Origin of the sequence: Flavobacterium sp. IMCC34852 (assembly GCF_030643905.1) — a bacterium.
GTDB lineage: Bacteria > Bacteroidota > Bacteroidia > Flavobacteriales > Flavobacteriaceae > Flavobacterium > Flavobacterium rivulicola.
The window spans coordinates 634,385-865,070 of record NZ_CP121446.1 but is presented as its reverse complement, the minus strand read 5'-3'; the positions used below and the strand labels follow the sequence as shown (position 1 = coordinate 865,070).

Sequence of the window (230,686 nt, the reverse complement as noted above, 5' to 3'; positions counted from 1 at the left end):
AGCTGTTTTGGCTATTTTAGCTTTGATTGGTTTGCTGGTTTACATACAGTTCAACTTCCCTAATTTAGGCATTATGGAAGACCAATTGGCTATTAGCGTAGTGTTATTGGGTGTTTTAGTGATGGGTATTGTGATTACTTGGATCAGTACTTATTTTGCGACGCAGCGATTTTTGAATTTGAGAACGGACGATTTGTACTAGTGTTCAGTGCTCAGAAGGCAGTGTTCAGTTAAAAAAATAAAAATATTCAGCTAAATGAAAAACAACGAGCAAAAACCTGATTTTCTTTTTGATAAGGTTAATTATAAAATATTATTAATTGGTATCGCCGTGATTGCTCTTGGTTTTATACTGATGAGTGGCGGCGGAAGCGACGACCCGAAGGTATGGAACGATGCGGTTTTTAATTTCCAAAGAATTCGTCTGGCACCGACTGTTGTTTTGATAGGTTTCGGGATTACGATTTATTCCATTTTTAAAAAATCTAAATAGATTTTCAGACTACTTAGACTGCTTAGATTGTTAGACAATTTAGAAGTAGCTATCTAAGAAGTCTAACAATCTAATAATCTAACAATCTAACCATGGATTACATTCAAGCCATTCTAATTGCCATCGTAGAAGGTTTAACCGAATACTTACCGGTTTCTTCGACGGCTCACATGATTTTTACCAGTTCGTTTTTTGGAATACAGGAAGATGATTTTGTGAAATTGTTTCAGGTTTCAATTCAGTTTGGGGCGATTTTGGCCGTAGTGGTTTTGTATTGGAAGAAGTTTTTTGATTTCCGAAAGCTTAACTTTTATGTCAAATTGGCTTGTGCTGTCATTCCGGCTTTGGTTTTAGGAAAAATATTTGACGATAAGATTGATGCCGTGCTAGGAAATCCTATTCCTATAGCGATTGTATTGATTATTGGCGGTATCGTTTTACTGTTTATTGACGGTCGCTTCAATCATCCTACCATTGCTCACGAAGAAGATATTACCATCAAAAAAGCAGTCACTATCGGCTTCTGGCAATGTTTGGCTATGATGCCGGGTACGAGTCGTTCTGCGGCTTCTATAATTGGCGGTATGCAACAAGGCTTGACTCGAGAAACGGCGGCGGAGTTCTCTTTCTTTTTAGCAGTTCCGACGATGTTGGCGGTTACTACTTATTCGTTGTTTTTGAAGACTTATGAAGTTTCTCAGCTCAAAGGGTATGAGTTGCTGACGCAGTCTTCTGATAACTTGAAAATGTTTTTAGTGGGTAATATTGTGGCTTTTGTTGTGTCTGTAATTGCGATTAAATTCTTTATCGGCATTATCAAAAAATACGGTTTCAAGCCTTGGGGTTATTACCGAATTGTAGCCGGCGTGATTTTGCTGGTGTATTTCTCTTTAAACAAATAGATTTTGAAAACGGCTGAAGATTTTTTAGAAGGTCAAATACTATTGATAGACAAACCACTGACATGGTCTTCGTTTCAAGCGGTGAATAAATTGAAGTATATTCTAAAAAGAAAATACAATCTTCCGAAGAAATTTAAAATTGGTCACGCAGGAACATTAGACCCTTTGGCAACCGGCTTACTGATTGTTTGCACCGGAAAGTTTACCAAAAAAATCACCGAAATTCAAGGGCAAGCCAAAGAATACACCGGAACGATTACTGTTGGTGCCACAACGCCATCTTATGATATGGAAACCGAAGTGAATGCTACTTTTCCAACGGAACATATAACGGCTGAATTAATTCAGCAAACTATTCCACAATTCCTTGGCGAAATCGACCAAAAGCCACCGGTTTTTTCGGCTATCAAAAAAGATGGTATTCGTTTGTATGAACATGCGCGTGCCGGAGAAGAGGTTGAAATTCAAGCCCGAAAAACAACCATTCATGAATTTGAAATCACTAAATTTGTGTTACCCGAAATAGAGTTCCGGGTGGTTTGCAGCAAAGGCACTTATATTCGTTCCTTGGCTTATGACTTTGGAAAGGCACTGAATTCAGGCGCTTATTTATCCGTTTTACGTCGAACTAAAATTGGTGATTATGAGATTGTTAACGCAATTACCCCGCAAACTTTCGAACAAAGTCTTCACCAAACCGAAAGCTAAACTTTTACTAATCCTACTGCTTATCAGCTCAATCGGTTTTTCTCAAGAAAATCGCGACACGCTTACTGTTGCCAAAAAGAAACGATACACTTATACCAAATTTGAATTTGCTGTTCCCATCAGAGTCAATCAATACGCCGGAGAAATTGACGAATACGGCGAAGATGAACCTTGGTTTCTACCTGATGGCGTTATCGGAAGGTTTGGAATGGGCATCCAAATCAATAAATTCATTTGGGTTGGCGGCAATATTGGCGTTGATTGGAAAGCCAAGGAATGTTTGGTGGTTGCGCCATTATTCGGCACGATTAAGATAAACTCCAAAGTGAGTAAAGATTTCAGAATGTATGTTGAGCCCGGTTTTGGACGAGCCATGGCTATTGGTCGCAATGATTTGTCCGGCTACTTCAAAAAAATAAGCCTTGGATTTGAAGATGCCAATGGTGGTCTCGGTATATATCTGGAAGTTTGCCAATATGGTTTTAGTAAAAATTCGGAGAAAAGAATTGGTAGTTTTTGCATCGGCTTGGCCTACACTATGAATTGATTACTCCAACGCAGCCATAATTTCCATGATTTCTTGTTGTGTTGACAACCCTTTATCGTGTAAATACCACAATTGTAAATTGGTTTTAGCGGTTTCATCAATCACACCATGTTCGGCCTTGTAATCTAGAATTAATTGTTTTGCTCCTTGTGGTCTTGGTCCGAAATCGCCTAAAACTTCCAAAGTATTTTTGTCTAAAATAATCAGCTTAGGAATGCTTCTTGCACCATTGGTGAGAAACAAATTCATCAAATCGTCATGGTCATCACGAAGGGCAATTTTCAAATCAATCTTGGATGAAAGCTCTGCCATTTTGTGAAAGATGGGAACCAACTGCGCAGCATCGCCACACCAGCCTTCAGAAATCACTAACCAAATGTATTCCCGTTTTAATTGCTTTAATTGTTCGGTAAAGTCTTCAGTGATTTTAATGGTTTTCTCCAAACGATTCATGCGGGTTTCGTTCAATTCGGAATAATGTGTCAATGCTTCGGATTGTTCGTTTCCGGTTGATTTACCTTCTTTTAAAAGCGAAGTAACTTTGTTTCTGTATTCGGTATAAGAAAGACTATCGGCTAAACTATTTTGGATAATGGATTTCATGTAAATTTGATTTTGGTGCTGCAAAACTACAAAACCACCAACGATAAAAAAGTGATAAATGTTACTTAACATTATTTTTAACGAATACGATACAAAAAGAGAATATGTTTATATTTGCAACCATTAAACAACATAACTAATGACTCGAGCTCGAAGAGCGACAGCATGACTCCAAACTAAACAAATATAAACTGGAATGAAATACAAAAGAATTCTTCTAAAACTAAGTGGTGAAGCGCTGATGGGCGATAAACAATATGGAATCGACCCAAAACGTCTTGGCGAATATGCTGATGAAATTAAAGAGATTCACGACAAAGGAGTTGAAATCGCAATCGTAATTGGTGGTGGAAACATTTTTAGAGGAGTTGCCGGAGCCAGCAATGGTATGGACAGAGTGCAAGGCGATTATATGGGCATGTTGGCCACTGTAATTAACGGAATGGCTTTGCAAGGTGCTTTGGAAGACAAAGGCATGTTGACTCGTTTGCAAACCGCTTTAAAAATTGAAGCGATTGCCGAGCCATACATCAAAAGAAGAGCGGTTCGTCATTTAGAAAAAGGCAGAATTGTAATCTTCGGTGCCGGAACCGGAAATCCGTATTTCACTACTGATACTGCAGCCGTTTTACGTGGTGTGGAAGTACATGCCGATGTGATTTTAAAAGGCACTCGAGTAGATGGTGTATACGATGCCGATCCGGAGAAAAACCCAAATGCTGTAAAATTTGATTCTATTTCTTTTGAAGACGTATTGAAAAAAGGATTGAATGTAATGGATACCACTGCTTTCACTTTAAGTCAGGAAAATGAATTGCCGATAGTAGTATTCGACATGAACAAAAAAGGGAATCTCTTAAAAATTTGCGAAGGCGAAAATATAGGAACTGTAGTTAAAATATAGACTACTTAGACTGACTTAGATTATTAGACTACTTAGAAAAAGTCTAAAAATCTAATCGTCTAACAATCTAACAATCTAATTAGAAAATGGAAGAAATTGAATTTATTTTAGACAGCACAAAAGAATCAATGAACGGTTCAATTGCGCATTTAGAAAAAGAATTTTTAAACATTCGTGCCGGAAAGGCTTCACCTCAAATGTTGGGTGGTGTTTTTGTGGATTATTACGGTTCACAAACCCCTTTATCTCAAGTTGCCAATATCAATGTACCCGATGCGAGAACCATTACCATAACGCCTTGGGAAAAAAGTATGTTGCATCCGATTGAAAAAGCCATTATGATTGCCAATCTTGGGTTTAACCCCATGAACAATGGTGACAACATCATTATCAACGTGCCGGCTTTGACCGAAGAAAGAAGACGCGATTTGGTAAAACAAGCCAAAGCGGAAGCTGAAGACGCTAAAATTGGCATTAGAAATGCTCGTAAAGACGCCAATACCGATATCAAAAAATTAGAAAAAGAAGGCACTTCGGAAGACATTTGTAAAACGGCCGAAGACGATGTTCAAAAATTAACCGACGCTTATATCAAAAAAGTCGAAGAACATTTGGCCATCAAAGAAGCCGAAATTATGAAAGTGTAACTTTTGTTAATTCCATACTAAAATCCGTCTCGTACGGATTTTTTTATTCCTATTTTTGTAGCTCATTTGAGCCAATCTCTTTCTAATGAAGCTACTACTGTTTTTATTGCTTTTCTTCTCCTTGTCGCTTCAGGCCCAATTTCAAATCAATGGTGTCATCAAAGATGCCGAAACCAAAAAAGCCCTGCCGTTTGCCACAATAACAACCGAGACCGGAGTGGCTACCATTACTGATGTAGACGGAAAATTCCACTTAATTTTAGCAACACAACCCGAGGCTTTGACCGTTTCCTATGTTGGCTATACCACGCAAACCCTTTCGCTTTTTGAGCAAAAAAACTTTTTTACCATTTGGCTTTCGCCCAAAACTGATCTGCTGAAAGAAGTGGTTATCTCTAATGAAAATCCGGCCAATGCTATAATCACAAAAGTCATCCGACAAAAAGAGGCCAATAATCCGCTCAAAAAACTCAAAACCTTTCAATATAAAACCTATAACAAGCTTTTGGTAACTGCCAATCCCGATTCTATTTCGGGGAAAATTGACACCCTTTTTGTAGATGCAGTAACCAAAGACAAGATTGCCAAAATCGATTCCTCTGATTACAAATTCAAAAAGCTTATTGCCAAGCAACATTTATTTCTAACCGAAAAAGTGTCCCAGTTTCAATACGAAAAACCCATTCTTAAAGAAACCATTTTGGGCACCAAAATGGCGGGATTTAAAGAACCTATCTATGAATTACTGGGTTTTAGTTTGCAATCTTCCTCTGTATACGACGACAAATATGAACTGTTTGAAACCAAGTACAAAAGCCCGATTTCGGACAATGCACTCAAAGAATATCGGTACAAAATTTTAGACACCGCAACTATCGACAAACGCGAGGTTATTGTCATTTATTTCAAAAATAAAATCAGCCGCAAAGGCTTGGAAGGATTGCTTTATGTGGATAAAGAAAACTTTGCCATCGCCAAAGCCATAATGCGTATTCGCGGTGTTCTCAATATCACAGGCATTCATGAATTCAATTATTTAGCTGAAGAACAACTTTGGTTTCCCAATAAGAAAAACTTTAAAATCATCAAAGGGAAAAGCAAAGAACCGACCGCTGTTTTGGGTGGCCGAATAGAATTTGCCGCAGAAAATGATGAAAGCACTGCTAAGAAAGATGCTTCTGACTTCACCTATCTTTCTTCGGAAATGCAAGTCTATGATTTGAAAGTCAACACCGATTTAAAAATCAAAAAATCAGCCATCGCCATTGACGTTAAACCCAACGCCAACAACAAAGACGACTCTTTTTGGAATGAAAACCGAAAAGACAGTTTGGACCTCCGCAGCGAAAGAACTTACGTGGTTTTAGACAGTGTGGTGACCAAAGAAAACATTGAAAAGAAAATCAAATTCGGGCGTAAAATCATCAACGGGTATTTGCCTTTCGGTCCGTTTGATTTTGATTTACGCTATTTGCTGAGTTATAACAATTACGAAGGTTTCCGTTTTGGACTTGGTGGTGTAACCAACGAGCGTTTCTCAAAAAAATTCCGTTTGGAAGGTTATACTGCTTATGGTTTGAAGGACGAAAAAAGCAAATACCATTTGGGCGGAGCCATTAGAATAGGGAATTTTTCCAACTCCTGGATTGGCGGTTCGTTTACCGATGATGTTCGGGAGATTGCGAGTACCAATTTTGCCATTGACAAACGCGTTTTCAAGCTTTATGATCCGCGACCGATTAACATTAGTACCTTTTACAATCACCAAACTTGGCGGGCTTTTATGGAAACCAAAATCATCCCGAAAACCGAAAGCATTTGGCAAATTACCCACAGCGACGTAACGCCTTTGTTTGATTACACCTTTGTTTACGAAGACAAATTATACCGAAAGTTTGCCATGACTTCCGCTATGGTTTCGATTCATTGGAATCCGTTTAGCGATTATATGCAAACGCCGAACGGAAAAATCGAATTTGAAAAACGTTATCCTAAATTTACGTTGCAATTTACCAAATCACTATCTAACCTTTTTAACAACGACTTTGAATTCGGCAAAATTGACGCCCGAATCGAGTATGAAAAAAAATACCTCAACGGACAAAAATCGGCAGTATTGGTCCAAGCCGGCTATGTTTTTGGCGACTTGCCTTTGACCCATTTGTACAATACTTCGCCGAATAATTTAACCAAAGACAATCTCTTGCAAAGAATCACCATTGCCGGTAAAAACAGTTTTGAGACGATGTATTTCAATGAATTTTTCTCGAGCGAATTTGTGATGCTGCAATTCAAGCACGGTTTCAAACGCGTGGAATTATTCAAAAAAGTAAAGCCTTCTTTAGTATTGGTTACCCGAATGGCTTGGGGAAATCTAAAAAATACTGACGATCATATCGGAATAGAATTCAAAACCCTTGACCAAGGTTTCTTCGAGTCGGGTATCGAATTGAACCAAATTTACAAAGGTTTCGGCTTAACCGGATTTTACCGTTACGGTCCAAACCAACTGTCCCGATTGGAAGACAATATAGCAATTAAGTTGAGTTTTGTTTTGGATTTAGGATTTTAATCTAAGGCTTCACAATCAACACCGAAGGAATATCTTGCAACCAAGAAACCTCATCGTCTACTAATTTCTTCCATGTTTCCAAACTGAAAATCACCAAATCCTGTTCGGCTAAAAACGGCTTGTTGATTTGTTTAGGTTGGAAAACATCAAATTTATCACCATGTTTTTGTTCCAAAGCTTCCAAAGAATTCTGGATTAGGAAATTATTTTTGGTATGGTCATTATTGTCCAAAATAGTGACTTGAGCATTATTGTTTTGCATTAATCGTTGGGCATAATCAATCAGGAAAACATCGCCAACGCTATAAATTCCGAGGAATACTTTGCTGACTTGCTGTAAATCTTTATCGATTAAAATCCCCAGCGGTGTTTTAGTTTTAGAGATGATTAAACGCGTTCTGTCATCAAAAGGGGAATTTTCAAACAAACCTTCTTTCCCTTTGAACTTGTCTAACAATCGGTCGGGATTGATGATGCGAGAAGTAAATCCGAGTACTTTACCCAAAATTGTACCTTCAAAAATAGATTTTCCTAAACCTACCAAAACCAAATCGTATTTTCCTTCCAAAGCTACATCAGCTATATCGGTTTCAATATCTCCGGTGGCTTTGAAAATGGTCGTGATTTCTTGGTTGAGTTTTTTCGATTCTTTGACTATCGGTTCAAAGGTTTCTTTTTCGTATTCTTCGATATTAAAAGCATGCATGTCATCACTCATCGTTAAGTGCATGGCGGTGATATTTGACGCTTCCGGTTGGCCTTTGACCAAACTATTGGCGAGGCGCAAGAGTGATTTCCCTTTTTCGTTGTTACCAAAAGAAATCAGGATTTTGAACTTTGAATTCTTCTTTACTTCAGACGGAATGATAATATCTTTGGTTTTGAAAACAAAGTTGATAATATCCAAAGCCGGACCGGTCATAAACGTTGTCACCAAAGCCATAATCACCATCATAGTAAAAACTTGCGGCGAAAGTACGCCCAATTCGTAACCAATATTCAATACCACCAATTCCATTAACCCTCGGGTATTCATCAATGCGCCTATGGTTAAACTGTCGCGCCAATTTTGTCCGACAAATCGAGCCGCCAAAGCACTGCCGAAAAATTTTCCGACTACGGCAACAGCAATGATACAGCCGGTAACCTTCCATAAATAAGGTTCATTAATCAACCCTATTTCAGTACGCAAACCGGTGAAGACAAAGAACAACGGCAATAATAAAATCACGGAAACGTCTTCTACTTTTTCGATAAAAACATTTCGAAACTTACTGATGTCCGGCATAATCGCGCCCATCATAAAAGCACCAAATAAGGCGTGAATCCCAATGATTTCGGTAATATAGGCCGAAACAATCAACATCAAAAGAAAAATAGCGACTACCGATTTTTTGATATTGTCTTTTTTGCCATATAAATCACCTATTCGTTTTAGAAATGGCTTTACCACGAAAAGCATCGCCAAAACATACAAAAACGCTAATCCTATAATGTACAACGAGCTGACAAAACTACCGGCTTTTACAATGGCAATAACCGCAGCCAAGATACACCAAGCCGTGATATCATCGGCTGCCGCACAAGTAATGACAATGGTTCCCAATCGGGTTTTGTGAATGCCGCGTTCCTGAACAATACGTGCCAAAACCGGGAAAGCCGTAATACTCATGGCAATTCCCATAAACAATCCGAAAGACAAAAACTCAACACCGGCTGGGGCAAATTGGTGGTAAATAAAATAAGACAATCCAATTCCCAAGGCAAACGGAATAACGATACTTGCATGGCTAATTACAACCGCATCATTGGCTTTGTTTTTAAGGACTTTTAAATCGAGTTCCATTCCAATGACAAACATGAAAAGTATTAAACCGACTTGACTCAACATTTGAAGATTTCCTAAGGAAGCAACCGGGAATAAAGCTTCTTTCATTTCCGGAAAATACAATCCGAACAACGATGGGCCGAGGACAATTCCGGCTATGATTTCACCAATTACGGATGGTTGGCCGATCTTTCTGAAAATCCAGCCAAAAATTCGGGCGACTAAAACAATGGTGATAATTTGGAAAAGCAACAACGCTAACGGATGCTGAAGATTGTGGAATAACGAACTTAAGAACTGAATCCACTGGCTGTCTGCTGAAGAAGGGGAAACAATTTTTCGGCCGACTTCCAGCAATTTTCCTTGCTCAATAATCCAATACATCAAGTAGCCAAAACCACCGGTTACAAATAAATAAAATAAAGTGTTTTTTAAATTCCTCATTCCGTTGTACTGTACATGTGCCTACAAAGATGCTAAAAAGCCGCCTATTTTTTTTGATTTTTTTCAGCTAATAACAATAATTTAAAATGCATCTGCAAATCGACGTTAAATTAAATAAATCTTTGCTGAAATCAACCTGAAAATTTTAAGGTTTTGATTACCTTTGCAACCCATTTTAGGTTTTATGAAAAAGTTGTTAGGCATTGGTTTTTGGGAATTTATCGCCCGAATTATTTTGAGAAGCAGAATTGTCATTTTGGGCTGCATCATTTTAATTACCGTCCTATTGGCTTTTCAATGGAAAAACATCCGATTTACCCAAACCGAAGCCAACTTAATCCCGGCCGATGACAAAGTAAATGTTGACTACAATAAATTCCTGAATCATTTTGGCGAAGAAGGCAATCTGATTGTCATTGCTACCAAAGACAAAAAGCTGTTTACCCCAAAAGTCTACCAAGCTTGGAGCGAACTGATGACCGAAATCAAATCGCACAAACAAGTTACTTTGGTAGTTTCGGTAGACAATTTGCAAAAACTTATCAAAAATGATTCGCTGGAAACTTTCGAACTAAAGCCTTTGGTGGATGAAAGTAAAGTTCAAAATGAACAATATCTCAAAGAAATTCAAACCGAATTATTCACCAAATTGCCTTTTTACGAAGGATTGTTATACAACAAAAAAACCGGCGCTATTCGTTCTGCCATTTATTTAGATAAAAAAATTGTTAATACCAAAGCCCGAAAAGATTACGTTTTAAACGATTTGATTCCGGCCATAGAAAAGTTTAAAAAAGCAACCAATATAGACCTTCACACTTCGGGCATGCCTTATATCCGAACGTTGAATGCCAAGACGATTATTGACGAAATCGGTTTGTTTATTGGCGCCGCTTTGTTGATTACGTCACTTATTTTTTTCTATTTTTTCCGTTCGTTCCGCGCGACAATGATTTCACTGATTGTGGTGATTATCGGTGTTATGTGGTCTTTCGGGATTATGGGTGCTTTGGGTTATGAAATCACGGTTTTAACGGCATTGGTGCCAACCTTAGTCATCGTAATCGGGATTCCGAATTGTATTTTCTTCATCAACAAATACCATCAGGAATACCACAAACATGCTAACAAAGCCAAAGCTTTACAACGCGTAATCACCAAAACCGGAACAGCGACTTTGATGACTAATATCACAACAGCCGTTGGTTTTGCGACTTTTATTGCCACGAATAATGTTTTGCTGAGAGAATTTGGCGTAGTGACTACGATTAATATTTTGGCGATTTACACTTTGAGTTTGTTGCTGATTCCAATATTTTTCAGTTATATTCCGCCACCCATTTCTAGACATTTAGGGCATTTGGAAAGAGAATCGCTGACTTCGTTCTTACAATGGATAATCCGCACGGTAAAATACAATCGTTTGGGCGTTTACATCACTTCCATTTGTTTGTTGGTCTTCGGAATTATTGGCATTGGTAAAATTAAAGTTTCGGGCAGCATCATTGAAGACATGCCTAAAAATACCGCTTTCTATGATGATATTCGTTTCTTTGAAAAAGAGTTTGACGGTGTGATGCCTTTGGAAATCATGATTGATACCAAAAAGAAAAACGGCGCTATGAAACTCACCAACCTGAGAAGAATGGAAGATTTGGAGCAAACCATTATTGATATTCCGGAGCTTTCTAAACCTTTATCAATTGTCAATATTGCCAAAAGTTTTAACCAAGCTTACTATAACGGCAATCCCGATTTTTATACTCTGCCTTCGCCCAATGAGGAAATGTTTTTATTACCGTATATCAAAAACTCGATTAAGAAATCAAAAGACAATCAACTCAAAAGTTATATTTCATCGGATGGAAGCGTAGCCAGAATTACCACTTTTATCAAAGACGAAAACGGGGAAAGAATGGAAGCCATCGAAGCCCACATTAGGAATAAAGTCAATAAGATTTTCCCCGAACCCAGATACGAAGTCATCATCACCGGAAAGCCATCGGTGTTCCAAAAAGGGACGAAATATTTATTAGACAACTTGCTTTCGTCATTGCTATTCGCTTTCTTCCTAACCGGCGGATTGGTTGCCATAATGTTCCGTTCATTCAAAATGGTGTTGGTTTCGATTATCCCAAATTTGTTACCATTGTTAATGACCGCAGGATTGATGGGCTTTTTAGGTATTCCTTTAAAACCATCGACTTTATTGGTCTTCGGAATTGCTTTCGGAATGTCGGTTGATGATACCTTGCGATTTTTAGCGCAATACCGATTGGAATTATCGCGAAACGACTGGAAAATAAAGAAATCCGTATTTGCCACTTTTGACGATGCCGGCATCAGCATGTTCTACACTTCGATAGTGTTGTTCTTCGGATTTTCGGTTTTCATGTTGTCTAGTTTTGGCGGAACCGTAGCATTGGGCGGATTGGTTGCCTTAACACTATCGTTCGGAATGTTGTCGAATTTGGTTTTGCTACCTTCGTTGGTATTAACGCTAAATAAAACTTTGGCCAACCAACAAGAGTTACCGGAACCAACCATCGACATCTTAGAACATACCGATGAAGAAATCGACGAGTTAGAAAAAAACAATAAATAATTTATATTTGCGTTTAGATTCAATAGAGTCTAACGATTTAAAATTTAATATCTGATATTTAAATGAAACATTCAAAAGTTAAAGACTTACTAAGCAGCGAGAAAACGAACTATGAAGTAACCGTAAAAGGTTGGGTAAGAACTTTTAGAAACAACCAATTTATCGCGTTGAACGATGGTTCAACTATCCATAATTTGCAATGTGTAGTCGATTTCGAAAACACACCGGAAGAAATTTTGAAAAGAATTAATACCGGAACCGCTGTAGCTTTGACCGGGAAATTGGTAGAAAGTCAAGGTGCCGGACAGAAATATGAAATTCAAGTAGCGCAATTGGAAATCTTAGGTGATTGTGACGCGGAGAAATTCCCAATGCAACCTAAGAAACACTCTTTGGAATTCCTCAGAGAAAATGCGCATTTAAGAGTTCGCACCAATGCTTTCGGAGCAATTATGCGAGTGCGTTCGGTTTTGGCGCATGCGGTACATACTTATTTTCAGGAAAGAGGATTTGTTTATGTGAACACACCCGTAATTACCGGAGCTGATGCCGAAGGCGCTGGCGAAATGTTCCAAGTAACTTCATTGCCTTTGGATAGTTTGCCAAGAACCGAAGACGGTCAAATTGATTACAAAAAAGATTTCTTCGGAAAACACACCAACCTTACCGTTTCCGGACAATTAGAAGGTGAAACTTTTGCGATGGCTTTGGGTCAGATTTATACTTTCGGACCAACCTTCCGCGCAGAAAACTCCAACACTTCGCGTCACTTAGCTGAATTTTGGATGATTGAGCCGGAAGTGGCTTTCAACGATTTAATTGACAACATGGATTTGGCAGAAGATTTCATCAAATTTGTCATCAACTATGCTGTAGAAAAATGTGCCGATGATTTGAAATTCTTAGAAGGTCGCTTGTTAGACGAAGAAAAACAAAAACCACAAGCAGAACGCAGCGAAATGGCTTTGTTAGAGAAATTAAAGTTTGTGTTGAACAATGACTTTAAACGCGTATCTTACACCGAAGCGATTGATATTTTAAGAGATTCTACTCCGAATAAAAAGAAGAAATTCCAATACCTAATCGAAGAATGGGGCGCCGATTTACAATCTGAGCACGAACGTTTCTTAGTAGAAAAACACTTTAAATGTCCGGTTATTTTATTCGATTATCCGGCCAAAATCAAAGCGTTTTACATGCGCTTGAATGACAATACCGAACCGGGTAAAGAAACCGTTCGCGCTATGGATATTTTATTCCCGGGCATCGGAGAAATTGTTGGCGGTTCGCAAAGAGAAGAACGTTACGATGTTTTGGTAGAAAAAATGAAAGCCATTGGCATCGATGAAGAAGAACTATGGTGGTATTTAGACACGCGTAGATTTGGTTCGGCCGTTCACTCCGGATTCGGATTAGGATTTGAAAGATTGGTGCTTTTCGTAACGGGAATGACCAACATTAGAGATGTAATTCCGTTTCCGAGAACGCCACAGAATGCAGAATTTTAAAAAAGTTAATTTGTGGATTTGGTTATTTGTGGATTCGAATAACCAAATAACCGAATAACCAAATAACCATAAAAATGTTAAAGCAGTTCCTAAATCTAAAACTCTCTCAAAAATTATCTCCACAGCAGATTCAGCTGATGAAGTTAATTCAATTGCCTACGCAAGCTTTTGAACAAAGGCTCAAAGAGGAATTGGTCGAAAATCCGGCTTTGGAAAGTGGGAAAGACGAAGAAGAATTGTATGAGAAAGATGAGTTTGACAACAATGAAGATTATGATGAATATGAAGATAATGACAGTATTGGTGCAGACGAGATCAACATTGACGAATACTTAAGTGACGACGAAACACCCGATTACAAATTACAATCCAACAATTATAGTGACGACGATGATGACCGCGAAATGCCCTTTGCAGCTCCGGTCAGTTTTCATCAGGATTTAATCAACCAGTTGAATACTTTTATTTTAACCGATGAGCAACGTGAGATTGCTGAATTTTTGGTGGGAAGCATAGACGATGACGGTTATTTACGCAGAAGTATTCCCGATATGGTGGATGATATGGCTTTTACCCAAGGTATTTATACCGATGAAAAAGTGGTGGAAAAAATCCTTCATATTATACACGAATTGGAACCGGCCGGAGTTGGTGCGCGTGACTTACAGGAATGTTTATTGTTGCAATTAAAACACAAAACACCCACAGAGTATGTCGATTTAGCGATTGACATTATCGAAAACCAATTTGACGCTTTTACCAAAAAACACTACGAAAAGTTACTACAGAAATACGAGATTACACAAGACCGCTTAAAAAAAGCCATTGAAGAAATCGAAAAACTAAACCCAAAACCGGGCGGTTCTTTTGACAGTAGCAGTCGGGTTGTTGAGCAAATTGTGCCTGATTTTGCCATCCGAATTGTAGACGGTGAATTGGAACTGACTTTAAACGGCAGAAATGCGCCAACGTTACACGTTTCCAAAGATTATCAGGAAATGTTACAAACCTATAAAGACTCGCGTGACAAATCACATCAGCAAAAAGATGCAGTACAGTTTATCAAGCAGAAATTGGATTCGGCGAAATGGTTTATTGATGCGATTCGCCAACGTCAGGAAACCCTTTTTGTGACGATGAATGCGATTATGCATTTCCAACAGGAATACTTTTTAGACGGTGAAGAAACCAAACTGAAACCGATGATTCTAAAAGACATCGCGGATATGGTTGGGTTGGATATTTCTACCGTTTCTCGTGTGGCCAATAGTAAATATGTTGATACGCCTTATGGTACAAAACTAATCAAAGAATTCTTCTCGGAAGCGATGAAAAACGACCAAGGTGAAGATGTTTCTACACTCGAAATCAAAAAAATTCTGAAAACCGTTATCGAAGAAGAAGACAAATCAAAACCACTTCCGGACGATCAATTGGCTGAAATTCTAAAAGAAAAAGGCTATCCGATTGCGCGAAGAACGATTGCCAAATACCGAGAGTTATTAGATATTCCTGTGGCTAGGATGAGGAAGAAGATTTAAAACTTAATCCTTTGAAAAAATTCCTTCCCTTTTTTTCGTATGCCTTCCATCCTATTTTCGTTCCGTTATTGGGAACTATTTTTTATGTTTTATTGGATGCCAAATATTTTACGGTAGCACAATACCTGATTTTATTTCTGCAAATCATTATCATTACTTTTTTGTTGCCGATTGCTTTCTTCTATTTGCTGAGAACTTTCGGAAAAATAGACAGTATTATGCTTTCAGACATTTCACATCGCAAGATTCCTTTGATCCTTCATATTGCTTTACTTTCTATTTTGATTCAAAAAAGCATTACTATTGATCGATTTCCGTCATTGTACTTTTTCTTTTTAGGGGGTATCATGAGTGCTGTTTTTGCATTTTTATTATTGTATGCCAAAATAAAAGCCAGTATTCACATGATTGGCATCAGTGCATTGACCGCTTTCATCTTTGGCTTGAGCCTAAAAAATGAAATCAATACTATCAATCTAATGGCGCTTTTTGTGGTGCTCAACGGTTTGGTAGCTTCCTCAAGATTGGTTATGAAAGCCCATACCCATAGAGAATTGTTAATCGGCTTTTTATGTGGCCTACTGCCACAAATAGGATTGCTTTACGTTTGGTTATAGAATATAGAACATGATGCCAAAGTTGGCCGTATTCATATCTATCGATTGCCCGTCAATTTTAGCGGAAGATTTAAACAGCGAATTTAAACCGTAGTAAGCATACAAATTCCAAGTATTCCATCCTGTAGTGAGGTAAACCCCGTAATGCAAATCATTTAAATCGGCCAAATTAGTATGGCTACTGTTCCCTTGTGAAGATTCTAATTTGTATTGGTCATAAAAAAGGTAACCCAACTTAACTCCCAAATGAACCCGCCAAAACTTGTGACTATCAGGCGTTGAATTGCGCCATCTGAATTCGATTGGCACTTCAACATAATGCAAAGCCAATTTATTTTTTGAAAAAGCAATGTTTTCGGTATCCAAAATACTGTAGGTAGTTTCGTTTCCGGCAGCAATAATCCCTAAGTTTTGGTTGTAAATCGCCAAAGAGTATCCTAATCCGGCGGCTAAAGCAACTGTGCGCTTTTTATTCAAAGGCATATCTCGCAAAAAACCCAGAGCCAAACCCGGTGAAAGCTTATTTTGTTTTAAGCCATCTGGGCGTTTTTGCAGCGTGTTATAAGTAATGTTTAGATAAAATTGGTCTTCCCTGTAAAGTGAATCCGGTGCATCAAAATCTTTAGCAACATCCTGAGCAAAGCCACCCAAGGTGATAAAAAAAACCGAAAAGAGAAGTTTGATTCGCATAATTAATTTATCCTTCAAGCGAAAGTACGCCTTTTCAGCTGAAAAAACAAAAGGGATTCACGCTGTTGATTTTATTTTAAGACAAAGGGGAAAAATAGATTATTGTATTTTTTTAACTGAAAAAAAATGCTGTTATTTGCATCCGCAAAACTCTAGAGAGGTGTCCGAGTGGTTGAAGGAGCAAGCCTGGAAAGTTTGTATGTGGGCAACTGCATCGAGGGTTCGAATCCCTTCCTCTCTGCTAAAAAAGCCGAAGTAATACTTCGGCTTTTTTATTTAAATTTAGGAACCCTAAGTTTTGTCTCAAGTCATTGGATTAAATCTGTAATCCTATCAGATCATTTCACCACGCAATGACGTTTCAAAAATAGTCTTGAAAACTGTTGGCGCCACATTTTGCCCAATCAGGTACATTAACTTGGTAATAGCAGCTTCTGTGGTGATGTCTTTTCCGGAAATGACTCCAATTTTCTTGAGTTGTGTGCTGGTTTCATACTGACCCATATTGACACTGCCACCCGAACACTGAGTAACATTTACCACATGCAACCCATTTTTGATGGCCTTTTTCAAAATTTGGATAAACCAATCTTCGGTTGGTGCATTCCCCGAACCATAAGTTTCTAAAACAATTCCTTTTAAGTTCGGAATAGCCACTATAGCCGATAAAACTGATTCGCTGATTCCTGGAAACATTTTTACAATGACTACATTGTCATCGAGTTCTTTGTGAACCGCTAATTTTTTAGTCGATTGCTTTTGCAAAACCGCATTCGGATTGATAGTCAAATGCACACCCGATTCTGCCAAAGGCGCATAATTAGGCGAAGTAAAAGCATTAAAATGTTCGGCATTGATTTTTGTAGTGCGATTGCCGCGGTATAATTTATATTCAAAATAAAGACCAACTTCTTGAATAATCGGTTTGCCTTTTTGTTGTAAAGACGCTATTTGAATGGCCGTAATCAAATTTTCTTTGGCATCTGTTCTCAAATCTCCAATAGGCAATTGTGAACCGGTAAAAACAACAGGCTTGCTAAGATTCTCCAGCATGAAACTCAAAGCTGAAGCTGAATACGACATGGTATCCGAACCGTGAAGCACCACAAAACCGTCAAAAGCATGGTAATTTTCCTCAATGATTGAGGCAATTTTAACCCATTTTTGCGGATTCATATTCGAAGAATCTATGGGTTTTTCGAAAGAAACTGTTTCGATATTACAATCTAATTGCTTTAACTCCGGAATTTTTTGCAACAACTTTTTAAAGTTGAAAGCCTTCAACGCACCGGTTTCAAAGTCTTTCATCATACCAATGGTGCCACCGGTATAAATGAGCAATATATTAGGTTTAGATTGCATTCTGATACTTGGATTTATTCACCACCGGATTGGCATACATCGCTAAGAAACTTTCCACCATTTGCGAATTGTTTTCGTCAATTCTCATTTCCAATCTTCTTTCGAAAAGCGATTTTTCGTTTTCAGTGTAAAAAGCTTTGTATTGGTCGGTTTTGTATAACAAATCGTAAGCAATATAATTCGTTGGCCACAACATATAACTCTGTAAAATAGAATCGTCTATGGCTTGTGCCAAAGCTTGAATTTGCTTGTTATTGTTGTCAAATTCGGCCGCAATAGCCTCTATTTCTTTGTCTAAAATATCGCCGATATGAATGTGAATTCTTTTCTTTTGACCAATGATACCGCTTAAAAGCGTTATAAAGTCTTCGTTTTTTTCTTTGATGTATTTTTCGGCATTGGCTTCCGCGATTAACTGTGGCATTTTCAAAGCATCGGTTGGATCATATTCATAAGAAATGGAAACCGGAACAATTTTGATTTTTTTGAAATAATCCAACATTTTAGGCTCATCCGAACCCATAGCCAACATTTTCAACACTCCGGAATGCGTGGCATCATTACCATCTTTGGTTCTGCCTTCTCGTTGGGCAATCCATACCGACCGGTTTTCGCGCAGCAATAATTGGGCAATGTATTCCGACATCAATTTAGAACTTTCTAACAATTCTCTTGGCGGTAAACCGCGTTGTACCAAAAAGTTTCTATTGAGTTTAGACAACGTTTTCAAAAAAGATTTTTGGACCAAATTATCACCTATAGCCGAAGCTGTCATTACTAAACCATGGTCAAATAAAGCCACGTTCAACAATGAAGTATCGAGGATAATATCTCTGTGATTGGAAATAAAAAGATAAGAAGTATTCGGTTCTAATTTTTCAAAACCGGAAGTGGTTAATCCTTCAGAGCTTTTTTTGAGTACTTTTTGTACAGCCTGATAGATAAAATTGCATTGAAAATCGCGGATAGAATGGGTTTTTCTGAGTTGGTTTTTCCAAACTTCTTCGTCTACCTCCGGAAAGGTGAAACCCATTAAAGCCTTCATCATTGGGTGATTGACTGCAGATTGAATGGCTTCATTCACTTCAGTATCATAAAACGGACGAATAGAATCGAATTTCTGCATTGAATCTTTCAATTTTGAGGAACAAAAGAACAAAAAAAAAGTCAACTTTTAACGTTTTCTTCCTTAAATCCCAAAAACAGCTTTAGAATTTTCTGTCGTTATTCGAGCGATTTCTTCTAACGGAAGTTGGTAAATCAGGGCTAATTTTTCGGCCACCAATTTAGTATAACTGCTTTCGTTTCGCTTGCCGCGGAAAGGCACCGGCGCCAAATAAGGCGAATCGGTTTCAAGAACTATATGTTGCAAATCAATTTCATGGAGAAATTGATCAATCTTCCCGTTTTTGAAAGTAGCCACACCGCCGATTCCGAGTCTCATGTTCAAGCCGATGGCTCTTTGGGCTTGACCCAAATCACCTGTAAAACAATGAAAAATGCCAAACAAATCCTCTGAACGTTCAGTTTCCAACACTTCAAAAACCTCATCAAAAGCGTCGCGACAGTGAATATTAATGGCTAACTTATATTTTTTAGCCAATTGAATTTGGCGCTGAAACGCTTCTTGTTGAATCGCCAAAGTGGTTTTGTCCCAATACAAATCGATACCGATTTCGCCAACGGTATAGAATTTTCTTTTGGCCAATTCAGTTTCCACATGCTCCAATTCTTGCTGATAAGTTTCGGGTTTAACATAACACGGATGCAAGCCCATCATTAAAAAAATGTTGTCGGGAAATTGGGTTTCCAAATCGTACATTTTTTGGGTGTAAGTCGAATCAATGGACGGCACAAAAAATCTTGAAACTCCAACATCTATAGCACGTTGAATCATTTCGGTGCGGTCGTTTTGAAATTCTTCGGAATAAAGATGCGTGTGGGTATCGGTTAAAATCATTGGGTTTTAAGGCACTAAGGTTCTGAGGCGCTAAGGTACTAAGTTTATATAGATTTTTGAATTACATTTGAACATCAATAAAGCGTTATGAAAAACCTGCAAGACGTACTGAAAAAAGAAAAGTATAAGAAAATCAATTTCAAAGTTTCTAAAACCCAGCATTTACTGATTAAAGCCACTATCAATGGGGTTTCGGGAAACTTTATTTTAGATACAGGCGCTTCAAACAGTTGTGTGGGTTTTGACAGTATTGAAAAATTCAACCTAAAAGCCGGAAGATCAAAAACCAAAGCTTCGGGCGCAGGCGGAACCGGGATGATGACCAAGATTGCCAAGAACAATGCTTTAAAAATTGGTCGCTGGAAAACGGAAGAACTCCATTTAATTATTTTTGACATGAGCCACGTAAATGAAGCGTTGACACAATATAAAGCCAAGCCGGTTGACGGTATAATTGGCGCTGATGTTTTGTTGGAAGGCAAAGCAATTATTGATTACTACAATCATTGTTTGTATTTAAAATAAGATAATTCAGATTTAACATTTCTTACAATTTTATTTTATACATTTGATACTTAAACTTTTACTCATGGGGAAAAAATACACTTATTTACTGCTGCTTTTTGTTTTCGGATTGTTTTTTAGTCAATCTTCTTATGGTCAAATGTTGGCCAACAATGATCAAGGAAGCGTTACTTATTCAAATACTGTACAAATTGCCATTCAAAATGTTTTGGGAAACGACACTTTAAATGGAATTCCTGTTACGTTATCAGATGTAACTTTCTCCCAAATTTCTTCAACAACTCATGTTACATTACAGCCTAATGGTTCTGTAGTTGTAAATGCAGGAGCACCGACTGGCTATTATGAAATCTTCTATGATGTATGTCAAATTGGCAATCCGGGAAACTGCGATTATGCTTTCGCCTATGTGACAGTAAATCCGGTGCCGATTGTCGCTAACAGTGATGCGGTGACGATTTCAACTGGATTAGTTGTTCCTCAAATTATTTTAGAAAATGTATTGTCTAACGATACGTTAGGAGGCATTCCGATAAGCATTAGTGATGCTTATATTCAACAAATATCTTCTACGGCATCTACTTATTTTTCAATTGATTACAGTACTGCCAATGTGTTAGTGATTAGTAATCCGCCACCTGGGATTTATACTTTAGAGTATTACTATTGTATCAACAGTTGTACTAATGCTTTTGCAACCATCACAGTAGTGAATTCCTTATTGACAACTATTAATAGCACTTATCAAGATTTTAACGGTGATGGCATAACCAATGTTGGAGATGTAGTCAATTACACCTATTCGATTACCAATATCGGCAATACGGCTGTCTCCAATATATCCATTACCAGCTCGGAAGTCAATATCAATGGCGGTCCGCCGATTCCGCTTTTGAATCCGAGTGCGAATAACAATACTACTTATACCGGCGTTCATGTCATTACCCAAGAAGACATCAATAATGGTTCGGTAGTCGTTGGGGTTCAAACCAACGGAACTTTATCCGGAAATCCGATTAGTGTAACCACTACGGATACCCAAAGCTTAAACATCGCCAATGGTGTCCAATTGAACGCCTTCATAGATTACAACGGCAATGGTACTCAGGAAAATGGAGAACCCAATTTTCTGTATGGTTCCTTCCAATACCAATTGAATGATAATGGTACTGTTCACAATATTATTTCCTCCAACGGCATACATTATTTATATGAAACCAATCCGACTAACAGTTATGATTTTGGATTTACTATCAATCCGGCTTATACGTCACAATATTCGGTAGCTCCGGCTTCTTATGCTAATGTAACGGTGGCTAACGGTTCGGGGATAGTGACTTATAATTTTGCCGTAACTCAAATTCCTTACAGTGATTTAGGTATTAACGTTTACGGTTGGATTCCACCAAGACCCGGATTCGATTATGAAAATTACGTCACTTATTTCAACTACGGCAATCAAACCATTGCTAGCGGAACGGTTACTTTTACTAAAGGCAGTAACGTAAGTATTCTTTCTGTTTCACCGTCAGGCTCAACCCCAACAGCGGGTGGATTTACGTATAATTTCACCAATTTATTACCGGGAGAATCGCGAACTTTTGCTGTTATGATGCAAGTACCAACTATCCCAACAGTAAATTTAGGTGATTTGGTTACCAATACGGCTTCTATTTCTATTCCTTCTAATGATATTAATGTCAATAACAACAGCAGCAGTTTAACACAAACCATAGTAGGTTCTTATGACCCGAATGATAAAGCCGAAAGTCATGGCCCGCAAATACAACATTCTACTTTCAGTACCAATGATTATTTAACCTACACCATTCGATTTGAAAATACAGGAACAGCCGAAGCTATCAACATTAGAGTTAACGATGTTTTAGATGCCGACCTTGATGAAACCACAGTTAGAATGGTTACCGCCAGTCATCCTTATGTCTTAGACCGTGTGGGAAGCAATTTGACTTGGCGTTTTGACGGTGTGAATTTAGAGCCGTCTATTCCAGGGAATTCAGTGATTGGTCATGGTTATATCGTGTTCCAAGTCAAGCCAAAACCGGGTTATATCATTGGAGATGTGATACCGAATACCGCCAATATTTATTTCGATTTCAATCCGGCGATTGTGACCAACACTTGGACCACCGAGTTTGTCTTACAGTTGAGCAACCCTGATTTTACGGCAATGGACTTTGAGTATTATCCTAATCCTGTTAAAAACAGTTTGACCCTTTCAAGTGAGACCATTATAAACAACATTGAAATCTATTCTGTTCTGGGACAAAAAGTGAAATCATTCAAAGTAGACGGCATCCAAACCGAAATCAACTTATCAGAATTGAACCAAGGCTTGTACTTTATTAAAGTAACCAGTGCAGGTCAGGAAAAAACAGTAAAAATTATTAAAGAATAAATTTTAAAATCTGAAAATGAAAGTCCCAAATGCCTTACGGTGTTTGGGATTTTTTCTTTAAAGAATAATAAGCAATCAAGGTACTAATCAGCATGAGGAAACTACCCAAAATAAACGGCGCTCCGGGCAACTGAAATGGCGCTTCATCATGGGTAAAAAAGTAAAAAGTATTGGTCATCATTGGCGGACCAATAATAGCCGAGGCACTCATCAAACTCGCCAAAGTGCCTTGAATTTCTCCCTGCTCATTTGCCGGAACTTTCCCCGAAACTTCTGACTGCAATGCCGGACCGGCAATTCCTCCGAGACAATACGGAACCAAAAAAGCAAACATCATCCAACTCTCGGTAGCGAAAGCAAACAATAACATACCGACCGTATATAATGATAATCCAAGGTAAATACTTTTGGTATTGCCCAATCTCGGACTCGTCCAACGAATCAATCCGCCTTGAACTAAGCCAACTAAAAGCCCAACAACGCCCAGTGAAATTCCCACCATTTTTTCATCCCAATCAAATCGGTACATGGTAAAGAAACTCCAATTACTATGAACGGCATGCGAACCCACATACAAAAGAAAAATAGCCAAGATGAGTCCAATTAAAGAAGGATGTTTTTTCAGATTCAGTAAAGCACCTATAGGATTGGCGCGTTTCCATTCAAATTCGCGACGGTTCTTTTTAGGTAAAGATTCGGGCAAAATAAAATAACCGTATAAAAAGTTAAGCATACACAAAACAGCTGCAGCATAAAAGGGCACTCTCGAACCAAATTGCCCTAGCAATCCGCCAATCACCGGACCAATAATAAAGCCTAATCCAAAAGCAGCACCAATCATCCCAAAGTTTTTCGCACGGTTTTCAGGAGTACTCACATCGGCGATATAAGCGGAAGCTGTCGTAATACTCGCACCCGTCAAACCTGCAATAATTCTTCCCACAAAAAGCCAAGTGATTGTTGGGGCAAAAGCCAACAACAAATAGTCTAAGGAAAAGGCAAAAAGCGAAATTAAAATAATCGGTCTTCGGCCAAATTTATCACTCAGATTCCCAATCAAAGGCGCACAAACAAACTGCGTTATCGCGTAAGCAAAAGTCAGCCAACCGCCATATTTTGCTGCTTCACTGATATCGGCTTGAATGAGTTCGGAAATTAATTTAGGGATTACCGGAATGATAATGCCCCAGCCCGTAATATCAATCAGCATCGTAATAAAAATAAATCCTATCGCCGCTTCTTTTTGGTTTTTCTTCATAGCGTATTTTTTGGGCGTGTCCCTTTGGGCCGTGCTTTCCGCAGTACATGGTACTTGCTCCAATCACTCACGCAGTATGCAAATAAACGAAAAATCCCGTTCAGAAAACCAAACGGGATTTAATATATAGGCGCCTCATCCGAGGCAGGTAGAAACCCTAAAGCTCTAAAGCTTTCTTAGGGTTGTTATTCATCAAAATTTCCACCGGATTTTCTAACGCTTCTTTTACCGCTACTAAGAATCCAACCGACTCACGTCCGTCAATGATTCTGTGGTCATACGATAAAGCCACATACATTACCGGAGCGATAACGATTTGTCCGTTTCTAACGATAGGTCTTTCCACTACATTGTGCATTCCTAAGATCCCCGATTGTGGCGGATTGATAATTGGCGTGCTCAACATACTTCCGAAAACGCCACCATTAGAAATAGTGAATGTTCCTCCGGTCATTTCGTCAACCGTGATTTGTCCGTCACGAGCGCGAATCGCTAATCTTTTGATTTCGGCTTCCACACCTCTGAAAGATAGTGTTTCAGCGTTTCTCATTACGGGAACCATCAAACCTTTAGGCCCTGATACCGCTACGGAGATATCACAGAAATCGTAAGCAATTTTCTCTTGACCGTCAATCATCGAATTTACATCCGGGTATAATTGTAAAGCGCGGGTTACGGCTTTAGTAAAGAATGACATAAAGCCCAATCCTAAGCCGTGTTTCGCTTTAAACTCTTCTTTGTATTGCTCACGCAACGCGTAGATGTTGGTCATATCCACCTCGTTGAACGTAGTCAACATGGCGGTTTCGTTTTTCGCAGAAACCAATCTTTCCGCTACTTTACGACGCAACATGGATAATTTAGTTCTTTCTGAACCACGATTGCCTCCTGTTGGAGTTCCCATTGAAGGCACAGCGTTTACCGCATCTTCTTTGGTGATTCTGCCGTCTTTTCCTGTTCCAACGATGTCTGAAGGTTGGATATTTTTTTCGTCTAATATTTTACGAGCTGCCGGAGATGGTGTTTGGGCTGCATAAGTAGCTGCTGCCACTGGTGCTGCTTTTGGCGCTTCTGCTTTTTTCTCTTCTACTTTTGGTGCTTCAGCTTTAACTTCTGCCGCTGGAGCCGGAGCAGAACCGCTTGGTTTAGCTGCGCTAGTATCGATTAAACAAACCACTGCACCAACCGCTACTGCGTCACCTTCTTCGGCTTTTAGCGTGATGATTCCGCTGGCTTCTGCCGGTAACTCTAAAGTGGCTTTATCAGAATCCACCTCAGCAATGGCTTGGTCTTTTTCTACATAATCGCCGTCTTTTACCAGCCAAGTGGCAATTTCTACTTCTTTAATCGATTCGCCCGGTGAAGGCACTTTCATTTCTAAAATCATGTCTGTAATTTTATAGTGTTGTTTTGTTCTTTATTTTTTAGCCCCGACCTGCCTGCCGGCAGGCAGGTTGCAGCGGGATTAAGCTCCTAAATTATCTAAATAAATTCTTGTCAAATACCATTCTGATGGCATCGGCATGTCTTCTTCTGTCTCGTGTGTGACTTCCGGCGGCCGGAGCTGCATAAGCTTTTAAAGAAGCCAATCGCCATGGCACCAAGTCGAAATTCATTAGCATATAGCTGTAAGCACCCATGTTTTTTGGTTCTTCCTGTGCCCAAACGAAATCGTCGGTATTCGGATAACTCGCAATCACCGCTTTCAATTGCTCTGTTGGTAACGGGAACAACTGCTCGATACGTACCAAAGCTACGTCATTTCTGCCTAAGTTTTCTCTTTCGGCTAAAATATCGTAGTAGAATTTTCCGGTACAGAACACTACGGTTTTTACTTTTTTCTTGTCGATAGAAGCATCATCGATTACTTCTTGGAATTGACCGTTGTACAATGCTTCACGAGTAGACACACACAATGGGTGACGCAACAAACTCTTAGGTGAGAATACTACCAATGGTTTGCGGAATTTGGTTTTCATTTGGCGACGCAGCAAGTGGAAGAAATTCGCCGGCGTAGTACAATCGGCTACATACATATTGTGTTTGGCACACAACTGTAAATATCGTTCCATACGCGCAGACGAGTGTTCAGCACCTTGACCTTCGTATCCGTGAGGCAACAATAAAACAATTCCGTTTTGGTTGTTCCATTTGTCTTCCCCACACGAAATGTATTGGTCGATCATGATTTGGGCACCGTTGGAAAAATCTCCGAATTGGGCTTCCCAAATGGTTAAGGCGTTTGGATTGGCTAAAGCATAACCGTAGTCAAACCCTAAAACCCCATATTCGGAAAGGAACGAATTGAACACGTTGAACTTTCCTTTTTTATCTTTTAAAGCGTTTAATAAAATTACTTCTTCTTCGCTGTCTTCTACCTTCACTACGGCGTGACGGTGGGAGAAAGTTCCTCGCTCTACGTCTTGTCCCGACAAGCGAATATCGTAACCTTCGGTAAGTAACGAACCATAAGCTAAAGCCTCGGCAGTGCCCCAATCGATAGTGTTGTTATCGTACATGGCTTTTCTATCGGTAACGATTTTAGTAATCTTACTGATGAATTTTTTGTCGGCCGGTAACGTCGAAATGGTTTCTAAGATGGCATCTAATTTCTTTTTATCAAAAGTAGTGTCGACTTTTTGCAACATTTCATCATCGGAAACCTGTACAAAACCTTTCCATTCATCTTGCATAAAAGGTTTGATGATGGTCAAATCTTTTTTACGGGAAGCTTGCAGATTTTCATCCAGCTTGGCTTTGTATTCGTTTTCTATTTTGGTCACATACGCGGCATCAACGATTCCGGCGGTGATTAATTTTTCGGAGTAAATGTCTCTTGGGTTTTTGTGACGGGCAATTAATTTGTACAATAACGGTTGGGTAAAACGAGGTTCATCGCCTTCGTTGTGGCCATATTTTCTGTAGCCTAACAAATCGATGAAAACGTCTCTTCCGAATTGCATTCTGAAGTCTAACGCGAATAACATGGCGTGAACTACCGCTTCCGCATCGTCTGAATTTACGTGAAGTATTGGCGACAAAGTCACTTTGGCCACATCGGTACAATACGTTGACGAACGGGCATCTAAATAATTGGTCGTAAATCCTACTTGGTTATTGATGACAATATGAATGGTTCCTCCGGTTTTGTAACCGTCTAATTGGGCCATTTGAACGATCTCGTACACGATTCCTTGTCCGGCCACAGCCGCATCACCGTGAACGGCGATTGGCAATACTTTAGAGAAATCTTCCGGGAAATATTTGTCTTGTTTGGCACGGGTAATTCCCTCAATCACGGCACCAACCGTTTCCAAGTGAGATGGATTGGGAGCCAAATTGATATTGATTTTTTTACCCGATTGGGTTTTTCTTTCTGACGTTAACCCTAAGTGGTACTTTACGTCACCGTCAAAATATTCTTTATCATAATCTTTTCCGTCAAATTCGGAGAAGATGTCTTGTGTGGCTTTGCCGAAAATGTTAGCTAAGGTATTTAATCTCCCTCTATGGGCCATTCCCATAACGAAATGCTCAACGCCTTTTTCAGCTGCCGATTCAATTAATGCGTCTAATGCCGGAATGATACTTTCACCACCTTCCAACGAGAATCGTTTTTGCCCAACATACTTTGTATGCAAAAAATTCTCGAAAGAAACCGCTTCATTTAGTTTGCCTAAGATGTGTTTCTTTTGTTCGGCGTTGAAATCAGGTTGGTTGTCGTTTTTATTTAATCTTTCTTGAACCCAATTCACAAAAATCGGATTTTCCATGTGCATGTATTCGATCCCAATGTGTTGGCAATACATACTCTTCAAATGAGCAAGAATTTGTTTTAAAGTAGAGGGTTGTTTTCCTAAAATTTTGGCGGCATCAAATACGGTATCCAAATCGGCTGAAGTCAGACCGAAATTTTCGATATCTAAATTCGGCTCATATACTCTACGGTCACGAACCGGATTGGTTTGGGTAAATAAGTGACCGCGTGTTCTGTAGCCGTCAATCAACTTTAGTACATTGAATTCTTTTTGCAATTTATCAGAAACCTGTCCGTTCTGAGGAACACTGGCAGCATAGTGCGCCAATTCCTGTACGGCATTCTCTTCGTTATAGGTTGCCATTCCAAAGTCGAAACCTTGAAAAAAAGCGCGCCAACTTGGCTCTACGCTATCGGGATTTTGAAGGTATTGTTCGTATAAATGGGCAAAAAATTCGGTGTGTGCTGCGTTTAAAAAGGAAAACCTATCCATGATTTTAGCTGTAAATAATCTTAGTGTTAGAAAATCAGCTGCAAAAGTATGACATTTGTAATAATCTTTCAATCATTTTAGTATATTTATAACGCTAAATAAATATATACAATGCTATGAAAAAGAATACCTTCTGCACCTTGGCAAAGTCGGCTCTATTAACCCTGATTTTACTCTTTTCCTTCAGTGGATTTTCACAAGAGTCATCGGGTGGCAAATCTGATACAGGGGATTTTTGGGACAAAGTACAATTTGGGGGCGGATTTGGCTTGGCCATAGGCAATGGTTTTACTGATATTACCATTGCTCCGAGTGCGATTTACAATTTCAATGAGCACTTTGCGTTGGGTACAGGATTGCAATACAGCCGCTTGAAGCAGAAAAATTTTTACGATTCGAATGTGGTTGGTGCGACGCTTATTGGACTATTCAATCCGATAGAGGAAATTCAGCTTTCTTTAGAATTGGAGCAAGTTCATGTGAACACTAGTTACACCGATTTGTACAACAATGTAAAAAGAAGTTTTTGGAACACCGGCCTATACGTTGGCGGCGGTTATCGTGCTGACAATGTTACGATTGGCGCGCGATTCAATTTATTATTTGACAAGGACAAAGATTTGTATGGTGATGCGTTTATGCCGTTTGTAAGGGTTTATTTTTAATATTTGAGTTAAAAAAAAAACACTCTCAAGTGTGTGTTTTTGTGAATATTTTTTTAATTCTCGAAGGTGTTAACTTAGTTGAACCTATGATTCCTAAATACTGTAGCTAATTAATTTTAATTATTCATTATCATTCTTCAAAATAAGTGTAATTTTCAATTATTATTTCTTTTAAAGTTATCTTATTTTTTTTAATCTCTTTTTTATCTATTAAAAATAGTTTCTTTTTCCAGATTAAAAAAAAGGTTTCTTTAAATCCATATTCAATAAAAAAATTAATATCTAAAATTAATTTCTTTTTTTCTTTTAAAAAACATTTATCAACAATCTTTTTAGAAGCCTCTATTTTTTTATCATAATTATTATAATCATGATATAGTCCGGACTTAAAAAAAATACTATTGTAATTATCAGAACTAAATCTGTAAATCTTTAGCTTTAGAACATCATTAATATTTTCTTTCAAATATATATCTTGGCACTTACCATAATCAAAGTATATATACAAAGTATCTGAAGACCTGATAGAGTCTAATGTTTGTGACCAAGAGGAATTAAAAAAAAAGTATATTGATATTATTAAACTTATTTTCATAATTAATGACATTCTTTTGTTACCATGTTAAACAAGGACGAATAAAATAAATATTTAGAATATTTTATGCTATCAGATTGAATATTAGTTTGAAAAGAACTTGTGTTATTGAGACCACTTAAGCTAAGGTTATAAAAAAAATCATTCCAATTAAAAGGCTCACTTAAATTAGAATTTGGATAATAATAAATTTGATTGTTTAATTGTTGAATATGATTTTGACTAATCAATAACCCCTTCACTTCATTTAATATATTCATAAAAGTTGGAGTTAAATAATCAAACATAAAAACATGTTGACTTTGCGGTGCTCCATTTACATCAATATGACAATTAAAATTTTGATAGAATAATGAAATAAGTTCCTGTAAATCTAAATTATTTAACTCAGGTATGGTTGACCCTAAATTACAATTCATTCTTTTGATATTTAAATAGGCATGAATACATTCATGTAAAATTGTTTTTGCTACAATTATATTAGATATAGTTCCATCTAATAAATTTGAATTTATTTTAATTAAATTATTGTAACTCCCGTCAGGTGCTACTGTCATTTCACAACTACCATTTCGTCCTGGTGGAAGTTCGGAACTAATCTCAAATTTAACATTAATTCTATTATTTTCATCGAAAGTATCTTTAAATAGTTTTTTAAAAGTTTCGGTTTGCATCAATTTTTCATAAACACATCTAAATTTTCTGGCAGTAGCAGTTGTGTCTTGAACTTGAGTCAAATCAATGTTAGCGGGGGATTTGATTGAAGTTTCAAAATCAAAATTCAAATCAGGATTTAAAATAGTTTGAGTAATAAATTGATTGGTAAACTCCTCGTTTTCCTCTGAAAACTCATTAAAACTAAAAAAATATCTGATTTGGTGTTTTATATTATTTGAAGCAGGTTGATTATTCCACCATTCTAATTGAGTTGGCTCTAAAATACTGATAATATTAGCTTCTATTTCTTCTAAGTTAAGAACTGGTGTTGTTATAACTGGGTTATCATTCGTTCCAGTTGATGGTGAACCAACGCCAATTCCTCCTTCTGAATTACCTCCTGTAGAACCTGAACCGGTATCACCGGCATCACCGGTAAATGAAGAACCAAAAGTTCCTCCATATTGATTCAAACAGCCTGAACTTATTGAAACTACAACATAGGTTTCTATATGTGAAGGTATTGGACAATCACCTAAATTCCCTTGAGAAACAAATAAATTCCCTTCATTATCTTTACAATAAGTGGTGGTTATTGATACAATTGAGACACATTCACTGTTTACAACAACGCGTTCACTACTTTCTAGTTTTGTAATTGCATCAGGATTTTTTTCAATTTCATTATATTGACCTTGAGAAATTAGATATAATTCTGTTTGAGAAAGAACATACTCTGTAACAAATGCTTCATAATCTCCATTCTCCTTAGATTGAAGCACTAAATTTTCAATTTTATTATTTACTTCTTGATTTGTAATTCTGAATGTAATTGAATGTTTATCAAAGTCTTCAATTACTCTGATATCCGTGGTATCTACATATACACCAAACTCCTCAAAATAAACACCTCTATTATGAATGTTTGGGTATTTTTTAATTATACTTTCTCCAAGCTTATTTAATGCTTTTCTATTTTGCTTGAAATCCTTAAAACTTATTTTCTTAACTTTATAATGATCCGATTCATTTTTAATTGCATCATCATATAAATCTTTTTCACAACTTAAATAAAAAGAACATATAATTATTGTGAAAAACAATGATAAAATTTTAGGCTTCTTCATAATAGATTAATTTTTAAGTAATTAAAATCTATCAAATAGATAAAACGGAATTAAAAACAGTAGTATATTCCTATTTTTATTTTAAATTATTATAAAGCTAAGTTCCTTTTAAATAGGTCTGAATATTATTTAAAAACCATGAAATGAGTTTTTTATATGATTTGCATTTTTTAAAATCACATTTTTTATAAATGTCAATTAATGCTAAAAATTAAAGAATCATTGAAATGTTTGATCTAAATAAAAGACTAATAGCGATTCCTAAACCAAACCTTCATCCATTCTCTTTTCAAAACCAAAAAGGCGATTTGTTCGGCGAGTTCAACTGTGTCGCTGCCATCTAATTGTTTGATATTTTCTTCGGGCACATCGATGATGTAAAGCAAATTGAGTAATTCGGCGTATTTGTATTGGATTAAGCGGTAAATCTTTTCGTGGAGTTGCACTTTCAATTCATAAGGCGAAGTACTTTGCGGAAAATCAACTGCTTCATTGGCAAAGTTGAAATCCTTGTTGAGTTGTTCAATAAGTTTGGCGTACAGGCTTTCTTTCTCGGCTTCCGAAAGTAATTGGTCTGTTGATATAGGCGAAACGAAATTAGACATTTCTGCTCATCAATTTATCCCCGAAAGCTCTTAAAACTGTTTTCTTGTCCTCGCTGATATTCATTTTATCTAAAGTCTCAAACGCTTTTAATGTGTAATCCTGAATAGCACTTTGCGTGGCATCACTGGCTCCGGTTTGGTTAAAAATTTGCTTTACCGAATTGATTTTATCCGTGTTGTCACTTGGCTGGATAGAGAACAAATGCAACAATTGCTCTTTTTCTTCCGGTTTTGAATATTCTAAAGCTTTGAGATAAAGATACGTTTTTTTATTCTCAATAATATCGCCGCCCACTTGTTTCCCAAAGGTTTCCGGATTGCCAAACGCGTCTAAGTAATCATCTTGCAATTGGAACGCAATCCCTAAATTTAATCCGAAATCGTAAATCGCATTGGTGTTTTCAGTAGAAGTTTCGGCCACAATCGCACCCATTTTCATGGCGGCTCCAACCAAAACAGCCGTTTTGTATTCAATCATTTTGAGGTATTCCGGAATAGTCACATCATCACGGGTTTCGAAATCCACATCGTATTGTTGGCCTTCACAAACTTCCAAAGCGGTTTTGCTGAACAATTTTGCCAATTCTCTGAAGACATTTGGTTCGTAAGTTTCGAAAAATTGGTACGCTAAAATCAGCATCGCATCTCCCGAAAGAATTCCGGTATTGAGATTCCATTTTTCGTGTACGGTTTCGTTTCCTCTTCGCAATGGCGCATCATCCATAATGTCATCGTGAATCAACGAAAAATTATGAAAAACCTCCACGGCAGTTGCGGCTTGGATGGCTTTTTGGCAATCGGTATCAAAAACTTCAGCTGCCATTAAGGTCAAAATCGGACGCAGTCTTTTTCCGCCCAATGAAAGGATATATCGAATTGGCTCGTATAAATTATTAGGCTCTTTTTCCAGAGTCAACGTCTTAAAATGGGCAACAATAATGTCTTGGTATTCTGAAATGGCGCGCATGAAAAAATATTTTCGGCTAATTTAGGCTATTCTCATCGCTTTACAAAAAGCTACTTTTTCAACCAATGTTAAATTTACGTTAATACTTTGGAAACTATTTTAGTGTTAAAAGTTTCCATTATACATTTGCGGCATAATTTTAACATTGTCATGAAAGAAAAAATCATCAAAAAAGCAACGGATATGTTTTTGAAGCTGGGATTCAAGAGTGTTACCATGGATGATATTGCGTGTGAAATGTGCATTTCTAAAAAAACGATTTACAAATATTTCAGTAACAAAGAAAAGCTAATCGAAGAAGGCACTGAAGTAGTACATCAAAAAATTCATTCCATGATGGATGAAGTAATGGCTCAAAACCACAATGCAATTGCCGAAAATTTTCAAATCAGAGAAATGTTTAAAGAAATGTTTCAATCCTTTGATCAATCTCCGGCTTACCAACTCAAAAAACATTACCCGGAAATTTATGAGAAAATGATGGCCAACGAAATTGAAGATTGCAGTCACATGTTCCGTCAAAATATCGAAAAAGGAATTAAAGAAGGTTTATACCGCAAGGAAACGGACATTGAAGCAGCTGTAAAATTCTATTACACGCTTATTTTTTCCATCAATGAAAACACCATGTTGGAAAAAGAAGCTTACGAACTCGAGGCCAAAGCACTAGAATATCACACCCGAGCTATCGCTACAGCTGAAGGAATTATTGAACTCGAAAAACATTTAAAAACCAATATATAATCATCAATCTATGAAAAACAAGTTAATATTAATTTTATTCTTGATTGTAAGCAATTTACAAGCCCAAGAACAAAAACAAAGCTATTCTTTCAGCTTGCAACAAGCCGTTGAACATGCGTTGAAAAACAACTATTCGGCTATCAATGCCAATAGAGACATCGACGCTGCCAAGCAGAAGAAATGGGAAACCACGGCCGCCGGTTTGCCACAAATAAATGGAAGTGTAACTTATTTAAACAACTTCGATTTTACTTTACAAGGTATTTCCGGAAATGCTTTTAATCCCGCGGCAGATCCTAACGATATCAGCTTAGTGGCTTTCGGAACCAAACAATCAATGACTTCCGGCTTAACCTTGAGCCAATTGATTTTTGACGGTTCTTATATAGTAGCACTTCAAGCTTCAAAAACATACTTGAAATACTATGAAAATGCCAAACAAAAAAACAATACCGAAGTCAGAGAAATGGTAATCAATGCTTATGGCAATGTATTATTGGCACAAGAAAGCATTACTATTTTAGAGAAAAACAAAAGCACTTTGTCAAAAACACTTGCAGACACTCAGGAAACCTTTAAAAATGGTTTGATTGAAGAGGAAAATGTAGAGCAATTGCAAATCACGTTATCCTCTATCGAAAGTAATTTGAACAACACCAAAAGGCTTTTAGATGTTGCCCAAAAAATGTTGAAATTCACTTTGGGCATGAATATCGAAGACGAATTAATACTAACGGATAAATTGGACAGTCTTTCGACCTCTAATTTAGCTTTGGCTTTCAGTCAGGACGGATTTGTAGTAAACAACAACATTAATTATCAAATGGCTTCCAATTTTCAGGAGCAAAGAGCATTAGAATTAAAATTGCAAAGAAGCAAAGCTTTACCAACGCTGGCTGCTGCTGTTAACTTTGGTTACAACTCGTTTGCCAATGATTTTTCATTCGCAGACGGCGACCAAAAATGGAATAAGTTTTCCAATTTGGGTGTAAGTTTAAGTGTGCCGATTTTTAGCAGTTTTGGTAGAAGTGCCAAAACCCAACAAGCCAGAATTGCTTTAGACCAAGCTAAAACCCAACTAACACAAACTGAACAACAGTTAAAATTAGAATACGAAAAAGCCAAAAGCGAATACGAATTCAGTATTGAAGAATATGCTACCGCAAAAAACAATTTGAATTTGGCCGAACGCATCGAAAGAAAACAACAAATCAAGTTTACCGAAGGTTTGTCCTCGAGTTTTGACTTCAGCGAAGCCCAAAGACAATTATATACCGCACAACAAAACTACCTACAATCGATGGTAAACATCATCAACAAAAAAGCAACTTTAGAAAAAATCATCAATAAAAACTAATCTATACAAAATGAAGAAGACAATTATACTTTCCCTTTTAGCCGTTGTACTTTACGCTTGTGGAAACAAAGAGAACACACAATCATTAGACAAAATGATTGAAAAGAAAGACGTGGCCGGATTGCAAGCCAAAAAAACCGCTTTGCAAGCTGAAATTGCCAAAATTGAAGAAGCATTAGCCACTTTAGACGTTAAAAAAGAAGAAGCCTTGGTTTCGGTATTGACTGTAAAAGACACGGTTTTCAATCATTACATTGACATCCAAGGAAGTGTTGATACTAAAGAAAACATCTTAGTACAACCGGAATTCAGCGGAACATTGACTTCGCTAACCGTAAAAGCCGGACAGAAAGTTTCTAAAGGACAAATCTTAGGTCGTGTAGATGACGCCGGAATGAGCCAACAATTGGCCAGTGCCGAAAACCAATACAATTTGGCCAAAACCACTTACGACAGACAAAAAAATCTTTGGGACAAAAAAATCGGTTCTGAAATTCAGTACTTGCAAGCGCAAACCCAAATGGTTTCTGCTCAAAAAGCCGTAGCCCAAATCAAAGCCCAATTGGCTAAAACTATCATCCGCGCTCCATTTACCGGAACCATAGACGAAGTTTTTGTGGAAAAAGGAGAAGTTGTTGCGCCAAGTCCGCAAGGTTTAATGCGAATCGTAAATCTAAGCAATATGTACGTTTCCACCACGATTCCTGAAACCTATATAGGGAAATTGAAAATCGGTACTGAAGTGGATGTATTCTTGACTTCTTTGGGTAAAACTTATAAAGGTAAAGTACGTCAAATTGGGAACTTCATCAATCCAAGCAACAGAAGTTTCGGGATTGAAGTAAGCGTGCCTAATCCGGAAAACTTATTGCGCCCTAACCAAGTAGCCAAACTAAAAATTACCGACTATGTCAATAAAAATGCAATTGTTGTCCCAACCAATGTGGTTCAGGAAGATGGCACCGGAGATAAATTTATTTACATCGTCGAAGGAAGTAACGGCAAAACCGGTAAAGCCAAAAAAGTGATTGTTACTGTTGGAAAATCATCTAATAATGTTACAGAAATCCTAAGCGGTTTATCGGCTAATGATATTATTGTTACCGAAGGGGTAAACAATATTTCTGAAGGAATGAAACTTAATTTCTAAAAAACTGTTGTCTGTTATTGGTTGTCTGTTAAATCTTGACAACTGACAACAGAGAACCGACAACTAAAAACTATTATATGTCACATCAAAATAAAGAATTCGGTATATCGAGTTGGGCAGTCGACAACAGAGTCACTGTATATATCTTCACTTTTCTGATTGTTGTTACGGGTTTAATTGCCTACATAACCATGCCTCGTGAAGATTTCCCGGAAATCATCGAAAATAAAGTGTACGTTTCCTCTGTTTTCCCCGGGAATTCAGCTGAAGACGTTGAAAAACTAATCATCAAACCACTGGAAAAGGAATTCAAAAACATCAGTGGAATCGAAAAAATAACGGCCAGTTCCTTCCAAGATTATGGGATGATTATTGTTGAATTTGGCGATAAAATTGGTATCGAAGAAGCCAAAACCAAAATAAAAGATAAAGTTGATATCGTAAAAGCCGATACCGATTGGCCCAACTTAGACAACGGCAGTAAAGTAGAACCGAGTGTTTTCGAATTAAACATTTCGGAAGAAGTGCCAATTTTGAACATCAACTTAAAAGGAAATTACACCACGCAACAGCTCAAAAAGTATGGCGAATTGCTTCAGGATGATATTGAAGAAATTGCCGAAGTGAAAAAAGTAGACATTCTTGGAGTGGATGACAAAGAAGTTGAAATTGCTGTGGATATCTTCAAAATGACAGCCGCTCAAGTTTCTTTTGACGACATTCAAAATGCTGTGAAATATGAAAACATGACGCTTTCGGGTGGAAATCTAACTTCTCAAGGTTCTCGAAACAATATCAGAATTGTGGGTGAAATTAAAGACCCGAAAGAACTTGAGAATGTTATCGTCAAATCATTTGGCGGAAGCGTTTACCTAAAAGACATTGCTACGGTAAGTTTTAAAGAAAAAGAAAAAACGACTTATGCCCGTGAAAAAGGCAAAGAAGTAGTGATGTTGAACGTCAAAAAACGTTCGGGTCAAAACATGATTTCGGCTATTGAGCAAGTCAAGGAAAGAATCGAATTGGCCAAAGAAAACTATTTGCCCAAAGATTTAAAAATCGACTTAACCAACGACCAATCTTCGCGCGTTGAACACCAAGTAGACGAATTGTCTAACCACATCATTTTTGGGATTATACTGGTAATGATTGTATTGATGTTTACCATGGGATTAAGAAACTCTTTATTCGTTGGTGCCGCGATTCCTTTGTCGATGTTGATGGCCTTTAGTATTCTTTCTGCCTTCGGGATGACCTTGAATACCATGGTGTTATTCGGTTTGGTAATGGGATTGGGAATGTTGGTAGATGACGGAATTGTAGTGGTTGATAACGTATTTGCCAATATGAAAAAAGGCATGCCGCGTATCCAAGCTTCTAAAATCGGGATTGGCGAAATCGCTTGGCCGGTAATCTCCTCAACGGCAACCACTTTGATGGCGTTTTTACCGTTCGCATTGTGGCCGGGAACTATGGGTAAATTTATGATTTACTTTCCGCTGACACTTTCGGTTACTTTGGGCGCTTCCTTATTTGTGGCGATGATTGTAAATGCTGCCATGACCGGAGGTTCGATGGATATTGAAGACCGAAATGTAACCAACCGTTCGGCCAAAACTTACTCGATTATTTTCGGAATTATTGCTGTTATTTTTGTGGTCATCGGAAATGTATACGATTCTAAATTAGGTAGAGGAATTGGACACTTAGCTCTGATTTCATTAGGCTTAATGTGGTTGTACAAAATCAAATTGTACCAATGGACCCAAGATTTTCAACACAATTTCTTTCCGAGAATGGAAGAAAAGTACAAACGCTTTTTGGCCAAAATCCTAACCGGAAGAAATGCTTGGATTGCGTTAGGAAGCATCATCGGAATGTTGTTTTTGTCCTTTATCCTCTTAGGTATATTCCCGAGAAAAGTATTATTCTTCCCGGATAATATTCCGAACCAGGCAATTGTTTATATCGAATATCCTCAAGGAACTGATATTGAAAAAACCAACAAAGCTACTTTATATGTAGAAAAACAGGTAATCAATATCTTAAGTAAATACATTGACCCGAAAACCAACGAAAATTTCTTAGCGGAAAGTATTGTTTCGCAAGTAGGTGTTGGTGCCGGAAATCCGAATGTAGACGCCGGTTCGGCTTCGGAAACTCCTTTTAAAGGAAAAGTAACGGTGAACTTCTCGGAGTTTAAATTCCGTCAAGGCATCAATACTTCCGACGTTTTAGAAGAAATACGCGGCAAAGTTAAAGGTATCGCCGGAGCTATTGTTACTGTCGAAAAAGATGCTAATGGTCCACCGGCAGGTTATCCGATTTCTGTACAATTAACCGGTTCTGATTATGACGAAATGATTGCGCAAGCGGATAAAATGATTGCATTTATCAACAGTAAAAACATTCCGGGTATCGAAAAACTAAGTGTTGATGTTAATAAACAAAGCCCGGAGTTAGAAGTAACTGTGGATCGAGTAAATGCAGGAAGTGCCGGAGTGTCAACAGGTCAGTTGGGATTCAATTTACGTCGTTCGGTTTACGGACAAGAGATTTCGACTTATAAAGAAGGTGACGACGACTACAATATAGTAGTGCGCATGCAGGAAGACCAACGCAAGAATGAAAATATTTTGTTCAATCAATCGTTGACTTTCAGAAATCAAAACAATGGTCAAATTGTACAAGTACCGATCTCGGCTGTTTCTGAAACTGAGAAAGCATATACTTATAACCAAATCAAAAGAAAAGGGTACAAACGCATCATGACGATTTACTCTAACGTTTTGACCGGTTATAATGGAGATGAAATTACCAAACAAATTGCGACCGAATTGAAAGGATATGAATTACCGAAAGGCATCTCTTATTCTTTCTCGGGTGTACAAGAAGAACAAGGGAAAAACCAAAGTTTCTTGATGTATGCCTTGTTCTTAGCCATGGCGGGAATTACCATCATCATTGTGTTGCAATTCAACTCGGTTTCTAAAACCATTGTCATTTTGTTTACGGTATTATTGAGTTTTAGTGGTGTGTTCTATGGTTATGTGATTGCCAATATGGATTTTGTAATCCTGATGACCATGATGGGAATTATTTCCTTGGCGGGAATTGTGGTGAAGAACGGTATTGTATTGATGGACTTCTTCGTCTTATTATTAGATAAAAAAGTAGCCGATAAAGCAGTAGAAAGCCACGATGATTTGTCATTAGAAGAAATTAAAGAAGTAATTATCGAAAGTGGTAAATCGCGTTTGCGTCCGGTATTGTTAACCGCTTTAACAGCTGTATTAGGTTTGATTCCGTTAGCTATCGGTTTGAACTTTGACTTCTTCGGATTGATTACCGATTTGAATCCTCACTTGTATATGGGTGGAGACAACGTAATTTTCTGGGGACCATTGGCTTGGACGATTATCTTCGGATTAACTTATGCCACCATCTTAACCTTAGTCATGGTTCCGGTAATGTTCTTCTTGGTGAAACGAACTAAGTACTGGTTACGTGATCGAAGAGAGAGAAGAAATGCCGTCGAAGCTTAATGCTATAAAATGCCCAACAAAAAAAGGAACTCAAATTGAGTTCCTTTTTTTTTGTTATGATAATTAGCTATTATTTATTTACAATGGCTTGTTGTGTCCATGTTTTAACTGTAGCTATTCGGCTATTAGAGTAATCCACTTCACTTAACACTTTGTCATTCCAAAATAACCATTTTCCGGTTTTTTCTCCGTTAGCATATTCTCCGACAGATTTTTTATTACCGTTTTCATCATAAGCTACCCATTGACCGGTAATTTTCCCGTCTTTAAAATAACCTTGTTGTTGCACTTTACCATTTTCATAGTAATAGGTGGCTTTTACTAAATCTCCTTCTTGCTCTAAAAACGGTTTAGTGCTTTGAGCAAAACCAAATCCTGAGATTAAAAATGCTCCTAAAATCAATATCTTTTTCATAATCGTAGGTTTAAGTTGTTCGTATTCACATAACAAAGCTACTATTTAATTTACAATAAAAAAACTTTTACTTAACAATTTGGTAACATTGGATAAAAACTTAACATTGGAATTTATTTTTAAGCAAAAAAAAACCGCCTAAAAAGGCGGCTTAAGTATTGGTTTTACTGAGGTTTAGTTCAATAATTTATTCAATTGTTCTTGTAGTCTCGGATCGGACGGTCTTTTGGCATCAGCGTCAACTACAATCCCTTTAGGATCAATTAATATGAATCTTGGAATAGAATTTACTTCAAACGCTTTTACAAATTCCGTTTGATTGGCTTTAGCAGCATACAATTGTGTTCCGGTCAATGCTTTTTCAGTAACAAAGGTTTTCCATTTCTCATAATCTTTTTCTGCATCAATAGAAATGCTGACGAACTCTATATTCTTTCCGTGAAAAGTTTCTTCCATTTTCTTTAAAGAAGGAATCTCAGCACGACAAGGTCCGCACCATGTTGCCCATAAATCAACATATACATATTTTCCTTTCAAACTTTCCAAAGTGGTTTTTCCTCCTTTGTGATTTTCAAAATCAAAATTGGGTGCCGCTACATTATTCATTTTCTTCTTGGTTAATGACATGGTGTAATATTGTTGCAGCTGTCCAATATTAGCTTCCGTTCCTTTCTTCAACATATCAATCAAATTAGCATCAATTTTGGAAGCTTCCAAACTGGCAATTTGAGTGGCTTTCAATTCTTCTGTAGCTTTTTTGAAACCTTCAGCATCTAATTCCAGCATTCCTTGAAAATCTATTTTACTCTCTTCCAAAGTTCGATTTGCCAAAAAATTGTTCTCCGCAGAACCATTTCCCGAAAATGAAATGCTCTCGTCAAATTTAGTAGCATCCATAGTCATTTTTAGATTGTATCCGTTTTTCAAGAACAAATTGGCATATTCTACCCCATCAAACAACTGATACAAACCTTCTTTAATGGGAAAAGTGGCCTTAAAATTTCCCTTTTCATCTGCCTCGATTTTTTGAACCGTTTCTCTTCCGCTTTTAATGGAAAGTGTGTTTCCGTTTTTGTTGGCAATTTCTGCCTGAAAAGTCATGGTTTCCTGAGCAATGGTCAGAGAGGAAATCAATACCGTTAAAAAAAAGCTGACTATTTTTTTCATAAGTTATGTGTGTTTAATTTTTAAGAAATCAAATATACTTGTTTTGTTCATTCAAAAATTAAAGATTAACTTAAATTTGATTCGAGACTTCACCCGTTTAATTGGCATAAGTTTTTTACTTTTGCACAAAATTTTATTCTAATATTTGAAATTAAAAGGAAGAAGCCCGGCGGGATTCAGGTATTTTCGCTTTAGCGAAAAACATTAAAACATAAAAAACAGTATTTTACAATGTACAGAAGTCATAATTGTGGCCAATTAAACGCCACTCATATTAATAGAGAAGTTACGCTTGCCGGTTGGGTCCAAAAATCGCGTGATAAAGGTTTTATGATTTGGGTTGATTTGCGCGACCGTTACGGAATCACGCAATTAATCTTTGACGAACAAAGAACTGATAAAACTGTTTTTGAAAATGCCAAATCGCTGGGAAGAGAATTTGTCATTCAGGTAAAAGGAACCGTTATTGAACGAGAATCAAAAAATCCTAATATGGCTACCGGTGACATTGAAATCTTGGTTTCTGAACTGACTTTATTGAATGCCTCTAACCTTCCGCCATTCACTATTGAAGATGAAACTGATGGTGGTGAAGACATTCGAATGAAATACCGCTACTTGGATATCCGAAGAAATCCGGTAAAAAACTCCTTGCTTTTCCGTCACAAAGTGGCTATGGAAGTGCGCAAATATTTATCTGATTTGGATTTCTGTGAAGTGGAAACTCCTTATTTAATCAAATCGACTCCGGAAGGCGCGAGAGATTTTGTGGTTCCAAGTCGAATGAACGAAGGACAATTTTACGCCTTACCGCAATCGCCTCAAACCTTCAAACAATTGTTGATGGTAGGCGGCATGGATAAATATTTCCAAATCGTAAAATGTTTCCGCGACGAAGATTTGCGTGCCGACAGACAACCCGAATTCACCCAAATCGATTGTGAAATGGCCTTTGTTGAACAAGAAGATATCCTAAATGTTTTCGAAGGCTTGACCCGTCATTTATTAAAAGAAATCAAAGGCATCGACGTAGCAGAATTCCCAAGAATCACCTACGATTACGCTATGAAAACCTACGGAAACGACAAACCGGATATTCGTTTCGAAATGAAATTCGGAGAATTAAACGCCGTGGCCCAACATAAAGATTTTCCTGTATTTAATTCGGCCGAACTAGTTGTCGGAATTGCCGCTCCGGGTTGTGCATCTTACACTCGTAAAGAAATTGACGCCCTTATTGACTGGGTGAAACGCCCGCAAGTAGGCGCCTCAGGAATGGTTTACGTGAAATGCGAAGAAGACGGAACATTCAAATCTTCAGTAGATAAATTCTACGACCAAGAAGATTTGAAAAAATGGGCAGAAGTAACCAATGCCAAAGCAGGCGACTTAATTTTAGTACTTTCGGGTAACGCTGATAAAACCAGAACACAACTTTCTGCTTTACGCATGGAAGTGGCGACTCGTTTAGGATTGAGAAAACCGGACGAGTTTGCACCGCTATGGGTAGTTGATTTTCCTTTATTAGAATGGGACGAAGAAAGCAGTCGTTATCACGCGATGCACCATCCGTTCACTTCACCAAAACCGGAAGACATGAAACTTATTGAAACCGAACCGGGTAAAGTCCGCGCCAATGCCTATGATATGGTATTGAACGGAAATGAAATCGGCGGTGGTTCAATTCGTATTCACGATAAAGATTTACAAAGCCGAATGTTCAGTTTGTTAGGTTTCACTCCGGAACAAGCCCAAGACCAATTCGGATTCTTGATGAATGCCTTCCAATTCGGCGCTCCGCCACATGGTGGATTGGCTTTTGGATTAGACCGATTGGTGGCCATTTTGGGCGGACAAGAAACCATTCGCGATTTTATTGCTTTCCCTAAAAACAATTCGGGACGCGATGTCATGATTGATGCGCCTTCTGCTATTGATGAAGCGCAATTAAAAGAATTATACATTAAATTAGACTTACCGCAATAAATATCAAATTCGCATTTTCTGAGAAAGCAATTATTTAAAAATTTATAAATAATTGCTTTTTTTATTGCCGTTTTTAGAATAATTCAAATATGACACTGAAAATCATTCAATTATATTTTAAAAATATTGAAAAAAAATTAAGTTTTTATTTGATTTTTGTTGGCTATGTCGCAAATAAGTATATCTTTGGGCATTATTAATTATTTTATATTACAAAATGCGCACAGGTAAAGTTAAATTCTTCAATGAATCAAAAGGTTACGGTTTTATTACTGACGATGAGACAGGAAAAGACATTTTCGTACATGCTACCGGAATTAAATCAGAAGGTTTAAATGAAGGAGACAAAGTATCTTACGAAGAAGAAGAAGGAAGAAAAGGTAAAGTAGCGGCTCAAGTAGTGGCTATCGAAGACTAATATATATTATTTTTTGATTACCTAGAATGACTCAACGTCCCGAAAATTTCGGGACGTTTTTTTATGGATTAATTCTCTTATTTAAAATCAGTTTAAATAAACGTTTTTAGGGTAATAAATGCCAAAGGTTTAGCCCTGATTTTTGCGAATTAAATAATGCGATGTATATTTGTGGCTATTTTAATTTACTTCTAATTTTGAGCGTTATGCAGTCTAATCAATTAGATTATTTACCAATCCTGATGCAAGCAGGTTTAGCGGTAGGATTTGTGGTCTTAACCATTATCGGCTCTAGCTTTTTAGGCCCGAAAAGACATTCCAAAAGCAAAGACAAAAACTTTGAGTGTGGTATCGAATCAGTAGGAAATGCCAGAATTCCTTTTTCAGTAAAATATTTCTTGGTAGCAATCCTTTTTGTCCTTTTTGACGTAGAGGTAATTTTCCTATACCCTTGGGCCATTAATTTCAAAGCTTTAGGCATCGAAGGAATGATTAAAATGGTTATTTTCATGTCACTTTTATTGGTAGGCTTCTTCTACATTATCAAGAAGAAAGCTTTAGAATGGGAATAAAAAAACAATTGCTATGAGTACTACAAAACCAAATATGGTCGCTCCGCCGGAAGGAGTTGTTGGTGAAGGTTTCTTCGCTACCAAATTAAACGATGTTGTCGGATTGGCAAGAGCCAACTCGCTTTGGCCATTACCGTTCGCGACATCTTGTTGCGGAATTGAATTTATGGCCACCATGGCTTCTCATTACGATTTAGCGCGTTTTGGTTCGGAAAGAGTAAGTTTCTCTCCGCGTCAAGCCGACATGCTGATGGTCATGGGAACCATTTCCAAAAAAATGGCACCGATTTTACGTCAGGTTTACGAACAAATGTCAGAACCGCGTTGGGTTATCGCCGTTGGCGCTTGTGCCTCTTCAGGTGGTGTATTTGACACATACTCCGTTTTACAAGGTATTGACAAAGTGATTCCCGTTGACGTATATGTGCCGGGTTGTCCGCCAAGACCGGAACAAATTGTAGACGGCGTAATGCAATTGCAAGAATTGGTGAAAAACGAATCGGTTCGCCGCAGAAATTCACCGGAATACAAAGAATTATTAGCTTCTTACAACCTATAATATGGCTTTAGAAACAGCTTATATACAAGATAAATTGGCTCAGACATTCGGCAACAATGTGCTGAATTTTGAAATGAAAAGAGATATTTTCACTTTCGAAGCCACACCCAATACCATTCACGAAGTGATTCGCTTTTTGAAAGAACAAGAAGATTTAAACTTCCACTTCCTAACAGATTTAGCCGGTATTCATTTTCCGGACAATGATGAAACACACCAATTTGCTGTGACTTATCAATTGCACAATTGGATTGAAAACGTGAGAATTCGAGTAAAAACTTATTTGCCCGATCCGGCAGAGGTTGATACGGTAACCGACTTATTTCTATGCGCCAATTGGATGGAAAGAGAAGCTTGGGATTTCTTCGGAATCAATTTCAAAGGACATCCGCAGCTGAAACGCATTTTGAATATGGAAGAGATGGTTTCTCACCCGATGCGAAAAGAATTCCCGATGGAAGACAGCGGAAGAACCGATAAAGACGACCGCTTCTTCGGAAGAACACCAGTTAATAATTAAATAATTCAACATTCTCAATGTCAGATTTATTATTATCACCAGAGCATCGATATGCTAAAGTTATAGAAAAAACCCGCAACGAAGACGGAAGCGAACTCTCTATATTAAACTTAGGACCAACGCACCCGGCTACGCACGGGATTTTCCAAAACATCTTATTGATGGACGGAGAAAGAATCCTGGATGCCGAGCCAACCGTTGGTTATATTCACCGTGCCTTCGAAAAAATTGCAGAAAACCGTCCGTTTTACCAAATCAACGTGTTGACCGACCGTATGAACTATTGTTCGTCGCCTATCAACAACATGGCTTGGTGGATGACCGTAGAGAAATTATTGAATATTGAAGTACCGAAACGTGCCCAATATTTAAGAGTAATCGTAATGGAGTTGGCCAGAATTACAGACCACTTGATTTGTAATTCGATTTTGGGGGTTGATACCGGCGCTTATACCGGATTCCTTTATGTATTCCAATTCAGAGAAAAAGTATACGAGATTTACGAAGAAATTTGCGGCGCTCGTTTGACTACCAATATGGGAAGAATAGGCGGATTCGAAAGAGAATGGTCCGACGAAGCCTTCAAAAAATTAAATACTTTCTTAGAAGAATTTCCGGTAGCCTGGAAAGAATTCGAAAACCTATTTGAAAGAAACAGAATTTTCATTGACCGTACCGTTAATGTTGGTCCGATTTCAGCTGAAAAAGCAATGCAATACGGATTAACCGGCCCAAATTTACGTGCCGCCGGAATTGATTACGACGTTCGTAAAGCCGCCCCGTATTCCTCATACGAAGATTTTGAATTCGATATTCCTGTTGGAAAATCAGGCGATACTTATGACCGTTTTTGCGTGCGTAATGCCGAGGTTTGGGAAAGTTTAAGCATCATCAAACAAGCCTTGGCGAAATTACCCGAAGGACCAATCCACGCTGATGTTCCCGATTATTATTTACCTCCGAAAGAAGACGTTTACACCAATATGGAAAGCTTAATCTACCACTTCAAAATTGTGATGGGTGAAGTACCGGTTCCGGTGGATGAAATTTATCATGCGGTTGAAGGCGGAAACGGTGAATTAGGATTTTATTTAATTACCGACGGAAGCCGAACACCATACCGTTTAAAATTCAGAAGACCTTGTTATATCTATTACCAAGCCTATACTGAAATGATTAAAGGCGGAATGCTATCTGACGCTATCGTTATTTTATCAAGTTTAAATGTAATTGCCGGCGAATTAGACGCTTAAGAATTATGGAAAGATCACATATCAAACAAGAGATAAACATTACTGAACCGTTGATGGCTCGCATCAATGAGTTAATCAGTCATTATCCTGCCGATAAAAAGAAATCAGCTTTATTGCCGGTTTTGCACGAAGTTCAAGACGCTCACGACAATTGGTTGAGTATCGAGTTGCAAAACAAGGTAGCCGAGATTCTAGAAATATTGCCTATCGAAGTATACGAAGTAGTTACTTTTTACACGATGTTCAATCAAAGACCCATCGGAAAATACATGTTCGAATTCTGTCAAACGGCTGCTTGTTGTCAAAACGGCGTGGAAGATTTGATGGATTATACTTGTGCAAAATTGGGCGTAGGGATTGGCGAGCCCACCGCTGACGGCCTTTTCGAAGTACGCGGCGTAGAATGTTTGGGCGCTTGTGGTTACGCGCCAATGATGCAGTTGGGTGATTTCTACCAAGAACATTTGACCAAAGAAAAAGTAGACCAATTGATTCAAGATTGCAAAGACGGAAAAATCACTTTACACGATAAATAATATCATGGGAAGAAAAATATTATTAGACAAAATCAACGTTCCGGGCATCAAAACCTATGAAGTATATCGTCGTGAAGGCGGTTACGCTTCAGTAGAAAAAGCCTTGAAAAAAATGACTCCGGATGAAGTAGTCGAAGAAGTAAAAACTTCAGGATTACGCGGTCGTGGTGGCGCGGGTTTCCCGGCCGGAATGAAATGGAGTTTTATCGACAAAAAATCGGGCAATCCAAGACACTTGGTGTGCAACGCCGATGAGTCGGAACCGGGCACTTTCAAAGACCGTTACTTAATGGAATACATTCCGCATCTTTTGATTGAAGGAATGATTACGTCAAGTTATGCTTTGGGTGCCAACCTATCCTACATCTACATCCGAGGAGAATACATGTGGGTATACAAAATTTTAGAAAGAGCCATTGCCGAAGCGAAAGCGGCCGGTTGGTTAGGCAAAAATATATTAGGCTCAGGCTACGATTTGGAATTATTTGTCCAAATTGGTGGTGGTGCTTACATCTGCGGAGAAGAAACTGCGCTTATCGAAAGCTTGGAAGGGAATCGAGGAAATCCTCGTTTGAAACCACCATTCCCCGCGGTGAAAGGTTTGTGGCAAAATCCAACCGTAGTAAACAACGTAGAAACCATTTCGGCGGTGCCATGGATTATCAATAATTCAGGCGCTGATTATGCCGGAATCGGAATTGGTCGTTCTACGGGAACCAAATTAATTTCGGCTTCCGGAAACATCAAAAACCAAGGCGTTTACGAAATCGAATTAGGATTATCAGTATACGAATTCATGAATTCCGACGAATATTGTGGCGGAATGCAAACCGACAGACCATTAAAGGCTTTAGTTCCGGGAGGTTCTTCGGTGCCGATTTTACCCGCGAATTTAATTTACAAAACCGCTGCCGGCGAAGACCGTTTGATGACTTATGAAAGTTTATCTGATGGTGGGTTTGCTACCGGTTCGATGTTAGGTTCAGGTGGATTTATCGTGTATGATGATAGAGCTTGTATCGTTCGAAACACTTGGAATTTTTCTCGTTTCTATCACCACGAATCTTGCGGTCAATGTACACCATGTCGTGAAGGAACCGGTTGGTTAGAAAAAGTATTGTGGAGAATCGAAAACGGACAAGGACGCGAAGAAGACATCGAATTGTTATGGAGCATCCAATCTAAAATTGAAGGAAATACGATTTGTCCTTTAGGTGACGCGGCTTCATGGCCGGTAGCTGCGGCGATTCGTCACTTCAGAGACGAGTTTGAATACCATATTCGTTTCCCTGAAAAAGTAAAAAACAGAGATCACTTTGTGCATGAGCCTTTTGAAAAAGTAAAACATTTAATCGCAAAGCAAGAAGTTTAAAATAAATTAGGAGCGAATGGCTCGGGCATTTTTTGCCATCCATTTTCCCGCTTTACGTTGCAAGTCCCAATAAATTGGGAGCTTTCCACTACAATCGGGGCTAAATTATAAACATTAGTAATAAAAATACTCCGTAGGAGTTAAATATTGGTAAATGAAAGTAACCATAGACGGTCAAGAAATTGAAGTAGCACCGGGAACAACTATCCTGCAGGCTGCTCGTATGATTGGTGGAGAATCAGTTCCGCCGGCCATGTGCTATTATTCTAAATTAAAAGGAACCGGCGGAAAATGCCGTTGTTGTTTGGTAGACGTTACTAAAGGCAGCGAAGCCGACCCAAGACCAATGCCTAAACTCGTTGCGTCATGCGTAACCGGTTGTCAGGACGGAATGGAAGTAGCGAGCAAAAAATCGGACAGAGTAGCCGAAGCGCGCAAAGCCGTAACCGAATTCCTTTTGATCAATCACCCACTCGATTGTCCGGTTTGTGATCAGGCAGGCGAGTGTGATTTGCAAAATTTAAGTTTCGAACACGGAAAATTACAACAGCGTTTCATTGAAGAAAAAAGAACTTTCGAACCGGAAGACATCGGCGACAAAATTCAATTGCACATGAACCGTTGCATTGTTTGTCAACGTTGTGTGGAAGTAGCCGATCAATTAACCGACAAACGTGTTCATGGCGTTTTAAATCGTGGTGACCATTCCCAAATTTCCACTTGTGTTTCGGCTGCTATCGACAATGAATTCTCCGGAAACATGATTGATGTTTGTCCGGTGGGTGCTTTGACTGACAAGACTTTCCGATTCAAATCGAGAGTTTGGTTCAACAAACCTTTCAATGCCCACAGAGAATGTACTACGCCGGGTTGTTGCGGAAAAACCACTTTATGGATGTTCGGTAACGAAATTCAAAGAGTAACGGCTCGCAAAGATGAATACCATGAAGTAGAAGATTTCATCTGTAACACTTGTCGTTTCGACAAAAAAGACGTGGCGGATTGGGTTATCGAAGGACCGAGAAAATTCGAAAAAGATTCGGTAATCAACCAAAACAAACATTTCGGCAAAACCGAAAAAGTAGTCATCGAAACCGAAAAAGGCATCCTTCAAGGTAGAGACATCGACCGCAAAAAAATCAGTATGGCCGAAATTGATTACAACGAAAAAATAGACGGTAACCCAGTAAACGGAAAGCAAAATGGATAGTGCCTTTATCATAGAAAAAAGTGTGGTGATCGTAACCGTATTTGCTATCACCATGATTATGGCGATGTATTCCACTTGGGCAGAGCGTAAAGTGGCTGCCTTTTTACAAGACCGTGTTGGACCAAACCGCGCCGGTTGGGGTGGATTATTACAACCTTTGGCCGATGGTATGAAATTGTTCGCCAAAGAAGAATTCGAACCCAATACGCCTAACAAATTTTTATTTTTTGTCGGACCCGCGATTGCGATGAGTACGGCCTTAATGACCAGTGCGGTAATTCCGTGGGGTGACCAATTGGAAGTCTTCGGAAGAACCGTACAATTACAAGCTACCGATATTGATGTCGCTTTATTGTACATCTTCGGGGTAGTTTCTGTTGGGGTTTACGGTATCATGATTGGAGGTTGGGCTTCTAACAATAAGTTCTCGTTAATGGGTGCGGTTCGTGCCGCTTCGCAAATGGTTTCTTATGAAGTGGCCATGGGATTATCGATGATTGCTTTGTTGATGATGACCGGAACCTTGAGCTTAAAAGAAATCTCCGAACAACAAGCCGGAATGAACTGGAACGTATTCTACCAACCGGTAGGATTCTTAATCTTCTTGATTTGTGCTTTTGCGGAAACCAACCGTACGCCTTTCGACTTAGCCGAATGTGAATCGGAATTGATTGGTGGTTACCACACCGAATATTCTTCCATGAAAATGGGATTCTATTTGTTCGCCGAGTACGCTAATATGTTTATCTCATCGGCCATCTTAGCCATCTTGTATTTCGGAGGTTACAACTATCCGGGCATGCAATGGATGATAGATAATGTTGGTGCCAATACGGCTAATGTTATCGGAATCGGGGTTTTATTTGCTAAAATCTGTTTCTTCATCTTCTTCTATATGTGGGTTCGTTGGACGATACCGCGTTTCAGATACGATCAATTGATGAACTTAGGCTGGAAGATTTTAATTCCGCTTTCTATCATCAACATTATAATAACCGGAATTTGCATTTTAGCTTTTAAATAAGAAACTATGTCAACAGCAATTCAAAGTATATCGCTTTCAGGTAAAAAGAAACAAGTTTCCAATAAGGAAATGACGTTCCTAGAGCGCCTTTATTTAGTAGCCATCATTAAAGGGTTACTCATTACCATCAAACACTTTTTCAGAAAAAAAGCTACGATTCATTATCCCGAGCAAGTACGTGCTTTTAGTCCGGTGTACCGTGGTCGTCACATGTTGAAACGCGACGAGCAAGGTCGTGAAAACTGTACGGCTTGCGGATTGTGTGCTTTATCTTGTCCGGCCGAAGCCATTACTATGAAGGCTGCCGAACGCAAAAAAGGCGAAGAGCATTTGTACCGTGAAGAAAAGTATGCCGAAATCTACGAAATCAACATGTTGCGTTGTATTTTCTGCGGCTTGTGTGAAGAAGCTTGTCCGAAAGACGCTATTTACTTAACTATTTCTAAAGAATTGGTACCGGCTCAATATGACCGTGAAGATTTTATTTTCGGAAAAGACAAATTGGTGATGCCTTTAGAAATGGCTATAAAAAATACTCAACTTAAAAACGCTAACTAATGTCGCCTATCTTAATTACCTTCTACTTTTTAGCAGCCATTACGTTGGCCACGGCATTTTTGACGATTTACAGTAAAAACCCGATTCACAGTGCTATTTATTTAGTGCTTTGTTTCTTTTCTATTGCTGGTCACTACTTGTTATTCAACGCACAGTTTTTGGCCATAGTACATATTATAGTGTATTCGGGAGCGATTATGGTACTCTTCCTGTTTACCATCATGTTGATGAATTTGAATAAGGAAAATGAAGTCCACAAACCTCGTATTACCAGACTTGGTGCTATCGTTGTTTTTATTCTAATGAGTATCGTTTTGGTAACCATCTTTATCAATTCGAAAACCATTATGGGCGATTATGATACGTCGGGCGAAGATTTCCAATCGATTAAAACCCTTGGAAAAATATTACTGAACGAATATATGGTACCATTCGAATTTGCTTCCATCTTATTATTGGCAGCGATGATTGGTGTGGTTTTATTGTCTAAAAAAGAAAAAACGGAGAAAAAATAATGAACAATATTTTAAATGAAATAGGGATAGAAAACTACATTTTCCTTTCGGTACTCTTATTCTGTATCGGAGTTTTCGGAGTGTTGTACCGCAGAAATGCCATCATCGTTTTCATGTCGATTGAAATCATGTTGAATGCGGTGAACTTATTGTTTGTAGCTTTTTCAACGTACCACCAAGACGCCGAAGGGCAAGTGTTTGTATTCTTCTCCATGGCGGTTGCCGCAGCGGAAGTGGCCGTAGGATTGGCGATTCTGGTTTCTGTATTCAGAAACTTAGGCTCAATCGATATTGATAATTTAAAGAATTTAAAAGGATAATCTGAGATGGAAACAAATTTAGCTTTAGTATTACTCTTATCTCCATTTGTTGGATTTCTTTTCAATATTTTCTTTGGAAAAAAAGTAAGCCGAAATGTATCCGGCGCTATCGGAACGTTGACTGTAGTGGTTTCGTTCTTGTTGACCCTTTGCTTTTTTGCCCAATTGAACCAAAACGGAAAACCATTCGAAATTTCTTTGTTTGATTGGATTCAAGTGAGTAATTTCAAATTAGACTTCGGCATTTTATTAGACCAATTGTCTTTATTGTGGTTGTTATTCGTCACCGGAATTGGTTCGTTGATTCACCTCTACTCTATCAGCTACATGCACGACGACGAGAATATGCATAAGTTCTTTGCGTATTTGAATTTGTTTGTGTTCTTCATGATAACCTTGGTAGTTGGAAGCAACTTATTAGTAATGTTCATCGGTTGGGAAGGTGTTGGATTGTGTTCGTATTTGTTAATCGGTTTCTGGTATAAAAACCAACCTTATAACGACGCCGCTAAGAAAGCTTTCATCATGAACCGTATCGGGGATTTAGGTTTCTTAATCGGAATGTTTATTATTGGAGCGATGTTCTCCTCTTTAAATTATAACGAAATTAAAACAGCGCTTACTGCAGGAAATGCTGATTCAGCCCTATTAGGTTTAGCCGCTTTATGTTTATTCATCGGAGCTTGTGGTAAATCAGCACAATTACCTTTATACACTTGGTTACCCGATGCGATGGCCGGTCCGACGCCGGTTTCTGCCTTAATCCACGCCGCTACAATGGTTACTGCCGGTATCTTTATGGTAACACGCATGAATTTCTTATTCGATTTAACTCCGGATATTCAACAAATTATCGCTATTGTTGGAGCAGCGACTGCTTTGGTAGCCGCCTCGATTGGCTTGTTACAAAACGATATTAAAAAAGTTTTGGCCTACTCTACCGTTTCCCAATTGGGATTAATGTTCTTGGCTTTAGGGCTTGGCGCCTATACGGTAGCGGTTTTCCACGTAATCACACACGCGTTCTTCAAGGCTTGTTTGTTCTTGGGTTCGGGTTCAGTAATTCACGGATTACACGGTGAACAAGACATGAGAAAAATGGGTGGTTTACGCAAAGCAATGCCAATTACCTTCTGGACAATGATGATTTCTACCTTAGCGATTGCGGGTATTTTCCCGTTCGCCGGTTTCTGGTCGAAAGACGAAATCTTAATGGTCGCTTTTGAACACAATAAAGTATTATGGGTAGTGGCTTCGATTGCTTCGATTATGACCGCGTTCTATATGTTCCGTTTGATGTACTTGACTTTCTTCAAAGAATTCAGAGGCACTGAAGAACAAAAACACCACTTACACGAAAGTCCGAGTTTAATCACCATTCCATTGGTAATCTTAGCGGTTTTAGCGGTTATTGGTGGCGCGATTAACCTACCGGGTAGCATGTGGTTAAACCATTTCTTGGAACCGATTTTAGCGGGCAAACACGAAGCGCATCATTTAGGTACGCAAGAATTTATGTTGATGGGTATAGCTTTAGCCGGTGCTATCGTTGGGATTATTTGGGCGAATGCCAAATACATCAAAGGTGGCTTTGTACCGAAAGAAGATGCTGAAATCAGCGGCTTTAACAAAACAGTTTACAACAAATATTATGTGGACGAATTTTATACGTTCTTGATTGTAAAACCGATTAACGGTTTGGCTAATTTCTTCCGTACGACTTTAGAACCCGCTTTAGGCAAAGTGGTTTTCAGTTTCGGAACTTTGGCCAACGGCATCGGAACACAAGGAAAAAAATTGCACAACGGAAATATCGGTTTGTACCTTTTTGTTTTTGTAATTGGTATTTGTGCCATCATTACTTATTTATTTATCGCTCAATAATTTTACATAATGGATGTAACTACTATATTATTATTACTGCTGATTGGTTCGATTGCTACGTTTTTCGCCGGAGATAAATTAGCTTCTAAAGTTGCCTTGGTCTTCAGTTTGGCTGCTTTAGGTTTGTCATTGTATTTGCTAAACTTAATGAACCAAGGTGCCAACATCAGTTATATTGGCAAATGGATGACCAATCCGAAAATAACTTTGGCCTTTAAAGCCGATGGCTTATCCATGGCGATGGTTTTACTAACGACTGCACTAACACCATTGATTGTATTTTCCTCTTTTGGAAACCATTTCAACAACAGCAAAAACTTCTATGCTTTAGTATTGTTCATGTCTTTTGCCATGGTCGGTACTTTCTTAGCCGTAGACGGGTTGCTGTACTACATCTTCTGGGAATTGGCTTTGATTCCGATTTACTTCATCGCTTTGATTTGGGGTAACGGCGATGCCGAAGAACGCAAAAAAGCCGTGGTGAAATTTTTCATCTATACCCTTGGAGGTTCTTTGTTTATGTTGATTGCTTTTGCTTACTTATACTCTAAAGCCGGTAGTTTCTTGATTGGTGATTTATACCAATTGGAGTTAACCGCTACGGAAGAGTGTTGGATTTTCTTTGCTTTCTTCTTGGCTTATGCTATCAAAATTCCGATTATTCCTTTCCACACTTGGCAGGCTAAAGTATACCAAAAAGCACCAACCGTTGGAACGATGCTTTTATCGGGTATTATGTTAAAAATGGGATTGTACAGTGTAATTCGTTGGCAATTACCAATCGCGCCCAATGCTGCAAAAACTTACATGCCTATCCTAATCGGATTGAGTATTGCGGGTGTGATTTACGGTTCTATAGTAGCTTTGCGTCAGAAGGATTTGAAAAAATTATTGGCCTATTCATCTTTAGCACACGTTGGTTTGATTGCCGCCGGATGTTATACGTTAACTCTTGACGGATTAAGCGGTGCTGTTTTCCAAATGATTGCCCACGGTTTTGTAATTGTTGGATTATTCTTCGCTGCTGAAATTATTTTCAGAAGATATGAAACGAGAAATATAGCCGATTTAGGCGGTATCAGAAGCCAAACCCCTAAGTTCACTTCGATGTTTATGATATTGGTTTTGGCCTCTGTGGCTTTACCGGGAACCTTTAACTTCGTGGGAGAATTTACCGTATTGTACAGTTTGAGTCAAGTAAATATATGGTTTGCTGTTTTAGGCGGAACAACCATTATTTTAGGCGCTTATTATATGTTGAAGATGTTCCAAAACGTAATGTTGGGTGAAACCAACACCAAAGTATTTGCTGAAGTTACCACCAACGAAGCCATTACTTTTGTAGCGATGATAGCGTTCTTATTGTTCTTCGGTTTGTATCCGAAACCGATAGTAGATTTGGTAACGCCGAGTTTGAATGAAATTTTAGCCGTAATTAATAAATAATAAAATGCAAGTATTAATAACAATAGTATCATTAGGTGTTTTTTGTCTGTTGGCAGAAATCTTCAATTTAAGAAAACTACTGGTTCCGGTTACTGTCATAGGTTTACTTGCCATTTTAGGAATCTCTTTGAATCTTTGGGCCATCGATCCGAGTATTGATGCCAACTATGTGAGCATGATTGCGGTCGATAAATTCTCGAATGCTTTCTCTTCTTTATTTATAGTGCTGACTATTTTCTTAATCGCCATTAGTGGTGATTTCTACAAAGAACATCAAAGCAAAATATCCGACTTTATTGCTATCAAAATATTCCTTTTGGCCGGAGCCGTTGCGATGGTTTCGTTTACCAATTTATCGATGTTCTTTTTAGGCATCGAAGTTTTATCGATTTCATTATACATCTTGGCTGCCAGCAAAAGATTAGACATTAAAAGCAACGAAGCCGGAATGAAGTACTTCTTGTTAGGTTCTTTTGCTTCCGGAATTATCTTATTCGGTATCTGTTTGATTTACGGTGCTACCGGTTATTTTGACATTACAGAAATCAAAGACTTGTCTTCCGGCGCCGGAATTCCGGTTTGGTTTCCTATCGGGATTGTATTGATGATTATCGGTATGTTGTTTAAAATTGCCGCTGCGCCTTTCCATTTTTGGGCTCCGGATGTTTACGAAGGTTCACCATCAATAACAACGGCTACCATGAGTACGTTAGCCAAAGTCGTAGCCATGGCCACACTATACAAAATCCTAAGTGGTTTAACCTCATCGTTAATGCCGACTTTTGAAATGGTAATCGTAGTGGTTTCCATATTATCAATGACTATTGGAAATATCATGGCTTTGCGTCAGGACAATGTAAAACGTATGTTGGCTTTCTCCGGAATTTCACACGCCGGATTTATGTTGATGGCCATTTTAAGTTTGTCCACCGCAGCCGGAACATTGTTATATTATACGGCAGCCTATGCTTTAGCCGGTATCGCCTCATTTGCAGTAATCATTGCGGTAACGCGTGACAAAGGGAACGAATTAACTGCCAACTTCAACGGTTTAGGTAAAACCAATCCGTTACTGGCCGCTGTTTTAACCGCTTCTTTATTGTCTATGGCGGGCATTCCGATTTTCTCCGGATTCTTTGCCAAGTTCATGTTGTTCAGCGACACCATTAAATCAGGTTATTTATACTTGGTTATTGTGGGTGTAATCAACTCCATCATTAGTGTTGGCTATTATTTTAAATTGATTTTGGCCATGTACACCAAAGAAGCTACAGCCGAAAAACAAGCCGTACCGATTGTGTATTACCTTGTAGCCGTAAGTGCTATTGTATTAAACATTGCTATCGGATTGTATCCGTCTTTGGTTAGCCATCTATTGAACTAAAAAATCTTACTCACTATACGAGAAACCATCAAGAGCGATTTTGATGGTTTTTTTGTACATATTGGTCTTGATTAAAATACTATATTTGGTTACTAACGAAATCTGCATGGAAAATTCGAGTATATCCTCAGTCCTTAAAAAACTACCTTACGACATTATTGTCTTCTTTCTTTTTTGCATGGCCATCAGTCTATTTAGTTTTTATCTGAATTTGAACATCAATAAAGAACTGAAATCCTCCTTAATGCCTTATACCGGTTGGGGTTTTGGCAGAGGCTATATGACAGCGATGCTTTTCATTTTGATTGGGTTGATGTCTGCTAAAGGTTCCACAAGCAAAACCATTCAAGTTTTGAGAATCTTGGTCATTGTATTAATGTCTGTCAATGTATATGACGGCGTACAAAATTGGCTTCTAATTACTCCCGAAGATTACACCAATCCCAATCCGTATTTACGATACGATACTTTAACGCCAATTTACACCATCTTCACACCATTATTTTGGATTATTGTGATGCTAATAGCTTTAGTTTGGAATTACTTCAAAAATAAAAAGCAACAAGCCAAATCATGAGCTGAATCTTACACCATCAAAAACGATACTGATGGTTTTTTATTATCAACAATCGGCAAAATTAACTTTTGTTCCACTACAAAATCCTTAATTTTATACCATGTATGCTTTAGTCGATTGTAATAATTTCTATGCTTCTTGCGAGAGAGTTTTTCAGCCGCATTTGGTTGGAAAACCTATAGTGATTTTGTCTAACAACGACGGTTGTATCATATCCCGAAGCGATGAAGCCAAGGCGCTAGGCATTGCGATGGGCGCGCCCGAATTCAAAGTGCGACAAGAACTCAAAGACAAAAACATACAGGTCTTTTCCTCTAATTATCCTTTGTATGGCGATATGAGTCATCGCGTCATGAAAATATTGGAAGGCTTTACGCCACACGTAGAACCGTATAGCATAGACGAAGCGTTTATGAATTTTGACGGTGTTGCAGTGACCAATTTTCACGACTACGGGTTACAAATGAAAAGTCGCATTATGAAATGGCTGAGCATTCCCGTATCAGTGGGTTTTGCCGAAACCAAAGCACTTTCCAAAGTTGCCAATAAAATCGCCCGTAAGTTCCCCGAAAGAACCCAAGGCGTCTATATAATTGACTCGGAAGAAAAACGCTTAAAAGCGCTGAAATGGACCAAAATTGAAGACGTTTGGGGTATTGGGTTTCGCCTGACCAAAAAGATGAAAACAAGAAACATCAATACGGCTTACGATTTTACTTTACCACAACATGAAGGCTATATCAAAAGTACGATGGGCGTAGTGGGTTTGCGGTTGAAATATGAACTCGAAGGCCAATCGGTACTAGAACTGGAAGAACCCAAAGATAAAAAAAATATTGCCATCACCCGAAGCTTTGCCGGTAACATCAGTACGCTCGATGCCATGAAAGAACGCGTCTCGACCTTTGCCATGGTTTGTGCCGAAAAGCTCCGCAAACAAAATTCGTGTTGCCATGGTGTGATATTGTATTTAAGAAAAGACAAGTACAAGGTAGACCGACCGCGCTACAACTTCTACAAAATGGAAACGTTGCCGTTTGCCAGCAACTCTTCTATCACAATAAGTAATTTGGCAATAAAAATGCTGAAAGAAGTTTTTGAAGAAGGCGAAATTTATAAAAAAGCAGGCGTGATTGTAACCAATATCATTCCCGAAAACCAAAAGCAGTTCCATTTGTTTGAGGAAGAAAATCCGAAGCACATTAAAATTATGGAAATCATGGATGCTTATCATAAAAAAACCGGCGAGCGCAAAATCAAACTCGCCAGTCAAAACTTGGAACGTACTTGGACCATGAAGCAAGAGCATTTGTCCAAAAAATACACCACCGATTTTCGTGAAATCTTGACCATAAAATGCCAATGAAAAGTCCGTTAACCTTTTTCAAACCCGATTTCGAAAACCCGACAACGCTCCTCTATTTTGAAGGCGGTATCAAAGCGGGATTTCCATCACCGGCGGCCGATTTTGAAGGCACCCAAATTAGTTTAGACAAAGTATTGGTCCGAAACTTCGAAGCTACTTTTTACGCCAAAGCCGATGGCACTTCTATGATAGGCGCCGGTATAGACGATGGCGATATTATGGTCATCGACCGCAGCTTGGAACCTTCCGACGGAAAAATTGCCGTTTGCCACATAGACGGAGAATTCACGGTGAAGCGAATCAAAGTAAAGAAAGACTCCCTCTACCTAATGCCCGAAAACAAGACCTTTCAACCGATTAGAGTAACCGATGACAACAAACTAGTGGTTTGGGGTATTGTGACTTATGTGATTAAGGCTGTATAGAAAACCTTTAATAAAAAAAGAGAGGCCATAAAGGCCTCTCTTAGGAAGTAAAAATTCAATACAAATAATTAATCCTTAACTAATTTTTTAACTATAGTTTCTCCATTCGATGAACTATAAACTTGTACAAAATAGATACCACTGGCCAATGAAGATACATCTTCATTAATCAAGTTGTTTCCTTGTGTCAATTTTATGTTTTTAGTTCTTATCAAACTTCCGTTTAGGTTATAAATTGTCATTGACATTTCACCTGCTTGAGAAGAAGTTAATTCTAATGTAAAATAATCTTTAGCCGGATTTGGATAAATCGAAACTTCCGAAGTAACCCCTGAGGCATCCATTCTTGCCGGACAAGCGGTACTTGTTAAGTTAATTGTTTTAACCGCACTATTAACGCCACAAGCATTGCTGGCAAGAACTGTTAATTTCGTTAACGTTACTGATTCTAAAACCGCTGAGAAATCAACCTCAATAGTAGTAGTTCCTTGTCCACTCACGATAATCGCTCCATTGGCAGATGTCCAAGTATAACTTGTTGCACCTTCAACAGCTGGAACAGTAAACGTTTGATTAGCACATCTGGTAAATGTTGTTATACCGGCTGAACCTGTAGCAATTCCTACCGCTTTTAGTGCCGTTGAAATAGTAAGTGTTTTTACTTTAGTTCCAGTTCCAATACCATTTACAGAAGCAATCACAATTGATTTATTTGCAGTAGTAGTTAAAGTATTAACAACAAATCCAATTGGATAAGTTACTGAGAAAGTCAAATCAGTAGTTGATAAAACATTAGAAGCATTTGATGGATTACCAGCTGAAGTTACTGTTGATCCTGCCGGAGCAGTGATTAAATAAGAACTAGCAAAAGGCGAAGGCTTCGTAATGGTATACGAATAAGTACTTCCACCACAAACTCCTGTTAATTGACCCGTTACAGTAGAAACTGCAGCAGGAAGCGTAGCTTTTAACGTCAACAATTTAGCTGTTGAAGTAGTAGTAGGATTAATAAGTGCTGTATTATTAGTAGTAGAATCCCCAACACCATTTCTAGATTTCACTCCAATTCTTAAAATATGAGTCAAAACCGGAACCGTTGCAGTTGTGTAATAACTAAAAGTATTAGCACTTGTAACTCCAGAGAAGTTAACTGTAATTTCATTTGAAGTACCACCACTCAATTGAACAACTCCTGTAGGAAGTTCCCAAACATATGAAGTTGCTGTAGAAGCCGGTGGCGCTGTTAATCTTAAAACTCTGTTTGTTCCCATAAATTGACCAAAAGTTGTAATTGGTAATTGAAGTCCGGTTGTTGCAGAGTAAGTAGGGAATGCATCATCATACATTTTGATACCTGCAGGTGCTGTTGGTAATGCTTTGGTTAACGCTAATGTTTTAGCAACACTAGGACAACCGTTAGAATTTACCGCTCTTACAGAAAGATTTCCTATTGAACCGGCACCAGCTGATACATTTAAGAAATTAACCGTAATGCTTGTTCCGTCATTAGCTCCAACAATATTAACTCCAGCCGGAACTGTCCATTGATAAGACACGGCCCCAACAACAGGAGCAATAGAATACGTTGCTAATGTTGAAGTTCCAACTAATGGTCCTTGAGCGACTGTTCCTGAAATAATACCAGGCGTAGCAGGAATAGCAAGTACGTTAACGGTTATGTTTGCTTTTGGACTTTCACTTCCATCAGATAAAACCTGAGATACTGCATATTTTTTAGATGGAGATGCAACTGTAGTTGTTGCAGGAGTTGGTGCTCCGCCAGTTAAAAGTGTATAGGTTGGTGTGGTAGTACCTCCAACAAGATACCATTTCAATGCATTACCTGCAAAACCGGTAGCTGTTAGTGGAGTGGCTACTGCTCCTTTACAATAGTCAATTACAGCTGTTGTAGTTGGAGCTATTGCACGAGAGGTAGGTCTAGTAAAGTAAATATTATCTAAATAAACAACACTTCCTGATGGTAAACCAACAAACTTAAATTGTTGAACTTCAGTTAATGCTAATGTGTTATAAGATGACATTGGAATATCAATACTATTCCATCCACTTTGTGTAGGAGATACTGAAACCGCTTGCTCTGCAGGTGGAACACCAACCGGAGCTGAATCTATTAAATAGAAATCAAATGTTGTACAATTTGGTGTCCAAATGTCCAAATGTAAGGTAGTCATAGTTGAAACATCTATTGTACCTGCTAATTGAACTCCTTGATAAGTTAAATTATCTAATTTTAATGTATTGCTGCTTGGAGATCCTACCGGAACTACTGCAGGAGCAATATAACCTCCCGGTTGTCCCCAGTATGGATAAGAAGCACCACCTTCATTTGTATAAGCGTCACTAAAGATAGATAAAACTCTATCTGCAGGAACTGTTGGGGTTGGTGCAGCAGTAGCTGGTGGAGGGAATGAAACCACAAAAGAAGCTGTAATACTTCCTGGACCAAAACCACCTGCAGCTTCTTGAGTAGCAGTAATAATAGTACTACCACCGCCTAAAATGGTAACCGTGTTTCCGCTTATAGAAGCCACACCTGGCGCACCTGTTACTGTATAAGTAAATGCACCGGTACTATTACTAGTTGGAGCAGTTAATTGGAATGGTCCATCACCAATAACTTTACTTGGAACGGTAAAGTTAGTTATCGTAGGAGATGGTTGAGAGGTTGCTGGTCTATAGAAATAAAGGTTATCAACATACACTGTAGATCCACCTAATTGTGGGTCCAATAAAATCTGTGTAATTTTAGATTTATTTACTGATCCCCCAAATTGAGTCATTGGAATATCTACACTTCTCCAAGTACCAGTTACAACTGGATCTTCTACAATAGTAAGTCCTTCTGTTACACCATCAATGGTGTTCACAATTTTGGCTATCATAACTTTATTATCGGGAGTCCAATAATCGATATGCATAGTGGTCATTTGAGTTAAATTGATACCATTCTCATAATTGGTAACCATACCTAAAAATTCACCTCCAAATTTCCATGTAGCATTTCCGCCAATAGATTCAACCGAGAAAGGTTCAATTGCCAATTGTGACCATGAAGTAGGAAGTTCATTTAAAGTTACATTAGTATAAGCGCCACTAAAGATAGATACCACATCCCATGCATTTCTCGCTGGAGGTGTTGGTGCAGGTATAGTAGGAGGAAAACCTTCGTCAATTATTCCATCACAATCGTTATCAACTGTATCGGCAACCTCAGTTGCACCAGGATTAATGGCAGCATTAGTAGGGGCACAATCCGTATTGTTTACAGAATATCCAGCCGGTGCTTCTGGTTCAGTCAATAAAACTGCCGGACCTGCACCATAACCATCATTATCTGTATCTGCATAATAGGTGAAAGTTCCTGCCGGAGCTTTCCAAAAATAAAGATTGTCTAAATAAACAGTTCCGTTACCTACAAATTTAAACTGACCAATATTAGCCGGATTTACAGTATTGTATGATGATAAAGGAATATCATAAGTATTCCATCCTGAAAAAGTTGGCGTTAAAGTAATTCCTTGTTCTCCAATTCCTTGATTAATTAAGAATACTTGAAAAGAAGCACAATCTGCAGTCCATATATTCAAATGCAAGTTTTGCATAGTCGAAGCATCAATCGGAGTAGCCAATTGAATTCCTTGATAATTTAAATTCGAATATCTTAAGGTTGGGTTTCCAGCTGCACTATACTGAGCATATTGAGTGGTTTGTCCCCAGTTTGGATAGAATTCAGTTCCGGCAACATTAGTATAAGCACCGCTAAATACAGAAATTACATCAACTGCAGCTTGTGTTGGAGCAGGAGCAGCAACAGCAGGAGCAGGAGGAGGACAAGGTGAACAACTTCCACCACAATCTACACCGGTTTCAGTCCCATCTTGTATTCCGTTTGTACAGTTACTTGGTGGAGGTGATACTCCAGGACCACTTATATTATCAATAAAAAAGGATCTTGCACTAGGCGATCCTGAAAAAACAGTCTGACCTGCAGTCCAAAATGGGTGTAATACCATATTGTTATAAACACCATTTGCAGTGACAGCCTTACCATCCAATGAAGTATTGAATGTAAAAGAAATTGTCTGCCATGTTCCATCACCATTGTGTGAAGCTTGAGCCGCAGCCTCCGGGGCACCGGCTACTCCTGCATTTACCTTTAATAAAAAGGTAATTGGTGTAGATGAAAGAACATCAATAGTCATTGTTTTAGTTGCTATTAACTCAACAGGTGAAGTTAATACAAAATTACAGCCTTGCCAGATTTGACCTGTCGGATTAGCTGTAACGCTGAGAACTGAAGAGGTATTAGAACCTGTTCCAGTTACTACTGTAGGAAGATCCATGCCTCCGAATTGTCCGAAAGCATTTCCGGATTCTCCAGGTTCAAAACCCAGCCTAAGGGTTTGCGATTGTCCCAATGAAATAGTCATCAGGAATAATAGTAATAATAATTTTTTCATTGAATATGTTTTTAGTTGAGTTGTAAACTTATAATATTAGACAACACTACCGAAAACGATTGCGTATATAAAAACTATACACTTTTCAAAAAATAAAATCCCCACTAAAACGAGTGTTTATGCAGACTTCAGGCAAATATTGCCAAATCAGATTTTTCTGAAATCGTTGTTAATGATAAGTTAATGTAGAGGTAATTTAAGATTAGCATCGAACTTTGACAACCACTTGAACTAATGAAAAATGGATTTTTATAACTAATTTTTTATTAATACAATAAAATTTATGTAAAAAAAATTTAATATCATCAATTTAGATTAACCCTATCCTATTTTAACGCTCTCCCTTTTTTTAAAACAAAATAACCCAACATCACTGTTGGGTTATTTAATAAAAAGGTATTATATATGAAAACTATTGATACACTCTTACATAATCCACTTCCATGGCACTTTGAGTAAAAAGCGGGTCAATAGCAGGTTGCATAGCCACATTTAGTAAAATATACTGATCGGAATCAAACGGCCATGTATTAGCATCTTTAACGGTCGGATTATAAACATAATGTATTAAGCCATCTACACTAAATGTCATCCTTTCAGAAGTCCATTCAAGGGTATAAATATGAAATTGAGTGGAAGCGGTTGACACAATTTGTCCACCAATATTAACCGTTCCGCCAAAACTTGAAGGCGTATGCATGGCGCTTTGAACATAATTCTGATTATTACCCCAATGCTCCATAATATCTACTTCTCCACAAGCCGGCCAAAAAGTTGTTCCGTGAGTGCTTGACCAATAGGCTCCCGGTTCAATAATATTTTTCCCCAACATCCAAATAGCAGGCCATGTTCCCGCTCCTGTTGGCAACTTGGCACGTACCTCAACTCGCCCATATTTAAAGGCAAATTTCGAATTCAATCTGGCCGAAGTATATTGCTTAGTCTGTCCTTGATCAGTAAAAGTCTCCTTTTTGGCCACTATGCTTAAAACCCCGTTATTAACATTTGAATTAACTTGACGATTGGTATAATGCTGCACTTCACCATTGTACCAACTATTTCCATTGGGAAGCTGGGTCTGATGGTGCCAATTAGTTGCGCTTACCGCGCCATTAGTGTTAAACTCGTCTGACCACACCAAATTAGTAAAAACATTACACGAATTGAAAACATATTCTCCACCACAATAAGAAACTATTTGACCTATCTCACCACTCGTGCCAAAAGGAACATTAATCCACTCACAAGAAACCGGACCGGTATAAAATTCTACGGTAAGGTAGTGATTGCCTTGAGCCCAATTGATTTGAGAAAAATTACCCAATTCTGCAACACCTGTTCCAACAGCCACCACAACATTTCCTTGATTATCCGTTAGCGGATGTTGCATCTCTCTGTAAACGGTAGTCCCGGTGGCCGAACCCAACTTGATATTAAATCTCAAAGAAATTATTTTGTTAACAACCAATTGACCATCACTGTATTTTACGGTTGAGGTATAATTGAATTGAGCACCGGCCGCTATCGAAAAAAACAACAGGAAGGTTACTATAAGCTTTTTCATCTTAATTGATTTTTGATTTGTTAAATACAAATAAACCAAAGATTTGCGGTAACAGGGTATTGTATTTGTATATAAAAACTATACAGTTTTAAAAAAAAGAGTCATTTTCAAGGCTAAACATGCCCGAAAACTAAGATTTTCAATCCCTTAAAATTTACGATGATTATAAGCAGCTGGTTTGGATGATAGTAATGTATGGATTAAAGATTCTTTTGAAAACAAAAAAGCCCGATACTTTCGTATCAGGCTTTTGTTTTGCTCCCCCTCTTGGGCTCGAACCAAGGACCCTCTGATTAACAGTCAGATGCTCTAACCAACTGAGCTAAGGAGGAAGATGTTATATCTTTTAAGCGGTTGCAAAGATAGAACGAATTTTATTTTTTGCAAATAAAAACGAATAAAATTTCAAAAAATATTACTTCCCTACAATTGCCTTGTAAATATCATTTCCATTGGCAAACAACAACAGCGAAATAAGTAGTACAAAGCCAACCAATTGCGCCTTCTCCAGGAACTTGTCACTTGGTTTTTTTCCCGATATCATTTCGTATAATAAAAACATTACATGACCTCCATCAAGCGCAGGAATCGGCAATAAATTCATTACCCCTAACATAATTGACAATAAAGCGGTAATACTCCAAAAAGCTTCCCAACTCCAACTATCCGGAAATACATTATAAATTGCAGCAAATCCACCTACTCCTTTATAAGCTCCCGTACTTGGATTAAAGATAAGCTTCAATTGTCTCCAGTAATTACCCAATTGGGTAAAACCCTTATCAATCCCTACCGGAATGGATTCAAAGAACCCAAAAGTCTCTGTGCTAAATTTATAATATCCTAATTTTTCCAGGTTATCTTCTTTAATAGAGCCAAGTGCTACGCCTAATTTCCCTTGTTTATTTACCGTAACTGTAATTGCGGTTTCTTTTTGGTCTCTCAACACAACCGCCGGTAATTGCTTTCCTTTATTAGCAGTAAGTATTGGCTCCACCTGATCAAAATACCTAGTTGGTTGACCGTTTATAGAAACAAAAATATCTTTAGCTTTCAACTCTTTGTTGGGAGAATCATCCTGTAAACCCCCAACCACAAAAGGCATTCTAAGTGCAATCAATCCCTTTTTGTCTTGATCTATAAACTTTCCTATGAAGTTATTCGGAAGTGTAATGGTCTTCTCTTCCCCGTTGCGGCTGACCAAAACAGTTTTAGCCATTAAAACATCCATATTAATAGATGGCTCAAACTTTACAATTTCCTTGCCGTCAATGGCTACTAATTTATCTCCCGTTTTGATTCCGGCTTTTTCCAATTCTGTATTCTGCACCCAAACACCATCTTTCACTTCACTATTAGTGATGTACTTTTCTCCATAAAAAAAAGTCATTCCAATGTAAATGATAAAAGCCAAAATGAAATTTACAGTCACACCACCTAACATGATAATCAAACGCTGCCAGGCCGGTTTAGAACGAAATTCCCAAGGTTGTGGTTCTTGCGCCATTTGCTCGGTATCCATACTTTCATCAATCATTCCGGAAATTTTTACATAACCGCCTAAGGGCAACCAACCGATTCCATATTCCGTCTCGCCGATTTTCTTTTTCAATAAGGAGTATTTGATGTCAAAAAACAAATAAAACTTCTCTACTCTGGTTTTGAATAATTTGGCAGGAATAAAGTGTCCTAATTCGTGAAGTATAATTAGTATTGATAAGCTCAGCAAAAACTGAGAAAGTTTGATTGCAATTTCCATTTTTTAATGTTTCATTTCTTTTAAACGCACAAAAGTAAGGTTTTCACCTTACTCCTGCATACAATATTTGTCTTTGATTATTTTTTTATGAATTTTTTATGATACGTCCCTTCAGATGTTTGAATTTCCACATAATGAACTCCAGCCGATAAGTGGCTTACTTCTAAATCTAAGGTGTTGTTTTCAAGTACTTTTTGCCCTAAACTGTTATAAATCAAAACCTTTTCCAAAACCAAACTATCTGGCATTTGAATATGCAATTCGCTGCTACTCGGGTTAGGGTACAAGACCACGGCATTTTCTAAAACAAACGTTTCATTTCCTAAAGTGATATTAGAATTTTTGGAAATCAAATGCACTTCTGGATCAAATTGAACACCGGTGATGGTAAAAGGTACATTCATTATAAAAACCTGTCCGTTGGTTGTATTGTCTAATACTAAATCGGCCGTTTCTCCATTGGCTCCAAGAACTCTAACCGGAACCGGCATCTCAAAATAAGTTACCGAAGGATCTGATTGGGTTTGGTTCACCACAAATCGAGCCTGACCTGAACCCCAATTTTGAGCAGTAATCGTGTAGGTAGGATATCCTTGATTGTATACCCAATCATTAAAAAACTCTGTTAAACTCTGACCGTAAACCGTTTCCAAATGCGCTTTTAAATCGGTCGTCACAGCGTAATCGTAAGCCAAATTTGTGTCGGCTAAATAATTTCTCAATGCCTGAAAAAAAGCAACGTCACCCATTTTAAAACGCAACATCTCTAAAACCATGGCGCCTTTATTATAACTCAATCGGCTATTGAAAATTCTTCCTACATCGGTGATTTGTGCGTCGGTCAAATAAAGATTACCGGCCGGACTCGAAGTAATAAAATTAACCATTCCTCCTTTTTGGGTGACAAAAGCAGCAAGTCCGTCCAAATGTTCAATAACCAAAGCCGATAAGTACGTTGCAAATCCTTCATTCAACCAAATATCTTTCCAAGTACCGCAAGTAATTTTGTCGCCAAACCATTGGTGCGCCAATTCGTGTGCAATTAAACCCCGACTGAAATTGCCCATAAAAGAAACCGTGGTGTGCTCCATGCCTCCGCCCCAACCAAATTGTGCATGTCCGTATTTTTCATTTCGAAACGGATACGGTTCAAAGGTGGTTTCAAAAAAATTCATTATCGGCAACGTTTGGGCCAATGCACTTACGGCAGAAGTATAGCTTTCAGGATAAATATAATTAACTATCGGAAATGTATTGGGAGCAGTTCCTGCAGTTTGGGTATAAACCTGATAATTGGTGACCGCAAAAGCTATCAAATAAGCGGGTATCGGATAACCGTGATGGAAATGTGTTGTTTTTGTTCCGTTCCCATTGACTACTTGGGATTGCTCCATCCCGTTAGCCACACTTACATACTGACTTGGCGCTGTTATATAAACATCGATAGTGCTGATTTTATCATTTAAATCTTGTTTGCAAGGCCACCAATCACGTGCACCGTAAGGTTCCGAAAGTGTCCACATTCCGGCAGCACCCGAATGGACATTAATAGCAAAAGCTTCAAAAGCATTCTGCGGTGGTTCGCCCGAATAGATAATTTCTAAAGTAGCCGAATTCCCGGTGGTTAACGTAGCAGGCAACGTAACGACCAACTCATTATTTCCGTTTTGGGTATAACTCAAATTTGTAGTGTTCTGTTTTACAGAAGTTACCGCCAGCTCATTCGCCAAATCAAACGTCACAGTACCCATATTCTCCAAAGCAGTAAACGAAGTAGTCACTTTTCCGGCAATAAAATAAACCGAAGGATTTACTGTCAATTCAAGCTTGTGATAAGTAACGTCGTAATTAGAGGTATTAGGATTGACTTGAAAATTCATGACCTGTGAAGCCGATTTCATTTCCGACTCAGCTATCCGAACGATTTCCGCAACATTCTCTTGGGAAAAAACAAGTGAAATTGTAAAATAAAATAATAAAAAGTAATACTTTTTCATAAACAGCAATTGATTTTTTTGCGAATATAACAATTATTGAAGTATCTGAATGTCAAAATAATGATAAATAAAAGACATACCGTTGATTGTAATTCTTTTAAGACAAGGAAGTTTTTCGGCATCCGAAAGGTTTTATCAAACATTTCATTAAATTTGCGTGCTTATAAAGAAAACAGTCATGTTACAAATTAGTTACATCAGAGAAAACAAGGAAAAAGTGCTTGCCGCTTTGGCCAAAAGAAATATGGACGCTACAACAATTGTTGAAGAAGCCATTCAATTAGACGAAAACAGAAGAAGCACACAAGTAGCTCTTGACAACACTTTGGCGGAAGCCAACAAACTATCCTCAGCCATTGGCGAAATGATGAAAAACGGTGAAAAAGCCAAAGCCGAAATCCTAAAACAAAAAACAAGTCAGCTCAAAGAAACCAGCAAAGAATTAGCAGAGAAATTAGATATTTTTACCTCCGAGCTAACCCAAAAAATGTATTTGCTACCCAATACCCCGGCCGACATCGTTCCGCCCGGAAAATCAGCCGATGACAATATTAATGTGTTTCAAGAAGGCGCTATTCCGGTATTGCATGAAGGTGCCTTACCGCATTGGGATTTGATAAAAAAATACGACATCATCGATTTCGAATTGGGCACCAAAATTACGGCTCCCGGTTTCCCGGTCTATAAAGGTAAAGGAGCTAAATTGCAACGCGCATTAATCTCTTATTTTTTAGATAAAAATACCGACGCCGGTTACCAAGAATTTCAAGTGCCGCACATGGTAAATGAAGCCTCAGCATACGGAACCGGACAATTACCGGATAAAGAAGGCCAAATGTACCACGATGATAAAGACGATTTGTATTTAATTCCTACGGCCGAAGTTCCGGTGACTAATATTTACCGCGATGTAATCCTTCAGGAAAAAGATTTGCCTATTTTGGCCACAGGTTATACCCCTTGTTTCAGAAGAGAAGCAGGTTCTTGGGGCGCACACGTTCGCGGCTTGAACCGTTTACACCAATTTGACAAAGTAGAAATCGTGCGAATAGAACATCCTGACAAATCACATGAAGCGCTTGACGGCATGGTAGAACATGTGAAAAACATTTTGCAAGAATTGAAATTACCTTACAGAATATTACGCCTGTGTGGCGGTGACATGGGATTTGCTTCTGCTTTGACCTACGATTTTGAAGTGTTTTCTACAGCTCAAGACCGTTGGTTAGAAATCTCTTCTGTTTCCAATTTTGAAACCTATCAGGCCAACCGTTTGAAATTGCGTTTCAAAGGAAAAGACGGCAAAACCCAATTAGCGCATACTTTGAACGGAAGTTCACTAGCCTTGCCAAGAGTCTTAGCCGGAATCCTTGAAAATTACCAAACGCCGGAAGGTATCGTAATCCCTGAAGTATTGCGTCCTTACACCGGTTTTGATATCATTAACTAAATAAGTTAATCTTTAGTAAACAATGTACTAACGGAGCACAAAAAGTGTTACTTTAGTACATTGTTCGTTTAATCAGAAACATGAAAAAAATTCTCTCCATAGCTTTCTTATTCCTCTCGCTTTGGGCTTCGGCGCAAAACGAGCAGTTGGCCAACAATTATTTTGACCGAGGCGAATTTGAAAAAGCCTTAGTCAGCTATGAAGAATTGCTCAAAACCCAAGCCGGCAACTCGAATTATTTTCAAAGAGTTATTGAGTGTTACCAACAGTTGCAACAATTTGACAAAGCCGAAAAAGCTATAGAGGAAAGACTAAATAAATACCGTCAAAGTAGTCTTTTGATTGATTTAGGTTATAATTACCAATTGCAAAAAAACCAAGACAAAGCCAATAAGTATTACAATCAGGCGATTGACAAAATCAAAAAACACGCTCCTGAAGCTTATGGTATTGCCTATACTTTCGAAAGAAAGGCTTTGTTTGATTTTGCGCTTTTGGCCTATAAAACCGCTATTGAAACCGATCCTAAATTGAGTTTTAATTTCCAAATGGCCATGCTCTACGGTCAAAAAGGCGAAACCGATTTGATGATAGAAACCTATTTATTAGAAGCCTATCAAAATCCGCAAAACTTGCCTATTATTCAAAACCAACTCTCGCGATTCATGACCGAAGACGGTGATGAAAATTTTAATGACACTTTAAAAAAAGCCTTACTTATCAGAACCCAAAAAACCCAAGATGTCTTTTGGAATGATTTTCTGAGTTGGTATTTTGTGCAGCTCAAAGAATACGGCAAGGCTTTCGTGCAACAAAAAGCCATTTACAAAAGAAATCCGGAATCCTTTGGCAACATTGTCAATTTGGGTGAAATGGCCATAGCCGATAACGACCAAGATTCGGCTAAAGAAATCTTGACTTTTGTTTTAGAAAATACCAACGATTTAGAGCTGTTAATTCAGGCGCATTCCTATTTGATGGAAATGAAAATTGATCATGCCACCGATAAAGATTATGTAGCTATCACTGCCGAACTGGATAAACTTATCAAAGAATTCGGCGTTAGTCCGTACACTTTATCACTGCTCGAGTTGGAAGCCGATTTCACGGCCTTTCACTTGAACAATCCCGAAAAAGCCAAAGTGATTTTGAAAAATGCCATGGAAATGCCTATCAACCGTTACCAATTGGCCGAACTCAAAATGCAACTCGCCGATATCCTCTTATTGGAAGAAAAATACAACCAAGCCTTAATTTATTATTCTCAAGTAGGAGAAGACATGACAGGCGATATCACCGGTCAGGAAGCACAGTTAAAAACCGCCAAAACCAGTTACTACAAAGGCGATTTTGAATGGGCAACACATCAACTGAAAGTACTAAAATCGGCGGCATCCCAACTGATTGCCAATGATGCTTTGGATTTGTTTTTATTAATCAGTGACAATACCGTAGAAGATTCGACCCAAGTGGCATTGAAGAAGTTTGCCCGCGCTGATTTTTTGTTATACCAAAATAAAAAAGTGGCGTCTTTGGAGCAATTCCAACTCATTTTAAAAGAACACAAAGGCGAAGAAATTGAAGCGGTAACGCTATTGCGCATTGGTAAAACCTATGAAAAAATGGGAGATTACACCAAAGCTTTAGAGTATTACAACAATATCATCACCAATCACAAAGAAAGTATTTATGTAGATGAAGCATTGTATTATTCGGCCGAAATATATAATCTCCATTTAAGCGATGTTGAAAAAGCCAAACCGCTTTATGAAGAAATCATCTTCAAACACGAAGACAGTATTTACTTCGTAGACTCGCGGAATAAATACCGAAAATTAAGAGGCGATACTAATCTTTAAAACCTCAAATCACCAAATAACCAGATTAACAAATCCCTTTGACATGATTTTATACAACGTTACCATCAACATACACGAAAGCGTTCACGACCAATGGATGCGTTGGATGCAGGAAAAACATATTAACGATGTCTTAGCTACCGGAAAATTTTCTTCGGCACGAATGGTTAAAGTTTTGATCGAAGAAGAAATGGGCGGAACCACTTATTCTATTCAATATTGTACCGATTCGAAAGAAACCTTACAGAAATATTACGAGGAAGATGCCCCAAGATTACGCGAAGAAGGAAACCGGCTTTTTGGAGACAAAATGCTGGCTTTCAGAACGGAATTAGAATTGATTTCTGATCATTAACAGACTAATTTAGACTTCTTAGACTAGCTTAGACTTCTTAGAAAAGAGTCTAATAATCTAACAATCTAACAATCTAACAATCTAAATGAACCAAGTAAAAGCCAAAAAACACCTGGGGCAACATTTCTTAACCGATGAAAGCATCGCCAAAGACATCGCCGACACGCTCAGTCTTGAAGGTTATGACAACGTATTGGAAATCGGTCCGGGAATGGGCGTACTGACCAAATATCTTTTGGAGAAACCCACCACAACTTATGTGATTGAAATTGACACCGAATCGGTGGAATATTTGAATGCGCATTACCCAAAGTTGCACGGGAAAATCATTTCTAAAGATTTTTTAAAGTACGACATCAACGAGGTTTTTAAAGGCCAACCTTTTGCCATCACCGGAAACTTTCCTTATAATATTTCGTCTCAAATTGTGTTCAAATGTTTGGACTTGCGCGAACAAGTTCCTGAGTTTTCGGGTATGTTCCAAAAAGAAGTCGCCGAAAGAATTTGTTCCAAAAAAGGCAGCAAAGTCTATGGCATTCTATCGGTTTTAGTGCAAGCTTTTTATGAGGCTGAGTATTTGTTTACCGTGCACGAACATGTTTTCAATCCGCCACCCAAAGTAAAATCGGGTGTGTTGCGCTTACGCCGAAAAGCGGATTTTCATTTGCCTTGTAATGAAAAATTATTCTTTACTGTGGTTAAGACCGGTTTTCAACAACGTCGAAAAACGTTGCGGAACAGTCTAAAATCGTTTAACCTGTCGGATAATTTAAAAGAAGATACTATCTTTGACCTCCGTCCCGAACAATTAACTGTGGAGCAGTTCATCGAACTCACCCAAAAAATAGAAGCCCATGCAGTTTAAAATCAGCAAAGAACTCTTAGCGCAAATCGAGCAACTCATTCACGACAAAAATGACCAAGAATTGGAAGTGTTGTTGAATGACATGCACCATGCCGATATCGCGGAGATTTTTGAGGAATTGGAAACGGCTGAAGCCACCTATATTTTTAAAATCCTGGACAGTGAAATTACCGCTGAAATTCTTCCCGAGTTGGAAGATGATTTGCGTGAAAAAATCCTCCAAGGGCTTTCGGCCAAAGAAATTGCGGAAGAGCTTGACGAATTAGACACCGATGACGCAGCCGACATTATTGCCGAACTTTCACAAAGCAAAAAAGAAGAAGTAATCTCCGAATTAGAAGACGTTGAACACGCCAAAGACATTGTCGATTTGTTGCGTTACGACGAAGACACTGCCGGAGGTTTGATGGGAAAAGAGTTGGTGAAAGTCAATGAAAATTGGAATGTGCTAACTTGCGTAAAAGAAATGCGAATTCAAGCGGAAAATGTCACTCGCGTGCATTCGATTTATGTGGTAGATGACGAAAACCGTTTAAAAGGAAGATTGTCTTTAAAAGATTTATTGACCACTTCCACCAAAACGCCTATCAGCCAAGTGTATATCAAAAAAGTAGATTATGTTCGAGTAGACATGCCCAACACCGATGTCGCTCGCATCATGCAAAAATATGACTTAGAAGCCATTCCCGTAGTAGATGAAATGGGACGCTTAGTTGGTAGAATCACCATTGACGATATCGTAGACGTAATTAAGGAAGAAGCCGATAAAGATTACCAATTAGCGGCCGGTATCTCGCAAGACGTAGAGGCCGATGACAGCATCCTCGACTTAACCCGAGCGCGTTTGCCTTGGTTGGTTTTGGCCCTTTGTGGCGGATTTATCAGTGTTAGAGTCTTGGGGTTGTTTGGCGGTGCGATGAACAATCACGGAAACTTATTTTTCTTCACACCACTAATTGCGGCGATGGCCGGAAATGTTGGGGTACAATCTTCTGCGATTATCGTACAAGGTTTGGCCAATCAATCCATCAGCGGCTCGTTATGGAATCGTTTGATCAAAGAAGTGTCGTTGAGTTTGCTTAACGGAATCATATTGGCCTCGATACTATTTGTCGGAAGTCATTTCCTTTTAAATGTGGAATTAATCATCGGAGAGATTGTAACCATAGCGCTGATTTCGGTAATTATCATTGCTTCACTTATCGGAACTTTTGTGCCGTTATTACTGCACCGATTCAATATTGACCCGGCCTTGGCAACAGGACCATTCATCACCACCAGCAATGACATTTGCGGGATATTAATTTACTTCTCGATTGCCAAATTGATTTTAGGGTTTTAGGAGCAGATGCTTCCTGCTTCATTACACTTATCTTCCCGCTATTCGCGCTACACGGTAGCTCGCTGCTATCGGGGCTATTTAGAAAATATTTCTTTCTTATAACCAAAAATACCACTGCTTCCCGATTACGTTTTTTAGTTTTTGGCTTCCAGTTTCTCCAAACGTTCAATAAGATTATTGATGATTTGTTCTTGCGATTGCAACTTCAGTTCCAATTCGCGGTTTTTATTTTCAGCAGCTTGATTTTTTAAATGCAGCTCTTTGAAAGCATTCGTGTAAGCTACTAAAATAGGATGTAAATCAAAATTCAAATAGCCATCAGCGTCGGTTCCAACTGCTTCCGGAAAAATTTGTTGTACTTCTTGTGCCAAAAAACCATAAGCTTCTTTTTCCAAAACTTTGGGATCAAAACTTTTTTTATCAGTGTTTTTATAATGATATTGAATGGGTTTCAACTGCAGAATTTCTGTTAATCCTTTTTGATAAATGCCGTCCACATTTTTTAATCTTGCATCAGACGGAATGGTCCAAGTATTAGAAGTTGGTTTTCTGCCTTCGTTTAAAGAAAGTTCCAATTGTCCGCCCGGAGCTGTAGTACCAATACCAACGCGCCCGGCAGCAGTCAAACGCATTCGCTCTGTACTGGCCGTATTAAATACAACATCTCTACCGGCTGAATTGTGACCAATCTGCAACCCAACATCATTCAATTCAAAAGTAGCTGTATAACCGCTTGTGCTATTGGCTCTAAAAACATAACTCCCATTAGTATGATTCATCCTAACCTGACTACCCGGAACATTAAAATCAATACCACCGGCATTACCTCCGGCTGTATTGGTACTGCCAAAAAGCGCCATAGCTGCACCGTTTGCACTACTCCCTGATTGAGGTCCGAGGAACATATAATCTGTATTATTTCTGTAAATTAAAGCGGCATTATCGGCAGAAAAACCATCTGTTAAAAATGCTTTTCCGGCGACGTGTAATCTTTCCTGTGGTGTGGTAGTCCCGATACCTACATTAACAGTTGCTGTTGCACCATTGACACCATTTACGCTTCCTAAAACTAAACTATTATCCACACTAACTGAAGCTCTTGCACCTATTGCAGTGGCATTGTTTAAAGATGAACTTATATTAGCAAATGATCCAATGGCGGTATTGTTTGAGCCTGTCGTTAAAGAAGAAAATGCAGAAGTCCCAATAGCAGTATTTCCCGTTCCTGAAGTTATATTTAATAAACTATTGACGCCAAATGAAGTATTTGAACTATTTAATCTACCAGATAATGCACCGTTCCTTCTAAACACAACATCTTGATTGTCTAGAGTTCCCATAAAATTGGTTGAAGAATTCGTACCTGAATTCCCGTTTATACTCCAAAACTGATTGGTAACCGGAGGTGTAATAGGTGTTACAATTCCTCCACCACCTTCGGGATCAATTACACTCAAAACCCTATGTGAATTTAAGGTAAGTGAGGAGCTTGGTATAGAGATTGGGGTTGTAATATTAGCCGCAATACTAGTACTACTAGCCCAATTAATAGAGATGGTTTGTGTCACAAAAGGAGTAACTGTTACTGGGTATAAAATATTAGTGTCCCAAGTGGTTCTGCCCACAGATTCGTCGGTATTTACCTCTGATGTTTGAAATCCTTTAACCAATGATCCATTCAACAACAAATCAAAGAAAACAACTGATTGAAAATCAGAAAAAGTGCCTGGAGAAGTATTGTTTCCTGAAGCTGAAAAACTCACTAAAACCACACTAGACTTTGGAGTAAAAGTAATTTGCATTTGTGACATTGGTGTTTTTGCAGAACCTACTCCTACTATACTGGAAGTTCCAATGGCTGTATAATATTTGGTTTTCCCATTATTCTCCTCCAATTTTACCCATTTAGTTCCATCCCAATAATGAAAACCAGGGGTGACTTCATTAGCTCCTGCCCCAGCAGTAGCAGTATTATATACTAATGTACTTTCCGGTAAAGCTCCTCCATTTGGATTAATTATTGGACTGGCAACATTGGCTGAGGTCAAAGATACTCTGGGCACCATGACACCTTTATTGTTTGAAGCTACATCTAGTAAGGCATTTGGTGTAGATGTTCCAATACCGGTGCTTCCATTTTTCAAAACCACCATCGCATCGCTTCTTTCAGCCAAATCTACGGTATTGTCATTATCGGCATCAATGGCATTCCCAATTACAAATAATCTGTCAGTGGCATTAGCAGCTCTAAATTGTGTGGCGCCATTTGTTGATGGGGTGTAAGTGGTGGCGCCGATTCCTAAAACAGTTTCACCATAACTGAAAGCCGTATTATTTCTACCAAATGCTGTAGCAATATTTCCACTGGCAACATTAGAGTTCCCAAAAGCCGTTGCTGTTCCTCCACTTGCTGTTGAATTTTCTCCAAAAACAGTTGAACTGGAACCACTAGCTGTATTAACACTCCCAAATGCAACAGATCTTGATGAAGATGTTGTACAAAAAAATCCGGCCGCTATCGAATCTACACTATTGACAACGGTTCCTTGACCGAAGGCAACAGAACTTTGTCCGTTTGCTGTGCCTCCTGCTCCTGCAAAGGAATTAGTTGCTGAAGCTGTTGATCCTGCTCCTGCAAAGGAACTAGATCCTGAAGCTGTTCCTCCGGAAAAAGCAACAGAACCACTGCCAATATTGGCATCATCCCATTGCGTTCCACTAACACCACCAGCTCTAAAAGCAGCTTTCCTCGGATTCCAAACCATTCTGGTTCCGGCTCCTGAAGGTGCCAGAGCACCACTTCCAGAAATTCCTGTTGAAACCAAACCGTCTGTTCCGGCTATGGTGACTGCGCCCGCATCAGCGGTTATGGTTCTTCCGTTTCCGGCTCCGCCAAAATCGTAGGCTTGGTCTAGTGTTCCGCCATCAGTTCCTTTTACAGGAAGCCAAGCTGTTGTTGGGTTGTTCCAAAAATAAAACCCAGGTGTGTTGGCACCCACTGTAGTAGTTAAATACACTAACATTCCTTGTTGGTCAGCCGTTGGGTTCGTCACCGGAAAGGCATTTATTTTTGGGATTAACAAACCATCGTTATTGGCCGGCGTGGCTTCGTTGGAGGATTTGATTTCGAGTTGGGCTTTGGGCGTTGTAGTGTTGATCCCAACTTGTGCTTTGCTTTCGAATCCTGAAAGAATTATTAACGACAGTAGTATTTTTTTTATCATGGTGATGAACTTTTAGCAGATTGCTTTTCAAACAGTTACCAATTAACTGTAGAAAAAGATGCCTAAAATTCATTCATTAAATCAACATTCACAATACGATATTTGTCATACTAAACTTTATCAAAAAAGACCCTAAACACTCTAAAACAGGGGAATTCCGAATTCGATTAAAAATAAAAAATACGCCAAAAGGCGTATCTAAACTTAATGACGACCATTACCACTTTGTTTATTTTAACGGAATATTGATGGTTACTTGGAGTCCGGCTTGCTGGTCAAAGATTACCTTTCCGCCTAATAATTCTACTCTCTTTTTAACGTTGGTGATTCCGTTACCAAACTGGTTTTCTTTGTTCATTCCTTGACCGTTATCGCGGACCATTATCTCCAAAACATTTTTATCCTTGGCATTAATCGCTACCTCAATTTGGGTAGCCTTGGCGTGTTTGACGGCATTATTAAGCAACTCTTTGACACACATGAACAAATGTTTTCTTTGGTTGCCGTTAATAACCATAGTCTCTTTTGACGCAATATTGGTGGTGAATTCAAATTCGATATCGGTACTTTCCAATAAATTCATTCCGTATTGTTTTACGTATTCCGCAAAACTTTGCAAACCATTATTGTCATTATTCAAAGACCAAATAAAAGTGTTAAGCTGTTGGGAAATTTCTTTACCGGTTTGAACAATTTTATTGGCCAAAACCTTTTGTTTTTCTTCGGCATTTTTGTCCTTGAGCAGCAAGTCAGCATGAATTAAAATACTGCTCAAGCCGCTTCCTATATCGTCATGCAAATCTTTGCTGATGTCATTTTTTTGGTTCAATAAGGTTTGTTGCACTTTATTTTTTCTTCGAATAATAATAATGAATAAAACCGACAACAAAACACCCAAAAGTGCCGCTATCAATTGCAAAAAGGTGTATCTTCTTTCTTGGGTCAGTTCATCTATTTGAAGATTGAGAAGTTTGTTTTCATTCTGGGCATATTGCGTGGTAATGTCTTGTATGAAAAAGTTTCCTTTTAATCGAGTTTCATCATCAATGGCTATGATTTTATCTTGCACATAGGCCGCTTTTTCGACTTGGTTATTGGCTTTAAAAACCGATAAGGCTATGTTGTAAAAATACCTTTGAAAAGCGATGTTTACGATTCTTTGCTTCATTAAATCGGTTCCTTTGGTAAACCACGAATCGCTCAATGCAGGGTTTCCCTGATAGCATTCCATCAAATAAGCGTAGTTTAATAAAACGATATCATAGTAAACACTTTTTTGGGCGGATTGTACGCTTTTTTGGAAATAATAAATCGCGCTGTCTTTTTGCTTTTTGGTGTAGTAAATCTGACCGAAAGTTTGCTCTGCATTCGGGATTCCACGCTTACTGTTGTTTTGTAGAGCCATTTGGTAGGCTTTTTTGTTGTACCAAAAAGCAGAATCTAATTCACGGGTTTTGAATTTCAATTGGGCAATATTATTGTAGATATGCTCGTTTTGGATGCAACTTCTGATGTACTTTTTGGCCCATTGCTTCGGATAAAAATTTCTCGATTGCCAAAGCGACTGATGGGCTTCTTTAAAAGCATTAATTTCCATTTGGTTAATTCCCAGAAAGAAATAGGAATCTGCTATAAGTGTACTGTCATTGAGTTGCTTGGCTTTTTCGATTCCTTTCTTGGCTTCGTAAGTCCCAAACTGAAACAATCCCATGTAGTAAAACAATTCCGACTGCAGACTGTGAATAAAAACAGTTGTGGTATCAGTAACCTTTGGCGATACTAAATCTTTGGTTTTTTGCAACCATTTTTGAGAAGATTCGATGTCATCAGTTTCCAAAAAATGCTCGGCCATAAGAAAAGTCCTTTTCACCTTACAAGGATTATCTTGACAAGCTTTTAGTTGATTCAACTTCTTTTTCTCCATCGGACTTTGAGCTGCCAAATTCAGGCACAACAAGAGAACAAATAGTTGAACATAAGATTTCATAAGCGATAAATTATCGTTTTAAATAAAGGTTTACCGCTTCTACACGAGTATTTACATGTAGTTTTTCATAAATATTCTGGATGTGTTTGCGCACAGTCCCGGTACTGATATCGAGCTGATTGGCGACTTCTTTGTTCATTTGGCCTTTGGCCAACAACTCCAATATTTCTTTTTCACGAGCAGTGAGCGTCTCCGTCAGACGGTTTTGGGATTCCATTTTAGAAAAACTGGCGACCACTTTTCGAGCAATGCTACTGCTCATTGGACTTCCGCCTTCAAACAATTCATCTAAAGCATTGATAATCTTGGCCGGACCTTCGGTTTTTAGTATATAGCCACTGGCACCCACTTCCAAGCTTTTGAAAATTTTTTCATCATCTTCATATGAAGTACACATTAAAACCAAATAATCGGGATTGATATTTTTGAGTTTGGTAACGCATTGTATGCCGTTTTCACCGGGCAAATTGATATCCATTAATATGGCGTCCGGTTCGGTTTCGGGCAAAAACTGAAGTGCTTTTTCAGCATTTTCAAAACTTCCGGCGAGTTCATAATGTTCGGTAAACTGAATCATCATGCACAAAGCTTCTCTTAAGTCTCTGTCGTCTTCTACTATGCAAATGCGCTTTTTCATCTTGGCTTGATTTACCTCAGCAAGATAAAAATAGTAATTTTATGTTGAAATACGTAAATAGGCGTAGAAAAGAAAAAAACCTCCCATTACTGAGAGGTTTTTCTTTTTGTACCCGGAGTGGGAACCTGCCTGCCGGCAGGCAGGTCGAACCTTTTATCCTCTCTGTTCACGTATCTGCTTCAGCTTTTCTTTTCCAATTCCTGATTTATAATATTTTTCACGGATTCTTGCCTCCACTCTGGTTTCGAATTCTTCTGTGTAAATTACTTGAAATGGTAAATAAGGTTTTGTTGTTTTATTTTTTCCTGAATTATGTTCCATAAATCTCCTTTCTATATTGTCAGTTAACCCAACATAAATATAATTTCTATTCAAACTTGATATGGCATATATATAAAACATAATCAAATTTAAACAAAAAAACCTCCCATTACTGAGAGGTTTTTCATTTGTACCCGGAGTGGGAATCGAACCCACACTCCTAAGAACACGAGTTTGAGTCGTGCGCGTCTACCAATTCCGCCATCCGGGCATTAAGGCATTTGTGTTTTGTGGGTGCAAATGTAAATAAATTTTTGTCATACCATCAAAAAAATAGCTAAAAAAATACTTTCAGAGTCGGATTTAATTTCTAAATTTGCACCGCGTTAAAGCAACACACAACTAACTAACTACTTCCGAGGCAATTATATGCTGAAAGCTTCAGACTACGGTCAAAGCCAAATTGTATAGGCGCGGCGGAATAACAACAAGAATTACAATGTCGCATTTAGAGCCCGAAGCAAAGATATTTGCCTGTTCACAAAGCGTCCACTTAGCCGAACAAATAGCTGAAAACTATGGCATTCCGCTAGGTAAAGTTACGTTCTCAAGATATAGTGATGGCGAGTTTCAGCCTTCGTTTGAAGAATCCATTAGAGGATTACGCGTTTTTATTGTCTGTTCTACTTTTCCTAGTGCCGATAATTTAATGGAGCTATTGTTAATGATTGATGCTGCGAAAAGAGCGTCAGCCCGACACATTACTCCGGTAATTCCTTACTTTGGTTGGGCCAGACAAGACCGTAAAGACAAACCAAGAGTGCCGATTGGAGCCAAATTAGTAGCCAAATTATTGGAAACTGCCGGCGCCACTCGAATCATGACGATGGATTTACATGCCGATCAGATTCAAGGTTTCTTTGAAAAACCGGTGGACCATTTGTTTGCTTCGACTATCTTTTTACCTTATGTAAAGAGCTTGCAGTTAGAAAATTTAACAATTGCTTCTCCGGACATGGGCGGTTCAAAAAGAGCTTACGCTTACTCTAAGTTTTTAGAATCAGACGTGGTAATTTGTTACAAACAAAGAAAAGCAGCCAACGTAATTGATACGATGGAATTGATTGGGGAAGTAAAAGGCAGAAACGTGATTTTGGTAGACGATATGATCGACACCGGAGGAACACTGGCTAAAGCCGCCGATTTGATGATGGAGAAAGGCGCCATAAGTGTTAGAGCGATATGTACTCACGCCATCCTTTCGGGAGAAGCGTATGAGAAAATAGAAAACTCTAAATTATTAGAATTAATAGTAACCGATTCTATTCCGTTAAAGAAAGAATCGAACAAAATAAAAGTGGTGAGTTGTGCACCGCTCTTCGCTGAAGTAATGCACATGGTGCAACACAACAATTCCATCAGTGGGAAGTTTTTGATGTAGCGGTCAGCTTTCACCGGTTAGCAATTAGCTGACTTGATGTAAAAAAAGATTGCGTTAAGGATTGGAGCAAGTACCCTGTACTGCGGAAAGCCTGACCCGAAGGGGAACGCCAAAAAAAAGCTAACAGCCAATAGCGGTCAGCTCAAAAAAGTATTTTATTTATTAACTATATATTTTTACAATGAAATCGATTACGATTAAAGGACAAGAAAGAGAAAGCGTAGGCAAAAAAGCTACTAAAGCCTTACGTGATGCTGGAATGGTCCCTTGCGTTATTTACGGAGGAACTACACCACAGCATTTTGCAGCAGAAGAAAAAGCATTCAAAGGCTTGGTTTACACTCCAAACGCACACACAGTTGTGGTTGATTTGGCTGGAAAAACTACCAATGTTATTCTTCAAGACATTCAGTTTCACCCGGTGTCTGACAAAATTTTACACATTGATTTCTTTCAATTAAACGAAAGCAAAGAAATCACTATGGAGGTTCCTGTGAAAATTACAGGTACTTCACCAGGGGTTTTGTTAGGTGGTGATTTGCGTTTGAACCAAAGAAGATTAAAAGTAAAAGCTTTACCAAAAAATCTTCCGGATTATGTTGAAGCTAACATCTCTGAATTGCAAATGGGTAACAAATTATACGTTACCAAATTGGAGACTAACAACTTCAAATTGATGCACCCGGACAACACCGTGGTTTGTCAAGTGAAGATTTCACGTGCCGCTATGAAAGCCGCTCAAGAAGCAGCCAAAGCAGCCAAAGCTCCGGCAAAAGGAAAGAAAAAATAATTCATTTCCAATTTATACCGAAAGCCTCGTTGAAAAACGGGGCTTTTTTATTGAGGAGCGAAAGGCTCGGGCATTCTTACCCCGAAGCTTCGGGGCCATATTCCCGCTTTTCGCGCTACGTGGTAGCCGCTGCAATCGGGGCTAAATGATAAGCAAAAGGCGCTTTATAAACTTTGGGAAACAAATTTTCAAATTAACTTATTTCCAAATTAGCTACTTTTGTCTCATGAAATGGTTGACCCAATTATTTACTACTACTACAACTTCTGAAAACATACCGGAAATGAAGAAATACCTTATCGTCGGACTGGGCAACATCGGTGCCGAATATGTCAATACCCGCCACAACATTGGTTTTAAAGTCTTAGATTACGTGGCACAAAAAGAAAACTTGTCTTTTGAAACGGCCAAACTGGGAACGATAACAGAATACAACATCAAAGGTAGAAAGCTAATCCTTTTGAAACCCAACACTTACATGAATTTAAGTGGTAAAGCGGTGCAATATTGGATGGAAAAAGAAAACATCGCCAAAGAAAACGTTTTGGTGATTACCGATGATTTGAATTTGCCTTTTGGCACCATACGCATCAAAGCCAAAGGTAGCGACGGCGGACACAACGGTTTAAAAAACATCCAACTCGTTTTAAACTCTTCCGAATACCCGCGTTTTCGTTTTGGCATCAGTGACGAATTCAAAAAAGGACAACAAGTAGATTACGTTTTAGGCGAGTGGACCGAAGAAGAAAAAAACAAACTACCGGAACGCTACGAAAAAGCCAAAGAAATCATAGAATCTTTTGCCTTAGCCGGTTTAAACAACACCATGAATAATTTTAACGGGAAGTAGCTCAAAACGAATACGCTACAAGAAATCAATCCTTAAAATACGCCGCAATAATCTTATCCGAAAACTCCTCCCGTTTCAATTTTGTGGTAAAATAATGGCTAAATTTTATTTTTCCGTAAATTATTACGAATTAAAAGAACAAAGTTGCTGGGTTTAAACAATTTTTAATGGTTTTTTTTCGTTCAAGAATCTTTTTTTTTTACTTTTATCGGCTATTTACAACATCTTATTACTCAATAAACTAAAAATCATGAAAAAAATTACAATGATGTCTTTGTTTCTGCTGTTTTCCCTAGCTATAGGATACAGTCAAGAAGCAAAACAAAAAACCGTTTTTGGAAAACCGGCCACCAATGTTTCTCCGCAAGGATTGATTCGTTGTGCGTCAACAGAATATGAGCATTTCCTTCAGGAGAATGATCCGAAAAGAATGTCAGATGCTGAATTTGAAGCTTGGCTATCTCCGCTAGTTGAACGATACAAAAACAGTCCGGAATTCCGTTCTGAATCAGGTGGTATTATCACTATTCCTGTAGTAGTTCACGTTATCCACAGCGGTCAAGCTCTTGGTACTGCTCCTAACATCCAAGATGGTCAAGTAGAGTCGCAAATCACCGTAATGAATCAAGATTTCAGACGTTTGTCAGGAACTCCGGGTTTTAACTCTAATGCGGTTGGAGCAGACACTATGGTTCAATTTGCTTTGGCTAAAGTAGATCCTAACGGAAACCCAACTAACGGAATTGTAAGACACAATCTTTGTGAAGCTTCTTGGTCAACTGCAGCCATCAACAGCACAGTGAAACCAAGTACGATTTGGGACCCAACTCAATATATGAACATGTGGAGTGTACAATTCTCTGACGGTTCACTTTTAGGATATGCTCAATTCCCAAGCAACTCAACACTAACCGGTTTAAATACTAATGGCGGATCAGCCAATACTGATGGTGTTGTGGCTAATTATTCTTATTTCGGTTCAAGAAATATTTTCCCAACCGGACTTTACGGCGACACTTCTTTTGATAAAGGTCGTACCATGACACACGAAGTAGGCCACTTTTTAGGATTGCGTCACATTTGGGCTGAAGACGGAACAGCCTGTGTTGCCGATGATTATTGTAATGATACTCCCAGAGCTGCTGCTCCCAACTATGGTTGCCCTACAGGAACTAACTCATGTACCACACAACCGGGTAATGACATGATTGAAAACTATATGGATTACACTGATGATGCTTGTATGAACATCTTTACTGTAGACCAAAAAGCCAGAATTACAACCGTAATGAACAACGCAACCCGAAGACTTACGTTAAAAACATCAACAAGAGACCAAGCCATTCCTCTATTCACTAACGATGCTGAATTGAAATTGGAAAACGTTTGTGCTTCAGCCGGTGGCGCTTGTGGTGGCGGTAGTTCACCAACCATAAAAGTTACCATCTACAACCGAGGAACAGCTAATTTAACTTCAGCCGTTATTTCTTATAACATTAATGGCGGAACTAACTATACTTACCCTTGGACAGGAAATTTAGCACCAAACAAATTTGCTACTTTTGACATGCCGGTAACTAACGGAACTAACGGAACATTTAATGGTACTATTACAACCGCTAATGGTGTAACTGACCAAAGAGCTTCAAACAACAGCGTTTCAGCAGCTTATACTGTTCCTGCCGGACCAACGAACTACACTATCAATAATTATGTATTTAGATTACAAAGAGATTTGTATGGTTCAGAAACTACTTGGAACTTAAAAAATCAAGCCGGAACTATTTTATACAGTGGCGGTCCGTATACAGATACAGCAGCACTTCCTGCCATCTTTACCCAAAACTGGACATTGGCTAACAACAATTGTTATACCTTTACCATTAACGATTCTTATGGTGACGGAATTTGTTGTAACTATGGTAGTGGTTATTATGACATCAAATCAACTGATGGTACAATTGTAGTGGCTAACGGTGCATCATTTACCAGTACAGATAGCAAAGTATTTACAGTTAACGTGTTAAGCAACGAAACTTTCGAAACCTTAAACGATATTTATGTTTACCCTAACCCAACTAAAAGTGTATTAAACATTGCGGTACCTACCGGAGTTGAATTGGTTAAAAACGTTACTGTTTACAATTATTTAGGTCAAACAATCACCCAAAAAAATATAACAACTGCTGACGATTTATCTATTGATACTACAAATTACAGCAGCGGTGTTTATTTAATCACTGTTTCTAACGGTACACAAAGCAAAACATTGCGTTTTATTAAAGAATAATTAATAGCCGCAAAACTAAAAAAGAGGATTGAATTCATTTTCAATCCTCTTTTCTTTTAAAATAAAATTTACTTTTGTAAAAAATCAACGGTTGAAAACACATCATTCTATTCATTCCTTCAAACCCAACGGCCAAACTATCGTTACCATTGGTACATTTGACGGTGTGCACCTTGGCCACCAAAAAATATTGGACCAAATTATCACTTCGGCAAAAATAAATGAGTGTGAAAGTTTAGTGCTGACTTTTTTTCCGCATCCAAGAATGGTTCTCCAAGAAGGAACCGAGATGAAACAACTCAACACCTTAAATGAAAAAATAGCCTTATTAGCCAACTTAGGCGTTGACCATTTGGTAGTACATCCTTTTGATAAAGAGTTTTCGAGACTAACTGCCGAAGATTTTGTCAAACAGGTTTTAGTCGATACTTTTAAACTAAAGAAAATCATTATAGGTTATGACCATCGTTTCGGAAGAAACCGAACGGCCGACATTAATGACCTGATTGAATTTGGCCAAACCTACGGCTTTGAAGTGGAACAAATTTCAGTACAAGAAATCAATGCTGTTTCCGTGAGTTCCACCAAAATCAGAACCGCTTTAAGCGAAGGTCAAATTGAATTGGCCAACGAGTATTTGGGCTATGATTATTCATTGACCGGAATCGTAACCAAAGGCCAACAACTGGGCAGAACCATCGGTTACCCAACAGCCAACATTACCATCGAAGAAGACTATAAACTCATCCCTAAAAACGGAGTTTATGTAGCCAAATGCCAACACAACCAACAAACAGTTTACGGCATGATGAATATCGGAAATCGGCCTACGGTGAACGGCACTACCCAAACCATTGAAATCAATTTATTCGATTTTAACGAAGACCTTTATGGTCAAACCATCACTGTTTCACTACTGAAAAGAATGCGTGATGAACAAAAATTTGACTCTTTAGACGCGCTGAAAAGCCAGTTGGCTCTTGACAAACTGACCGCACAAGAACACATCAGCCGACTATAAATAATTTAATATTTATTTGATTTTACTGAATCTAAACTTTCTTTTCTGTTAAATAATTAAATTTTTACAGATAATTTCTTAATTTTGATAGACTTGTTTAATTATCCCTTTAAACCCTATCAAGATGAAACTACCTAAAGAAATAGTCAACGGAATCCTGATCTTTGCCGGAATTGCCCTTTATTTTTTAATTATGGAGTTCTTCGGTTTGTCTAAAGTCATTTACCTCAGAATGCTCAACGCTGCCTTTGTTTACTATGGCGTAAGCAGAACACTACAATCCAACTTCAAAGAAGGCAAAACCGGTTATGTTTCTAATTTGCTTTCGGCAGGCACAACCGCTATTACGGGTGTTTTACTCAGCGTTATCGGTTTGCTGACTTATATTTATGCCCGAGGCGGAAATGAGTATGTCAGCAATCTTTCAGGAGAATTTCTTTTCGGCGGAAGCCCAACAGCCAACGAATACGCTATTGGTCTATTGTTTGAAGGAATTGCTTCAGGCGTAATTGTCGTTTTTGTAGCCATGCAACTTTTCAGAAGCAAAACGGCTGCACAGGATTAATCAGCGTCTTTTATTGTTTTTCAAATTGTAACTTAATTACAAATTGACTACTTTTGGGGCAACATAAAATGTTACCTATGAGCATTACTAAACACAATTGGACCAAAGAAGAAATCATCGCCATATACAACAAACCCTTAATGGATTTGCTTTACGAAGCTGCTTCTGTACACCGTGAACATCACGATCCTAATGTAGTTCAGGTTTCCACTTTACTCTCTATCAAAACCGGCGGTTGTCCCGAAGATTGTGGTTATTGTCCGCAAGCTGCTCGCTATCATACCGATATTCAAGGCAACGATTTGATGACCGTGAGCCAAGTTAAAGCACAAGCGCTTAGAGCCAAATCTAACGGTTCTTCGAGAGTTTGTATGGGTGCTGCTTGGCGCAATGTTAAAGACGGTGAAGAGTTTGACCAAGTATTGGAAATGGTGAGAACCATCAACAAACTGGATATGGAAGTATGCTGTACTCTCGGAATGTTAACCGAAAATCAAGCACAACGATTAGCCGAAGCCGGTTTATATGCTTACAACCACAACCTGGATACCTCTGAAGATTATTATAAAGAAGTGATTTCAACCCGCGGTTTTGAAGACCGTTTGCAAACCATAGAAAACGTCCGCAAAACCAATGTTACGGTATGCAGTGGCGGTATTATCGGAATGGGCGAAAGCATCGAAGACAGAGCCGGAATGTTAGTAGCATTGTCTACTTTAAATCCGCAACCGGAATCCGTGCCGATTAATGCCTTAGTAGCCGTTGAAGGCACACCGATGGAAAACGAAAAACCGGTTGAAATTTGGGAAATGATTCGAATGGTAGCCACTACCCGTATCGTAATGCCCGAAACCCAAGTACGCCTTTCTGCCGGAAGAACCGAAATGTCTCGCGAAGGTCAAGCTATGTGTTTCTTTGCCGGTGCGAATTCGATTTTTGCAGGCGATAAATTATTGACCACACCAAACCCTGATGTGAATGAAGACATGAAAATGTTTGAAACTCTTGGTTTGCTTCCGCAAAAACCCTTCATCAAAATCATGCAACCTAAAACCGTTGAAGCCGAAGATTCGCAGTTTCAATCCTTGGGAGAAAAACCAAAATGGACGCGTCCGGGTCACCAAATTGAACGCAATTTAGAAGCTTCTAACAAAGGAAAATAAGTTAACTTTTTCTAAAAAAAGAATAGTTTTTAAAGCTTTTTATAACTTTGCTCTCATCATGTTTTGATGGGAGCTTTTTTTATATTTTACCAAACAGTCTATGTCACTAGCACTTACAGAAATTGAACGCGTAAAAACTATTTCAAAAGAAGATTTTTACAATCACTATGTAAAAAAACAAAAGCCGTTGGTTATTGAGCAACTCACTGCCGATTGGCCGGCCTATGAAAAGTGGAATTTAGCCTACATTAAAGAAGTTGCCGGCGATAAAATTGTGCCGCTTTATGATGACCGCCCGGTTTCGCACAAAGATGGATTTAACGAAGCTCATGCCCAAATGAAAATGAGTGATTATATCGATTTACTCAATGCCAAGCCAACCAATTATCGCATCTTTTTATACAATTTGATGAAAGAAGTTCCGGTACTGAAAAATGATTTTGTTTGGCCGGATATCGGACTAAAATTAGTCAAACAATTGCCGATGCTTTTCTTTGGAGGCGAAAACTCAAAAGTGTTTATGCATTATGATATTGATTATTCTAACATCCTGCATTTTCACTTTCATGGTCAAAAAAGATGTGTGCTTTTTGCACCTGATCAAACGCCGTATTTATACAAAGTCCCTCACGCTCTCATCTCTAGAGAAGACATCGATTTTGATAATCCCGACTTTGACAAATGGCCGGCTTTGAAAAAAGCCAAAGGCTTAGTCACTGATTTAAAACACGGCGAAATGCTTTACATGCCCGAAGGGTATTGGCATTATATGAAGTATGTCACGCCCGGATTCTCAATGAGTTTAAGAGCTTTTCCGAGAAGCCTCACCAATCTGTCAAAAGCAGCCTACAACGTATTTATCATGCGTAACTTTGACAATCTCATGCGCCAATGGAAAGGTCAAAAATGGATTGATTATAAAAACAACCAAGCTATAGTCAACACTAATAAATAGGTTAAAAAAAGCGGCTCATTTCTGAGCCGCTTTTTTTAATTCATTAGTATCTTTTTGGTAATCACTGTACCGCTTTCGAGCTTGATTTTTACGATTAATGATTGTTGGCTCAACGTGATGTTGTTGGCTACAAAATCATTAGCACCAATACCTTTGGCTTGGTACAATTGTCTTCCTAACACATCGTAAACAATCACTTCGTTTATAGTTTGCAAATACGACTTTATCATTAATTCTCCTTGATTGGCCGCCACCACAACACTGTTGTTTAACGTATCAAAATCAGGGTTGTCTAAGGCAGAACCATTGGTATAACGCAACAAGAATCGGTTGTCAAACTTACCGTTTACTGTGGTAAAAGTATAAGGTGCCGCTTTTAAATCGTGTATAATATTCAAGGCTAAATCTTCTATATATATATTAGTGGCCTCGCTGTTGAAAACGCCTTCTTGTTGGTCAATGCTAATGCTGAACTCACCGTCAACCGAACTAAAATACCCAATCGGAACAATATCAGACTCCACAAAATTAGATCTGGCCTGAATTTTATACTTCTCATTATTCCCTAAAGTATAGAAACTCAAATAATTGTTGCTTTGGTTTACTCTAGCATCATAAGCCCAATCAAAGTCTAGTGTAGATTGTGGCAAATAAGCCACCAACAATTGACCAAACATTCCATCTCCATTTCTCAAATTCAACCACAATCTGTCTTTTTCCGCTGCTTGAGGTTGCGCCGTTCTGAAAAACTGGTCATTGTCATAATCTTTATCTCTCATGGCGTTGTTAAACGTCAGAGTATTGTTGCCTTGTGCTTCTACAAAGAATCCCTGAGCCGAAGCAATATAACCCGTTGGCACCGCGCTACCGGTAAAACTGGCTCGCGTTCCTCCCGACAAATTGTAAACCGCATAATCATCAGTGATAAAGTTATACAAACTTGGTCCCGGATTAGAAACCGAAACATCATCCACATGCGTCCAGAAATACAAACTTCCCGAAGTTTTGGTTCCGTTGGTCGTAATAAAATCATCCGCAAAAATAGCCGAAGCGTATGGATTTCCTATCAAGTTAAAATCATCTGCCGTGTTCGCCGCATTACCGCTTTCCACAATTGGAATCTGAATAACTCCATTGTTTACCGGTCCGGAAAAAGTCACCGTAGTAGTAGCACTCGGCGCAAAAGCCAATCCGGTTGGTCCCATAATGGCATAGCCTTTTCCGTTGGTCATGTTTCCGGTGTAAGGCAACCATGCCCATGGTGCGAAATCGTCAAAACTGTCCGGCACTCCGGCAGCCGTTACGGTTCCGTAATAATCTATGGTATTCAAATCAGAATAATTGGCTGCATTAAACTCAAAAGAATAATCAGTTCTCCAACCTATAAATGTACTGGTGATATTGGCACCGTTTACCGGTGAAGACCAATATGTATAATCATATAATTCGAATGGCGCAGTAGTTCTGATTACGTTGGTGGTTCCGTTATTGGTTACTACTCCTGCATCGTCAATCATGACTAACGAACCGTTATTTTGTACCAATAAAGTTCCCGTAGCATTCACGTATAAATTATTTTGAATGGCCACATGGTCATTCGGATTGATGTCTAAAGTCACCGCAGGATTAATGGTTACACTACAAGCTTCAAAACTGCCGTCGGTGGCTGTATCATAATTTCCGGCAATCACTACTCCTGTTGTTAAATCAGGTGCACCGTTACTCCATGCTGTTCCGCTCCAAACGGTAGCATCGACCATCAACTGCGCTGCATCTGAAGCCACATTACAAGTCGTATTTTGGGTTACCTGACAGTAAAACTGATACCCGCTAAAAGCACCTATTGCTCCGGTAAGCGTTAAAGTATTGGTGTTAAAATTCGTTGCCGCAACACCGGTTAAGGAACTAGCCGCAACAGCCGTCCATCCCGAAGCGGTACCCGAGTTATAGTACCATTGGTAACTCAAAGTCCCGGCACCTGGCCCCGCAGTAGCGCCAGCGGTAAAGGTTGCCGTAGTATTACAAGTCGTCACATCTACAGGATCAGTAGTTACAGTTGGTACTGTAGAAAGTGGTCCGGTGTAAACAAACGTGCCCAAATCGGCTAAAGTTTCAGTAGTAGTATGTGTCCAATCACTTGGCGTGCTGCTGGTGTTTGGTCCTGCCGTATTAGTATTTCTTTTGGCAGTATAACCAATCGTATTGTTAGGCACTATATAAACATCCACCAAAGTCGTTCCTTGGTACAAATGAAAAATATCATCTCCGTTAATCCCCGCAAACCCGGGTGTGCTGTAATCAAAATCGGGTGAAGCCGTATTGGCATCATTACTGATTCTACCATATTTTACTTCTCCGTTAGCAATAGAAGTGATGCTTGGTGCAAAAGCGTAATCGGTATAACTATTGGCTATTAAAGCTGCATTATCCGCATATCTTCTGATGAAATAGGAGGTCAAATCTATGGTAGCTCCGGTACCATTATACACTTCAATATAACCTAAACTTCCGCCATCCTGATCATAGATTTCGGTCATGATTAAATTGGTCAAACCGGCACAAACTCCGGTAATATTGGTTACTGTATAAGCAGAAGATAGTATACAACCTGTGGCAGTTTTGGTAATATTAATGTTGCCTGTTATAGCACCCGCAGGCACTGTAACCACTAATTGAGTGGCTGAACTTGATATTATTGTTGCCGGAATACTATTAAAAGCAACTGTAGTTCCGGTTAAATCTCCCGAACTTGCTGTGATGGTAACATTCGTTCCAACCGGTCCAGAGGCCGGCGTTACGGTACTAATGGTCGCAAAAGCCGTACAAGTTCCTGTTCCGCTGATGTTGAAGGTATAGCTTGGCTCATCAGGATCATTACTGGCAATGGTTACCGTTGCCGTTCTGGTGCCTGAAAAAGTTGGCGTAAAAGTAATAGTAAAAGTGGTCGAAGAACCTACACCCACACTATTAGAAGGCACAGCCACTATTGCAAAATCGCTCGGATTAGCACCACCTAAAGTCACATACGGACTCAAGCCTGACAAATTCAATCCGGCAGTTCCTAAGTTTTGTATCGTAAAAGTATTGGCGGCTGACGTTGAGCCTATCGCCTGCGCGGCAAATAAGGTATTGTCTGTTCCTACCGGCGTATTGCCCGGCGCAATATTGTTGCCCAATCCCTGAAGATTGATATCCGGCTGTGGCAATTGTCCCACTCCGGTGAAGTTGATTACATACGGATTCTCATTCGAATCATTGTTAATGATGGTTGCACTTCCGGTAAATGTACCTGCTGCAGTTGGTGCAAAACGAATGGTAAATGTTCTCGTGCCCGGCGTAGTTCCGCTGATAATTGGCACTGTAGCTCCCGAATAATTAGCAAATACCGAATAAGGAGGATTACCCGAAATCGTTGGGGCAGGATTGGTTAGCGTGATGGTTTGTTGTCCTAAGTTTTGAATGGTAAACACCACATCTAAAGTAGCACTTGTCAATACTGTTCCAAAATCATAAGTGCTTCCGTTTAAATAATTGGTTGCTACTTGTACTACATTAATCTCGCGGTCTCTGGCACCGGCAGTTAAATGATTGGTCGCCGGGAAAGTATTGCAAGTAATGCTCATGGTATTGGTGGTAACCGGTGCTCCACCATTGGTCCAGCTCGCGCCGTTCCATTGGTTGGATTGACAAGTCGCTTCTGTTCCTACTACATCTACCGGCAAGTAAGTTCCCGTAACGGCATAAGTGGTTGGTGCGATTCCCGAAGTAGTCACTTTCCAATAACGTGTGATATAATGGGTTGAAGCATCTAAATTGGGTTCTTTAATATCATTTACGGCAAATCCGGCATAACCGCCATAAGTTCCACCGGAGAAAACCACGGTTACCGGTGAATATTGCATACCGTCTGCCGAAGCAGCACTATCGCCTATAGGGAAAGTAAAGGTTCCGGCCGCTGATAAAGTTTTGCGCAAAGCAACACTCGCTCCATTCGCCACATCGGCTATGATAAAGTTACTCGAAGAAGCACCGGTAATCGTTCCCGAAGCGCCGATGGTCATTGGGTTATTCCCTAAATCAACAATACCATTGGTCAAGGCCAAAGATGTATTGACTGCTAAAGGCGACCCCAACACACAAGCCACAGCGCCCGAAGTTCTGTTTACGGTAAAGGTGCCCAAGTTTTGGAAACCGGTCGTAAAATAGACTGTTCCAATACTGCCCGTTCCTAATAATGTTAGGTTAGAAGTCGTACTTCCTTTGAAAGTTCCGGTTCCTACGATGACATTGGCTACGGAGGCTGTTCCTATGGTTAAGGTATTTCCGTTAAGATCAATCACATCCGAAGCGCTGCCAAAAACAACCGCATTTCCGGTTAAAGCTGCCGATACTACGACATTGGTTCCGGCGGTGAATTGCACCGTTGTTCCGCTACCGGCGGTGCGCAAATACGGAATGGTTATTCCTGCTGCCGATGTAACAATTTGGGTTCCGGTTCGGTTAAAATAAACCGCTCTGTTGCTGCCGTTGAAAGTCCCGGTATTGGTTAAGTTTCCGGTTACTCGCAAATCATCGCCTACGGCAAATCCTAAAGTTAGGGTTCCGGCATTGGTTATATTTCCGGCTACTACTAATTCGCCTCCGGCCGACACACTGCCATAATCCATGTGTAAAGCACTACCGGCATCGATAGTCAAATTACCGGCTATGGCTTTAGACCCTACAGCACCCGAAGCCGCACCGTTGATATAATTAATCGTAGTATTGTTGCTGATTTGTACATGATTCGGATACCCCGGCGTAGTGCCGATAGTACCTACTCCGGCTGCATTCCACTCTAAACCGCGACCATAAGTGCCTCCGGTATTGTAAAGCAAAGTCGAGGCATTACCGTAAATTGGCATAGCACCTGCGTTCAAATACCCTCCGGCATCCAAACGCAAAGTTCCGTTAACGGTAATGGTTGGATTGGTGGTCAAAGTTAAAGCACCGGCTATGCTCAACACACCACCGGTACTAATGGCACGGTAAGCATTGATAGCCATTACCACCGTAGTGCCCGAAGCAATGTTTACATTCTTTGGAGCACCAACAGCAGCCGGCCAATAAGTATGCGTATTCGCAACGTTGTAAGTCCAGCCCGTATTAAAGTTGAGTGTCCCATTGGTCCCATAAGACAAATTAGTCCCATCAGCGTAACCACCGGCATTGATTTGAAACGTTCCGTTGATGGTAGCGATTCCGTTATTGGTAAAAGTTAAGTTCGTGGCCAATGTACCACCGGCATCAACAGTAGTATTGGCATTTCTAATGTTATAAGTGGCGCTGTCCATGGTTACTACGTGACCGTTTTGAATGATAGCATTTTCACTGGGATCAGGCACATTGCCTCCGGTCCAAGTGGCAGGGTCACTCCAGTTTCCTGAAGCGATACTCACAATTCCGGCTACCGTTCCTGTTAAAACTACGTCGTCAATTCTGTATTGAGTCGCAGTAGCAGTTTGTCTAAATCTAATTCTTAAATTCGTCGTTGAAGGAATAGTTCCGGTTGGAGTAACCAAAGCCCAAACAGCAGTTCCTGTACCAGTTGCTCTTGTATAAGTTAGTGCTGTATACGTTGTTCCATCTGAACTAACTTCAACTAAAAGATCTGAACCTGTACTCCCTGTTGTACTCTTATGCTGCCCAAAAGATAAAGACAAAGATGTATAACCAGAGGTATTAATACCGGAAATCTGGAAAGAATTTCCTATAGTGCTTGTTATAAACACATTTCCATTTCCAGACGCACCCGCATAACCAGTAGAAGGTGTAGAAGTTCTCACATCTGTTGTTCCAACTCCTGTATAAGTTAAAGTAGATACGTTTTGGAAAGTTGCCGGAGCTGTTCCACCGACATAAGTAGCAATTGCTGTGTTTGCTGATGGCGTTCCCATGTTTTCTGAAAAGATGGTAACCTGCCCATAAGAACTAACCGAATTAAGTACTAAAGCAAAAAAAGTAACCAGTAATAATTTAAATTTCATACAATTATAAAATATAGTTTCATAGTCATCTGTTAAATTTTGGGCACGTCAAATCACAATTTTTGGCGCACAAAAAAAGGCCAAGAAATGACAGATAGAAAAGGGGCTACAAAACTACATCTAAATTACTAAAAAACAAGGGGTTTGGTTTAAGAAATGATTAAGTAATCAACATTTTTTTTAACAATTTGGGGTATTGCTTTCAAATTGAAACGGTTGTAGGCTAAAATATCGGTTAAATCTTATGATAGCCTAGGTTGGAGTAGTGTTTTGGCTTACGCTTTTTTGTAGGCCTTTGAATGATAGTTGGAGTGGTCAGTATTCAGTGGTCAGTGTTTAGTAAAAAAGGTAAGCGAGAAGAGATTACTACAGACCTAACCCAATCTGAAACACCGGTTTTCTAACTTGGGAAAGCACAATCCCAACCCGAAACAGTAAAATCCCAACCCGGAGCATCACGATTCCAACTCAGAACAGCACTATCCCAACTTGGAGCAGCACAATCCTAAATCAGAGTAGCACAATCCCAACCCAGAGCAGACTTTCCTCCCCGGGAAACAACTATCCTAACTTGGAGCAGCACAATCCTAAAGCAGAGCAGCACGATTCCAACTTGGAGTGGTCAGTGGTCAGTGGTCAGTGTTTAGTGGTCAGTTGGCAGTGAAAAAGTGTAACAAGATAAACTGCTACAAAAAACTTCCCTTATCCCTTTTCCCTTTCCCCTTTCCCCTTTCCCCAAAATTCCCTACTTTTACGCCTACTACCAAAACCCATGACCGAAAAACTTACCCTTTCCGAAGCCACGCTTAAATTGGAATATTACTGTTCCTACCAAGAGCGTTGTCATAGTGAAGTAGTGGATAAGTTGTACCTATTGGGTATGAAAAGCGAGGAGATTGATGTGATAGTGGTGCATTTGCTGCAACACAATTTCCTCAACGAAGAGCGCTTCGCCCGAAGTTTCGCCCGTGGCAAACACCGCATTAAATCTTGGGGTAAAACGCGCATCATCAACGAACTCAAGCAGCGACACATTTCCGCACCCAATATCAAAGCCGCGTTAACCGAAATCTCCGAAGAAGAATACCAAGCCACATTTGACGCATTAGCCGAGCGCCATTGGCACAGCCTAACTGAAAGAAAAGGTCAAAAAAAGAACAAGAAGTTTTGTGATTACTTATTGCGCAGAGGTTGGGAAAGTCATCTCGTTTACGAGAAAATGAAAGAGTTTGGGTCTTCGACAGGCTCAGACTGACAACTGTATAATCAATTGTTTATTCGTAAAAGAAGACAAATTGCATATCTTACACTAAATCCAATCGTCTGCACTTTGTCACCCTGAGCTTGTCGAAGGGCTACTCTTTTGAAACCAACACACTCACCGCATTCCCTCCGAAACCAACAGCGTTAATCAATACTTTTCGTATCGCTTTGCGCGGATTCGGTTCTTCTATATACGGAATTCCGATAAACGTTTGGTGTTGCAGCATGAGCAAAGCCAATTCGATATTCAGCATACCTGAGGCACCGAAAGTGTGGCCTATTTTCCATTTGTTGGTAGTGAGCATGGGTAAGTTATTCCCGAAGACTTTTTGTATCGCTTTGTATTCGGAAGTATCGCCTTTAAGCGTTCCCGGTGCGTGCATCACAATCGCATCGACTTCCTCCAAAGGTGTATTTTGCAACGCCATCGCCATCGATTTTTGGAAACATTGAGCGTCTTCCGAGATGGAAATGTTGTGTTGTAAATCGTCAGTAGCATAGCCTATTCCGGTTATATAGCCTAAGGCTTTTGGGCTTTCGCCCAATTCTAAACAAGCCACCGAAGCTGCTTCGCCTAAGACCATGGAATTTTTGGTTTTGGTCAAGTCGAAGGCGCGACAAGGAAACAGTTGTTCTTCATTCGCATAAATCTTTAACGCTTGCATTTGGGCCAAAGTAAAAGCGGTTAAAGGAGCTTCACTGCCGCCCACCAAAAACTTAGTCGCCAAGCCCGATTGCAGCCAAGCCACGGCATTCAAAACCGCATGCAAAGCTGTTGAACAAGTTATAGAATGCGAGATTTCGGGTCCGGCACTTTTTAAATCATGCGCTACCCAAGAAGAAATATTGCCCAGGGTTGTGGTTGGAGAAGTCAGCGTGGCCGTTTTTCCGGTTTCGATAAATTCTTGATGGTATTTTTCAAACAATTGTGTGGCACCGCGTGAGGAACCAATGTTAATTCCGAAGTCGGCACCTTGTTGCCAACCTGCCTTTTTAATGGCTTGGCGCGATGCTAATATGGCTAACAAAACTGTTTCGTCTAAGGCTTTGTATTTGATGTCTTCTTTGCGCAAAGCGTCCATTTCCTTTCTGATGTCAACAGGAATTGTTGCCACGAACTGACTTTTGCCATTAAAATCTTTGGTAGTAATTAAAGTCTTTGGCGAAAGATAATTGGCCCAAATCTCCTCCGGGTTTTTTCCCAAAGGCGAAATCGAGGCGAGAGAAGTAATGGCAATTTTGGTTTTCAACATGGTGGTGTATTGTGCGGCAAAGGTAGTTATTCTTTGAAAAAGTCTAGCCTATTCTCAAAATTTAAGAACACAGATGAAACAGATACTACGGACAAACACAGATAAAAAAATCCGTGAAAATCTGTTTAATCCGAGGCATCTGTGTGCTAAGATTTATACCATTTCCACCACTTGTTCAAAGAAAAGGTCTTCGACAGGCTCAGACTGACAAGTGTATAATCAATTGTTTATTCATAAAAGAAGATAAATTGCGTTACTTACACTAAACCCAATCGACTGTACTTTGTCACCCTGAGCTTGTCGAAGGGCTAAACCATTTCCACCGCTTGTTCAACTATACTGTAAACCTTTTCCAGTTGTTCCGTTGAAATAATATACGGCGGTAAAATGTAAACGATATTGCCGACCGGTCGCAGAATCACACCATTTTGGATAAAGAAGTTATAGAGTTTCATTCGCATGTTTCCGTAATAACTTTCGGCGCTGTCGGTTTTGATTTCTAAGGCAAAAATTACACCGAGTACGCGAGTGGTTTTGACTTTAGGATGGTCTTTCATTTTTTGGGCGAAAGCCAAATGTTGGGCATGAATTCTTGAAATATTATCTTGCATCTGCTGAGTTTCCAGCAAACCTATACTCGCCAAAGCGGCGGCGCAACCCGTAGGATTAGCGGTAAAGGTATGACCGTGAAACAAAGCTTTATTGACATCATCATTATAAAAACCATCGAAGATTTCTTGGGCAAAAGTGGTAATTGCCATAGGAATCGTGCCACCGGTTAAGGCTTTAGACAAACACATCATATCGGGTTTGTTTACTAAATAATCGGAAGCGAAGGTTTTCCCGGTTTTACCAAAGCCTGTCATGACTTCATCGGCTATGGTAAAGACTTTATTTTGTTGGCAAACAGCGATTAATTTATCAAGTATTTCCGCTTCATACATGACCATGCCGGCGGCACCTTGCACCAAAGGTTCAAAGATAAAGGCAGCGTATTCTTGGGTAGCCACCAAATCGGTTAAAGCTTTCAAACTTTGTTCTTCCTTCCCTTTTACAGGCACCGGAATGCGTGCGACTTCTAACATAGAACCTTGAAACGCTTCGGTATAAAAAGTAATCCCGCTGGCGGCCATGGCGCCAAAAGTATCACCGTGAAAAGCGTCTTCAAAAGCAATGATTTTGGTGCGTTTTTGGCCTTGGTTGTAATAATATTGCAAAGCGCCTTTGAGTGCCACTTCAACAGCGGTTGAACCGTTATCGGAATAAAAAAATTTCTTTTGGTTAGTAGGCAAAATGGAGAGCAGTTTCTCCGACAATTCTACTGCTTTGTTATGGGTAAACCCGCCGAATAAAACGTGTTCTAAGGTCGTTAACTGTTGGTAAATGGCATCTGCTATCACTCGGTTAGAATGGCCAAACGGATTGACCCACCAAGAGGCAATAGCATCGATAAATTCTTTGCCGTTTTCATCCCAAAGCAAAGCGCCTTCGCCTTTGACAATGGCAGGCAATAGGCCGGTGGTTTTGTGTTGGGTGTAAGGATGCCAGTTGTATAGTTGGTCTTTTTCGGATAGGTTCATGCCGTTAAAGATTTAAAAGATTATCCCGAAATTTATCAGCGTAATAAGCAATCACATTCGCATCGAAATACGGTTCATTGTCAATTCGACCAATACATTTTACGCCGGTTTTATTTAAAATAATGTCTTCGGTCGCTTTGTTTTCATCTCCGGAGAAAATGATTCCGGCCACTTTTATTTTTCGGTTTTGTAGTGCTTCAATAGTTAGTAACGTATGATTGATACTGCCTAAATAGTGTCGGGAAACGACGATGACTTTGTAATCGGGCTGTATTAAATCGATGACACAATCTTGGTCATTTAACGGGACGAAAACACCCCCGGCGCCTTCTACCACCAAATGATTGTTGGTTTTAGGTTCTGTGATTTTTTTTAAATCGATAACAATGCCGTCTAACGCAGCAGCCAAATGCGGACTGGCCGGAGTGTTGAGCGCATAAGCATTCTGATGGAATTGGGAATTGGGATTTGAGATTTTCGCTTTGACTTTATGCGTATCCGAAAGTGCTAAATCGCCGGCTTGTACGGGTTTCCAATAATCGGCTTCCAAGGCTTCGGTTACTATAGCTGACGCTACAGTTTTGCCGACATCGGTACCGATTCCTGTGATAAAAATTTTCATAGATTTTTATTTGAACACAAAAGTAGCTAACAATTCCAAGACATTCAAGATTTCGGTTTCAGAATTGTAACTGTGCAAGCAAAAGCGCAGGCGTTCTTGTCCTTCGGGAACGGTTGGGGATAAGATGGGTTTTACGTCAAACCCGTTTTGCTGCAATTGGGTAGCGATGCTTTTTACTTTGTCATTCCCCGGAATGATAGCGCATTGTATGGCCGATTTACTGTAAACGAACATGGGTTTTAATCCTATGCGGAGTTTTTCTTGGTTGAAGAATAGTATGTTATTTCTTAACGCTTGTAGTGCGGTTTTCTCTGAGGCCAAATGTTGGTACGCGACTAAAATGGCAGCTACCGAATGTGGCGACAAACCGGTGGTGTAAATAAAACTTCGGGCGAAGTTGACCAAATAGCTTTTGAGTTCGGCACTGCCTAAAATGGCTGCACCGTGACAACCTAATCCTTTTCCGAAAGTCATGATTCGAGCGAAGACTTTGTCTTGTAACCCTAAACTTTGAATTACACCTTCTCCTTGTTGGCCGAAAACACCTAGCGCATGAGCTTCATCAATCACTAAATAGGCGTTGTATTTTTCCGCCAGTTGAACGAGTTCTTCCAGGTTAGGGCAATCACCGTCCATGGAGAAGACGGATTCGGTGACAAGGTAGATTGTTGTCGGTTGTTGGTTGTCGGTTGTCGGTTGAAATCTGCTGAGAAGTTCTTCTAGATCTACTACATCATTGTGTTGAAATTTATAGGCTTTAGCATTACTCATTTGGATACCGTCGCGGATGGAAGCGTGGCAAAGTTCGTCGTACAGAATAATGTCGTTGCGTTGCGGCACGGCGCTGAAAAATCCAACATTGGCATCGTAGCCTGAGTTGAAAATTAAAGCGGTTTCGGCTTGGTGAAAGTGGGCGATGACACTTTCTGTTGTTTCATACAGATTATGGTTTCCTGAGATTAATCGGGAACCGGTGGCGCCGTTTACTTTTATATTATGGTCTGCAAGGTATTGATGGGTTTGATTGAAAATACTTTCGCTATGGGCAAACCCGATGTAATCATTGGAGGCAAAATCTACCAAATCTTTGGCTGTAGGCAATTGGCGCAAAGCGTTGTTGGCTTGGCGTTGCTCGAGTTTGGTTTGTAGTGATTTTGGGAGTTTCATGAGTCAAAGATAGTAAAATAGCCCATTTGAAATTAAAAGGAGGACAGCCAGTGGCTGTCAGGTATTTTCTTTAACAAAAATAGTATAGTAACCGAATGTCCACTGGACATTCTCCTCTTAATATCAAATCGTGTAGCGCGTAAAGCCGGAAATAGCTCCTGAAACAAAAAGATTTCAGCTTAAATAAAAAAGCCCAACATTACTGTCGGGCTTCTTCTTTTATACAAAATCGGATTAGTCGGCTAATACGATTACTTTGTTGTCTTTCATTTCAATAGTTCCTGAATTGATTTCCAAAGTGTAGTTTTGGTCGTTTACTTTGGTAAACTTTTCAGCTACTTCTTTGCCCAATTTAAAACTATCGGCAGTGATTTTCACGGTACCTTGTTTTAAAGTAGAAACTATTGGTGCGTGGTTGTTCAAGATTTGGAACGAACCATCAACACCCGGTAAAGAAACCGAGGTTACTTCACCTTTGAATAAAGTAGCTTCGGGTGATACTATTTCTAAAATCATTTTTTTTAGTGATTAGTGATTAGTAATTAGTAATTAGCACCAACTGAACACTGCCAACTACTAACTGCCAACTGATTACGCTTCTGCTAACATTTTTTGTCCTGCTTCGATAGCATCTTCAATGGTTCCTTTAAGGTTGAAGGCTGCTTCCGGCAAGTGATCTAATTCACCGTCGATGATCATGTTGAATCCTTTGATGGTGTCTTTGATATCAACCAATACTCCAGGGATACCGGTAAACTGCTCGGCTACGTGGAAAGGTTGAGACAAGAAACGTTGTACACGACGTGCTCTTGATACCGCTAATTTATCTTCTTCAGACAACTCTTCCATCCCTAAGATGGCGATGATGTCTTGTAATTGTTTGTATTTCTGTAAAATCTCTTTTACTCTTTGGGCACAGTTGTAGTGTTCGTCACCTAAGATTTGAGCCGTAAGGATTCTTGAAGTAGAATCTAACGGGTCAACCGCCGGATAAATACCTAACTCAGCAATTTTACGAGACAATACTGTTGTAGCATCTAAGTGCGCGAAAGTTGTTGCCGGTGCCGGGTCAGTTAAGTCATCCGCAGGTACGTATACCGCTTGTACTGAAGTAATAGATCCTTTATTGGTTGAAGTAATACGCTCTTGCATTGCACCCATTTCAGTAGCCAATGTTGGTTGGTAACCTACCGCAGACGGCATACGACCTAATAACGCTGATACCTCAGAACCTGCTTGGGTAAAACGGAAGATATTGTCAACGAAGAACAATACGTCTTTTCCTTGGTCAGAACCTGCTCCATCACGGAAATACTCAGCGATAGATAATCCTGATAAAGCTACACGAGCACGAGCTCCTGGTGGCTCATTCATTTGACCGAACACGAAAGTAGCTTTTGACTCTCTCATACCCACTTTGTCAACTTTGGATAAATCCCATCCTCCATTTTCCATAGAGTGCATGAAATCTTCTCCGTATTTGATAATGCCTGACTCTAACATCTCACGAAGCAAGTCATTTCCTTCACGGGTTCTTTCTCCTACTCCTGCGAATACAGAAAGACCTCCGTGACCTTTAGCGATATTGTTAATCAATTCCTGAATCAATACAGTTTTACCTACTCCGGCACCACCGAATAATCCAATTTTACCACCTTTTGCATAAGGCTCAATTAAGTCGATTACTTTGATTCCGGTGAATAAAACTTCTGTAGAGGTTGATAAATCTTCAAATTTCGGAGCCGGACGGTGGATTGAGATCCCGTCTTTACCTTCTTTTGGCAAATCTCCTAAACCGTCGATAGCATCTCCGATTACATTGAACAAACGTCCGTAAACATCTGCCCCGATTGGCATTTGAATTGGAGCACCGGTGGCGTTAACCTCTGTTCCTCTGCTCAAACCGTCGGTTGAGTCCATGGAGATGGTACGCACTGTGTTTTCACCAATGTGAGATTGAACTTCAAGAACTAATTTTGAACCATTTGCGTTAATGATTTCTAATGAGTCGTAAATTTTTGGCAACTCAACATCTTTAGTATCAAATACTACGTCAACTACCGGACCGATGATTTGCGAAACTTTTCCTATTGCTTTAGACATTGTTTATGTATTTATTAAATAGCTGTTTAGGTTTGAAAAAAACACCTCTTTTTTCAGAGCGCAAAGGTAAAATTTCTATTTCGAAAAATCAATATTTGAAGTGAGTTTTTTTCTTTATTTTTTGATGAATCGTCAATTAAAAGCAAACTATGGCCAATGTGAAACAAAAAACCACCTGATTTCTCAGGTGGTTTTGGGAATATATAAATTTGGTTTGTTTAGAAATTAAGCGGATCCATTGGGTATAAGATTCGGTATAAACCAACATTAACGCCTTTGAAGTTTGACCCGTAAGTGGCGTTGATAGCTTCCAAAAATTTATTAGCAATTAAGGCGTATCCTCTTGGGCTTGGGTGAACACCATCAAGAGAGAAACCGCCTCCGGTTACATAAGCCGAAGTAATGGTGAAATTATTAGCTGTTATTCCGCCGTTAGCAATTTGCGTCTGAAGGGCATTGGCATTTACAAAAGCAAGACCTTTGGCATTAGCAATTGATTCAATAGTAGCATTGTAAGCATCGGTCGCCACTCTAACTTCTTGAATTTCGTCTTTTGTCAAAACCCAATTGTCCGCTAAAGGAACCGATACACCATTCACTTGAGCAGGGTTTCCGCCTACTGTGGTACCGATAAAGGATCTGGCCGGCAATACAATTAAATCTTCGCTGGTCGCTTGTCTCAGAGATGGAATTCCGAAAGAAGTTAAGTTCGTTAAATAACTATCTGTTATCAATAAAGCATTTGTACTTGAAGCAGAGAATGTAATGGTTCTTCTGGCCACTTCTGCCGCAGTTAATAAACCGTTTGACTGTGCGAATAACAAACCATTGTTGTAGGCCGCAAAACCGGCATTTAATTGGCCTGCTGTAGCGGCGTCAAGCGGTACCGGATTATATGGTACTGTTGTAAAATAAGGAATAGTAGTTACATAAGGAAGATTGGCTACAACACCTTTAGCGCCGTTAGCGGTTAATTGATCTACCAAAGTATTATACACGTTGGCAAACACATTAGGATCTGTAATATCATTAGGCCCATAAGTTGCCGGGTTTAAATTTCCGGTTTGATTGGTTCCCGAACCTCCCGACGTGGCGTAAGCCAAGACGTCATTGTTTCCTATCCAAAGTGAGAAGAAGGTTGGGTTCTGTGCCAATGCATCTGCTAAAACAGTCGTACTCGGACTGGAAGCAAAACGCACGAAATAAGGATTGGCTTGACCGCTTAAAACCCCGGCTACATTACCATATCCGGGTGCTAGTAAGTGAAAACTTTTGGCTCCCGGAACACCCATATTGTTGAATGGTCCTGAAAGCACATTGGTTATATCAGTAGTAGGCGTCCCCGGTACCGGAACCGGTCCTGTTCCGTTAAAGTATAATCTTGTTCCGGCAATTTGAGTTCCGCCAAGCAACAAACCTCCTGTATTGTCAGACATGTAGGGAATTGTAAATTCACCACCGCCAACTAATGCAAATTGACTGGCTAAAATGTTCGGATAAGAACTGTCTTGCCCTGCATAAAACAAAGCGTTGTCAGAGTAACCGGCTGTTAAAGAGTTTCCTAGGGAAACGTATTTAGAAAAATCGGCTGTTCCTGCAGTGAGCGGTGTTCCGTCTGTTGAATTAGGATCAACAAAAGGCTCTTCATCACTGTTACATGCTACAAAGGTTAGAGAAACCAACAGTAGCCATTTGAAATTTTTTATCATAACTATTATAATTTAATAATTGGGTTTGAATTATGGATTGATTGTTAATGACACAAAGTATTGTTGACCAATAGCTCCGGCACCTAAAACTTGTTTGTATTCTTTTCCTCCTAAATTAGTAGCTCCTAATTTGAAAGTTGATTTCAAGCTTGGGATTCCGTAGCTGATTTGAGCATCAATAACCGTTGCTTCTTCAATAATACCGTCTGCGAATGTAGATTGCCATAAATACTCATCTGACCATCTTCCGCTGATATTAAACCCAAAGTTTTTGAATAATTTGTCATTGCTTAAAGTGGCTTTGACTCTGTGTTTCGGTGTATTGAAACCGGCTTCAAAACTTGGGTCTTTGGCTTGATCAAAATCAAACTCAGCATAATTATAGTTGGCTCCTAATTCAAAGTCTTTAAATACTTTTTTAGACACGCCTACCCCAAAACCAATAGATTTGATTTCAATATCGGTATTGGTATACAATTGGTAGTTTCTGGTATTTCCGTTAGTTAAAGCGTGTAACGTTTGGAAGCCCGGATCTGTTGGCCCTGCTGTAAAGCTTGGTGAATCTTGAGCGGTTCCGTAGAACGGAGAAACAACTGTAATATTTCCGATAAAATCATTGTAGATATTATAGTATCCGTTGATGTCATAAGAGAATCCTTTTACTTCACCTCGGTATCCTAATTCAAATGCTTTTACGGTTTCCGGTTTAACCAAGTCCACATTTGTTCTTCTTAACAAAGCTGCAGCCGCTACAGGATCTGTTCCTGCCAAAGCTGAAAATTGCAATACTGAAGAAGAAGTATAAGAGTTGTAATAAGCATCTTCACCATTCATCACCGTGGTAGCACCACCGGCAAATGCCTGACCTGCAACAGTATTAACAGGAAGTGTTTCAGAATATCTTAACAAGTTATCAGGAGCAGAACCAATAAGTACTGCGTTACCTACGTTAAACCCAATGTATTGATCTTGTGTAGTTGGATTACGGAAACCTGTTTGGAATGATCCTCTGAAAATGTGGTTTTTATTTTGACCGGCGCTGTATACTAAGGAAACTCTTGGCGAGTAGCTACCGTCAAAGTTTTGACTCTTATCATAACGGATTGATCCGGTAAATTTCAAACGGTCATCCATGAATTTTTTCATCACTTGAGTGTAAGCTCCGTACTCATCATAATCAATCCCTCCGAATTCTTCTGTATCTGTATAGATTCTTCCGAATGAGTTCAAATCATACAATCTGTAAGAACCTCCAACTTGAATTTCAGCAAATTTTACTAAATCTTTAAAGTTGTAGTTACCATCAGAATGATAAATTTTAGAATTATCAACTAATTTAGACCCTGATAACACATCCGGATTTGCAATCACCGAATTGAATGCGCTTTGGAATTCCGGTGTTCCCGGGATTAATCTTCCGGTATCAGCAGCACCTCTTGCAAGACCATGTGCTTGGGTTGGAGTAGCACCACCTAAAGTAGATTGTACATAAGTAGCCGCATATTGTCCGAACCAAGTTGCATCCGGCTTCCAGGCTCTATTCACATTAATTCCTGTAAATCTCATGTCATAAGACTGACCGCCGTGCTCGGTAGTGAAGTAACCTCTCAAGAAGAAGTTTTTACCCGCCAACTCTAATTTGTGTTGTTGCATAAAGAAGCCGTTTAAGTAATACCTGTTGGCTCCTTGGTAAACGGTATTTCCGAATCCGAATTTACTTTGCCAGATTACTTCCAATTTTTCGTTTCCGAAAGGTCTTAAGTGCAATGAGAAATCAATTTTAGCATTTCTCACTTCGTTGTCTGTTAAGTCAACTTCATTGTATCCTGTTCTTGATACATTTTCATTAGGCAAAATAGCATTGAAAACGGTATACTGTGCCGGAGTAATAACCCCTGCATTTAACATTCCTAAAGCTACCCCTCTGATGTTAGTAGAAACCTCATCACCATAAACATTCAAACCGTTATAATTGTGATGGCTTCTGTCTCTGCCCGGCGCACCGTAATCTTCATAATCAGTAGCATACCATTCTGTACCTTTCATGTAAGTGAAATTGGCTTTGGCAGCGAAATAGTCGTTGAACTTATGGGCCGCTCTAATTCCGTAATCTCTGTAGTCATTAGAACCGGCTGCTCTTTGATTGGTTGAACCATATTTAACATAAGCCGAAATCCCTTGGTATTTGAATGGATTTTTACTGTTCATAAATAGAATTCCATTGAATGCATTCGCACCATATAATGCGGAAGAAGCTCCGGGAAGAAGCTCCACATTGGCCACATCAATTTCTGATACTCCAATAAGGTTTCCTAAAACAAAATTTAACAATGGTGAAGAATTATCCATACCATCTACCAATTGCATGAAACGATTGTTAGAAACCGTGGCAAATCCACGAGTATTGATAGATTTAAACGACATACTACTGGTATTCATATGAACCTCTTTCAGATTTTCCAAACCGTCATAAAAAGTCGGAGAAGCTGATTTTTTAATGTCTCTGATAGTCATTCTCTCAATAGTCACGGGAGATTCTCTGACTTTCTCCGGAGCTCTTGAAGCTGATACCACTATCTCGTCTAATTGTGTTTCTTGTTCTGTTAAAGAAACGGTTACATTTTGGTTGTTAGAAGTAACACTTACCGTTGACGAACCATAACCTACGCTTGACACTTCAAGATCAAAAGGTGGTTTTTTGGTAGTCGTCAAAGTGAAATTTCCATTACTGTCTGTAACGGTTCCGGCACTTTCTCCAGCCACTTTAACGTTGGCTCCCGGAATGGGTTGGTCTTTACTGTCTTTTACCGAACCGGAAATTGAAGTTTGCGAATAACTAAGGCCGCAAAAAAACAATGAAAGGATAAATAAATAAATCTTCATTTGGTTTTATATTTTGTTGGTTTATGCAACCAATGTACAAATATTTTTTTTACATTATCAAAAAAACCTCTTTGATTTTGGCAATAATTGATTATTTGGTTTGAATATTAACAATTCAGCAAAACAAGGCTTTTTTAAGCTTTTATTAACTTTTTGACACTATTGCTAAAAAAAATACTATGCATACATACAAAATGAAGATTTCATTAAATAAATCACAAATTATTAGCAAAAAAAAAGCGAGAATAAATCTCGCTTTTAAGTGTATTTTGTAGTAAAAAATTTATTCTACTGTTACTGATTTTGCCAAATTTCTGGGTTGATCAACATTGCAACCTCTTAATACAGCGATGTGATAAGACAATAATTGTAATGGTATTGTGGTAATTAATGGCGATAACGCATCAGAGGTTTCCGGAATTTCGATTACGTGATCGGCTAATTCTTTTACTTGGGTATCTCCTTTAGTCACTACGGCGATAATTTTGCCGCTTCTGGACTTAATTTCCTGAATATTACTAACCACTTTGTCATAATGACCTTGTTTAGGCGCAATAACCACAACCGGCATTTGTTCATCAATTAGTGCAATCGGTCCGTGTTTCATTTCGGCTGCAGGATACCCTTCAGCATGAATGTATGATATCTCTTTTAATTTTAGAGCGCCTTCTAAAGCTACCGGAAAATTGTATCCTCTTCCTAAGTAAAGACAATTGGGCGCATCTTTAAACTTGATGGCTATTTCTTTGGCTTTGTCGTTGGTTTCCAAGGCTTCTTTTACTTTTTCAGGAATTACTTCTAATTCTTGTAAATAGCGATGGAAATCAGAATTGGTCAACGTTCCTTTGGCTTTAGCCAAACGAAGCGCAATCATGGTTAAGACTGTAATTTGCGTGGTAAAAGCCTTGGTTGAAGCTACTCCTATTTCCGGACCGGCATGCGTGTAAGCTCCGGCATGCGTTTCTCTGGAAATGGAAGAACCTACTACATTACAAACTCCAAAAACAAAAGCCCCTTTTTCTTTGGCCAACTTGATAGCGGCTAAAGTATCGGCTGTTTCACCCGATTGCGAAATGGCAATCACTACATCGTTAGCATTGATTATCGGGTTTCTGTATCTAAACTCCGAAGCATATTCTACTTCTACCGGAATTCTCGTAAATTCTTCAAAAATATACTCAGCTACCAAACCGGCGTGCCATGAAGTTCCGCAGGCTACAATCAATATTCTTTGTGCATGCAAGAATTTTTCAATATTATCTTCTACACCGGCCATTTGGATAATTCCTTGATTGGCCAATAGTCTTCCGCGGTAGGTATCTTTAATAACATTAGGTTGCTCATAAATTTCTTTGAGCATAAAATGGTCATAACCCCCTTTTTCAATTTGCTCCAAATTCATTTGAAGCTCTTGTATATAAGGATCAACTAATGTATCATCTTTAATTTTTCTGATTTTAAGTGGCTTGTGTAACCGTACGATTGCCATCTCTTCGTCTTCTAAATAAATTGCATTCGAGGTGTATTCTATAAAAGGAGAAGCATCGGAAGCAATAAAAAACTCATCTTGTCCAACACCTATAGCCAATGGACTTCCCAATCGAGCCACCACAATCTCATCCGGTTTTTCTTTATCAAAAACACAAATCGCATAAGCTCCGACTACTTGATTTAGGGCGACTTGCACCGCTTTGCCTAACTTTAGGTTTTCCTTTTTCTTAACTTCTTCAATTAAGTTGATTAAAACTTCGGTATCTGTATCTGAAGTAAAAGTGTAGCCTCTTTTAAGCAATTCCTTTTTCAAAGGCTCATAGTTTTCTATGATTCCGTTGTGGATAATTACTAAATTTCCTGAATTAGAAACATGAGGATGTGAGTTAACATCATTGGGAACACCGTGAGTGGCCCAACGCGTATGTCCCATACCAATAGTAGCTTTGGAAGAAGCTAAATCTTTTGATTTCTCTTCAAGGTCTGATACTTTTCCTTTGGTTTTGGCAATATGGAGCTCATTCCCATCGCAAAGCATAATTCCGGCGCTGTCATAACCTCTGTACTCTAATCTTTTTAGCCCTTTAATTACTATTGGATACGCTTCTCTGTAACCAATATAGCCTACAATTCCACACATAACTTTACGTATTAATCAGGTTTGGTGTAATAAATTTCAAGTTTTAATCTTTTATCATCCGGTACGGCCGGATTGGTTCCGTATAATACAGTTCCCAGCGGACTCAATACCGACATACTCGGAGCGCTATCTGTATTGCTGTTAGCGGTTTTCAATTTAGAAAATCCAACATTATTAATACTTTCTGTGACAGAAAGTCCCAGTCTTACATTCGTCGAGTCATTTGAAACCAAATTTCTGACGTGGTTGGTGATTCTGATTTTGTATTTAATTCCTCTACCGTTTTCAACGTCTTCTACCTCTAAAATCCCGCCGTGTACATATTTGTTGTATTTAGGACTTGAACTTGTACTAAAATCGTAAGTATGGTCAATTAAAATACTTTTATTATTCAAATCATACAAAAAGATACGGGTTGGCTCAATGGTTTTTGGGTCAGACATCGCGGTTCTGTCCACATAGAAAGTCAGATTAGCTTCGTTGATTAACCAACCATTAGCCTTAATGACTTCTATCTCATCGGCTATACCGTTGTTATCGGCATCCGGACCAAAAACGTCAATCACTGCAATTGATCCTTGTCCGCCTTTTACGTATAACTTAGAAGCTTCAGCTGTGGTGTTGGCTGTAGCCGATAAATAATCGGCATTTTCGTTGGAATTGTTGAGTAAACTAACCGTATTTCCGGTCATGCTCATCTTGAGTGTTTTAAACTCTCTTTCATAAGTGGTTACGCCATTGGTGGTAGTCTCTTTATCTTCATTGTAATAAACTGTGATTTTTCCACCCAAAAAATTAATCATGGCCATATGACCCGGGTTTCCGTTTTCTACCTTAAAATAAAGTCCTCTGAAATAATTTTTAAAAACACTATTGTTGACCAATTGTCCGCTTGGTGCATTTAAAAGCAAATTCGTGAAAACCGCTTTGCTCAAATGCAGCCTCATAGAAGGCGCAAATCGGGTCTCAACTTCTTCACCGTCATCATTTAAAGCAGTTGTTCTGTGTTCCCTTTTGTCAAAATAAAATTGGGTGTTTTCATGACCATCTTCATTGTTGTCAACAAGCGGTGCGTCATTCAACAAAACCGGAATTTTATACCCATCTATCTCCGCATCTTTATCATTGTAGAACAATTGTGTTGCTGCAAATGATTGATTAGGGTCTAAATCCCTCAAAAAATAATTCGATTGATAAATGCTCAATTTGAATTTTGAAGTAACATCACCGTAAATAGAATCTAACTCGTATGTTTTGTGATCATTTTCATCAGTACTTTTTAAGGTGCTGAAATAAGGAATATCTAAAATCACACTGTCAATTACTGTTGGATTTACATCATAATCATCGGGATCAACATTGTTAAAAGTAGGATTCTCAGAATCTAATTCAACCTGAGTCACAAAATTGGCTTGGGTAGTCCCAAAAGCCGGATTCGTATAAAACCCTAAAGGATTAATGGGTAAATTATTAGATGATATCGGTCCTAATTTTTGATTGTAAGCTTTGATAGTAGCCCCGGTATATCTTTCAAAACCAAAATGGTCATCTCCAACAATATCAGTACCTAATTCATTGAAATCTTTGTCACATGCGGCGAATAAGGAAAGGGCAATCAGCCCAAATAAAATCTTTTGTACGTACGCTTTTTTAAACATAAATCTGAATAATTATTTTTTAAGGAAGCATTTCCTTGTAGAAGTTGGTGTATGCTTCTGAAAATTTATCTTTCGAGGCGAAAGGTAAAAAAGGTTTTCCTGAAGACTCTATAAATTTTGTTAAACTTGATGACAGGTTTTCTGAAGCAATAATTACCGCGTCCGAATGCTGAATAGAGGACTTGATAAGGTTTTCATAATTAGGTAATTCTAAATCCTGAATGGCTTCCTGCGGGATGTTATCAAACTTGATTTTGTTGATCATTTCAGCATTCAAAGTGCCATCAAAAGACTGACTGTAAACCGAAGTCACAATTTTAGTGTCCGAAAACAAAGCTTCGTCTTTGTAGTAATGCTTCATATAAACAGGCAACAAACCGGCCATCCAACCGTGAACGTGAATGATATCGGGAACCCAATTCAGTTTTTTTACTGTTTCTACTACGCCTTTGGCAAAGAAAATAGCTCTCTCATCATTATCCGGGTACATCACGCCTTCTTCATCGCTGAAAGTGGCTTTGCGTTTGAAATATTCGTCATTATCGATAAAGTAAACTTGGATTCTTTCTTTGGGGATAGAAGCCACTTTGATAATCAAAGGCATGTCTAAATCATTGACCACTAAATTCATTCCCGATAATCGAATTACCTCATGCAATTGATGCCTTCTTTCATTGATATTTCCGTATCTCGGCATAAAAATTCTTATCTGTCCTCCTTGGTCATTAACCATTTTCGGAACATCATATGACATTAAAGAAACCTCATTCTCAGCCAGATAAGGCACCACTTCAGATGATACATACAATATCCTCTTATCTTCCATAATCTATTTTACTTTATTTATTGGCAATAAAAAACAGGCAAAAGTACAAAAATTTATGCAGTTATTTATGAAAATAGTAAGTTTGCAACTCATTTACCGAAAGCCAATGCTTCTTTTTAACACTCAGAATGAATTAGTTTCTTACCTAACAACTGTTTCTAACGATGCAACGGCCATTGGTTTTGTGCCCACTATGGGTGCGCTTCATCAAGGACACTTATCTCTTTTAGCTGAAGCGTTGAAGCATAATGCCGTCGTGGTGATGAGTATTTTTGTCAATCCGACTCAGTTCAATAATGCCGAAGATTTAGCCAAATATCCGCGAACATTGGAAGCCGATATCGAAAAAATAAAATCGGTTTCCGATAAAATTATCGTTTATGCACCCAGCGTAGACGATATTTACAATGGCAATACGGTTTCACAACATTTTGATTTTGACGGTTTGGAAAACCAAATGGAAGGCCAATTCCGTCCCGGTCATTTTGATGGCGTCGGAACCATAGTCAAAAGACTTTTTGAAATTGTAAAACCAACCCACGCTTACTTCGGTGAAAAGGATTTTCAGCAATTACAGATTGTTAAAAAAATGGTCGAAAAAGAACAACTGCCCGTCAAAGTCATCGGTTGTCCCATTTACAGAGAATCTAACGGTTTGGCCATGAGTTCTCGCAACGAAAGACTCTCCGAAACCGAAAAAAAAGAAGCAGCCATCATTTACAAAACCATTGTGCAAGCTAAAAAACGCTTTAAAACAAAATCTGCAACTGAGGTGACCAATTGGGTAAAAAAGACTTTTGAAAAAAACAAAAACTTTACCCTGGAGTATTTCCAAATTGCCGATGAAGCTACTTTGCTGCCTTGTCTAAGAAAAAGTAAAACCAAAACATACCGCGCGTTTATCGCCGTTTTTGTCAACAATATTCGATTGATTGACACTATTTCACTAAAATAATTTACCTTTGCCCCATGCAAATTCAAGTAGTAAAATCTAAAATTCATCGTGTAAAAGTAACCGGTGCCGATTTAAATTATATTGGCAGCATTACCATTGACGAAACCTTAATGGAAGCCGCAAACCTCATTGAAGGCGAAAAAGTTTTCATTGTAAATGTAAATAACGGAGAGCGTTTTGAAACCTATGTGATCAAAGGCATCAGAAACTCCGGAGAAATAACCCTCAATGGTCCGGCCGCTCGAAAAGTGCAAAAAGATGACATCATCATCATCATGTCTTATGCCGTTATGGATTTCGAAAAAGCCAAAACATTTAAGCCTTGGATGGTTTTTCCTAATGAAAAAGATAATTCTTTGACCTAATCACTTGAAAAAACAAATTAGCAAATGGCTGACTATTCTTATTCCTCTTTGTATAGGAATTAGCATCATTTACTACCAATACACTACGCTAAAACCCGATGAAATTCTCAAAATAAAAAACAGCTTTCAAAAGGCAAATTATTCTTATATCCTTTTGTCGCTCGTTATCGCTTGTATAGGCTATTGGTCAAGAGCTTATCGCTGGAAATTTGCACTGAATCACTTGGGTTACCAAACCAAATTTTACAACAATTTCTTTACCGTAAGTGTATCCTATCTGGTCAATTTGACCGTACCGCGTTCCGGCGAAATTTCACGCGCAGCCTTGTTGAAAAAATATGAAGATGTGCCTTTCGACAAAGCTTTCGGTACTATAGTAGCCGAGAGAATTGTGGATTTACTAATCTTCTTGCTCTTTGTTCTCATCGGCTTCGTCTCCCAGTTTGACGCCATATACCAATTCTTGTTGAGCAAGAATGTTTCTTTACAATACTTAATTTATTACGGCATTGCGACCGTAATCATGGGCGTGATTTTTTTGTTGATTTGGATTTATGCCGAATGGCCGATTATTTTAAAATTAAAGAAAAAACTATCCGGACTGATTGAAGGCATGATGACCGTTTTAAAAATGAAAACAAAATGGAAATACCTTTTTCATTCTTTTTTCATCTGGGTTTCTTACCTCAGCATGTTCTATGTAGCCATTTTTGCTTTGCCCGAAACAGCAGAAATCAGCTTTGACATCATCATTATGGGCTTTATTTTCGGGAGTTTAGCAGTAGGATTTTCCAACGGAGGTTTGGGCGCTTACCCTTTTTCTATCGCTTTGATATTCTCACTTTACGGTATTTCAAACGACATCGGTATTGCCTTTGGGTGGTTGGTTTGGACATCTCAAACCATCTTGGCCATTCTTCTCGGCTTGATTTCCTATGTTTTACTTCCGGTGTTAAATAGCAATAAATAATTTACTATCTTGCTAATCATTTTAGCAACAACTCTATTTAACCCAAAAACATTTTCCATGAGACAACTGTTTTTACTATTACTGCTGGTTAGTTCCGGCAATTTATTGGCTCAAAGAACCATTACTGATACCATAACTTCTCAAAAGCTCAACGAAGACCGCGAAATCAAAATCGGACTTCCGCCATCCTACGATAAAAATAAATCCCAAAAATATCCTTTGTTGGTTCTTTTTGACGGTGATTTTCTTTTCGATGCTTTTCAAGGCGCTTTGAGTTACGGTTACTATTGGGATGATTTACCCGAAGTGATTGTAGTAGCCATTAGTCAAAACAAAAACAACGAACGCGAAAGCGATTGTACTTTCGATGAAACCACCGGTTTGCCTTCGGAAAAAGGAGCCGATTTCTTCGAATTTGTGGGGATGGAATTGATTCCGAGTATCCAAAAAAACTTTCGTGTAGCACCATTCAGAATGGTCGCCGGATTAGATACAACCGCCGCCTTTTTGAACTGCTATTTGTACAAAGACCAACCCATATTCAACGCTTACATTTCTATGAGTCCCGAACTTCCGGAAGGCATGGAAGAGCAAATTCCGGAAAGATTGGCCGCTATGCAACAAACCACTTTCTATTATCATTGTACAGCGGAAGGCGATATGAAAAAAATGAAAACCCGCATTCAAGCCTTAGATGCCGCAGCTAAAAATGTAAAAAATCCAAAACTCAACTATTTATACGAAGAGTTCAAAGGCGCCTCGCATTATTCGCTAGTATTGCATGCAATACCGAGTGCTTTGTACCAAATTTTCTCGGTTTACCAACCCATTTCTACCGTTGAGTTCCAAGAAAAAATTGCTGTCTTGCCTTCAGGGTATGTGAAGTATTTAGTCGATAAATATGCGGTGCTCGAAAACTCTTTGGGACTAAAATTACAAATCAGAATCAATGATTTCAAAGCCATTGAAGCAGCCATTTTGAAAAATAAAGCCTATGTAGAATTCGATGAATTATCTCAATTGGCGCGAAAAAACTATCCAAAATCTATGTTAGCCGATTATCATTTGGGACAGATGTATGAAAAAACAGGCGACACCAAAAGAGCCATCAAAAGTTATCAAACCGCTTTCCAAAAAGAAGAGATTGGTGATTTGACCAAAGACATGATGCTGGAAAGAGCCGATGCCTTGAAAGGAGAACTCAAAAACAAAAAAGAGGAAGTGATTGAGGAAACACCACCTACTGAAGAAGTTCCCACAGACACGCCACCATCAGAAACCCCAACCGAAGAAAAAAAATCAGAATAAATATACCCTAAATGTCGAAACTCAAAACTGCTTTTTTTTGTCAAAATTGTGGTACCCAATACGCCAAATGGCAAGGCCAATGCAATGCCTGTAAAGAATGGAATACCATAGCCGAAGAGATCATCCAAAAAGAAGAAAAGCAAAGCTGGAAACCGGATGCTGCTGATACCAAAAGAGTTTCAAAACCCCTCAAAATAAAAGAAATTGATTCGACCCAAGAGGTGCGAATGGACACCACCGACGGCGAATTAAATCGTGTACTCGGTGGCGGCATTGTGCCCGGTTCGTTAATCTTATTGGGCGGTGAACCCGGAATCGGAAAAAGTACATTATTACTCCAAATCTCTTTAAAATTACCTTATAAAACTTTATATGTTTCGGGCGAGGAAAGTCAGAAGCAAATCAAAATGCGTGCGGAAAGAATCAATCCGAACAGCGACAATTGTTACATCTTAACCGAAACCAAAACCCAAAATATCTTCCGACACATCGTAGAAACCGAACCCGATATTGTCATCATCGATTCGATTCAAACCTTACATACGGATTACATTGAATCCACTGCCGGAAGTATTTCTCAAATCCGAGAAACCACCGCTGAACTGATCAAATTTGCCAAAGAAACCAACATTCCGGTAATACTTATTGGTCACATTACCAAAGACGGCAACATCGCCGGGCCAAAGATTTTGGAACACATGGTTGATACCGTTTTACAATTTGAAGGCGATAGAAATCACGTGTATCGGATTCTGCGCTCACTCAAAAACCGTTTTGGTTCTACCGCCGAATTGGGTATTTATGAAATGCAAGGTTCAGGTTTAAGAGAAGTGTCCAATCCTTCCGAAATATTGATTTCACACCGCGAAGAAGAACTATCCGGAACCGCCATCGCCTCGACTTTAGAAGGCATGCGACCATTGATGATAGAAATTCAAGCCTTGGTTTCGACTGCCGTTTACGGTACGCCGCAGCGTAGTACAACCGGTTACAACGCCAAAAGATTAAACATGATTTTAGCCGTGTTGGAAAAACGTGCCGGTTTCCGATTAGGAACTAAAGATGTTTTTCTCAATGTCACCGGCGGAATTTCAGTAGATGATCCGGCTATTGATTTAGCGGTTGTGGCAGCGATTTTGTCTTCCAATGAAGATATTGCTGTGGGCAAAGATGTCTGCTTTGCCGGCGAAGTCGGATTGTCGGGCGAAATCCGTCCCGTGAACCGTGTTGAGCAACGCATTCAAGAAGCAGAAAAGCTTGGTTTTTCAACCATTTTTGTCTCTAAATACAACAAGATTGCCATCAAAAACCCATTGATCAAAATCGTTTTGGTCTCGAAAATTGAAGAAGTAGTTGAACAGTTGTTTGGGTAAACCAAGTTCCCAAATCCTATAAATTATTCTTTAAATTATATAAATTAAAAACCAGTCGCTACAATTACTTTTGATTAAACAATAAAAGCTGAAAAACAGCGTTTTAGATAAATAATAACATCCTATTAATGAAAACAAAAATACTTTTCTTTACCTTTTTCATAATTATTTTTATCTCCTGCAACAGCAAGACTGTTTTCTCTGATACCAAAGAAGGATTTACCGCCAATCAATGGCCCAAAAAAGAAGCCCAATCCTTTACATTTGCCATCAATGATGATAGTAAAAACTACGACTTTACCCTAACCATAAGCCATGTTTACGACTATCAATTTGAAAGTGTTCCGATGGAAGTTGGTATCACAAATCCAAAAGGCGAAACAGAAATTCTACTCTTTGACTTGCTCATAAAAGACGCCAAAGGAAAAGACAAAGGCGATTGTTTGGGCGATCTATGTGATTTAAAACAAACCTTCAAAAAAAACGTCAAACTATCAAAAGGAACTTATACGGTACATATTTCCCATCGATTCAACTATGATTATTTACCAAATATCACCAGTTTAGGATTGCAAGTTGACAAAACAGAATAAATTAAAGGTTAAAATCATGAAAAAATTATTTCTTTCACTGCTATTATTTACAATGCCTTTTGTGGTTTTTTCTCAAAAAATTTCGAAAGAAGACTTTGAAACAAAATATACTCTTTTATTGGAAAATCTAACTTCCGAAAAGTGGAAAGAAGCTGAAAAAACAACCTCAGAATTACTCAAAAAAATAGAAAACGACACCTTGTTTTCTCATGAGAATAAAGTGTTGCGCTACATTTTTATTTACACCAATGCCGGCCTTTTAAATCAAAAAGTTATTTCAAAAGAAGAAGCTTACGAAAAAATTAAATGGTTAAAAGGAAAAGAACTGATTATGCCTGCTCATCCATTCAGTTCGGATTCTTACATCAATGTCACGAGTTTAGCTGAAAACAACAAAAGTACCTTTATATCAATGGTCAATAATGCCAATGGAACCCAACTTTTTTCCTTTGAATATGTTACCATAGAAGATGGAATAAAGGAAACTGCCGCCGAACTAAATGGCAAACTAATTGTATTGTCTGGAACTTTGGAAGAAATTTCAGTTGAAGGAAATATGTTGCCTCGTTATAAATTGATTTTTAAAAAAGGCTCTTATGAAATAATAGAAAACTGATTTAAGATGAGAACCAAAAAACAAAAAGTATTCCTTCTCCTTAAAATAAGCAGCATCATTTTACTGCTTGGAATAGTATTGCTTTTTGCTTTTCGAAATACCATTCTTGAAAAAGTCATTCATCGCATTGATGCCAAAATGGAGCGCGATTACCAATGCCGTTTGACCATTGCTAAAGCTGAATTTCAGGGCTTAACCGGTCTTGAATTCCAACAAATTACTTTAGTCCCAAAAAATGCTGACACTTTGGTGCGCATTGACGAATTGAAAACCAAGGTGAGTTTTTGGAAACTCTTAGTGGGTGATATTCAACTCGGCAAACTCGAAATTAATAAGGGTTATATCCAATTGGTAAAAAACAAAAACGGAAGTAACTTCGACGCTTTTCTGCGTTCCAAAAAAGAGAAAACAGACAATACTGAAGTGAATTATGCCAAACTTTTAAATCGTTTGAGTTCCAATCTTTTGGATTTAGTACCGACAGACATGCATGTCAAAGGTTTTGCTTTTAAGATTAATGACCAAGGCAATAAAGTAGTTTTTGATTTTACTAAATTGGCTTTAGCCGATAAAAAACTGAACACTTTGATTCAAGTCACCTCGGATGGTTTTTCTCAAGAATGGGCGATTAACGGTTTTGCCGATCCCAGAGACAGAAAAGCCGATTTGGAATTTTTCAACCCCAAAAGCGATACAATTCAACTTCCTTATTTGGATAAAAAATTCAACCTGAAAACCGGTTTTCAATCGATTCATTTCAATTTGGAAAACCTTTCGATGGATAGTGGCGATTTGCATATCGACGGTTATTCATCCATTCAGAATTTAATGGTCAATCACCCCAAAATTGCGAGCAAAGACGTAGTAATTAAAAACGCCCGATTTGATTACCGATGGATTGTCGGACCAAGATTTATGGCATTAGACAGTACGTCAACCGTGCAATTGAACAATATTAAGTGCCAGCCGTATGTTTCTTATACCCATGAAACCGATAAAATTTATGCGCTCAAATTAGCCATTCCGAAAATGACCGCCAACGATTTTATCACGTCATTGCCAACCGGTTTGTTCCGCCATTTTGAAGGGATGGAAGCGAAAGGGAATTTCAGTTATGCGCTGCATTTTGAATACAATGACCATAAACCAAACGACATCATTTTTGAGAGTAAATTAAATCCCGAAGGCTTGAAAATTACCAAGTATGGAGAAGCCGATTTGAACAAAATCAACGGAGAATTTATTTATCGGGCCATCGACAATGGTGTAGCACAACGACCTATCGTAGTGGGTGCATCAAACCCGAATTTTACGCCTTTAGATCAGATTTCGCCCTACTTGCAAAAATGTGTTTTAACCAGCGAAGACCCGTCATTTTTTACCCATCGCGGCTTTATTAATTCGGCCTTCAAACAGTCGATTGTCAAAAATATCAAGACCAAGAAATTTGCCCGGGGTGCGAGTACCATCAGCATGCAATTGGTCAAAAATGTATTCTTAACCCGGGAAAAAACTTTATCGCGAAAACTCGAAGAAATCCTATTGGTTTACATTTTAGAAAACAACCGCATCAGCTCCAAAGAACGCATGCTCGAAGTGTATTTCAACATTATAGAATGGGGTCCGAATGTATACGGCATAGGCGAAGCATCACGTTTTTATTTCAACAAAATTCCGCAAGATTTAAACGTAAATCAATGCTTGTTTTTGGCCGGAATTATCCCAAAACCCAAAGGCTTTATGTCGCGTTTGGAGAATAGTGAAACATTCAAACCTTATGCCCAACAGCACAATGATTTCTTAATGCGCTTAATGTTTAAAAGAAATCTTATCACGGAAACCGATACCATAGGCAATTTTGCTTTGGATATTTCAGGTCCGGCCAAAATGTACCTTAAACAAAAGCCTGTCAACACTACAACAAATGATAGTTTGAGTTTGGAGGAGTTTGATTTTTAATAAATTTCATACTAATTCCAACCTTTTTGCGTTATAACTACTCTCTGTAGTATGACCTTAACTTAATTATCATGAAAAGACTCTTCTTATTAGCCTTTTGGGTTACTGCCATTGGCTTTGCCCAAAAACCTATTTTTACCACCGCCAAAATCAAAGCCGCAACCGTTTACTTCAGTGCCGCCGAATTATCCCAAACCACTTCTGTCAATTTGCCGGTGGGAACCAGTGAAATTGTGATAAAAAATGTAGCCGATTACCTGAATGAAAGTACGGTTCAAATTGGCGCTCCGAGTTCGGTGACCGTTTTATCAGTGCAATTTACCCAGAATTACATTTCAGAATACGAAATTGACGAAACCAATCCCGTGATTAAAAAAGTGCGCGACAGCATTACTTTAGTAAACAAAGAAATCAAAAAAATCCAAATTGAAACCTACTCCAACCAACAAGCCATAGCGCTTTTGGATGCCAATCAAAATGTTGGTGGTGCCAATACCGGTTTAAACGTAACCGAATTAATGAAATTGGTTGACTACTACAAAGCCAAACGAATGGAAATGGACAATGTTATTGTAGCTTTAGGAGAAAAGGAAACCAAACTCAAAGCCAAACTCAAAAACCTCAACGATAAACTCGAAATTAACACCCAAAAAGAAGACAAAAATTCCAGAGGTAAATTGATTGTTCAAGTCATGAATGACATTGCCGGTGCCGTAAACTTAGACATCAATTACATCACCAATTCGGCTTCTTGGTCGCCTTTTTACGATTTGCGTGCTGAGAATATTACTTCACCTATTAACATGATGTACAAAGCACAAGTAGTGCAAAACACCGGCATCGACTGGAAAAAAGTAAAGCTGACTTTGTCTTCGGGCAACCCCAATCAGAACAATCAAGCACCATTGTTGAGTGCGTGGTTTTTGAGATACCAAAAATCAGTGAATTATGAGGCCTTTGGGTATTTAAGCGGTAGTGGAAATGCTAATGTAATCCAAAATACAGTTCCCGGAATGAAAGTAGACAAAGAAAATTTCAGAGATGGCGATCTAAGATTTGACACTTTGTCTAATGGAAAAAAATTTTCCAGAGACATTGGCAATTACACCAACATCAACGAAAACCAACTCAATGTTTCCTTCGACATCGACATTCCCTATGATATTCTGTCTAATAACAAACCCCACAGCGTAGCTTTAAAAGACATCCAATTACCGGCGACTTATAAATATTATGCCGTGCCAAGGGTAGAAAAAGAAGCGTTTCTTTTGGCAGAAATCAGCGATTATTCCAAATACAATTTGTTACCGGGCGAAGCCAATATAATCTTCGAAGGTTTGTATGTTGGCAAAACATCTATTAATCCTAACCAAACTTCCGACACTTTGAATTTGAGCATGGGAAGAGACAAAAAGATTTCAATCAAGCGCGAAAAAGTGGTCGACAAATCGGGAACGCGTTTCTTGTCTTCCAAAAAAGAACAAACCTTTACTTTCGATGTCACCGTTAGAAACAACAAAAAAGAAGCCGCAGACTTGTTGTTAAAAGACCAATATCCGTTGAGTCCGGACAAAGACATTGAAATTGAATTGACCGAAAGCAGCGGTGCCAAAATCAACACCGAAACCGGCATCCTGACATGGGATTTGAAATTACAACCTAACGAAACCAAGAAAGTCCGCATCAGTTACAAAGTCAAATATCCTAAAGACAAAATCATTGATAATTTATAACTATGAAAAACACCATTCTTATAGTTCTTTTGGTTTGCGGTTGGGCACAATTCGCAACGGCTCAAAACCAAAAAGAAACCGTACTTTTTGACTATGACCAATTCGTTTTGACCGCTAATGCCAAGGCAAAACTGGAAGAAGTAGTGTCGAAATTAGACTTGGCTCAATTGCAAACCGTTGTGCTCAACGGCAATACTGATGCCGACGGCGATTCGAAATACAACATCACTTTGTCTAAAAACAGGGCTAACGAAGTATTGAATTATTTGGTAGCCAAAGGCATTTCGGCGGAGAAAATTGAATTGAAATTTGAAGGTGAAAACAAACCGGTAGCTGAAAACGCCAGCGATAAAGGCAAACAACAAAACCGAAGAGTGGAAATTACTTTTGTCTTCGCTGAAAAAGAATACACCAATACAATTTTTAATCTACTAAAAAAAGAAAGCCAGTTTTTCACCGGAAAATCCAATGAGGTCATTACAATCACCGGAAAAGAAGGCACTAAAATTACCATCCCTAAAAATTCCTTGATGAAACCCAATGGCAAATATGCGATTGGTAAAATTGATATTGAGCTGCAAGAATTCTACCAAAAGTCGGATGCTGTGGCTGCCAATTTACATACCATGTCCGATGGAATAATGCTCGAAAGCGGCGGAATGATTTATATCAAAGCCACTTCAAAAGGCGAGGAATTGCAATTGAAAAAAGGCGCTGAAATGACTATCGAAATGGCCTCAAAAAACAACCCGAGTGACATGCAAACTTTTTATGGTTATCCCAAAAAAGACAAAACGGTTGATTGGAGTACTGATGACAATTATATAGTGACCGAACAAGAAAACTGGACTACCTATGCTGTTTTTTATTGGGACGGAAAAGAACAAAGAGATACCATTTACAACGGAAAAAGCACAAAAAAATCCTTTAAAAGAGCGACTACTGATGCTGAGAAAGTGAGTGCCATAAACACCACTATTCTGCAATCAACAAAGTTGGGCTGGATAAATTGCGATCGTTTCTACGAAATAAAAGACAAAACCGATTTATTTGTCGACGTTAATCTGAAATACAAACCCGAAATCAGATTGGTTTTCAAAGATATCAATTCGATTATGTCGGGGCATATCGATAAAAACAACAAACTGGTTTTAGGCGGAATTCCCTTAGGCAGAACAGCGACGTTGATGGCTTTTAGTTGTGTTGACAATGAAGTTTATTTTGCCGTCAAAGAAATAGTAATTAACAAAAACGCAAGTGTTGGTTTAGACCTCCGAAAAACATCAGTGGCCGAATTTAAAACGGCCTTGCAGCAACTGAATTGATGTTACTCATTTAAAAAACGCTATGTTTACCGATGGCGTTTTTTTATAACCCTTTGATTGTAATGGTTTTATTTTTAACTTTACCAAAAACCTATTAGCTATGAAAAAAATAATACCATTCATTTTTGGCCTTTTAACTATTCCCGCTTTTGCACAAACCATCGGGTTACAAAGTTTTGCTACCGGATTTTCCTCTCCTGTTGAAATAGCCCATCCGGCTAATGATGCCCGTTTGTTTGTGGTGCAACAAGGCGGCTTAATCCGAATTGTTAATGCCAATGGCACAGTTAATACGACGCCTTTCATAAATTTAAGTACTGTTATAGTCTCCGGTGGCGAAAGAGGTTTGTTGGGCTTGGCCTTTCACCCCAATTATGCTACCAATGGTTATTTCTATGTCAATTATACGCGTGCCGGTGATGGCGCTACCGTAATTGCCCGCTATACAGTTTCCTCAGACCCGAATGTAGCCGATGCTTCAAGCGGAACAGTTTTATTGACGGTTGCCCAACCTTTCAGCAATCACAACGGCGGCTCTATCAAATTTGGTCCGGATGGCTATTTATACATAGGTATGGGTGATGGCGGCAGCGGTGGTGATCCCGGAAACCGTGCGCAAAATATCAATGATAATTTGGGTAAAATGCTGCGTATTGATGTGGATTCAGCTTCGCCTTACGGTATTCCGCCAACCAATCCTTATGTGGGTGTTGCCGGTAATGATGAGATTTGGGCGATTGGTTTACGAAACCCATGGAAATTTTCTTTTAACCGTTTGAATGGCGATTTGTGGATTGCTGATGTAGGTCAGAATGCCATAGAAGAAGTAAATAAAACAGCCAATCCATTGCCAAATACGGGATTAAATTTTGGTTGGCGATGCTACGAAGGCAACGTGGCTTATGACAATTCGGGCGGTTGTCCGACTTATGCCAATACCGTGGCACCCATTTCGGTTTATACCCATGGCTCAACAGGAAGATGTTCTATTACCGGTGGTTATTTTTATACCGGAACTGCTTTCCCAAATTTTACCAATAAGTACATTTTTGCCGACTATTGCACCGCAGAAATCGGATGGATTGATACTTTAGGTAACATTACTTGGGGTTACAATGCCACAGGCGTAATAACCACATTCGGAGAAGACAAAGACGGCGAATTGTATGTGTTTAATGGTGGCAGCCTTTTCAAATTAATCGATACGTCACTAACCACTGATGATTTCAGCCAAAACGGGTTGAGTCTTTATCCTAATCCGGCAAACGATCAGTTTTTCCTCAAAAACAGTTCTGCAGTCGAACTATCTTCTTTAAAGATTATCGATCTTACCGGAAAAACTATCCACACACAAAAACTCACTGAAACTGAAGTTAACACTATAAATATTTCGGGTGTTGCCCGAGGCATTTATTCGGTAACCATAGAAACCCAAACCGGAAAATTATTTCAATCTAAATTAGCGGTGAAATAATTTTGCGTATGAAGAAAATAATGTTGGGCTGTTTTACCCTAACGGTCTTCTTTTTCGGTTATCAATTTATTTCCAAAAAACCATTCAAAACCCACTCTATTGCGGTGACATCAGAAGATACTATCAACCGGAGACTACAACAACAGGCTGAAAGTCTCAAAACATTTATCAAAAAAAACAGCGAATACAACAGTGACCTCGTTTTTTTAATTGATATGAAAATAAAATCGGGTGAAAATCGCTTTTTTGTTTACGATTTAAAAGAACATAAAATTAAAGACCAAGGTTTAGTGGCACATGGTTCGGGTTCGGAAACCGGTAGTGAAAACCAATTGAAATTCAGCAATATTCCCAATTCAAACACGACTTCTTTGGGTAAATATGCTATCGGGCATCATTATGTGGGCAAATTTGGAAAAGCCTATAAATTGTATGGTTTAGACAAAACCAACGACAAAGCTTTTGAGCGTTTCATCGTCTTGCATTACTATGATAAAGTGCCTTACGAACAACAATCAGAACCCATTTGCAATAGTTTAGGCTGTCCGATGGTCAATGAAAAATTCTTCAACAGACTCGAAAAAATATTGGATAATGCGGAGAAGAAAATCCTTCTGAACATTTACTATTAAGGCGCCGGATCAGGAAATACCGATTGGATTTTATTAATTTCGGCAATGACTTCGGGCGATAATTGCACTTCAAAGGCCGCAATGTTTTCTTGTAGTTGTTCCATTTTAGTCGCACCGATAATAGTTGACATCACAAAATCTTGTTGGTTTACAAAAGCTAAAGCCATTTGGGTTAAAGTCAATCCGTTGTCTTGCGCCAATTCTTGATACAGTTTGGTGGCTTTCCAACAATTTTCACCGGCATATCGGGTAAACTGAGGAAACAATCCCAAACGAGAATCCGGTTGCAGACCGTTCAAATGCTTCCCGGTTAAAAAACTAAACGCCAGTGGAGAATAAGCCATCAAACCCACATTTTCGCGCATACAAATCTCCGACAAACCTACTTCAAACAAGCGATTCAATAAAGAATACGGATTTTGAATCGTGGCAATTCTGGGCAAATTATGCTTTTCGCTTTCGTTTAAAAACTTCATCACGCCATACGGATTTTCGTTAGAAACACCAATGTGTCTTAGCTTCCCTTCTTTAATCAAACCGTCATAAACGCTTAAGACTTCAAAAAAATTATCTTGCCATTGAGTATCAATTTTGGAAACACCACGTTGTCCGAACATGTTCATCACGCGTTCCGGCCAATGCATTTGGTACAAATCGATATAATCGGTTTGGAGATTTTTTAAACTCAGTTCTACCGCTTCGTGTATGCTTTTCTTAGAGAAATTCAAAGGCTGGCGAATGTATTCCATCCCGCGATTCGGTCCTGCGATTTTAGTAGCGATAACCAAGTTGTCTCGGTTTCCGGTTTTCTTTAACCAACTCCCAATATACTTTTCCGTAGAACCTAAAGTAGCTTGTCGTGCCGCAATCGGGTACATTTCGGCAGTGTCTATAAAGTTAATTCCTTTTTCAATCGCGTAATCCAATTGGGCATGCGCATCGCTTTCAGTATTTTGTTCGCCAAAAGTCATCGTGCCCAAACAGACTTTGCTGACTTTGATATCGGTATTGGGTAAAGTAGTGTAGTTCATTAGTGTTGTTTTTCGCTGCGCAAAAGTAAAATATTGTACCCGTTAATTTTAACCGATTAACACATTTTTTGGAATCGTTTGTTACAAAAAAAGGTTCTAAGCAAAAACTTAGAACCTTAGTTACTTAGAACCTCAGTACCTATCTCTTAAAACTCATTCAACATCTTTGAAATCTCATCCAATTTCGGAGTCAAAATAATTTCAATCCTGCGGTTTTTGGCTTTGCCCTCTTGCGTATCGTTACTCATTAGCGGTGCGTATTCTCCTCTACCGGCTGCGGTTAAATTTTTCTTTTGAATTCCGGCATTTTCTCCCAAAATATTCACTATCGCTGTGGCTCTTTTGGTCGATAAATCCCAGTTGTTCTCTACACCGCCGCCAATAGCGCCGTAAATTTTGTCGTTGTCGGTATGCCCTTCAATTAAAACCGTAATGTCAGGATTCTGAGCCAATACTTTCCCCACTTCTACTACCGCTTTTCTACCTTCTGAACCTACAGCCCAACTTCCGGTTTGAAACAACAATTTGTTTTCCATGGAAACGTATACTTTGCCATTTTTTTGTTCTACGGTCAGTCCTTTTCCTTCAAAGGCATTCAGCGCTTTTGACAACGTTTCCTTTAATCGTTTCATGCTTGCATCTTTGGCGGCAATCATGCTTTCCAATTCGTTTAATCTTTTGGTGCTCGAAGCCAATTCATCTCTCAATTTATTCAATCGATCTTGTTCTGCAGCCATGGCTTTTTCTTTGGCTTCTAACTGAGCCAATAACTCACGGTTTTTGTTCATATTGGTTTCCAAAGCATCGTTGCTATTTTTCTCCAAAGCCGCATACGATTCTTGTAGAGCCTTTAAATTATTGGTCGTTGCCGTACAATCGGCTTGGAGTTTGTCGCGGTCAGCTTTGAGTTTTGACAATTCTGCCATTAATGATTTGTTAACCGAATCAAACTCGGCATTCGCTTTGTGCAATTCATCTACTTCATCCGACAACGAACGATTTTCTTTTTTTAAATCGGTGTACTTATTCTCTAAATCATTGTAGATTTTTTTAGACACACAAGAAGACATTACAGTCAATGCTACTACTCCTAAAACTATTCTTTTTATCATAAGTTATTTTGTTTTATTTTATTTGTACATATCGGGAGTCACCACATATTCGGTTACGTGTTCTCCATTTTTATCTGAGTAATTATACTTGATGGTGACTTCCTTATCTCGAAAGGATTGAGCATCCGGATTTTCCTTTGCATTTTTCAAAAGATTCGGAAAAATATATTTCTTTACCGTATCTAAATTGATTTCGGCTTTTGTGATATCGTTCAATTTGTAGTTGTACTGAATAGTTTTGTTGGGCATTGCCTTAACATTTACCAACACTGTTATTTCATCTACCTGAAAAGGACAACCTCTATTCATGTTTTCTGCCACATTGGCCAATTCTGCATCAATTTTCGGATTTAAATCTTCAACTGAAGGTTTTAGCGAATCTAATGACGGTTTTAGTAAAGTGTATATTCCAAAAAAAGCAGCCCAAAAACAAACTACAAAAATTACCAATAGTAGGGGATGCATTTTTTTCTTTGGTTTATACCCAAAGGCTAACGCTTCTGTCTTTTCCACTTCCTTGACCACTAACAAATGCCCGCAATCCAAACAATATTTTGTCTCATGATTATGCGCTGTTTGACAATTTGAACAAATAGTTTCCATGCTTATTGTTTTAATCAATTTCCACCAAAACCGGACAATGGTCGGAATGCTTGGCTTCGGGCAAAATCACGGCTCTTTTCAATCGGTTTCTCAACGGTTCGCTGGCCAAACAATAATCAATCCTCCAACCTTTGTTATTGGCTCTGGCATTGGCGCGATAACTCCACCAACTGTAATGATGCGGTTCTTTGTTAAAGAATCTGAAAGTATCGATAAAACCGCTTTTCATGAATTTATCCAACCAGGCGCGTTCTTCGGGTAAAAATCCTGAGACCGTTTTGTTTCTAATTGGATCGTGAATATCAATCGCTTCGTGACAAATATTATAATCGCCACAGATAATCAAATTCGGGATTTCTTTTTTTAATTCGTTGATATAATTTTGGAAGTCATCCATGTACATGAATTTGTGGTCCAATCGTTCAATATTTGTCCCTGAAGGCAAATACAAACTCATCACTGAAAAATCATCAAAATCTACGCGAAGATTTCTGCCTTCAAAATCCATATGGTCAATTCCGGTTCCGAAAACCACATTATTGGGTTTTATTTTGGATAAAATAGCCACTCCGCTGTAGCCTTTCTTAGTAGCCGGAAACCAATAATGATAAGGATAGCCGGAGAGTTCAACGTCTAATAACGGGATTTGATCTTCGGTCGCTTTGATTTCTTGGAGACAAATAACATCGGGGTTGGCTTGTTGCAACCAAGTCAAAAACCCTTTGGATATGGCCGCACGAATGCCATTTACATTATAAGAGATAATTCGCATTAAGCTTTACATTAGTTTTTAACTCCGTTACTTCGACCGAATGGCCTTGGGTCAAAAATAGGTAAAAACCCAAACATTTGAAACCCAAAAACCTTAATAAAAAATTAAAGTTTCAACGGTGTTTTCCACATTTTCTCAAGGCTATTTGAGTAGAATTACTATCTTTGTTTCTTACTCAAAAACGAACGGTATACATGGGTTTAGTTACTGCTAAAGAAGTTGCAAAAGCAATAAATGCTGATAAATACGGGGTTTTCGGTACTTTTTGCGGCTGGCTATTAATGAAAGCTTTAAAGATTTCAACCTTAAACAAAATCTACGACCGCAACAAACATTTGAGCGAAGTAGAATTCCTGAATGCGATTTTGGATGAGTTTCAAATTAAATTTGAAATTCCGGAAGACGATTTAAAACGATTACCCAAAGATGGCGCTTATATTACCATTTCCAACCATCCGCTTGGTGGGATTGACGGTATTTTATTATTGAAATTAATGCTCGAAAGAGAACCGAATTTCAAAATCATCGCCAATTTCCTGTTGCATCGCATCGAACCGATGAAACCATACATCATGCCGGTCAATCCTTTTGAGAATCACAAAGATGCCAAATCGAGTGTGATCGGAATTAAAGAAACTTTACGCCATTTGAGTGACGGCAAACCTTTGGGCATGTTTCCCGCCGGAGAAGTATCCACTTATAAAGACGGCCAATTGGTAGTAGACAAAGCCTGGGAAGAAGGCGCCATTAAAGTAATCCGTAAAGCCCAAGTCCCGGTGGTTCCGATTTATTTTCACGCCAAAAATAGTCGCTTTTTTTACTTTTTATCAAAAATCAACCCAACGCTTCGCACTGCGAAATTGCCTTCGGAATTGTTGACCCAAAAAGACCGAGTAATTAAAGTGCGTATCGGGAAACCCATTTCAGTAGCCGAACAAAACGAACACAAAACCATAGAAGAATACTCGGAGTTTTTGCGTCGTAAGACTTATATGTTGGCCAATTCTTTCAACGAAGAATCCAAATTATTGAGTTCGCAAAACCTGAACCTCAACTTGAATTTAAAAACCCCTAAGAGTCCGAAACAAATTGTAAAACCGGCCAACCACGACAAAATTTTAGAAGAAGTAGAAGTGTTGAAAGAGGGTGATTACCGCTTGTTGCAAAGTAAAAACTACATTGTCTTTTTGGTGACTGCCGATAAGATTCCGAATATTTTACACGAAATAGGTCGTTTGCGCGAAATTACCTTTAGAGCCGTTGGCGAAGGAACCAACGAGTCTATCGACTTAGACCAATACGACAATTATTACCATCATATGTTTCTTTGGGACGATGAAAACCAACAAATTGCCGGTGCTTACCGCATGGGATTGGGCGCGGAGATTTTTCCTAAATACGGTATAGAAGGTTTTTATTTGCAGGATTTATTCCGTTTTGAACCCGAATTGTATGGCATGATGTCGCAATCCATAGAAATGGGAAGAGCGTTTATTGTGAATGAATACCAACAAAAACCAATGCCTTTATTCTTGCTTTGGAAAGGCATTGTGCATACCACTTTGCGTTATCCGGAACATAAATATTTGATTGGCGGCGTGAGCATCAGTAACCAATTTACAGAATTCTCTAAATCGTTGATGATAGAATTTATGAAGTCGCATTATTACGATCCGTATGTGGCACAATACATTCACCCGAAAAAAGAATTCAAAGTAAAACTAAAAGATGCCGATAAAGATTTCGTTTTCAATGAAACGGAAGCCGATTTAAATAAATTCGATAAAATTATAGACGAAGTAGAACCGGGCAGTTTGAGACTTCCTGTTTTAATCAAAAAATACATCAAACAAAATGCACGCGTAGTAGCGTTTAATGTTGATCCGTTATTTAATAACGCTGTCGATGGTTTGATGTACATCAGAATCGCCGATTTACCGGAAAGCACGGTAAAACCGGTGATGGAAGAATTCCAAGCCGAACTCGAACGAAAAGAAAAGAATTATAAATAGACAAAAAAGGCAACTCAATGAGTTGCCTTTTTTGTCTATTCTTCCTTAATTCTATCCTGAAAAGCTTTCCAGTCTTTATCCGAAAGTGTGGCTTTACTTTTTAGTTTTTTGCCTTTGATATACTCTAAAATATATTGGGCTCGTTCTTCTGATTCCGGGTGATCGGAAATCCAATACATGGCATCACTCATATTGCTGTCCTGAGCCATTTGGTACATAAAATCGGCCATAGGTTTTGGATCTATTTTGGCGGCTATCAAATAATCAACACTGGTAATATCAGCTTCTTTCTCTAATGTTCTGTCGTAGGCTGAAGAAGTCAACGATTGTAAAACCTCTCTCGCCAATCTGCCGCCACCATTACCGGTCGCCTGAATTAAAACACTATATCCTAACTCTTTGGACAATTTTTTCATCACGTGATTTTTCTCGATATGGGCAATTTCGTGTCCCAAAACACCTTGCAAAGCTTCTTGTCTTTTACAATCTTCTATCAATCCGGTGTAAACAACCAAGTGATTATTGGGCAAAGCAAAAGCATTAATTTCATCTTTAATTATGATATGTACTTTTAAAGAATCGCGTTCTATGCCATTGGCTTTACAAATCGGATTAATCAAACTGTCTAATGTTTTGGTAAGCGTATCGTTGCTGACAAGGTCTTCAGTTCTGGAGATTTCATCCCAAATCATTTCGCCCAATTCATTTTCAAGTTCATGGGTTCTTGCCTCTACTTTGAAAAATTTCATGAAATCCAATTGGGAAAAACCAAACCAGACAGCGCCAAAGGTCATTACTATAATCAATCCCTGAAAAATGGTTCTTTGTATCATTATGGTTTACAGATTAAGTTAGTAACATTACCGAAAAATAAAAACTGTACATGTTTCCCTTTTCGGGTTTGTACAGCGGCATAAATGGTAGAAAAAATTTCAAATACGTTGAATATAATTACCGTAAAAATGTAAGCGAAATATTCATTGCTCACTTTTTCATCCGAGAACAAAATGGAAACCGTCCACCAAAAGCTGGCGCTGTTAATTCCCAATAAAGCTAACTGTGACAACAAAGCTTGTGTACAATGCCATCGTACAAAGTAAGTCCCTTTTCTATTGGCCAAAAAGAAAAAGAAAGTGGCCAACAAGTTAATAATCGGTAAAGGCAATCCGGCAATCAAGGCTACCAAGGACATCAAATAACTATTGGATGACTTTTCGCATTCGTGTTCACCGGGTTTGTAGACAAAAGTGGTTTCTTGTATCATAGATTTTTATATAAGTTCCAAATCCAATTGAGCAACACTAACAGAATTAAAACAATGGCAATCCATGGCTTTCTCATAATAGCTTCTGCTCTTTTGTAAGCTAAAAAAAAGGTTTCTTTTTTTAAAACAATATCGGTCAAAACCCAAATCGGGAAAACAGTCATGATGACCGCAACAATTATTCCAAAAGGATTCAGCCTCAATGAGTCGATTATTCTGCCTTCCGAAATCAAAGTTACAGCCCTAGTAGTGCCACAAGACGGACAAGCATAACCGGTCACATTTTTGATGGGACATAAACTGATGTTCTTTGTTCCGGTGTTAAAAAAATGATTTAAAAAAAGGTAAATAAACCCTGCTAAACAAGCGATGAGTAACAAGGAATATAACTTCTTTCGCGTCATTTATTAATAGAAGGTGTTTTGGAAAGTTTCCATGTTCTTTTCACGAGTCGCGCCCATGATTAAAAACCAATCAATAATAGCCCAAACACCAAAGCCACCACAGGTTAATAGCTTTCCAACTCCCATTCCGGTATCTCCAATCATAAAGCGGTCAATTCCTAATTGGCCACCCATTAACGATACAATCAATGAAGTGCTTGGCTCTTTAAACTGAAGTGTAACTACCAATCCCCATTTACTTTCGTCAAGGCTTAATAATTTTTCTCTAACAGCGTTTAAATGATGACTTTCAAAATACTTGGCGTTAATCATCATAAACAAGTCTACTTTCTGTGAATCCATAATACTATTTTATTGGTTTTTGTTAAGATAGGCTAATATATAAAATTCTTATAAAAAACAAAGCCTCGTGAAAAAGTATTATGGTTGTGCTTCCCTTTTATAAAATACCGTTACCGCTAACAAAAGCAAGATACCTTCAATAGTAAAGAAAAACAAATGATTGAATACGTCTTGAGCAATATAACTACATCCCAAACCGAAAGCCAATAATCCGATACTCATATACAATACCTGCAAACGCGCAACATGTTTGCCTTCTTTTATGGGTTTAGCCAAAAAGAACAACCAAATACTCGACAGCAACATCATAATCGAAGAATACAGCCAAATCATCTGCATGCCTTGTGCCGCAACCGGCTGAATTTCTCCTTTTTTAATGTGTTCTAAAACCGCGGGCATGCCCATAAACGCATGAGGAAAAAACTGAAGGAAAGTTAGGATTCCCACAATTACCACTAAATAATAACTCACTTTATTCATAATCAAAAGGGTTTAGTTCATATTCAAAAACAATTTGTAATTCGTAATTGAACAATTTTATCCACGATAGTCTGTGCCAATTTTTCATGGCTTTCAAACGTCCAACCGGCGATATGTGGCGTTAATAAAACATTCTCTGCTTGGAGTAAATACTCAAAAGCTTTGGGTTTTTCGCTATCGATAAAAAGATTTTCAAAAGACAATTTTTCATATTCCAAAACATCCAATCCGGCGCCAAGAATTTTACCCGATTCCAAAGCAGCAACCAAATCATCAGTTACTACATTTTTCCCACGGGAAGTATTGACAAACCAAAACGGCTTAGCAAAAGCATTGATAAATTCAGTAGTAACCATTTTATCCGTTTCGGGCGTCCACGGAATGTGCAAACTCAACACATCGGCTTGGGCTTGTAATTCGGTAAGGGAAACTTGCTTCGCATTGGCATCGCCCACATTAGGAAGAATATCATAACACAAAACGGTTACATCAAATCCGCGTAATTTTTTGGCAAATGCTTTTCCCATATTGCCATAACCGATAAGTCCCACCGTTTTGCCTTCTAACTCATACCCTCGATTGCCTTCTCTTATCCATTTGCCTTCACGCACTAATCTATCAGCGCGATTCAGTTTGTTCATTATAGATAAAAGCATGCCCAAAGCATGTTCCCCAACCGCATTCCGATTCCCTTCAGGAGCAGCGATAAGATGAATGCCTTTGGTCTCAGCATACTCACAATCAATGCTTTCCAATCCGGCACCAACTCTGGCAATGAATTTCAGATTCGTGGCTTTGTCTAAAAAATCTTTGTCAATTTTAAACCGACTGCGAATAACCACACCGTGATAGTTATGAATTTTGGCTTCTATTTCAGTTTTAGAAGAAGAAAAATCGGCTTCATTCTGAAAACCGGCTTGCTCCAATTGTTCCCACAATAAAGGATGATTGCTGTCGATATGGAGAATCTTAATATCTTGGTTAGGCATGATGGTAAATTGAATAGTAAAGATAGTATTTATTAGAACATTTTTTTGATAGCAATTTTATTTCTCCTCTATGCGTATTAATCGTGTCTAACCTTTGCTCACATCTTTACAAGCTTGTTAAAATGCCTTGCTGCAGATTTTCTGTTGCCCGGTGTTTTTCCATAATCTTAGCTTCAATAAGGAAAAAACCTAAGAATTACAAAAACATCTTCCATAATTGTATAACGCCTTTTTTTCTTGAAATCTTAATTTTATAAATCGAAGTTGTCGGAAAAAGTTTCTCCCCAACTATGATTCTAATCATAAAATTAACAATCGTTTAATGTCGAAATTTGTTTAAGAAATTTTAATACATCCAATCATGAAAAAATTATTTTTAACTGCTCTTGCTTTTTCTCTGTTAATCGCTTGTGGTAAAAAGGAAAAAGAAACCGAAGAGTATAATCCTGCGGCTGACCCAAGTGCAACAGAAACAACGGCTACTGACCCATCTTCTTATGACCCAAAAAGAGGTGAAGGTAAATTTACAACTGTAGAACTAGGCGCTGCTTTAGACCAAGCCATGGCAACTAAAGGCGAAGAAGTTTCCGGAGTAAAATGTACCTCTTGCCACAAAATGACCGATGAAAAATTAGTCGGACCGGGATGGAAAGGCGTAACCGAAAGAAGAAAACCGGAATGGATTATGAACTTCATCACTAATCCTGACCCAATGATTGACAAAGATCCTGAAGTTCAAGCGCAATTAGAGATTTGTTTGGTTCGTATGCCAAATCAAGGTCTTAGCGACGACGATGCCAGACACATCTTGGAATATATGCGTAAAAACGACGGTGTAAAATAAACCAAAACCAGAGATTGGTTAACCCGCGAAAGTGCTGACCAATCTTATTTAAAATCAATTATAATGAAAAATAAGTTTGTTAAAGCAATTTTTGCGATTGCTCTTGGGAGTGCTTTGTTCACTTCTTGTAAGCCAAAAAACTCCGGAGATGCCGTGAGTGGTGACGCCGCTCAAAAAGCCTATGTTGCTCCGGGAAAATATGATGAGTTTTATAACTTCGTGTCTGGTGGTTTCAGTGGACAACTGAGCGTTTACGGTCTTCCAAGTGGAAGATTGTTCAGAGTAATTCCGGTGTTCTCCGTTGACCCTGAAAAAGGTTGGGGATACAGTGAGGAAACCAAACCCATGTTAAATACCTCCAATGGGTTTGTGCCTTGGGATGATTTACACCATACCGAAATGTCACAAACCAATGGTGAAGTAGATGGTCGTTGGGTTTTTGGTAATGCCAATAACACGCCGCGTATCGCTCGTATCGATTTGAAAACTTTCAAAACTGCGGAAATAATCGAGCTGCCTAACAGTGGCGGAAATCACTCTTCTCCGTTCATTACCGAAAACACCGAATATGTAGTAGCAGGAACACGTTTTAGTGTACCAGCCGATTATGCTAACGGAGATGTAGCTATCAATACTTATAAAGAAAACTTCAAAGGCCACATCAGTTTTGTAAAAGTGGGGAAAGAAGGGGAAATGGACTTAGCGTTCCAAATTGTAACGCCGGGTGTTAACTTCGACCTTTCTCACGCCGGAAAAGGAAAATCACACGGTTGGTTCTTCTTCTCCTGCTACAACACCGAACAAGCCAATACGTTGTTGGAAGTAAATGCTTCTCAACGCGACAAAGATTTTATCATGGCCGTAAACTGGAAAAAAGCCGAAGAATACATCAAAGCCGGAAAAGGTAAAAAACAAACAGTTAAATACGCTCACAACAAATGGAATGAGAAAACACATACTGCTACTTCTGAAATCAAAAACGAAGTATTGGTCTTAGATGCTGCTGCTTTAAAAGACATTTGTTATATGATTCCTTGCCCGAAATCACCTCACGGTTGTGACGTGGATCCAACAGGAGAATACATCGTAGGTTCAGGTAAATTGGCTGCTTTGATTCCGGTATTTAGTTTTGACAAATTAATGGGTGCTATCAAAAACAAAAAATTTGAAGGTGACTACGGCGGAATCAATGTAGTTAAATACGAAGCTGCTTTACACGGTGAAGTTCAAAAACCGGGCTTAGGACCATTACACACCGAGTTCGACGGTAGAGGAAATGCTTATACCACTTTCTTCGTATCTTCTGAAGTAGTAAAATGGGATATCAAATCTTTGAAAGTATTGGATAGAGTACCAACATATTATTCTGTAGGTCACTTGTGTATTCCCGGCGGTGACAGTAAAAAACCATTCGGTAAATACTTAATCGCTTACAACAAAATCACAAAAGACCGCTATTTACCAACCGGTCCTGAGTTAGCACAATCTGCCCAAATATTTGATATCAGCGGAGATAAAATGGAATTAGTACTTGACTTCCCAACCATTGGTGAGCCACACTACGCCCAAGCCGCACCGGCCGATTTAATCCGAAACAACGGTCAGTTGAAATTCTATAAAATTGCCGACAACAACCACCCATTTGTGGCCAAAGGGGAAAAAGAAGCCAAAGTCACTCGCAAAGGAAACCGCGTAGATGTTTACATGACTTCTATCCGTTCTCACTTTGCTCCGGACAATATTGAAGGAATTAAAGTAGGTGATGAAGTATATTTCCACGTAACCAACTTAGAACAAGACTGGGATGTACCACACGGATTTGCCATCAAAGGCGCCGACAACGGAGAGTTGTTAATCATGCCTGGTGAAACCGCAACCTTAAAATGGGTTCCGAAAAAAACCGGTATCTGGCCAATGTATTGTACCGATTTCTGTAGTGCGCTACACCAAGAAATGCAAGGCTATGTCAGAGTATCACCGGCCGGAAGCAGTGTTCCGCTCTCTTGGAGCGTGGGAACCAACTTGCCGAAGGCCACCAAATAAAATTAACCAAAGGGAACAGATTTTATTTGTTCCCTTTTTTTCTCCTACAAAATGAAAAATATAAAAATTTCAAGTTTGTCAAAAGTATTGCTGGTCATCACAGGACTCTTATTTTTCGGTGCGTTATTTGTCCCAATGTGGCAAATCCAACTCGAAGCACCTCAGTACCCCGAAGGACTCGTACTTAGATTACATGCCAATAAAATAGGCGGTGACGTGGAAATCATCAACGGATTAAATCACTACATCGGTATGGCCACATTGCACACCGAAAACTTTTTTGAGTTCAAAGTTTTGCCTTATGTCTTTGGCACTTTTGCCCTAATCGCCATCTTATTAGTTTTTGTGGCCAAAAGAAAAGCAGTGCTGGCTTTCCTAATCACTTATGTGGTTTTTATCGCCTTAGCTGCAGTAGATTTCTACCGTTGGAATTATGAATACGGACACAACCTCGACCCTAATGCCGCCATCAGAGTACCGGGAATGGCTTATCAACCACCACTTATTGGTTACAAACAATTGCTAAACTTTGGCGCCTATTCCATTCCGGATACCGGAGGTTGGATGCTAACCGCTGCCGGTATTTTATTATTTTTAATCGTCCTAAAAGAATATAAGTTTAACAAAAACAATTAGTCATGAGAACGATCGCCCTTACTTGCATCGCATTGCTAACCCTAATTTCATGTGGTTCCAATGAGCCAAAACCCATCAAAATCAATACAGATTCCTGCGATTTCTGCAAGATGACGATTGCCAATGGCCAATTCGGAGCCGAATTAATCACCAAAAAAGGACGCTATTACAAGTTTGATGACTTGGCCTGCATGGTACAATTTGCCAAATCGAATACTGTGGTGCCTTACCAATCATTCTTTGTCAATGACTATCTGAAAGACAACACGCTAATTCCGGCCGAAACGGCTCATTTTATCAAAGGCGGTAAAATCAATTCGCCTATGAGAGGTAATTTGGCGGCCTTCAGTTCTGCTAAAGAACAAGCCGAATTTGGCCAAAAACTTGAAGCCCAACCCACAACTTGGTCCGAAGTTTACAATGCTTACAAATGAAAAATCTAGTTTATATACTCTTCTTTTTTTGCCTGATTAGTAATGCCAAAACCATTACTGTGGGTAAATCCTATCCGGTCAAAACCATCAAACAAGCTTTGGCGATGGCAACCGATGGCGATACTATTATCGTTACCAAAGGAATTTATAAAGAAGGGAATATTATCATCGATAAAAAAATTGCCTTTTTGGGCAAACAGTATCCAATACTCGACGGTCAAAACAAAGCCGAAGTGCTTTCTATTGCTGCCGACAGCGTGGTGGTAAAAGGGTTCAAAATCATCAACTCAGGCCACGCCGCTTTGGATGATCCTTGCGGAATCAAAGTGTATGACCGAAGTTTTGTCAGCATTGAAAACAATATCCTCGACAATAACTTCTTTGGCATTTACCTGCAAAACTGTAAAAACAGCTTGGTCAAAAACAATTCGATTAAAGCCTACGGCAAGCAGGAACAACTCATCGGAAACGGCATTCATTGCTGGAAAAGTGAGCAACTGCAAATCATTGGCAACCGAATCTCGGGCCATCGCGACGGGATTTACTTCGAATTTGTAACCCAATCGGTGATTTGGAGAAACATTTCCAACCACAATATCCGCTACGGTTTGCATTTTATGTTTTCCAATGACGATTCTTATATCACCAATGTTTTCAAAGGAAACGGCGCCGGTGTTGCAGTAATGTTTACCAAAAACGTAAAAATGTTCAATAATTATTTTGAGGAAAACTGGGGCGATTCGGCTTATGGCTTATTGCTCAAAGAGATTGCCGACAGTTATATTTTCAACAACCGTTTTGCCCGAAACACTTCCGGCATTTATATGGAAGGCACCTCCCGAATTAAAGTCGAGAAAAACGTCTTTGAAGCCAACGGCTGGGGCATGAAAATCCAAGCCAGTTGCATGGAAAATGAAATCGTCAACAACAATTACGTTGGAAACACTTTTGACATCAGTACCAATGGAAGTTTAGTGCTCAATACCTTCAACAGCAATTATTGGGACAAATATGAAGGCTATGATTTAAACAAAGACGGTATTGGCGATGTGCCTTATCATCCGCTGAGTTTGTTTGCCGTTTTGACCGAAAACAATCCGTCGGCCATGATTTTGTTCCGAAGTTTTATGATTACGCTTTTAGACAAATCAGAAAAAGTATTACCCAGTATTACGCCTGACAATTTTATAGACAATACGCCCCTAATGAAGTCGCTGCCATTATGATTGACATACAAAATATTACTAAAAAGTTCGGCAAGTTAGCCGTGCTCCAAGACATCAACCTTTCGTTTCAAAAAGGCCAATGCATTGCGCTCATCGGCCCGAATGGTTGCGGAAAAACAACCTTAATCAAATCCATTTTAGGAATGGTCTTACCCGATAGCGGTTCGATAACCGTCAACGGAAAATCAATCCTCGGTGAATATTTGTACCGAAACAATATCGGCTACATGCCGCAAATCGGACGTTACCCCGACAATATGACTATCGGTCAGATTATCGAGATGATTAAAAAAGTACGAAACAGCAACACCGCATTGGACGAAGATTTGATCCATGCTTTTGAATTGGAAAAAATGTTCGACAAACAAATGCGCACGCTTTCGGGCGGAACGACACAAAAAGTTAGCGCAGTGTTGGCATTCTTATTCAATCCTGAAGTGTTGATTTTAGACGAACCCACAGCCGGTTTAGACCCATTGGCTTCCGAAATTCTGAAAGAAAAAATCATCCGCGAAAAAGAAAAAGGAAAATTGATTCTCATCACGTCGCACCTGCTTAGCGAACTGGACGATTTGATTACCGAAATCATTTTTATGCAGGAAGGAAGAGTCCATTTCCACCAAAAAATAGAAGACTTAAAGGCATCCACCCAAGAGGCTAAAATCTCGAAAGCGATTGCCAAAATCTTAAAAAACAACCGCCATGAACCGCATCATTAAAATCATCTTACTCGACATCCTCAAAAACAAAATCGTCTTGGCTTACACCGTGATTTTGGCCGCACTGTCGTGGAGTTCTTTTGCCCTGGAAGACAATGCTGCCAAAGGTTTATTGACCATACTCAATGTCATTTTATTCACGGTGCCGTTGGTTTCCATTTTGTTTTCCACCATTTACTTGTACAACAGTTCCGAGTTTATCGAATTGCTATTGAGCCAACCCATCAAACGCCGAAAAATTTGGACGAGTTTGTTTCTGGGTTTGTCCCTTTCCATGGTGTTGGCTTTTGTTGTCGGAGCCGGAATTCCGTTGTTGGTCAATGCGCCCGACAGTGTAGGATTCATGATGATTGCCATTGGTTGTTTGATCTCGGTCATCTTTGTGGCTTTGGCGTTTTTGAGTTCGATACTCACCCGCGACAAAGCGAAAGGCATCGGGATTGCGATTATGACCTGGCTGTTTTTTGCCTTGCTTTTTGACGGCATCGTGTTGTTTTTGTTGTTCCAATTGGCCGATTATCCTATCGAAAATGCGATGGTAGGCATCACCGCTTTGAGTCCGATTGACTTGGCCCGAATTCAAATTTTGATGCACTTGGATGTATCGGCAATGATGGGTTACACCGGCGCTATTTTCAAAGACTTTTTCGGAACTTCTATCGGTTTGATCGTGTCTTTCTTATTGCTTTGTTTGTGGGCTATGGTTCCGTTTTTTATTTCGCTTAAAAAATTCAACCAAAAAGATTTGTAACATGAAAACCGATATCAGAAATAGAAAAGACATCGAAAAACTGGTCAATACTTTTTACGACAAAGTAAAAACCGACGAGGTTATTGGCTATTTGTTTACCGAAATTGCTCAAGTGAATTGGGAAACTCATTTGCCTAAAATGTATAATTTTTGGGAAAACATTCTTTTCTTTACCGGAAATTATGAAGGCAATCCCATGGCAAGACACAAAGAATTGCACGAGAAAAGCCCGATGAATCCGACGCACTTTGGCCATTGGAACAAACTCTTCACTGAAACGGTGGACAAACTTTTCGAAGGTCCAAAAGCGGAAGAAATCAAAAACCGCGCACTGAACATTTCAGCCGCTATGATGTATAAAACCTTGAGCCAATGACACACCAAATTATCTTAATATTCCATTTATTGGCCGCGACCGTTTGGGTGGGCGGTCATCTCTTTTTATCCATTCGCTATTTGCCTGAAGCGTTGCAAAAGAAAGACGCTTCGATTCTAATTAATTTCAAAGACAAATTCGAACCGGTAGGTTTGCCGTCTTTACTGACTTTGCTCATAACCGGAATCTTGATGGCGTACCATTATGATGTGACATTTACCCAATGGTTTTCGTTTTCCAATGGCATAGAAAAAATTGTGTCAATCAAACTAATATTGCTTTTTATCTCCGTCGGAATGGCCATTAATGCCCAGCTCTTCGTCTTCCCCAAAGTCAAATCGGAAAATTTACGCCCGGTTGCTTTTCAAATTATAACGATTACCCTTATTGGTGTAGCGATGCTGGTTTTGGGCAGTTGGGTCAGAATTGGAGGTTTATAGTTTTCCCTTCTTTATAAAAACTTCCTTTGTTTTGGGTTCGCTTGAGTGAATAAGCCACTATCGGAATACTGACTTCTATACTGTTTTTCAGTTCCAAAAAGGCTTTGGTAACTGCATATTCCCGTTCCATTTCTCGGCAATCATTTTTCCAAACTTGCAATTGCTTTAAAGTGTTTTTCAAATCGGTGTCATTCCGAACAATCCCGGCATTTTGCTGCATGATGGATTGTAATTTTTCTTTTAAAGTCGATACCCATTCGGCAGCAATTGGATTGCCTTTCCGCTTGAAATCATATTTTACCGATTTGATTTCCGAATCCGTTTGGCTTAAAAATTTAAAAATCTGATGCGCATAAACCAACGCTTCCAACAACGAATTCGACGCCAATCGGTTCGCGCCATGCAAACCGGTTCGGGAACACTCGCCGCAAGCCAATAATCGGTTTATCGAAGTTACCCCGTTTAAATCCACCGCAATGCCACCGCACAAATAATGTTGGGTCGGAATCACCGGAATCCAATTTTGGGCGATATCAATGCCTTCCAACGCGCAATTCTGATAAATGGTGGGGAAATGCTTTTGGAATTCGATTATATCCAAATGCGTACAATCTAAATAAACACAATCATCACCCGAATTCTTCAACTCGGTTTCAATACTTCTCGAGACAATATCGCGCGAGGCCAATTCGCCTCTAACATCATAATCCAACATAAACCGATGGCCGTTCTTGGTTTTTAAATACGCGCCAAAACCACGAACTGCCTCAGAAATTAAAAAAGTAGAAGCCGAATGTGGCGCATACAAAGCCGTCGGATGAAATTGGATAAATTCCATGTCACTGATTTTGGCCTTCGCCCGAATAGCCATCGCAATACCATCGCCGGTCGCAATTTTCGGATTGGTGGTTTGTTGGTAAACCTGACCGATGCCACCGGTGGCTAAAATGGTGAAACGCGAATGTATCGTTATGATTTCGTTGCTTTTTTCATCCAAAACAAAAACGCCGTGACAAATATTGTTTTCTGTAATCAAATCAATGGCAAAATGGAAGTCGAGGATTTCAATATTGGGTTGCTGATGGGCTTTGGTCAAAATAGCGCGTTCAATTTCGCGTCCGGTTTGGTCTTTAAAATGCACCACCCGATTGTTGGAATGTCCGCCTTCTTTACCCAAATCAAGTGTTCCGTCAGCAGCCGTATCAAAATGCGTTCCCCATTGGATGAGTTCCGCTAAGCGCTTTGGTCCTTCTTTGATTACCATTTCCACCACCTCTCGGACGCACAAACCATCACCACAAAGTAAAGTATCGTTAATGTGTTTTTCAAAATCATCCGTCACGCCATCCATCACAACAGCTATACCGCCTTGGGCGTATTTGGTATTCGATTCGTCTTCGTTAGATTTGGTGACCACCAACACTTTTCGGTCAGGGAACTGCTGTGCCAATTTGATGGCGACGGTCAATCCGGCTATACCCGAACCTAAGATTAAATAATAGGTTTGCCTATTCATCATTTCGATAATTCAAGCATTCGTTGTATTGGAATAATCGCTTTGTCGGCAATCTTTTTCGGTACTTTTATTTCAGGAGATTCATGGAGCAAACAATCGTAAACTTTGCGCAGCGTATTGAGTTTCATATAGGCACATTCGCTGCAGGCACAAGTGTTGTCTTCCAGAGCCGGTGCGGGAATCAGAATTTTATCGGGTACGGCTTCTTGCATTTTGTATAAAATTCCGGCTTCGGTAGCTACGATAAATTTGGTTTTCGGACTTCGTTTTACATAGTCAATCATCCCGGAAGTAGAACCGATATAACTCGCGGTTTCCAAAATGTGGTTCTCAGATTCAGGATGTGCAATGATGCCGGCGTCGGGATGTTCTTTGTATAATGCAATTAATTTCTCCAAAGAAAAAGCCTCGTGAACTACACAACTACCGTCCCAAAGGAGCATTTTTCTTCCTGTTTTTTGATTGATATAATTTCCTAAATTTTTATCAGGCGCAAAGATTATCGGAATGTTTTCGGGAACAGAGTTTACTATTTTTTCTGCATTGGATGACGTACAAACAATGTGACTCAAGGCTTTGATTTCGGCTGAACAATTCACATAAGTAATCACGATATGATGGGGATGCGCGTCAATGAATTTTTTAAAAATATCCGGCGGACAAGATTCGGCCAAAGAACAACCGGCTTCCAAATCGGGCAACAAAACCTTTTTCTTGGGATTGAGTAGTTTGGCGGTTTCGGCCATAAAATGCACTCCGGCAAAAACAATAATATCAGCATTCACTTTTTTGGCTTCCTGCGACAATCCTAAACTGTCGCCCACATAATCGGCAATTTCCTGTATTTCTGGTTGCTGGTAATAATGGGCCAAAATCACGGCATTTTTCTCTTTTTTCAGTTGGAGAATCTTCTCTTTTAAACTTTCCATGCGTTTTATTTAAGTGACCACAAAATAAGGACTGAAAAAGTCAATTTTCTATGACTTTAATCATATATCTGTACCCACTTATGGGCTTAATTTTGAGAAACATTAATATTTAAAATTTAATTTAAAAACATAACTATTATGAATGCATTAGAACAAATAACTGTCGGAGAATTGGTGGCAGGTGATTTCAGAACCGCTGCCGTTTTTTCAAAATATGGTATAGATTTTTGCTGCAAAGGAAACCGAACATTAGAGGAAGTTTGCGAAAAAAAAGGATTGGACAGTAACGCGATAGAAGACGAATTAATTGCTGTCTTAGAATCGAAATCAGACAGTAGCATTGATTTCAAATCTTGGCCAACCGATTTACTGATTGACTATATCGAAAAAACGCACCACCGTTATGTGGAAGAAAAATCGATAGCCTTATTGTTTTACCTCGACAAACTTTGTAAAGTACACGGACAAAGACATCCGGAACTGTTTGAAATTGCGCTTCATTTTAAAATTTGTGCCGGCGAATTGGCCCAACACATGAAAAAAGAAGAATTAATACTGTTTCCATTCGTCAAAAAAATGTACTACGCGCTGAGAGATAACACCAACATCGAACAACCGCATTTCGGAACCGTAGACAATCCGATTGCCATGATGCAGGACGAACACGAAAATGAAGGAGAACGCTTCCGCAAAATTGCACAGTTGACTAATGATTACAATCCGCCGGCAGATGCTTGTGAAACTTACAAAGTCACCTTTGCAATGCTGAAAGAATTCGAACAGGACTTACACAAACACATCCACTTGGAAAACAATATCGTGTTTCCAAAAGCGAAAGCCATGGAAGCCAAATTCAACCTTTTATAATCAATGCTAACCTAAAAACCACGCTCATCATGGAAAAATATGTCATCAAAAGAAACGGAGATTATAAACCTTTTGAACCTTTTAAGATAAAGGATGCGATAGTCAAGAGCTTTACCAGCGTTTCGCTTCCGTTTGATGAGCGTGTTTTTGAAAAAGTAAGCGCTGCGATTGCTGCTAAAGATACTTGGGCGGTCGAAGAAATTCAGGACATCATTGAGCAAACGCTTTTTGAAAACCAATATTTCACGGTCATGCGTTCGTTTATGTTGTATAGGCATACGCGAAAGCTACAACGCGAACACATTCAAGGGTTAAATGACGACACGACTTATGTAGACAGCACCCAAACCATCGAAGAATACATTTCCCAAACCGATTGGCGCATCAATGCCAATGCCAATACTTCTTATTCCAATGCGGGTTTAGTCAACAATGTGGCCGGAAAAATCATTGCCAATTATTGGTTGGATAAAGTCTATTCTAAGGAAGAAGGTTACGCCCACCGCAACGGCGATATTCATATCCACGATTTAGATTGTCTAACCGGCTATTGTGCGGGTTGGAGTTTAAGGGTGTTGCTCAATGACGGTTTCAACGGCGTTCGTGGGCGTGTGGAAAGCAAAGCACCATCGCATTTCCGAGAAGCTTTGGGACAAATGGCCAACTTCCTCGGGATATTGCAAAGCGAATGGGCCGGTGCTCAAGCGTTTAGTTCGTTTGACACCTATTTGGCGCCGTATGTTTTCAAAGACAATTTGTCTTTTGACGAGGTGCTCAAAGCAGTTCGCAGTTTTGTTTACAACTTAAATGTACCGGCGCGTTGGGGACAATCGCCTTTTACCAACATTACCTTAGACTGGGTAGTGCCTTCCGATTTAAAGGAACAAATTCCGACCAAGAATGACCACCATTTATTTGGAACCATATCCGATGAAAACATTTTGGCACGCGCCAAAGAACGTGGCGTAGATTCCTTGATTGAAATGCGCTACGAACACTTCCAACCCGAAATGAACCTCATCAACAAAGCCTATTATACCGTGATGACTGAAGGTGATGCCAATGGGCAACCGTTTACCTTCCCAATTCCGACTGTAAACATCACCGAAGATTTTGATTGGGATGGCGAAAACACCGAATTGCTGTTTGAAAACACCGCTAAGATTGGCTCGTCATATTTCCAGAATTTTATCGGAAGCCAATATCTTTTAGATGAAAACGGGAATAAAATCGAAAACCCTAATGCTTACAAACCCAATGCTGTGCGCAGCATGTGTTGCCGTTTGCAACTCGATTTAAGAGAATTGTTAAAACGCGGCAACGGTTTATTCGGCAGCGCAGAAATGACCGGAAGCATTGGCGTGGTCACCATCAACATGGCGCGTTTGGGCCATCTTTACGAAGGCAATAAAGAAGAGTTGTTCCATCAACTAGACCGATTGATGGAACTGTCAAAATCAACTTTAGAGAAGAAGCGAAAGTTCATCCAAGAGATGTATGACCGCGGTTTGTATCCTTATACCAAAAGATATTTACCGCATTTCAGAAATCACTTTTCGACCATTGGAGTTAATGGTATGAATGAAATGGTGCGCAATTTTACTGAAGACAAGGAAGACATTACGACGCGTTTCGGACATGAATTTTCTATCGAAATTTTGGAATACATCCGCAACCGCATGAAAGAATTTCAGGAAGCCACCGGAAATCTCTACAACCTCGAAGCCACTCCGGCCGAAGGCACGACCTATCGCTTTGCTAAAGAAGACAAAAAGCGTTACCCGAACATTCTGCAAGCCGGCATGGAAGAGAACATTTATTACACCAACAGCTCGCAAATCCCGGTTGATTTTACCCAAGACCCGTTTGAAGCACTCTTAATGCAAGACGAATTGCAATGTAAATACACCGGCGGAACCGTACTGCATTTGTACATGAATGAAAGAATCAGCACACCTGTTGCCTGTAAAAACTTTGTCAAAACCGTCTTGTCCAAATTCAAATTGCCCTATATCACTGTAACACCTGTCTTTAGTGTTTGTCCGGTTCACGGTTACCTCAACGGCGAACACGAGTACTGTCCGAAATGTGACGATGCCTTATTAGAAAAACTAAACCAAAACACCTATGAAAACCAAGACCAATGAACTGTTGGAACAACACCAACAATCCAGAACAAAATGCCTCGTATACACCAGAGTAATGGGGTACCATCGACCGGTGGAAAGCTTTAACATCGGAAAAAAAGGCGAACACAAGCAGCGGCTCCATTTTAAAGAATGTCCAAATGGTTAAATCAGTCAGCAATATAACCCCGTTTACCCTATTGGACTATCCGGACAAATCTGCTTGTATCCTGTGGTATGCCGGATGCAATATGCGGTGTTTGTATTGCTATAATCCTGAGATTGTTTTCGGGAAAGGCAAATTTACCTTTTCCGAAATGATCTCTTTTTTGGAAACCCGAAGAGGTTTGCTGGATGCGGTAGTCTTTAGCGGTGGTGAATGCTTAATTCACAAAGACATTATAGAACAAATACGCTTGGTAAAAGCCATGGGATTTTTAGTAAAAGTAGACACCAACGGTTCTAAACCCGACGTTTTACAATCGCTCATAGAACAAAAGTTGCTAGATTATGTAGCGCTGGATTTTAAATCTACCCGAGAATCTTTCCTGTCAATTACCCAAACGGATTTGTATGACCAATTTGAGCAATCCGTACAGTTGCTCTTCAAAACGAATATTCCTTTTGAAATTCGCACCACTTACCATTCTGAACTGCTGGCCAAAGAGGAAGTCAAAGACATGATTGATTACCTAAAATTCAATGAATATACCGGAACCTATTACATCCAACATTTCAAAAACAATGTAGAAACCATCGGAAAATTGCCCAATTCACACACCCGTTTAGAGAACCATTTGCCGGTCAACACGGCTGTGAAAATTGTGCTTCGGTAAATCATACGGCTTCCAAAACAGGCAAAGTAATCCCGTTGACTTCTGACTTGTAAAACTGTAACTGTTGCTCAATAACCGTTTTTTCCTTGCTGAAAAAATCGGTGTTGACAAACAAATCCGAGTAATACTCAATTCCCGAAAGCAAATTGCTTTTAAAAGCATTCCATTTTTTAAGTTGTGCTGTCGTAAAATCATCGGTAAACTGGTCCAATTCATTTTTCAAATAATCAACATACATTTTCAACTCATTGACAAACATATTCGGTCGCTTCAAATCAGGCATTACATTGGCGTTGCCGTAAATGTGTTTCACCATATCGGCCAAAGAAACGACGCGGTCAAAATACGCCAAATTCGGTCCGGGACAAATCACCACACCTTGCTGTTGTCCTTTGACTTCGAGATTGTTTTCCATGTAAGAAGCATTGGCCAAACCGACGCACAGACACGATTTTTCAAATATCTTGTGCTGTTTTTTCTCAATTTCTAATTCAGTTAATCGGTCTTTTTGCGCTTCTAATTCAGCCAATTTAATATCCTGGTATTTTTTAGAAGCAGTACAAATGCCTTGCGGATCGTATTCTTTGCTTAGTGCTAATAGTTTTTTCGGGCATGAACTTCCGGCTTTGTTTTCGTCAATGCGTTTTTGTTTCCAAAGATCATTACTCATCCCTTTTACGGAATTAAACGGAACTCCCAGCGGCGAGATGTCACTCAGGTAAAAATCTTTTTCTTGGGCTTTCGCCAAAAGCGTTCTGGTTTCTTCATCTACCGATGTCGCTTCGGGAACCAATAAAAAAGGCGAACCCCAGCCTACAGCATTCATTTCAAAATGAGTCAACAAAAACTCGTGCTCTTCAGCCGTTCCAACTCCGCCTTGGGCTGTAATTTTTAAGTCGAAGGGCTGCGCCGGAACAGGAAGGTTTTTAGCGGCCAAAGCCTTCACCATCAACTCATGAGCGGATTGGATTAATTGGTCTTTCTTGGTTTTGAATTCTTCCATAATCGGTCCCATTAAAAAACCATCGGTAGCAAACGCATGTCCGCCGCAATTCAAGCCGGATTCAATACGGTATTCCGAAACCCAAAGCCCTTTTTTGGCCAAGAAATTCCCTTGAATCATCGCCGAACGAAAGTCGCTTACTTTCAATATTATTTTCTTTGGTAATTGTCCGTGAGCATCAGGATAAAACACCGGAAACTGCTCAAAATAGCTGTACAATCTCGGATTCATGCCCGCCGAAAGAACCACTGAAGAGTTCAAATCGCTCTCGGCAAAACCGCGCAAAGAAGCATGAGCATCGTTAAATTCAACCGGCAATTGCTCGTTTTTATCAAAATTATCCTTATCCACTTTGGTCATGATATTCACATCTATCTCACCGGGCGAAAAGTGTTCGGCCAAGTAATTCTTCACCGATTCTTTTATCAACAACCCTTCATCGATGAACTTTTGCAGTCCCTTTTTCAATTCGGATTTATTGGGCAATAAGGCAATGTAGTTTTCCAAAGCGGTTTTGTTTTCCGCCAACTCGTTTTTAAAACTTTCAAACTTATCTTTGACGATTTTATCCACCATGTTCAAATAGTGCTTGATGCGTTCCGCCCGATAGTCATGGCATTTTTGAGTAATTTCCTGGTAAGGCAAGCTAAATTTTTTACTGTAAAAAGCACGCATCTTTTCTATCAGTTCATCATCGGTGATGGAGATTACAGAGGAAATTCCGTATTGTGCTACGCGAATCGGGCTGTCAATGGTATAAGCCAAACCCATTACGGGTATGTGGAAAGTATGGATGTTTTTCGTAGTAGTCATGTGGTAACGTTTTAAATAAGGGGCGAATTTTGCAAAATCATTCCGGATAAAGTATGATATATGTCATCTCGGCAATGAAACGAGTTGTTTTTTAATATTTTTCAGCAGTTCAAAGACAATCAGATACAATCCTGCCAAAATTCCCAAACCGAAAAGCACAAAAAGCACATAAAACCAATGCATTCCTTCTTGAAATTGGGCAAAGGAAAGTACTTGATTAAAATGGGTCCAATACGCTTTTTTAACCCCCATCAACAATAAACTAATCCAGAAAAGTAAAAACGAAATATGGAAAAAGCGAATCCCGATTTGAATTCTTCTTACGGCACCCAAACCCTTATTTGATTCCAAAATATAAGTGACCGAAGACAGCAATATCAAAGTGTTAATTCCAATGGTGGTTCCCATCGAATGCGCCACTGTAATATGCGTGCCATGCGTGAATAAATTAATGGCCGGTATAGAAATCACAAGGGCTAAAATAATGTTTAAAAACACCCAGAAATCAGCCAAAAGCATGAATTGATATGCCAAAGGAAATGCCGTTTTTGTTTCCTTCCCCAAATTTTTTTTCCAGTCGTAAACAATTGAAAACAATATAATCCATTCGGTCATGCTGATGCCGTAAGCGAGATAGCGAATCCATGGCGCTGTAGGAACAATATAAACGTGATGCGCCCAGCCAAACATCAAGTTGGTCAATCCTAAAAAGTAAAAGAAAAACGCCTTCCCTGATTTAGCATAGCGGTCATCATTCCCTATTTTAGCCATAATATAGATTGCCGTACCATAAACCAGCATATTCCAAGAACCTACATACGAACCGCCGGCTTTCCATTGCAGGGCCACATTTTGCACAAAATGTTCTTTAAAATAAGGCAGCAACCACAAATGGGCTTCGGTGAAATGGTAAACCATCAAGACGATGCCTGTTGCCCACATCCAGTAGTAAACCGGCCAACTCTTGAAAGAAACCGCTAAATTTTTGAAGTAGGTAATACCGAATAAAATCCAGCCCAACACAATCGGGAAATAGAAATAGCTTGGGAATTCGAGGTATTCTTTTCCGGCAAAATTTTGAAACAAATAAGATACTGCAATGCCGAATCCGGTAAGGATAAACAACCAAAAGTGACTCTTGATCAGCTTTTGATTGAGTGCTTTTGCGGGATTATTTTGGCCCAAATAATAATAAGCACCTCCAATGGCCGTGAGCAAAACCCATGAAACCACAAACAAAGTATGCAATGGTCGAAGTGCGTTGAACGGTAGCGTTTCTTTGATAAATTCGGGAATGACATATTGGAAACCGGCGAGCAATCCGCACAGCAAACCCAACAGCAAAGAAAGCAATCCGGCAGCAATAAAGTAAAAAGGATAACGGGTATTATTCATGCGTTTTATTTTGGTTTTCAATTTTGACCCAACCGTCAGCTTCAATTTGAGCTTTGGTATTCGGATACTGTCCCGTTTGGTCTATTTCGATTAAAAATTGCAGCAATTCTTCTTTTTCTGTTTCATTAAAATCAAATTGCGGCATGGCTTTGATACCACTGTTGAACATTGATTTCAAAAACTTATCATCCCGCTTTCTAAAGGAATAGACATTGGTCAAATCGGGACCGAGATAACCGCCCAAGCCGTAAATTTGGTGACAGGAATGGCAATTGTTATCCAGCCAAAGTTTCTCGCCCTGAACTGCTTTTCCCGACAATCGAACCGCACCATAAGCCGAGGTATCGGTATAAATAATGTAATTGTAACTTGAAAACAAAGCCAGCAACAGCAGTATTAAGAATAGGTATTTTCTCGGTGGAGTCATAGCCGAAAGACATTGAATTGGTAGTGCAAAGAGAAGCAAACAAAAAGCGATTGCTTATGATTTTAATCACAAAAAAGGCGTGAATGACAACTTTCACGCCTTTTCCCTTTCAAAAAAGAAAAACAAGATTTGAATTAATAATTATCCTATTTTGGAAGTAAGACGTCTCCAATCACGTGAATAATCCCGTTGGAGGTTTCGATAGAAGCGACTATTTCAGAACCGTTGACAAAGGTTTTTTCGCCTTGCTTGGTAATTTTCACTTTACCGCCATACACCATGTCAAACTCCTGTCCGTCTTGCATGTATTCAACTTTCAAAGTGCCTACATAAGTGTGGTAGCCTAAAACGTTTTGCAAATCGGCTTTTTTCTCGGGTTTTAACAAACCGTCAACCGTTCCGGCCGGTAATTTATCAAAAGCAGCATTGGTTGGTGCAAAAACGGTAAATGGTCCGGCATTACTTAAAGAAGTAACCAATTCGGCCGCTTTAACAGCCGCTACTAAGGTTGTGTGGTCTTTACTTCCCGAAGCCACCTGAACGATATTAGGATTAGACGTTTCATCTTTTACACCTTCTTGTCCCACATTTTGGGCCGGTGCGCTTTCGGTAGATTCTGTTGGGGTTTCACTGCTTTGTTTGCAACCTACAGCAGCAAAAAAGCAAGCTAAGAGCAAAATTTTAATGGAATTTTTCATAATAATAAATACTTGGTTTATACACACAAAGTACCTAACTATGAAACAGTTATTTTATGATTGAACTCATAAAACTGCGGGAATTTCAACTTTTTTTATCGAATAAAAAGCAGTGATAGCAATCCCCGAAACCATCAAGGCTGAAATCACAAAAAGCGATTCGTTGACCCAAGGAATTAAGGTATAACTAAACGAAGCAACGCCTTGAACAGCCAATACCAACTCGTTTAAAAAAACACCCACAGAAAAAAGGGTAATTCCGAATTTAATGGATTTACGGATAAAGAAGAAATGATTGATGTAAATGTAAAACAACAAAAACAAACTGATAACTGCCAATAACACCAAGTGCAAATAGGCTATCACTATAGGTCGGAAACCAAAAGCCAACTGACTGAGCGCCGGGACAGTCGAACCCAATTGCAACAACAATTTCACACTAAAAGCCAAAGCCACAAACACGATAATGTAACGCAGAAAGAACGGATAGTTTTCAAAAACGGTTTTTTTAGTTTTGATAACCCTGAGCAAAAACAGAAACCAGGCAAACACTTGAAGGAAAGCAGCCATTACGGTTAGAATATAAATCCACAACGGCAAATCCAACCACAGCGTCGATAAAAAATATGCCGGAATACAAGCGATAAAAAACAGCCAAAACACTTTGGTATACAAAGGCGAATCGGTGGCTTTTAAATCGAGAAAATACACCAACAATCCCATACAGGCAAAGAAAAACCAACCGTTATATTGAAAATGCAAATAGTAATAAATAGATGCCAAATATTCATTTTGATGGAGGTTTTGGGTCGCCATCATATACGCCAAAGCAAAAGTGCCCAAAGAAGAAATCACATTGAAAAAAATCGCGCCTTTAAACCAAGGAATCGAAAACGAAGTAGCGTCAACCAGCTTCAAATCTTTCCAATACCGGTATCCAAAAACATAAGATACCACTATCGAAGCGGTAGAAAATGCTATCGAAAAAGCGCCATAACCCTGAACAATAAAGAAAACCAACATCCCATAGGCACAAATTAAATTGGCCAATAGAATCTTATTATAATTTGTCCACCTTATCCCTTTTCCCTTTTCCCTTTTCCCTTTCTTCTCCAAAAACCCCACCATCAACACCATCAACGTATGGCTGATCCAACCGGCAAATGCAAAATGAGAATGGGAATGCTGTAAGTTCTTTTGGTTCAAAAAAGGAAATTCAAAACCTATTTTATACCGCATCAAAAGCCCTAATAATGCTACAATCAACAAATTGAGTAGGGAAAATTTCAACCAGAACTTGGCATTAAAGGTCATTAGTAATATATTTTATGATTGATAATGTCGACTTTCTTAGCTTTCGCCATTTTAGACAAAGCCCGGATAACCGTCTCCACTCTCAAACCGGTGAAATTGGCAATCTCCTGACGCGTAAAAGGCACTTGCTCTTTTTCAGCCGAATCTTTACCTTTCTTGTTGGCATTCAAAAAAGCCAATATCCTAAACTCAGGCTTTTGGTTGATGATGTCTTTGGACGTCATCGACTTCGAATGAATGCGCCGTGACATCAAGTTTAAAAACTGTTTCTGAATCGACGGATATTCATCCAAAATTTTCAAAAACTTTTCCTTTGACAATTTAACCACCACGCTGTCCTGAAAAGCCACTGCGGTAGAAGGATACATTTCATTTATAAATAAAGGCGGTTCCCCAAAACTCTGCCCCGCCAAAAAGTACCCTTGGGTAAACTCTTTGCCTTCGTCATTGGAATTGTACATTCGAACACTGCCTTCAATAATTTGGAAATAAAAATTAGCCATTTCATCCTCACAAAAAATCATTTCGCCTTTTTTATATTCCTTAGCTATAGCGCCCCAAGTAAAGAGTAAATCTAAGTCTATTTGCATTTTGATTTTGAGTGTTTTAAGTCGAAAACGCTTATTTTACAAGCCCTCCCAACGAATGGTTACAAATTTAATTCGAATAAAATTACAAAAAATATGACCATAGTCATATAAAAAGGTGTTTTTTCCGTCCTAAATTTGTCTCGTGAAAAAGTTAGTAATCATAGTCGCAATTGTAATGTTCCTCAAACCGATACTTCCGGTGGCAGATTACATCATTAATTATGATTACATTTCAAAAGTACTTTGTGAAAACAAAGCCAAACCCGAATTACAGTGTAACGGAAAGTGTCAGTTAATGAAAGAACTCGCCAAAGCTTCCGAACAGGAAAAACCCATTTCTCCCAACAAAAAAATACAACTCCAAGAAACTGAAGTCTTGTTCTTTCAGGAAATAAAACCAATGCTTCCCGAACAATCTTATTTTCAACATAAAAATGTTATTGGCAACCACTATACCAATCTATACTTTCACTTAAACAGTGGTGCCGTTTTCCATCCGCCTACCTTTTCTTCTTAAACACTAAACTTTAATCAATCTCATCCAGGTTGACCGGACGATGCATGTCCAAAATCTATTGGAAACTGTTCCAATGAAATCCTTATGATCTAAAATGTACAAAAATGAAAACCTTATTAAAATATACGCTTGCCTTATTTTTATTGGCCTCAACCCTTATTTCTTGTTCTTCTGACGACAACAATACTACCACAGATGAATTAGCCAATCTTACTAAATTCAAAGAAATTACTAACGACACGCATACCATCGAATTGTATTCGCCCATCGGAAGTTTGGAACAAGGTTATAACGAAATCTCCATCCGAATCAAAGACAACATTACCGATGAGTATGTTACCAATGCAGAAGTGACTTGGACACCCATCATGCACATGGCGATGATGAACCATTCTTGTCCAAAATCAACTGTGGAAAAAGCAACCCCTAACGGAACTTTATACGAAGGGTACATTGTCTTCCAAATGGCTCAAAATGCAACCGAATATTGGGATTTAAAAGTCGATTATACCCTCAACGGAACAGCCTATTCCGCCACTTCTGTGATTGATGTTCCCGCTTCAGCCAAAAGAAGAGTGAATACTTTTACCGGTACCGATGGTGCCAAATACATCGTAGCTTACGCCGAACCGCATCACCCAAAAGTAGCGATTAACGATATCGTTTTGGGCGTTTGGAAAATGCAAGACATGATGAACTTTCCGGTGGTTGACGGTTACACCGTAAAAATCGACCCGAGAATGCCAAGCATGGGCAACCACAGTTCTCCCAATAATGTTGATGCTACGCAAAAAGCAAACGGCGGCTTATACGAAGGAAAACTATCCCTAACCATGACCGGTTATTGGAAAATCAACCTACAATTGTTGAATGCCGAAGCCACTGTTTTAAAAGGCGAAGCCATTACCGACACCGTGTTGGAAAGCAGCATTTTCTTCGAACTCGAATTCTAAATCCACTTCAAAAAGGTCTTGCTTTAAGACTGGTGAGACCTTTTTAAATCTGACTGTGATGAAAAATACAATCCTGTTGCTATTGTTCAGTAGCTTCTTTTCGTATGCCCAAGAAGTAAAAGATTCTTTGGTGCCCAAAGATTTAAAAGAAGTCATTGTCATTGGCAAAAAAACACAAATCCACGAAAAACTAACCAAATCTCTAGCTTCCATCGATGAGTTTCTCGACAAAGGAAGCAAAGTCGATTTGGTCAAACGTGGCGCTTACGCATGGGAACCCATACTCAACAGCATGGCGACCGAAAGAACCTTAATCACCATCGACGGTATGCGCATCTTTGGTGCTTGTACCGATAAAATGGACCCGATTACTTCCTATATCGAAGTGTCTAATCTTTCGGAAGCCACAGTCAATTCAGGCCAACAAGGCAGTTGCTTTGGGTCCACCATTGGCGGCGCGATTGATTTGAAACGCACGCAAAGCAAATTCGGCCAACCTCTTTGGAGCTTTGGTCTCAACACCGGTTTTGAATCCAACAACCGCCAAAAAATAATTGGTTCGTCAATCAATTATGCAGACAGCACTTATTACATTGATACCGATGTGATGTTTCGCGAAGCCGATAATTATGCCGCCGGAAATGACAAAGAAATCCTTTATTCCCAATTCCGAAAACTCAATTTCTCCGCCACTTCGGGTTTTAAATTCAGCCAAAATAAACTCCTCGAAGCTTCCGTGATTTACGATAAAGCTACTGATGTGGGTTATCCGGCTTTGCCTATGGACGTGTCTTTGGCGAAAGCCTTAATCACTTCAGTCAAATATGTAGTGCTCCCAAAATCGCCTTGGCTAAAAGACTGGGAAACCAAAATCTATTTCAACACCATCACCCACCGTATGGATGACACGACTCGTCCATCGGTTCCGATTCACATGGACATGCCGGGTTGGAGCAAAACTTTCGGACTGTATTCTAAAATCAGCGGCGTGAAAAACAACCACCATTTTTTGGCGAATCTGAATTCGTTTTACAACCAATCCGTAGCTGAAATGACCATGTATCCGAACAATCCGGATGAAAACAGCATGTTCATGTACACTTGGCCCGATGTCCGCACTTTCTACACCGGTTGGTTTGTAGAAGACCATTGGGTATTCAATTGCCATTCGGGGTTGAAAATGTCGGTGTCCTTCGGCAATCATACCAATAAGGTGGCGAGTGATTTCGGCCTGCAAAGTCTGCAGATTTTTTACCCCGAAATGCAAGCCCAAAAATCGCGTTTCCTAAAAAGTCTGGCGGCCAATTACAACTTCACCAAAAACGGTTGGGAATACGGCTTGGGGTTAGGTTATGGCGAAAGAGCACCATCAGTGTCTGAAGGATATGGTTTCTATCTGTTCAACAGCTCCGACCGTTTTGACTATGTGGGCAACCCGAATTTAAAAAATGAAAAATCTTGGGAAAGCAATGCATTCATTGGGTACAAAAAAGAACAAATCAAGGCCAAAATCACAGCCTCTTATTTCCACATCAACAATTATATCATTGGCACCCCTGTGGAATCATTAGTACCAATGACCATTGGAGCCAATGGGGTGAAATTGTACACAGCTTTGAATTATGCGACGATTTTTAATGTCGATTTTAATTCGGAATGGACCCTAAACCAACACTGGAAATGGAATATAAACTTGTTGTACAGTTTGGGAAAAGACAGCAACCACGATAATTTACCACTCATCAACCCGTTGAGTTACCGAACCGCTTTGACTTTTACCCAAAACCGTTTCAATGCCAATTTAGAAGGCGTGGGCCATGCGACTCAAACCCGATTTGGCTCAGCCTATGGAGAAACCAAAACACCCGATTTTGCTTTACTCAACGCTAATTTCGGTTATAAATTTGTATTGCCGGGAAGTCTGCTATATACCAAGTTGGGGATTGAAAACCTGCTGGATGCCTTCTACACCACCTATGCCGATTGGAACAAAATCCCACGCATGGGAAGAAATATTTTCCTCAACCTCAACTACAGCTTTTAACACCATAACCTAATATTTTTAATTACTTTAGCGTCCTAATCATCAAACTAAAATTATGAGGAATGCAAAAATCACTTTGCTACTGGCTTCTGTCTTACTAACAGCTTGTAGCCAAAAAGAACTCACTTCGGGTATCACTAAAAAAAATATGGATACGCTGGTAAAACCCGGCGATAACTTTGCCGCTTATGTCAACGGCGCTTGGATGAAAACCGCCAAGATTCCGGCAGACAAAGCCTCTTATGGGGCTTTTGATATGCTGTACGACCAATCGCAAAAAGACGTCAAAGCCATCATCGAAGAAGCCGCCAAAGGCAGTAATGCCGAAGGTTCCGACGAACAAAAAATAGGTGACTACTACGCTTCGTTTATGGACCGAAAAGGTCGTGATGCCAAAGGCGTAGCGCCTATCCAACCGGAATTAAACGCTATCGATGCCATTGCTTCTTACGATGACTTGGCCGCCTATTTCGGAAAAGCCAACCGAAAAGGCGTGGCTATTCCGTTTAATGTTTCGGTCTATACCGACTTTAAAGATCCTACAAAATACACTTTAATCACTTGGCAAGGTGGTTTAGGTATGCCGGAAAGAGAATACTATTTGGCTACCGATGCCAAGATGACCGACATCCGCAAAAAATATGTAGCACACATTGAAAAGATGTTCCAATTGGCCAACCTGCCTAATGGGGCTCAAAGTGCTGCCACCATCATGGCTTTGGAAACCACTTTGGCTTCTAACCACATGAAAAAAGAAGACACGCGCGACATTGTAAAATTGTACAATGCTTACGCCGTAAAAGATTTAAAAACCCTAATGCCCGATTTCAACTGGAATGCCATGTTAAAAAATGCGGGGGTTGACCAAGAGAAAAAACTAGTAGTGACTCAGGTAGAATACACCAAAAGCCTGAACAACATCATCAAAAGCACCCCAATTGACACTTGGAAAACCTATTTAAAATGGGGTGTGATTAACAAATCAGCCGGAAGTTTGACCACCGCTTTAGACAATCAAAACTTTGAATTTTACGGCAAAACCTTATACGGTACCGAGAAACAACAGGAAGATTGGAAACGCGCTGTCGAAACGGTAAACGGAGGTTTAGGAGAAATCGTGGGGAAAGTGTATGTCAAAAAACACTTTTCGCCAGAAGCCAAAGAGCGCATGACCGGTATGGTAAAAAACCTCTTGAAAGCCTATGCCGAAAGCATCAAAACCTTAGATTGGATGAGTGAAGCGACGAAGAAAGAAGCCTTGAAAAAAGTGGACAATTTTATGATTAAAATTGGCTACCCTGACAAATGGAGAGACTACTCAGCCCTTAAAATAGCCAAAAACGATTTCTACGGTAACGGTGTACGTGCCGCCGAATTTGAATACAACCGACAATTGGCCAAACTGGGCAAACCGGTAGACCGTTCCGAATGGGGAATGAACCCGCAAACGGTAAACGCGTACTACAACCCTTCGTTAAACGAGATTGTATTCCCGGCCGCGATTTTAAAACCGCCTTTCTTTGACTTGAATGCCGATGATGCCGTAAACTATGGCGGCATCGGAGCGGTAATCGGTCACGAAATAGGCCACGGTTTTGACGACCAAGGCAGTGCTTTTGACGGCAAAGGCGTGATGAAAAACTGGTGGACACCACAAGATTTAGCCGCTTTCAAAAAGAAAACGGCCGCTTTGGTTGACCAATACAGCAGCTTCAAAGCCTTCCCTGATTTGAATGTCAACGGTGCCTTTACCTTAGGGGAAAACATAGGCGACCTAGGCGGATTAAGCATTTCCATCAAAGCCTACAAAGCCAGTTTAAACGGCAAAGAAGCACCGGTAATGGATGGCTTCACCGGCATGCAACGCGTATTCCTGGGTTGGGGACAAGTATGGTTAGAAAAATCCCGTGCCGAAGCCTTGCGCAGTCAAATTGCCTCCGACCCACACTCACCAGCCTTATTCAGAGTCAACGGAACCGTGCGCAACATTCCGGAGTTCTACGAAGCGTTTAATATTAAACCAACCGATTCGTTGTACTTAGCGCCTGAAAAGCGTGTGAAGATTTGGTAAGAGATAATTTTAATAATATAGAAACCCTGACGGAGCCGTTGGGGTTTTTTGTTTTGCACATTTTGTCACCCTGAGCGCAGTCGAAGGGCAGCCGTCACTTCGAGTGTTTCTAATCGTTCGCGAACGATATGAAATTTATCGAGAAGCCTTCGCGTTGTCATTCCTATAGGCAAAACCATTGTTCATAAATTATACTACTTGTGCTAATAATTGTAGACTTATAAATCACCTCATTTTCTTAAATTAGTAATCAAAAACAAAGCTATGCAAGAACAAAAAAACAACTCAGGATTTGAATATTGGGACTTCATCGAAAAACATTATCCACTTTATGACAGCTGCGATGACGTCCTACTTAGCGATATCTTAACTCGAAAACTAAACGGTCAAGAAATCTGTAAAGAAGATGAGGAATACATTGAGGGATGGAATGTGAAAGAAGAACTTTTGAAATTGGATACGGAATTGTTTAGAAGGGCTTTGGAGAATTATTTTTACGTAAATCCGTAAAACAGTCCCAAATTTCTTTTTTAAATTTGATTTTTACTATTTTTAAATTCAGATGTGATCTCTTACCTATTGATTAATAATTTATATTTGTTGAAAATCAAATTTTAATTACCTTGAACAATAAATCAGACAACTTAACAGTAATCGATTTCTTTTGCGGTGCAGGCGGATTTTCTGAAGGTTTCAGACAAATGGGCTTTGAAATCAAATATGGTTACGACTATTGGAAACCCGCTGTTGATACATTCAATCATAATTTCAATCTAGAATGTGAGGTAAAAAATATCTTAGATTTTAAAACCTCTATTGAAGAAATTGATAACCTTCCTAATACAGATGTTATTATTGGCAGCCCTCCTTGTGTAAGTTTTTCAAGTTCTAATAAATCAGGAACGGCAGACAAATCTCTAGGGGTAGATTTAACAGAAACTTTTTTAAGAGTAGTTGCAGTGAAAAAACATCAGCCAAATTCTACATTGAAAGCTTGGTTTATGGAAAATGTGGTCAATTCAAAAAGATATTTACAAACAACATACACTTTCAAAGATTTAGGGTTAGAGGAATGGGCGAAAAAACACAAAATTGGAGCTAATAATGTAGCTATTGATTTATATGACAACACTACAATAATCAATTCAGCAGATTATGGTTCAATACAATCCAGAAAAAGAGTTATCTCTGGTGAAATAATAAAAAAGAAAAAACTTGTTATTCCTAAGCCAACGCATCAACAAAAAGAATCTCAATTAAGTTTGCCTCTTTATAATTCCATTAGCTTAATAAAAGGAAATTTTCCTTCTCCTTTTGAAAAAAAGAGTACTGCTAAAATTAAAGATATTCAATATAAAATTGAAATAGAGAAAGATAAAATTACAGACCATTTTTATGATACAGGCGTTTATGAAATTGAATGGAAATTTTCTAAATATTGGAAAACAAACCACCCATTCATGGGTAAAATGTCATTCCCAGAAAACGAAAACAAACCCAGCCGAACAATTACAGCTACTAAGATTGCCAATTCAAGAGAGTCCATAATCTATAAATCAGAAGTAAAAAGAAAAGGCGATGGAGAATTCAGACTTCCAACCGTTAGAGAAGCTGCTATCATCATGGGATTCCCAATAACTTATCAATTTATAGGAGGCGAAAATAATAAATGGAGGTTAGTTGGAAACGCTGTTTGTTGTTCTGTGAGTAGAGCTTTTGCCAAGATAGTACTTGATGAATTAAAAATAAAACATGAAGATGAATTACAAGTAGCAACAGAACCAAATTTAAAAGGGGTACTAAACCTAAATAATTATTCTTTAAAAACATTTAACAATCCTCCTATTAAAAATAAAGGGTCCCGATTTAGAAGACACCCTATTAAAGAGGGAAATCTAACCGTTACACTATCAAACTATGATATTGAAAAAGGCGGAAAGGCAACTGGAAAATGGCTAACTTCCATACAATATGGAACCGGTAAAGGCTTCCCTATACAACACATAGAAGATGGATATTATAAAACTTTAGAGTCAATTATTTCTAAATACCCATCGGGAAAACTGTTTATTAAAATTATTAATAATGGCTTTTCAGAAAAGATTGGCAATGCTACTCAACTTCAAGAAATGTATGAAGTTCAAAAATCAAATAACACAATTCTGGAACCCACTGAATTAGTGGATGAAGTAAAACGAATCATTGACAAAATTGATATCGAAGAGCCTCAGTTTATCCAAAACGGAACTATTGTTTTTGAAAGCAAAAAAATCATACCTACCAAGCAACTTTTCGCTTTATATGCGATAAATAAAATTTCTTCAACAGCAAATTCTAATTAGATTATGAATAGAGAGACAAGAATATTAAAAATCCAAGATATCGAAAAAACCGATAAGCCAATTGGAAAAATTGAAATTCCTTGGAAAGATAGATTAGAGCCAATGGATGTTTATGAAATACCTTTAAGATTCTTGGTATATAATAAATATAATGGTAGAATTTTAAGTCGAACAAAATCATATGAAAACCAACGTCAATTAATTGATGCAGAATCTACTGAAGGTAAAGAATTAATAGAAAAATTATTATGGGACTCAAAACCTTCAAAAAATAAAGAGACTCTTGAGAGTTTAAAAAAACTTAAACAAGAAAAAGTTGGAATTATAACAAAGGACGGAATCATTATTGATGGCAATAGAAGAGCTATGCTGTTGAATAAGATTGACGAAATTGATTATTTTAAAGCAGTTATACTTCCTGTTGAATATGCCGGAAATCCTATTGAAATTGAAAAATTTGAAACTAAGTATCAATTAGGCGAGGAAAGAAAGTTGGATTATAATCCAATTGAAATTTATTTAAAAATTCAACGCCTATACCAACAATTAAGTGAAAGTAATTATCCTAACGAAGGAGACAAAAAAAAAGGAGTTAGAGTTGACAAAAAAGCTATTGATTTAATTTATAATTGGATTGGAAATTATAAAAACATAAATAGTGCAAATGACATTGAGTATAGTCTTCAAGTCATGAATCTAATGGATGAGTATTTAGAATATCAAGATTATAATGGTATATATACTGCATTAGATGAAAGAGAAGAGCAATTCAGAGGTTTGACAAATTGGTTGAATACATTTTATGGTGAGACTTCTGCAAAAGCATTTGATGGTTATAAAAATAGCGATGTAGATGAATTGAAGTCGGTTGCTTTTGATTTAATCCGAATGAAATTTAAAAATGAGAAATTTAGGTATCTTGCTCAAGGTCAAAAACAAAATCATTTTTTTGGTACTCGTGAAATTTGGTCAAGTTTCTTAAGTAACCATGAAAAGATAATTTCAAGCTTCAAAGAAGAACAAATAGATTTTAATATTAATAATTTAGAAGCTCATTTAAACAGTCGTGACACTAATCTTAAAAATAATATTGGTGACTTAATTGATGAGAATGTTGATATTCATTATCAGAAATTAAGGAATAAACAATCACAAGATGAGCCGGTTAAGCTTTTAAACAAAGCAATTGACAGTCTAGAGTCAATTAATATTAATAGTAAAAATTTCTCAAAACCAGACTCTTTGGCACTTACAGAAAAGTTGGCTGACTTAGTTAATAATACTCTCCAAAAAAAATCTCCAAAAAGATTATTATCTCACATTGTAAAATTATTGGAAGAAATTGACACAGAGAAGATTCCTGAACAAGAAAAAGAGGGAGCTAAATTATTAACAAAAACCATCCAAAGTTTGGGATATCAAATTCATAAAAATCTATAGTGATAAAATTAAGCATTGATATAACTTCTAATAATGGTTCAGAATATTTTAATATCTCTGGAGAAATACAAGATATACGCAATAATAAAAGAATTTTAATATCTTTAAAAAGGTTAGGTTATATTGATAAAGAAGAATCAATTTTAATTCCTTTCAGATTAGAAGATCAAATTAGTACTCTTCAAGAGATTCAAGATTTATTCCAAAAATATGATTTTGAATTTGATTACTCTCGAAACATAGAAGATGATATCCAGAATTTTCATAGAGAAGAATTAAATTTTGAAAACTTTTCACTGAAAGCATATTCTATAAGAAATGATGAGTTTAAAAAACATCCTGAATTAGTTAGTGAATTTGATAATTTCCAGAAAATATTACAAGAAGAACTAAAAAGAACGCTATATCCACTTCAATTACTATCTGCTTTTCATTTAGCTTTTTCTCAAAACGCATGCAATTTTGCAGTCCCTGGTGCTGGCAAAACTTCAATCGTTTACGGTGCTTATGCTTATTTAAAAAGCTTACCAAAAAATGACCCAAAACACGTCGACAGATTAATTGTCATAGGTCCAATATCTTCATTTGCTCCTTGGGAAAATGAATATGCTGAGTGCTTCGGAAAAAAAATTAATTCTCAAAGATTATCGGGTGATATAAACATTTCTAAAAAGGAAAAATTAGAATACTTTTATTCATCCAATCCGGCTGAAGTAGGATTAATTTTTCATGGCGGGGTAAGTTCGTTTCAAAATGAAATTATTGATTTCTTGAAAAAGCATAAAACAATGGTAGTGGTTGATGAAGCCCATCGAATTAAAAACCCTAATAGAATATGGGGTTCAAGTGTTACTGAAATTTCTAAAGAAGCAACTGCAAGAGTGATTTTAACTGGTACTCCTTTACCCAATGGATATGAGGACATTTACAATCTATACAAGTTTATCTATCCATTTAAATATAAAGAAATATTAGGGTATCATTATCAAAATTTACAAGATTTAACTTTAAATAATGAACCAGATAGTGATAGAGTAAATATACTTAAAGAAAACATTTCTCCTTTTTTTATTCGAATAAAAAAGAAAGATTTAAATCTTCCTAAAATAAATGAAAAGATAGTTTATGTTGATATGGAATCATATCAACAAGAAATTTATAATTTTATAGAAGATGAATATCTTCCGTCTTTAAGAAATAATCCTTCAGGAAGTGTTAAAGATGTGCTTAACAGAGCCAAATTAATAAGACTCAGACAAGCTTCAACCAATCCATCACTTTTAGCAAAAACACTAAAAAATTCACTTGAACAAGGAAATGAAGAATGGGACGCCGACCCAAACATTCAATTTTTAACATTAAGTGATGAATTTATTGATGACTCAGAGTTCTTCAATAAAATATGCAACTATTCAAAATTTGAAATTCCAGTAAAATTTACCGAAATCTTCAAAATCATTAAAAATGAAATATTTCCAAAAAATGGTAAAGTGATAATTTGGACTATTTTTATACAAAACGCAAAAGAGTTGCAGTCATTTTTAATTAAGAATGAAATTAAAAGTAAACTTCTAATTGGAGAAATCCCTCAAGAAGAAAGAGAAACAACCATAAAACTATTTAATGACTCAACAAATTTTGATTTTTCAGTAATTATTGCCAACCCATTTTCAGTAGCTGAATCAATATCATTACACAAAGGGTGTCATAATGCAATCTACCTTGAGCGTGATTATAATGCTTCAAATTTCATTCAATCTAAAGATAGAATTCATCGTGTGGGCTTACCCGAAAATACAATTACTAATTACTACTACATAGTCTCCAAGAACTCTATTGACACGGTAATTAATAATAGACTTAATGAAAAAGTCAAACGAATGGAAAAAATTATAGATGATGAAATCCCTCTATTCTCTAGAATTGATAATAACGATGAAACCGACATTATAGTTGACTTGCTAAAAAATTATGCTGAAAGATCTAAGAAAATATAATAATCTTGGAACACCATCATATTATTATTACTTACTTGATACAATAAAAAAGAGTAATAATTTTGATTGGAAAATTAATGATATACGTCAACTGACATATAACAAAATGTTTGATAATCGTTCCATTTTCGATGGTTGTATTCCTTTAGCATTACATATTGAAATTTTGATTTTAAAAAATGATTTTGTTAGCGTTAATGATAAAATTTTAGACTCATTAAATAGCCATAAGCAAATGATTGATAAATTCAATGAATTTCTCTTTTTAACTCTAAAAAATGATGAAGAATTATTTAATATTTTTAATTCCGAACATCTCAATTATGACATTATATACAAGTCTCTTCAAATAAGTAATTCAGCATTTGGATTTAAATTCTCAAGTTTTAAACAGCTTCTCTTAGATTTTGAAATTATCCAAAGACATCCAACTTTAGAATTAAATACTTATATCGTAAACAATAGATATAAAAAATTATTTGATAAAACTGTTTTACCTGAAATAAGGAAAAGAAAAATAGGAGTTGATGCACTGGAAAAACAAATGCAACAACAACAAATCTATGGAGAAGAGGCTGAATTATATGTGCTAAACTTTGAAAAAAAGCGATTAAACAACAAAGAAGTTAATTGGATTGCAGAATATGTTGCTAATGAAGGCTACGATATTGCTTCATTTAATAATCATTATGATACAGAATATAATAGATTCATTGAGGTAAAATCATATCAAGGGAAAACACCATATTTTTACTGGTCAAGAAACGAATTTCAAGTTGCTAAATATAAGCATGAGAATTACTGGATTTATTTGGTAAATAGAGATTCAATAAATGATAAAAACTATATACCAGTCATGATTCAGAACCCATTTACTAATATCCTTGACAGTGATAAATGGACTAAAGAAACTGATAAACTGAAAATTACAGCTAATTTTAACATATAAGTATTGTTAAAACCTAATAAGTTTAATTTATGATTTGGTTAGAACTCCGTGCAAATAACACAATATTCGATAAAGGTTGGAACTTTAAAGAAAGTGTTTGGGCGCCAACCAAAAAAGCTGATGGTGCTAATTGGCCTTTTTGGAACTTAGTTAATGATGTAACTAAAGGTGATTTAATATTCCATATTAAAGAAAATAATGGGATTAAATATTTTGTTGGATACTCAATTGCTGCTACTGATGGTTATTTGACAAAATTCACTTCAAGTAAAAATCATATTTGGAGTTATACAGATGAATTTTACAAAGTAGATCTTTCTGATTTTGAAGAGTTAAATCCAATTATTCCATTAAATGACTTTTTCACAAATTATAATCAAGAATTAAGAAATTATTTTTTAGAAAATAAAAAGCTATCAAAGGCTCAAAAAAAGAGATTATTTTATGTCATACAAAGAGACAAGCTTCAATGTTTGAATGGAGCTTATTTCTCTGAATTTGATAGTTTTTTAGCTTCTAAAATTTCAGATGAATTATTAGAAGTTAGGAAAACAATAAAAAATACAGCAAAAACAGATGTTGTTGTTAAAGAATTAGAACAAAGAATAGGTCACCAAGAGTTTTCAGAAAATGTCAAAAGCAATTTTAATTATAAATGTTGTTACCCAGGATGTAATGTTGAGGGCAAAGGATTTTTAATTAGTGGGCATATTACGAGATGGGCTGACAATAAAGATTTAAGAGGTAATACCGATAATGGATTATGTCTTTGCTTAATGCACGACAAAGCATTTGAAAAAGGTTTTTTTACTTTAGATAATAATTATAAAGTAATTCTAATTAGAAATAAGTTTGAAAATAAGAAGTGGCTCCTTGATTATTTAGAACAAGGAGAAAATATTGAAATTAAAACTCGTCAAATAAACCCTTCTCTTGAAGCTTTAAAAAACCATTGGATTAGAATTGGTAACAAAACTTAAATTTACCAACAGCAAGTATTAAATACCTACTTCATCCGTTAACGCGGATTTACAATCCAATCCCCCAAACTATCCAACCCACCAAAAATCCCTGACAATCAGTCCCATCCGTGTCATCTGTGTTCCAATTCTTCCCTAAAACAGTCAATCCTACACCGCAAACGGGACCTACATCCTTAGTTAATACTATTATCCTTTATATGCTGTGTGTATTTTGTTTTAAAACTATTTTTTCACACGAATCGGTGTGAATTCGTTTTTCAAATTACTTTTTCACACGGTACGGTGTGAATTTTGTTTTCAAATTCCTTTTTCACACAAATCAGTGTCAATTTTGTTTTCAAATTATTTTTTGACACAATAAGCGTGTCAATTTTATTTTTCATTTCATTTTTGTCACAACCTATATTATCTTTTCTACTAACTTTACCTCACTAAACCAATCCCTTACCCTATGAAATCAAAAAACTCATTTTTCAGTTTCATCCTAGTCAGCCTATTCCCTCTATTCAGCTTCTCCCAAATCACCCTCACCAATACCGCCGAAGTAACCAAAATCAAACAAGGCACTACTTACTTCGCTATGAAAGATCCGGCTTCGCCTGCGGCAGCGGGGTATGTGGCGGCTATTAAAAAAGCTTGGACACTCGGTAAAGTCGAATGCATCAAATACACCGAGGTAGAAAAAAACATCGCACCCAACAATAGCTTCGTAACCATCGGGGCCAATATGACGACTTCCAACAGCGCCTTGGCATCCACCGAAACCCGCATTTATTTAGAGCTTTGGACCACCAACGGCAAATACACCTACGACCCCAAAAAACGCCGGCACTTCAATCAGCAAGATAAAATCGTAGTGGCTACCGTAGAACTCTTCGCCGATTTCTTCGCCCAAAACAACCCAAGCGCTTTATACAAAATGGACTATGATGCGGCCGGTCATTTCAAAAACTGGGGTACCGGGGTGTTGAGCAATTATATACAACAGCTTTGTACTTTATTAGAAAAAGGAACCGAGTGTGCCGCGAAAACCGAAATCGCCAACACTGGTGAGCTACAAAAACTGGCTTCGGCAACACTATTCATCCCCGATTATGTGATGATTAAGTTCCCCAAAAACGCCGACGACGAAAGCAAAAAGTACACCGACAAAGAAATCTTCGACGACTTTACCCAAGCCTATAAAGTCTTGCCCACAGCAGAACTCAACGATAAAATCCTAACCAACGCCACGCCGTTCTATTACTTACTATTCATCAAAACACCCACCGAGAAATTTGTAACGGTAACCAACTCCCAAACCGGGGAAATCATTTACTCAGCCTATACCGGCTCAGCCACCAATTTCAAATCAAGTGATTTAAAAGAATTACAAAAAGCCACACTGAAAAAGTAAGAACCGTCAGTTCGAGTGTTTTTAGCTTTGCAATAAATGTAGCCTATCAAAAGGTCGTCAGTTCGAGTGTTTTGTTGCGCTTCCGGATAATCCCGATTAATCTAGCGACTCAAAGTGGCGAAACAAAATGTATCGAGAACCCTTACACTTAACAACGGTTCTCGATACTCGCCTTGCAGGCGAACTCGAACTGACGACTGCTCTATGAATGCAACAAAAGGGGTTTGTGGCTTTTGTTTTATAACCTAACTTATGCTTTTCTCAAAAACAAAGTGGTTATTTTCCAAATCCTCAAAAACAATTCAATTTCATTAAAATTTACACAAAAATTAATTTACACCCCCTCAATTTTGTAATTTGTAATTCATAATTCGTAATTATTTATAACTTTGCCTATGTAAATTTAGGGGTAGTTATAAAAATTGTTATTTATGAAAATCGAAAAACGTTGGATAGTTTCTTTTCTCATCATTACTTTAGTCGCCATCTCAGGCTTATTTTGGCCCGAAAAACTAGCCGAAAACAACGACGCATTCAATGCCGTTGACACCATCAGCTTTGCCGATGTGGCTTGGTTACTTACCGCTTCTTGTTTGGTTTTATTAATGACGCCTGGCTTAGCATTTTTTTACGGCGGTATGGTCGGGAAAAAGAATGTCATTTCCACCATGCTCAAAAGTTTTATCTGTTTGGGTGTAATCAGTTTGCTTTGGGTTACGGTTGGTTTTTCGCTTTCTTTTGGCGCCCCGATTGGCCCAACCATCAACGGCGTTCACTATGGCATCATTGGCAACCCATTTGATTTTGCTTTCTTTAGCTATGTCGAAATGCACCCGCACAAAACCATGGCTTCTTCGATACCTTTTATTTTGTTTGCTTTGTTCCAAATGAAATTTGCTGTCATAACACCGGCCATCATCACCGGCGCCCTCGCGGAACGCATCCGTTTCATCTCCTTTTTGCTCTTTATTTGTTTGTTTACCCTTTGTATCTATACGCCTTTATGCCACATGATTTGGCACCCAAACGGTCTCTTGGGAAGCTTTTTCGGCGTAAAGGACTTTGCAGGTGGAACAGTCGTTCACATGAGTGCGGGTTTTGCAGCTTTGGCTGGTGTTTTAGTTTTAGGCAAAAGAAAAAACAGCGAGCACATTCCCACCAACATTCCGTTTGTCTTATTAGGCACAGGAATGCTGTGGTTCGGTTGGTTCGGCTTTAATGCCGGTTCGGCTTTGGCGGCTAATGCTACAGCGGCCATGGCTTTTGCCACTACCACAATTTGTTCGGCTTCCGCTATGTTATCGTGGGTATTCTTTGATCGAATGAACGGACGTAAAGTATCAGCCCTCGGTGCTTGTATCGGCGCTGTGGTTGGATTGGTAGTCATTACACCTTCGGCAGGTTATGTAACCATTCCGCAAAGTATTTTCTTCGGTTTCATCGGCGCCATAGTCTCCAACAAAATGGTCTACTGGAAAAAGTTAAAACAAATAGACGACACTTTAGACGTATTCGCTTGTCACGGCGTAGGCGGCATTATGGGAATGATCCTAACGGCCATCTTTGCCAAAGGAGAAAACGCAAGCTTGTTATACGGCGGCTGGAACATCTTCGGGCATCACATGTTGGCTTTGGTTTTGGTTTCGGTATTTACCTTTGGTGGTGCTTATTTGTTGTTCAAACTAACCAATATCATCATCCCAATACGCGTTTCAGAAGAATCAGAAAATATGGGCTTAGACTTATCCCAACACGGCGAGGCTTTTTAAACAAACTTCAGAAGCCCTTCGACAAGCTTAGGTTGACAACAGTATAATCAATTGGTTTTTGTTGAATAAAGTAAATCTTCTGTAAAAACTAAAAACAATACAAACGCAAGCTGTCACCCTGAGCCTGTCGAAGGGCTTTTCTCTTATCCCTTTTTACTTTTCCCTAATCCCTTATTCCTCCAACAACAAATTCGCCAAAGCATTATCTCGGTCGTAAATGTCTTTATGGAAATTAATCGTTCCTTCATCGTCCACCCAAGCGGTAAAATACCCAATATAAACCGGTATTTTATTCTTCAAAGTATACCATTTTTCCTTGCCTCCGTTCATGGCAGCCTCTATCTTTTCGGGGGTCCAATTCGGGTCGTCTTGTAATATCAATTTGGCCAACTCCTTAGGCTTTTCCACCCGAATACAACCATGACTAAACGCTCTTTTCTCCTGACTGAATAAACTCTTTGAAGGCGTATCATGCAAATAAATATTATTAGAATTTGGGAATAAAAACTTTACCAAGCCCAGCGAATTGTTCGGCCCCGGTTTCTGACGAATCATGCTGCCTTTCCACTCCATGTTGTGTTTGGCCAAATAGTTTTTATTCTTTTTAATCGCCGGAAGGATTTCTTTGTCGCGGATACTTTTCGGCACATTCCAATACGGACTGAATACAATATAACTCATCATTCCACTAAAAATCACCGTTTCATTGAGAGCCGTTCCCACCACCACATTAGAAATCAAGGCGGCTTTCCCTTCTTTAAAATAAGTTAGTCGATAAGACGGAATGTTAACCACAATAAACTCCTTAGCCTTGGTCAAATCAGTCGATATCCAACGACAGCGCTCCATATTCACCATAATGGTTTTGATGCGGTCACTAATCGGCACGTTCATTTCATCGATATGTTTAGTGGTGATGTTTTTATCTTCCGAAAAACCATTGCGCTTTTTGTACCTCAAAACGGCTTCTTGCAACGACTCATCATATATATTGCTTTTCGAATCCGACGCTATGTCATTGGTCAAAAACAATCGCTTTCTAATTTGTGTCACCAACTGCGAACTATCCCCCGGTTTAAGCTGCTTGAAATCAGTCGGTACCAAAATCGCTTCCCAACCACCGCTTTTTTCAATCTCACGGTATTTTTGCAAAACCGCTTTAAGCTTGTAGTACTGTCCGATTAATTGTTCTTTGTTGTCGATGAGTTTAGGGTCAATCAAAATAGAATCGAGGTATTGCCCGTAAGACAATTTCTTTCTCGGTAAGTACCAACCTAATTCTTCGGTCTTAGTGCTGTCAATCCCTTGCAGCACTTTATTGGTGTAATAGAAATAGTAATTGGTCAAAAACAACTCAACCTCAAGGTTAGGTTTGGAAGCTGTTTTTTGAAACATGCCGTCCAATATTTCTTTGTAAGGAACTTTGGCCAAAAGACCATCCTCAAACAAATTGTTCAATTTGTTGTAGATGACCTCGGCGGTTTCTTTTCGCCCTTTTTTGTCATACCAAAGGTAATTGTATTGGTTTTTTCGATACAAATCAACCGCTTGTTTTTGGTACAAAACCAACTTCGGATATTTGGCATAAAAAGTCGCAACTTGAGTACTGTCAAACGACAAAGCAATATCTTCCGAACGAAACTTACTATTCAGAGCAGTTGTTGACCCTTTTTTTGTGTCTTCTTTTTTGGCACAATACCAACCGGTCAAGGAGAAGCCCAAGACCATTATCAAAAGAATTCCTCCAAACCATTGCTTGTTTCTCATACCAACTTTGAAATTATTTTCATAAAAATACAAAAACTAATGGCTTAAAACTAACGGCAAGTATTATATTTACTTCACTAAAAAAACAACCACTAAACAACATAATATCATGAAAAAAACAGTATTCCTATTGATAGCATTAATCACAACTACCATTATAACCGCTCAAGTCAAAGCCAAAACTCCGGTAGTTGACCCTAAAGAACAAATCAACAAAACGCTCGATGCTTGGCACAAAGACGCTGCCGAAGCCAACTTTAAAAACTACTTCGACGCAATGACCGACGATTCTATTTTTATAGGAACTGATGCGACCGAACATTGGGATAAAACCGCTTTTCAAGCTTTTGCCAAACCTTATTTCGACAAAGGAAAGGCTTGGAACTTTACCTCTTTAGAGAGACATATTTACTTCAGCAGTGATAAAAAAGTCGCTTGGTTTGATGAATTACTCGATACCCAAATGAAAATCTGTCGCGGTTCGGGTGTGATGGTTTTAGTCAAAGGAAAGTGGAAAATAAAACACTATGTCCTTTCGATGACAATCCCTAACGACAATATTGACGAAGTCATTGAAGTCAAAGCACCTATCGAAGACGAACTAATCACTACGTTAAAAGACAAAAAGGAATAAACTTTTCCTCTTTTCCAAATCCATAGCCATTCTTTTCTCGTACATGAGAACAAGAACCCCAAATCTATGACTATGGACATCAATAAAAAAATCAACATGCTTTTTGGAGCCGTGGCTATGCTAACCATGGTCCTGTTAGTTTTTTTAGCCTCCTACTTAGCCCTGTTTGCTCCAGTTTAAAAAATCAGCTTGCAAACCAAGCCAAAGGCATCAACCTATACTAATACCATGTTAGTTTTGTTTTTGTTTAAAGAAAAGCGCTGCTTCTATGGTGGCGCTTTTTGATTTTAGCCCTAATTCTCCTGTCGTATTGTAGTTTTTTTGTTTTTGCAAAAACCAAAAATCATTTCCGCTCGTAAATGAGGAAAACACAAAAACAATTTACCATGAGAATTAACAAAACCGTTAAAAAAATAGTATTGAGTATACTAGGAGTAGTACTCTTGCTGTTTGGCATATTGGTTTACCATATTGCCAATGCCAGACCGGTTGGATCGGTTGAAAATGCCACCATTCAAATCAGTCGCATCGATTTTGACCAACCTTTTGATTCCCTCAGCGCTGTTGCAATCAAAAAGAACCTGCACAGCATTCCGGGTGTGAAAAGCGATATCATTGTCAAAAGAAATGTAGTGGTCTACTTCCATGACAACACCATAGCCGACTCCAAAAAAATATACGACGAATTAATGACCAAAGGCAATTACAAAGCCGAACGCTTTTTATTACCACCAAGCTTAGCCGCTAAACAAGTTTGTCCTGTCATGAAAAAAGACAGTTTCAAGTACAAGTTCAGCAAATTCATCCAAGGAATTTTTAATTAATCCTCTAAATATAACGTTATGAAAAAGTTTTCAAAATTAGCACTCAGTGCTTTAGTCTTCGGAGCAATAATCTTCACTTCTTGTAGCAGTGACGATGATTCTAATCCCCCCGCAACACCTTCTATCTATGAAAGATTAGGCGGAACAACCATGGTAGCCGACCCTGACAATCCGGGTCAAATGATTGAACAAGGTCGTTTGAGTTACCGCAAAGTAGTCAACTCCACGGTAGGTTTAATCGTGGCCGACATTCAAGCCAATGCTTCAGGAAATCTAGGCGCGCACTTTGCTCCGATTTTAGGAGAAGTGGGTGCCGGAAACACCACTAATTTAGCCATCTTGGTAGACAATCTTACCGACTTCTTCTCGTTCAACACCGGCGGAACCAATGCAGTAAATACTTATTCAGGCTTGGATATGGTAACGGCACACAATCCGGCTTTGAACCCAAGAATGGGCACGACTTCCTCTGATGCCAACTATACTAAATTTGTAGGCTATGTTGGAGCAGCAGCCCAACAAAACGGAGTAGCGGCCAACACGCAATTGTATACTGATATCGTTGCAGTTTTAGAATCTTTAAGAGATCCGATTGTTCAATAAAAATCAAATACCACTTTATCAAACAAAAAAACGCTACTCAAAAAAGTAGCGTTTTTTTATTATTTAAGATTTTCTAACATCTCAACCGTCATAGAAGCTAAGTCAAATTTGTGCTTCCAATTCCAATCCTTCTGTGCCGCACTGTCATCTATAGAAGCCGGCCAACTGTCGGCAATCTTCTGACGGAAATCGGGTTTATAAGAAATGGTAAAATCCGGAATGTGGTTTTTGATTTCGGCTGCAATTTCTTTGGGCGTAAAACTCACTCCGGCCAAGTTATAAGAAGAACGAATTTTGATGTTCTCACTCGGTGCCTGCATGATTTCTACTGTCGCGTTAATCGCATCATCCATATACATCATTGGCAGCGCTGTATCTTCCGAAAGGAAACATTCATACTTGCCGTCTTTCAAAGCTTTGTGGTAAATGTCTACCGCATAATCTGTAGTTCCTCCACCCGGTTCGGTCGACCAACTGATTAAGCCCGGATAACGAATACTTCGTACATCAACACCATAAATATTATGATAGTATTCACACCATCTTTCACCGGTTTGTTTGCTGATGCCGTATACCGTAGTCGGTTCCATAATGGTATATTGCGGTGTGTTGATTCTTGGGGTTGTGGGCCCGAAAACCGCGATACTCGAAGGCCAGAATATCTTTTTTATTTTGCCGGCTTTCGCCAAATTCAATACGTGAAATAAAGAGTTCATATTCAAATCCCAAGCAAAGGCAGGATTCTTTTCAGCCGTTGCCGATAGCAAAGCTGCCATCAAATACACATCGGTGATTTCGTATTGTTCTATTAAATGTTCAATCTGATTGTAATCTAAAGCATTGACTACTTCAAAAATGCCTTCGTTAACAATGTCAATATTCAACTTTCGGATGTCGGAAGCCACTACATTGTCAACGCCGTAAATGCTTCTTAGTTTTTTGGTTAGCTCGGTTCCGATTTGTCCGCAAGCACCAATAATTAGAATTTTTGTACTCATTTAGTTTGTGTGTTTTATTCCACTTCGTTCCATGCAGTTGCTATGTTCGAGTGTCCTGCAAAGATACAGTTTTAAGAAATGTTTCATTACCTAAAAGCGGCCTTCTTTTTTAACAAAATTATAATCCGTTTAACTACCTCATTCTGAAGTTTCCTTTTACCTTTGTACCTTTACGACTTAAATTGATTTCAATGAAAATACGTTTTTCTGTTTTGGTTTTAATGCTGCTGTGTTTGGCTTCCTGTCAGGAAGACCCAAAAATCCGTCTCTTAGAACAAGCGAAAGAAGCCAAGAAACAAGAAGTGATTTTTAACAACATCAATAGAGGTTGGAACTTCAACAGTCGTCCCGTTAATCTAACCGCGAGCTCACTGACCAACAATTGGACAGAGTGGCGCTTGTTTTTAAACGAATTAGGACAAAAACCCAAAAGCAGTATCGGTGCTTTCAAACAAAAAGCCAAAACACTTTCTAAAAAAGCGGCTGATTTAAATAACAATATCCCGGGACAATTTGCCGTTCCCGAAGTAAAAAGCCGAATTGCTGCCATTAACACTAAGATTAATTCCATCAATCTTTACATTAATTTGCAACAAATTCCCGATTCACAAATTGTAAAATTGGTACAAGAAATCAACACTGAAGTGGCTTCTTTGCAGTTCCAACTCGATGAAATCACCCGCAAAAGCAACATCAAAATTGAAGAAGGAGAAAGTGATATGTTGCGCATGTTAGACACCACGCGTGCTATTCCAAACAAACCTAAAGTTCTAAATTCCGTTAAGTAAGCTTTGAGCCAAAACTCTTTATACAACAGTTACTTTCACTCGGCGAAAGTTAAGCAAATAGCCGAAAGTCTTGAAAATCCTTTGGCTAAAATTCAGTTAAAAGGACTTCTGGGTTCGTCGCTTTCATTTGTCTTTCAGGCTGTTTTTAAAAAAAGTGAAAAACCTTTTCTTCTAATTTTAAACGAAAAAGAAGAAGCTGCTTATTACTTAAACGATTTGGAACAAATGATTGGCGCCAATGACGTGCTGTTTTACCCAAGTTCGTATCGCCGTCCGTACCAAATTGAAGAAACCGATAACGCCAATGTATTATTGCGTTCCGAAGTTTTAAACCGAATCAATTCTCGCAAAAAACCGGCAGTCATTGTTACTTATCCAGAAGCGCTTTTTGAAAAAGTCGTGACGCGAAAAGAACTCGACAAAAACACTTTAAAAGTAGCGGTTGGCGATAATGTTTCCATCGATTTTATCAACGAGGTTTTATTTGAATACGAATTCAAAAGAGTAGATTTTATTACTGAACCCGGCGAATTCTCTGTTCGTGGCGGCATCTTGGATGTGTTTTCGTTTTCCAATGACAATCCGTATCGTATAGAATTTTTTGGCAATGAAGTCGATAGCATTCGAACGTTTGATGTGGCAACCCAACTCTCAGTAGAAAAGCAAACCAAGATTACCATCATCCCGAATTTAGAAAATAAATTCATCAAAGAAAACCGCGAAAGCTTCCTCGATTACATCAGCGATAAAACTGTATTGTGTATTGAAAATACTGAGTTTCTGACATCGCAATTGGACAAACTTTTTGGCAAAGCCATCGAAACATTTGACAAACTTTCTAAAGACGTTAAACACGCTTCTCCGGAGCATTTATTCTTAAACCAAGAAGGCTTTTTGCGCAAAGCGTTGGATTTTTCCATCGTAGAATTGTCCAACAAACCATTATTCAAAACGACTAAAACTTTCGAGTTTCACATACAACCTCAACCTTCGTTTAACAAGCAATTTGACTTGCTGTTGAACAATTTGAGCGATAATCATTTCAACGGCTACACCAATTATTTGTACTGTGCCAATGAAGGTCAGGCCAACCGTTTTCACGATATTTTCGAAAGTTTAGATGAAGAAAACCACGAGAACATCCGCAAGCAATACCACACGATAGTTTCCTCTTTGTACCAAGGTTTCATCGATGAAGAAAACCAAATCGCCTGTTATACCGACCATCAGATTTTTGAGCGTTACCATAAATTCAGCATCAAAAACGGGTATTCTAAAAAGCAAACACTGACGTTGAAAGAACTCAATTCCTTATCCGTAGGCGATTATGTAACACATATCGATCACGGTATCGGGAAGTTTGGCGGTTTGCAAAAAATTCAAGTCGAAGGCAAAACGCAAGAAGCGATTAAACTCGTTTATGCCGATAACGACATTGTTTACGTAAGCATTCATTCGCTGCATAAAATCTCCAAATACAACGGCAAAGACGGCACACCACCGAAGATTTACAAACTCGGCTCGAATGCCTGGAAAGTTTTAAAACAAAAAACCAAAGCGCGTGTCAAACACATTGCCTTCAACTTAATTCAATTATACGCCAAGCGAAGACTGGAAAAAGGATTCCAATTTGCCCCCGACAGTTATTTGCAAAAAGAATTAGAAAGTTCGTTCATTTATGAAGATACGCCCGACCAAATCACCGCCACGCAAGATGTCAAGGCCGATATGGAAAAAGACCGTCCAATGGACCGATTGGTTTGTGGTGACGTAGGTTTCGGGAAAACGGAAGTCGCTATTCGTGCGGCTTTCAAAGCAGTGGACAACAGCAAGCAAGTCGCTGTTTTGGTACCAACGACCATTTTGGCCTACCAACATTACCGAACTTTTTCTGAACGTTTGAAAGATATGCCGGTGAAAGTCGGTTATTTAAATAGATTCCGAACCGCTAAACAGAAAGCGCAAACTTTGGAAGAATTGGCTTCCGGAAAATTGGATATTATCATTGGTACGCACCAATTGGTGAACAAAAATGTACAGTTTAAAGATTTAGGTTTGCTGATTGTAGACGAAGAACAAAAGTTTGGCGTCAACGTCAAAGACAAACTCAAAACCATTGCGGCCAATGTAGACACCTTGACTTTAACCGCAACGCCTATTCCGAGAACCTTACAGTTTTCCTTGATGGCAGCTCGAGATTTATCCGTTATTACAACGCCGCCACCCAATCGTTATCCTATCGAATCGCAAGTCGTTGGCTTTAATGAAGAGTTGATTCGCGATGCGATTTCGTATGAAATTCAAAGAAACGGACAAGTATTTTTTATCAATAATAGAATCGAGAATATCAAGGAAATTGCCGGTATGATTCAGCGATTGGTGCCCGATGCCAGAGTCGGCATTGGTCACGGGCAAATGGAAGGCACGAAATTGGAAGAACTGATGCTCGGTTTTATGAATGGTGATTTTGATGTTTTAGTCGCCACCACCATTATCGAAAGCGGTTTGGATGTGCCGAATGCCAATACGATTTTCATCAACAACGCCAATAATTTCGGCTTGTCAGATTTACATCAAATGCGAGGAAGAGTTGGTCGAAGCAATAAAAAAGCATTTTGTTATTTCATTTGTCCGCCCTATTCTGCGATGACGGAAGACGCTCGAAAACGCATTCAGGCCTTAGAACAATTCAGCGAATTAGGCAGTGGTTTCAATATTGCCATGAAAGATTTAGAGATTCGCGGTGCCGGAGATTTATTAGGTGGTGAGCAAAGTGGTTTCATCAACGAAATCGGTTTTGAAACGTATCAAAAAATCATGAACGAAGCCATCGAAGAGTTGAAAGAAAATGAATTCAAAGAATTATACGAATCAGATACTGACATTGACACCAAAGAATATGTCAAGGATTTACAAATCGACACCGACTTTGAATTGCTCTTTCCGGATGAATACATCAACAACATTTCGGAGCGTTTGAATTTGTACAATGAATTGGGGAATATCAAAAATGAAGAAGAATTAATTGCCTACGAAAACAAACTGATTGACCGATTTGGTCCGTTACCGAAAGAAGCGAAAGCACTACTCAACAGCATCCGTATCAAATGGATTGCGACACAAGTCGGTATTGAAAAAATTGTGATGAAACAAGGCAAACTAATTGGGTATTTTGTCTCCGACCAACAATCGGAGTATTATAATTCGAAGCAATTCCGACACATGCTACAGTTTGTGCAACAGCATGGCAATATTTGTAAAATGAAAGAGAAAGAAACCAAAAACGGTTTGCGTTTGCTGCTTACATTCGAAAACGTAAAATCCATTTCCCGAGCTTTGGAGTATATGGAATTGATGAAAAAATAAAAAAGCCACTCGAATTGAGTGGCTTTTCATTTGTATGTAATTGTGGTAACTACATTTTCAAAACTTTGAAATTGGCTTCCACACCATTGATTTTTAACTTAAAGAAATAAGTTCCGCCGGCAAAAGAAGACATATCAACATTGGTGGTCATTTCATTCATTTTTTGGATGAATAACAATTGCCCTTGAACATTGTACACGGTAACTTCTGATATTGGATCTTTAGAGTTGATGGTTAAATTTCCATTCGTCGGATTAGGATAATAAGAGTAATCAATATAATTGCTGTCAGCTGTGCCTAGTGATTGCAAACAAGAAATATTGGCGACCCAACCCGAAGCAGTAATGTATTGATCCGAGAAAAATTTAAAAGTTAAAGAACCATCAGGAGCCGATGAAGTAATAGTTCCCGGAGAATTCGTTCCGGTGTAACCACCGGGAAAAAATTCAGGATAAGTCTCATTTGGTCCGTCATAAATGTATAAATAATCATAATCCAACTCTAATTCGAAGGCATTGAAAACCGCTCTCAACATTTGGTTGGGTTGGTTAGGAATCATAGTTCTGGTAAATGACTCCATATTAGAATGCTCATCAAACTGTCCTCCGGAATCCGTAAACAACATACCACCGCAATAATTTCCTGCAGTAGCAAAAATTGTTCTTTCAAAAACCGGTGTGATTCCCGTACAAATAGGTCTTACTCTAAAATCATAATAAGTGTTAGGTGCCAAATTAGTCACTGTGTAACTATTGGTATTTACCGTTTGCCAAGAAGACGCAGCACCCAACAATGTTACAGATATTTGCCAAGACGTTTGTCCGGTATTCAAATCATTCCAAGTGATAACCGCTGATGTTTCTGTAACATTATCTACAAAAACTTGAGCCACCGTATTGATACAAGTATTGATACAATCGGTACTCAAACAACTTTTTCCGTTAACGGTATTGGTAATTAAAGTTGTCGGTTGTGGCCCGAATCCGTTGGCAAAGCTAATTCCTACTCCTGAAACCAAATGACAATAACTCATAATGGTTCCTTTTACCGTACTGGTAGGAATTGGTCCTTGAGCACAAGTTCCTTCGCTGTAACCGGCTTGTTGCCCGCAACCGTCAATGGCGGTGTTGCTTCCGTTCCAATAACAGCCGTGTGTGTGTGGTGACCCGAGGGAATGACCAAACTCATGGGTCATTACTTGTACCGTCCAAGAATAAGTTGGTACAGTAGCATAGCTGAAATTTACGTCCGAATAAGCATAATTTGATTGACCGCAAACAGAATTTAAATAGGCAACGCCGCCCAATCCGCCCGGATCAATTCCAACCAACATACCAACATCACCATTAAAAACCGGTCTGTTTTGCGCAAAAGTACCCAAATAATCTCCCGAAGTTGAGCCCGAAGGCATAGCGCTGTAAGGATCAGAAGTCGTCCAAACAAAAATAGATTTTAAGGCGGTGGTTATTCCGTCGTTAGTAAACAAAGTTTGCACATTATTGTAAACCGAAGTCATCCAATTGGTTGTGGTGGTAACATTACTGCCGTTTTGAACATACAAAGTAAAATCGACTTCAAAATAAAACGTAACACATTTTGCGGTATTCACATCTCTGGCAGTAGTGCTTGACTCACTTGGTTCAAATCCTTCTTCTTTAACATGACAATCCCAATCGTTTGCGACTCTCATGTTCGCATCAGAATATACTATATATTCTGTTTGATTATTAGGTTTGTCCAATTTTCCAACTACAATATTTCCCAATTCGGAACTCGAAAAAATACCGTTAAACTCGCCGTTAAAAAAATTGAAAGAAGCCACTGAGTTTATATTGCCGTTGATTATTCCTCTGTAGTGCACACCCTTTTGGTATTGAAAATTTTTCTGTTTATCGGTATCTACCTGAAATCCTTCAGCCATTAAATTAACTTTATACAACAATATTGAATGCTGTGTTCCTTGGTAAGGAATGGTTAATGCAATAGTTTCATATTGATTGGCCACAACTTCATTCACTTTGGCCATATCTAAAGTTGCCAAAGTTGCTTCTTCAACTACTTTATTTATTTCAGCATTAGTGTTGTTTTGTGAAGGCGAAAGCACAGAAACAGGTTTAAAATCGGTGTTTATTTCTTGCATTTCTCCGATTTTTTGAGCTATTTTATTTTGAGCGCCAACTGCGGTCACTATTAAAAAAACAGCTAAAAGTAAAACTTTCTTCATATTATAGAGGTTGTTAATTTTTTGATGGGGCTAAAGTTATTGAAATTCACTTAATAATTACTTAATCTTTAATGTTTTAAGAATTTCTTTTTTAAAAATAATAAAAAGCATCTTCTATGTGCTCAATTTTATAATTATTTTCTTGTTTATGTATGGCGACAATGTCAAATCGAACCTCAATATCTAAATCATTCGAAACCACATATTCATTTACGGCTTTAACTAACAATTGGATTTTCTTGGGCTTTACAAAATCTTGCGGCAAACCAAACTCAATACTGGAACGCGTTTTAACTTCAACAACTGCTAAGATGTTCTCTTTTTGGGCAATGATGTCAATTTCGGCTTTTTGAAAAGTCCAATTGGTTTCCAAAACAGTATAGCCGTTCTTTTGCAGAAAATCTACAGCTAATTCTTCACCTAATTTGCCAAGTTCGTTGTGCTTTGCCATTTTTTAGATTGCTGCGCCAGTTCGCTGACGCTCGTGTGTTAGATTTTTAGTAAGTTAGACTTCGATTTTATCTAAAAATCTAACCTTCTAAGTAGTCTAAAATGTCTATTCAAAAACCACTTTGCTCTTTTCTGCCGTTACTTCCATCGAAATTTGTCTGCCGAAAATCAAAGCGCGATTGTCTCTGATATGCCCGGCCGGAAAATTATAAATGATAGGAATATTTAATCCTTTAGTCGTGTCTTCAATAATTTCCAATGCATTTCTTCCCCATGGAATTTCGTTGTCTTTCATCTCAGTCATCCCACCTACAATAATCCCTTTCAAACTACTCAAACAACCGTTGCGTTTTAGGTTCATCATCATGCGGTCTATATGGTATAAATATTCGTCTAAATCTTCAATAAAAAGTATTTTATCATTACAATCAATCGCGGATTCTGAACCCAACAAACTGTATAAAATCGAAAGGTTTCCGCCTACCAATTCGCCTTTGGCTTTGCCAATATGATTTAAAGCATCACAATCTAAAGTGTATTGCAATTTTTCGCCAAACAATGCGGTGCAAAGTGAATTTTTCGCTTCATCAGTGGCTCTTGCTACGCTGACCGGCATAATCGCATGTAAAGACTCAAAACCCATTCGATTCAAATGACTGTGCAAAACGGTTACATCGCTAAAACCGATTATCCATTTCGGGTTTTTTTTGAATTGAGTAAAATCGAGTTTATCAATAATCTTTACGGTACCGTAACCGCCGCGAACACACCAAATCGCTTTGATATTCGGATTGTCCATTTGCTCCTGAAAATCAGCTGCACGCTGGTCATCTGTTCCGGCCAATTGGTAATAATCTAAACCGATAGTATTGCCTATTTTGACTTTCAAACCCCAACCTTCGAGCATATCGATGGTAGGTTTTAAATTGTCGTCTATATTTTTTCGAGCGGTGGAAACAATGGCAACAGTGTCGCCTTTTTGCAAATACGGAGGTGTAATCATCTTTTTTTGGGCGTAAGAAGAAAAAGTAATTAGTGAAACAAAGATTAAAAGGATTCGCATGAATCAAAAATGATTGTAAATTGGCTGTACCAAATGTAAACAAATCCCAAAATTAATTCGGGATTTCGGGGCTAAAAAGTTATTTTTGCACTCTATTTATCTGAATATGTTAGAAAATCCAAAAAGATATACCATTACGGCAGCTTTGCCCTATACTAATGGTCCCATTCACATCGGACATTTGGCCGGAGTTTATGTACCATCTGATATTTATGCGCGCTATTTAAGATTACAAGGGAAAGACGTGGCTTTTATTTGCGGAAGCGATGAACACGGCGTGGCCATTTCGATGAAAGCCAAAAAAGAAGGCATTACACCACAACAAGTCATCGACAAATATGACGGTATCATCCGAAAATCATTTATCGATTTCGGTATTTCTTTCGACAACTATTCGAGAACGTCTTCCCAAATCCACCACGATACCGCTTCTGAATTTTTTAGAAAGTTATATGACAAAGGCGACTTTATTGAAGAAGTAACCGAACAATTGTACGATGCCAAAGCCGAACAGTTTTTAGCCGACCGTTTCGTTACCGGAACATGTCCGAAATGCGAAAATCCGGAAGCTTACGGCGACCAATGTGAACGTTGCGGTTCTACTTTAAACGCGACGGATTTGATTAATCCAAAATCAACCATCACGGGAGAAACGCCCATTATCAAAGCAACCAAACACTGGTTTTTACCTTTGGATCGATACCAGGATTTTTTACAGAAATGGATTTTGGAAGACCATGCCAAAGACTGGAAAACCAACGTACTGGGTCAAGTAAAATCATGGTTAGACGATGGTTTGAAACCACGTGCGGTAACTCGTGACCTAGATTGGGGAATCGATGTTCCCGTTGAAGGAGCTGAAGGCAAAAAATTATACGTTTGGTTTGACGCACCGATTGGCTACATTTCTTCTACTAAAGAATGGGCCGCTCGCGAAGGTAAAAACTGGGAAGATTACTGGAAGACAGAAGATACCAAATTGGTTCATTTCATCGGGAAAGACAATATAGTTTTCCACTGTATCATTTTCCCTGCCATGTTGAAAGCGGAAGGCAGTTTTATTTTACCCGATAATGTTCCTGCCAATGAGTTTTTAAATTTGGAAGGAAATAAACTATCGACTTCTAAAAACTGGGCCGTTTGGTTGCACGAATACCTAATCGATTTCCCTGAAAAGCAAGATGTTTTGCGTTATGCTTTAACCGCGAATGCTCCGGAAACCAAAGACAACGACTTTACTTGGAAAGATTTTCAGGCGAGGAATAACAACGAACTAGCGGCGATTTTTGGCAACTTCATCAATCGTGTAGTCGTGTTGACCAATAAATATTACAACGGTGTTGTTCCGTCACCAAATGAATTCAGCGAAGTAGACGAACAAACTTTAGCCGAATTAAAAGCCTATCCTGCGGTGATTTCGAGTTCGATTGAGCGTTACCGTTTCAGAGAAGCGCAAGGCGAATTGATGAATGTAGCGCGACTCGGAAACAAATATTTAGCCGATGAAGAACCTTGGAAAATGGTGAAAACCAATCCGGAAAGAGTTCAGACGCAAATGTATGTGGCGTTGCAAATTGCGGCCGCTTTACAGGTTTTGGCCGAACCTTTTTTACCGTTTACTTCCGCTAAACTTTCGAAGATTTTAAAATTGGATAACCTAAGTTGGAATTCGGTTACCGAAACCTCTGAATTAATTGTGGCCGGTCACCAAATTGGCGAAGCCGAAATACTTTTTGCCCAAATTGAAGATGCCGAAATCCAAAAACAAATAGACAAACTTGAAGCCACTAAAAAAGCCAATGTCATGGAAAACCAAGTAACTGAACCACAAAAACCAACGTCAACCTTTGAAGATTTCTCCAAATTAGATTTGCGTGTCGGAACGATATTGGAAGCGGAAAAAATGCCGAAAGCCAATAAATTATTGGTATTAAAAGTTGATACCGGCATTGACGTTCGTACGATTGTTTCCGGAATTGCCGAGCATTTTTCACCGGAAGAAGTCGTTGGAAAACGCGTTACCGTTTTAGTGAATTTGGCGCCAAGAGCTTTGCGCGGTGTGGAAAGTCAGGGTATGATTTTGATGACCAACAACAAAGAAGGCCAACTGGTTTTTGTCAACCCGGATGCGGAAGGTGTGGATAATGGTGCTTTGATTAGTTAAATTAAAAACAATGAACTTAAAAGTAATCGCTTTCGATGCCGATGACACTTTGTTTGTCAACGAACCTTATTTTCAGGAAACGGAAGAAAAGTTTTGTGCTTTGATGAGCGATTATTTGTCGCATCAAGGTTTGTCGCAGGAATTGTTTAAAACCGAGATTGCCAATTTAGAATTATACGGGTACGGAATCAAAGGTTATATTCTTTCGATGATAGAAGCAGCAATGAAAATTTCGAACAACACCATTTCCATTGAAACCATTGAAAAGATTACTGAATACGGCAAAGAACTGCTTCAAAAACCCATCGAATTATTAGATGGTGTAGAAGAAACTTTAGCAGCATTGAACGGAAAATACAAATTAGTTGTGGCCACTAAAGGCGATTTATTGGACCAACGCAGAAAACTGCACAATTCGGGTTTAGGCCATTATTTTCACCATATTGAAGTGATGTCGGACAAAAAAGAAAAAGATTATGAAGATTTGCTGAAGCGTTTGGAAATCAAAGCGGAAGAATTTTTTATGATTGGCAATTCTTTAAAATCCGATGTATTACCGGTGTTGAACATTGGTGGTCATGCGGTACATATTCCTTTTCATACGACTTGGGAGCACGAAAAAATCAGTCACAAAGTAGAACATCCTAACTTCAAAGCTTTGGAAAAAATCACCGAAGTTTTACCTATTTTACTATAAAAAAGTGAAGCATAAATTAGATTTGGACACTTGGAACAGAAAGGAACATTTCCTGTTTTTCAAGCAAATGGAAGAGCCGTTTTTTGGTATTACTGCCCGAGTAGATTGTAGCAAAGCTTATGCAAAATCGAAAGAATTGGGCGTTTCATTTTTTACTTATTATTTACACAAAACCTTAACGGCAGTCAATGCCGTGGAGAATTTTCGTTACCGAATAATTGATGATGAAGTGTATGTTTTTGACCAAATTGACGCCTCGGCTACTATTTTACGTGAGGACAAAACTTTTGGTTTTTCTTTGATGGAATACGACCAAGATTTGGCTGTCTTTGCTGAAATCACACGAAAAGAAATTGCTCGAATACAAAATACTTCCGGGTTAATTACTCGAGATTTCGAAATCAATTTGATTCATTTTTCAGCAGTACCATGGGTAGATTTTTCGTCTTATTCGCATGCAAGAAGTTTTAGCTGGCCGGATAGTTGTCCGAAAATATCTTATGGCAAAATGGTTGAAGAAAACGGTAAAAAAACCATGGCCATTTCAGTTCATGTACATCACGGATTGGTTGACGGCTATCATGTTAGCCAATTTTTAACTTTACTGCAAGAGTTGTTAAACGAATAATTTTTTAACTTTACTAAAAAAAGAAATTTATGTTACAATCAAATATCGAAAAAGCTTTAAACAATCAAATTCGCATTGAAGCGGAGTCTTCTCAAATTTATTTATCAATGGCTTGTTGGGCAGAAGTACAAGGGTTGGAAGGTGTAGCGCAATTCATGTTTGCCCAATCGGATGAGGAACGCCAACACATGTTAAAACTCGTTAAATACGTTAACGAAAGAGGTTCGCATGCCGAAATCACCGAACTAAAAGCGCCAAAAACAAAATTCGGAACCTTCAAAGAAATGTTTGAAGAATTGTACCAACATGAATTGTTTGTGTCTAATTCTATCAACGAATTGGTTCATATAACATTGGGTGAAAAAGATTATGCTACCCACAATTTCTTGCAATGGTATGTAGCCGAACAAATAGAAGAAGAAGCGCAGGCTAAGACTATCTTAGACAAAATCAATTTGATTGGAGAAGACCGTGGTGGTTTGTATTTGTTTGACCGTGACATTCAGCAATTGGTGGTTACCAGCTCAGTTTCATTGAACACCAAACCATAAATAGGTTTGACACGTACTTATTGTAAATGCTGCCAGGGTGAGTAAGAAAGAAAAAAATAAGACCAAAGACAAGGAAAAAAAGCATAAAAAACTGCTCCTTAAAACACATAAACTTGCCGAAAATTGTAAGTCGGAGTGTTGTGAAAAATACAAAAAATCAGAGGACAAACGATGTAAAAAATGTCCGATGTTTGATTTGTTTAAAAAACTGAATAAACTAAAAAGCCTTCAACATTGAGGGCTTTTTTGTTTAGTCAAAGTAGGTCCAATTCGAACCATCACTGACTACAATGACACTTCTTCTGTTTCCTTCATACATATATATTTGGGTGCTTCCGGTAGTAGACCCTTTCGGAAACAACAAGCCTGCTGTAGTTGTAAGTTTGGCTGTAATACTATTTTGTATGTTTCTGATGATGTAAATTCTACCGGGAAAACTAATCGGGCTAGGCAATCTGAATTCTTGATCAGTGGCTTGCGGCACTATAGAAATATAAACGCCGTCATTGATTAATGTTGCCGAACCGCTTCCGGTAAGCGTAACGGTTTTAACCGATAAATTACCATTTATATCTAAAGTGCTTAATGGCGTTGTTGTGTTAATTCCAACTTGGCTAAAACCAAAATTGACCGCAAATAAAGACGGTATTAAAATCAATATTAATTTTAATTTGTTCATTTCTAGGTTTATTTGACAGATTAACCGAAATAAATGTAGTTAAATTAATGGGGAAATAGTACAATCTTATTTTTAAATCGTCACCGAAAACGTTTTCGTGTTAACAACTTTCTATTTATTGAGTTAATATATTACGAAATTCAAAATAAAAAACGGCAAAAGTATAACCTTTGCCGTTTGGTTAACCTAACATTTCGATTCTCTATAGGGCATTCAATACTGCCAAAATATCTTCTCCGTATTTCTCTGCTCTTATTTTACCAAAACCGGAAACGCCTTCCAAATCTTCCAAAGTCTGCGGATTAGATTTAGCCACCGCAATCAAATGTGAATTATGACAAATAGTATACGAAGGCCTATCTAACTTTTGGGCCAAATCGTTTCGCCAGACACGCAAAGCGTTAAAAATTTCATTTTCCTTAGAGGAAAGTTCTCCCGCTAAAGTTGGCTTATCCGGTTTTGTACTTTTAACTTTCTTGGGCAAATAAAACACTGTTGCCGACCAAAAGTCAACCGAACCGGTAGTGACAAAATTGGCCGAGGCTAGTTTAACCTCAACACTGTCTAAAAACGCATTCATCTTGGCTTGATCTTCTTGAAAGAATTCTTTGGCCAATCGTATGTTAAACACTTTGATGTTCATTACTGTTTTTTTAGTTGGCTTAAAAACCCTTTAAAATTCCCCATTCACAAAAACGAAACGGGGAATTCTTCGGGAATGCATTTTATTTACCTAACAACAAAATGTCATTGACAACCACTTCAGTCACGTAACGTTTAGTACCGTCTTTATCGTCGTAACTTCTGTGGGTTAATTTACCATCTATGGCAATCTCTTTGCCTTTGGTGACATACTTTTCAATGATTTCTGCCGTTTTTCCCCAAGCAACAACTTTGTGCCATTCGGTATTTTCAACTTTTTCACCTTTATCGTTGGTGTAATAATCGTTAGTAGCGATGGTGATATTGGCTACTTTTTTCCCTCCGTCAAAGGCTTTTACTTCCGGCTCTTGGCCAACGTGTCCGATTAATTGTACTCTGTTTTTCATGGCATTCATGGCGTTTAAAATTAAAATGTTATTGTTATTAATGTGTAACTCTGTCGGCTGACCTTCCTGGTTTTCGACAAAGCAAAGTTGTGGAAATTAAAAAATAATAGTCGGTTTCTTACCGTTTACTTTCGGTTGTAATTATTTGTACCCGTTTGTAAATAGAAAACTTTTCTTATATTTGATTGAAATTTAAGCGTCCAGAACAAAAAAATCTTTCCCAGAGTTTCGGGATAGCCCTGATTGCAGTGGCATCCTTTTATGCCTGTCAGGCATAAAAGATAGAACGGAAAGCAGGAACATGGATGCCAAGAACGCCCAAACTTTCTGCTCCGAATTTTCAACTGCTTTTAGGAAAATGTATAATTTGTAATAAGAACAGTATGGACAAAGCTTGTTTAGAATGTGGCGACAAAATTGTTGGTCGTGAGGACAAAAAGTTCTGTAGCGATGGTTGCCGCAACTCCTTTAACAACAAAATCAACAAAGACACTACTAATTATATGCGCAATACTAATAATAAGTTGCGCAAAAATTACCGCATTCTCTCGGAATTAAATGGGGAAGGAAAAACAAAAACGACCAAAATTAAGCTATTGAGCAAGGGATTTGATTTTGACTATATCACCAATTTAATGCATACCAAAACGGGGAATACTTATTATTTTGTTTACGATCAAGGGTATATGGTTTTGGACCATGATTTTTATGTGTTGGTTAAAAAAGATATTTAGTAAATTTACAGAGTTCTTTGGTCGTTTCTGCAAAGAACAACCAACCAACAATGAAAAACAACCAACCATCACTATTAAGTTTTTTGTTTGTCGTAGCCATCATATCGGGTGTGTTTTATTTTATGATGCCCCAAAGTTACGACCAAACCGAAGCGCCACTTTCTGAGTTCTCTACCCAAAGAGCATTGCAGACAGTCAAAGCTATGTCGGCCAAACCACATTATGTTGGCTCCAAAAATCACGAAGTTGTGGGCCAATATTTGCAAAAAGAGTTGCGAAATTTAGGGTTACAAACTTCAGTTCAGGAAGGTTTTACAATGACTGAAAAAGGAACTTTGGTTAAATCAAAAAACATTTTGGCCAAAATAAAAGGCTCTGCCAATTCTAAATCACTTTTACTGCTTTCTCATTACGACAGTGCTCCGCATTCGTTTTCACATGGCGCCAGCGATGATGCTACGGGTGTGGCAACCATAATAGAAAGTGTTCGCGCTTTTTTACACAACAAAACAACACCTAAAAACGACATCATCATCCTTTTTAGCGATGCGGAAGAATTGGGACTGAATGGTGCCGCTCTTTTTGTAACCCAACACCAATGGGCTAAAGAAGTGGGTTTAGTCTTAAATTTTGAAGCCAGAGGAAGTTCGGGACCGAGTTATATGCTAATGGAAACCAATGACGGTAATGCCAAAATGGTGGAAGCTTTCGAAGATGGCGGCGCAACCTATCCGGCGTCCAATTCGTTGATGTACAGCATTTATAAAATGTTGCCCAATGATACCGACTTGACTGTTTTTAGAGAAGAAGGAAAAATTCAAGGCTTTAATTTTGCTTTTATTGACGGACATTATGACTATCATACTGCGCAAGATAAATTTGAGCATTTAGACCCGAAAACTTTAGCACATCAAGGTACTTATTTGTATCCGTTGCTGAATCATTTTGCGAATGCTGATTTGAAAAACTTAAATTCAACTGATGACAAAGTCTATTTTAGTATTCCTTTTGGGTTTTTGAGTTATCCTTTTGGTTGGATTATGCCGATGGTGATTATCGGGTTTGGCTTGGTTTTATTGTTTATGTTTATTGGCATGGGCAAACACGTTTTGAGGATTGATGAAATCATAAAAGGATTTATTCCGCTTTTGGCTTCCCTGATTACTGTTGGTTTGTTGACCTATGTTGGTTGGAAATTATTCCTCAATTTTTATCCCGAATACCAAGATATTCTTCAAGGATTTACTTATAACGGTCATGATTATATTTACGCTTTTGTAAGTTTGGCTTTGGCTGTTTGTTTTTTATTTTATCACAACAACGGCAAACGCAATCCCGAAATGAACCAAATGATTGCGCCATTATTTGTTTGGCTTTTAATCAATATCGGGATCGCTCTACGATTACCCGGAGCCGGATTCCTGATAATTCCGGTGCTTTCGAGCGCTTTGATGTTGGGTGTTTTTGTGTTGACACAAAAATCTAATTGGTTTCTCAATGTGGTTTTGGCTATTCCAACATTACTCATTGTTGTGCCGTTTATCCAAATGTTTCCAATTGGGTTAGGACTCAAAATTCTCTTTGGCAGTGCTATTTTAACTGTGCTAACTTTTACTTTGTTGTTGCCTATTTTTGGTTCGTTTCCACGAAAAAGACTCTGGTCTCTGGCTTTCTTTTTATTGTCAGTCGGATTGTTTATAAAAGCCCATCAAGGTTCGGGTTATACTTATGGCAAAGCCAAACCCAACAGCTTGGTTTATATTTTAGATGCTGATCAAAACAAAGCACATTGGGCTACTTATGATGTCAATTTAGACGAATGGACCAAAGGTTATTTAGGGGATAACCCTAAAAGCGGCGCACCGTTAAACATCAATAAAATGTATAGCAAATACGGTTCTGTATTTACTTTTTCGGCAACCGCACCGGTGAAAAATATTGCCAAACCGACTATTGACTTTTTGGTCGATTCCGTTAGAGGAAACCAACATTTGTATCACATTAAAATCACGCCGAACCGGAAAGTAAATCGCTATGACCTTTTCAATAATAAAAACATTGCTATAGCTAATTTCAAAGCCAATGGCGTAAAATCAATTGATTTCAATAGTAACATTTCGGGTAAATCCGGTGGCAAACTATTGACTTATTATGTAGTAGATAATACCCCTTTAGAATTAGAATTTTCCATTCCTGCCAATCAAAAATTAGATTTGAATTTGGTGGAAAGTTCCTTTGATTTGATGACCAATCCGTTGTTTTCCATGGCCAAGAGAAAAACTTGGATGATTCCTACGCCTTTTGTGTTGAATGATGCGGTAATTATAAGACAAAAAGTGAAAGCTTCGGTTGCAGAAGGCCAAACACCAATTTTTCCAAGCGGCCTGACTAAGGAAAAAGATAGTTTGACCGTGGCTGTTGACAGTTTAAGCCGATGAAAAATATCAGTATTTTAGGTTGTGGTTGGCTGGGATTGCCTTTGGCCAAATCGTTGATAGCAAAAGGATTTTCGGTAAAAGGTTCGACTACTTCTTTGGAGAAAATTTCGCTCTTGCAAAATGCCGGGATTAACCCTTTCCTGTTGACTTTATCAGAAGAGGAAATTAGCGGCAATATGGATTCTTTTCTATCCGATTCTGATATTTTAATCATTGATATTCCGCCTAAACTGAGGGGAAATTCCGGTGAAAATTTCGTGGCCAAAATTGAACAGATTATTCCGTTTATAGAAAAATCAACCGTGAATAAAGTCCTTTTTGTGAGTTCGACTTCGGTCTATGCCGATGACAATTCCGTCATCACTGAAGCAACTCAACCTCAGCCCGATACCGAGAGTGGTAAACAAATAAAGGAAGCGGAACAACTTTTGCAAAGCAATGCCAACTTCAAAACCACTGTGATTCGCTTTGGTGGATTGATTGGGGAAGACCGACATCCTATTCGTTTTTTGGCCGGAAGACAGCAATTAGAAAATCCCGATGGCCCGATTAACTTGATTCATCAAACGGATTGTATCGGAATTATTGACCGTATCATTGCACGAGACTGTTTTGGAGAAACCTTTAATGCGGTTGCCCCATTTCATCCGACCAGAAAAAACTATTATACTCAAAAAGCAAAAGCATTAGGGTTATCCTTGCCGGAGTTTGACCATAGCAAAACTTCGGTTGGTAAAACGATTTTGAGTGATAAGATTGAAACTTTTTTAGGCTACGAATTTCAAAACAAAATTTTATGAATACCAATGACCTCATCGGAACCATCGGAGTCGGATTAATCCTTCTCGCCTACTTTTTAAATATCTTTTCCTGGATTAAAAAAGAAGGGGTTTTGTTTTATGTTATGAATATCGTTGGTGCAAGTATTGCTTGTTTTGCTTCTATCCTGATAAGCTTTTGGCCCTTCATCATTCTCGAAGGGACTTGGGCAATTGTTAGTGTTATCGGCTTGATGAAAAGCATAAAAAAACCCCAAGCTTAACTTGAGGTTTTAATTATTATTACCAGATTTTCACCCTTTTATTCGGCTCGAGGTACATTCCGTCTCCGGGTTTGATGTTGAATGCTTTGTGAAAGGTTTCTAAATTTAATAACGGAACGTAAGCTCTGTACATTCCCGGTGTATGTGGGTCCGTTTTTACTTGATTTTTAATGGCTTCGTCACGCATTTTACTTCTCCAAATGGTAGCCCAAGAGATAAACAAACGTTGTTCGGGTGTATAACCGTCAATCAAACCTGGATTGCCATGATCTTTTAAATACAATTGCAATCCATCGTAAGCGGCATTGATTCCGCCTAAATCTCCGATATTTTCACCCAAGGTAAATTTTCCGTCCACTTTAATACCCGGCAATGGTTCCAAAGCAGAATATTGATTGGCTAAGTCGGTTCCCAATTCGGTAAACTGCTTCAAATCTTCCTCTGTCCACCAGTTCACTAAATTTCCTTGAGCATTGTATCTCGAGCCCGAATCGTCAAAACCGTGTGAAATTTCATGACCGATAACCGCTCCGATACCACCGTAATTAACCGCTTCATCCGCTTTGTAATCATAAAACGGCGGTTGCAATATTCCTGCCGGAAAAACAATCTCATTATTAGACGGATTGTAATAAGCATTGACTGTTTGAGGCGACATGCTCCATTCAACTTTATCTACCGGTTTACCTAATTTATCTATATTTCTTTTGAAATTCCAATTGGAAATACTCATGGCATTGTCAAAATAAGTTCCGCCTTCTGCCGGACTTTTGATGGTTAAAGCCGAATAATCTTTCCACTTATCCGGATAACCAATTTTAATGGTCATGCTGTTTAATTTTTCAATAGCTTTATCTTTGGTTTCAGGTGACATCCAAACTAAGTTGTTGATGCGCTTTTCGTATGCCATAATCACGTATTTGATCATCTCCGTGGCTTTTTGCTTGGCTTCTTCCGGGAACATTTTTTCTACATACAATTTCCCTAAGGCTTCTCCGGTAGCGCCATTAATTACCTGAAGAGCTCTTTCATTCAAAGGTCTTTGTTTGATAGCACCGCTCAAAGTTTTGCTGTAAAACTCCCAATTGGCTTTTTCAATCGTGGGTGATAATTTATTGGCCGCATCATTTAACAATGTCCAGCGCATGTAAGCTTTCCAATCTTCTACTTTGTTTTGGGTAAAAATCCCTTGCAGAGCTTCCATATATCTTGGTTGGGACACAATAACAGAATCTACTTTCGGCAAACCAATTCCGGTAATGTAAGCTTCCCAATTGATGGCCGGTGTTAACTTTTGCAAATCGGCAACCGTCATTGGATTGTATGTTTTTCTGCGGTCTCTTCTTTCTACTCGGTCTAACCTAGGTTTTGACATGTCTATTTCCAATTCCAATATTCTTTTGGCATTTTCTTTAGCTGCTTCAGGTTTTTCACCCAAGAAAGTTAGCATTCGAGCGACATGACCAACATATTTCTCTCTTTTTTCTCTAGAATCTTTATCATCGGACACATAATAATCTCTGTCGGGCAATCCCAAAGAACCCGGAACAACATTCACCACATTTCTGTTGCTGTTTTTAGCATCAGTTCCTACACCTACGCCAAAAAAACCTATACCGCCTTTCGACGACATTTCAATCATTAATTTCTGTAAATCGGCTACCGTTTTAACTTTGTTGATTTTCTCTAAATAAGGCTTCAGTGGTGCAATTCCGGCTTTGTCTCGAGCAACGGTATCCATAATTGTCTTATAAAGATTGATGGCTTTCCCTTGGTCTGTATTGGATTTGTATGCAGGATTTTGGGAAGCTTCATTAAGAATAGCCAAAGCATCGGTATCGGTTTTTTGACGCAATTCATCAAAACTTCCCCAACGGGTTCTATCGGCAGGAATTTCGGTATTTTTAACCCAAGTTCCGTTTACAAAATTGAAGAAATTATCATTGGGCCTGACCGTTTTATCCATTAATGACAGGTCAATTCCGGGTTTTTTTTGTGCCTGCATTTGAAAGGCTCCTGCCAGCAAGAAGAATGACAAGCAAGCTTTTGAAAGTGTGTTTATTTTCATAGAATTTAAGTTTTAGTTCGTAAAAGCAAATTTATTTATAATCGCAATGGAGATTTAATTTTTAACAAAAATATAAGTCTTGATTACCATTAAAAATTACCTTGGTTGGATTAGCTTTTGTACTTTTGGAAAAAAAATCAGCATGCTGGCTTTACTCAAAAAATACAGAATCTTTATTGGCACTTTCCTTCTTTTTTCTGTCATCACAGTTTCTTTATTTTACAATGTTTTGAAACCGGGGAAAACGCTTCCGATATACAATCCGGCTGATGTCAATCCGGAATTGGTAGACAGTACGGTGCAATATATTGAAAAATATCATACCATAGCCGACTTTTCGTTTACCAATCAAAACGGCAAAACCATTACCCAAAAAGATTATGAAGGCAAAATTTACGTCGCCGATTTTTTCTTTACCACTTGTGGTTCCATTTGTCCGGTAATGAGCAAAAATATGATTGACGTACAAAACGCCTTTTTAAGCAATCCTAAGGTAATGATATTGTCCCATACAGTAACCCCTGAAATTGACAGTGTTCCGGTTTTGAAAAAATATGCGCTGAAAGAAGGTGTAATTGACACCAAATGGAACTTGGTTACCGGAGACAAAAAAGACATTTACCGCATGGCCCGAAAGTCGTATTTGGCGGTAAAATTGGGCAAACCTGAAGAACTATATGACATGGTGCATACCGAAAACTTTGTTCTGGTGGACGCCGACAAACATGTACGCGGTTTTTATGACGGCACCAAAAAAGAAGAAGTCCAAAAACTTATCGAGGACATTAAGTGGTTGTTAACAGAAGATAAAAATTAGTTAAACTGATAATTATCATTCGATTTTCTTTTTTTATCCCTACTTTTGTAATCTTAATTCAATCTAAATAAGCATTGAAAACTACCGTTGATTTATTAAAAATTGGAGACAAAGCCGTAATCACTCATGTTGATTTGGATAAAATTCCGCTCAAACTTTTAGAAATGGGTTGTTTACCTAACAATGATTTAGAGATTGTTCAAATTGCACCGCTTGGTGATCCTATTTATTTGAATGTAAACAATGGTTCTCATTTGGCCATCAGAAAAGAAACGGCTCATGAAATTGAAGTCGAAATCCGTGAGAAATAATCAAAAATGAGCATCCAAAACATCACCGTAGCGCTTATTGGAAACCCTAACACCGGAAAAACTTCGGTGTTCAATCAGCTCACCGGATTGAACCAACAGGTTGGAAATTATCCCGGCATTACGGTTGAAAAAAAACTCGGTTTCTGTAAATTGGCCAATAACATCAAGGCCAACATTCTTGATTTACCGGGAACTTACAGTTTGAATGCCAGTTCGATTGATGAGAATGTAGTTATTGAATTATTGCTCAACAAAAACGACAAACTTTTCCCTGATGTTGTAGTAGTAGTTACTGATGTGGAAAACTTAAAGCGAAACCTTTTGCTTTTCACCCAAATCAAAGATCTTGAAATTCCAACCATTTTGGTCATCAATATGTCTGACCGAATGAAAGCAAAAGGCATCACGCTCGACTTGCCTTATCTGGAAGAACAATTAAAAACCAAAATCGTTTTGGTCAGCACCCGAAAAGGCATTGGCATAGACGAACTGAAAAATACCATCGTTGAGTATAAAAATCTTTCTACTGAGCCTTGTTTGAACGCTTCTAGTATTGATGTTGAGTACTTTGACAAACTCAGAAATGCTTTCCCCAATCAGTTGTTGTACAAACTTTGGTTGGTGATTACCCAGGATGTGAATTTCTTAAATTTGGAACGAAAAGAAATCCAAAGTTCCTTTGCCAAATCGCATTCCGATTTAAAACGATTACAGCAAAAAGAGACCATCAAACGCTATCAGTTTATCAATGACACCCTGAAAATAGGCCAACATATTGATACCGCAAATGCTTCTGATTTGCGATCTAAGTTGGATAAAGTTTTAACCCACAAGATTTTTGGTTACGCCATTTTCTTTGGGATTTTATTGCTCATTTTCCAATCGATTTTTGATTGGTCGAGTATTCCGATGGAGTTTATAGACAGCACTTTTGCCAATTTGGCCAACTATGCTAAAAACCATTTGCCTGCCGGAGAATTAACCAATTTAATCAGCGAAGGAATTATACCCGGCATTGGCGGTATCGTAATTTTTATTCCGCAAATTGCTTTTTTGTTTCTTTTTATTTCCATGCTGGAAGAAAGCGGTTATATGAGCCGAGTGGTTTTTTTAATGGACAAAATCATGCGTCGTTACGGTCTTTCCGGAAAAAGCGTTGTGCCTTTAATTTCGGGAACGGCTTGTGCGATACCGGCGATTATGAGTGCTCGAAATATTGAAAACTGGAAAGAGCGATTGATTACTATACTGGTTACGCCATTTATCACTTGTTCGGCTCGTTTACCGGTTTATGCCATATTAATCTCCCTAATCATTCCCGAAAAAAGATTGCTTGGTGTTTTCAGTTTACAAGGTTTAACCTTGATGACCTTGTATCTTTTAGGTTTTGGAATGGCCATTTTCTCAGCTTATCTTTTGAATACCATTTTAAAGCTAAAAACCAAATCTTATTTTGTGGTAGAAATGCCCAATTACAAACTACCGCTTTTCAAAAATGTAGCCATTAATGTAATTGAAAAAACCAAATCGTTTGTCTTTGGTGCCGGAAAAATCATTTTAGCTTTGTCTGTTATTCTTTGGTTTTTAGGTTCACACGGACCGGCAAAAGGATTTGATAATGCCGAAAGCATCGTCATCAAAAAAGTAAAAATGGAAAATCGTTTGGATGATGCCGATTATGTCAATGACCAAATCAGTTCTCATAAATTGGAAAACTCTTACATTGGAATTATGGGGAAATCTATCGAACCGATAATACAACCTTTAGGTTACGATTGGAAAATAGGCATTGCCGTGGTGAGTTCGTTTGCCGCTCGTGAAGTTTTTGTGGGAACTTTGGCAACAATTTACAGTGTAGGAAGCCACAGCGAGGAAGAAACCACAATTAAAAACCGCATGGCTGCTGAAGTTCACCCTGATGGTAAAAAGGTTTTTAATTTTGCTACCGGTGTTTCGCTATTGTTGTTTTATGCTTTCGCGATGCAATGTATCAGTACTTTGGCGATTGTAAAAAAAGAAACCAACAGCTGGAAATGGCCTTTAGTGCAATTGGTTTTTATGAGTGGATTTGCTTATTTGTCTGCCTTGATTGCTTACCAACTTTTAAAATAAATTTCGGTTTGATTTTTGTGGCTGACGAGAAAAACCCAACCCAATGAAACAAATTGTTTGTCTATGCCTATGGTTATTAGGTAGTACTGTAGCCTTGAGTCAATCCAAAGTATCTCAATCTAAAAGCGAATTAAACTCTGGCTCGAGTAATTCAGGCAACTCAGGAAGTTCAAGCGGTTCAAGTTCAAACCGTGCTAATGATGACGATGACGAGGTTAATATTTGGGTTGAAATCACTTGGGGCATTTTTAAATACGGTTTTATTGGCGACTATAAAAATGAAGACCATTTGTACAATAGGTTAAGCGATTATCCTTATCACAATAAAGAATCGGGCAACTATGGAAATTATGGGGTGCAAGTGGCTAAAGACTCTAAAAACAACTTTAGATTTGATTTGCAAAATATGCTGCTTTACAGTGATAAAGATTTATATGCCAATCATTTAAAGTTAAAAATAAGACCATTCCAATATTTTTACATACAGACTGATTTTAGGCAAATCCTCGAAAAAAACAAGGCTACTACTGCAACCGATAGGCTTTCCTTGTTTCATTTTAATTTAGGATATGACAGGATTCGATTGGAAAATTTTAACTTAGGATGGACTATTGGTACAACTTATGTCGGGAATGAAGTAAAAAAAGCAGGATTTTCTTTTGGCCTTAATACCGAAATTTTCATGGGTAACAACCTCAGTTTATCGGCGGCAGCCAAATGGAGCGCAATTAATAGTCAACCCGTGCATGCCTATGAATTTGAAGCCAAATACCATGTCAAAAGATGGTTTGCTTTGCTGGGTTATGAACATTTAAAAATTGCTTCTCCAACGTATAATTTTATTTCGTTAGGTGGCGGAATTTATTTGAATTAATTATGGAACTACAAGAAATACTGGTCTACTTGGCTTTGGGAATTGCCATAGGCTTTTTGGCCCAAAAATTTATCGGTAAAAAAAAATCTAAAAAAAATTGTGACAAAGGCGACTGTGGTTGTCATTAACCCAAAGCCACATCCAAAGTCATCATCACTATAAATCCTCCAATGAATCCCAGGGTGGCAATATCTGTATTTTTATCTTGCTGCGTTTCAGGAATTACTTCTTCCACCACCACAAATATCATCGCTCCGGCAGCAAAAGCCAAAGCATAAGGCAATAAAGGCGTAAAAAAAGTTACCGCAACCGCGCCCAAAACGCCGGCAATGGGTTCCACAATGGCCGATGATTGTCCGTACATAAAACTCTTCCATCGGCTCATGCCCATTCGGCGTAAAGGCATAGAAACCGCAATTCCTTCCGGGAAATTTTGAATGCCGATACCAATCGCTAAAGTAACCGCTCCGGCTATTGACGCTTCCGGAATGCCCGCTGCTACGCCTCCAAAAAGTACTCCTACCGCTAAACCTTCAGGAATATTGTGCAAGGTTATCGCCAACACCAACAAAGTTGTTCGTTGCCAGGGTGATTTGATACCTTCAGTTTCTTTAAAATTGATGTGCAAATGTGGTAAAATTTTGTCCAAGCCAAAAATGAAGATTGCGCCTAACAAAAATCCGACCGCTGCCGGAATCACCTTCACAAAACCTTCCCCTTCACTCATTTCAATGGCCGGCGCCAACAAACTCCAAAAACTCGCCGCCACCATCACACCACCGGTAAAACCAAGCATTCCATCAAGCACTACGCGATTCATGTTCTTAAAAAAGAATACAAACGAAGCACCAAGCGCCGTTAAAAACCATGTAAACATTGTGGCATAAAAAGCCGCCAAAATAGGATCAATGCTTTCAAAATAATTGATTACTGATTCAAACATAATTATTGAACGTATAAGTTATTAGCAATTTTATTTGAGATAATTTTCTCATGTGAATTGACTTCAACCGTCAAAGTATCATCAAAACTCTCTTTTTCTATCACTTTAAAAGTAGAACCTAAAGCAATTTTTTGTTTGTCTAAATATTTTAAAAACTCCGAAGAAGAGTCTTTTACTCCTATGCAATAATATTCTTGGTTCAATTCGGCTTCCGAAAGCAATAATTTATTGACCTTTTGAATCACACCTTTTTCATTCGGAATGGGATCACCATGCGGGTCAAACGCCGGAAATCCTAAAAAAGCATCTAATTTATTAATCAAAGCTTCCGACTTGATGTGTTCCAATTCTTCGGCAATTTCATGCACTTCATCCCAATTGAAAGCCAATTTCTCCACCAAAAAAACTTCCCACAAACGATGCTTTCTCACAATCATTTTGGCCGAAAGCAATCCGTTTTCAGTCAAACTCACACCTTGGTATTTTTGGTACGAAACCAAATCTTTCTCCGAAAGTTTCTTCAACATATCCGTCACCGAAGACGCTTTGGTTTCTAACATGCCCGCAATAGCGTTAGTATTTACGCCTTTTGGAGAAACCAACGATAGATGATAAATAACCTTAATGTAATTTTCTTCGGAAATGGTCATAAGTCTAAATGCTATTGGACAAAATTAAATATAAATTTGATTCAAATGAAATTTTTTTTTTAGATTTGTCTAAAATATATTTTCATGAAAACAAAATTACTATTGCCTCTTATACTAATTACAAGTCTCGGCTTTGCTCAAGATACAGAACCTATTCAAACCGACAGACCGGATCAAACAGAAACTCCTGCCCTAACACCAAAAGGCATGTTTCAAGTTGAAACGGGATTTTCCTTCCAAAAAAACGATGAAGTAAGTAAAACCAATATATTGCCTTCAACCCTTTGGAAATATGGTGTCAATGACAATTTCGAGTTGCGATTGATTACTGAATTTGTTTCAGAAAAATTTGGTAGCGAAACGACTTCCGGTTTGAATCCGATTTTAATTGGTTGCAAAATTAAAATTACAGAAGAGATAGGATTTTGGCCTAAAACTTCTTTCATTGGTCACATTTCTTTACCAAATGCGGCTTCAACTGACTTCAAAACCGAATTCCATGCCCCGGAATTCCGCTTTGTGATGCAACACACTTTGTCAAAAAGAATGTCATTCAGTTATAATCTAGGCGCCGAATGGGATGGCTTTTCCGCGGAACCTACATTCATTTATACCGTAGCATCTGGCTTGTCAATCACTGAAAAAATTGGTTCTTATATTGAATTTTTTGGTTTTGCGCCTCAAAATGATACCGCTAACCACAGTTTTGACGGCGGTATAACCTATTTGATTAACAACAATTTTATGCTAGATTTGTCTTCGGGAATCGGAATTACCGATAATGCCCCTGAACATTACGTAGCCGTGGGCTTCTCATTCCGAATCTAAATGAAACACTACCATTACATTTTTACCGGCACAGGTTTATCCGCATTAATGACGGTTTATGAAATGGTTCTTTCCGGCAAATTCAAAGACAAATCCATTCTACTAATTGACGAGAATTCAAAAAAAACCAACGACCGAACTTGGTGTTTTTGGGATGATAAAGGGTTGTATGACGATCTGGCTTCCGCCCAATGGAACTCCGCATGGTTTAAAAATGAAACTTTTGAAAGACAACTAAATCTAAATCCGTACCAATACAAAATGGTCAAAGGATTGGATTTTTACAATCGGGTTTTTGAGCTGATTTCTAAAGAAGAGAACATCACTTTTCTCAACCAAAAAGTAATCGATTTTCAAGAATTGGGACATCATTGCGTCGTCAAAACCGAACAGGAAAGTTTTACTTGTAACCAAATTTTCAATTCCATTTTCAACCCGGAATTGGTTAAAACTCAAACCAAATATCCTTTTCTGCACCAACATTTTATCGGCTGGTTTATCAAAAGCAAAGAACCGGTTTTCAATCCCGATTGTGCGACTTTCATGGATTTTTCGGTGGAGCAAAAAGGCAACACGCGATTTATGTATGTGCTGCCAACTTCAACAACCGAAGCTTTATTAGAATATACTTTGTTCTCCAAAGATTTATTAGCCAAGGAAGAATACGAAACCGAAATCAAAAACTACATCAATAAATTGGGAATTACGAATTACGAATTAGTAGAAAAAGAACAAGGTAATATTCCGATGACGTGTTATCCGTTTTGGCAACACAATTCGAAAAACATATTAAACATTGGCTCTGCCGGCGGTTGGACGAAAGCCAGTACCGGTTATACTTTTAAAAATACGGTCAAAAAATCACAAGTTTTGGTTCAATTTTTATCCAAAGAAAACGACTTGACTAAATTTCACAAAGCCGATAAATTTTGGTTTTATGATTTGCTTCTATTGGATATTTTAGACCAAAAAAATCATCTGGGTTCAACCATATTTTCATCGATGTTTGAAAAAGGAAATGCTACCGTAATCTTCAAGTTTTTGGACGAAGAAACCTCTTTTGGGGAAGATTTACAGGTCATTTGGAAATGCCCGAAAATGCTTTTCATTAAAGCCTTATTCCGCAGAATTATTCGGTAATCTCTCAACTGAACAAATGTTAAACTTTATAAAAAACATCGCAGGTTCCAAAAGTTCTCTTTAGTTTTGTCCCATCAAAATAAAACCATGAACACGATTATTACACAATTACATCATCATCATTCTTGCAACCAGGCGAGTTAATGATGTATTGTAGCTAATCCAAAAACATAATTAAAAACCCGTCTGAGTATATCAAGACGGGTTTTTTGTATTTATACACTTCGCGATATACTCAGATTTTATTCCCCATTAAAAAATGAGTACTTTAAAAATTGCGATTCAAAAAAGTGGCCGACTGAGTGAAAAGTCGCTTCAATTACTAGAAGAATGTGGCATCAAAATTTCCAATGGCGAACGCAAACTCAAAGCCGTTGCCCAAAATTTCCCGGTCGAAATCCTATTCCTGCGCGATGATGACATTCCGCAATACGTAGAACAAGGTGTTGCCGATATCGGTATCTTGGGCGAAAATGAAGTCTGGGAAAAAGGCAAAGAAGTAAAAGTGATTCAACAATTGGGTTTCGCAGGATGCCGAATGTCATTGGCCATTCCGAAAGACGAAATCTATGCCGACTTAAGTTATTTTGAAGGCAAACGAATCGCTACCAGTTATCCTAAAATCTTAATTGATTTTTTCGCCCAAAAGAACATCAATGTTTTCATCGAAGAAATCAGCGGCAGTGTTGAAATCGCCACCAGCATTGGTTTAGCCGATGCCGTATTCGACATTGTCAGCACCGGAAGTACACTTTTAATGAATGGTTTAAAAGAAGTTGAAACCGTTACTAAAAGCGAAGCCGTTTTAATTGCCCATCCCAATCTGACACCAGAAACCCAAGCCATTCTCAACAAATTGCTATTCCGAATCCAATCGGTTCGCGAAGGCAAACAGAATAAATATATTTTGCTAAATGCGCCCAATTCCACCATCAACAACATCTGCTCTTTGCTTCCCGGAATGAAATCGCCCACCATTTTGCCTTTGGTCAACAAAGATTGGAGCAGTTTGCATTCGGTTATTCGAGAAGACGATTATTGGGAGATCATAGAACAACTCAAAAATCTAGGTGCCGAAGGCATTCTCATCATTCCGATAGAAAAAATGATTCGATAATTCAATTCAAAACACATGAAAACTTATATAAATCCAACTCCCGAACAATGGTCAGCATTGGCCACTCGCCAAACTGTAGCCTCAGCCGATTTAAACGAAACCGTAAAATCCATTTTTAATGACATCCAAAAAAACGGTTCTACTGCCGTAAAAAAATACACCAATTATTTCGATGGTATATCGATTGAAAATGTAGCCGTTTCAACAGCTGAAATCGAAAAAGCTGTGGCCGAAATTCCATCTGATTTAAAAAATGCTATCCAAATCGCCGCCGAAAACATCAAACGTTTTCACCAATCGCAAAAAGAAATCCCTACCAAAATCGAGACCACTTCGGGCGTATTTTGTTGGAGAGAAAGTCGCGCCATAGAAACGGTAGGCATCTACATTCCGGGCGGAACAGCACCGCTTTTTTCTACGGTTTTAATGTTGGCGATTCCGGCTAAAATTGCAGGCTGTAAAAATATTATTTTGTGTTCACCACCGGATAAAAACGGTAATATCAATCCGGCGATTTTGTATGCGGCACAATTAACCGGTGTAACTCAAATGTACAAAGTGGGTGGCATTCAAGCTATTGCCGCTATGACCTTTGGAACTGATGAAATTCCGAAAGTCGATAAGCTTTTCGGTCCGGGAAATCAATATGTCACAGCGGCCAAGCAATACGCACAACAATTAGGCTTAGCCATCGATTTGCCGGCCGGACCAAGTGAGTTATTGGTCATTGCCGATGACACTTGCGACCCTGAATTTGTGGCTTCCGATTTGCTTTCGCAAGCCGAGCATGGTGGTGACAGTCAGGTGATTTTGGTCACCAATTCAGAGGAAATTGTTTCGAAAGTGGCAACAGCCATCGAAAAACAAAAAGCCCTTTTAGCACGACAATCGGTTGTAGAAAAAGCTTTGGAAAATAGTCGGGCCTTAGTTTTTCAAAGTATCCAAACCGGAATCGAATTCAGTAACTTTTACGCACCGGAACATTTGATTTTAGCCCTGGAAGATGCCGAAAACAAAATCACTTTAATCGAAAATGCCGGTTCGGTTTTTATTGGCAATTACAGTTGCGAAAGCGCCGGAGATTACGCCAGCGGAACCAATCATACGTTACCGACAAACGGTTATGCCAAGAATTACAGCGGTGTTTCATTAGACAGTTTTGTCAAGAAAATTACGTTTCAAAAATTGACTTCCAAAGGTCTACAAAACCTTGGGCCAACTATTGAACTCATGGCTGCGGCCGAACAATTAGACGCCCACAAAAACGCGGTTTCCATCCGATTAAAAAAATTACAAAATGGATAATATCAACTATTTAATTCGGAAAAACATTCTTTCGCTCACGCCATATTCGAGTGCGAGAGACGAATACAAAAGCAATCAAGGTATCTTTTTGGATGCCAATGAAAATCCGTATGGCAACTTAAACCGCTATCCCGATCCGTACCAATGGCGCTTGAAACAAATTTTGAGCAGTCAGAAGAAAGTCGGCCTTGAAAACATTTTAATCGGAAACGGAAGTGACGAAATCATTGATTTAGTGCAACGGGTATTTTGCGAACCTTCAGCCGATAAAATCATCATCTGTCCGCCAACGTATGGGATGTATAAAGTCTATGCGAATATCAATAATTTGGAAATCATTTCGATTCCGCTTACCGAAGATTTTCAGTTGAATACCGAAGCTATTTTGATGCAAAAGGCAAAAGTTCTGTATTTGTGTTCGCCCAACAATCCAACCGGAAATGCCTTGAAAAATCTCGAATACATTATTGAATATTTCAACGGAATAGTATTTCTGGATGAAGCCTACATCGACTTTAGTGATCAACCTTCATTGGTTTCCAAAATCAATCAATATCCCAATTTGATTGTGTCACAAACCTTTAGCAAAGCACGAGGTCTAGCTGCTGTTCGTGTCGGAATTGCTTACGCGAATGAAGACATAATTTCGGTGATGAATAAAGTAAAACCGCCTTACAATGTGAGTCAGTTGAACCAAGAAGCTGCTGTAAAATCAATGGCTGATGAGGCTACTTTCAAATCGAATGTACAACTCATAAAATCAGAACGTGAGTTGCTCAAAGAATCACTTTTGGCTTTGGAATTTGTAACCAAAATTTATCCATCAGATGCCAATTTTTTATTAGTCGAAATGGAAAATGCCACCGCCATTTACAACCATTTAATCGAACAACAAATCATCACGCGCAACCGAAGTTCGGTGGTTCAAAACACTATTCGAATTACCATTGGAACGCCAAGAGAAAACCAACAATTACTATATGCTTTACAACTAATAACCGTATGAAAAAAGTATTATTTATAGACCGAGACGGCACGTTAATCCTCGAGCCGCCGATTGATTTTCAAATCGATTCTTTGGAAAAATTGGAGTTTTATCCGCAAGTTTTTCAATACTTGTCAAGAATCGCTAAAGAATTGGATTATGAGTTGGTCATGGTCACCAATCAAGACGGTATGGGAACGGATTCATTTCCCGAAAACACCTTTTGGCCGGCTCATAATAAAATGATGAAAGCGTTTGAAAACGAAGGGATTCGATTTTCTGATGTCATTATTGATGTTTCCTTTCCGGAGCAAAATTTACCCACGCGAAAACCCGGAACAGCATTGTTACAACAATATGTAAAAGGCAATTATGACTTGAAGAACTCATTTGTCATAGGCGATAGAATCACCGATATCCAATTGGCCCAAAATTTAGGCAGTCAAGCTATTTATATTTCGGCTGAAGCCAATGAACAAGCGGTTTTGACTACTACTTCTTGGGAAACCATTTACCAATTTTTAAAATTACAACCTCGAACAGCACAACTTATTCGAACCACAAAAGAAACCGAAATTTCAGTCGAAATCAATTTGGACGGCAACGGAAAAAGCAACATCAATACCGGCTTAGGCTTCTTTGACCACATGCTCGACCAAATAGCCAAACACGGAAATATCGATTTGAATATTTCGGTCAAAGGTGATTTATATGTCGACGAACACCACACGATTGAAGATGTCGGGATTGCTTTGGGTGATGTTTTTGCCCAGGCTTTGGGTTCCAAAAAAGGAATCAATCGCTATGGCTTTTTGTTGCCCATGGACGATTGTTTGTCGCAAGTGGCTTTGGATTTTGGCGGTCGCCCTTGGTTAGTTTGGGAGGCAAAATTCAACAGAGAAAAAATTGGGGAAATGCCTACCGAAATGTTTGCTCACTTTTTCAAATCATTTTGCGATGGCGCCAAATGCAATCTAAACATCAAAGCAGAAGGCGAAAACGAGCACCACAAAATAGAATCTATTTTCAAAGCATTCGCCAAAGCCATAAAAATGGCAGTTCAAAAAGACGGCACAAACAACATCCCAAGCACCAAAGGAATCTTATGATAGCGATAGTAAAATACAATGCCGGCAACATCACTTCGGTGAAAAATGCGGTGGAACGATTGGGTTATTCGTGTGTTGTTACGGATGATAAAAACCTTTTACAACAAGCAAAAAAAGTAATTTTCCCAGGTGTTGGCGAAGCAAGTTCCGCGATGAAATACTTAAGAGAAAAAGGACTGGACGAAGTCATCAAAAACCTCAAACAACCTGTTTTAGGCATTTGCCTCGGGCAACAATTATTGTGTCAATTTTCGGAAGAAGGCGATACAGAATGTTTAGGAGTTTTTGAGGCGACGGTAAAGAAATTCGAACCTAAATTAAAAGTGCCGCACATGGGCTGGAACAATATTTCGGGTTTAAATTCAATATTGTATGATGGAATTTCTACCGAAGAAAACTTCTATTTCGTTCACAGTTATTATGCTGAAATCAGCCAAGAAAGCACAGCCGTCTGCGATTACATTGTTCCATTTAGTGCTTCGATGCAAAAGGATAATTTTCATGCAACCCAATTCCACCCCGAAAAATCTTCGAGTGTAGGCGAACAGTTATTACTAAACTTTTTGAAATTATGAGAATCATACCGGCCATAGACCTAATCAACAGCAAATGTGTCCGTTTGACCAAAGGCGATTATGCGACGCAAAAAATCTATAACGAAAATCCGTTGGAAGTCGCTAAATATTTTGAAGACAATGGGATTCAATATTTGCATCTAGTGGATTTAGACGGCGCAAAGTCCAGCCAAATTATCAACCACAAAGTGCTTTATGAAATCGCTACAAAAACGAATTTAAAAATAGATTTCGGCGGCGGATTAAAACAACGAAAAGACCTCGAAATTGCTTTTGAAAACGGCGCTAATCAAGTCACCGGCGGAAGTATTGCAGCCAAAAATCCAATGGAATTTTTAAGTTGGTTAAGCGAATTCGGAAACGATAAAATCATTTTGGGAGCCGATTGTTTGAATCGAAAAATTGCGACTCAGGGTTGGCTGGAAACGTCTGAACTGGATGTTATAGAATACATTTTTAACTATGTTTCCAGAGGAATTTCGTCAGTGATTTGTACCGATATTTCAAAAGACGGTATGCTTCAAGGCGCATCCAATGAATTGTATATCGATATTTTATCGAAGACGAAAGTGAATCTGATTGCCAGCGGCGGCGTAACCACTTTAGCCGATTTAGAATTGCTGAAAACCATGGGTTGCGAAGGCGCCATCATTGGTAAAGCATTATACGAAGGCACTATTAAAATCGAAAACTTACGCGAATTATGTTAAAGAAAAGAATCATTCCGTGTTTGGATATCAAAGACGGACGTGTCGTGAAAGGCATTCAATTTTTGGAACTGAAAGACGCCGGCAATCCGGTGGAATTGGCTTCTTTTTATTCGAAAAACGGTGCCGACGAATTGGTGTTTTTAGACATCAGCGCGACTTTGGAAAAAAGAAAAACCTTGGCCGAAATGGTAACCCAATTGGCTAAAGAAATCAATATTCCCTTCACCGTTGGCGGCGGCATTCAATCCGTGGAAGACGCTAAATTGTTATTGCAATCCGGTGCGGATAAAGTCAGTATCAACTCGGCTGCCGTTTTAAATCCGAGTTTGATTACTCAAATATCAAATGAATTCGGAAGCCAAAGTTTAGTCGTCGCCATTGATATTAAAAAAATCGAAAATGACTGGTTTGTTTTTATCAAAGGTGGCACGGAATCGACCGGAATTCCAGCGGTTGATTGGGCCAAAAAGGCAGAAGCACTCGGTGCCGGAGAGTTATTAATAACCTCAATGAACAATGATGGTTCGAAAAACGGCTTTGCTCTGGAAATTACAAATGCCATCAGTAAAGCGGTTTCTATTCCGGTGATTGCTTCCGGTGGCGCAGGAAATGCAGAAGACTTTATCGATTTATTCACCAAAACCGAAGTCAGCGCCGGATTAGCCGCGAGTATTTTTCACTTTAATGAAGTCCCGATTGCTACTTTAAAAAACATTTTAAAAACCCAAAACATACCCATCAGATGACCTTAGATTTCTCCAAAAACAACGGATTGATACCAACGATTATTCAAGACAACCAATCGCAACAAGTGTTGATGCTAGGTTACATGAACGAAGAAGCATTCCAAAAAACACAAGAAGAAAAAATTGTGACATTCTTCAGCCGAAGTAAAAACAGGTTGTGGACCAAAGGCGAAACTTCGGGAAATTTTCTAAAAGTTGTTTCCATCAAAGAAGATTGCGACCAAGATGCGTTGCTGATTAAAGTACTTCCAAACGGACCAACGTGTCACAACGGAACAACTTCTTGTTTTGACAATGAACCTCAATTTTCATTTTTAAATGAGTTGGAAAAAGTCATTGAAGAACGCATTTCAAACCCAAGTTCAGACTCTTACGTTGCCTCACTTTTTCAAAAAGGCCTCAATAAAATAGCCCAAAAAGTGGGCGAAGAAGCGGTGGAATTGGTCATAGAAGCCAAAGATGATAATGCGGATTTGTTCTTGAATGAAGCAGCGGATTTGTTGTTTCACTATTTAGTTTTACTGAAAGCAAAAGGGTTTAACTTAGAAAATGTTGAAATGATTTTAAAAGACAGGATGAAGAATAAATAAAAGCAGTTTTCAGACTATCAAACAATAACAAATCTTTATCATTTCTTTAAAAATTACCTTTAGAATTCTCATTATCTTTGCAAGAGATTTCAAAATCTAAAATTTACTAATATTTAAAATAAAAAAATATGTATCCAGAAGAAATGGTATTGCCAATGCGCGCTGAACTTTCAGAAGCTGGCTTTCAAGAATTATATACAGCAGCCGACGTAAAAAATGCAATCAAAGCAGAAGGAACCACTTTGGTAGTGGTAAATTCAGTTTGCGGTTGTGCGGCCAGAAATGCTCGTCCGGGTGCAAAAATGAGTTTGGATGGTGCTAAAAAACCGGACCATTTAATCACTGTTTTTGCCGGTGTTGACAAAGAAGCCGTTGACGCTGCCAGAGAAGAAATGTTTCCTTTTCCACCATCATCACCAAGTATGGCGTTGTTCAAAAACGGTGAATTGGTACACATGTTGGAACGTCACCACATCGAAGGTCGTCCGGCGGAATTAATAGCAGAAAACCTAAAAGATGCTTACGCAGAATTCTGCTAAAAAATATTTTTTTAAAACATCACGCAACCTTTTCCATTGAATCACGTCTATCTTTCAAGATGCCATGCTAAATGGGAGAAATGCTATGAAAAAGAAACCCAATCGTTTATTCGGTTGGGTTTTTTATTTTAAAAATGTACCTTTGCTCCGAATTCTTCCATTTAGAATTCACAACATATTTCTCACTTAAACGTTTATAGCATGCAACTGTATAACACCTTAAGCGCAGAAGAAAGAGCCGAGCTGATTGACCAAGCCGGACAACAACGCCTTACGTTGTCTTTCTATGCGTACGCCAAAATTGAAGATCCTAAAAAATTTAGAGACGAATTGTTTATCGCCTGGAATGCACTCGATGCACTTGGTCGAATTTACGTAGCCCACGAAGGTATCAATGCTCAAATGAGTGTGCCGGCCGAAAACTTTGAAGCCTTCCGCGACACTCTGGAAGCGTACGATTTTATGCAAGGCATTCGCCTCAATGTAGCCGTAGAACACGATGACCATTCGTTTTTAAAACTCACCATAAAAGTCCGACACAAAATTGTAGCCGATGGTTTAAACGACGACACTTTTGACGTAACCAACAAAGGCGTGCATTTAGGCGCAGCAGAATTCAACCAAATTTTAGATGACCCAAACACTATAGTAGTGGATTTCAGAAATCACTACGAAAGTGAAGTCGGTCATTTTAAAAACGCCATTACACCCGATGTGGAAACTTTCCGCGAAAGCTTGCCGATTATCAATGAACAATTGAAAGATTTCAAAGAAGACAAAAACTTGGTGATGTATTGTACCGGAGGGATACGTTGCGAGAAAGCTTCGGCTTACTTCAAACACCAAGGTTTTAAAAATGTATTTCAACTTGAAGGCGGCATCATCAATTATGCGCGTCAAATTAAAGAGCAAAACCTCGAGAGCAAATTCATCGGGAAAAACTTTGTGTTTGATAACAGATTAGGGGAAAGAATCACCGACGATATCGTTTCACAATGTCACCAATGCGGCAAACCTTGTGACAATCACACCAATTGCGCCAACGACGGTTGTCATTTGTTATTTATTCAATGTGATGATTGTATGGCTTTGATGGAAAATTGTTGCTCTACCGAATGCTTAGAAACCACACACCTTCCATTAGCCGAACAAGTAAAATTACGCCGCGGGAAACAAGTAGGCAACAAAATCTTCCGCAAAGGCCGTTCCGAGAATTTGCGTTTCAAACATTCAGGTGACTTACCGAATGTTCCTTTGGCGAAAGCGCAAGAAACTAAAGACATTCGTCAAAAAATCAAGATCAAAAAAGTGTTAGTAGCCAAAGCCGAACATTACTATACTAAAGCGGGCATAGGTTTATTCTTGATGGAAAACCACGAATTGAACCTTGGTGATAAAATTTTAATCAGCGGACCAACCACCGGAAACCAAGAATTGGTTTTAGAAAAAATGATGGTCAACGGCCAAGCAAGCACTCTAGCCAAAACAGGCGATAAAGTTACTTTCGAAGTGCCTTTCCGCATCCGTTTATCCGATAAATTATTCAAGATAGTAACATAAAAATACCCCAAATAGTTAGATGCTATTTGGGGTAGTCTAAAACTCGGTTTTTATTTTTTAGTTTTTTGTTAAAACTATAACAACTGTTTCATCATCACCGTCATCATCAAAATCAGAAATCGTTTTTACTTTTAAAGTTGTTGCTGAAAGCTCAGTTATTGGAACAATATCAGTTACGCCATCAGAAGTAATCGAAAGATTGTTGCCTGATTTAGTATATGTAAAAGGGGCGATGTCCAACTCACAATTCCAAACATCTACATTGGCTCCTGAGCCATCTGCATTGAATTGAATATAATCTCTACCACATTCTTCATGGTCATCATAAGGAATAGTCTGTCCTTGTACTTTGTACTCTTTAAAATACCATTTGCCTAAGATATCTCCGGAAGTAGTCGGACTATCATCAGAGGAACATGAAATCGCAAAACTTGACAAAATTGCCAAAGAGAATAAGCTTAATTTTTTCATTAGGATATAATTTATTTTATTAGAAAGGCGAAAATAGATAAATTATCTTATAAAAAAACAAAATCAAATATTATCCGAAAGAATTTTAAAAACTTTAAAAAATACTATCTTTACACTTTTAACGTTTATGATAAGTAGTCTTGTTTGAAAAATAAGATGCCCAACATACAGATCTCCAAATTATGGCTTGTACAAGTTGTTCAACTTCCGATGGCGGTGCGCCAAAAGGATGCAAAAATAATGGGACTTGCGGCACCGATAGCTGCAACAAACTAACCGTTTTCGATTGGCTGGCTAATATGAGTTTGCCCAATGGCGAAGCGCCTTTCGATTGTGTGGAAGTGCGATTCAAGAACGGCAGAAAAGAATTTTTTCGCAATACCGAAAAACTAACCCTAAGCATTGGGGATGTAGTGGCTACCGAAGCTTCTCCCGGACATGATGTTGGGATTGTTACCCTAACCGGCGAATTGGTAAAAATTCAAATGAAGAAAAAAGGTGTCAATCACACCAGCACAGAAATCCCGAAAGTATACCGAAAAGCGTCTCAAAAAGACATTGATATTTGGAGTGATGCTCGTGACAAAGAAGAGCCGATGAAAGTTAAAGCGCGTGAATTGGCGATTGCTCACAAATTAGAAATGAAAATTTCAGATATCGAATTCCAAGGCGATGGCTCTAAGGTTACTTTCTATTACACTGCAAATGATCGCGTCGATTTCAGAATGTTGATTAAAGATTACGCTCGCGAATTCAGCACCCGAATTGAGATGAAACAAGTGGGTTTTCGTCAGGAAGCTTCTCGTTTGGGCGGAATCGGTTCTTGCGGAAGAGAATTGTGTTGCTCCACTTGGTTAACCGATTTCAGAAGTGTCAATACCTCTGCAGCGCGTTACCAACAGTTGTCTTTGAACCCTCAAAAATTAGCCGGACAATGCGGCAAACTGAAATGTTGTCTAAACTATGAATTAGACACTTACATGGATGCACTAAAAGATTTTCCCGAATTTGAAACCAAATTAAAAACCGAAAAAGGCGATGCTGTTTGCCAAAAACAAGACATCTTCAAAGGATTGATGTGGTTTGCTTATTTTGACAATTTTGCCAATTGGCACGTGTTAAACATCGAGCAAGTCAAAGAAATCGTTGCCCAAAACAAGCAAGGTAAAAAAGTAAGTTCATTGGAAGATTTTGCTGTTGAAATTGTAGCCGAACCGGAAAAAGATTTCAATAACGCCATGGGACAAGAAAGTTTAACTCGTTTTGACCAACCAAGAAGAAGCAAAAACAAAAACAAAAACCGAAACCGAAATAAAGCGAAAACTTCCGATGTTGCGTCAAATTCTACATCAAACGAAGGACAAAAACAAAAGCAAAAACCGCAAGGAAAAAAACCTATTATAATTCAGAAAAAGAATGAAGATAAAAAGTAGCATCCTCTTTATTTTAGTCTTTTTTTCGCTTATCTCCTGCGACGAAAAAAGAGTTTTTGACGAATACCAATCGGTCGGAAAGGAATGGCACAAAGACAGTATTATAACTTTTGAGTTGCCGCAATTAGACGTCAAAAAAGTGTATAATTTATTTGTGAATGTCAGAGACAATGATGATTATCCATTTAATAATTTGTTCTTAATTGTTTCCTTGGAACAACCTAACCGACAAGTAAAAGTGGATACTTTAGAATACCAAATGACTAATCCCGATGGCACGCTTCTTGGAGAAGGCTTTACCGATATTAAAGAAAACAAATTGTTTTACAAAGACAAGGTAAGTTTTACTCAAAAAGGCGTTTATAAAATTCACATCAAACATGCAGTAAGACAAACCGGTAAAATTGAAGGCGTTCCTTCATTGGCCGGAATTACCGATGTTGGTTTCAGAATAGAATCTACAGAATAAAAATATGGCACAAAAAAATAATACCGCAACAGTCAAAGACATCAAATACTACCAAAAGAAATTTTGGAAGTTGTTCGCTTACGGACTTGGAATCATGGTCTTGTTTTTCTTCTTAGCTTCATGGGGATTTTTTGGCAGTATGCCTTCCTTTGAAGACTTAGAAAACCCCGAATCCAATTTGGCCACCGAAATCATCTCTTCTGATGGCGTTACCATTGGAAAGTTTTATAACGAAAACCGAACGCCAATCAAATACGAAGACTTGCCGCCACATTTGGTAAAAGCCCTAGTAGCTACCGAAGACGAGCGCTTCTACGAACACTCCGGAATCGATGCCAGAAGAACTTTTGGAGCCGCACTCAAATTGGGTGCTGATGGCGGCGCCAGTACTTTGACCCAACAGTTGGCCAAACTACTTTTTCATGGAGAAGGTTCCAGTTTTAAACCTTTTCGTATCATTCAAAAAGTAAAAGAATGGATTATCGCAGTAAAATTGGAACGCCAATACACGAAAAACGAAATCATCGCCATGTACTTAAACAAAGCCGATTTTGTGAATACAGCCGTAGGAATTCGTTCAGCTTCTAAAGTTTATTTCGGAAAAGAACCTCGCGATTTAACTATCGATGAAGCTGCTATGTTTGTCGGAATGCTTAAAAATCCTTCGCTCTACAATCCGTTGCGCCGTTTGGAAAAAGTGAAAAACAGAAGAAACACGGTTTTAGACCAAATGGTGAGAAACAAAGTTTTAGCCAAAGAATCCCGCGATACTTTAGCCGTAAAACCGATTGTTTTAAACTTCCATCCGGAAAGTCACAAAGAAGGAACGGCGACTTATTTTCGTGAATTCCTTCGCGAATACATGAAAAATTGGGCCAAAGAAAACAAAAGATCTGACGGCAGTGATTGGGATATTTACAGCGATGGTCTGAAAATTTACACCACCATCGATTCCAAAATTCAGGAACATGCCGAAGAGGCCGTTCAGGCTCACATGAAAAACTTGCAACAAGAGTTTTTTGCGCAACAAAAAGATAATAAAAACGCTCCTTTTGTCAACATTACTCCTGAAGAAACCAAAAGAATCATCAGCCAAGCCATGAAAAATTCGGAACGTTGGCGCGTGATGAAAGAAATGGACAAAACCGAAGACGAAATCATCGCTTCTTTCGACATCAAAACCAAAATGAAAATCTTCTCTTGGAAAGGGGAAATCGATACGTTAATGACGCCTATGGATTCCATTCGTTATTACAAACACTTTCTGCAAGCTGGATTAATGTCGATGGAACCGCAAACCGGACATATCAAGGCTTGGGTTGGCGGCATCGATTACAAATACTTCCAATACGACCACGTAGGGCAAGGCGCTCGACAAGTAGGCTCGACTTTCAAACCATTCGTTTACGCCACAGCTATTGAGCAACTCGGCATGTCGCCTTGTGATTCTATTATCGACAGTCCGTTTATGATTCACAAAGGCAGACACAATGTAACCGAAGATTGGGAACCTAAAAACTCCGACCACCAATACCGAGGCATGGTCACTTTAAAACGCGCTTTGGCTTTATCCATCAATACCGTTTCGGCCAAATTAATTGACAAAACCGGTCCGGAATCTGTTGCGGCATTGACCAAAAAATTGGGCGTAAAAGCCGATATTCCCAATCAACCATCGATAGCTTTGGGCGCTGTGGAGATCACGGTAGAAGACATGGTTGCCGCTTACAGTACTTTCGCCAATCAAGGGGTTTACATCAAACCGCAATTCATCAGTAGAATCGAAGATAAAAACGGTGTCGTCCTTTACGAACCGGTTCCTGATACACACGACGTATTAAACAAAGACATTGCTTATGCCGTAATCAAATTGCTCGAAGGCGTTACCGAAAGCGGTTCCGGTGTGCGCTTGCGTACCCAAGGTGGCGGAAGCGGTGACAACCGTTGGACCGGCTATCCGTACATGTTTACCAATCCGATTGCCGGTAAAACAGGAACTTCCCAAAACCAATCTGACGGCTGGTTTATCGGTATGGTACCAAATCTAGTTACCGGAGTTTGGGTAGGTTGTGAAGACCGTTCGGCCCGTTTCAAAGGCATTACTTATGGTCAAGGTGCTACGGCTGCTTTACCTATTTGGGGTTATATGATGAAGAAATGTTACGAAGACAAAGACCTGCAAATTTCCAAAGATCCGTTCCAAAGACCGGACAATCTTTCCATCAAAGTAGATTGCTGGGCACCGCCAAAAGTCGAAACCGATTCAACCGCGGTTGACAATCCCGAAGAAGAACAAAACACCGATGAATTCGGATTATAATTTTTAGGAGCCCTGCCTGCCGGCAAGCAGGTATTTCCCGCTTTACGTTGCAATCTCTTCGAGGATTTCCCCCGAAGTTTCGGGGCAATCGGGGCTAAAAAACCTCATTTGCCAAGAAACAAATGAGGTTTTTTTATTTTCCCAATTCGCTATTAAATTCCTAAATTTACGCCACAAACAAAACAACACTAATCAATCATGATTAATAAAAAAGTAAACTCTGTACAAGAAGCACTGCAAGGTATCGAAGACGGTATGACCATCATGCTCGGCGGCTTCGGACTTTGCGGTATACCCGAAAACAGCATCGCCGAACTAGTACAAAAAGGAACCACAGGTTTGACTTGTATTTCCAACAATGCCGGTGTAGATGATTTCGGATTGGGTTTGTTGCTCCAAAAACGTCAAATCAAAAAAATGATTTCTTCCTACGTAGGAGAAAATGCCGAATTCGAACGCCAAATGCTTTCAGGTGAATTGGATGTTGAACTAACACCACAAGGCACTTTGGCTGAAAAATGTCGTGCTGCACAAGCCGGAATTCCTGCGTTCTTTACCCCTGCCGGTTACGGAACTGAAGTTGCTGAAGGCAAAGAAGTCCGCGAATTCAATGGCAAAATGCACATCATGGAACTAGCCTACAAAGCTGATTTTTCAATCGTAAAAGCTTGGAAAGGCGACGAAGCCGGAAACTTAATTTTCAAAGGAACCGCTCGTAACTTTAATGCTCCTATGGCGGGTGCTGCTAAAATCACCATTGCCGAAGTAGAAGAATTGGTACCGGTTGGCACACTCGACCCTAACCAAATTCACATCCCAGGCATCATGGTGCAACGCATCTTCAAAGGCGAGAAATTTGAGAAGAGAATTGAGCAACGTACAACCCGTAAAAGAGACTAATCATGGCTTTAGATAAAAACGATATCGCAAAAAGAATTGCCCAAGAAGTTAAGGATAAGTATTTCGTTAACTTGGGTATCGGAATTCCGACTTTGGTAGCCAACTATGTTCGTACGGATATATCGGTGGAATTTCAATCTGAAAATGGCGTGTTGGGTATGGGTCCATTTCCCTTTGAAGGCGAAGAAGATGCCGATGTCATCAACGCCGGAAAACAAACTATCACGACCTTACCGGGAGCGAGTTTTTTTGATTCGGCTTTTAGTTTCGGAATGATCAGAAGTCAGAAAGTAGATTTAACGATTCTCGGCGCTATGGAAGTGGCCGAAAATGGCGATATAGCCAACTGGAAAATCCCGGGGAAAATGGTCAAAGGAATGGGCGGCGCTATGGATTTAGTAGCCTCAGCCGAAAACATTATCGTTGCCATGATGCACGTTAACAAAGCCGGAGAAAGTAAGATTTTGAAAAAATGTACTTTACCTTTAACAGGCGTTGGCTGCGTGAAAAAAGTGGTAACCGAATTGGCCGTAATGGAAATTACCCCAAAAGGGTTCAAACTATTAGAACGTGCCCCTGGTGTATCAGTAGAACACATTATCGCCTCAACCGAAGCCGAATTAATCATTGAAGGCGATATTCCTGAAATGGTGATTTAATCAAACTCATTATAAAAACAAAAACCACAAAACTCCATTGAATTTTGTGGTTTTTTTATGCTTAAATATTTCTTTATTTTTTGTTGTCCAAATACTCTAACAGTATTGGTGACGCATTACCAAAGGTTGGTGGTTGTTCGGTAATACTGACCGTTTTTTTCTTGTTGAGTTTATAAACCAAATCAAATTCAGTAGTAAATAAAATAACTGAAGAAAACGGATTATTAATGAAGGACAACAATCTGTCGAAAGCAGCATCTATCGTATGAAACTCCACGATTTCTTCTTGCTGGAATTTGAACTTGAGTTCCAATTGTAAATCCTCCGCTTCTACTATCGGACGGATATAAATGTTCATCAATTGGGTATTCCCAATGGTTTTGGCAAAAGTCAATTTGGCAAACGTTCCGTCGGCCAAACTTTCTTTTACTTTGCTGTAAAACTCGCTAAAGGTTTCTGTAAATAGCATCATTATAAATTAGCGAAGAAATCATTCCCTTTATCATCCGTTATAATAAAAGCCGGGAAATCTTTTACAGTGATTTTGCGAACCGCTTCCATGCCTAATTCTTCAAAATCGACTACTTCTACTTTCAATATATTTTCTTTGGCCAAAATAGCCGCAGGTCCGCCAACAGAACCCAAATAGAATCCGCCATATTTGTTACAAGCGTTCATCACGTCTTTACTTCGGTTTCCTTTGGCTAACATGACCATACTTCCACCGTGGCTTTGGAATTCGTCTACATAAACATCCATTCTTCCGGCAGTCGTTGGCCCAAAACTTCCCGATGGCATGCCTTCCGGGGTTTTGGCCGGTCCGGCATAATACACCGGATGGTTTTTGAAATACTCCGGCATTGGTTTTCCGGCATCGAGTAATTCTTTGATTTTGGCGTGGGCAATATCACGGGCTACGATTACCGTTCCGTTGAGTTTCAATCGGGTTTTGATTGGGTATTTAGTCAACTCGGCTAAAATTTCGCTCATCGGTCGGTTCAAATCAATTTCAACCGGTGCTTCTAAATGTGGAGGTACTTCCGGTAAAAACTGTTTCGGATTGGTTTCTAATTGTTCCAAGAAAATACCGTCTTTGGTAATTTTGGCTTTAATATTTCTATCGGCCGAACAAGAAACGCCCAAGCCAACCGGACAAGAAGCGGCGTGTCTCGGCAAACGAATAACGCGTACATCATGAGCAAAATACTTTCCTCCAAATTGAGCACCAATGGCACTTTCTTGGCAAATTTGCAGTACCTTTTTTTCCCATTCTAAATCGCGGAATGCTTGTCCCGACATGTTTCCGGAAGTCGGTAAATTATCGTAATAACCGGCTGAGGCTTTTTTCACTGCGGCTAAATTAGCTTCCGCAGAAGTTCCGCCAATGACTAAAGCCAAGTGATATGGCGGACAAGCAGATGTTCCTAAATCTTTTATCTTCTCACGGATGAATTCGTCTAAGGATTTTTCGTTTAAAAGGGATTTTGTTTTTTGGTACAAGAACGTTTTATTCGCGCTTCCGCCACCTTTGGCCAAAAATAAAAACTCATAGCTCGAACCTTTTTTGGCATAAATATCAATCTGAGCCGGCAAATTAGAACCTGAGTTTTTTTCTTCAAACATCGAAATCGGAACAATTTGGGAATAACGCAGGTTTTTGATTTGGTACGAATTGAAAATTCCTTTCGACAACCATTCGGCATCATCCACTCCGGTATACACATTCTCTCCTTTTTTCGCCATCACGATGGCTGTTCCGGTATCTTGGCAAGAAGGCAATTCTCCTTCGACAGCCACAGCGGCATTTTGCAATAAATTATAAGCTACGAATCGGTCGTTGTCCGTGGCTTCCGGATCGTTTAAGATGTTTTGCAATTTTTGTAAATGAGCCTTTCGCAACATAAACGAAACATCAATCATCGCTTCTTGGGCCAAAAGTTCTAAACCTTTAGGATCGACAGTGAGAATTTCTCTATCGCCTAATTGTTCGACTTTTACATAATCGGAAGTGAGTTTTTTGTATTGCGTATCGTCTTTAAGAATGGGATACGGATCTTGGTATATAAAGTCCATTTTGCTGTGTTATTTTAAGTGGCAAAGTTAAGCAAAGTGCTCGATTGCTGAAATGAAATAGTTGCTAAATTAATGTACACCAAATCATTTCCTAAAAAAACCAACTCGCCACAAAAATCGCCGTAATCACACAGATTAAATCTACCAAAAGCATAGTGCCGAGTGTGTATCTAGTGTTTTTCACATTAATACTTCCAAAGTAAACTGCTATCACATAAAAAGTGGTTTCGGCGCTGCATTGGAAAATACAACTAAGTCTGCCGGTGAAAGAATCAGGACCGAAGTTACGCATAGAATCAATCATAAATCCGCGTGAACCGCCTGAACTAAATGGTCTAAGCATAGCAACCGGCAAAGAATCGGTGACTTGTTTGCTTACACCGATATTCGAAAACGCGAATGAAATCCAATTGCTGATGATTTCAAACAAGCCGCTGTTTCTAAAAAAAGAAATGGCGACTAACATTCCCATTACATAAGGGAAAATCTTTACGCCGGTTTGCAGACCATTGTTGGCTCCGGTTACAAAAGTATCAAAAATGGTAGTGTCTTTGGCTACAAATTTTTTCTCATTGATAAAAGAAAAGATTAGGGTAAAGGCGATTATGGCCACCAACATCAATCCGGAAAGATTAGCTGTAAAAGCATTCTTTCCGATTAAATCCAAGCCATTTACATAAAACAACAATCCAACGATAGCGCCAATAACAGTCATCAATGCCACCAACAATGACGCGCTTCTGAAATTGATTTTTTGGCGAATGCCTACTATTAAAAAGGCTGCAATGGTTCCTATAAAAGATGTGATAATACAAGGCAACATTACATCAGCCGGATTGGCGGCATTTTCGGCGGCACGATATCCTATGATGGAAGTTGGAATCAAAGTTAATCCGGCGGCGTGCAAACACATGAACATGATTTGAGCATCACTGGCTTTGTCTTTTTCGGGATTGATTTCCTGTAAACTTTGCATGGCTTTCAATCCGAAAGGTGTTGCGGCAGAGTCTAACCCTAAAAAGTTAGCGGCAAAATTCAACGTCATATAAGATATCGACTCATGGTTTTTAGGAATAGACGGGAAAACTTTGGCAAACATTGGACTGAGTCTTCTGGCTAATTTCTCGGCGGCACCTGAGATAATTAATAGTTCCATCAACCCGCAAAAGAAAGCCAAATAAGCAATTAACGGGAGTATCAAATCGAGTAAACTGTTTTTACAAGTGGGTAATAAACCATCTGATTTTTGTACACCGCTGTATATTTTAACTGTTTTACTCTTGTAAACATAAGTAGTGTCGGCATTAAGAGTATCGCGATCAACTACCATTGTTTGCTCAGGAGCTTTTTCAATACTATCCATGACAAACTTCGGCACTTGATTAAGGTATTTTTCCGAAATTAAAATGGGATCATCTTTTTTTCCGTTCAAAATAAAATCCACCGAATAGCTGTTTGACGTAACTAAACTAAACACTACAAAGACAATAGATGAAATAAAAATAGCGAGCCAAAATCTACTTAAAACCATAATCTGTTTTTTGGTAAATATACTATTTCTCAAATTTGGACAGAAATAATTTTTTGGCTTAGGTTTGAAATAAATTTTCTATAAAAAAGCTTTAATAATTGTAATCCTTTTTGACTTGTATTGAATAATTATCAAAAAATAATGATTATTTGACAATAAAACAACCATCATAAGTTAAGATTTATATATTTGCAAAATTGTAAACAACACACTAATTATTCTTCAAAAAAAATTATGAAAAAGAACTATTTACAGCTGGTTTTAATCATTTTTGTTTCCTGTTCCGTATTTGGTCAGTCACAAGAAGAGATTAAAAAAATCACGGCTGATTATGATATGGTAAAACTCCAAGAAAGAGAAGCTTTTTACCGAAATAAAGCCAAAGCCGAAAAACAAAAAGCAGTGGCAGTTGCCTTAACAAAAGGATGGCCGGTTTTTGTAGAAAAAGAAGATGGTTCCATCTTAGAGTTAATGAAGCTAACCCCGGATGGTTTTCCTATTTATTATTCCAATCAAAACGTGAATGCTTCACGTTCTACCCGAGCCAGTTTTTTAAACAGTACCGGTTCCATGGGATTAAATCTTAACGGTCAAGGAATGACCGTAAGAGTTTGGGACGGAGGAAATGTAAGAGCGAGTCATACGGCCTTTGGCGGTAGGGTAACTGTTGCCGACAACAGTAGTACCGGAACAGTTCTTCACGCAACGCATGTCGCCGGAACTATGGTGGCAAGTGCCAACCCTGCGGCTGTTAAAGGAATGGCACCGGAAGCTCTTGCGCGTACTTTTGATTGGAATGAAGATTTAGGAGAAGCCATTTCTGAGGCCCAAATGGGGATGTTAATTTCTAACCATTCTTATGGGACACCCATTACCAGTGGTACAAATGTATTGCCGTCTTGGTATATTGGCGCATATACTTACGGCGCCTATGAATGGGATGAAGCCGCATACAATGCGCCTTATTATTTGGCGGTAATGTCTGCCGGTAACGAAGGTGGTAATAATGATAATGATGACCCGATTGCTTTTGGATTTGATAAACTTGTAGGAGATAAAACCGCCAAAAACAACTTGGTTGTGGCCAATTGTACTGATGTTTCTGTCGGTGCAGACGGAGCTGTAACAGGCACTATAACTATTAATACCTCCAGTAGTCAAGGTCCTACCGATGACTTACGCATTAAGCCGGACATCACCGGAAACGGAACCAATTTAACTTCAACCAGTAACTCCAGCAATACCGGTACGGCAACTTTAACCGGAACTTCAATGGCTTCTCCAAACGTAGCCGGAACATTAATTTTATTACAACAACACTACAGAAATCTCACTACTAACTTTTTGCGTGCCGCTACCCTAAAAGGTTTGGCTTGTCACACTGCAGATGATGCCGGATTGATAGGACCTGATGCAAAATTTGGCTGGGGATTATTAAATGCAAAAAGAGCCGCTGAAACGATAACTAATAACGGCTTAACCTCTTGGGTATCTGAAGAGAACATCAACAACAATCAAAGCTTTACGATGACTGTTAACTCTAATGGTACTACCCCATTAATGGCTTCAATAACCTGGACTGATTTACCCGGAATAGTGAATTCAGGCAATAATGGCCCGAATGATAGCACACCGGTACTAGTTAATGATTTAGACATTAGAATTACTCGAAACGGAAACACTTATTTCCCTTGGAAATTGACAAGTAGTCCTGATGCTCCGGCCATCAGAACCGGTGACAATAATGTGGATAATGTGGAACTCATCAAAATTGATGCCCCTACTGCAGGTGATTACACTATTACTGTAACCCACAAAGGATCATTGGTTACGGGAAGTCAAAAATTCTCTTTGGTGGTTACCGGTATCAATTCCGCCTTTTCGTTAAACCCAAGTTCAGCTGATGTCACCTTGTGTTCAACACAAAATGCTACTTATACTTTTAATTATGCTCAATCGGGTTCAGGGACAACTACTTTTTCCGCTTTAGGATTACCTCCGGGTGCCAATGCAACCTTCACTCCGAGTTCTTTGAGCGCCAACGGTACTGTAACCATGACTGTCACTGGATTGTCTAACGTGGCGGCCGGCGAATACTTTATTGGTGTACTTGCTTCAAACGAAATTGAGACAGAAACCCGATACAAAACGCTTCGTGTTTATAATGGTAATTTTCAACCTATTGCCATTCAATCGCCTACCGACGGACAAACCGGTTTGTCTACAACTGTAACTTTAAATTGGACTGCTCAAGCCAATGCTTTGACTTATCAAATTCAAATTTCAAGATTCAGTGATTTTTCCAGCTTATTAACTGATGACTATGTAAGTGCTAATACCTATACTATTTCAGGATTAAGTGAAGCTACTCGTTACTATTGGAGAGTCATTCCTATGAATAATTGTGGTACGGTTGCTATCACCTCGGCGACGGTTTACAATTTTGCCACCGGTAACTTGATTTGTGATGCCAATTTCCCGGCAACAAATTACAGCAATGCGGTTATCGCCAGTGTTGCTAACTCTGAAGCTTCGGTACCGGTAACTATCACCGGTGGTTATACTATTGGGGACATTAATGTAAACCTTACCCTATCACATACTTGGGTTCAAGATATGACAATTACTTTAGAAGGTCCGGCGTCTATTGGTAGTCCGATAATTATTTTACAAGAAGAGGCCTGTACCGGAGAAGACAACATTAATTGTACTTATGACGATTCGGGAAGCTTTCCAAGTTGTGTAGGTAATCCGGCTATTAGCGGCGCTATTGCTCCGGTAACTAGTTTAAGTGTACTTAATAATTTACCTGCAGACGGTGTTTGGACATTGAGAGTTATTGATCCTTATAATGAAGATGGTGGTGCCATCAACAATTTCAGTATTGACATTTGTAGAGTTGTTCCTGCCTTGTTGACGGTTGCAGAAAATCCGATTCAGAACAGTAGCGTATATCCTAACCCTACAAAAGGAATAGTAAACATTGCCATTCCGGAAATGAGTGACAAAGCAACCATCACTTTGTATGATTTACAAGGAAGAGCTATTATAACTAAAGAAACTAATCAGGTACACACTTCTCTTAGCATAGAAAACCTTCAAGACGGTGTTTACTTAGTCAATATTGCTAATCAACAAGCTTCAGTAACCAAGAAAATTATTTTGAAAAGAAACTAATATCATTAAAAGTATAGCAAATAAAAAAGAGGTCAGCTGACCTCTTTTTTATACATGCAAAATTTCATCTTCTATCAAAAGCTCTTCTCTCCGCAGTCGAAGAAAAATTTGGGCTACAGCAATTACGTCTTTCTCGCAATAGGTTACAATTCGGTCAATGTCTTTTTCAACGTAAAAAACATGGGCTACCTGACTTCCGTCGATATCGCCTTTTGGAGATGGAATGCCAAGTATTTTAGTCAGTAATTTTAAAGAAGTAAAATGCTTATAGTCGCCAAACTTCCACAATTCCAAGGTGTCTAAATGCGGAATTTCCCATGGTTTTTTGCCAAATAAATTGAGTTTACTCGGAATAGCAATTTGGTTGATAATCATTCTGCGGGCTATGAATGGAAAGTCGAATTCTTTGGCATTATGACCACAAAGTAAGTGTTGCGCTCCATTGAAATGTGTCTCTAACAAATTGGCGAAATCTTTTAAAATCTTTTGCTCTTCACCAAAAAAGGAAGTTACCCTAAAATTTCTAATGTCGCTTTTGTTGGCAAAATAACCGACAGATATACAAACGATTTTACCAAACTCGGCCCAAATCCCGGCGCGGTCATAAAATTCTTCCGGCGTGTATTCGTCTTTTCTTTGGTATTGTGTTTTTTGTTCCCAAAGGGATTTCATTTCGGCATCTAAAGCGTTGAAGTTGTTTTCTTCAGGAACGGTTTCTATATCGAGAAAGAGAATATTATTGAGTGGGATTTTTTCAATCATGGTAATAAAATTAAGAAATAACCGACTTAAAAGTAATCATTTATTTTAAATATGAAAGAAAAATAGCTAAAAAAGTGATTGCTGTGTTGATGGGCTTTCGTGTTCCAATAGCCATTTTTTTCTCCAAAGTCCGCCGGCGTAACCGGTTAATGAACCATCGGTCCCAATAACGCGATGACACGGAACGACTATCCATAATGGGTTTTTACCATTGGCGGAAGCTACGGCACGAATGGCCTTAACATCGCCTAACTTTTTGGATAAATCAAGATATGACATGGTTTTGCCAAATGGAATATTTAGTAATTCTTGCCAAACTCGCTGTTGGAATTCGGTGCCTTGCGGATTGATTTTAAAATTGAAATCGGCTCGTTTATCTTGGAAATAATCTTGGAGTTGATGGACTGCTTCTTTTAAAACTTCCGGAATGGCATTGGTGATTTCGCCTTCTTCTAAAATAGAAATTATCGAAATGCCTTTCTCATCGCCAACGATTTTAGCAACGCCTAAAGGGGTTTTGATGAATGCGGTTTCCATGAGATAAAGATAACAAATGTTCTCGATACATCCCGATTAAAATCGGGACACTCGAACTGACGAACTACTTATTTTGAAAAGCTGTAGATATACTCTTCCAAAGCTTTGAGTTCTTCATCGCTCATTTTTTTGGTGATGGCGAAATTGGTTTTCATGGTTTCGTACTGACTTGGGTCAACAATTGGGTCGGCTTCTTCTTTGAGGAAAGAAACAATGCTGCCTTTCTTTTCTTTGTAGATTTTGGCAATCTCTGTGATGCTTGGCCCGATTACTTTTTGGTCGGGTAAATGGCATGCGGTGCACGTTCCTTTGCCTTCAAATAATTCCTGACCGGAAATAGCTACTGCGGTATTATCTTGTTTGGGTTGACCGTAGTTGTCTTCGGTTTCTTTTTTACAAGACGTGAAGGTTATGATAAAAGTGAATAAAATAATTTTTTTCATAGTGTACAAAAATTCAATACAAATCCTAATTAGCCCCGATGGGAGTATTTACCGTGTAGTGCGGACAGCGGGAATATGGATAACTGATAAATCCCGAGCCTTTCGCTCCTTCCTTCGACAAGCTCAGGATGACATTATTTATTCAATAAAATCGCCGCTTCTTTGGCAAAATAAGTCGAAATCAAACTCGCGCCGGCTCTTTTAATACACATCAATTGTTCCATCATGATTTTGTCGTGGTCGAGCCAACCTCTTTCGGAAGCGGCTTTGATCATGGCATATTCGCCCGACACGTGGAAAACCGTTACCGGAACATTCACGGCGTTTTTGACTTCGCGAACAATATCCAAATACGCAATTCCGGGTTTGACCATGACCATATCGGCGCCTTCTTCAACATCCATTAAGGCTTCTTTGATGGCTTCGATGCGGTTGGCGTAATCCATTTGATAGGTTTTTTTGTCTTTGGGAACGACTACATCGGCTTCTCTTGGCGCACTGTCTAAGGCATCGCGAAACGGGCCGTAGAAGGCCGAAGCATATTTGGCCGAGTAACTCATAATGCCTACATTTTGAAAACCAGCGGCATCTAAACCTTGACGTAATCTTAAAACTCTTCCGTCCATCATGTCGCTTGGTGCTACGAAATCGGCTCCGGCTTGCGCATGGGAAACCGCCATTTTTACCAGAGCTTCGTTGGTAGCATCGTTAGCAATATCTCCGTTTTCGATGATACCATCGTGGCCGTAAATCGAATATGGGTCGAGCGCCACATCGGGCATGACAATCATTTCCGGACAAGCGGTTTTGATGGCGCGAATGGCGCGTTGCATCAATCCATTGGGATTCCACGCTTCTTTTCCGGTGTTGTCTTTTAGACTTTCGTCCACTTTTACATAAATATTGACGGCACGAATTCCTAAAGCGAAAAGTTCTTTGACTTCTTCTACCGTTAAATCGATTGAACGACGAAAAATACCCGGCATAGAGGCAATCTCTGATTGGTAGTTTTCACCTTCTGCTATGAACATGGGAAACATAAAGTCGGCCGGACTTAATGTGGTTTCGCGAACTAAAGAACGAATGCTTTCGTTGACGCGTAATCTTCTGCCTCTTTGTAGTGGGAACATATTTTTAGCTTTTAGCTGTTAGCGATTAGCTTTCAGCGTTATTTAATTTTATTATTAATCCGTTGAGCATTTTTTTGACTTCTTCTATTTGTTTCAAAAGGATTTGGCCTTGCTCATTTTCTAGAAAATTTAATTCGATACTCAAAAATATTTGATATTCTAATTCATTGGCTGAACCGAACGAAATGTATAGAAATCGACAAAAATCTTTATCAGAATTTCTGCCACAACCTTCTGCAATATTGGTTGGGATAGATGAAGAAGATCTTTTGATTTGACTCGTCAAACCAAACATTTCGTCTTTCGGAAAAGTTGGCAACATTTTATAAACATCTAAAGTTAATTGATGTGATTTCTCCCAAACTAAAAATTTCTTATAATCTCTCATTTTTTAGCTGTTAGCTATAAGCTGTATTTTTGTTTTCTAAGTATTTAAAGCCTTCAAGTAGCTAAATGCTAACCGCTGATAGCTGATAGCCATTCTATAGGATTTTCTAGTACCTTAATCAATTTCTCTTCTTCGCTTCCGGCTTCCGGATGATGGTCATACACCCATTGCACGTGCGGTGGTAAACTCATCAAGATACTTTCAATTCTGCCGTTGGTTTTTAGGCCGAATAACGTGCCTTTGTCGTGTACCAAATTGAATTCGACATACCGACCACGACGGATTTCTTGCCAGTTGCGTTGGACTTCGGTATATGGTAAATCCTTTCTTTTTTCCACAATCGGAACATAAGCTTCGCAAAAACTATTGCCGACTTCAGTTACGAAATGGTACCAATCTTCCATAGATATTTCTTCCGTTGCTTTGCAATAATCGAAGAACAAACCGCCGATTCCTCGGGCTTCATTTCTATGGGCATTCCAAAAATAAGCGTCGCATTGTTTTTTGTATTTCGGATAAAAATCGGGATTGTGTTTGTCGCAAGCGGTTTTGCAGGTTTGGTGAAAATGACGTGCATCTT

Annotated in this window: 199 protein-coding genes, 3 tRNA genes and 1 pseudogene (2 of these 203 cut by a window edge); 127 read left to right on the top strand and 76 right to left on the bottom strand. The window is 38.7% G+C overall.

All coding sequences use genetic code 11. The annotated features are described in order from the left end of the window. The 5 genes from P7V56_RS03865 to P7V56_RS03845 all read left to right on the top strand — a co-directional run. A protein-coding gene (locus P7V56_RS03865) for a cell division protein FtsX (RefSeq protein WP_171220997.1) crosses the window boundary here: on the top strand, positions 1-202 show its end. Its footprint begins 674 nt before the window's first position; the window shows 202 of its 876 coding nt (coding positions 675-876); the start codon falls outside the window, past its left edge; the stop codon is at positions 200-202. A 54-nt stretch (positions 203-256) separates the two neighbouring features. Beyond that, on the top strand, positions 257-493 hold the full coding sequence (locus P7V56_RS03860; protein WP_171220998.1) for a DUF3098 domain-containing protein: 237 nt from the start codon (positions 257-259) through the stop codon (positions 491-493). 92 nt (positions 494-585) lie between these two features. Next, positions 586-1,395, top strand: a complete 810-nt coding sequence (locus P7V56_RS03855) for an undecaprenyl-diphosphate phosphatase (protein ID WP_171220999.1) — start codon at positions 586-588, stop codon at positions 1,393-1,395. A gap of 3 nt (positions 1,396-1,398) precedes the next feature. Continuing rightward, entirely contained in the window at positions 1,399-2,103 is a 705-nt protein-coding gene (gene truB / locus P7V56_RS03850; RefSeq protein WP_205959300.1) for a tRNA pseudouridine(55) synthase TruB, read from the top strand. Continuing rightward, positions 2,039-2,650: a hypothetical protein gene (locus P7V56_RS03845; protein ID WP_171221000.1), complete on the top strand. Its 612-nt coding sequence runs from the start codon at positions 2,039-2,041 to the stop codon at positions 2,648-2,650. The genes truB and P7V56_RS03845 overlap by 65 nt, the downstream gene beginning before the upstream one ends. Here P7V56_RS03845 and P7V56_RS03840 read toward each other — a convergent pair whose 3' ends face one another. Then, positions 2,651-3,253: a thioredoxin family protein gene (locus P7V56_RS03840; protein WP_171221001.1), complete on the bottom strand. Its 603-nt coding sequence runs from the start codon at positions 3,251-3,253 to the stop codon at positions 2,651-2,653. Between the two features lie 196 nt (positions 3,254-3,449). Between P7V56_RS03840 and pyrH the strand changes: the two genes are divergently transcribed. The 3 genes from pyrH (at position 3,450) to P7V56_RS03825 (ending at position 7,376) form a co-directional block, all read left to right on the top strand. Next, positions 3,450-4,157, top strand: a complete 708-nt coding sequence (gene pyrH / locus P7V56_RS03835) for a UMP kinase (protein WP_171221002.1) — start codon at positions 3,450-3,452, stop codon at positions 4,155-4,157. Positions 4,158-4,243: 86 nt separating this feature from the next. After that, positions 4,244-4,804 (top strand): ribosome recycling factor, encoded by a 561-nt coding sequence (gene frr / locus P7V56_RS03830; RefSeq protein ID WP_171221003.1) that lies wholly within the window; start codon positions 4,244-4,246, stop codon positions 4,802-4,804. A gap of 85 nt (positions 4,805-4,889) precedes the next feature. Further along, complete coding sequence (locus P7V56_RS03825; protein WP_171221004.1) at positions 4,890-7,376, top strand: DUF5686 and carboxypeptidase-like regulatory domain-containing protein; 2,487 nt, start codon at positions 4,890-4,892, stop codon at positions 7,374-7,376. A gap of 1 nt (position 7,377) precedes the next feature. On the opposite strand, the gene P7V56_RS03820 is transcribed toward P7V56_RS03825, so the two are convergent. Further along, positions 7,378-9,648: a cation:proton antiporter domain-containing protein gene (locus P7V56_RS03820; protein ID WP_171221005.1), complete on the bottom strand. Its 2,271-nt coding sequence runs from the start codon at positions 9,646-9,648 to the stop codon at positions 7,378-7,380. Between the two features lie 184 nt (positions 9,649-9,832). On the opposite strand from P7V56_RS03820, the gene P7V56_RS03815 reads away from it, so the two are divergent. The 4 genes from P7V56_RS03815 to P7V56_RS03800 all read left to right on the top strand — a co-directional run bounded on the left by P7V56_RS03815 (position 9,833) and on the right by P7V56_RS03800 (position 15,919). Beyond that, the gene (locus P7V56_RS03815) at positions 9,833-12,253 is read left to right on the top strand and encodes an efflux RND transporter permease subunit (RefSeq protein WP_171221006.1); all 2,421 of its coding nucleotides are present in this window, start codon (positions 9,833-9,835) and stop codon (positions 12,251-12,253) included. A 62-nt stretch (positions 12,254-12,315) separates the two neighbouring features. After that, entirely contained in the window at positions 12,316-13,761 is a 1,446-nt protein-coding gene (gene asnS, locus P7V56_RS03810; RefSeq protein WP_171221007.1) for an asparagine--tRNA ligase, read from the top strand. A 74-nt stretch (positions 13,762-13,835) separates the two neighbouring features. Beyond that, positions 13,836-15,302, top strand: coding sequence for an RNA polymerase factor sigma-54 (rpoN, locus tag P7V56_RS03805; RefSeq protein ID WP_171221008.1), 1,467 nt, complete (start codon positions 13,836-13,838; stop codon positions 15,300-15,302). 11 nt (positions 15,303-15,313) lie between these two features. Next, complete coding sequence (locus P7V56_RS03800; RefSeq protein ID WP_171221009.1) at positions 15,314-15,919, top strand: hypothetical protein; 606 nt, start codon at positions 15,314-15,316, stop codon at positions 15,917-15,919. Here the strand turns inward: P7V56_RS03800 and P7V56_RS03795 are convergent. Next, a complete protein-coding gene (locus tag P7V56_RS03795; protein WP_205959302.1) occupies positions 15,914-16,609 on the bottom strand; it encodes a porin family protein in 696 nt (231 codons plus the stop codon). The genes P7V56_RS03800 and P7V56_RS03795 overlap by 6 nt on opposite strands. 154 nt (positions 16,610-16,763) lie before the next feature. Here P7V56_RS03795 and P7V56_RS03790 point away from each other — a divergent pair. Further along, positions 16,764-16,850 (top strand) — tRNA-Ser (locus P7V56_RS03790). Positions 16,851-16,942: 92 nt separating this feature from the next. Here the strand turns inward: P7V56_RS03790 and P7V56_RS03785 are convergent. The 3 genes from P7V56_RS03785 to P7V56_RS03775 all read right to left on the bottom strand — a co-directional run bounded on the left by P7V56_RS03785 (position 16,943) and on the right by P7V56_RS03775 (position 19,931). Continuing rightward, entirely contained in the window at positions 16,943-17,971 is a 1,029-nt protein-coding gene (locus P7V56_RS03785) for an asparaginase (RefSeq protein WP_171221010.1), read from the bottom strand. Further along, a complete protein-coding gene (locus tag P7V56_RS03780) occupies positions 17,961-19,097 on the bottom strand; it encodes a 1-acyl-sn-glycerol-3-phosphate acyltransferase (RefSeq protein WP_171221011.1) in 1,137 nt (378 codons plus the stop codon). The genes P7V56_RS03785 and P7V56_RS03780 overlap by 11 nt, the downstream gene beginning before the upstream one ends. 63 nt (positions 19,098-19,160) lie before the next feature. After that, positions 19,161-19,931, bottom strand: a complete 771-nt coding sequence (locus P7V56_RS03775) for a TatD family hydrolase (protein ID WP_171221012.1) — start codon at positions 19,929-19,931, stop codon at positions 19,161-19,163. An 87-nt stretch (positions 19,932-20,018) separates the two neighbouring features. Here P7V56_RS03775 and P7V56_RS03770 point away from each other — a divergent pair, with 87 nt between their 5' ends. Beyond that, positions 20,019-20,456 carry a retropepsin-like aspartic protease gene (locus tag P7V56_RS03770; RefSeq protein WP_171221013.1) on the top strand — a complete coding sequence of 146 codons (438 nt, stop codon included), beginning with the start codon at positions 20,019-20,021 and terminating at the stop codon, positions 20,454-20,456. Positions 20,457-20,520: 64 nt separating this feature from the next. Further along, positions 20,521-22,875, top strand: coding sequence for a T9SS type A sorting domain-containing protein (locus tag P7V56_RS03765; protein ID WP_171221014.1), 2,355 nt, complete (start codon positions 20,521-20,523; stop codon positions 22,873-22,875). A 34-nt stretch (positions 22,876-22,909) separates the two neighbouring features. Here the strand turns inward: P7V56_RS03765 and P7V56_RS03760 are convergent, their stop codons facing one another. From P7V56_RS03760 to P7V56_RS03750, 3 genes are all read right to left on the bottom strand, one after another. Further along, positions 22,910-24,133 (bottom strand): TCR/Tet family MFS transporter, encoded by a 1,224-nt coding sequence (locus P7V56_RS03760; RefSeq protein WP_171221015.1) that lies wholly within the window; start codon positions 24,131-24,133, stop codon positions 22,910-22,912. Between the two features lie 157 nt (positions 24,134-24,290). Next, the gene (gene odhB / locus P7V56_RS03755) at positions 24,291-25,520 is read right to left on the bottom strand and encodes a 2-oxoglutarate dehydrogenase complex dihydrolipoyllysine-residue succinyltransferase (protein ID WP_171221016.1); all 1,230 of its coding nucleotides are present in this window, start codon (positions 25,518-25,520) and stop codon (positions 24,291-24,293) included. Between the two features lie 91 nt (positions 25,521-25,611). Then, entirely contained in the window at positions 25,612-28,383 is a 2,772-nt protein-coding gene (locus tag P7V56_RS03750) for a 2-oxoglutarate dehydrogenase E1 component (RefSeq protein ID WP_171221574.1), read from the bottom strand. Positions 28,384-28,499: 116 nt separating this feature from the next. Here P7V56_RS03750 and P7V56_RS03745 point away from each other — a divergent pair, with 116 nt between their 5' ends. After that, positions 28,500-29,048 (top strand): hypothetical protein, encoded by a 549-nt coding sequence (locus tag P7V56_RS03745; protein ID WP_171221017.1) that lies wholly within the window; start codon positions 28,500-28,502, stop codon positions 29,046-29,048. A 130-nt stretch (positions 29,049-29,178) separates the two neighbouring features. On the opposite strand, the gene P7V56_RS03740 is transcribed toward P7V56_RS03745, so the two are convergent. The 4 genes from P7V56_RS03740 to P7V56_RS03725 form a co-directional block, all read right to left on the bottom strand. Next, positions 29,179-29,514, bottom strand: a complete 336-nt coding sequence (locus P7V56_RS03740) for a hypothetical protein (protein WP_171221018.1) — start codon at positions 29,512-29,514, stop codon at positions 29,179-29,181. Positions 29,515-29,645: 131 nt separating this feature from the next. Then, positions 29,646-31,427, bottom strand: coding sequence for a hypothetical protein (locus P7V56_RS03735; protein WP_171221019.1), 1,782 nt, complete (start codon positions 31,425-31,427; stop codon positions 29,646-29,648). Between the two features lie 248 nt (positions 31,428-31,675). Then, a complete protein-coding gene (locus P7V56_RS03730) occupies positions 31,676-32,032 on the bottom strand; it encodes a hypothetical protein (protein WP_171221020.1) in 357 nt (118 codons plus the stop codon). Continuing rightward, positions 32,025-32,999 carry a polyprenyl synthetase family protein gene (locus P7V56_RS03725; RefSeq protein WP_171221021.1) on the bottom strand — a complete coding sequence of 325 codons (975 nt, stop codon included), beginning with the start codon at positions 32,997-32,999 and terminating at the stop codon, positions 32,025-32,027. Before P7V56_RS03725 ends, P7V56_RS03730 begins: the two co-directional genes overlap by 8 nt. A 150-nt stretch (positions 33,000-33,149) precedes the next feature. Here P7V56_RS03725 and P7V56_RS03720 point away from each other — a divergent pair, with 150 nt between their 5' ends. From P7V56_RS03720 to P7V56_RS03705, 4 genes are all read left to right on the top strand, one after another. After that, positions 33,150-33,743, top strand: coding sequence for a TetR/AcrR family transcriptional regulator (locus tag P7V56_RS03720; protein ID WP_171221022.1), 594 nt, complete (start codon positions 33,150-33,152; stop codon positions 33,741-33,743). Between the two features lie 10 nt (positions 33,744-33,753). Continuing rightward, complete coding sequence (locus P7V56_RS03715; RefSeq protein ID WP_171221023.1) at positions 33,754-35,100, top strand: TolC family protein; 1,347 nt, start codon at positions 33,754-33,756, stop codon at positions 35,098-35,100. Positions 35,101-35,110: 10 nt separating this feature from the next. Continuing rightward, complete coding sequence (locus P7V56_RS03710; RefSeq protein WP_171221024.1) at positions 35,111-36,250, top strand: efflux RND transporter periplasmic adaptor subunit; 1,140 nt, start codon at positions 35,111-35,113, stop codon at positions 36,248-36,250. A gap of 77 nt (positions 36,251-36,327) precedes the next feature. Beyond that, positions 36,328-39,795 (top strand): efflux RND transporter permease subunit, encoded by a 3,468-nt coding sequence (locus P7V56_RS03705; protein WP_171221025.1) that lies wholly within the window; start codon positions 36,328-36,330, stop codon positions 39,793-39,795. 70 nt (positions 39,796-39,865) lie between these two features. On the opposite strand, the gene P7V56_RS03700 is transcribed toward P7V56_RS03705, so the two are convergent. Both P7V56_RS03700 and P7V56_RS03695 read right to left on the bottom strand, forming a co-directional pair. Beyond that, a complete protein-coding gene (locus P7V56_RS03700) occupies positions 39,866-40,210 on the bottom strand; it encodes a toxin-antitoxin system YwqK family antitoxin (RefSeq protein ID WP_171221026.1) in 345 nt (114 codons plus the stop codon). A gap of 174 nt (positions 40,211-40,384) precedes the next feature. Further along, positions 40,385-41,377 carry a TlpA family protein disulfide reductase gene (locus P7V56_RS03695; RefSeq protein WP_171221027.1) on the bottom strand — a complete coding sequence of 331 codons (993 nt, stop codon included), beginning with the start codon at positions 41,375-41,377 and terminating at the stop codon, positions 40,385-40,387. A gap of 231 nt (positions 41,378-41,608) precedes the next feature. Between P7V56_RS03695 and aspS the strand changes: the two genes are divergently transcribed. The 19 genes from aspS to P7V56_RS03600 all read left to right on the top strand — a co-directional run bounded on the left by aspS (position 41,609) and on the right by P7V56_RS03600 (position 59,302). Next, entirely contained in the window at positions 41,609-43,363 is a 1,755-nt protein-coding gene (aspS, locus tag P7V56_RS03690; RefSeq protein WP_171221028.1) for an aspartate--tRNA ligase, read from the top strand. Positions 43,364-43,580: 217 nt separating this feature from the next. After that, a complete protein-coding gene (locus P7V56_RS03685; RefSeq protein ID WP_171221029.1) occupies positions 43,581-43,781 on the top strand; it encodes a cold-shock protein in 201 nt (66 codons plus the stop codon). 206 nt (positions 43,782-43,987) lie between these two features. Further along, positions 43,988-44,353 carry an NADH-quinone oxidoreductase subunit A gene (locus P7V56_RS03680; protein ID WP_171221030.1) on the top strand — a complete coding sequence of 122 codons (366 nt, stop codon included), beginning with the start codon at positions 43,988-43,990 and terminating at the stop codon, positions 44,351-44,353. Between the two features lie 13 nt (positions 44,354-44,366). Then, entirely contained in the window at positions 44,367-44,912 is a 546-nt protein-coding gene (locus P7V56_RS03675) for an NADH-quinone oxidoreductase subunit B (protein ID WP_171221031.1), read from the top strand. A 1-nt stretch (position 44,913) separates the two neighbouring features. Further along, entirely contained in the window at positions 44,914-45,432 is a 519-nt protein-coding gene (locus P7V56_RS03670; RefSeq protein ID WP_171221032.1) for an NADH-quinone oxidoreductase subunit C, read from the top strand. 17 nt (positions 45,433-45,449) lie between these two features. Further along, on the top strand, positions 45,450-46,685 hold the full coding sequence (nuoD, locus tag P7V56_RS03665; RefSeq protein ID WP_171221033.1) for an NADH dehydrogenase (quinone) subunit D: 1,236 nt from the start codon (positions 45,450-45,452) through the stop codon (positions 46,683-46,685). Positions 46,686-46,690: 5 nt separating this feature from the next. Further along, on the top strand, positions 46,691-47,221 hold the full coding sequence (locus tag P7V56_RS03660) for a complex I 24 kDa subunit family protein (protein WP_171221034.1): 531 nt from the start codon (positions 46,691-46,693) through the stop codon (positions 47,219-47,221). 4 nt (positions 47,222-47,225) lie between these two features. Then, on the top strand, positions 47,226-48,593 hold the full coding sequence (gene nuoF, locus P7V56_RS03655) for an NADH-quinone oxidoreductase subunit NuoF (RefSeq protein WP_171221035.1): 1,368 nt from the start codon (positions 47,226-47,228) through the stop codon (positions 48,591-48,593). Between the two features lie 154 nt (positions 48,594-48,747). Further along, on the top strand, positions 48,748-49,803 hold the full coding sequence (locus tag P7V56_RS03650) for an NADH-quinone oxidoreductase subunit G (protein ID WP_171221036.1): 1,056 nt from the start codon (positions 48,748-48,750) through the stop codon (positions 49,801-49,803). Further along, the gene (nuoH, locus tag P7V56_RS03645; RefSeq protein ID WP_171221037.1) at positions 49,796-50,827 is read left to right on the top strand and encodes an NADH-quinone oxidoreductase subunit NuoH; all 1,032 of its coding nucleotides are present in this window, start codon (positions 49,796-49,798) and stop codon (positions 50,825-50,827) included. Before P7V56_RS03650 ends, nuoH begins: the two co-directional genes overlap by 8 nt. Before the next feature lie 6 nt (positions 50,828-50,833). Next, complete coding sequence (locus P7V56_RS03640; protein ID WP_171221038.1) at positions 50,834-51,385, top strand: NuoI/complex I 23 kDa subunit family protein; 552 nt, start codon at positions 50,834-50,836, stop codon at positions 51,383-51,385. Further along, positions 51,385-51,900: an NADH-quinone oxidoreductase subunit J family protein gene (locus tag P7V56_RS03635; protein ID WP_171221039.1), complete on the top strand. Its 516-nt coding sequence runs from the start codon at positions 51,385-51,387 to the stop codon at positions 51,898-51,900. Before P7V56_RS03640 ends, P7V56_RS03635 begins: the two co-directional genes overlap by 1 nt. Further along, positions 51,900-52,220 (top strand): NADH-quinone oxidoreductase subunit NuoK, encoded by a 321-nt coding sequence (nuoK, locus tag P7V56_RS03630; protein WP_131474937.1) that lies wholly within the window; start codon positions 51,900-51,902, stop codon positions 52,218-52,220. The genes P7V56_RS03635 and nuoK overlap by 1 nt, the downstream gene beginning before the upstream one ends. A gap of 6 nt (positions 52,221-52,226) precedes the next feature. Further along, a complete protein-coding gene (nuoL, locus tag P7V56_RS03625) occupies positions 52,227-54,104 on the top strand; it encodes an NADH-quinone oxidoreductase subunit L (protein ID WP_171221040.1) in 1,878 nt (625 codons plus the stop codon). 9 nt (positions 54,105-54,113) lie between these two features. Continuing rightward, entirely contained in the window at positions 54,114-55,550 is a 1,437-nt protein-coding gene (locus tag P7V56_RS03620) for a complex I subunit 4 family protein (protein WP_171221041.1), read from the top strand. A 4-nt stretch (positions 55,551-55,554) separates the two neighbouring features. Next, a complete protein-coding gene (locus P7V56_RS03615; protein WP_171221042.1) occupies positions 55,555-56,934 on the top strand; it encodes an NADH-quinone oxidoreductase subunit N in 1,380 nt (459 codons plus the stop codon). Positions 56,935-57,112: 178 nt separating this feature from the next. Further along, positions 57,113-57,511 carry a hypothetical protein gene (locus P7V56_RS03610; protein ID WP_171221043.1) on the top strand — a complete coding sequence of 133 codons (399 nt, stop codon included), beginning with the start codon at positions 57,113-57,115 and terminating at the stop codon, positions 57,509-57,511. A 100-nt stretch (positions 57,512-57,611) separates the two neighbouring features. After that, positions 57,612-58,877 (top strand): Y-family DNA polymerase, encoded by a 1,266-nt coding sequence (locus P7V56_RS03605; protein WP_171221044.1) that lies wholly within the window; start codon positions 57,612-57,614, stop codon positions 58,875-58,877. Continuing rightward, entirely contained in the window at positions 58,874-59,302 is a 429-nt protein-coding gene (locus P7V56_RS03600; RefSeq protein ID WP_370529618.1) for a LexA family protein, read from the top strand. Before P7V56_RS03605 ends, P7V56_RS03600 begins: the two co-directional genes overlap by 4 nt. Before the next feature lie 68 nt (positions 59,303-59,370). Here the strand turns inward: P7V56_RS03600 and P7V56_RS03595 are convergent, their stop codons facing one another. The 5 genes and pseudogenes from P7V56_RS03595 to P7V56_RS03575 all read right to left on the bottom strand — a co-directional run bounded on the left by P7V56_RS03595 (position 59,371) and on the right by P7V56_RS03575 (position 69,103). Beyond that, positions 59,371-63,783: a PKD-like domain-containing protein gene (locus P7V56_RS03595; protein ID WP_171221046.1), complete on the bottom strand. Its 4,413-nt coding sequence runs from the start codon at positions 63,781-63,783 to the stop codon at positions 59,371-59,373. 415 nt (positions 63,784-64,198) lie between these two features. Then, positions 64,199-64,936: pseudogene (locus P7V56_RS03590) on the bottom strand (glycoside hydrolase family 16 protein); the annotation flags it as partial. 669 nt (positions 64,937-65,605) lie between these two features. Continuing rightward, positions 65,606-65,679 (bottom strand) — tRNA-Asn (locus tag P7V56_RS03585). 83 nt (positions 65,680-65,762) lie between these two features. After that, positions 65,763-67,106 carry an RIP metalloprotease RseP gene (gene rseP, locus P7V56_RS03580; protein WP_171221048.1) on the bottom strand — a complete coding sequence of 448 codons (1,344 nt, stop codon included), beginning with the start codon at positions 67,104-67,106 and terminating at the stop codon, positions 65,763-65,765. Between the two features lie 77 nt (positions 67,107-67,183). Then, positions 67,184-69,103 carry a M1 family metallopeptidase gene (locus tag P7V56_RS03575; protein ID WP_171221049.1) on the bottom strand — a complete coding sequence of 640 codons (1,920 nt, stop codon included), beginning with the start codon at positions 69,101-69,103 and terminating at the stop codon, positions 67,184-67,186. 178 nt (positions 69,104-69,281) lie between these two features. On the opposite strand from P7V56_RS03575, the gene serS reads away from it, so the two are divergent. The 5 genes from serS to mgtE all read left to right on the top strand — a co-directional run bounded on the left by serS (position 69,282) and on the right by mgtE (position 74,974). Further along, positions 69,282-70,553, top strand: coding sequence for a serine--tRNA ligase (serS, locus tag P7V56_RS03570; protein WP_171221050.1), 1,272 nt, complete (start codon positions 69,282-69,284; stop codon positions 70,551-70,553). A gap of 80 nt (positions 70,554-70,633) precedes the next feature. After that, positions 70,634-72,412 carry a tetratricopeptide repeat protein gene (locus P7V56_RS03565; RefSeq protein WP_171221051.1) on the top strand — a complete coding sequence of 593 codons (1,779 nt, stop codon included), beginning with the start codon at positions 70,634-70,636 and terminating at the stop codon, positions 72,410-72,412. Positions 72,413-72,455: 43 nt separating this feature from the next. Continuing rightward, on the top strand, positions 72,456-72,767 hold the full coding sequence (locus P7V56_RS03560) for a DUF4286 family protein (protein WP_171221052.1): 312 nt from the start codon (positions 72,456-72,458) through the stop codon (positions 72,765-72,767). An 85-nt stretch (positions 72,768-72,852) separates the two neighbouring features. Then, complete coding sequence (rsmA, locus tag P7V56_RS03555; RefSeq protein WP_171221053.1) at positions 72,853-73,632, top strand: 16S rRNA (adenine(1518)-N(6)/adenine(1519)-N(6))-dimethyltransferase RsmA; 780 nt, start codon at positions 72,853-72,855, stop codon at positions 73,630-73,632. After that, complete coding sequence (mgtE, locus tag P7V56_RS03550; protein ID WP_171221054.1) at positions 73,622-74,974, top strand: magnesium transporter; 1,353 nt, start codon at positions 73,622-73,624, stop codon at positions 74,972-74,974. The genes rsmA and mgtE overlap by 11 nt, the downstream gene beginning before the upstream one ends. A gap of 134 nt (positions 74,975-75,108) precedes the next feature. Here the strand turns inward: mgtE and P7V56_RS03545 are convergent, their stop codons facing one another. The 5 genes from P7V56_RS03545 to P7V56_RS03525 form a co-directional block, all read right to left on the bottom strand. After that, positions 75,109-78,198, bottom strand: coding sequence for a phage tail-like protein (locus P7V56_RS03545; protein ID WP_171221055.1), 3,090 nt, complete (start codon positions 78,196-78,198; stop codon positions 75,109-75,111). A 229-nt stretch (positions 78,199-78,427) separates the two neighbouring features. Further along, positions 78,428-80,050 carry an ATP-binding protein gene (locus P7V56_RS03540; RefSeq protein ID WP_171221056.1) on the bottom strand — a complete coding sequence of 541 codons (1,623 nt, stop codon included), beginning with the start codon at positions 80,048-80,050 and terminating at the stop codon, positions 78,428-78,430. Positions 80,051-80,195: 145 nt separating this feature from the next. After that, positions 80,196-80,822, bottom strand: a complete 627-nt coding sequence (locus P7V56_RS03535) for a response regulator (RefSeq protein WP_171221057.1) — start codon at positions 80,820-80,822, stop codon at positions 80,196-80,198. Between the two features lie 153 nt (positions 80,823-80,975). After that, positions 80,976-81,224, bottom strand: a complete 249-nt coding sequence (locus tag P7V56_RS03530; RefSeq protein WP_171221058.1) for a GIY-YIG nuclease family protein — start codon at positions 81,222-81,224, stop codon at positions 80,976-80,978. 50 nt (positions 81,225-81,274) lie between these two features. Continuing rightward, a tRNA-Leu gene (locus P7V56_RS03525) sits at positions 81,275-81,354 on the bottom strand. 228 nt (positions 81,355-81,582) lie between these two features. Here P7V56_RS03525 and P7V56_RS03520 point away from each other — a divergent pair. From P7V56_RS03520 to P7V56_RS03485, 8 genes are all read left to right on the top strand, one after another. After that, complete coding sequence (locus P7V56_RS03520) at positions 81,583-82,524, top strand: ribose-phosphate pyrophosphokinase (protein ID WP_171221059.1); 942 nt, start codon at positions 81,583-81,585, stop codon at positions 82,522-82,524. Positions 82,525-82,705: 181 nt separating this feature from the next. Further along, positions 82,706-83,314 (top strand): 50S ribosomal protein L25/general stress protein Ctc, encoded by a 609-nt coding sequence (locus tag P7V56_RS03515; protein WP_171221060.1) that lies wholly within the window; start codon positions 82,706-82,708, stop codon positions 83,312-83,314. Positions 83,315-83,540: 226 nt separating this feature from the next. Next, positions 83,541-84,164: an aminoacyl-tRNA hydrolase gene (gene pth / locus P7V56_RS03510; RefSeq protein ID WP_171221061.1), complete on the top strand. Its 624-nt coding sequence runs from the start codon at positions 83,541-83,543 to the stop codon at positions 84,162-84,164. Between the two features lie 250 nt (positions 84,165-84,414). Further along, positions 84,415-86,454 carry a T9SS type A sorting domain-containing protein gene (locus tag P7V56_RS03505; protein ID WP_171221062.1) on the top strand — a complete coding sequence of 680 codons (2,040 nt, stop codon included), beginning with the start codon at positions 84,415-84,417 and terminating at the stop codon, positions 86,452-86,454. 91 nt (positions 86,455-86,545) lie between these two features. Continuing rightward, positions 86,546-87,475, top strand: a complete 930-nt coding sequence (locus P7V56_RS03500) for a bifunctional riboflavin kinase/FAD synthetase (RefSeq protein WP_171221063.1) — start codon at positions 86,546-86,548, stop codon at positions 87,473-87,475. 124 nt (positions 87,476-87,599) lie between these two features. Further along, positions 87,600-88,040, top strand: a complete 441-nt coding sequence (locus tag P7V56_RS03495) for a hypothetical protein (protein ID WP_171221064.1) — start codon at positions 87,600-87,602, stop codon at positions 88,038-88,040. 77 nt (positions 88,041-88,117) lie between these two features. Beyond that, positions 88,118-89,203: a biotin synthase BioB gene (bioB, locus tag P7V56_RS03490; RefSeq protein WP_171221065.1), complete on the top strand. Its 1,086-nt coding sequence runs from the start codon at positions 88,118-88,120 to the stop codon at positions 89,201-89,203. Between the two features lie 100 nt (positions 89,204-89,303). Continuing rightward, positions 89,304-90,158, top strand: a complete 855-nt coding sequence (locus tag P7V56_RS03485; protein ID WP_171221066.1) for a cupin-like domain-containing protein — start codon at positions 89,304-89,306, stop codon at positions 90,156-90,158. A gap of 35 nt (positions 90,159-90,193) precedes the next feature. Here the strand turns inward: P7V56_RS03485 and P7V56_RS03480 are convergent, their stop codons facing one another. Next, a complete protein-coding gene (locus tag P7V56_RS03480; protein ID WP_171221067.1) occupies positions 90,194-96,184 on the bottom strand; it encodes a RemA C-terminal-like gliding motility protein in 5,991 nt (1,996 codons plus the stop codon). A 772-nt stretch (positions 96,185-96,956) separates the two neighbouring features. On the opposite strand from P7V56_RS03480, the gene P7V56_RS03475 reads away from it, so the two are divergent. Next, entirely contained in the window at positions 96,957-97,439 is a 483-nt protein-coding gene (locus P7V56_RS03475) for a regulatory protein RecX (RefSeq protein ID WP_171221068.1), read from the top strand. Between the two features lie 100 nt (positions 97,440-97,539). Here P7V56_RS03475 and P7V56_RS03470 read toward each other — a convergent pair whose 3' ends face one another. The 11 genes from P7V56_RS03470 to P7V56_RS03420 form a co-directional block, all read right to left on the bottom strand. Further along, entirely contained in the window at positions 97,540-98,697 is a 1,158-nt protein-coding gene (locus tag P7V56_RS03470; protein ID WP_171221575.1) for a beta-ketoacyl synthase N-terminal-like domain-containing protein, read from the bottom strand. 311 nt (positions 98,698-99,008) lie between these two features. After that, the gene (gene bioA, locus P7V56_RS03465) at positions 99,009-100,280 is read right to left on the bottom strand and encodes an adenosylmethionine--8-amino-7-oxononanoate transaminase (protein ID WP_171221069.1); all 1,272 of its coding nucleotides are present in this window, start codon (positions 100,278-100,280) and stop codon (positions 99,009-99,011) included. A gap of 4 nt (positions 100,281-100,284) precedes the next feature. Next, complete coding sequence (gene bioD, locus P7V56_RS03460) at positions 100,285-100,902, bottom strand: dethiobiotin synthase (protein ID WP_171221070.1); 618 nt, start codon at positions 100,900-100,902, stop codon at positions 100,285-100,287. A gap of 6 nt (positions 100,903-100,908) precedes the next feature. Continuing rightward, a complete protein-coding gene (locus tag P7V56_RS03455) occupies positions 100,909-102,069 on the bottom strand; it encodes an aminotransferase class I/II-fold pyridoxal phosphate-dependent enzyme (RefSeq protein ID WP_171221071.1) in 1,161 nt (386 codons plus the stop codon). A gap of 234 nt (positions 102,070-102,303) precedes the next feature. Next, positions 102,304-102,585, bottom strand: a complete 282-nt coding sequence (locus P7V56_RS03450) for a F0F1 ATP synthase subunit delta/epsilon (RefSeq protein ID WP_171221072.1) — start codon at positions 102,583-102,585, stop codon at positions 102,304-102,306. Between the two features lie 75 nt (positions 102,586-102,660). Further along, positions 102,661-104,172 (bottom strand): F0F1 ATP synthase subunit beta, encoded by a 1,512-nt coding sequence (gene atpD, locus P7V56_RS03445; RefSeq protein ID WP_171221073.1) that lies wholly within the window; start codon positions 104,170-104,172, stop codon positions 102,661-102,663. 218 nt (positions 104,173-104,390) lie between these two features. Then, complete coding sequence (locus P7V56_RS03440) at positions 104,391-105,881, bottom strand: SGNH/GDSL hydrolase family protein (protein WP_171221074.1); 1,491 nt, start codon at positions 105,879-105,881, stop codon at positions 104,391-104,393. Between the two features lie 30 nt (positions 105,882-105,911). Continuing rightward, positions 105,912-108,764 carry a TonB-dependent receptor domain-containing protein gene (locus P7V56_RS03435; protein WP_171221075.1) on the bottom strand — a complete coding sequence of 951 codons (2,853 nt, stop codon included), beginning with the start codon at positions 108,762-108,764 and terminating at the stop codon, positions 105,912-105,914. Positions 108,765-109,047: 283 nt separating this feature from the next. Further along, entirely contained in the window at positions 109,048-110,895 is a 1,848-nt protein-coding gene (gene glmS / locus P7V56_RS03430; RefSeq protein WP_171221076.1) for a glutamine--fructose-6-phosphate transaminase (isomerizing), read from the bottom strand. An 11-nt stretch (positions 110,896-110,906) separates the two neighbouring features. Next, positions 110,907-112,553: a BamH family beta-barrel-assembly machinery protein gene (bamH, locus tag P7V56_RS03425; RefSeq protein WP_171221077.1), complete on the bottom strand. Its 1,647-nt coding sequence runs from the start codon at positions 112,551-112,553 to the stop codon at positions 110,907-110,909. A gap of 19 nt (positions 112,554-112,572) precedes the next feature. Further along, complete coding sequence (locus P7V56_RS03420; RefSeq protein WP_171221078.1) at positions 112,573-113,379, bottom strand: glycogen/starch synthase; 807 nt, start codon at positions 113,377-113,379, stop codon at positions 112,573-112,575. Positions 113,380-113,485: 106 nt separating this feature from the next. On the opposite strand from P7V56_RS03420, the gene panC reads away from it, so the two are divergent. The 12 genes from panC to P7V56_RS03360 all read left to right on the top strand — a co-directional run bounded on the left by panC (position 113,486) and on the right by P7V56_RS03360 (position 126,682). Beyond that, positions 113,486-114,334, top strand: coding sequence for a pantoate--beta-alanine ligase (gene panC, locus P7V56_RS03415; protein ID WP_171221576.1), 849 nt, complete (start codon positions 113,486-113,488; stop codon positions 114,332-114,334). 14 nt (positions 114,335-114,348) lie between these two features. Continuing rightward, the gene (panD, locus tag P7V56_RS03410) at positions 114,349-114,699 is read left to right on the top strand and encodes an aspartate 1-decarboxylase (RefSeq protein WP_171221079.1); all 351 of its coding nucleotides are present in this window, start codon (positions 114,349-114,351) and stop codon (positions 114,697-114,699) included. 4 nt (positions 114,700-114,703) lie between these two features. Continuing rightward, entirely contained in the window at positions 114,704-115,669 is a 966-nt protein-coding gene (locus P7V56_RS03405) for a lysylphosphatidylglycerol synthase transmembrane domain-containing protein (protein ID WP_171221080.1), read from the top strand. 57 nt (positions 115,670-115,726) lie between these two features. Beyond that, the gene (locus P7V56_RS03400) at positions 115,727-116,977 is read left to right on the top strand and encodes an alpha/beta hydrolase-fold protein (protein ID WP_171221081.1); all 1,251 of its coding nucleotides are present in this window, start codon (positions 115,727-115,729) and stop codon (positions 116,975-116,977) included. An 11-nt stretch (positions 116,978-116,988) separates the two neighbouring features. Then, positions 116,989-118,350 carry a DNA repair protein RadA gene (gene radA / locus P7V56_RS03395; protein ID WP_171221082.1) on the top strand — a complete coding sequence of 454 codons (1,362 nt, stop codon included), beginning with the start codon at positions 116,989-116,991 and terminating at the stop codon, positions 118,348-118,350. Between the two features lie 128 nt (positions 118,351-118,478). Continuing rightward, positions 118,479-118,943 carry a gliding motility lipoprotein GldH family protein gene (locus tag P7V56_RS03390; RefSeq protein WP_171221083.1) on the top strand — a complete coding sequence of 155 codons (465 nt, stop codon included), beginning with the start codon at positions 118,479-118,481 and terminating at the stop codon, positions 118,941-118,943. 16 nt (positions 118,944-118,959) lie between these two features. Next, positions 118,960-119,559 (top strand): hypothetical protein, encoded by a 600-nt coding sequence (locus P7V56_RS03385; protein WP_171221084.1) that lies wholly within the window; start codon positions 118,960-118,962, stop codon positions 119,557-119,559. Between the two features lie 6 nt (positions 119,560-119,565). Then, the gene (locus tag P7V56_RS03380) at positions 119,566-121,518 is read left to right on the top strand and encodes a transglycosylase domain-containing protein (RefSeq protein WP_171221085.1); all 1,953 of its coding nucleotides are present in this window, start codon (positions 119,566-119,568) and stop codon (positions 121,516-121,518) included. A gap of 71 nt (positions 121,519-121,589) precedes the next feature. Then, positions 121,590-123,251 (top strand): DUF4139 domain-containing protein, encoded by a 1,662-nt coding sequence (locus tag P7V56_RS03375; RefSeq protein ID WP_171221086.1) that lies wholly within the window; start codon positions 121,590-121,592, stop codon positions 123,249-123,251. 2 nt (positions 123,252-123,253) lie between these two features. Then, positions 123,254-124,576 (top strand): OmpA family protein, encoded by a 1,323-nt coding sequence (locus P7V56_RS03370; protein WP_171221087.1) that lies wholly within the window; start codon positions 123,254-123,256, stop codon positions 124,574-124,576. A 100-nt stretch (positions 124,577-124,676) separates the two neighbouring features. Beyond that, complete coding sequence (locus tag P7V56_RS03365; RefSeq protein WP_171221088.1) at positions 124,677-126,050, top strand: PQQ-dependent sugar dehydrogenase; 1,374 nt, start codon at positions 124,677-124,679, stop codon at positions 126,048-126,050. Between the two features lie 8 nt (positions 126,051-126,058). Continuing rightward, the gene (locus tag P7V56_RS03360; RefSeq protein WP_240976551.1) at positions 126,059-126,682 is read left to right on the top strand and encodes a murein L,D-transpeptidase catalytic domain-containing protein; all 624 of its coding nucleotides are present in this window, start codon (positions 126,059-126,061) and stop codon (positions 126,680-126,682) included. Here P7V56_RS03360 and P7V56_RS03355 read toward each other — a convergent pair. From P7V56_RS03355 to P7V56_RS03340, 4 genes are all read right to left on the bottom strand, one after another. Continuing rightward, entirely contained in the window at positions 126,679-127,713 is a 1,035-nt protein-coding gene (locus P7V56_RS03355) for an NADP(H)-dependent aldo-keto reductase (protein ID WP_171221089.1), read from the bottom strand. The genes P7V56_RS03360 and P7V56_RS03355 overlap by 4 nt on opposite strands. Before the next feature lie 146 nt (positions 127,714-127,859). Next, a complete protein-coding gene (locus tag P7V56_RS03350; RefSeq protein WP_171221090.1) occupies positions 127,860-128,825 on the bottom strand; it encodes an OmpA family protein in 966 nt (321 codons plus the stop codon). Positions 128,826-128,843: 18 nt separating this feature from the next. After that, on the bottom strand, positions 128,844-129,428 hold the full coding sequence (locus P7V56_RS03345; RefSeq protein ID WP_171221091.1) for a DUF8479 domain-containing protein: 585 nt from the start codon (positions 129,426-129,428) through the stop codon (positions 128,844-128,846). A 10-nt stretch (positions 129,429-129,438) separates the two neighbouring features. Next, positions 129,439-130,200 (bottom strand): exodeoxyribonuclease III, encoded by a 762-nt coding sequence (locus P7V56_RS03340; RefSeq protein ID WP_171221092.1) that lies wholly within the window; start codon positions 130,198-130,200, stop codon positions 129,439-129,441. Between the two features lie 194 nt (positions 130,201-130,394). Here P7V56_RS03340 and P7V56_RS03335 point away from each other — a divergent pair, with 194 nt between their 5' ends. Continuing rightward, positions 130,395-132,212 carry a lysophospholipid acyltransferase family protein gene (locus P7V56_RS03335; RefSeq protein WP_171221093.1) on the top strand — a complete coding sequence of 606 codons (1,818 nt, stop codon included), beginning with the start codon at positions 130,395-130,397 and terminating at the stop codon, positions 132,210-132,212. A 35-nt stretch (positions 132,213-132,247) separates the two neighbouring features. Here the strand turns inward: P7V56_RS03335 and P7V56_RS03330 are convergent, their stop codons facing one another. The 6 genes from P7V56_RS03330 to P7V56_RS03305 form a co-directional block, all read right to left on the bottom strand. Continuing rightward, the gene (locus P7V56_RS03330; RefSeq protein ID WP_171221094.1) at positions 132,248-133,045 is read right to left on the bottom strand and encodes a M48 family metallopeptidase; all 798 of its coding nucleotides are present in this window, start codon (positions 133,043-133,045) and stop codon (positions 132,248-132,250) included. After that, positions 133,045-133,476, bottom strand: coding sequence for a magnetosome magnetite crystal formation protein family (locus tag P7V56_RS03325; protein WP_171221095.1), 432 nt, complete (start codon positions 133,474-133,476; stop codon positions 133,045-133,047). The genes P7V56_RS03330 and P7V56_RS03325 overlap by 1 nt, the downstream gene beginning before the upstream one ends. Beyond that, positions 133,473-133,880, bottom strand: a complete 408-nt coding sequence (locus P7V56_RS03320) for a DUF2752 domain-containing protein (RefSeq protein WP_171221096.1) — start codon at positions 133,878-133,880, stop codon at positions 133,473-133,475. The genes P7V56_RS03325 and P7V56_RS03320 overlap by 4 nt, the downstream gene beginning before the upstream one ends. A 3-nt stretch (positions 133,881-133,883) precedes the next feature. Beyond that, the gene (locus tag P7V56_RS03315) at positions 133,884-134,222 is read right to left on the bottom strand and encodes a TM2 domain-containing protein (protein ID WP_171221097.1); all 339 of its coding nucleotides are present in this window, start codon (positions 134,220-134,222) and stop codon (positions 133,884-133,886) included. 78 nt (positions 134,223-134,300) lie between these two features. Next, a complete protein-coding gene (locus P7V56_RS03310; RefSeq protein WP_171221098.1) occupies positions 134,301-134,702 on the bottom strand; it encodes a hypothetical protein in 402 nt (133 codons plus the stop codon). A gap of 23 nt (positions 134,703-134,725) precedes the next feature. After that, a complete protein-coding gene (locus P7V56_RS03305; protein WP_171221099.1) occupies positions 134,726-135,691 on the bottom strand; it encodes a 2-hydroxyacid dehydrogenase in 966 nt (321 codons plus the stop codon). A gap of 361 nt (positions 135,692-136,052) precedes the next feature. Between P7V56_RS03305 and P7V56_RS03300 the strand changes: the two genes are divergently transcribed. The 9 genes from P7V56_RS03300 (at position 136,053) to P7V56_RS03260 (ending at position 143,160) form a co-directional block, all read left to right on the top strand. Next, a complete protein-coding gene (locus P7V56_RS03300) occupies positions 136,053-136,535 on the top strand; it encodes a c-type cytochrome (RefSeq protein WP_171221100.1) in 483 nt (160 codons plus the stop codon). A 63-nt stretch (positions 136,536-136,598) separates the two neighbouring features. Further along, the gene (gene nosZ / locus P7V56_RS03295) at positions 136,599-138,578 is read left to right on the top strand and encodes a Sec-dependent nitrous-oxide reductase (protein WP_171221101.1); all 1,980 of its coding nucleotides are present in this window, start codon (positions 136,599-136,601) and stop codon (positions 138,576-138,578) included. 51 nt (positions 138,579-138,629) lie between these two features. Continuing rightward, positions 138,630-139,214, top strand: coding sequence for a hypothetical protein (locus P7V56_RS03290; RefSeq protein WP_171221102.1), 585 nt, complete (start codon positions 138,630-138,632; stop codon positions 139,212-139,214). 2 nt (positions 139,215-139,216) lie between these two features. Further along, a complete protein-coding gene (locus P7V56_RS03285; RefSeq protein WP_171221103.1) occupies positions 139,217-139,648 on the top strand; it encodes a nitrous oxide reductase accessory protein NosL in 432 nt (143 codons plus the stop codon). Continuing rightward, positions 139,645-140,874 (top strand): nitrous oxide reductase family maturation protein NosD, encoded by a 1,230-nt coding sequence (locus P7V56_RS03280; RefSeq protein WP_171221104.1) that lies wholly within the window; start codon positions 139,645-139,647, stop codon positions 140,872-140,874. The genes P7V56_RS03285 and P7V56_RS03280 overlap by 4 nt, the downstream gene beginning before the upstream one ends. Beyond that, positions 140,871-141,593: an ABC transporter ATP-binding protein gene (locus tag P7V56_RS03275; protein ID WP_171221105.1), complete on the top strand. Its 723-nt coding sequence runs from the start codon at positions 140,871-140,873 to the stop codon at positions 141,591-141,593. Before P7V56_RS03280 ends, P7V56_RS03275 begins: the two co-directional genes overlap by 4 nt. Beyond that, on the top strand, positions 141,577-142,344 hold the full coding sequence (locus P7V56_RS03270; protein WP_171221106.1) for an ABC transporter permease subunit: 768 nt from the start codon (positions 141,577-141,579) through the stop codon (positions 142,342-142,344). The genes P7V56_RS03275 and P7V56_RS03270 overlap by 17 nt, the downstream gene beginning before the upstream one ends. A 1-nt stretch (position 142,345) precedes the next feature. Then, positions 142,346-142,720 carry a group III truncated hemoglobin gene (locus tag P7V56_RS03265; RefSeq protein WP_171221107.1) on the top strand — a complete coding sequence of 125 codons (375 nt, stop codon included), beginning with the start codon at positions 142,346-142,348 and terminating at the stop codon, positions 142,718-142,720. Beyond that, complete coding sequence (locus P7V56_RS03260; protein WP_171221108.1) at positions 142,717-143,160, top strand: copper resistance protein CopD; 444 nt, start codon at positions 142,717-142,719, stop codon at positions 143,158-143,160. Before P7V56_RS03265 ends, P7V56_RS03260 begins: the two co-directional genes overlap by 4 nt. On the opposite strand, the gene nadB is transcribed toward P7V56_RS03260, so the two are convergent. Both nadB and nadA read right to left on the bottom strand, forming a co-directional pair. Then, positions 143,141-144,679, bottom strand: coding sequence for an L-aspartate oxidase (gene nadB / locus P7V56_RS03255; RefSeq protein ID WP_240976553.1), 1,539 nt, complete (start codon positions 144,677-144,679; stop codon positions 143,141-143,143). The two genes, P7V56_RS03260 and nadB, sit on opposite strands and share 20 nt — an antisense overlap. Continuing rightward, entirely contained in the window at positions 144,676-145,605 is a 930-nt protein-coding gene (gene nadA / locus P7V56_RS03250) for a quinolinate synthase NadA (protein WP_171221109.1), read from the bottom strand. The genes nadB and nadA overlap by 4 nt, the downstream gene beginning before the upstream one ends. Before the next feature lie 138 nt (positions 145,606-145,743). Here nadA and ric point away from each other — a divergent pair, with 138 nt between their 5' ends. The 4 genes from ric to P7V56_RS03230 are packed head-to-tail and all read left to right on the top strand — an operon-like array spanning position 145,744 to position 149,434. After that, complete coding sequence (ric, locus tag P7V56_RS03245; RefSeq protein WP_171221110.1) at positions 145,744-146,472, top strand: iron-sulfur cluster repair di-iron protein; 729 nt, start codon at positions 145,744-145,746, stop codon at positions 146,470-146,472. 29 nt (positions 146,473-146,501) lie between these two features. Then, positions 146,502-148,619: a ribonucleoside triphosphate reductase gene (locus P7V56_RS03240; RefSeq protein WP_171221111.1), complete on the top strand. Its 2,118-nt coding sequence runs from the start codon at positions 146,502-146,504 to the stop codon at positions 148,617-148,619. Next, positions 148,600-148,767: an anaerobic ribonucleoside-triphosphate reductase gene (gene nrdD / locus P7V56_RS03235; protein WP_171221112.1), complete on the top strand. Its 168-nt coding sequence runs from the start codon at positions 148,600-148,602 to the stop codon at positions 148,765-148,767. Before P7V56_RS03240 ends, nrdD begins: the two co-directional genes overlap by 20 nt. After that, positions 148,760-149,434, top strand: a complete 675-nt coding sequence (locus P7V56_RS03230; RefSeq protein ID WP_171221113.1) for an anaerobic ribonucleoside-triphosphate reductase activating protein — start codon at positions 148,760-148,762, stop codon at positions 149,432-149,434. Before nrdD ends, P7V56_RS03230 begins: the two co-directional genes overlap by 8 nt. Before the next feature lies 1 nt (position 149,435). Here P7V56_RS03230 and P7V56_RS03225 read toward each other — a convergent pair whose 3' ends face one another. From P7V56_RS03225 to P7V56_RS03200, 6 genes are all read right to left on the bottom strand, one after another. Continuing rightward, positions 149,436-151,250 carry a hypothetical protein gene (locus P7V56_RS03225; RefSeq protein WP_171221114.1) on the bottom strand — a complete coding sequence of 605 codons (1,815 nt, stop codon included), beginning with the start codon at positions 151,248-151,250 and terminating at the stop codon, positions 149,436-149,438. 63 nt (positions 151,251-151,313) lie between these two features. Further along, positions 151,314-152,666 (bottom strand): cbb3-type cytochrome c oxidase subunit I, encoded by a 1,353-nt coding sequence (locus P7V56_RS03220; RefSeq protein WP_171221115.1) that lies wholly within the window; start codon positions 152,664-152,666, stop codon positions 151,314-151,316. Continuing rightward, positions 152,638-153,072, bottom strand: coding sequence for a c-type cytochrome (locus P7V56_RS03215; RefSeq protein WP_171221116.1), 435 nt, complete (start codon positions 153,070-153,072; stop codon positions 152,638-152,640). Before P7V56_RS03215 ends, P7V56_RS03220 begins: the two co-directional genes overlap by 29 nt. Before the next feature lie 146 nt (positions 153,073-153,218). Continuing rightward, entirely contained in the window at positions 153,219-153,770 is a 552-nt protein-coding gene (locus P7V56_RS03210) for a fasciclin domain-containing protein (protein WP_171221117.1), read from the bottom strand. A gap of 66 nt (positions 153,771-153,836) precedes the next feature. After that, the gene (locus tag P7V56_RS03205; RefSeq protein ID WP_171221118.1) at positions 153,837-155,084 is read right to left on the bottom strand and encodes a hypothetical protein; all 1,248 of its coding nucleotides are present in this window, start codon (positions 155,082-155,084) and stop codon (positions 153,837-153,839) included. Then, entirely contained in the window at positions 155,084-155,674 is a 591-nt protein-coding gene (locus P7V56_RS03200; RefSeq protein WP_171221119.1) for a Crp/Fnr family transcriptional regulator, read from the bottom strand. The genes P7V56_RS03205 and P7V56_RS03200 overlap by 1 nt, the downstream gene beginning before the upstream one ends. Before the next feature lie 142 nt (positions 155,675-155,816). Between P7V56_RS03200 and P7V56_RS03195 the strand changes: the two genes are divergently transcribed. The 12 genes from P7V56_RS03195 to P7V56_RS03140 all read left to right on the top strand — a co-directional run bounded on the left by P7V56_RS03195 (position 155,817) and on the right by P7V56_RS03140 (position 172,135). Further along, positions 155,817-156,191 (top strand): hypothetical protein, encoded by a 375-nt coding sequence (locus P7V56_RS03195; protein WP_317174647.1) that lies wholly within the window; start codon positions 155,817-155,819, stop codon positions 156,189-156,191. A gap of 104 nt (positions 156,192-156,295) precedes the next feature. Then, positions 156,296-157,144: a FixH family protein gene (locus P7V56_RS03190; RefSeq protein ID WP_171221120.1), complete on the top strand. Its 849-nt coding sequence runs from the start codon at positions 156,296-156,298 to the stop codon at positions 157,142-157,144. 58 nt (positions 157,145-157,202) lie between these two features. Then, positions 157,203-159,188, top strand: a complete 1,986-nt coding sequence (locus P7V56_RS03185; RefSeq protein WP_171221121.1) for a TonB-copper family protein — start codon at positions 157,203-157,205, stop codon at positions 159,186-159,188. A gap of 55 nt (positions 159,189-159,243) precedes the next feature. Continuing rightward, positions 159,244-161,259: a M13 family metallopeptidase gene (locus P7V56_RS03180; protein ID WP_171221122.1), complete on the top strand. Its 2,016-nt coding sequence runs from the start codon at positions 159,244-159,246 to the stop codon at positions 161,257-161,259. A gap of 264 nt (positions 161,260-161,523) precedes the next feature. Next, positions 161,524-161,769 (top strand): hypothetical protein, encoded by a 246-nt coding sequence (locus P7V56_RS03175; protein WP_171221123.1) that lies wholly within the window; start codon positions 161,524-161,526, stop codon positions 161,767-161,769. Positions 161,770-161,882: 113 nt separating this feature from the next. Beyond that, positions 161,883-163,601: a DNA cytosine methyltransferase gene (locus P7V56_RS03170; protein WP_205959304.1), complete on the top strand. Its 1,719-nt coding sequence runs from the start codon at positions 161,883-161,885 to the stop codon at positions 163,599-163,601. A gap of 3 nt (positions 163,602-163,604) precedes the next feature. Further along, the gene (locus P7V56_RS03165) at positions 163,605-165,041 is read left to right on the top strand and encodes a hypothetical protein (RefSeq protein WP_171221124.1); all 1,437 of its coding nucleotides are present in this window, start codon (positions 163,605-163,607) and stop codon (positions 165,039-165,041) included. Then, a complete protein-coding gene (locus P7V56_RS03160; protein ID WP_171221125.1) occupies positions 165,041-167,038 on the top strand; it encodes a DEAD/DEAH box helicase in 1,998 nt (665 codons plus the stop codon). The genes P7V56_RS03165 and P7V56_RS03160 overlap by 1 nt, the downstream gene beginning before the upstream one ends. After that, positions 167,013-167,987 (top strand): protein NO VEIN domain-containing protein, encoded by a 975-nt coding sequence (locus P7V56_RS03155; protein WP_171221126.1) that lies wholly within the window; start codon positions 167,013-167,015, stop codon positions 167,985-167,987. Before P7V56_RS03160 ends, P7V56_RS03155 begins: the two co-directional genes overlap by 26 nt. A 29-nt stretch (positions 167,988-168,016) precedes the next feature. Further along, complete coding sequence (locus P7V56_RS03150; protein WP_171221127.1) at positions 168,017-168,967, top strand: HNH endonuclease; 951 nt, start codon at positions 168,017-168,019, stop codon at positions 168,965-168,967. Positions 168,968-169,421: 454 nt separating this feature from the next. Beyond that, positions 169,422-170,366, top strand: coding sequence for a hypothetical protein (locus P7V56_RS03145; protein WP_171221128.1), 945 nt, complete (start codon positions 169,422-169,424; stop codon positions 170,364-170,366). A 431-nt stretch (positions 170,367-170,797) separates the two neighbouring features. Then, positions 170,798-172,135: an ammonium transporter gene (locus tag P7V56_RS03140; RefSeq protein ID WP_171221129.1), complete on the top strand. Its 1,338-nt coding sequence runs from the start codon at positions 170,798-170,800 to the stop codon at positions 172,133-172,135. A 171-nt stretch (positions 172,136-172,306) separates the two neighbouring features. Here the strand turns inward: P7V56_RS03140 and P7V56_RS03135 are convergent, their stop codons facing one another. Further along, positions 172,307-173,902 carry a L,D-transpeptidase family protein gene (locus tag P7V56_RS03135; RefSeq protein ID WP_240976555.1) on the bottom strand — a complete coding sequence of 532 codons (1,596 nt, stop codon included), beginning with the start codon at positions 173,900-173,902 and terminating at the stop codon, positions 172,307-172,309. Positions 173,903-174,011: 109 nt separating this feature from the next. Here P7V56_RS03135 and P7V56_RS03130 point away from each other — a divergent pair, with 109 nt between their 5' ends. The 3 genes from P7V56_RS03130 (at position 174,012) to P7V56_RS03120 (ending at position 175,963) form a co-directional block, all read left to right on the top strand. Continuing rightward, positions 174,012-174,536, top strand: coding sequence for a nuclear transport factor 2 family protein (locus tag P7V56_RS03130; protein ID WP_171221130.1), 525 nt, complete (start codon positions 174,012-174,014; stop codon positions 174,534-174,536). Positions 174,537-174,922: 386 nt separating this feature from the next. Then, positions 174,923-175,360: a hypothetical protein gene (locus P7V56_RS03125; RefSeq protein WP_171221131.1), complete on the top strand. Its 438-nt coding sequence runs from the start codon at positions 174,923-174,925 to the stop codon at positions 175,358-175,360. An 18-nt stretch (positions 175,361-175,378) separates the two neighbouring features. Then, positions 175,379-175,963 carry a globin family protein gene (locus P7V56_RS03120; RefSeq protein ID WP_171221132.1) on the top strand — a complete coding sequence of 195 codons (585 nt, stop codon included), beginning with the start codon at positions 175,379-175,381 and terminating at the stop codon, positions 175,961-175,963. A gap of 59 nt (positions 175,964-176,022) precedes the next feature. Here P7V56_RS03120 and P7V56_RS03115 read toward each other — a convergent pair whose 3' ends face one another. Beyond that, positions 176,023-176,961 (bottom strand): L-threonine 3-dehydrogenase, encoded by a 939-nt coding sequence (locus tag P7V56_RS03115; protein WP_171221133.1) that lies wholly within the window; start codon positions 176,959-176,961, stop codon positions 176,023-176,025. 191 nt (positions 176,962-177,152) lie between these two features. On the opposite strand from P7V56_RS03115, the gene P7V56_RS03110 reads away from it, so the two are divergent. Both P7V56_RS03110 and mfd read left to right on the top strand, forming a co-directional pair. Continuing rightward, a complete protein-coding gene (locus P7V56_RS03110) occupies positions 177,153-177,749 on the top strand; it encodes a hypothetical protein (RefSeq protein ID WP_171221134.1) in 597 nt (198 codons plus the stop codon). Positions 177,750-177,752: 3 nt separating this feature from the next. Then, positions 177,753-181,115, top strand: a complete 3,363-nt coding sequence (gene mfd, locus P7V56_RS03105) for a transcription-repair coupling factor (protein WP_171221135.1) — start codon at positions 177,753-177,755, stop codon at positions 181,113-181,115. Between the two features lie 49 nt (positions 181,116-181,164). Here mfd and P7V56_RS03100 read toward each other — a convergent pair whose 3' ends face one another. The 3 genes from P7V56_RS03100 to P7V56_RS03090 form a co-directional block, all read right to left on the bottom strand. Further along, positions 181,165-183,339 (bottom strand): M12 family metallo-peptidase, encoded by a 2,175-nt coding sequence (locus P7V56_RS03100; RefSeq protein ID WP_171221136.1) that lies wholly within the window; start codon positions 183,337-183,339, stop codon positions 181,165-181,167. Positions 183,340-183,430: 91 nt separating this feature from the next. Further along, complete coding sequence (locus P7V56_RS03095) at positions 183,431-183,790, bottom strand: YraN family protein (RefSeq protein WP_171221137.1); 360 nt, start codon at positions 183,788-183,790, stop codon at positions 183,431-183,433. A 105-nt stretch (positions 183,791-183,895) separates the two neighbouring features. Further along, positions 183,896-184,852, bottom strand: coding sequence for a S66 peptidase family protein (locus tag P7V56_RS03090; protein ID WP_304986236.1), 957 nt, complete (start codon positions 184,850-184,852; stop codon positions 183,896-183,898). A gap of 106 nt (positions 184,853-184,958) precedes the next feature. Between P7V56_RS03090 and metG the strand changes: the two genes are divergently transcribed. The 4 genes from metG to P7V56_RS03070 are packed head-to-tail and all read left to right on the top strand — an operon-like array spanning position 184,959 to position 188,892. After that, positions 184,959-187,016 carry a methionine--tRNA ligase gene (gene metG, locus P7V56_RS03085; RefSeq protein WP_171221582.1) on the top strand — a complete coding sequence of 686 codons (2,058 nt, stop codon included), beginning with the start codon at positions 184,959-184,961 and terminating at the stop codon, positions 187,014-187,016. A 10-nt stretch (positions 187,017-187,026) separates the two neighbouring features. Beyond that, positions 187,027-187,713 (top strand): HAD family hydrolase, encoded by a 687-nt coding sequence (locus P7V56_RS03080; RefSeq protein ID WP_171221139.1) that lies wholly within the window; start codon positions 187,027-187,029, stop codon positions 187,711-187,713. A 4-nt stretch (positions 187,714-187,717) separates the two neighbouring features. Beyond that, positions 187,718-188,341, top strand: a complete 624-nt coding sequence (locus P7V56_RS03075) for a chloramphenicol acetyltransferase (RefSeq protein ID WP_171221140.1) — start codon at positions 187,718-187,720, stop codon at positions 188,339-188,341. A gap of 29 nt (positions 188,342-188,370) precedes the next feature. Beyond that, complete coding sequence (locus P7V56_RS03070; protein ID WP_171221141.1) at positions 188,371-188,892, top strand: ferritin; 522 nt, start codon at positions 188,371-188,373, stop codon at positions 188,890-188,892. Positions 188,893-189,142: 250 nt separating this feature from the next. Here the strand turns inward: P7V56_RS03070 and P7V56_RS03065 are convergent, their stop codons facing one another. The 3 genes from P7V56_RS03065 to P7V56_RS03055 all read right to left on the bottom strand — a co-directional run bounded on the left by P7V56_RS03065 (position 189,143) and on the right by P7V56_RS03055 (position 190,629). Continuing rightward, a complete protein-coding gene (locus P7V56_RS03065; protein WP_171221142.1) occupies positions 189,143-189,571 on the bottom strand; it encodes a hypothetical protein in 429 nt (142 codons plus the stop codon). Between the two features lie 202 nt (positions 189,572-189,773). Next, positions 189,774-190,214, bottom strand: a complete 441-nt coding sequence (locus P7V56_RS03060; RefSeq protein WP_171221143.1) for an HRDC domain-containing protein — start codon at positions 190,212-190,214, stop codon at positions 189,774-189,776. 82 nt (positions 190,215-190,296) lie between these two features. Then, complete coding sequence (locus P7V56_RS03055) at positions 190,297-190,629, bottom strand: single-stranded DNA-binding protein (RefSeq protein WP_171221144.1); 333 nt, start codon at positions 190,627-190,629, stop codon at positions 190,297-190,299. A 374-nt stretch (positions 190,630-191,003) separates the two neighbouring features. Between P7V56_RS03055 and P7V56_RS03050 the strand changes: the two genes are divergently transcribed. The 4 genes from P7V56_RS03050 to P7V56_RS03035 are packed head-to-tail and all read left to right on the top strand — an operon-like array spanning position 191,004 to position 194,834. Then, the gene (locus P7V56_RS03050; protein ID WP_171221145.1) at positions 191,004-191,354 is read left to right on the top strand and encodes a hypothetical protein; all 351 of its coding nucleotides are present in this window, start codon (positions 191,004-191,006) and stop codon (positions 191,352-191,354) included. A gap of 50 nt (positions 191,355-191,404) precedes the next feature. Next, positions 191,405-193,792 (top strand): M28 family peptidase, encoded by a 2,388-nt coding sequence (locus P7V56_RS03045; protein WP_240976557.1) that lies wholly within the window; start codon positions 191,405-191,407, stop codon positions 193,790-193,792. Next, the gene (locus P7V56_RS03040) at positions 193,789-194,592 is read left to right on the top strand and encodes an SDR family oxidoreductase (RefSeq protein ID WP_171221146.1); all 804 of its coding nucleotides are present in this window, start codon (positions 193,789-193,791) and stop codon (positions 194,590-194,592) included. Before P7V56_RS03045 ends, P7V56_RS03040 begins: the two co-directional genes overlap by 4 nt. Continuing rightward, complete coding sequence (locus P7V56_RS03035; RefSeq protein WP_171221147.1) at positions 194,589-194,834, top strand: CBU_0592 family membrane protein; 246 nt, start codon at positions 194,589-194,591, stop codon at positions 194,832-194,834. The genes P7V56_RS03040 and P7V56_RS03035 overlap by 4 nt, the downstream gene beginning before the upstream one ends. 19 nt (positions 194,835-194,853) lie before the next feature. Here the strand turns inward: P7V56_RS03035 and P7V56_RS03030 are convergent, their stop codons facing one another. Further along, positions 194,854-196,902 (bottom strand): M13 family metallopeptidase, encoded by a 2,049-nt coding sequence (locus tag P7V56_RS03030; RefSeq protein WP_171221148.1) that lies wholly within the window; start codon positions 196,900-196,902, stop codon positions 194,854-194,856. A gap of 142 nt (positions 196,903-197,044) precedes the next feature. Here P7V56_RS03030 and P7V56_RS03025 point away from each other — a divergent pair, with 142 nt between their 5' ends. The 5 genes from P7V56_RS03025 (at position 197,045) to P7V56_RS03005 (ending at position 201,144) form a co-directional block, all read left to right on the top strand. Further along, positions 197,045-197,719: an SCO family protein gene (locus P7V56_RS03025; RefSeq protein ID WP_171221584.1), complete on the top strand. Its 675-nt coding sequence runs from the start codon at positions 197,045-197,047 to the stop codon at positions 197,717-197,719. 74 nt (positions 197,720-197,793) lie between these two features. Then, positions 197,794-198,030: a FeoA family protein gene (locus tag P7V56_RS03020; RefSeq protein ID WP_171221149.1), complete on the top strand. Its 237-nt coding sequence runs from the start codon at positions 197,794-197,796 to the stop codon at positions 198,028-198,030. A gap of 6 nt (positions 198,031-198,036) precedes the next feature. Continuing rightward, positions 198,037-200,142, top strand: coding sequence for a ferrous iron transport protein B (gene feoB, locus P7V56_RS03015; RefSeq protein WP_171221150.1), 2,106 nt, complete (start codon positions 198,037-198,039; stop codon positions 200,140-200,142). Positions 200,143-200,185: 43 nt separating this feature from the next. Continuing rightward, positions 200,186-201,016: a hypothetical protein gene (locus P7V56_RS03010; protein ID WP_171221151.1), complete on the top strand. Its 831-nt coding sequence runs from the start codon at positions 200,186-200,188 to the stop codon at positions 201,014-201,016. A 2-nt stretch (positions 201,017-201,018) separates the two neighbouring features. Continuing rightward, positions 201,019-201,144, top strand: a complete 126-nt coding sequence (locus P7V56_RS03005; protein WP_171221152.1) for a FeoB-associated Cys-rich membrane protein — start codon at positions 201,019-201,021, stop codon at positions 201,142-201,144. Here P7V56_RS03005 and P7V56_RS03000 read toward each other — a convergent pair. Next, on the bottom strand, positions 201,141-201,959 hold the full coding sequence (locus tag P7V56_RS03000; protein WP_171221153.1) for a ZIP family metal transporter: 819 nt from the start codon (positions 201,957-201,959) through the stop codon (positions 201,141-201,143). The two genes, P7V56_RS03005 and P7V56_RS03000, sit on opposite strands and share 4 nt — an antisense overlap. 2 nt (positions 201,960-201,961) lie before the next feature. Further along, on the bottom strand, positions 201,962-202,609 hold the full coding sequence (locus P7V56_RS02995) for a metal-dependent transcriptional regulator (RefSeq protein WP_171221154.1): 648 nt from the start codon (positions 202,607-202,609) through the stop codon (positions 201,962-201,964). Positions 202,610-202,693: 84 nt separating this feature from the next. Here P7V56_RS02995 and P7V56_RS02990 point away from each other — a divergent pair, with 84 nt between their 5' ends. The 12 genes from P7V56_RS02990 to trhO all read left to right on the top strand — a co-directional run bounded on the left by P7V56_RS02990 (position 202,694) and on the right by trhO (position 213,813). Next, entirely contained in the window at positions 202,694-203,437 is a 744-nt protein-coding gene (locus P7V56_RS02990; protein WP_171221155.1) for a transporter, read from the top strand. Then, complete coding sequence (locus P7V56_RS02985) at positions 203,438-204,577, top strand: lycopene cyclase family protein (RefSeq protein ID WP_171221156.1); 1,140 nt, start codon at positions 203,438-203,440, stop codon at positions 204,575-204,577. A 259-nt stretch (positions 204,578-204,836) separates the two neighbouring features. After that, positions 204,837-205,694, top strand: a complete 858-nt coding sequence (hisG, locus tag P7V56_RS02980) for an ATP phosphoribosyltransferase (protein ID WP_171221157.1) — start codon at positions 204,837-204,839, stop codon at positions 205,692-205,694. A 15-nt stretch (positions 205,695-205,709) separates the two neighbouring features. Then, complete coding sequence (gene hisD, locus P7V56_RS02975; protein ID WP_171221158.1) at positions 205,710-206,999, top strand: histidinol dehydrogenase; 1,290 nt, start codon at positions 205,710-205,712, stop codon at positions 206,997-206,999. Then, positions 206,992-208,005 (top strand): histidinol-phosphate transaminase, encoded by a 1,014-nt coding sequence (gene hisC, locus P7V56_RS02970; RefSeq protein ID WP_171221159.1) that lies wholly within the window; start codon positions 206,992-206,994, stop codon positions 208,003-208,005. The genes hisD and hisC overlap by 8 nt, the downstream gene beginning before the upstream one ends. Further along, positions 208,002-209,093 (top strand): bifunctional histidinol-phosphatase/imidazoleglycerol-phosphate dehydratase HisB, encoded by a 1,092-nt coding sequence (hisB, locus tag P7V56_RS02965; protein WP_171221160.1) that lies wholly within the window; start codon positions 208,002-208,004, stop codon positions 209,091-209,093. Before hisC ends, hisB begins: the two co-directional genes overlap by 4 nt. Next, positions 209,090-209,668, top strand: a complete 579-nt coding sequence (hisH, locus tag P7V56_RS02960) for an imidazole glycerol phosphate synthase subunit HisH (protein WP_171221161.1) — start codon at positions 209,090-209,092, stop codon at positions 209,666-209,668. The genes hisB and hisH overlap by 4 nt, the downstream gene beginning before the upstream one ends. Then, the gene (gene hisA, locus P7V56_RS02955; RefSeq protein ID WP_171221162.1) at positions 209,665-210,378 is read left to right on the top strand and encodes a 1-(5-phosphoribosyl)-5-[(5-phosphoribosylamino)methylideneamino]imidazole-4-carboxamide isomerase; all 714 of its coding nucleotides are present in this window, start codon (positions 209,665-209,667) and stop codon (positions 210,376-210,378) included. Before hisH ends, hisA begins: the two co-directional genes overlap by 4 nt. Then, the gene (gene hisF / locus P7V56_RS02950; RefSeq protein WP_171221163.1) at positions 210,372-211,124 is read left to right on the top strand and encodes an imidazole glycerol phosphate synthase subunit HisF; all 753 of its coding nucleotides are present in this window, start codon (positions 210,372-210,374) and stop codon (positions 211,122-211,124) included. Before hisA ends, hisF begins: the two co-directional genes overlap by 7 nt. Then, a complete protein-coding gene (gene hisIE / locus P7V56_RS02945) occupies positions 211,121-211,714 on the top strand; it encodes a bifunctional phosphoribosyl-AMP cyclohydrolase/phosphoribosyl-ATP diphosphatase HisIE (protein ID WP_171221164.1) in 594 nt (197 codons plus the stop codon). Before hisF ends, hisIE begins: the two co-directional genes overlap by 4 nt. A 128-nt stretch (positions 211,715-211,842) precedes the next feature. Next, the gene (locus tag P7V56_RS02940) at positions 211,843-212,253 is read left to right on the top strand and encodes a BrxA/BrxB family bacilliredoxin (RefSeq protein ID WP_171221165.1); all 411 of its coding nucleotides are present in this window, start codon (positions 211,843-211,845) and stop codon (positions 212,251-212,253) included. Positions 212,254-212,454: 201 nt separating this feature from the next. After that, entirely contained in the window at positions 212,455-213,813 is a 1,359-nt protein-coding gene (trhO, locus tag P7V56_RS02935) for an oxygen-dependent tRNA uridine(34) hydroxylase TrhO (protein ID WP_171221166.1), read from the top strand. Between the two features lie 57 nt (positions 213,814-213,870). Here the strand turns inward: trhO and P7V56_RS02930 are convergent, their stop codons facing one another. Next, positions 213,871-214,284, bottom strand: coding sequence for a lipocalin-like domain-containing protein (locus P7V56_RS02930; protein WP_171221167.1), 414 nt, complete (start codon positions 214,282-214,284; stop codon positions 213,871-213,873). Positions 214,285-214,466: 182 nt separating this feature from the next. Here P7V56_RS02930 and P7V56_RS02925 point away from each other — a divergent pair, with 182 nt between their 5' ends. The 5 genes from P7V56_RS02925 (at position 214,467) to P7V56_RS02905 (ending at position 220,065) form a co-directional block, all read left to right on the top strand. Continuing rightward, complete coding sequence (locus P7V56_RS02925) at positions 214,467-215,717, top strand: PSP1 domain-containing protein (RefSeq protein WP_171221168.1); 1,251 nt, start codon at positions 214,467-214,469, stop codon at positions 215,715-215,717. Continuing rightward, a complete protein-coding gene (locus tag P7V56_RS02920) occupies positions 215,701-216,186 on the top strand; it encodes a gliding motility lipoprotein GldH (protein ID WP_171221169.1) in 486 nt (161 codons plus the stop codon). Before P7V56_RS02925 ends, P7V56_RS02920 begins: the two co-directional genes overlap by 17 nt. A 4-nt stretch (positions 216,187-216,190) precedes the next feature. Further along, entirely contained in the window at positions 216,191-218,506 is a 2,316-nt protein-coding gene (locus P7V56_RS02915) for a penicillin-binding protein 1A (protein WP_171221170.1), read from the top strand. 198 nt (positions 218,507-218,704) lie between these two features. Next, complete coding sequence (locus P7V56_RS02910; RefSeq protein ID WP_171221171.1) at positions 218,705-219,406, top strand: CoA transferase subunit A; 702 nt, start codon at positions 218,705-218,707, stop codon at positions 219,404-219,406. 2 nt (positions 219,407-219,408) lie between these two features. Further along, entirely contained in the window at positions 219,409-220,065 is a 657-nt protein-coding gene (locus P7V56_RS02905; RefSeq protein WP_171221172.1) for a 3-oxoacid CoA-transferase subunit B, read from the top strand. A gap of 73 nt (positions 220,066-220,138) precedes the next feature. Here P7V56_RS02905 and P7V56_RS02900 read toward each other — a convergent pair whose 3' ends face one another. From P7V56_RS02900 to P7V56_RS02890, 3 genes are all read right to left on the bottom strand, one after another. Next, positions 220,139-220,537, bottom strand: a complete 399-nt coding sequence (locus P7V56_RS02900) for a hypothetical protein (RefSeq protein ID WP_240976558.1) — start codon at positions 220,535-220,537, stop codon at positions 220,139-220,141. Next, on the bottom strand, positions 220,537-222,138 hold the full coding sequence (locus P7V56_RS02895; RefSeq protein ID WP_171221173.1) for a fumarate hydratase: 1,602 nt from the start codon (positions 222,136-222,138) through the stop codon (positions 220,537-220,539). Before P7V56_RS02895 ends, P7V56_RS02900 begins: the two co-directional genes overlap by 1 nt. Positions 222,139-222,229: 91 nt before the next feature. Then, the gene (locus P7V56_RS02890; RefSeq protein WP_171221174.1) at positions 222,230-223,669 is read right to left on the bottom strand and encodes a spore maturation protein; all 1,440 of its coding nucleotides are present in this window, start codon (positions 223,667-223,669) and stop codon (positions 222,230-222,232) included. A gap of 234 nt (positions 223,670-223,903) precedes the next feature. On the opposite strand from P7V56_RS02890, the gene P7V56_RS02885 reads away from it, so the two are divergent. Further along, on the top strand, positions 223,904-226,846 hold the full coding sequence (locus P7V56_RS02885) for a S8 family serine peptidase (RefSeq protein WP_171221175.1): 2,943 nt from the start codon (positions 223,904-223,906) through the stop codon (positions 226,844-226,846). A gap of 48 nt (positions 226,847-226,894) precedes the next feature. Here the strand turns inward: P7V56_RS02885 and P7V56_RS02880 are convergent, their stop codons facing one another. From P7V56_RS02880 to hemF, 6 genes are all read right to left on the bottom strand, one after another. Continuing rightward, positions 226,895-227,608, bottom strand: coding sequence for a 3'-5' exonuclease (locus P7V56_RS02880; protein ID WP_171221176.1), 714 nt, complete (start codon positions 227,606-227,608; stop codon positions 226,895-226,897). Positions 227,609-227,674: 66 nt separating this feature from the next. Beyond that, positions 227,675-228,145, bottom strand: coding sequence for a methylated-DNA--[protein]-cysteine S-methyltransferase (locus P7V56_RS02875; RefSeq protein ID WP_171221177.1), 471 nt, complete (start codon positions 228,143-228,145; stop codon positions 227,675-227,677). A 68-nt stretch (positions 228,146-228,213) separates the two neighbouring features. Then, positions 228,214-228,588, bottom strand: coding sequence for a c-type cytochrome (locus tag P7V56_RS02870; protein ID WP_171221178.1), 375 nt, complete (start codon positions 228,586-228,588; stop codon positions 228,214-228,216). A 134-nt stretch (positions 228,589-228,722) separates the two neighbouring features. Then, a complete protein-coding gene (hemB, locus tag P7V56_RS02865) occupies positions 228,723-229,718 on the bottom strand; it encodes a porphobilinogen synthase (protein WP_171221179.1) in 996 nt (331 codons plus the stop codon). A 25-nt stretch (positions 229,719-229,743) separates the two neighbouring features. After that, positions 229,744-230,106 (bottom strand): four helix bundle protein, encoded by a 363-nt coding sequence (locus P7V56_RS02860; RefSeq protein WP_171221180.1) that lies wholly within the window; start codon positions 230,104-230,106, stop codon positions 229,744-229,746. Positions 230,107-230,174: 68 nt separating this feature from the next. Further along, on the bottom strand, positions 230,175-230,686 hold the 3' portion of the coding sequence (gene hemF / locus P7V56_RS02855) for an oxygen-dependent coproporphyrinogen oxidase (RefSeq protein WP_171221181.1). 406 nt of this gene lie beyond the right edge of the window; 512 of the gene's 918 nt are visible here — the last part of the coding sequence; its start codon lies beyond the right edge, outside the window — the gene reads right to left on this strand; it ends in the stop codon at positions 230,175-230,177.

Bases quoted from the DNA above. Each gene is read 5' to 3' on its own strand.
- hisD (WP_171221158.1), top strand. From the start codon at position 205,710: ATGAAAACTTATATAAATCCAACTCCCGAACAATGGTCAGCATTGGCC.
- P7V56_RS03660 (WP_171221034.1), top strand. From the start codon at position 46,691: ATGGAAAGATCACATATCAAACAAGAGATAAACATTACTGAACCGTTG.
- P7V56_RS02940 (WP_171221165.1), top strand. From the start codon at position 211,843: ATGTATCCAGAAGAAATGGTATTGCCAATGCGCGCTGAACTTTCAGAA.
- P7V56_RS02920 (WP_171221169.1), top strand. From the start codon at position 215,701: ATGAAGATAAAAAGTAGCATCCTCTTTATTTTAGTCTTTTTTTCGCTT.
- P7V56_RS02995 (WP_171221154.1), bottom strand. From the start codon at position 202,609: ATGACCATTTCCGAAGAAAATTACATTAAGGTTATTTATCATCTATCG.
- P7V56_RS03840 (WP_171221001.1), bottom strand. From the start codon at position 3,253: ATGAAATCCATTATCCAAAATAGTTTAGCCGATAGTCTTTCTTATACC.
- P7V56_RS03055 (WP_171221144.1), bottom strand. From the start codon at position 190,629: ATGAATGCCATGAAAAACAGAGTACAATTAATCGGACACGTTGGCCAA.
- P7V56_RS03225 (WP_171221114.1), bottom strand. From the start codon at position 151,250: ATGACTACTACGAAAAACATCCATACTTTCCACATACCCGTAATGGGT.
- P7V56_RS02990 (WP_171221155.1), top strand. From the start codon at position 202,694: ATGAAAACAAAATTACTATTGCCTCTTATACTAATTACAAGTCTCGGC.
- P7V56_RS03780 (WP_171221011.1), bottom strand. From the start codon at position 19,097: ATGCAGAAATTCGATTCTATTCGTCCGTTTTATGATACTGAAGTGAAT.
- panC (WP_171221576.1), top strand. From the start codon at position 113,486: ATGCTTCTTTTTAACACTCAGAATGAATTAGTTTCTTACCTAACAACT.
- P7V56_RS03165 (WP_171221124.1), top strand. From the start codon at position 163,605: ATGAATAGAGAGACAAGAATATTAAAAATCCAAGATATCGAAAAAACC.
- P7V56_RS03185 (WP_171221121.1), top strand. From the start codon at position 157,203: ATGAAAAATACAATCCTGTTGCTATTGTTCAGTAGCTTCTTTTCGTAT.
- P7V56_RS03595 (WP_171221046.1), bottom strand. From the start codon at position 63,783: ATGAAAAAATTATTATTACTATTATTCCTGATGACTATTTCATTGGGA.
- panD (WP_171221079.1), top strand. From the start codon at position 114,349: ATGCAAATTCAAGTAGTAAAATCTAAAATTCATCGTGTAAAAGTAACC.
- P7V56_RS03715 (WP_171221023.1), top strand. From the start codon at position 33,754: ATGAAAAACAAGTTAATATTAATTTTATTCTTGATTGTAAGCAATTTA.
- P7V56_RS03610 (WP_171221043.1), top strand. From the start codon at position 57,113: ATGGCCATCAGTCTATTTAGTTTTTATCTGAATTTGAACATCAATAAA.
- P7V56_RS03365 (WP_171221088.1), top strand. From the start codon at position 124,677: ATGAAAAAAATAATACCATTCATTTTTGGCCTTTTAACTATTCCCGCT.
- P7V56_RS03155 (WP_171221126.1), top strand. From the start codon at position 167,013: ATGCTGAAAGATCTAAGAAAATATAATAATCTTGGAACACCATCATAT.
- P7V56_RS02885 (WP_171221175.1), top strand. From the start codon at position 223,904: ATGAAAAAGAACTATTTACAGCTGGTTTTAATCATTTTTGTTTCCTGT.
- P7V56_RS02875 (WP_171221177.1), bottom strand. From the start codon at position 228,145: ATGGAAACCGCATTCATCAAAACCCCTTTAGGCGTTGCTAAAATCGTT.
- P7V56_RS03175 (WP_171221123.1), top strand. From the start codon at position 161,524: ATGCAAGAACAAAAAAACAACTCAGGATTTGAATATTGGGACTTCATC.
- trhO (WP_171221166.1), top strand. From the start codon at position 212,455: ATGCAACTGTATAACACCTTAAGCGCAGAAGAAAGAGCCGAGCTGATT.
- glmS (WP_171221076.1), bottom strand. From the start codon at position 110,895: ATGTGTGGAATTGTAGGCTATATTGGTTACAGAGAAGCGTATCCAATA.
- nrdD (WP_171221112.1), top strand. From the start codon at position 148,600: ATGAAAACCAAGACCAATGAACTGTTGGAACAACACCAACAATCCAGA.
- P7V56_RS03290 (WP_171221102.1), top strand. From the start codon at position 138,630: ATGAAAAATATAAAAATTTCAAGTTTGTCAAAAGTATTGCTGGTCATC.
- P7V56_RS03750 (WP_171221574.1), bottom strand. From the start codon at position 28,383: ATGGATAGGTTTTCCTTTTTAAACGCAGCACACACCGAATTTTTTGCC.
- hisC (WP_171221159.1), top strand. From the start codon at position 206,992: ATGGATAATATCAACTATTTAATTCGGAAAAACATTCTTTCGCTCACG.
- P7V56_RS02985 (WP_171221156.1), top strand. From the start codon at position 203,438: ATGAAACACTACCATTACATTTTTACCGGCACAGGTTTATCCGCATTA.
- P7V56_RS03420 (WP_171221078.1), bottom strand. From the start codon at position 113,379: ATGGAAGATAAGAGGATATTGTATGTATCATCTGAAGTGGTGCCTTAT.
- P7V56_RS03000 (WP_171221153.1), bottom strand. From the start codon at position 201,959: ATGTTTGAATCAGTAATCAATTATTTTGAAAGCATTGATCCTATTTTG.
- hisA (WP_171221162.1), top strand. From the start codon at position 209,665: ATGAGAATCATACCGGCCATAGACCTAATCAACAGCAAATGTGTCCGT.
- P7V56_RS03600 (WP_370529618.1), top strand. From the start codon at position 58,874: ATGAAAAGTCCGTTAACCTTTTTCAAACCCGATTTCGAAAACCCGACA.
- P7V56_RS03530 (WP_171221058.1), bottom strand. From the start codon at position 81,224: ATGTTTTATATATATGCCATATCAAGTTTGAATAGAAATTATATTTAT.
- P7V56_RS03210 (WP_171221117.1), bottom strand. From the start codon at position 153,770: ATGAAAAATTCCATTAAAATTTTGCTCTTAGCTTGCTTTTTTGCTGCT.
- P7V56_RS03615 (WP_171221042.1), top strand. From the start codon at position 55,555: ATGCAAGTATTAATAACAATAGTATCATTAGGTGTTTTTTGTCTGTTG.
- P7V56_RS03330 (WP_171221094.1), bottom strand. From the start codon at position 133,045: ATGATACAAAGAACCATTTTTCAGGGATTGATTATAGTAATGACCTTT.
- P7V56_RS03190 (WP_171221120.1), top strand. From the start codon at position 156,296: ATGAAAACCTTATTAAAATATACGCTTGCCTTATTTTTATTGGCCTCA.
- P7V56_RS03360 (WP_240976551.1), top strand. From the start codon at position 126,059: ATGAAGAAAATAATGTTGGGCTGTTTTACCCTAACGGTCTTCTTTTTC.
- nadB (WP_240976553.1), bottom strand. From the start codon at position 144,679: ATGATGAATAGGCAAACCTATTATTTAATCTTAGGTTCGGGTATAGCC.
- nuoL (WP_171221040.1), top strand. From the start codon at position 52,227: ATGGAAACAAATTTAGCTTTAGTATTACTCTTATCTCCATTTGTTGGA.
- P7V56_RS03205 (WP_171221118.1), bottom strand. From the start codon at position 155,084: ATGACCTTTAATGCCAAGTTCTGGTTGAAATTTTCCCTACTCAATTTG.
- P7V56_RS03710 (WP_171221024.1), top strand. From the start codon at position 35,111: ATGAAGAAGACAATTATACTTTCCCTTTTAGCCGTTGTACTTTACGCT.
- P7V56_RS03515 (WP_171221060.1), top strand. From the start codon at position 82,706: ATGAAATCGATTACGATTAAAGGACAAGAAAGAGAAAGCGTAGGCAAA.
- P7V56_RS03680 (WP_171221030.1), top strand. From the start codon at position 43,988: ATGCAGTCTAATCAATTAGATTATTTACCAATCCTGATGCAAGCAGGT.
- mgtE (WP_171221054.1), top strand. From the start codon at position 73,622: ATGCAGTTTAAAATCAGCAAAGAACTCTTAGCGCAAATCGAGCAACTC.
- hisG (WP_171221157.1), top strand. From the start codon at position 204,837: ATGAGTACTTTAAAAATTGCGATTCAAAAAAGTGGCCGACTGAGTGAA.
- P7V56_RS03855 (WP_171220999.1), top strand. From the start codon at position 586: ATGGATTACATTCAAGCCATTCTAATTGCCATCGTAGAAGGTTTAACC.
- P7V56_RS03520 (WP_171221059.1), top strand. From the start codon at position 81,583: ATGTCGCATTTAGAGCCCGAAGCAAAGATATTTGCCTGTTCACAAAGC.
- aspS (WP_171221028.1), top strand. From the start codon at position 41,609: ATGTACAGAAGTCATAATTGTGGCCAATTAAACGCCACTCATATTAAT.
- nuoK (WP_131474937.1), top strand. From the start codon at position 51,900: ATGAACAATATTTTAAATGAAATAGGGATAGAAAACTACATTTTCCTT.
- P7V56_RS03150 (WP_171221127.1), top strand. From the start codon at position 168,017: ATGATTTGGTTAGAACTCCGTGCAAATAACACAATATTCGATAAAGGT.
- P7V56_RS03695 (WP_171221027.1), bottom strand. From the start codon at position 41,377: ATGAAAAAAATAGTCAGCTTTTTTTTAACGGTATTGATTTCCTCTCTG.
- P7V56_RS03390 (WP_171221083.1), top strand. From the start codon at position 118,479: ATGAAAACAAAAATACTTTTCTTTACCTTTTTCATAATTATTTTTATC.
- P7V56_RS03775 (WP_171221012.1), bottom strand. From the start codon at position 19,931: ATGATTTTAACCGATACCCACACGCATCTTTATTCCGAAGAATTTCAA.
- hisIE (WP_171221164.1), top strand. From the start codon at position 211,121: ATGACCTTAGATTTCTCCAAAAACAACGGATTGATACCAACGATTATT.
- bioD (WP_171221070.1), bottom strand. From the start codon at position 100,902: ATGAAAATTTTTATCACAGGAATCGGTACCGATGTCGGCAAAACTGTA.
- P7V56_RS03495 (WP_171221064.1), top strand. From the start codon at position 87,600: ATGAAACTACCTAAAGAAATAGTCAACGGAATCCTGATCTTTGCCGGA.
- P7V56_RS03400 (WP_171221081.1), top strand. From the start codon at position 115,727: ATGAGACAACTGTTTTTACTATTACTGCTGGTTAGTTCCGGCAATTTA.
- P7V56_RS03200 (WP_171221119.1), bottom strand. From the start codon at position 155,674: ATGCAAATAGACTTAGATTTACTCTTTACTTGGGGCGCTATAGCTAAG.
- P7V56_RS02915 (WP_171221170.1), top strand. From the start codon at position 216,191: ATGGCACAAAAAAATAATACCGCAACAGTCAAAGACATCAAATACTAC.
- P7V56_RS03120 (WP_171221132.1), top strand. From the start codon at position 175,379: ATGAAAAAGTTTTCAAAATTAGCACTCAGTGCTTTAGTCTTCGGAGCA.
- P7V56_RS03375 (WP_171221086.1), top strand. From the start codon at position 121,590: ATGAAAAGACTCTTCTTATTAGCCTTTTGGGTTACTGCCATTGGCTTT.
- P7V56_RS03620 (WP_171221041.1), top strand. From the start codon at position 54,114: ATGGATGTAACTACTATATTATTATTACTGCTGATTGGTTCGATTGCT.
- P7V56_RS03125 (WP_171221131.1), top strand. From the start codon at position 174,923: ATGAGAATTAACAAAACCGTTAAAAAAATAGTATTGAGTATACTAGGA.
- P7V56_RS03215 (WP_171221116.1), bottom strand. From the start codon at position 153,072: ATGACTCCACCGAGAAAATACCTATTCTTAATACTGCTGTTGCTGGCT.
- P7V56_RS03820 (WP_171221005.1), bottom strand. From the start codon at position 9,648: ATGAGGAATTTAAAAAACACTTTATTTTATTTATTTGTAACCGGTGGT.
- P7V56_RS02890 (WP_171221174.1), bottom strand. From the start codon at position 223,669: ATGGTTTTAAGTAGATTTTGGCTCGCTATTTTTATTTCATCTATTGTC.
- nuoH (WP_171221037.1), top strand. From the start codon at position 49,796: ATGGATAGTGCCTTTATCATAGAAAAAAGTGTGGTGATCGTAACCGTA.
- P7V56_RS03305 (WP_171221099.1), bottom strand. From the start codon at position 135,691: ATGCCTAACCAAGATATTAAGATTCTCCATATCGACAGCAATCATCCT.
- P7V56_RS03355 (WP_171221089.1), bottom strand. From the start codon at position 127,713: ATGAACTACACTACTTTACCCAATACCGATATCAAAGTCAGCAAAGTC.
- P7V56_RS03265 (WP_171221107.1), top strand. From the start codon at position 142,346: ATGAAAACCGATATCAGAAATAGAAAAGACATCGAAAAACTGGTCAAT.
- nuoF (WP_171221035.1), top strand. From the start codon at position 47,226: ATGGGAAGAAAAATATTATTAGACAAAATCAACGTTCCGGGCATCAAA.
- rseP (WP_171221048.1), bottom strand. From the start codon at position 67,106: ATGGAAATTGCAATCAAACTTTCTCAGTTTTTGCTGAGCTTATCAATA.
- P7V56_RS03385 (WP_171221084.1), top strand. From the start codon at position 118,960: ATGAAAAAATTATTTCTTTCACTGCTATTATTTACAATGCCTTTTGTG.
- P7V56_RS03285 (WP_171221103.1), top strand. From the start codon at position 139,217: ATGAGAACGATCGCCCTTACTTGCATCGCATTGCTAACCCTAATTTCA.
- P7V56_RS03380 (WP_171221085.1), top strand. From the start codon at position 119,566: ATGAGAACCAAAAAACAAAAAGTATTCCTTCTCCTTAAAATAAGCAGC.
- P7V56_RS03720 (WP_171221022.1), top strand. From the start codon at position 33,150: ATGAAAGAAAAAATCATCAAAAAAGCAACGGATATGTTTTTGAAGCTG.
- P7V56_RS02870 (WP_171221178.1), bottom strand. From the start codon at position 228,588: ATGAAAAAAATTATTTTATTCACTTTTATCATAACCTTCACGTCTTGT.
- P7V56_RS03280 (WP_171221104.1), top strand. From the start codon at position 139,645: ATGAAAAATCTAGTTTATATACTCTTCTTTTTTTGCCTGATTAGTAAT.
- P7V56_RS03080 (WP_171221139.1), top strand. From the start codon at position 187,027: ATGAACTTAAAAGTAATCGCTTTCGATGCCGATGACACTTTGTTTGTC.
- pth (WP_171221061.1), top strand. From the start codon at position 83,541: ATGAAATGGTTGACCCAATTATTTACTACTACTACAACTTCTGAAAAC.
- P7V56_RS03230 (WP_171221113.1), top strand. From the start codon at position 148,760: ATGGTTAAATCAGTCAGCAATATAACCCCGTTTACCCTATTGGACTAT.
- P7V56_RS03485 (WP_171221066.1), top strand. From the start codon at position 89,304: ATGTCACTAGCACTTACAGAAATTGAACGCGTAAAAACTATTTCAAAA.
- P7V56_RS02895 (WP_171221173.1), bottom strand. From the start codon at position 222,138: ATGGACTTTATATACCAAGATCCGTATCCCATTCTTAAAGACGATACG.
- P7V56_RS03575 (WP_171221049.1), bottom strand. From the start codon at position 69,103: ATGAAAAAGTATTACTTTTTATTATTTTATTTTACAATTTCACTTGTT.
- P7V56_RS03540 (WP_171221056.1), bottom strand. From the start codon at position 80,050: ATGGCCGAGCATTTTTTGGAAACTGATGACATCGAATCTTCTCAAAAA.
- P7V56_RS03180 (WP_171221122.1), top strand. From the start codon at position 159,244: ATGAGGAATGCAAAAATCACTTTGCTACTGGCTTCTGTCTTACTAACA.
- P7V56_RS03640 (WP_171221038.1), top strand. From the start codon at position 50,834: ATGTCAACAGCAATTCAAAGTATATCGCTTTCAGGTAAAAAGAAACAA.
- P7V56_RS03320 (WP_171221096.1), bottom strand. From the start codon at position 133,880: ATGACGCGAAAGAAGTTATATTCCTTGTTACTCATCGCTTGTTTAGCA.
- P7V56_RS03050 (WP_171221145.1), top strand. From the start codon at position 191,004: ATGGACAAAGCTTGTTTAGAATGTGGCGACAAAATTGTTGGTCGTGAG.
- P7V56_RS03025 (WP_171221584.1), top strand. From the start codon at position 197,045: ATGCTGGCTTTACTCAAAAAATACAGAATCTTTATTGGCACTTTCCTT.
- P7V56_RS02910 (WP_171221171.1), top strand. From the start codon at position 218,705: ATGATTAATAAAAAAGTAAACTCTGTACAAGAAGCACTGCAAGGTATC.
- P7V56_RS03060 (WP_171221143.1), bottom strand. From the start codon at position 190,214: ATGAACATCAAAGTGTTTAACATACGATTGGCCAAAGAATTCTTTCAA.
- P7V56_RS03275 (WP_171221105.1), top strand. From the start codon at position 140,871: ATGATTGACATACAAAATATTACTAAAAAGTTCGGCAAGTTAGCCGTG.
- P7V56_RS03045 (WP_240976557.1), top strand. From the start codon at position 191,405: ATGAAAAACAACCAACCATCACTATTAAGTTTTTTGTTTGTCGTAGCC.
- P7V56_RS03730 (WP_171221020.1), bottom strand. From the start codon at position 32,032: ATGTCTAATTTCGTTTCGCCTATATCAACAGACCAATTACTTTCGGAA.
- P7V56_RS03725 (WP_171221021.1), bottom strand. From the start codon at position 32,999: ATGCGCGCCATTTCAGAATACCAAGACATTATTGTTGCCCATTTTAAG.
- P7V56_RS03095 (WP_171221137.1), bottom strand. From the start codon at position 183,790: ATGGCAAAGCACAACGAACTTGGCAAATTAGGTGAAGAATTAGCTGTA.
- P7V56_RS03040 (WP_171221146.1), top strand. From the start codon at position 193,789: ATGAAAAATATCAGTATTTTAGGTTGTGGTTGGCTGGGATTGCCTTTG.
- P7V56_RS03240 (WP_171221111.1), top strand. From the start codon at position 146,502: ATGGAAAAATATGTCATCAAAAGAAACGGAGATTATAAACCTTTTGAA.
- P7V56_RS03745 (WP_171221017.1), top strand. From the start codon at position 28,500: ATGAAAAAGAATACCTTCTGCACCTTGGCAAAGTCGGCTCTATTAACC.
- feoB (WP_171221150.1), top strand. From the start codon at position 198,037: ATGAGCATCCAAAACATCACCGTAGCGCTTATTGGAAACCCTAACACC.
- P7V56_RS03565 (WP_171221051.1), top strand. From the start codon at position 70,634: ATGAAAAAAATTCTCTCCATAGCTTTCTTATTCCTCTCGCTTTGGGCT.
- P7V56_RS03560 (WP_171221052.1), top strand. From the start codon at position 72,456: ATGATTTTATACAACGTTACCATCAACATACACGAAAGCGTTCACGAC.
- hisB (WP_171221160.1), top strand. From the start codon at position 208,002: ATGAAAAAAGTATTATTTATAGACCGAGACGGCACGTTAATCCTCGAG.
- P7V56_RS03335 (WP_171221093.1), top strand. From the start codon at position 130,395: ATGGGTTTAGTTACTGCTAAAGAAGTTGCAAAAGCAATAAATGCTGAT.
- rpoN (WP_171221008.1), top strand. From the start codon at position 13,836: ATGTTAAAGCAGTTCCTAAATCTAAAACTCTCTCAAAAATTATCTCCA.
- hemB (WP_171221179.1), bottom strand. From the start codon at position 229,718: ATGTTCCCACTACAAAGAGGCAGAAGATTACGCGTCAACGAAAGCATT.
- P7V56_RS03145 (WP_171221128.1), top strand. From the start codon at position 169,422: ATGAAATCAAAAAACTCATTTTTCAGTTTCATCCTAGTCAGCCTATTC.
- P7V56_RS03110 (WP_171221134.1), top strand. From the start codon at position 177,153: ATGAAAATACGTTTTTCTGTTTTGGTTTTAATGCTGCTGTGTTTGGCT.
- P7V56_RS02905 (WP_171221172.1), top strand. From the start codon at position 219,409: ATGGCTTTAGATAAAAACGATATCGCAAAAAGAATTGCCCAAGAAGTT.
- serS (WP_171221050.1), top strand. From the start codon at position 69,282: ATGTTACAAATTAGTTACATCAGAGAAAACAAGGAAAAAGTGCTTGCC.
- ric (WP_171221110.1), top strand. From the start codon at position 145,744: ATGAATGCATTAGAACAAATAACTGTCGGAGAATTGGTGGCAGGTGAT.
- P7V56_RS03090 (WP_304986236.1), bottom strand. From the start codon at position 184,852: ATGCGAATCCTTTTAATCTTTGTTTCACTAATTACTTTTTCTTCTTAC.
- P7V56_RS03005 (WP_171221152.1), top strand. From the start codon at position 201,019: ATGGAACTACAAGAAATACTGGTCTACTTGGCTTTGGGAATTGCCATA.
- hisH (WP_171221161.1), top strand. From the start codon at position 209,090: ATGATAGCGATAGTAAAATACAATGCCGGCAACATCACTTCGGTGAAA.
- P7V56_RS03270 (WP_171221106.1), top strand. From the start codon at position 141,577: ATGAACCGCATCATTAAAATCATCTTACTCGACATCCTCAAAAACAAA.
- P7V56_RS03765 (WP_171221014.1), top strand. From the start codon at position 20,521: ATGGGGAAAAAATACACTTATTTACTGCTGCTTTTTGTTTTCGGATTG.
- P7V56_RS03340 (WP_171221092.1), bottom strand. From the start codon at position 130,200: ATGCGAATTATCTCTTATAATGTAAATGGCATTCGTGCGGCCATATCC.
- atpD (WP_171221073.1), bottom strand. From the start codon at position 104,172: ATGTCTAAAGCAATAGGAAAAGTTTCGCAAATCATCGGTCCGGTAGTT.
- P7V56_RS03650 (WP_171221036.1), top strand. From the start codon at position 48,748: ATGAAAGTAACCATAGACGGTCAAGAAATTGAAGTAGCACCGGGAACA.
- P7V56_RS03315 (WP_171221097.1), bottom strand. From the start codon at position 134,222: ATGGATTCACAGAAAGTAGACTTGTTTATGATGATTAACGCCAAGTAT.
- P7V56_RS03030 (WP_171221148.1), bottom strand. From the start codon at position 196,902: ATGAAAATAAACACACTTTCAAAAGCTTGCTTGTCATTCTTCTTGCTG.
- P7V56_RS03705 (WP_171221025.1), top strand. From the start codon at position 36,328: ATGTCACATCAAAATAAAGAATTCGGTATATCGAGTTGGGCAGTCGAC.
- P7V56_RS03605 (WP_171221044.1), top strand. From the start codon at position 57,612: ATGTATGCTTTAGTCGATTGTAATAATTTCTATGCTTCTTGCGAGAGA.
- P7V56_RS03545 (WP_171221055.1), bottom strand. From the start codon at position 78,198: ATGATAAAAAAAATACTACTGTCGTTAATAATTCTTTCAGGATTCGAA.
- P7V56_RS03370 (WP_171221087.1), top strand. From the start codon at position 123,254: ATGAAAAACACCATTCTTATAGTTCTTTTGGTTTGCGGTTGGGCACAA.
- P7V56_RS03815 (WP_171221006.1), top strand. From the start codon at position 9,833: ATGAAAAAGTTGTTAGGCATTGGTTTTTGGGAATTTATCGCCCGAATT.
- hisF (WP_171221163.1), top strand. From the start codon at position 210,372: ATGTTAAAGAAAAGAATCATTCCGTGTTTGGATATCAAAGACGGACGT.
- P7V56_RS03675 (WP_171221031.1), top strand. From the start codon at position 44,367: ATGAGTACTACAAAACCAAATATGGTCGCTCCGCCGGAAGGAGTTGTT.
- P7V56_RS03735 (WP_171221019.1), bottom strand. From the start codon at position 31,427: ATGAAGAAGCCTAAAATTTTATCATTGTTTTTCACAATAATTATATGT.
- P7V56_RS03115 (WP_171221133.1), bottom strand. From the start codon at position 176,961: ATGAGTACAAAAATTCTAATTATTGGTGCTTGCGGACAAATCGGAACC.
- nuoD (WP_171221033.1), top strand. From the start codon at position 45,450: ATGTCAGATTTATTATTATCACCAGAGCATCGATATGCTAAAGTTATA.
- bioB (WP_171221065.1), top strand. From the start codon at position 88,118: ATGAGCATTACTAAACACAATTGGACCAAAGAAGAAATCATCGCCATA.
- odhB (WP_171221016.1), bottom strand. From the start codon at position 25,520: ATGATTTTAGAAATGAAAGTGCCTTCACCGGGCGAATCGATTAAAGAA.
- P7V56_RS03135 (WP_240976555.1), bottom strand. From the start codon at position 173,902: ATGAGAAACAAGCAATGGTTTGGAGGAATTCTTTTGATAATGGTCTTG.
- P7V56_RS03785 (WP_171221010.1), bottom strand. From the start codon at position 17,971: ATGCAATCTAAACCTAATATATTGCTCATTTATACCGGTGGCACCATT.
- P7V56_RS03845 (WP_171221000.1), top strand. From the start codon at position 2,039: ATGAGATTGTTAACGCAATTACCCCGCAAACTTTCGAACAAAGTCTTC.
- P7V56_RS03065 (WP_171221142.1), bottom strand. From the start codon at position 189,571: ATGAACAAATTAAAATTAATATTGATTTTAATACCGTCTTTATTTGCG.
- P7V56_RS03070 (WP_171221141.1), top strand. From the start codon at position 188,371: ATGTTACAATCAAATATCGAAAAAGCTTTAAACAATCAAATTCGCATT.
- frr (WP_171221003.1), top strand. From the start codon at position 4,244: ATGGAAGAAATTGAATTTATTTTAGACAGCACAAAAGAATCAATGAAC.
- metG (WP_171221582.1), top strand. From the start codon at position 184,959: ATGTTAGAAAATCCAAAAAGATATACCATTACGGCAGCTTTGCCCTAT.
- P7V56_RS03325 (WP_171221095.1), bottom strand. From the start codon at position 133,476: ATGATACAAGAAACCACTTTTGTCTACAAACCCGGTGAACACGAATGC.
- bioA (WP_171221069.1), bottom strand. From the start codon at position 100,280: ATGAACCTATCCGAAAAAGACCAACTATACAACTGGCATCCTTACACC.
- P7V56_RS03100 (WP_171221136.1), bottom strand. From the start codon at position 183,339: ATGAAGAAAGTTTTACTTTTAGCTGTTTTTTTAATAGTGACCGCAGTT.
- P7V56_RS03435 (WP_171221075.1), bottom strand. From the start codon at position 108,764: ATGAAGATTTATTTATTTATCCTTTCATTGTTTTTTTGCGGCCTTAGT.
- P7V56_RS03685 (WP_171221029.1), top strand. From the start codon at position 43,581: ATGCGCACAGGTAAAGTTAAATTCTTCAATGAATCAAAAGGTTACGGT.
- bamH (WP_171221077.1), bottom strand. From the start codon at position 112,553: ATGTTTAAAAAAGCGTACGTACAAAAGATTTTATTTGGGCTGATTGCC.
- P7V56_RS03760 (WP_171221015.1), bottom strand. From the start codon at position 24,133: ATGAAGAAAAACCAAAAAGAAGCGGCGATAGGATTTATTTTTATTACG.
- P7V56_RS03455 (WP_171221071.1), bottom strand. From the start codon at position 102,069: ATGAAACTCCCAAAATCACTACAAACCAAACTCGAGCAACGCCAAGCC.
- P7V56_RS03440 (WP_171221074.1), bottom strand. From the start codon at position 105,881: ATGATAAAAAATTTCAAATGGCTACTGTTGGTTTCTCTAACCTTTGTA.
- P7V56_RS02860 (WP_171221180.1), bottom strand. From the start codon at position 230,106: ATGAGAGATTATAAGAAATTTTTAGTTTGGGAGAAATCACATCAATTA.
- P7V56_RS03700 (WP_171221026.1), bottom strand. From the start codon at position 40,210: ATGAAAAAGATATTGATTTTAGGAGCATTTTTAATCTCAGGATTTGGT.
- asnS (WP_171221007.1), top strand. From the start codon at position 12,316: ATGAAACATTCAAAAGTTAAAGACTTACTAAGCAGCGAGAAAACGAAC.
- pyrH (WP_171221002.1), top strand. From the start codon at position 3,450: ATGAAATACAAAAGAATTCTTCTAAAACTAAGTGGTGAAGCGCTGATG.
- P7V56_RS03010 (WP_171221151.1), top strand. From the start codon at position 200,186: ATGAAACAAATTGTTTGTCTATGCCTATGGTTATTAGGTAGTACTGTA.
- P7V56_RS03035 (WP_171221147.1), top strand. From the start codon at position 194,589: ATGAATACCAATGACCTCATCGGAACCATCGGAGTCGGATTAATCCTT.
- nadA (WP_171221109.1), bottom strand. From the start codon at position 145,605: ATGGAAAGTTTAAAAGAGAAGATTCTCCAACTGAAAAAAGAGAAAAAT.
- P7V56_RS03535 (WP_171221057.1), bottom strand. From the start codon at position 80,822: ATGAAAAAGCGCATTTGCATAGTAGAAGACGACAGAGACTTAAGAGAA.
- nosZ (WP_171221101.1), top strand. From the start codon at position 136,599: ATGAAAAATAAGTTTGTTAAAGCAATTTTTGCGATTGCTCTTGGGAGT.
- P7V56_RS03860 (WP_171220998.1), top strand. From the start codon at position 257: ATGAAAAACAACGAGCAAAAACCTGATTTTCTTTTTGATAAGGTTAAT.
- P7V56_RS03795 (WP_205959302.1), bottom strand. From the start codon at position 16,609: ATGCGAATCAAACTTCTCTTTTCGGTTTTTTTTATCACCTTGGGTGGC.
- rsmA (WP_171221053.1), top strand. From the start codon at position 72,853: ATGAACCAAGTAAAAGCCAAAAAACACCTGGGGCAACATTTCTTAACC.
- P7V56_RS03345 (WP_171221091.1), bottom strand. From the start codon at position 129,428: ATGGAAACTATTTGTTCAAATTGTCAAACAGCGCATAATCATGAGACA.
- P7V56_RS03260 (WP_171221108.1), top strand. From the start codon at position 142,717: ATGACACACCAAATTATCTTAATATTCCATTTATTGGCCGCGACCGTT.
- P7V56_RS03770 (WP_171221013.1), top strand. From the start codon at position 20,019: ATGAAAAACCTGCAAGACGTACTGAAAAAAGAAAAGTATAAGAAAATC.
- P7V56_RS03475 (WP_171221068.1), top strand. From the start codon at position 96,957: ATGACCGAAAAACTTACCCTTTCCGAAGCCACGCTTAAATTGGAATAT.
- P7V56_RS03825 (WP_171221004.1), top strand. From the start codon at position 4,890: ATGAAGCTACTACTGTTTTTATTGCTTTTCTTCTCCTTGTCGCTTCAG.
- P7V56_RS02880 (WP_171221176.1), bottom strand. From the start codon at position 227,608: ATGATTGAAAAAATCCCACTCAATAATATTCTCTTTCTCGATATAGAA.
- P7V56_RS02925 (WP_171221168.1), top strand. From the start codon at position 214,467: ATGGCTTGTACAAGTTGTTCAACTTCCGATGGCGGTGCGCCAAAAGGA.
- P7V56_RS03130 (WP_171221130.1), top strand. From the start codon at position 174,012: ATGAAAAAAACAGTATTCCTATTGATAGCATTAATCACAACTACCATT.
- radA (WP_171221082.1), top strand. From the start codon at position 116,989: ATGTCGAAACTCAAAACTGCTTTTTTTTGTCAAAATTGTGGTACCCAA.
- P7V56_RS03480 (WP_171221067.1), bottom strand. From the start codon at position 96,184: ATGAAATTTAAATTATTACTGGTTACTTTTTTTGCTTTAGTACTTAAT.
- P7V56_RS03670 (WP_171221032.1), top strand. From the start codon at position 44,914: ATGGCTTTAGAAACAGCTTATATACAAGATAAATTGGCTCAGACATTC.
- P7V56_RS03300 (WP_171221100.1), top strand. From the start codon at position 136,053: ATGAAAAAATTATTTTTAACTGCTCTTGCTTTTTCTCTGTTAATCGCT.
- P7V56_RS03310 (WP_171221098.1), bottom strand. From the start codon at position 134,702: ATGAATAAAGTGAGTTATTATTTAGTGGTAATTGTGGGAATCCTAACT.
- P7V56_RS03140 (WP_171221129.1), top strand. From the start codon at position 170,798: ATGAAAATCGAAAAACGTTGGATAGTTTCTTTTCTCATCATTACTTTA.
- P7V56_RS02900 (WP_240976558.1), bottom strand. From the start codon at position 220,537: ATGATGCTATTTACAGAAACCTTTAGCGAGTTTTACAGCAAAGTAAAA.
- P7V56_RS03450 (WP_171221072.1), bottom strand. From the start codon at position 102,585: ATGATTTTAGAAATAGTATCACCCGAAGCTACTTTATTCAAAGGTGAA.
- P7V56_RS02930 (WP_171221167.1), bottom strand. From the start codon at position 214,284: ATGAAAAAATTAAGCTTATTCTCTTTGGCAATTTTGTCAAGTTTTGCG.
- P7V56_RS03505 (WP_171221062.1), top strand. From the start codon at position 84,415: ATGAAAAAAATTACAATGATGTCTTTGTTTCTGCTGTTTTCCCTAGCT.
- P7V56_RS03635 (WP_171221039.1), top strand. From the start codon at position 51,385: ATGTCGCCTATCTTAATTACCTTCTACTTTTTAGCAGCCATTACGTTG.
- P7V56_RS03350 (WP_171221090.1), bottom strand. From the start codon at position 128,825: ATGATAAAAAGAATAGTTTTAGGAGTAGTAGCATTGACTGTAATGTCT.